The organism is Dongia sp. P2_B8 (genome assembly GCF_056404715.1).
This window is the reverse complement of sequence record NZ_JBFUDM010000003.1, coordinates 812844-1043529: the sequence shown is the minus strand read 5'-3', so window position 1 is coordinate 1043529 and position 230686 is coordinate 812844. Positions and strand designations below refer to the sequence as shown.

Here is a 230686-nt window from a genome sequence, read left to right as displayed (position 1 = left end):
AGGGACACCGCAAGGCGACATGCATGCGGCGATCCTGTCGCGCTCAGGTTGGCATTCTGTCGGGCTGCGGATGGGGACCATGTTCTTCTGGGTCAACAAATCCTATTCGCGCGGGTCGCTTACCCTCGCCTCCCGCGACGCCAGCGTGGAACCGATCGTCGATTTCAACATGCTGTCGGATTGGCGGGACCTGGAACGGCTCAAACTGGCATTGCGGCTCGGCATTCGGACATTGGCCGACCCGATGATGGATGGTTTCCGGGACACGGTCTTTCCCTCAAGCTATTCACCACGCGTGGCCAAGGTCGCCATGCCGGGACTGCGCAACCGGATCCAGCGCGGCGCCCTGGCGGCCCTCCTCGACTATGCGGGTCCGCTGCGCAAGCAGCTGATCGACAGCATCGTGACGCTGGGTCTCACAGCCGATGGGCTGCTGCAGGACGAGGCATTGCTGACCTCCTTTGTCCGGCAATATGTTGGCGGCACCTGGCATCCATCCGGCACCTGCAAGATGGGCGCCCCCGGCGACGCCATGGCCGTCGCTTCCCCAACCGGCCAAGTCTATGGAACGCAAGGCCTGCGCATTTGCGATGCTTCGCTGATGCCGAGCATTCCTTGTGCAAATACAAATATTCCGACGATCATGATCGCCGAAAGAATCGCCGATTTCATCAAGGGCAGGCACTAAGATAAGCTTGGTCGACGCGGCAAAAAGATCGCACTAGACTGCGCCAAATCGATTTCCACGCACAAGGAACCACCAGATGAATGAGACCGGTCGTATCACCCTGCTTGATGGCGGCATGGGCCGCGAATTGAACCGGATGGGGGCTCCGTTCAAGCAGCCGGAATGGTCGGCGCTGGCGCTGCTGGAAGGGCCGGACTTCGTGCGCCAGGCGCACGCCGCCTTCATCAAGGCTGGGGCTGAGGTGATCACCACCAATTCCTATGCGGTGGTGCCGTACCATATTGGCGATGCGCGCTTTGCTGCCCGCGGCCAGGAGTTGGCCGACCTCGCTGGCCGCCTTGCTCGCCAGGCAGCGACGGAATCAGGCAAGACGGTCTTGGTCGCGGGATCATTGCCGCCGCTCTTCGGGTCCTACCGGCCCGACCTCTTCAACGCGGCACAGGCACAGGGCCTGTTGACGCCGCTCATCGCCGGGCTGAAGCCGCATGTCGATCTGTGGCTCGCCGAAACGCAAAGCGCCCTGGATGAGGCGCGCGAAGTAGCCAAAGGCCTGAAGGGCGACACCAAGCCTTTGTGGCTATCCTTCACGCTTCATGACGATCATCCCGATCTCGCCAATCCGCGCCTCCGCTCCGGCGAGACCGTGGTCGCGGCAGCGAAACTTGCCCACGAATTGGGTGCTGCCACCCTCCTCTTCAATTGCAGCCAGCCGGAAGTGATGGGAACCGCCATCGACGCAGCGCGCGCGGAGCTGAAGCGCCTTGGCGCCGACATCAAGGTCGGCTGCTACGCCAACGCCTTCCCGGCGCGGACCGAAGATGAAGAGGCCAATGGTACGTTGAGCGACATCCGCGCCGATCTCGATCCCAAGGGTTATCTCGCCTTCGCCCAGGATTGGCAGAAGCGCGGCGCCGACATCATCGGTGGCTGCTGCGGCATCGGGCCGGAACACATCGCTGCGCTGAAGGAAAAGCTGACCTAGACCTCACTCGTCGTCGCGGTAGGGAATGGTCCATTCCTCGCCACGGGCGGTGGTGATGTATTCCGGCCAGCGATATTGGTGCGGGACCTTGAAGTCCTTCGACAGCAGCGGCGCCATCCATTTGGTGCCGCCGATGCCACCGCCCGTACGCTCATTGAACTCGTCCGTCGCAAGCTTCAGCAGGTCCGGCTTGGTGAAGAGATCGAGCAAGGTAGCGCCGATGGTCTTCGCCGAGGTTTGGATCATCGGATCGATGGTCGCTGGAATCCCACCCAGCGCATTGGGCACCCAATCCGGATAGGTGTAACCCTTGGGCGCCGAGAGCATCGGCCGTGCCACGATGAGGCGCACGGTCGGGCAATGCCAAGTATAATCGGGATAATCATCTGACGTCAGGTATTGCTGCCATTCCGGCATCTGCTTGCGCATCAGGCGCTCGCATTCCTGCGGGTCAATAAGCGCTTCGGTCGCCGGCAGGAACGGCCTGTCCATCGACTCTAACCCAAGATTACGCTGCATCTCCTGTGCGACCTTAATGGCCTCATTGCCCCATTTCGGGGCCCCAACCAGCGCCAGATTGTCGTAGGTCGCCTGCGCGATCGCATGATTGGCCAGACCCGGCCGGCTCTTGGCCACCCAGGTCTTCTTCCATTTGCAGAAAGTCGCCATCGCAGCCGCGGCGGCATTGTTGTCCATGACATTGCTGATGATCTCCGCCTGTTCGACGGAATCGGTGCGCAGCATGTAGTTGATCTGCGAAATCTGCGGCGTGAGATTGTCGGCGGTCGCTTGGCCGGCGGCGAGGATCGCCTCGTTGAAACTCCACAAGCCTGTGAAGGGCAGCATGGAACGGCGCAGGCTTTCGTTCAGAGAATAGAAGTGCATCAGCGCATCATTGGCACCAGGCGCGCGTGCCGCGAGATGATTCTGCGGGATCGGACTATATTTGTCCGACGCAATCCACTCCTGCGGCGCATCGCAGGTGAAAGTATAGATGTAGTTGTAGCCGACACCGCAATGCGTATCCCAGATCGTGGTATTGACCATGGGCAGCATGTAAGCGGGATGGAATGAGACCGCGGCATCAAGATCGTCGTAATAGCCCTTGGCGGCATGGATCGGTTTCGATGCCCGCACTTTCTCGGCCGGCTCGCCGAAAACTTTCAGCGTGCCCTTGATACCGAACTTTTCCATCGCGGCCTTGGTGGCGAGTGCGCCGCCGAAAGCGCTCATGCCCAAGGCTGAATGTGGATCGGTATGGCCAGGTGCGTATTTGGAGAGACCCTTGCGCGGTTCCTGCCTCGTGCTCGCCGCCTGGCAATTGCCGGGGACCGCGTCGTACTCGACATAGGTAGCGATGGTCGGTCCAGTTCCATTGCGCCAGGTCGCCATGAACGCCGTCGGTATACCGCCAGAGCCGGCCTCGACCTCGAAGCCTTCCGCGCGGAGTTTCTCGACATACCAAGCGGAGGATTTGTATTCGCGGAAGGCCGGCTCGGCGAAATGCCAGATGATTTGATGCCAGTCGGACAGTTCCTGGGCGTGATCCGACACCCAATCAAGAACGAATTGCTTCTGGCTGCTGGCGGCGCTCATGGAAATCCCCTGCCCGATTCTGATTTGGCGGGATGCTAGCTGAAGCCCTCTCGGTCGTCATCCTCGGGCTTGACCCGAGGATCAGGTGCGACTGGGCGCGTTGTTCGTCAATTGCTGACAGATCCCCGGAGCAAACCCGGGGATGACGGCATTCCAATACACGTACCCCTGTCTATTTCGCGTACAAATACGTCGCCAACAGCACCCAGCGCCGCGCGCTGTCGGCCTTGCCGGGCTTCGCCTGCAACGGGGTCGTGTAGTGCCAGAAGGGCAGGCGGTAGATGGTGAGAAATCCTAATCCATGCACCGGCACCATTTCGGTGAAATGCCCGGCCTTGGCATAGACCAGATATTGGTGATCGACGGTCTTTGACGAAAGCGACAGATGGAGATCAAGATAGCCCTGGGCCGCACGCTTGTTCTCGGGATGATGATCGTTATGCGGGCCGGCATAATCGCCTTGACCGTAGCAGAGCGTCTGCTGTCCGTTCTTGCGGTCAAGCTTGCGGCCAGCCAATTGTTCGGCAAAGACAGCAAGACTTTCCGAGCTCAACAGATCGATCAATCCAAGTTCCGCCGCGCGGCGGTAGGAAGCCTCACGCTTTCGCTCCAGATAGGCAGTCTGGGCGCGCACGGTCTTTGGCAGCCATTCCTCATAATCATGCTTCATCTCCCAGATCGTTTCCGGGGGAATGGGATCGTTCATCGGCGAGAGCAGCGGCTGCAGATGCTCTTCGAGCACACGGCGCATTGCTTCCGCCTTGCTCTTGGCCACCATGCCGTCGAGGGTAAGAAAGCGGCGCCTGGGGTCAGCCAGGGCGCCGCAAATATCCGCCTTGCCGCTTAAGATGCGGCGGCCGGCAGCTGTCAGTATATCTTCGAACTCGCGCGGGATCAGCGCCTTGGCGCTCACATCGCCTCCAGCTCATCGATGAAGCCGGAGACGACACCAAGCCCTTTCGACCAGAAGGCAGGGTCGGCCGCGTTGAGGCCGAACGGTGCCAGCAATTCCTGGTGCCGCTTGGTACCGCCAGCGCGCAGCATGTCGAGATACTTCTCAGCGAAGCCCTCATTGGCGCCGCGATAGACCGCATAGAGCGAGTTCACCAGGCAGTCGCCGAACGCATAGGCATAGACATAGAAGGGTACATGGATGAAGTGCGGGATGTAGGACCAATAGACACCGTATGCGCTGTCCTTGTCGAGCTTGATCCCGCTCCCCAGCGCCTCACGCTGTGTCTCCAGCCAGATCTCGGCGATGCGCTCCGGCATCACCTCGCCATTGCGGCGTTCGGCATGCAGCACGGTCTCGAAATTATGCATGGCGATCTGGCGCACGACGGTGTTGAGCATGTCCTCGACCTTGCCGGCCAGGAGAATGCGGCGCTTGGCCGGGTCCTTCTCGCGCGCCAGCAGCGACTGGAAGGTCAGCATTTCACCGAACACTGATGCCGTTTCCGCCAAGGTGAGCGGCGTGTCGGCGAGGAGCGCACCCTGCGGTCCCGCCAGCACCTGATGAACACCATGGCCCAGCTCATGGGCCAGCGTCATCACATCGCGCGTGCGGCCATGATAATTGAGCAATAGATAGGGATGCGCCGAGGGCACAGTGGGATGCGCGAACGCTCCCGGGTCTTTGCCCGGACGTGACGGTGCGTCGATCCAGTTCTTGTCGAAGAACTGTTTGCCGACCTTGGCCAGTTCCGGCGAGAATTCATGATAGGCGTCGAGAACACTCTTGGTCGCCTCCGCCCAGGGGATGAGCCGGTCGTCATCGCGCGGCAAAGGCGCGTTGCGGTCCCAGAAATCGAGGGCGTCAACGCCCATCCATTTCGCCTTGAGCTTGTAATAACGATGGCTGAGCTTCGGATAGCTGGCCTTCACCGCCGTCACCAGCGCATCGACCACCTCGTCCTCAACCTGGTTGGCAAGGTTGCGCGAGGAAACGGGGCGCGCAAAGTTGCGCCACTTATCTTCGACTTCTTTGTCCTTGGCCAACGTGTTGGTGACGAGCGCAAAGGTGCGCTGATTGTCCTTGAGACCCTTGGAAAGCCCCATCGCTGCCGCCTTGCGCTTGGCGCCATCGCGGTCCGTGAGCAGGTTCAAAACCTCGTTGCTGGTAAGCTTTTCACCGTTCACGTCGAAACGCAGATCCGCCATGGTTTCGTCGAACATGCGGTTCCAGGCCTGGCGGCCGGTGATCGATTTTTCATGCAGCAGCCGCTCTGCCTCGTCGGAAAGCTGATGCGGCCGGAACGAGCGCACAGCGTCGAGCCAGGGCTGATAGCGCTGCAGCGGCTTGTGCGTGAGCTGCTTGGCGAGGATGGCATCCTCGATGCGATTGAGCTCCAGCGTGAAGAACAAGGTCTCGACTGAGATCTGGTTGAGGCGCTCGGAAATATTCTGCTGGAAGCGGGCCAGTTCCGGGTCGGTCATGTTGCCGGCATAGGCCAATTGGGCGTAGGAGCCGACACGGCCAGCCAGATCCTGCATGCGCTCATAGGCCAGCAGCGACGCCAGGAGATCGGCGCCCGCAAGGCCGGCGAGCTTCCCCTCATAGGCGCGTTTGAACTCGGCGGACTGGCTGGCCAGGGCCTTCAAATCCCGTTCCAGCGCAGGATCATTGGTCCCGGCATAAAGATCGCCCAGATTCCAGTTCGGCAAGGGGCCGAGATCCGCTTTATCCACAGCTTTCGCAGGTGCAGCAGTCATAATTCTTCTCGCTCTCGCATGCTTGATTGCGTCATGGTCCCCTTATATGGGGATTTAGGCGGGCGCGCCAAGCGTCCATCGGCAAACCGGGGGGAGTGGCCAGATAGATGGATTATGATCGGATTCCGAGCCTGCCCCGCTTGTTCTTCGATCAGGCGGACAAGCTGGGCAACCGCCCCCTCACCTATCACCGGCAGGATGACACCTGGAAATCGGCCGATTGGGCGGAAACCGCACGCCAGATCCGGGCTTTGGCCGCGGGCCTGGTGACGCTCGGCATCATGCCTGGCGATCGTGTGGCGCTGGTCGCGGAAAACCGCCCGGAATGGCTCATCGCGGACCTTGCCATCATGAGCGCCGGCGCCRTCACCGTCCCGGCCTTTGCCACGAACACTTCCGAGGATCATCGCCATATCCTGACCCATAGTGGGGCCAAGGGCGTCATCATCTCCGGCGGCACGATCGCTGGCAGATTGCTGCCGGCGGCCCTGCAGGCGCCGGACCTCCAGTTCCTCATTTCCATGGATGCGCGGGACAAAGCGTCGCAGATGCCGTTCCGGCAATATTCCTGGGCCGAAGCAATGGCGAGCGGCCACAACGATGCCGAGATCGAATACCGCCTGAGTGCGCTGAAGCGCCACGAGACCTGCTGCATCATCTACACGTCTGGCACCGGCGGTGTGCCGAAGGGGGTCATGCTCAGCCACGGCTCCATCCTCTGTAACATCAAAGGCGCTTATCGCCTGCTGCTCGACGTCGGCCTCGGCAACGACCGGTTTCTCTCCTTCCTGCCGCTCTCGCATTCCTATGAACACACTGCCGGCCAGTTCCTGCCGATCTCGATTGGCGCCGAAATCTGGTATGCCGAGAGCATCGAGCGACTGGTCGACAATATGGCGGAAGTGCGCCCCACCATTATGACCGCCGTCCCGCGGCTCTATGAAGCGGTGCATGCCAAGATCCTGCGTGGCCTCACCAAGGCGCCCAAGCTGCGGCAGAAACTGTTCTGGCTCGCTTATCGCCTGGGGCGTAAGGCCTATGAACATCCCGGCACGCTCACCTTGGCCGAACGCGTGCTCAACAAAGCGTGCGATGTGCTGGTGCGCAAAAAGGTACGGCAGCGTTTTGGCGGTCGTTTGAAGGCCTTCGTTTCTGGTGGCGCAGCTCTCAACTACGAGATCGGAATTTTCTTCCTGGCGCTCGGCGTGCGGCTGCTGCAGGGCTATGGCCAGACCGAGGCATCCCCGGTTATCAGCGCCAACATGCCGAGCAAGATCAAGATTGATACAGTAGGGCCGATCTTCGACGGGCTCGAGGCCCGCATCGCCGAGGACGGTGAAATATTGGTGAAGGGCGAAGCCGTGATGAACGGCTATTGGCACGATCCAGATGCCAGCGCCAAAACGGTCATCGACGGCTGGCTGCACACCGGCGATATTGGCGAGTTCGACAGCGACCGCTATCTCAAGATCACCGACCGCAAGAAGGACATTATCGTGCTGTCCGGTGGCGACAATGTCTCGCCGGCACGGGTCGAGGGTTTTCTGGTGCTGCAGCCGGAAATCGGTCAAGCCATGGTCCATGGCGACAAGCACCCGCATCTGGTGGCCGTGATCGTGCCGGACGAGGAGTTCGCCCGCGACTGGGCTGCAACCAATGGCGCCAACGCCGATCTTGCTGAGCTTGCTGGCAACGCGGCCTTTCACAAAACTCTCGCCGCCGTGGTCGACCGCGTCAACCGCAGCCTCTCGCCTCTCGAGAAGATCCGCCGCATCGCCTTGCTGCCGGAGGGCTTCACCATCGACAACGGCCTGCTCACCCCCAGCATGAAAATCAAGCGCCACAAGATCCGCGACAAATGGGGCCAGGCAATCGCGAAGCTGTACGAGCGCAGCTAGCGTTCAATCACGCTGCGACGCTTCTTTCTGTCATCGCTCCTAAGCACTCTGCCTGTTGGTGATTGCGGCCGCATTTCAACGGCCAGACCGTGCAAGAGCGGTGGCAAGGTCAGCATGATGATCGGCTCGCCTCCCTTAGATTTCGCCAACCCTTCGCGCAAGAGTTCCACAAGCTGTTCAGCGGTCTCCTCACCGCCACCTATAAGCGGCTTGAAGTCATTTGCATCATACGCAAATGCAGCACTATTGATGCGACGACTGGGCTCATCATGGAAAGGGTTCGCTGCATTCTCTGCAAGAACCCACCAATGTCGGGAGCGGGTTCTGCCGTGACTTTGCCATCGTTCGACAATCGATATCCACTCGACCTCATTCCAGGCAATGTGCTGGGTTTTGTTATAACGCCGTCGCGTGAGACCTTTCTCGTCAATTTCCAGATATTGGAATGGACTGTTGGGCAGAGCCGCCATGAGAGAGCGGGCCAATAAGACGACCCCAACCACCAGAAAGATCAGAGCAAAGGGGCCCACTCCATTTGAGGGCGCTCGTTCCCAAGGCAAATCGTGCCGGAACATGCTGGAAAGCTGCGGCATGAACATGCTGAAAGTGAAACCGCACCAAGTCAGGATGAAGGCCAGCCTGATCATGACCCGCGTACGGCGCGGCACCAGCCGCAATGGCAGTCTCTTCTCAGTCACCATGGGTGCTATGTCGCCCTTCTTCATCTGCTGTAGCGGTGCTTGACGCCGACCGGAAAATATCCCGGATCACCGAGCGCATGCAGCGTCACGGCTGGCTGCTGTAGTTCCGCGGGGACATAATTGGCAAATTCACTGTTCAATTTCTTCAGAATACCAAGAACAGAAGACGCAATCGCCTCGGCGATGGCGTCCGATGGCGGCACTTTCTCGGCCAACTCGACCGCCAGTGCGAAGGCCGGCTTGCCGGTCAACCCCTCCTTCACTTCCATCACGAACTTGCCGGTCACAAAGCCGCGCACAGCTGGCTGTTCCAATCCTAGGCTCACCGTTTCCGGAAAGATATTCGCGCCGAAATAAGAGATGGTGAAATTGGCACGGCCAAAGACCCAGACGAAGGGCTGGCGGCGATGTGTGCCGGCCGGTATCTCGAAACCCGCCGCCTTCAGCTTTGCCAGCATGTCATCATAGGGAAGGATCCCACCGCGATCGGCGATGTGATAGCGGATGAGCGGCACGCCATTGTCGCCGGAGAAGGCCAGCGTGCCGTCGATGACCTCGAAATAGCGGTTGGTAGGATCGTATTGGCAGAGTGTGGGGAGTCGTGTCTCGCCGAAGATATCCTTGGCGAGGTCAGGCCGCGCGCTCAGGAAACGGCGGACCGCGACCGAGAACGGTGTCTCCTGGGCGAGCACCCCCGCATCCGCTGTGCCATAGAGAGATGCTGCGAAGGCGGAGAGGTCGCTCACCCCTGCCCGTTCCGCCACCAGTTCGCGCCAGGTCTCGCTGAATACCTCGCCGGCCAGCACCAGACACAGGTTGAACCGTCCCCAATCGAGACCGCGTGCGCGGCCGGCATCGATAACCTCCTTCAGGAAAGGTGGGTAGCCCAGCAGCACCGTCTGCTCAAAATCCGGTGCCAGCCGTTCGACATTGCGCAGGATTTCATCCGGCTTGTTGCCGGGTGTCACAATCATCAACCGGTAGCCCTTCTCAGCGAGCGCCCGCAGGCAGAAGGTGGTGAACATCCCACCGACCCACGTACCCATGGCAAAGCACACCACGGCGAGGGTCTTGCGTTCATGAGCTTTGAAAGCGTCGCGGAACACTTGCTCGAATCGTACAGCCACCGGATATTCGTCCATTGCCGATCGTGGCCAGAAAGTGGGCTCGCCGGTCGACCCTGAGGAGACGGCATAAAAATCACCCCGCCCTCTATCGCCGCCCATGACCAGCTCATCCTGCGAAAAACGACGGATGTAATTGGCCTTGTCGAGCAGGGGCAATCGCGCAAAATCGGCTTTGGTCTGAATGCCGGCGGGGTCGATATCAAGCTCTTTCAGCAGGGCGCCATAGGCCGGGACCTCGCGTGCCACATCGTTGAACAGCATCAGCGCCTCGGCGAAGCCATCGCCAGTCACGCCGGTGTGCAACAAGGCGTCCAGCGATGCATTCATGAAATCATCGCGCGCCTTCATGAGCCTTGCCCTGGAATGAGGCCCGCGGCGACACCAACAGCGAGCGCCACGATGACCGTGTTGAGAAAGAAACTGATGATTCCATGGGCTGTCACCAGATGGCGCATGGCGCGGCGGTCGATGGTGACGTCGGAGACCTGGCAGGTCATGGCGATGACCGCGGCGAAATAAACGAAGTCCCAATAGTCCGGCAGCGCTTCGCCCGGGAAATTGAGCCCGCCCTTGGGCTTGCCGCGCTGCAGGCGGTCCTCATCATGGAATTCATGGGCATAATGGATGGCAAATAGCGTGTGAACGAAGAACCAGGAGAGAATGATCGTACCAACACCGGCGACCAAGTAGAGCGAGGCATCCGCACCGCCCAGTGCGCGGGCAGCACCCAGCACGCGCGCCGCGGCAATCAGGCTGAAGGTGGCGGCAAGGACGGTGAGGCCGACAATCTCACCCAGGCTGATATCCAGCTGGCGGGCGCGCCGCGCCAGATGCGCCGTGGTCGAGCGCAGCATCATGGCCCAGGAGAGGATGAGATAGACCGCAATGCCAAAATCCCAGGACAGCGCCAGATAAAGCGAGCCGGCATATCCCAGCGCGTACAGGAGGGCATAGGCGAAACCCGCGGCCAGGCCGCCGGCTAGCAGGCGCTGCCGCGCCATCAGATGCAGGCCCAGTCCATCCCTTGATTTGTCGGCCTGCTTTGCACTCTTTGACGCCATGCCGGAACCGCTCCACCTTCATTGCCGCGACATTCGCCGCAATGCAGCAACAATTCTTGTGCGATTTCAACTGTCGAAAACGCAATTTCAAGCTATCACGCGACCGGCCGGCGACCAAATCGAACTAGTTTGCCAAACGCCCTCCAAGCCCCTGGACAAGAAAGCTGAATCGGATGATCGTCGCTGGAAACGGGCCATTAGAAGCCCCATCTTTGGGTGTGGAGGCCGCTTCCTTGACCAAACTCGCCACCGTGTCGCTCGACGACAAATACGAAATCGATGCCGGGCGCATTTACCTGACCGGGCTGCAGGCCCTGGTGCGCCTCCCCATGATGCAGCGCCGCCGCGACGAACGCGCCAAGCTCAACACCGCCTGCTACATCACCGGCTATCGCGGCTCGCCGTTGGGCGGGATCGATCTTTCGCTGGGCCAGGCGCAAACCTTCCTCGACCGGCACCACATCCATTTCCAACCCGGCGTGAACGAAGATCTGGCCGCAACCGCGATCTGGGGCAGCCAGCAGACCGACCTCTTTGGCGACAGCAAATATGATGGCGTCTTTGCCATGTGGTACGCCAAGGGACCCGGCGTCGACCGCAGCGGCGATGTGCTGCGGCATGGCAATCTCGCGGGCTCGGCCAAGCATGGCGGCGTCCTGCTGCTGGCTGGTGATGACCACACCTGCAAATCCTCTACCACCGCGCATCAGAGCGAATACGCCTTCATGGATGCGGGCATCCCGGTGCTCAATCCCTCGGGCGTCCAGGAGATCCTCGATTACGGTCTCCATGGCTGGGCCATGTCGCGCTACTCCGGCTGCTGGGTGGCACTCAAAGTCGTCTCCGACACCGCCGAAAGCTCCGGCTCGGTCTCGGTCGATCCAGACCGCTTTGCCGTCACGATCCCGACCGATTTCGACATGCCCGCGGATGGGCTCAACATCCGCATGCCAGCTTCGCCCTTCGCCACCACCCAGGCGCTGGAACAGGAGATGCGGCTTCACAAATACAAGCTCTATGCGGCCTTGGCCTATGCTCGCGCCAACAAGCTCAACCAGGCGATGATCGACGGACCGAAGCGGCGCTTTGGCATCGTCACCTGCGGCAAATCCTATCTCGATGTGCGCCAGGCGCTGGAAGATATCGGCATCGACGAGGATTATGCCCGCGAGATCGGCCTCTCGCTCTACAAGGTCGGCATGACCTGGCCGCTGGAGCGCGATGGCATCCGCCAGTTTGCCGAAGGCCTCGAAGAAATCCTGGTGGTCGAGGAGAAGCGTGCGCTCATCGAGAACCAGCTCAAGGAACAGCTCTATAACTGGAATGAGAATGTCCGCCCGCGCGTCATCGGTAAATTCGACGAAGGTGGTGAATGGATTCTCCCTTCCGCCGACGAACTGACACCAGCCCGCATCGCCCGTGTCATAGCCAAGCGCATCGCACGCTTCATGACCAGCCAGCGCATCACCGAACGCCTCAAATTTCTCGATGCGAAGGAGGAGGCGCTGAAGAACTTCGCACCACCGATCAAGCGCATCGCCTATTTCTGCGCCGGCTGTCCGCACAACAGTTCAACCAAAGTACCGGATGGCAGCCGCGCCTTGGCCGGCATCGGTTGCCATTTCATGGCGCAGTGGATGGACCGCAACACCACGACCTTCACCCAGATGGGCGGCGAGGGTGCGACCTGGATCGGCCAGGCGCCGTTCTCGAAGACCGAGCATGTTTTCCAGAACATGGGCGACGGCACCTATTACCATTCCGGCCTGCTCGCCATCCGTGCCGCGATTGCGGCCAAGGTCAACATCACCTTCAAGATCCTGTTCAACGATGCCGTCGCCATGACCGGCGGCCAGCCGATGGATGGGCCGCTGTCGGTTGCCATGGTGGCACAGCAGGTGGCGGCCGAAGGTGTCGGGCGCGTGGCGATCCTCAGCGACGAGCCGGACAAATATGGCAGCGACAATCAGTTCCCGGCCGGCACCAGCATCGGCCATCGTGACCAGTTGGATACCCTGCAGCGCCAGCTGCGCGAGACGCCGGGCGTCACGGTCCTCATCTTCGACCAGACCTGTGCAGCGGAAAAACGCCGCCGGCGCAAGCGCAAGCTGATGGTCGACCCGCCCAAGCGCGCCTTCATCAACGAACGTGTCTGCGAAGGCTGCGGTGATTGCGGCAAGGTCTCGAACTGCGTCGCCATAGCACCTGCCGAGACCGCCTTCGGTCGCAAGCGGCAGATCGACCAATCGAGCTGCAACAAGGATTTTTCCTGCGTCGAGGGTTTCTGCCCCAGCTTCGTGACCGTGCATGGCGGCAAATTGCGCCAGCCGCGCCCGAAGATCCTGGACGCGACCAACTTCCCGGAACCAACGCAGCCGGCCCTGGACCGGCCCTATAATATCGTCGTCACCGGCGTGGGCGGGACGGGCATCGTCACCATCGGCGCGCTTCTCGGCATGGCGGCGCATCTCGAAGGCAAGGGCTGTTCAGTGATGGACATGGCCGGCCTGGCGCAGAAGGGCGGCGCTGTTTTCAGCCATGTGCGCCTCGCCGCGAAGCCGGACGACATCTTTGCGACGCGCATCGCGGCGGGCAATGCCGATCTGCTGCTCGGCTGCGACATCGTGGTCTCGACCTCGTTCGATGCGTTGGCCAAGCTCGATGCCGGCCGCACCAAGGCACTGGTCAACACCCACGAGATCGCGACCGGTGATTTCACCCGCGATGCGGACTGGCAATTCCCGGGCCCGCAATTGCAGCAGATCCTGACCAAGGCGGTCGGCAGCGGCGCCATCGAGTTCATCGATGCGACACAGATCGCGACCGCCCTTCTCGGTGATTCCATCGCCACCAACCTGTTCATGCTGGGCTTTGCCTATCAGCGCGGCCTCATTCCGGTGGGTGCCGCCGCCATCGACCAGGCCATCGGCCTTAATGCCGTCTCGGTCGAGAGCAACCGCCAGGCCTTTGCCTGGGGGCGGCAAGCGGCGATCGATCCGGTGGCTGTGGCGCAGGCTGCCAAGCCCCTCCATACCGCGACACCAGCGCCGGTCTCGCTCGACAATATCCTGGCGCACCGCATGCGGCACCTGACCGCCTATCAGAATATCGCCTTGGCGCAGCGCTATCGGAAATTCGTCGACCGGGTGCTCGCCGCCGAGCAGGAGATAAAGCCTGGCAGCGATGCCCTGGCACGGGCGGTTGCCTGGAGTTACGCCAAGCTGCTCTCTTACAAGGACGAATATGAAGTAGCGCGGCTCTATACCGATGGCCGCTTCGCGCAGGACATAAGCGACCGTTTCGAGGGTGATTTCAAGCTCCACTTCCATCTGGCGCCGCCGATCATCGCCAAGCGCGATCCTGCGACCGGCCATCTCAAGAAGCAGGAGTTCGGCCCGCGCATGCTCTGGGCATTCAGCCTGCTCGCCAAGCTGAAAGGCCTGCGCGGGACAGCCTTCGACATCTTCGGCAGGAGCGCCGAGCGTCAGGCGGAGCGACAGCTGATTGAAGATTACGAAATACTGATTGTCGATCTGCTGGCCAACCTGACCGCAGCCAACCACGCGACGGCAGTTGCCATCGCCGAGCTGCCCGAACAAATCCGTGGCTATGGCCATGTGAAAGAAGCCGCGATGGCACGGGTGGCGACGCAGCAGGCAGCACTCCTCACGAAGTTCCGCACACCCAAACCAGCCTCCACCAGCGGGCGCCACCAAGCGGCGGAATAGATCTAGGCGCGCACCAGACCGGTGAGCGGCGCCGTATCGGCACCGGGAAAAACCTTGGTGCCAAGCACAGCTTGCCCAAGCCCAAGGTGCGGTATCAGCACGCCCATGATAACGGCACGCAAATCCGTGGTCGGGGCAAGATCACGCCCCTGATAGAGTTGGTTGGGCGCCAGGCCCGGCCAGGTACCGTGCATCTTCCCGCCATCGACAGCACCGCCCAGGACGAAGGCCGCCGATCCAGTGCCGTGATCGGTGCCGCCGGATCCGTTCGGGACGGCGGTGCGGCCGAACTCGGTCAGTGTCAGGACAATCGTCTGCTGCCAATACGCGCCCAGATTTTCGTGAAGAGCAGCGATCGCCCCGTCAAGCTGCCCCAGGGCCTGCGCCATGCGGCCTTGCGCCAAGCCCTGCCCGCTATGCGTATCCCAGCCTGGGACATCCATCACGGCAATGCGCGGCCCATCCGGCTGCGACAGCATCTTGGCCGCGACCGCAGCCATCGCTGCACTTTGCCGCCGCCCCGGACCAGCACCCGTGCTGCCGATATCCGCTGCCATCGCTTGTGACTCAAGCGCCACGGCAAGCGCACGCGACAGATCCGGCGCCTTGCCGTACATCGCGGCGACCCGCTCCAGGAAATCGTCACTGGCCGCCGGCAGGGCATCCGGCGCCCAGGACGCAACCTCCTGGTTCCCGCGGAGGATGAGCGGAATCTCCGCCCCCAGCGCCAGCCCCAGCCGCCGTTCGCCACCACCAGGCAGCAACGGCAGCAGACGATTGAGCCAGCCATCGGCAAGGCCATGGGGCTGCGTGGAGCCATTCTCCAGCAGATCCTGGCCATCGAAATGCGAACGGTCGCGATAGGGCGTTGCCACAGCATGCACCACCGCAGCTTCGCGCGTATCGTAGAGCCGCTTGATGGTCGGGAGCGACGGATGCAACGCAAACTGGCCGTCGAGCGGCAATGTGCCTTCGGCGGCCCCGGGTTCCGGCAATGCCAGCGCACCGCGCAACGCACGGTAATCCCGGTCACCGACCGGCGGCACGGCATGAAGCCCATCCATGGCGCCGCGCAGCATGATCACCACCAGGCGCTGCTCCATCTCGGCACTGGCGAAGGCGAGCCGCAGCGGCACCGCCGAGAAGGTCGTGAGAGCACCGAGACGCAGAAGATGGCGACGCGACAGCATAACCTATCTCCTCAGGAATTCTGGTGACAGCAGGGCCAGCGCAACACCCTCCGGGCGGCTCGCAGCATTGCGCACCTGGAACACGGTTGCCGTGTCGATATCCCGGCCAGCGACATCGTTCAGAAATCTGACGGGCTCGATATCGCCCGCGCGGTCCGCCGAAGCGCGCGCAAACTCCACCCGCGCCATCAGCGATTCAGGCGCCAGCCAGGCCGCATCCTGATCCGGCCAGCCAGCTGGCGACGGTGCAAAGAAGGGCTGCTGCCCAAGGGTTTTCAAGGCCGCAACGATCCGCTCGCCGGGCAAGGCCTGGGTCGTGCCGAAGCCGCGCAGCAGCGCCACCACCCAATCGTTGGGCGATCGCATCTTGCCAGGCCCCGCAGCCCACGCCTCCGGCCGGTCGATCAGAATCCGATAAAGCACTGCGAGATCGCCGTCGGTTTGCCGATAGCTTTCGGCCAATGCTGCCACCAAAGCAGCCGGCGGCTCATCCGCCGCAAAATGGCGCGCGAGCTTGGTTGCAATGAACTTGGCCGTCGCCGGATGCCGGGCGAGATCATCGATCGCGTGCGCCGCCTCATCGGCGCCGGCCTCCGCATAGGTGCGACCCAGCAAAGTCTTGGAACCCGGTTCATGCAGAGCCGGCACGAAGACGGTACCCTCGCCCGCATTCTTCGGCCGGATCGTCCAGCCGGTGAGAATGTTGGCGAGCGCACGCACATCGTCCTGAGTGTAGCCACCGTCGACGCCCAGCGTATGAAGCTCCATCAGTTCGCGGGCGAGATTCTCGTTGAGCCCCTTGTCCCGCTTGGCACCCAGCCGCGAATGCGCCCCCACGGATTTCGCATTGTCGAGATAAAGCAACATCACTGGATGGAGAGTGGCAGCACGCAGCAGGTCGGCAAAGCGGCCGAAAATATGCGGCCGGATCGCCGCCTGTTCATAGGCGCCGAGCAAGCCGATCAATTGCGGCCGCGTGCCGGAAACCGTGAAATGATTGGACCAGAATTGTACCAGTCGTTCCTGGAACGGCACGGCTGTCCCGATCTGTGCCGCAAGGCGTGCACTCACATCATCGAGATAGAGCGTGCGCAAGGCAGCACGCAATTGCAGCTTGGCGGCATCATCGGCCTTCTTGGCCTTGAGATCGGGGAGTTGCGCCAGGAGTTGCGTCAGCCGCTGCGCCACATCCGGCCGTGCTGCAAGGCTGGCCGGCAATGACGGTTCGGCCACGATCTGCGCACGCAGCCACCCTTTCGGGTCGCCGCCGATCGCCTGCAGATCGCCCGGCCGCGCGCCAAGCCCAAACCGGTTGGCGGCGATGACAGCGAGGTCAACCACATCACTCTCCTCGGTTTTGAGAGGTGCGAGATTTTTACGGGCGCGGCCCCATCTGGCGCCAGCCTTCGGCCCATTCATGGCGTTGTTCTGGCGTCAGCTCTGCCGCAATTTCGGAAAGGCCCTGCTGCGACAAATGGAGGATCGTGCCCGCCGATTGTTCCAGCTCGGCCAGTGCCGCGTCGAACTTCGCTGAATCAAAAGGCTCGGCTGCCAGCGCATCGGCCACCTGCACCTTGATCGTCCGGATATTGTCGCGTGCTGCCTTGAATTCCGGCCCGCGATCCTTCAGCTTCTCGCGGATGATCGGTTTAAGATCCGGCGGCACAGTCGCCATGATCATGCCGCCCCTGCCTTCCGGACCGCCCATCGGCCCGTGCATGCGGCCGGCTATCATGCCACCCACCAGGAACAGATTGAGACAGAGCGAGACGATCGCCCCGCCCAGCAGCCATTTTGCCTTGGCGCCGGAAATGGTCATCAGAAATCTCCAACATCATTGGCGGCGTAAAGCACGGACGTGATGTCCAGATCCTGCTCATCCGCCGACGCCGTCGAATTGCCCCAACCGAGCGCAAAGCCCATCATCAGCGACAGGATGGCCGCACTCGCCGCCATCCGCGCCGGCGACACGAAGGCCACCAGCCAGGAACCACGCCCCGCCGCTTGGCGCTGATGAAGGAGGCGCTGCTGCAATCCGGTAGGTGCTGCCTCCAGACGCAATGCGCGTCCCAGCAATCCTTCGAACTCGTCATCCCGCATTTTCTGTGTCATCGATCCGATCCTTCCAACCTGGCGCGGATATCCCGCTTTGCCCGCACCAGCAGCGATTCATAAGCCTTCAACGAAATCTCCATGGTCGCCGCAGCTTCGGCGTTGCTGAGGCCCAGCGTGTAGCAAAGCGTCATCGCTTCGCGCTGTCGTTCGGGCAGCTCCGCCATGGCCGTGCGCACCCGCACTTCCTGCTCATGCGCCAGCAGCACCGCTTCGGCACCAGGCGTCGGGTCCACCACCGGCAAATCCGGATCCAGCTGTTCGGCGCGCGGCTTGCGGCGCGTGTCGATACAGAGGTTCATCGTCACCCGGTAAAGCCAGGTCGAAAACTTTGCCTCGCCCGGCCGCCAGCTTTCCGCCTTGCGCCAGGCCCGGGTGAACGCTTCCTGGGCCGCATCCTCGGCATCGGCACGCGAACCGGTGACGCGCAGCGCCAACGAGAACACGCGCGAGAGATGCCGTTCCATCAATTGCGCAAAGGCGGTTTTGTCGCCGGCGGCGATGCCGGTCATCAGGCGATCGTCATCGTCCGCCGCCTTGCTGGCTGCCGTACCTGGGGCCGCAATGTCCGGCACATCCTGTTGCGCGTGCTTCTGGTCTATCAAGACAACTCCCGCCACTCCGGTCCCGATACGTCTATCGGGACCGTTCCGAGCGGCGATTATGGCCATGCCATCGTGCATCGTGCCAGCCCTTTACCAACCCAGCCTTCTAACTATCCAGGTTCAAGGCAAGACCGGTGCGTCATCATCCTGGGGGCCATCGCCCTTATGGTGCTTGGGCAATTCGTCCTTGACGATCTTGCCATCGCCATTGTCATCCATGCGCGCAAACATCTTGTCGCCAAGGGCGTTCCACTCGGCCAGCGAGACTTTGCCGTCCTTGTCGTTATCGAGGCGGGCAAGGCCGTCTTTGCCATCCTTCAGTTTGCCGTCATGGGGCGGACGCATCTTGGCCAATTCGTCAGCCGTCACCGCGCCATCCTTGTTCGCATCAGCTTCGGCAAAGGTCATGCGACCCTTCTTCGGCCATTCAGCCTCTGTCACCTTGCCGTCTGCGTCGGCATCGAAGCGCTTCAGGAACTTGGCGCCCATATCGCCCTGCTTGCCTTCCATTTTGGCATGCATGGCATCACGGAATGTCTTCATCTCGTCTGCACTGATGACACCATCGCCATTCGCATCAACCGTCTTGAAATGCGCAGCGCGCTCGGCGTCGAATTCGGCGCGATCGATGCCGCCATCCTTGTTGGTATCGGCATTCGGCCAGAAGCCCATGCCAGGGCCGCCCAAATCCGCAAAAACGGGCGCTGCAGCCGTCAGCATCAGGCCGACAACGCCGCCCAACAGCATGAGCCGATTGGAATTTTTCATTCTAGGGTCTCCGTCACGTGGCGCTGCCAATGCAGCCCCTTCATGACGTTACACGGCGACCCGCGCCATACCCTGCGCGGCGGCCCTGCGCGACACTACGCGCCAGCCCCGTAGGGCTCGGCGCCTACATCTCGCCGGAGCTCAGCACCCCGTCGCCATCCGTATCCAGGCTCTGGAACAGATCGTTGCCGCTTTGCATATATTCATCGAGGGTCATCAACCCGTCGCCGTCGATGTCCTGGCCCTGGAACAGGCGCGACCCGCCATGGGCCATGGCCTGGCTCATCTCGTCAGGCGACAATGCCAGATCGCCGTTGACGTCCGCCTGGTTGAAGAAGCTCATGCGGGCGGAATCGAAATCGATACCGGACATGCCTTGCTCGGCGCCGATGACACCAGGCATGAATGAATCGTCCTGTGCCGCGGCAGCGGGTGCAAAGCCAACCGACAGCAAAAGAACCACCAGCGATTTTTTAAGATGGCGCATCGGCCGATCAGGCATTCAAGCCCTGCCGACCCATATCCAGGAATTTCTGGCGGCGATCGCCGCGAATATCGTCGCCCGGCTGATTGTCGAACTTCACCAACGCTGCCTCGATGGCATCGCCAAGACGCGCCGCTGTTTCGCCGCGTGCGCGATGGGCGCCACCCAAGGGCTCCGCCACGATCTCGTCGATGACACCCAATTGCTTCAGATCTTCCGCCGTGAGCTTCAGCGCCTCGGCTGCATCCTTCGCCTGCTCGGCACTCCGCCACAGGATCGAGGCACAGCCTTCCGGCGAGATCACGGAATAGACCGAATGTTCCAGCATGATGATGTGGTTGGCAGCAGCCAGCGCGATGGCGCCACCGGACCCGCCCTCGCCAATGATGGCCGAGACCAGGGGCACCTTGAGCTTAAGGCAGGTTTCGATCGACCGCGCGATGGCCTCGGCCTGCCCGCGCGCTTCCGCTTCGACACCCGGATAGGCGCCCGGCGTATCCACCAGCGTGATGACCGGCAGTTGGAAGCGGTCAGCCAGTTCCATCAGGCGGATGGCCTTGCGATAGCCTTCAGGCTTCGCCATGCCGAAATTGTGGCGGACACGGCTTTGCGTATCGTTGCCTTTTTCATGGCCCATGATCACCACCGGGCGGCCGCGGAAACGGCCGAGGCCGCCCTGGATGGCACGATCATCGGCAAAGGCCCGGTCGCCGGCGAGCGGCACGAAATCGGTCACCAGCGCCGCGACATAGTCACGGAAATGGGGCCGTTCCGGATGCCGCGCCACCAGCGTCTTCTGCCAGGCGGTGAGCTTGGCATAAGTGGCCTTCAGCAGCTTGTCGGTCTTGCTCTGCAGTTTGGCGACTTCTTCGGCGATGTTGATGTCACCGCCGGTGGCCACATGCTTGAGTTCAGCAATCTTGCCGTCCAACTCAGCAATCGGCTTCTCGAATTCGAGGTAGGTCGCCATTCTCTCACTTATCTCCTTGGGCAGCGCCCGGGGTCTGTCGGCCCGTTACTTGGCGCCCGAAATCTGTCGTGCCTTGGCAAGTAGCACCTCGGCCTGGCGGATAGAAGCCAAATCGATCAGGCGGCCGTCAAGGGAAACTGCCCCTTTGCCTTCCTTCTGCGCCTGGGCCATGGCTTCCAGGATACGCTCGGCCTTGGTGACTTCGGCCGCGGCAGGGCTGAACAGCTCGTTGGCCATGCCGATCTGGGAGGGATGGATGGCCCATTTTCCCTCACACCCCAGCACATTGGCCCGGCCACCGGCAGCCCGGTAGCCATCGGCATCGCCGAAATCGCCAAACGGACCATCGACCGGGCGCAAGCCATTGGCGCGCGCGGCCACCACCATGCGGGCGATGGCGTAGTGCCACATGTCACCCCAATGCACGTCGCGCCCGCCTTTCTCGTCCTTGTCGGTCAGGACCGAATAGGCCGGGTTGGCGCCGCCGATATTGGTGGTCTTGGCCTTGGTCGACGCCGCGTAATCGGCAACGCCGAAATGCAGGCTTTCATTGCGCTTGGACGCCGCCGAAATGGCGTGGACATTCTGCATACCGAGCGCCGTTTCGATGATCATCTCGAAGCCGATACGCTTCTTGCGCCCGACCGCGGCCTCGCATTGCGTGACCAGCATGTCGACGGCATAGACGTCCTCAGGCGTGCCCACTTTCGGAATCATGATGAGGTCGAGGCGCTCGCCGCCCTGCTCGATCACGTCGACCACGTCGCGGTACATGAAATGGGTGTCGAGGCCGTTGATGCGGACCGACATCTGCTTGGTGCCCCAATCGATGTCGTGAAGCGCCTGGATGATATTCTTGCGGGCCTGCGCCTTATCGTCGGGGGCGACCGCGTCCTCAAGGTCAAGGAAAATCACGTCAGCTTCAGACTTCGCTGCTTTTTCAAAGAGTTGTGGCTGAGACCCAGGGACGGCCAGTTCGCTGCGGTTGAGACGCGCGGGGGCCTGCTCGACGATCTTGAAGCTCATCTTTTCAATTCCTGCCCAGTGGTTGACTTGTTATTGGCCCGGGGGTCGGGCTGCTGTCAATCCTTGCCTTTGCGCTGCACAATGCCTGTGCCGGAAACGGCATTCTTTGGCCGCGCAGGACCTGGAATACCGGAAATTCACGCGTTTGGCTGGATTAACGCTTGGTCCGTGTGATTTTGCTTGTTCCGGCCCCAGGTTTGGCACCGAGTTTGGCAAGGGGGTGGTGGGCCTCGACCAGGGTCTTGAGGCGTTCCTGCTGCACATGGGTATAGATCTGCGTGGTAGCGATATCGGCATGCCCCAGCATCTTCTGCAGGCTCCGCAGATCGGCCCCATGGTCCAGCAAATGCGTCGCAAATGCATGCCTCAAGACATGGGGCGAGATGCGGGCGGGGTCGATTCCGGCCTTGAGACCGATCTCCTTCAGCAACTGCCCGAAACGCTGGCGCGTGAGGTGCCCTTCCTTGCCCCGCGAGGGGAACAGGAAGGGCGAGGTGGTGCCCTCGGCCAGAAAGCGGCCCCGCAAGGCCAGATAGGCGCTGAGCGCCGCCTTGGCGGGCGGGTTGAGCGGCACCAGCCGCTCCTTGCCGCCCTTGCCACGCACGGTCAGGAAAGGTTGGTCTCGCAACATGACGGCAACCGGCATCTTGACCAGTTCGCTGACCCGGAGGCCCGTCGCATAAAGCAGCTCGATCATGGCGAGCAGCCGCACACCTTCCGCGCCATCCAGACTGCGGCAGATATCGATCAGCGCTTCCATCTCCGCTTCGGAGAGCAGCTTGGGCAGCGGGCGGCCGAGCTTGGGTGCATCGAGTGCCGCCGTGGGATCATCCTTGCGCCGGCCGTCCTCGACCAGGAAGCGGTAGAATTGTCGCAAGGCCGAGAGCCGCCGCGCCTGGGTGCGGGGGGAAAGATCATGATCGGCAAGATGGCCGAGATAGGCCCGCAGATCATCGGAGCCAGCGGCCCCAAGGCCGGTCCGCCGCTTGTTCAGAAAGACGGCGGCGTCCTCAAGATCGCGGCGATAGGCGGCAAGGGTATTGGCGGCGGCATTGCGTTCCGCCGCCAGCATCTCGAAGAAGGCGCCAAGCGCCGCTTCTTGTGTCACAGGCCGGCAAGGACGGCGATTTCGCGGGCAATGCGGCGCGAATCCGCCTCCAACCCCAGATCGGTCAAGCTGCGCAAGGCGGTCCCCAAGGTCGCTGGATCGGCAGCAATGGCGCGATCGCCCCCGATGCCAATGAGGGACAGCGTGATGGTCTCACCCTTCCGTTTGCCGGAAGCCGCCGCCACGATCTCGGCGCTGGGTGATCCCAGGACGATGATGGGGGCTGCCTGAAAGCCACCGGCGACAGCGGACGCCACCGGCTGGTTAAGGCCGGAGAGCAAGGCATAAAGGAGTTCGATGCGGGGATTGGTGGTGCCGCTGGCCTTGGCCCAGGCAGCGACCGGATCGCCGCTACCCGGCAGGCCGGCCACGCGTCCCAGGAGGTCGAGGCCTTCCTTTTCACCCGGTGCCTTGAAGGCCCCCTGATTGGCGGCAACCGTGTTGAGCCAGTAACCGCCTTTGTCGGCCTGACCGGTGACAAACATCAACCGCGCCGCTTCCGGCGCGAACCAGGAGAGTTCGTGGGCCGGCGCGATACCGCGCGCCAGGGGGCCGTAAAGCTGCGCCTGGTTGAGATAATCGCCCCGCTGGCGGGCTTTCTTGAGGGCGGCGTCGATCACCCGGGCCTTCGCCGCCGGCACGCCACCACGATAGGCGGCCTGATAGAGCTGGGCACGCAATTCGACCGTGTCGCTCATGCCGATGGCGGTCGCCGGATCGGCGTTTCCAGCTGGCACTTGTAAATACAAGTCGCCCAATTCTTGTGCCGGAATGAGGCCCAGTTTGAACGCCTGCTCGGCGGCCGCCACGCGCTCCGGCAATGGTCGGCCGGCGTCGCGCGCGATCATCACGGACCCACCGGCGCCAACCGGCACCACGGGCGCGGCGCCCACGGCGCCCGGCGCCGGCATGCCGACAGTCTTCATCAGGGCCACATTGAGCGGGTCAGGCGCCGCCACGGATTTGGGCACGCGCTTGGTCTCGCCATTGGCAAGTGCCGCAAGGGCGAGGAAGTCCTTGGTCGCAGGGTCGGCGTCGTTGCGTTCCCGCAGGAGATCGAGGCCAAGCGAAGCGGGATCGTTCTGCTGGCGCATGATCTGGCAGAAGATGACGGCGCGGCGGAAGAACAGGCTGGGCGCCTCGCCCCGCGCCTGGATGCCGTCGACCTGCTGGCAGGCGCCGCTGGTATCGTTGGCGAGCAGTGCCTTCTCGACCGCTTCCTGGGGATCCATCGGGCCGGTCATCGGCACGCCTTGCGTGAGACCGATCGCGTCGTCGTTGAAACCCATCTGATGGAGCTTGTCGGCACGAATGGGCGTCAGCGGATCGACAGCGGCAGTGGCACCGGCACTGGGTGCGGCCGACATCAGCAGGCGGCGCTGCAAATCGCTCAAGGCCGGCACGCCGACCGGTGCCGGCAGCTTCGGGATGAGGCCCATCAGGCGCGAAACTTCGGAGCCCTGCCAGAGATCCGGACCGAAGCCGCCATTGCTGGCGTCCAACTGAGCGGCAGCAGGTGCGGCAGCGGCCGGCGCCGGGGCGGCACCCGGCAAGGGCTGGGTGGCCCCAACACCTGGTTGCGGCAAGGGTTCGGCGGGCGGCAAAGGCTGCGCCGGCGGCAAGGGCGCCGCTTCGATGCCACCGGAAGGCGGTGGGACCGGTGCACCGGGGGCTGGCGTAGCCGGGGCAGGATTGGCCGGGGGCAGCGGAACACCCAAAGGCGTGGGGTCGCCGGACAAGGCCCAGGTGGGAGAGAAGGACGCTGCGATCAGAAGGCCGGCGCCCAGGACAGCCCCGGTTACGTGCGGCCTGCGCAGGCCCTGTATTTGGGCGATGGGGCTATTGCAGCGAAAGCCGGTCATTCGGGATCTGCAATTCCACCTGTTGCGTGGGGGCCGGCAGCTTGTAGGTGCCAAGGAAAACGATCCCCCCTGCGAGGACCAGGATGACGATGCCGAGAAGGCTGAGGAGTGGCTTGCTCATGTCTGAAATATCAACCGCTTAACGATTGCCCGCAACGATGTGACGAAAGATGGCCGACGGCATGGACCGGAACCGGCGGCTGGATCAGGCGCACCATGCCACAGCGCTGGATTCGAATGCTAGTTCAAATACTAACGCATATTTTGCCCCCGTCGGGCGGTCACAAGGCTGTGACGGCTGGCCGGAGCACCCCAGGACTTGGGTCGGGAGCAGGGTTGGAGACTTAGCCCGGTACTTGGCAGCCGGCCTTGACGGCCAAACCTTGACGGCCAAACCTTGACGGGGGGGCCAAGCGCCTGATACCCACGCCGAATGGTCGAAACGGTTCAAGATAGCAGTGCCTCCAGCAGCTCCGGAAATCCCCGGGCGATGCCGCGCGACAACAGCGATCGCGCCCTCGACAAGGTGTTCGGCCAGGAGGTCCTGGCCAAGATTAGGCGGCCAATCGTGCTGGTGGGCCTGATGGGTGCCGGCAAGAGCTGCATCGGCAAGCGGCTGGGCAGTCATCTCGGCCTGCCCTTCGTCGATGCCGATCGCGAGATCGAGACGGCGGCCGGCTGCTCCATCCCCGATATTTTCAGCCTGCATGGCGAGAAGGCATTCCGCGATGGCGAGCGCCGGGTGATTCAGCGCCTGCTCGGCAATCCGGTCCATGTGCTGGCGACCGGCGGCGGTGCCTTTGTCGACCCGACGACGCGTGCCATGGTCAAGGAGCGGGGCCTGTCCATCTGGATCCGCGCCGATCTCGATTTGTTGCTCAAGCGTGTCTCACGCCGCAACGACCGGCCATTGCTGCAGAATGTCGACCCACGCGCGAAGCTCGCCGAACTCATCGACCTGCGGCATCCGTTTTATGCCGAAGCAGACGTCATCGTCGACAGCGCCGATGGCCCGCCGGAAGTGACGCTGGGCAAGGTCATGGAAGCGCTGCACGAATATCTCAATCGCGCGCCAGGCAGCGCGCCATGAACGCGCCGCAGATAGACCGTTCGAAGCCGGATCGCCTGCGCGTCGATTTGGGCGAGCGCAGCTATGACATCCTCATTGGCCGAGGCCTCATTGCCGCGGCTGGCGAACATGTTCTGCCGCTGCTCGCCAAGCGCCATGTCGTCATCATCACCGACGCCAACGTGGCAAAGCTGCATCTTGAGGCGCTGGAGCATGCGCTGACCCAAGCCGGCATCAAGGTCGACAGCATCATCATGCCGGCCGGCGAAGCCACCAAGAGCTTTGCCGAGGTTGAACGCCTCACCGCCCTGCTGCTCGACATGAAGGTCGAGCGCGGCACCACGCTCATTGCCCTGGGTGGGGGCGTCATCGGCGATTTGACCGGCTTCGTGGCCGCGATCACGCTGCGCGGCATCGATTTCATCCAGGTGCCTACGACCCTCCTCGCCCAGGTGGATTCGTCGGTGGGCGGCAAGACCGGCATCAACACGCCGCATGGCAAAAATCTGGTCGGCGCCTTCTATCAGCCACGCCTGGTGCTGGCCGATACCGCGACACTGGATACGCTCAACCGCCGTGAACTGCTGGCGGGCTATGCCGAGGTGGTGAAGTACGGGCTCATCGACGAGCCGGATTTCTTCAGCTGGCTGGAAGCCAATGGCATCGACGTCATCGAGGGCGACGAGGCTGCACGGCGCCACGCAATCGGCGTTGCCTGCCGCGCCAAGGCCCGCATTGTCGGCGCCGATGAACGCGAGAGCGGCGCCCGCGCCCTCCTCAATCTCGGCCACACATTCGGCCATGCGCTGGAAGCAGAATGCGGCTTCACCGACGAGCTGCTGCACGGCGAAGGCGTCGCCATCGGCATGATCATGGCCTTCGATCTTTCGGTGACCCTGGGCCTGTGCCCCGCAGCGGATGCCGCCCGCGTCCAGCGTCATATGGCGAGCGTCGGCCTGCCCACGGCGCCGGGCTCGGTGCAGGGCCGCTTCTGGTCGGCCGAGCGCCTGATTGAACATATGGGCCGCGACAAGAAGGTGAAGGATGGCCGTGTCGGCTTCGTGCTGGCACGGGGCATCGGGAAAACTTTCCATCCCGCCTATGTCGATTTGAGCCAGGTTGCGGCCGTGCTGGAAACGGCCATCGCGGCCTGATCCGGCACCGTGTAGTCTGGGACGGTCGCAGAGCAGCATTTTCCACGGCATTTGGGGACGAAGATGGATTCGATCCTGTTGAACCTCGTTGCTCTGATCGCCCTCGTCGTGTGTTCCGCCTTCTTTGCCGGATCCGAGACCGCCCTCACCGCTGTCTCCAAGGCCCGCATGCTCACACTCTCCAACCAGGGCTTCAAGCGCGCCATCGTGGTCAACACCCTGCGCAGCCGCATGGAGCAGGTGATCGGCACCATCCTGCTCGGCAGTGCCGCCGTGAACAGTTTCATCGCCATTCTGTCGGCGCAGATTTTTGCGATCTATTTCGGGGATGCCGGCGCCGTCTATGCCGGTATTTCGGCAACAGTGTTGATCTTCGTGCTGGGCGAAGTGCTGCCGAAGACCTTTGCCATCAACCATGCTGATCGTTCCGCCCTTACGCTGGCACCGATGGTCCTAACACTGGTGCGCATCACCAGTCCCATTACCCATGTGACGCAGCTGATCTGCAGCGGCATCCTGCGGCTGTTCGGCGTGAAGGTCATCAACGAACCCGGCGCCGAGGAGCGGATCGAGGAACTGCGCGGCGCCATCGCACTCCATGCCGGTGCCGACGAGGAGATCCGCGAAGCTGGCCAGATGCTGCATTCGATCCTCGATCTCGAGGATGTGCCGGTTTCCGACATCATGGTGCACCGGCGCAACATGACCATGATCAATGCCGACCAGCCGGCTGAAACGATGGTGGCCGAAGTACTGCAGAGCCCGCATACGCGCCTGCCGCTCTATCGCGGCCAACCCGACAACATCATCGGCGTGCTCCATGCCAAGGCCTTGCTGCGGGCGATCCAGGCCAATCAGTGGAAGCTCGACGGGCTCGATATCCTGGCGCTGGCCTCACCGCCCTGGTTCATCCCCGACCAGACCAATCTGCTGGCGCAGCTCGAAGCTTTCCGCAGCCGGCGTGAGCATTTTGCCATTGTGGTCGATGAATATGGCGCGCTCATGGGCATCGTGACCTTGGAGGATATTCTCGAGGAGATCGTCGGCGATATTTCGGACGAGCATGACATCAAGGTCGAAGGGGTGCAGTTGCAGCCGGACGGCAGCCTGGAAATGGACGGCACCGTCACCATCCGCGACCTCAACCGCGAATTCGGCTGGCGGCTGCCGGACGAGGAGGCATCAACCATCGCCGGCCTGGTCCTGCATGAGGCGCAGCAGATCCCCTCGCCCGGCCAGGTGTTCGTGTTCTTCGGCTTCCGCTTCGAGATCCTGGAGCGGCAGCGCAACCAGCTGACGCGCCTCAAGGTGACGCCGCCCGCGGAACCCGGTGCCGGCAGCCCCGAGCCGGCCGGTGATCGCACCCGGGGGCGTGCCGCATGACCACGTCCCGGCAAAACCTGGCCCAGCAACATCTGCCTCTCCAAGATCTGCCCGAACCGGCAGCGCGGGAAGCGCTCCACACCCGTCGCTATGATTTCCGCGGCTATCGCCGCGCCGATGGGCTGTTCGACATCGAAGGCCGCATGGTCGACACCAAGGACTATGCCTTTCCCAACGATTGGCGAGGGATGGTGGAGGTGGGCGATCCGGTCCATGACATGCGCATCCGCCTGACCCTCGATGATCGTTTCGTGGTGCAGGACATTGCCGTCGTCACCGCTGCCTCGCCCTTTGCAATCTGCGGTGATATCACGCCGGCCTTTGATGCCTTGAAGGGCACCACCGTCGCCAAAGGCTGGTCGCGAGCGCTCCGCGACAATTTCACCGGGACGCATGGCTGTACGCATCACGTCGAAATGCTGCGCGCCATGGGCACGGTCGCCTTCCAGACGATCTTTGGCTATCGCGAAAAGGCCAAACGCGATGCCGGGCGCGAGGCAGGTCATCCTAGGAGCGAAGACCCACCGGCCGGTTCAATGCCCGCAAAACGCCCTGCCTTCCTGGACACTTGCCATGCCCTGGCCAGTGACGGCGAGGTCGTCAAGGCGCATTGGCCGCAATTTTATCAGCCGGTTGCGGACAGTAAAAAACCCGACTGACCTGCGGAACCGACCGATGGCAGGTCCGTTAGTGTTCAGTTGATTTTCGACTTCTTAGCCCCGGACTATGTTGGCCAAAAGCCATGATTGGCGGGCCATGGTCAGCGGGGTGATGAATGGGAGCTGCAGCAAATTGATCGAGGGTTCACAGGTCCTCACCGGACGGGTCGAACAGGCTAACCCAGGACTGCCCACGCAGGTGCTGGGCGACTGGCGCCCCACCTACTTTATGCGTGTCATGCTCGCGTTGCATGTGCTGGCCCTTTTTGCCCTGGCATTTCAGCCGGCCTGGTGGCCCTGGGTCGTTGGTGGACTGCTGGCGCTCCATTTTGTCATTGGCCTGGTGGTGGTCTTCCCGCGCAACGGTATGATCGGCGCCAATATCACGCGCCTACCGCAAGGAGCAGCAGCGCGGGGTGAAATCGCGCTCACCTTCGATGACGGCCCGAATCCCCAGGTGACACCACAGGTCCTCGATTTGCTGGAAGCGCAGGACGTGCGCGCGACTTTCTTCTGCATCGCCAGCCACGCGCTGGCACACCCCGATCTGGTGCGGGAGATCGTCCGTCGCGGCCATCATGTCGAGAATCACAGCCACCAGCACAGCTTCGGCTTTTCACTCTACGGTTATGGGCGGCTGGCCCGCGACATCGATGCCGCGCAGGCAGCCCTCACCGGCATCACGCGCCGCGCGCCACGCTTCTTCCGGGCGCCAGCCGGCATTCGTGGCCCGTTTCTCGACCCGATCCTGCAACGCCGGGGCCTGCGCCATGTCTCATGGACCCGGCGCGGCTTCGACGCGATAGAGCGTGATCCAGCGCGGATATTGTCACGCCTGACCCGAAATCTTGCCGGCGGCGATGTGCTGCTGCTGCATGACGGCGGTTCGGCGCACACAAAGCGTGGCACGCCTGTCGTGCTGGAGGTTTTGCCCGCACTGCTGGAACAGGTGCGCCGTCGCGGCCTGCAACCAGTGACACTGTCGACCGCCTTTGCTGGACCGCAAGTCGACAAAAAAACCGGGCCGGTCCTTTCGGACTAGCCCGGTTGTCTCGTGGTTTGGCGACTGTCTGCTACTTGGCCGCAGGCCCCTTCGCCTCTGGCATCTTGCCGCCACCCGATTGTGGCAGCGGCTGGGCACCGGCCAACAATCGGTTGACCAGATCGCTACCTTCGGTAAAGCCGGCTTCTTTCAGCAGCTGATCGATCACCGGAGCATTGGCGCGGTAGGACAGCAACTGGCCCATCAGTCCATCCATGCGGTTGCCACCGGAATCGCCTGCGATGTTGTTGCCGGGCAAACCGCCACCCATGTCGATGATGCGAACGTCGCTGATCTTCTCCAGCGGGCGCACGGATTCCGCAATCGCCACCGGGATGATACGCAGGCGTTCGCGCATGATTTCCAGCTCGATCATGGCTGATGACAGAGCGTTGCGCGCCTCGTTGATCTTGCGCTGACCCTCGGCCTCGACCTCATAGGTCTTGGCCTGCGCCTCGGCACGGATCAGGGCCGCATCCGAATCCGCCTTGGCACCGGTACGGACAGCCTCGGCGCGGTCTTCGGCAGCACTGCGCTCTGCTTGCGCCTGGACCGTCACTTTGGTCGCTTCCTGTTCGGCTGCTTGACGCGCCTCGAGAACGGCAACCTGCCGCTGACGTTCGGCGATCGCCACCTGCTGTGCGGTCGCCACCGATTCTTCGGCCGCGATGGCAAGGGCGCGGGATTTTTCGGCTTCGGCACGCGCGTCCGATTCCGCCCGGCTGCGATCGGCAACCGCAATCGCGCGGTCCTGATCGGCCAGTTCGATGTCGCGCTTCTTGCCGATTGCCAGCGTCTCGGCGGTACGGTCCGCTTCGATCTTGCGCTGCTGGATGGCGAGTTCTGCCGAGATGCGGGCCTGTTCCTGCGCCTGCTTGGCCTCCGCCTCACGCAGGGCCACGGCCTGCTGGGTGGTAATGCGCGCTTCGTTTTCCGCGCGCTGCGCCTCTGCTTCTTTTTGCGCTGCAGCCGCGCGGGTTTCCGCCGTCTTGTTGACAATATCGCGTTCCTGCGACAGCTCGGCCTCCTTCTTCTGGCGGTCGATCTCAAGCGTTTTCTGGCGCGCTTCAAGATCCTGTTGTGCAATCGCGACTTCGGCATTGCGGACCGTGAGGTTCCGCTCTTGACGCTTGGCTTCCGTGATCTTGGTCAGCGCCGCCAAACCCTCGGCGTCGAAGGCATTGTTCGGGTTGAAGTACTTGGTGTCGGTCTGGTCGAGCTTGGTAAGCGAGGCACTCTCCAGCTCAAGGCCATTGAGTTCAAGCTCGCTCGCGACTGTTTCCTGCACGCGCTTCACGAAATCGGCGCGCTTTTCCTGCAGGTCGGCCAGAACCATGGTAGCAGCGACCGAGCGCAGAGCGTCGACAAACTTCGCTTCCACCAGTTCACGCAACTGATCAGCCTCGTTGGTGCGATCACCGAGCGTCTGCGCGGCAAGAGCAATCGACTGCTGATCCGGCTTCACGCGGACGTAGAACTCGACGCCGATATCGACGCGCATGCGATCCTTGGTGATCATGGCTTCGGCATTTTCACGCCGCACGTCGAGGCGCAGGGTCTGCAGATTGACCCAGCGGATCGATTGAAACACCGGCAAGACGATCGAGCCGCCGTCGAGCACGACCTTCTGGCCACCAAGGCCGGTCCGCACATAGGAGCGGTCTTTCTCAGCCCTGGCATAGAGACGCGCGATCACCAGGCCAATCGCCAGGATGGCCACCAGGCCAATCACCGCCGGCAAAGCAACAGCAATCACCAGATCAATCATCTCAGTTTCCTCCCACTGTCGTGCGACAGCTGACCATCAGCCTCAGCCACGACACAAAACAGATTACAAATTGCGGATATGCACTAGACGACCAGGTTGGGGTCTGCGGCGATGACGAGGTATTCGGTGCCGCGCCGCTCCGTCAGCAGCACGACGGCGCCGGTCGGCAGGTTGATCCCCGGACCAGCCGCCCGCACCCAGGTCAAATGCCTGTTGCCATGGACGTCCTTCACCAGGACACGGCCGATCTCCTGTTCCGTGACCGGCCCCAGAGAGACGGTGCCGGTCAGGCCGATAAGATCGTCCCGTGTCACGACATAGCTTTCGTCGCGCGGCACGATGCGGCCGATCAGCCGGCTCATGCTGCGCGTAGCAGGGATCGCCAACACAGCGGCGGGAATCACGGCCATGAATGCGGGTAGGAATCCGATAACGAGATGCGCCAATGCCTGAATGAGATATCCGACAGCGGTAAAGGCGCCCAGGAATCCCATCAGCCAGACCAGCAGCGGTACGCGCCCGGCATTCAGCCAGTCCCAGGCCGTGCCAAACATGCTGCCTTCGCCGGCATGCACATCAAGCCCGCTGGCGGCCATGCCGCCATGGTCGAGATCGGGTACGTCCGGCGTGTCGATGTCGAACATGGCATCGATCTTGGCCGACAACGAGATACCCATGAACATGCTGACGATTTCGATCGCCAGAAGACCCAGAAGGATCAAGCCGGCGATCGCAAATGGCCGCGTACCAGAACCGGAGATGAACTCCAGCACAGACCCGTCGTTCACGTGATGACCTTTCTCAGCCTTTGTTGTCGGCCTTTAGACGCGCAAGGCGTTCCTTGATCGCATGTTCCCGCGCCATACGGTTCAGCTCATCGATGGCGTTGGCCTGCTCCTGGCCGGAACCGGCAGGGACACCGCTCACCCGGGAGATCGCCGCCGTGGCGCGCTCTACCTTGGCAGCTGCGCCATTCTTGCTGATACCGGTTGCACCGACCGTCTCGGTCTCGATGGCGCGCTGCGCCTGACGCATTTCGAGAAGGCGCTCCTCTGCCTCGCGCCGGCTCGCCTTGACGGCGTCCAGCGATTGGTTGAGTTGGGCAATGCGATCAGCGACATCGACCAGCAGGCGATCAAGCACGCCGGCCTGGGCTTCGATATCCATCTGGCGGGCAATGCCGCTTTCGGCAAGATCATCGCGGCCCTGGCCGACCGCCAGGCGGATTTTCTCGTCCAACGCTTCTCGCTCGCGCATCAATTCCTTGCGGCGCGCATCGACACGGTGTTGTTCTGCCATGGCCTTGCCGAGTTCGCCACGGACTTCGTCGGCGGCGCCGTCAATGTCACGGATCGCCTGCTCCATCACCGCCTGCGGATTGCTTTGCTCGGCAGCCGTGATGGCGGCATGGGTCATGCCTGAAATGACGCGGCCGATCCGATTAAGCGCACTTTCCGTTGCCATGTTCTTCTCCTTCAAGGCGGTTTCGACAAAGGCCAACTCGGCCGAGATCAGGAACTCGAAGCGTGAACCCAGATCCACCAGACGGGCGGGCGCACTACCGCGCCAGTTATCGCCATAGTCCGCGACGGAGAACGGTACGATTACCCTGCCGTCCAACGTCGCCAGCGACAGGGATTGGATACCCCGCACCGAAAACAGCTTGTCGTCATAGGGCATGCCCTCGACGATCTGGCCCTTGCGCCGCTGCGCCCAATCTTTGAGCGCCAGCACGACGCTCTGGGCCGGGAGATGCGAGCGCGCGCGGGCCGGTTCGTAATACTGCCGATGCAACGCCACCAGATCCGCCGATTGGGCGTCGGGCACCGTTGTGTCCAACCAGGCCAGCAGATCGGCATAAGCGTCCAACATGCGCCGGAGCGTGGCGGCAGCCGCTGCGTCCGGATGCAAAGCCAACCGACACTGTCCGTAAGTCTTGTTTCGACGCTTCTCAATCATTGAAATATCATAAAGGACTCATTTTGTCCTTTTCAAGACTATTCGAAGGCTGTTTAAAAAAATAATCGAGCAAGGGCTGCAGACGAGATTGCGCGCGGCGTTAACCATTATTCGCCCCGGCGTCCTGCTAATGCGCCTAAAACATGTAGGGAAAGGCGGAGATTTTTCAATCACCCCCACCAGCAATCGCCCGGTCAAACTTCCCCGGGCGCCTTCACGACCAGGGCCAGTGCATGCACTGGCCCGGCAAGGTCCTCGGCAAGTACGCCGTAGACCAGGCGCTGGCGGTCGACGCGGTTTTTGCCGGCGAAGGCTGCGGCCGTGATCTCGACCTTGAAATGCGTTTCGCCGCTTTCCTTCCAGCCGGCATGACCGTGATGCTGGTTGGTTTCATCAATGACATTGAGCTGTTCAGGGGCGAAGGCCGCCTGCAGCTTTGCCGTCATGTCATCCGCGACCCGTCCCATCGTCAGCTCCTTACGCGGCAGCGCCGCAGCACTTCTTGTACTTCTTGCCGGAGCCGCACGGGCATGGGTCGTTGCGACCGACATGGACGACGCGGCGCGTCGGTGCCTTCGGGTTGAGTTCGCCGTCGACATAAACCCAGCGGCCTTCTTCGCGGCGGAAGGTGGCGCGTTCATGATGGATGCCGTTCTGGCCCTGGCGGCGGAAGCGCGCGGTGAATTCGACCTCGCCCGTCGTATCGTCCTTGCCGCCGCCGACCACTTTCATGATCTCCAGCCCGCGCCAGTCGATCTCGTCGACCATCACCTGGCCATGGGCCCAATCGAAGGGCTCGTCCATGTCGGTGGCGTGGGTCTTGTCGATGTAATCGAGGTTGCCCAGCTTGAAGGCCGTGTAGCGCGAACGCATCAGCGCCTCGGCGGACGGGGCTGCGGCGCCGTTGATCAAGGGCAGGCAGCAGGCTTCGAGTTCTTTACCTGAGCCGCAATGGCAAGTGGTCATAGCTTGGGTATCCATTATAAAAATTGTGTCGCCGCATTGACTTAGACTGCGACATGTCATCCGGCAAGCGTCGCCGCCCTTGCGGGATAGCGTCCCGCACCTCATACTTAACTTCATGTCGAAAGAACAGACCATCCGTCACCGGCGCCGGCGCCAGTTCGATCCGGACCCGCCACCGCGCCCGACGACCTGCGACCATGCCGGTTGCCAGGAATCTGGCACGTTCCGGGCGCCGAAGGCGCGTGACCGGCTCAACGACTATTACTGGTTCTGCCTTGACCATGTGCGCGAATATAATCGCACCTGGGACTATTATTCGGGCATGGGGCCGGAAGAGATCGAAAAATCGGTGCGCTCGTCGATTGTGGGCGATCGGCCGACCTGGAAGCTTGGCCAGCGTAGCGCCAGCGGGCGGCAGTACAAATTCGCCTCCGGCACGCGTTTCGATCTGTTTCCCGAAGAGGTTCAGGCCGAAATCGAAGCCCGGATGGGCCAGGCCAAGCGCCAGGCGGAGAAAGAAGCCAAGGCCCGCGCCCGGCGGAAATTGTCGGCGGAGGAGCAGGCATTGGCGGTGTTGGATCTGGCGCCGCCGGTCGATTGGGATGCCATCAAGACGCGCTACAAGACCCTGGCCAAACAATTGCACCCCGACTCCAATGGCGGCGACAAGGCAGCCGAGGAGAAGCTGAAAGTGGTCAATCAGGCCTACAGCACCCTGAAGCGTGCCGCGATCGACTGAATCAGCCGGTCTGCTGGCCCCTTCTCTGCTTTTTATTTGGGCACAATTGCATCCCATGGCGAAAGCAGGGCTGCTTTGCAGGGAATAGCCTAGTCACCATCCTGGAATTGCCCTAAAAAGAGCCCCCTTTTGAAGACGTTAACGAGCTGACGAGCCCCATATCATGGTCACCCAGAATCTCGCCCAAATCGACAAATCCTCGACGCCCGATATCAACATCTCGGTCCGCCAGATGTTTGGTCTCGATTCCGAGCTGCAAGTGCCGGCCTTCAGCCAGCGCACTGAATTGGTGCCGGATGTCGATGACAGCTATCGCTTCGACCATGACACCACCATGGCCATCCTGGCGGGCTTTGCCTTCAACCGCCGCGTCATGATCCAGGGCTATCACGGCACCGGCAAATCGACCCATATCGAGCAGGTGGCGGCGCGCCTCAACTGGCCCTGCATCCGCGTGAACCTCGATAGCCATATCAGCCGCATCGACCTCATCGGCAAGGATGCGATCGTCCTCAAGGACGGCAAGCAGGTGACCGAGTATCGCGAAGGCCTGCTGCCCTGGGCGCTGCAGCACCCGACCGCCCTGGTGTTCGACGAATACGATGCCGGCCGCCCGGACGTGATGTTCGTGATCCAGCGCGTGCTCGAAGTCGAAGGCAAGCTGACGCTGCTCGACCAGAACAAGGTCATTCGCCCGCATCCCGCTTTCCGCCTGTTCTCGACCGCGAACACGGTCGGCCTCGGCGACACGACCGGCCTCTATCACGGCACGCAGCAGATCAACCAGGGCCAGATGGACCGCTGGAACATCGTTGCGACCTTGAACTACCTGCCGCATGAAGACGAAGTGAACATCGTGCTGGCGAAGTCCCCGACCTATGACAACGAAGCTGGCCGCAAGTCCGTCAACGCCATGGTGGCTTGTGCCGAACTCACCCGCGCCGGCTTCATCAATGGCGATATTTCGACCGTGATGAGCCCCCGCACCGTCATCACCTGGGCCGAGAATGCGCGCATCTTCGGCGATGTCGGTTTTGCCTTCCGCGTCTCCTTCCTCAACAAATGCGATGAGCTGGAGCGGCCGGTGGTCGCCGAATATTACCAGCGCTGCTTTGGGCAGGATCTGAAGGACGCGGCGACGCAAGCCCAGATCCGGGCGTAACCGAACGGGTTGGGGTAGAGATGTCGGGACCGAAGAATCCGGTCGAGGAATTCCGCCGCGTGACAGCCGCCACGATGCGCGCGATTTCCGGCAATCCGGAATTGCAGGTGAGCTTTGCCCCCAATCAGGGGCCGAGCGGCATTTCCGGCAATGAGGCGCGCCTGCCTTTGCCCGGGCGGCATTTGCCGACAGCGGACGTTGCCCTGACGCGCGGTGAATCGGACGCCATCGCCCTCAAGCTCAAGCATCACAACCCGAAGATCCATGCCCGCGAGGCACCGAAGAGCCAGCTCGCCCGCGAGATCTTCCAGGCGCTGGAAACAGCGCGGGTCGAGGCCATTGGCGCCCGGCGCATGGATGGCGTGAAGCAGAATCTGAGTGCGGCGCTTGACGAGCATTGCCGGCAAAAGGGTTATGTGCGCGTGGGCTCGCGCCAGGAAGGGTCGCTGCCCGATGTGCTGCGCCTGCTTGCCCGCGAATGCCTGACCGGCCAAGCCGTCCCGGAACTGGCCAAGGGCATGGTCGATCTGTGGCGCGGCGACCTGCCGCAAAAGGTGCGCGAAGATATCGAACGCTTAGGGGAGACGCTGGGCAACCAGAAGGCCTATGCCAAGGCAACGCGGCGCCTCCTTGCTAACATGGAGCTCGAAGCCTCGGAAGACGATTTCGATCCCGAGGATGACGACCAGGAAAATCAGGACGATCCCGACCAGGACAACCCCGACGACCAGCAGCAGACCAAGGGCAAGGAACAGCAGAAATCCGACGCCCAGATGGAAATGGAATCGGAAGCGGCCGAGAGTGCCGCGGCCGAGGCCGAGGACGTCGATGCCGACGAAACCGAGATGGAGATGGACGCGGAGACCGGCGACGAAAAGCCAGGGTCACCTAAGCGTCGCAACGAACCCGATCTCAGCCGCCGTAACGAAACACCCTATAAGCCGTTCACCACGCAGTTCGACGAGATCGTCGATGCGGCCGATCTCTGCGATCCGGAAGAATTGTCACGGTTGCGGCAGCTGCTGGACCAGCAATTGACCGCCCTGCAGACCGTGGTGGCGAAGCTCGCCAACCGCCTGCAGCGTCGCCTGCTCGCCAAGCAGAACCGCTCGTGGAATTTCGATCTCGAGGAAGGCATCCTCGATGCTGCCCGCCTGCCGCGTGTGGTCGTCAATCCCGACCTGCCGCTCTCCTACAAACAGGAAAGCGATACCGAATTCCGCGACACCGTCGTCTCGCTGCTCATCGACAATTCCGGCTCGATGCGTGGCCGACCGATCACAGTCGCTGCCATGACCGGCGATATCTTGGCGCGGACGCTGGAACGCTGCGGTGTCAAAGTCGAGATTCTCGGCTTCACCACCCGCATGTGGAAGGGCGGGCAGTCGCGCGAGAGCTGGATCGCGGCTGGCAAGCCCGGCAATCCCGGCCGCCTCAACGATCTTCGCCACATCATCTACAAATCCGCCGATGCCCCCTGGCGCCGTGCGCGCAAGAATCTCGGCCTCATGCTGCGCGAAGGTATCCTCAAGGAGAATATCGACGGCGAAGCCTTGCTCTGGGCCCATAACCGCATTGCCGTGCGGCCGGAACAGCGCAAGATCCTGATGGTGATCTCGGACGGTGCGCCGGTCGATGATTCGACGCTCTCGGTCAATCCCGGCAACTATCTCGAACATCATCTGCGCGACGTCATTGATTGGATCGAGACGCGCTCAGCCGTCGAACTGGTGGCGATCGGTATCGGCCATGACGTCACCCGCTATTACCGCCGCGCGGTGACCCTGGTGGATGCCGAGCAATTGGGCGGCACGGTGCTGGAGCAGCTGGCGTCATTGTTCGACGAAGACAATCGCCGTCCCGGCAAGAAGAGCGCCTTCGGCGGCTGACTGCCTGACGCCTGACTGCCTGACGCCTGAGGCATTTAGCGCAAATGCCGGTTGGCACCACAGCGACCAATGCCATCGACGCGACTCGGGTTTCCGGTCTATGAGTGAATCTGACTTGCCGGGCCTTGATTTGTCAGGTCCTGCGCCCTGCCTTCACCGCCGGAGACCGACCATGGCTGCCATCCTTCGCACAACGCTCGCCGCGGCCATGTTGCTGTGTCTGCCGCTCGCCTCGGCCCAGGCCGATCTCGCCGCTGCCGAAGCCGCCATCGCCGCCAAGGATTACGATGCCGGGATCGCTGCCCTGCAGCCGCTGGTCGATGCCGGTGACGGCTATGCGACCTGGAAGCTTGCAGCCCTCTATCTTGATGGGCATGGCGGGTCGGTGGAAGAAGGCATCAGCCTGCTGAAGAAGGCAGCGGAAGCCGGCGAGCCGGATGCTCAGGCTCGCCTCGGCGTCATGTACGCCAAAGGCCAAGGCATCGAGCAGAACGATACCGAAGCCTATAAATGGTTGTCGCTGGCAGCGCGCGGCGCCTCGCCCGGCATTTCACGCACAGTGGCCGAGACCAACCAGACGGTGGTCGGCCAGCGCCTCTCCGCCAGCCAGCGCAGCGAAGCAAAGACACAGTCGGACGCTGCCGCCACGGAATATCAGGCGGCGCCTGCTGCTGCGCCGACGCCAACACCGGCACCAGCGCCTGCGCCCGCGGAGACCGAAGTGGCTGCCGCTCCTGCTGCCGAGCCTGCCACGGACAGTGGCATTCGCCTCCAATTGGCTTCGGTGCCAAATGAGAGCGACGTTGATGGCGAATGGAAGCGCTTGAAGAAACGCATTGGCGCGCCGCTTGCGGGCCTAGATCTCCATGTCGAACGCGCCGACCTCGGCAGCAAGGGCATCTACTACCGCCTGCAGGCCGGGCCCTTCGCCGATCGCAGTGCTGCCACCTCTGCCTGCCAAGACATCAAGGCTGCCGGCGGCGACTGTCTGATCGTCGGCCCGTAACCTTAGAAGTCGCGCGCGATCCGGAAGCCGTAGTTGAAATAGGCCGTCGGTCTGTTGTTGCCTTCGCGAAAGGCAAGGCGGCTGACGGGCGGCGGCGCATCCCAGGCACTGCCACGCACGACGCGCATCTCACATCTGCCCGAACGACGCGCCTTGGCCGTCGAACCAATGCCGCCGAGATCATCGTTCCAGCAATCGGCTACCCATTCCTTGGCATTGCCCAGCATGTCGTAGAAGCCGAAGGCGTTGGGGGCGAATGAACCAGCGGGGGCCGTGAAGACATAGCCATCATTGCAATCGATGACGTTCCAGCCCTTGAACTTCCTGGCGGCCGATTCATCGGCGATATTGCCATTGGCACAGATACCATCGGCGTCGTTGCCCCAGTAATAGGGACCGACGGCACCCCCGCGTGCTGCGTACTCCCATTCCGCTTCGCTCGGCAGCCGGTAGGGGTTGCCGGTCTCCTTGGCCAACCATTTGGCATAGGCCTGGGCATCATCGGCCGTAATGCAGACGACCGGATCCCGGTCGGTCTGGTCGAAGCCCGGTCGACGCCAATCATTGCCGTCGATGAAATCATATTTGCCGCCGGCGAGCTGGCCCCAGCAGCTTTTGGCCGGCTGGTAATTCGTCGCATCCGTGAAGGCGGCGAATTCCCCGCGCGTTACTTCCGTCTTGCCAAGTGCAAAGGCGCCGACCGTGATCTTCGCCGGCGGTCCCTCGGCGTCCGTCGCATCATCTTCGTCCTCGCCCGCACCCATGACGAAAGCGCCCGGTGCCACGGCAAGCAGATCGGGGCACGCAGGGCAGTCCTTGATCACGCTGCCGGCCTTGATGCCGCTCGGCAGCGATTTGCTGGATGATGGAGAAGCTTCCGCCATGGCGGTGGTTTTTGCGGGAGCTTCTGGTGTTGGCGCGGCAGCGGCCGGCTGCGCTGGACCTGCTTGGAAATAAAATGCACCGGTGAGAGAAGATGATTCCCACGGCACCTGCGCCTCGCTCGTTGCGTTCAGCACGTCGACGCGGGCGTTACGGAAGGTCTCTTCGATCGCGACACCCGGTTCCAGCATCGCCTTGGTCAGCGCCTGGGTATAAGGGCTGTTCTTCGCATCACCATCCGCCGCCGTCTCGCCAGGTGCTGTCGAATAGGCAATGAAGCTGCCCTTTGGCGCATCCATGCGCGCCAGCCCGCGCGTACTGCCGCGCATGCCACGCGCCAGCGGGTTGTTGCGGCAGGCATCGAGAATGATGATGTTGATGCGGTTGCCGGCAAATTCCATCTGCTTCAGGATCCAGTTCGCGGGCACGGCTTCCAGCACGGCATCCGCTTCCTTCTCGATCACGGCAGCGATCGGGATGAGGTAGTTCTCGCCATCGATCTGCACGCCGTGGCCGGCATAGAAGAACAGGGCAGCCGCATCGGGCCCCGCCTTGATCAGGGCAGATCCGAAATCCGCGATGGCACGCTTCATCTGTTTCTGGTCGGCGTCGACCAGCTTGGTGACTTTGAAACCAAGTTTGCCCAAGGTCGCGGCCATCAGATCTGCATCATTCGCCGGGTTCGGCAGCTTGCCGATCTCGGCACCATATTTCGAATTGCCGATGACAAGGGCGAGGCGCGGTTCGGCAGCGGCCGGCGTGGCGGCAAGTCCCAGGATCATGCAAACTAGCAGCGCCAGACGGTGCATTCTGTCTCCGATCCGACCGGTTATGGTCGTTCCTCACGGCCTAGCCCAGCCTGAGGAAACCCGCTAGATTGCCCCCACTATGCCATATGAATCCCTGCGCGACTTCATCGGAAAACTCGAAGGCAGCGGCCGGCTGGTGCGCGTTTCGGCGCCCGTCGACCCGCATCTCGAGATGACGGAAATCCAGACCCGCCTGCTGGCCGAAGGCGGGCCGGCGGTGCTGTTCGAAAATCCGGTCTCCAAGGAAACCGGCAAGCGTTATGCCATGCCGGTGCTGGTCAATCTGTTCGGCACGGTCGAACGGGTGGCCTGGGGCATGGACCGGGAACCATCGGGCCTGCGGGCACTGGGCGAGACCCTCGCCTTCCTCAAGCAGCCGGAACCGCCCGGCGGTTTCAAGGAAGCCTGGGAGATGTTGCCGCTCTTGAAGACTGCACTTGCCATGAAGCCGAAACAGGTCGGCTACGCGCCCGTGCAAGATATCGTCCTCACAGGCGATCAGATCGACTTGACCGAATTGCCGGTGCAGGGCTGCTGGCCGGGCGAGCCGGCGCCGCTCATCACCTGGCCGCTGGTCGTCACCAAAGGCCCCGGCAAAGGCAAGTCCGACGATTTCAACCTCGGCATCTATCGTATGCAGGTGCTGGGGAAGAACCAGACGCTGATGCGCTGGCTGAAGCATCGCGGTGGCGCACAGCACCATGCACGCTGGGGTGCTACGAAGCGCGAGCCCTTCCCCGCCGCCGTCGTCATCGGCGCCGATCCGGGCACGATCCTTGCTGCCGTGACGCCGGTTCCGGACACGATGTCCGAATATCATTTCGCCGGCATGCTGCGCGGCAAGAAGGTCGAGCTGGTTGACTGCAAGACCGTGCCCTTGCAAGTGCCGGCGCACGCTGAGATCGTGATCGAAGGCCATGTGTCGCTGGAGGATTATCGCGACGAAGGTCCCTATGGCGATCACACCGGCTATTACAATTCCGTCGAGCCCTTCCCGGTTTTCACGGTGAGCGCCATCACCATGCGCCGGGATCCCATATATCTTTCGACCTTCACCGGCCGCCCGCCGGATGAGCCTTCGGTCCTGGGCGAGGCCTTGAACGAGGTCTTTATTCCCCTTCTCACCCAGCAGTTCCCGGAGATCGTCGATTTCTGGCTGCCGCCTGAGGGATGCTCCTACCGCATTGCCGTCGTCTCGATGAAGAAAGCCTATCCCGGCCACGCCAAGCGCGTGATGTTCGGTGTCTGGTCGTTTTTGCGACAGTTCATGTATACGAAGTTTGTCATCGTGGTAGATGACGACATCAATGCGCGCGATTGGAAAGACGTCATGTGGGCGATCTCGACCCGCATGGATCCGGTGCGCGACCTCACCCTGGTCGAGCGCACGCCGATCGATTATCTCGATTTCGCCTCGCCGGAGAGCGGCCTCGGCGGCAAGATCGGGCTTGATGCCACCAACAAGCTGCCGCCCGAAACGCATCGCGAATGGGGTGAGAAGATCGCCATGGACCAGAACATCGTCGACCGTGTCAGTGCGCGCTGGACCGAACTCGGTCTGCCCGGCAGCGGCAAGCCGATCTGGAAGTGACAACGGCACCCACCCATGGCTGGGAACAGGTGAAGGCGTGGCGCAAGGAGGCACGCGGCAAAATTCTGGCTGCGCGCACGGCCTTGCCACCCACCCTGCGCCAGGGGATGACGGCGGCGCTGATGGAACGCCTGCACCCGCTGTTGCAGGAAGCCGATGGGCCGATCAGTTTCTATTGGCCGTTCCGCGGCGAGCCTGATCTACGCCCCTTGATGCGGGCGCTGGCTGCTGACGGTGTCGAAATCGCGTTGCCGGTCGGCAGGAAAATCGGCGAGCCACTGACCTTCCGCCCCTGGACGCCCGGTTGCGCCATGGCACGCGGCATCTGGGACATCCCTATTCCTGCAACCGATATCGAGATCCTGCCGCAGACAATCATCGCCCCCTTGGTTGGCTTCGATGCGGCACTCTATCGCTTGGGCTATGGCGGTGGCTTTTTCGACCGCACGCTCGCCGCGCGGAAGAAGCCTGCCGAGGTGATCGGCATCGGCTTTGCCATGTTCCAATTGCCGAGCATCCAGCCCCAGGTTCACGACATTCCCATGAACCGCATCGTGACGGAACGCTCTGCCGCCTTGGTGGCATCGGCCGGTGGCAGCTCGCCAGTCTGTTACGCCGAAGAATCCGACCCGCGCTATGCAGGCGAACTTGAAGTGCGCGAACTGGTGTCAGCCCTGCAGCCACTTCTGCCAGTCGTTCCGAGCGAGCGGTTACCGCTCCTGGATTTCATCCATTGGCGGTTGGGCACGAAGAGTGACGGTGGCCATATCGCGGCACCGGCGGATATCGATACTTATCTCGGCAAGCTGATCCCGCGGGTGCAGGACAATGGCATCCACGCCACCCTTCAGGCCCTGCGCGCGACGCTCGTCCCCTAAACTATTTTTTTGGCTTCATGGCCTGCCAATCGGCATCCGACATGGCAGAGAGGAAATTGAACTGGCCAGCACCCTGCAGCCATTCGCCGCCATCGATCGTCACGACCTCACCATTGATATAGCCGGCAAAGTCGGACACCAGGAACGCGGCAAGATTGGCAAGCTCGATATGCTCGCCGGCGCGGTGCAGCGGGTTGCGCGTCTCGAAGGTCTTGGCAAGGTCCGCATTGGGCACCAATCGTTCCCAGGCGCCGGGCGTCGGAAATGGTCCGGGCGCAATGGCGTTCAGACGAATGCCGCGCCCGCCCCATTCGACAGCGAGACTGCGCGTGAGCGCCAGCACACCCGCCTTCGCCATGGCGGAGGGCACGACATAGGCCGAGCCGGTCCAGGCATAAGTGGTGACGATCGAGAGCACGCTGGCCTTGCGCTGTTCTTGAAGCCAGCGCTTACCGCAGGCCAGCGTCACATAGGCGCTGCCATGGAGCACGATGCCCAGCACCGCATCGACCGCGCGCGGAGAAAGCTCCTCCGTCTTGGCGATGAAATTGCCGGCGGCATTGTTGACCAGGATGTCGATGCCGCCCGTCTGCCAGAGTGCAGCTACCATCTCTTCGACCTGCGCTGCGTCACGGATATCGCAGCGATGGACTGCGACCTCGCCACCGGTTTCCGCGGTGAGCTTGGCGGCGGCCTCCATCAAGATTTCTTCCCGGCGCCCGCAGATGGCGAGCCTCGCCCCCAGTTCCAAAAACCGCCGCCCCATCGCAAGCCCAAGGCCGGTACCACCACCGGTCACCAGCACGCACTTGCCTTTGAGGAGGTCGGGTTGGAACATAGTGACTGATCCTTTGATAGCGAGTTTTTGCCCCACCCAACCCTCCCCCTAAAGGGAGAGAGCTTTCGCGCCGCGCCACTTTCTTCTCCCTCTCCCTTTAGGGGGAGGGCCGTCGGCGGGGTGGGGGCTCGCTTATTGTTCCTTCGCGCGCAGCATTTCGCGCGAGATGATGTGGCGCTGGATTTCCGAGGTGCCTTCCCAGATGCGCTCGACGCGGGCATCGCGCCACATCATCTCAAGCGGCAATTCCTCCATGAGACCCATGCCGCCGAAGACCTGGATCGCCTGGTCGGTCACACGGCCGAGCATTTCCGTGGCGAACAGCTTCGCCATGCCGGCATCGCCATTGGTCATGGTGCCGTTCTGCAGCTTCCAGCAGACGAAGGCCGTCAACGCGTCTGCCGCGGCGAGTTCCGTCTTCATGTCGGCGAGCTTGAAGGAAACACCCTGGAACTTGCCGATGGTCTGGCCGAACTGTTTGCGGGTGGCTGCCCAGTCCAGCGCCAGCTCCATCGCGCGCTCGGCCTTGCCGCAGCAATTGGCGGCGATGAAGACGCGGCCGCCCAGCAGCCATTCACTGGCCACCTCGAAACCCTTGCCCTCTTCGCCCAGGATCTGCCGCTTGTTGAGGCGCACATTGTCGAAGAACAGTTCGAAATTATCGTAGGCGCGGTAAGAGACGCAGCGCGGGCCGCGGCGGATGGTAAAGCCTGGCGTGTCACGGTCGACCAGAAAGGCCGTGATGCGCTTCCGAGGACCCCGCTTGGTTTCATCAACCCCCGTCACCGTGAAGACGATGGCAAAGTCCGGCGTGCCGACACCCGTGATGAAATGCTTGCCGCCCTTGATGATGTAATCGTCGCCATCGGCCTCAGCCTTGGTGGTGATCGACATGGCGTCCGACCCGGCGCCGGGTTCCGTCAGTGCAAACACTTCCATCTTGTCGCCACGCACGGTGGGCAGAAGGTATTTCTCGATCTGCTCGTCCTTGGCCGCCATCAGGATGTAAGAAGGACGGCCGACGAATTTCTGCACCGCCCAATTGGCCTTGCCGAGTTCGCGTTCGAACAGCATCTGCGACATGACATCGAGCCCGCCACCACCCACCGATTCTGGCATGTTGGCAGCATAGAGGCCGAGCGCCTTGGCTTTTTCCTTGATTGCCTTACCGATTTCCGCCGGCACATGCCCCAACTTGTCGACCTGGCGCTCGACCGGATAAAGCTCATTCTCGACAAAGGCGCGGGTCGTCTCGACCAGCATGCGCTGCTCGTCGGTCGGCTGGAAATCGAATGGCATGGCGGATCCCTATCGCAGCACGGATGGGCGCAGCTGGGTGCCACGCCCGCATTTGGCTCGTTATCCTATACTCGGCCGCGTGCCCGACGAAAAGATCTATTTTACGATCGTATAATACAGCCTAGCCTAAGGGCGGTGCGTGAGATCATAGGCGTCCTCATCATGGCCGCCCCGATTGCTCCAGAAGACGGCCGCCATCAGGCCGATACTGAGACCGGACACCAGGACCGACCCCACGACCAGCGCCGCCATGCCCTGCCAGCTGATATCCAATCCCTTGAAATTATTGAAGACCCACAAGGCCAGGCAGACAAAGGCAATCAACCCTGCCGAACTCAGCGAATAGGCCACCATCCAGCGTTTCATCATTTCCTCCGTGATCCGACCCGATAAATCTAGTCATCATCACATACAAATACAATTGACTGCATTCATTTATTTTTGTATGTATTCAAACGTGAAATGTATGTAATCAGGCACGATCGATGCGCAAGAAAATCCGCCTCTGGACGCCACAGCTCGGCACGCGCAGCGGCCCGCTTTATCTCGCCATCGCCGATTGCCTCGCCGCCGACTTGCAGGCTGGCCGCGTGGTCGCCGGCCAGCAGCTGCCGACACAGCGGGCCCTTGCCGATGCGCTCGGCATCGACTTCACCACGGTGAGCCGCGGCTATGCCGAGGCGCGGCGGCGCGGCCTCATCGATGCCACCGTCGGCCGTGGCACCTTCGTGCGCGCACCCATCGCACAGAGCGCTGAAGACCGCTCGCCGGTCGATATGAGCATGAACCTGCCGCCGCAGCCGGCCGATGCCAAACTCGCTGACCTCGTACGTGACGGCATGGCTGCCGTGACAGCGCGGCCCGATTTTCTCTCGCTGATGACCTATCGCGACAGCGGCGGTGCCCTTGAAGACCGGCAAGCCGGTGCGCGCTGGCTGCAAGGACGCCTGGGCGATGTGCCAGTAGGCCGCCTGCTGGTCGCAGGTGGGACGCAGATAGCGTTGACTGCCATCCTCACCAGCTACGCTAAGGCCGGCGACCGCATCCTTACCGAGGAACTCACCTACCCAGGCCTGCGCGCGGCGGCCGAGCATCTCGGCCTGTGGCTCGAAGGCATTGCCATGGATGAGCAGGGCATGCTGCCATCGGCCCTGGAGGCAGCCTGTGGGGCCGGCCGCGCCAAGCTGCTCTATTGCGTGCCCACCTTGCACAACCCGACCACGGCCACGATGTCGGAGCAACGCCGCCTTGAGATCATCGCCATCGCGCGCCGCCATGGCCTTACCATCATCGAAGACGACGCTTATGGGCCGTTGGTGCGACATGCGCCGCCGGCGATCGCAGCCCTTGCGCCCGATATAACGATCTATCTTGGCGGCCTCGCCAAGGTGCTCACACCCGCCCTGCGCGTGACCTACTTGGTCGCACCAGACGCACGAACTGCCGACCGCCTGACCGGTGCGCTGCGCGCCACCAGCTTGATGGCGCCACCTTTGGCGGTGGCCCTCGCCAGTTACTGGATCATGGAAGGAATTGCCACGCGTCTCCTCGGCTCCCTGCGCCAGGAAGCCATCGCCCGCCAACGCCTGGCAAGCACCCACCTCCCCCGCAGCGACATGCGCACGGCACCCGAGGCCTATCACATCTGGCTGAAGCTCCCCCCCGCCTGGCCCCGCGCCACCTTCGTCGCGCATTTGCAGCGGCAAGGCCTGGCCGTGGTGCCGAGTGACGCCTTCGCCGTCACCGAGACACCGCCGGAAGCCGTGCGGCTATGCCTCGGTGCGGCTGCGGATCAGGCGAAACTCGATCAGGCTCTCAGCGCCGTCGCCGAAGCACTGGCACAGCGGCGAGAAACGTTTGCGGCGACGATCGTCTAAACGAGCCCGAGGATCGGTTTTAGTCGATCGTTGTAGGCACAATATTCTTCGAAGCTCAAATCCGGATTGTCGTCGAAGACGACGTAGACGCCATCCCTCAATGGCTTCACCGATGGCACCCTGCCATTGAGCCGAGAAATGACCTCATCCCGCCCAAAGCCCATGGCCTTACGGCACAATTCCTCGTCCCAGTACTGGGCAGGCTGTAGTGAGAACACATTGTTGCGCCCATTGAGATCGATTTTTCGGCCAAGCTGAAGTTTATCTAGTTCGGCTCTATGCAAGTCATGATATCGCGTCGAATATCCTTCATAAAACCCACGCGCCAGATACCCGCCAAACGCAGAAACAGCATCGGACAAATGTTGATAAAGCATCTGCTGGTAAGCTAGATGCTCACTATTTGTAGTGAAGGTGATTGTCAGTTTGTCGTCGTAGGATATGCCATCCTGATAGACATACGTCTTACCGCGATAGATGTAGTCGCCAGCTAGCCAGATCCCAGATACGGGATAGCCCACTTCGTAATGTGCACTCAGATGTTCACCACAATCTGGTGCCAGAGGAATTTGCAGGCCCTGCCAACTTAAGGGCTCCGGAAGCTTCAGCATGGCATTGACGACGACCGCATGGCGCTCTTCAATAGATTCCTCATGCCGTGGCTTATAGTGCATAAAATATTCAAACGTTGCCCCGCTCATTTCCCTCTTACCTTTATAATAATGATATCAGAGAAACCGTTTCTTTCGATAAAAAGACGTGCTTTCTGCGCAGCTGCTTCTGTCTCGATCTCATAGATGATCTTCCCGTATTTAGGATTCTGCTGTAGCGCCTCTCGAAGACGGCCGAGTGTAGCCTTAGTGGTGCTTTGACTCCCCTTGCTCCAGATTGCCATTTGTCTTTTGGTATCTGTTAATACTGCTCCGTCTACATCGCCAAACAATCCACCTGCATCAAGCCTAATAAGATTCTTGCCGTTTGGATTTGGATTTACATAGCGTATCGCAGGAACCGCAAATTCCTGAGTTGCTTCTAGCCAGATCACATCGGGATGGCCTTTCATAAACGCAATCCATTCGGCGGATCCAGTTGCTTTCTCCTTCACATAGATCAGTCCTAGATGGGGCCCAGGTAGATTATAGGCATCTCTCAAAGTGTAATGAATTTTCTTCGCTTGCTCCAGCTCTGCTCTAAAATTGAAAGTTGATTCGCCAAGCGCATCTATCGTTCCCTTTCCCGGTTCGTCGTGGAACGGAGAATTTGGCCCCATCCTCTCGGTCAAATCATCAAGCTTTCGAAGTGCAGTAGCGCCCACGGACTCAGCCGCAGCCTCACCAAATGCACCGGCCAGATTGTCCGAGTTGCGTGCAGTAATCATTGCTGCCTCCGCAGCGAAACCGGCAGCAGGAGCGCGCACGGTATTCGCAGCTGCACTCGGTCCAATCCCAATCCAGTTTTCAGGCGAACCCATCGAGCCAAAAAGAGAGCCCAGAAAATCCACTACGTACTCGGCTTTAGATTGCGGCGACGGGAGGTTGATCTCCCTGTCAATTTGAGCACGCCATGGCACGTATTCCTTTTGCTTTTCCTCCCACATAGCACGGTAAGCAGCTTGCTGGTCAGCACTCAGCGCTTCCCACTCTGTCTGCCATTGCTTCCGCTCATCTGGAGAAAGAAAATCGATCCTACGCTTGCCGCCTGCGATACCCAATGGCTCGTACATGCGATACCAATCGACAGCACCTTTGGATCCGGATTGTAGGAATCGATCCGGCGGTCGTGTTGCCAAAATGTCAGGAGAGCGAGCGTGACCGGATTTGAACTGTTGGATCGCGGCGCCCGCACCCGTGCTGTCAATAAACGCTCGTTTGGAGGAGGCATCAAATCGCCTAAACAGATTCGGCCGCTCAACTCCTGATTTTGGTTCATCGACCTGATCGGGCATGGCGGCAAAGCGGCCGCCATACGGCACAGACACTTTCATCTGCTCCTGAGATGCTATCTGCGGGCTTTGATTATCGTTTACAGATGTCGGTAGCGATTGCCTGACTTGTACTGTCCCCTTCGCGATGTACTCATCCTCGCCCGGCATTTTGTCCGCGGCGATCTGGTCGATCGTTTTGCCTTTGATGTATTGCAGGCGATGGTCGCGCACATCCTTGTCTTCGATGGTCTTGAAGTTGGCGAAGCGGTATTTGCCGTCGGGGCCTTGATACATGGCGGGCATCGGGCCGCCGAGGTTGGCCTCGGCGAGTGCACGGGTCTTGTCATCGACCTCAGAGCCCTGATGCCAATTGTCCGCGCTGACGCCTTGGCTGTAGGCCTTGCGGCGCCAGGCTTCGATGGCTTCCGGCGAGTTGAAGCGGAAGACACCATTTTCCCACACACCTTGGACATTCGAATTAGCCGGTACCTTCGGCGCGGGCTTCGCCTCGGCACGAGCCTCGACATGAGGCGGCCAGGCGGACGGCCGTTCCGGTGCTGTCATTCTGGGGGGCATTGAGATGGCTCCGCGCTTGCTGTGTACCTTCTTTTTCTATCATTTAATTCCTATTTTGTAAAGAACAAAAATAGAACATGATGCTTCCACCACTCCAATGGCGAGCGATCTAGCTCTTTGAAAATCTGAACAAATATTCAACGCATAGCGCCTATGCCACGCTAATCATTTACTTTTTGACCTCTGAATATTAGGATAGCTGACTTACTGAGGTGTTTTTGATGACCTATCCGCGGCGACATATGGCGTTGGACCTGACCGGGCTTTGGCTCGGGCAGCACGCGCTTGTCTGCCTGCCGGATCTGCCGCCGAGCGGGCCGCTCGAACGCGGCGACATCGAACGCTAGAGCTCTCTTCCAACCATCGAGCTTGATGACGTTCCAGAACGGGCGGGCTGATCAGCCGCGCCCGATTCTCGTCCTTGTTGTCGCCCAAAGATCGCCCCGGAGTACCCATCATGCGCGCACCCCTCATCCTCTTCATGCCGGCCCTCATTGCCGTCGCCGGCTTCGAAACCGCCTTGGCGCTGGTGTCGCCGCTGGTGTCCTTGCGCCTGGAGGAAAACGGCGTCTCGACCGCAATGATCGGCTTCGTGGCCGCGGCCTATTCACTGGGCTATCTCGGTGGCACGCAGATCTGCCGGCATCTCATCGTCAATTTCGGCGCACGCCAGACCATTGGTGGGCTGGCTGTCGTGGCGGCACTGAGCCTGCTCGCCCACGCCCTCTTCTTCGACGTGATGTTCTGGCTATTGCTCTCCGCCAGCTGCGGCTTTGCGATGGCCGGCATCTACACCATCGCCGAGAGCCTCTTGAATGTGCTTGCCAGCCGCGGCAATCGCGGGCGGCTCTATAGCGTCTATATGACGGCATCCTGGCTGACCGCAGGCGCCTCGCCTGTCGCCGTTCTCGCCGAAGGAACCGGTGGCATCATGAGCTTCATCGTCGCCGGGGCACTCATCTCGCTCGCCGTTCTCCCGGTGTTGATGTCGCGCCGGGCGGAACTGCCGGTGCCCGCCCATGGTCGCCTCAGCCTGCGCCATTTCCGTGCCGTGCCACCAGCGGCCCTCGCCATCTGCTTCGGGTCGGGCATCATCAATGGCGGGCTGCATGGCCTGCTGCCGAGCTATGCCGTGGAAACCGGCCTCGACAACAATGATCTCTCCGTGATGCTGACCGTGGCGGCGATTGCCGGCATCGCCGGGCAGTTCCCGATCGGGCATTTTTCCGACAAGGCGCAGGAGCGCATTGCGGTTGCCAAGATCGTCATTGTCCTGGGCACGCTGCTCAGCATTGCCTTGTTCGCATTCTCGAACTCCGGCTTCACCATGCTGGTGACTTTGTTCGGCCTGCTCACCGCGATCATGTCGCCGATCTATGGTCTGGGTGCAGCTCTTGCCAATGACCGGGCCGGGAACGGCTGCACGCTGGCAACGACCGGCGCTCTGCTGTTCGTGAATGGGATCGGGGCAGCTGTGGGCCCGATCGGCGCCGGCCTTGCCATGGAGGCTTGGGGACCTTCCGGCCTGTTCCTGTTTCTGGCAGGTGCCGCTGGCGTGATCGGCCTTGCTACGGCCAATCAAAAGCGGCTGGAGCGCGTCTGGCTGCTGGTGCCGCGCGCTTAATGGAAATCAGGCGGGGTGCTGGTTAGCTGCACCCCGTCTGAATATCTTAGCCAATGTCGAACTTCACGCCCTGTGCCAGGGGCAGATGGTCGGAATAATTGACGGTGTTGGTGGCGCGGCGCATATAGGCCTTCCACGCATCCGACCCGCTTTCGCGGCCACCGCCGGTTTCCTTTTCGCCGCCGAAGGCGCCGCCGATTTCGGCACCCGATGGGCCGATATTGACGTTGGCGATGCCGCAATCGGAGCCGACATCCGAGGTGAACAATTCGGCTTCGCGCACGTCGCGGGTGAAGATGCAGGACGACAAGCCTTGCGGCACATTGTTCTGCAAATGAATAGCATCCGCAAACTCGCGATACTTCACGACGTACAGAATTGGCGCGAAAGTCTCGTGCGTCATGACGGCACTCTGCTTCGGCAATTCGACCACGGCGGGACGAACATAGTAGCCGTTGGCGCAGCCGGAAACGCTGACGCGCTCGCCGCCGGTGACCTTGCCGCCTTCGGCCTTAGCCTGCTTCAAGGCAGCCTGCATCGCCTCATAGGCGCCCGCATCGATGAGCGGGCCGATGAGGGTCTTCCCATCCAGCGGATTGCCGACCGGCACCTGGCCGTAAAGCTTCTTCAGGCGCGGCAGCAGCTTTGTGTAGATATCTTCATGAACAATGAGACGGCGCAGGCTGGTGCAGCGCTGGCCGGCCGTGCCCACCGCGCTGAACAGGATGGCGCGTTCGGCGAGCTTGAGATCGGCTGACGGGCAGACGATCATCGCATTGTTGCCGCCCAGCTCCAGCAGCGAGCGGCCGAAGCGAGCCGCCACGCGCGGCGCCACTTCGCGGCCCATGCGGGTCGACCCCGTGGCCGAGACGAGCGCCACGCGCGGATCATCGACCATGACCTCGCCCACTTCGCGCGCGCCGATCAGCACCTCGACCAGGCCGTCGGGAATGGCTGTCCCCGTTTCCTTGGCAAAGCGCGCAGCTGCCTTGGCGAAGATCTTGGCGCTGGCGAGTGCCGTCAACGGTGTCTTCTCGCTGGGCTTCCACACCACCGAATTGCCGGCAACCAAAGCCAGCGCCGTGTTCCACGACCAGACGGCGACCGGGAAGTTGAAAGCGGTGATGACGCCGACGACACCGAGCGGATGCCAGGTTTCCGCCATGCGGTGGCCCGGACGTTCCGAGGCGATGGTAAGGCCATAGAGCTGACGCGACAGGCCAACTGCAAAATCGCAGATATCGATCATTTCCTGCACTTCGCCCAGACCCTCGGTCGTGATCTTGCCGGCCTCGACGGAAACAAGTTCACCCAGCGCCGCCTTGTGAGCGCGCAATTCCTCGCCGAGCAGGCGGACCAATTCGCCGCGCTTGGGTGCTGGCACCTGGCGCCAAGCTAGAAAGGCGGCCTGGGCGCGGGCGATCTTCTTGGCAGCCCCCTTGGCATCGTCGCAGACCAGGCGGCCGATCTCGCCCCCGGTGATGGGCGAGCGGACGATAAGATCGCCTTTTTTCAGCGCCTTGGCGTCGAGGCCAAGGGCCTTCAGAATCTTGTCGAGTTTCATGATGTGGCAGCTCCAAATGAAAAGCGCCCATGCATGCGCCAGACGCGTCGATCTTGTCAACTGACCCCCTGCTGCAGGCCTATTTGGCAGCCTGCGGGGAACTTTTCCCGGATCGTGGGCTTTGAGCAGCGGGATAGCCGCCTGCTTGCCCTGCCCGCCACAAGTGGCGAGAATGGGTTCCCACCTTTGCAACTACCGGAGACGAGTCGATGGCGCGCCTGCAAAATTGGTCGATTGGGTATGGGCTGAAACAGGCCCTGCTGGCGGGTGCCACGACCGCGGTCCTGGCCGTTACGGTCCTGGCCGTTACGGTCCTAGGCTGGGCGACGCCGTCCCGCGCCGAGAGCCTGCTTGATATAGCGCCGGCGCCGGAACTGGCGCCCGGCCAGGCCTGGGCCTCCATCGCCGAGATGATGATGGTCTATTATGACGTCCCCAATACCGGACCGGGCGAGATGCAATGCAGCCTCGCCTTCTTCCTGACCGGCACGCAGAACTGTTACAAATCCCCGGACGAAAGCGAATTCACTGCAGTGAGCCGCATCGTCAAAGGCTATTCGCAATATGCGCTGGAATCGTTTGGTGAAGTTCCCGTTGCCATGCGCTGGGAAGAAGCCAGGACGATCTCGCCCCAGGACATCATCCAGGAGATCAAATTCGAGCGGCCGATTCTGGTGCAGATCGAGCCGGCCCCGAACGAGGGTCAGAACAAGGCCGAGAAGCGTGCTGTCCTGATTGTCGGTTTCGATGGGACGGCCGACAATTTGCAGCTCATCATCAACGACCCCAAGATCTACCAGCCGACCGAGAACCCCTATCTTGAATTCGGTGGCAGGATTCGGGACCAAAGCGGGCAGTACCAGATCGGATATGCCGATTTCCTGTCGTTCTTGAAGTGGTCGGCGACGCTCTACAAGATCAAGCCGGATTGAGTAACATCAAGCGGCAGCTCGATAATTTCCCAAGCCATGCGGGTTGCACAGGGCCGGCATGGCGGGGGTAAACGTCAATTATCTTGACATATGGACGGCCCGGCTTCATATCTCGCGGGCATTTCTTGTGGATTGCGCGCTTACGCCCTGGTTTGGCCGATTGCTTATGGCCACTTTTTCGGCGTCCATCCCGAGATACATATCCCACGTCATAGATTCCTGAGCAGGCGCGCCTTGGGTTCGCCCGCCGGCTATTTGCCCGCGCGCCCATCGGCGCACGCGTAACTCCCTTGCGGCATGACAATGAACTGCCAAAAGGAATTAAGGCATTGAATACGCATACCCAAACGACCCCCGCCACCAAGGTTCTGGCGGATTTCGCCTCGCTCAACTTGGTTGAACCGTTGATGCAGGCTGTGACCGAATCCGGTTACACCACACCCACTCCGATCCAGGCCCAGTCGATCCCCGCTTTGCTGGAAGGCCATGACCTGCTCGGCCTCGCCCAGACCGGCACTGGCAAGACGGCCGCCTTCGTCCTCCCCATGCTTCAGCGCATGATGGCCAACCGCAAGCAGCCGCAGCCGAAATCGGCGCGCGCCCTGATCCTGACACCGACCCGCGAGCTCGCCGTCCAGATCAACGACAGCATCAAGACCTATGGTCGCCACCTGCCGCTGCGCTCCACCGTCATTTTCGGTGGCGTCGGCTCGGTCCCCCAGATCAACACCATGCGCCGCGGCGTCGACTTTGTTGTGGCCACGCCGGGTCGCCTGCTCGATCTCATGAACCAGGGCCATGTGTCGCTCTCCTCGGTCGAATTCTTCGTGCTCGACGAAGCCGACCGCATGCTCGACATGGGCTTCATCCGTGACATTCGCAAGATCGTAGCGACGCTGCCGGTGCGCCGTCAGACGCTGCTGTTCTCGGCCACCATGCCGAACGAAATCGCCGACCTCGCCAACAGCCTGCTCACCAAGCCGAAGCGCGTCGAAGTGGTCCCGCAATCGACCACCGCCGAGCGGATCGACCAGATCGTCTATATGGTGCCCAAGGCCGCCAAGCGCCGCGTGCTCGCCGATTTGTTGAACGGCCCGGGCGTCACCCGTTCCATCGTCTTCACCCGCACCAAGCGCGGCGCCGACCGCGTCTCCGAACAGTTGGAGCGTGACGGCATCCGCAGCGCCGCGATCCATGGCAATAAGGGCCAGAGCGCCCGCCAGATCGCCTTGGGCTCGTTCCGCAACGGCAGCGTCAAGGTGCTGGTCGCAACCGATATCGCCGCGCGCGGCATCGATGTCGACGGCATCAGCCATGTCGTCAACTATGATCTGCCGCTGGAACCGGAAAGCTATGTGCACCGTATCGGCCGTACGGCCCGTGCCGGTGCCACCGGCATCGCCATCAGCCTGTGCGATGGCGAAGAGCGCAGCCTGCTGCGCGATATCGAGAAGATCGTGCGCATGAAGATCCCGGTGGTCGATGATCATCCGTTGGCCAAAGGCGGCAGCGATGCCGGCGCCGGCGAACAGATCACACTCCATCGCGCCCAGAGCATCCGCCAGGACCAGGAACGCACCCAAAGCCGTGGCCCGAGCCGTGGTGGCCGCAATGGTGCCGGGCATGGTGGTGGTGACCGCAATCGCGGTGGCCAAGCCCGTGGCGAACATCGTGGCGAGCGCGGCCATGCCGCTCGCGGCGACCGTGATCGTGCCCCAGCGAAGAATGCCGATTTCCGTGGCGGTGACTTCCGCGAACAGGAAGCGCGCCAGCCCCGTGGTGAAGCCCAACCTCGGGCCGCACGCTCCACACAGCCGCGTGGCGAAGCCCGAGGAGACCGCAGCCATAACCGCCATCCCGAGACACGCCCGGAAAACCGTGACGCGCGCCCGCGTCGTGACGACCGGCCGCGCCGCGACGAGGGTGGTGAAAGCCGCTTCGAAGCCGAACGCCGCCAGGCCGGTGGGCATCGTCCCGAACCCGTCCGTGTCGCCGAACCGCGCCGCGAACCGGTGCGGCCGGACGGTGAGCATCGCCGCATCGACTATCGCGCCCGCGCCGAACAGAGTGAACGCAAGCCTGGGGTCCATCGTGGTCCAGGCAGCAATCGTTCGCCGCGTACCGAAAAGAGCACGCCGCGCAGCTAACCGGTTGCCAGGCTAAAAGCTAAAACACCGCCGATCAGCCGGACGCTGGCCGGCGGTGTTTTCTTATGCGGCAGGTCTTATGCCCAGGATGGAATCAATATCCGGCTGATCCATCTGGCCCTCATCAAGGAACTGCTCGGCATAGCGCTTCCAGACATCCGCCTGGATGAAGAGATCGAGCAAGTCCGGGTCCAGATGGTTATCTTTCTTCATGAAGCCCATGATCTTGATCGCCTCGCTGATCTTTTTGGCCTTTTTGTAAGGCCGATCAGCGGCCGTCAATGCCTCAAACACGTCGGCGATTGCCATCATGCGGGCAATTGGTGACATCTCCGCACGCGTGAGCCGCTTGGGATATCCGGTACCATTCATCTTCTCATGGTGGCCGCCGGCGATCTCCGGAACAGTGCGCAGATGTTTGGGGAAGGGCAGGCTCTGCAGCATGATGATGGTCTGAGAAATATGATCGTTGATGCGGTAGCGCTCTTCTTCCGTCAGCGTGCCGCGGCCAATGCAGAGATTATAGACCTCGCCCCGATTCATCTTGTAGCGCGGCTGGTCGAGTTTGAAGCCCCATGGATTGTCCTGCCCAATGACGTCCTTGGCTTCATAATGGGTGAGATGGTCGTCACGATCTGCCAGCAACGGTTCATCGACCGGCAGCATTGGCTCCGGCGTCCGGTCCATACGCTTCTTTTCCTCATAAGAAAGGCCGATGCGATTGCTCAACGTCCGTCGCCAGGTGCGCCCGGCAATCTCCCGGATACGTGCGACTTTTGCCGGCTCCATGAATTCGCCACCCTCATTGCACATCGCAACGAATGAAAAGTCATCATCGAGCTGCCGGAGTGTCTGTTCCAAAGTCGTGCGCAGGGCCGGTTCATCTCGTCCCGCCGCCCGCCCTTGCCAATAGACGATTTCGGCATCCCGCTTCAGCACTTCGAACCGCATGCGGATCTCGTGGATACGGTCATAAATCGTCTCCAGCTTGGTCGCCTTGTCGACGACATATTCCGGTGTCGTCACCTTGCCGCAATCGTGCAGCCAGGAGCCGATGTCGAGCGCCTCCCATTCCTCGGTCGACAAATTGAAGTCAGTAAATGGCCCGGTCTTCTGCTCACAAGCCGCTTCCGCCAGCATGCGCGTCAATGCCGGTACACGCGCGCAGTGGCCGCCGGTATAGGCCGATTTTGCATCGATGGCCCCTGCGATCAATTTGATGAGGGCATCCATCAGGTCTTTTTGCGCCTGTAGCAGCTGCTTGTTCTCGATGGCGACACCCGCGCTGCCGCTCACGGCCCTCACCAATTCGATCAATCGATCGCTCAGCAACCAGGCCGGCTCTCCCGCCTGGATGGCCTTAATCAAGATCAATGCCCCCATCACTTCCTGCTTACGGTTGAAGAGAGGCACGACCAGCAGGGCTGTGCGGACGGCGTCCTCGCGTTCGACGAAGCCGCGCAAGCCAAGTGCATCCAATTCCTCATAATCCAGGCGCCGTTCGATCAATGCGATGCGGCTCTCGCTTAAGGCAGCGGCTATCTCTCCTCGCAGGCCGTCGCTATGCAGGGGCAGTGGTTTTACGTGGGCATCCGGACCGGCCATTTCGTCATCATGCCAGCGGACGATTTCGGGTTGCAGCATGCCTTCCTGTTCATGCCACAGGTAAATGGCGCCACCATCGCTTTCCACCAATTCGATGGTCTCGCGCAGGACCACATTGAGAAGTGGCCTGAAATCACGCTCAGCGCTCAGCGCATGACCGATGTCCAGGAATTTTCGGATGGTCTTTTTCATGCGGCGCAGCGAACGACCGAGATCGCCGACCTCGGAGATCACAGTCTTGACCTTGACGTCCTTCTCAAAATCGAATTCGGCAATTGCCTTGGTCTCATGCGCCAACCGGTTGATCGGCTTCACCAGCAGACGGGTACCGAACCAGCCCAGCAATATGAACGCCAGCAGGATGACAAACGCTATGACGATCTGATTTTCAACGATATCGCGCGCACCGGCATAAAGTTCGTCTTCCGGGATGGCAATCAGCATGGTGAGGAAATTGCTGCCTTGGATCGGAATCCTGGTCGCCGTGGTTTGCCACTTGCGGCCACCAAGATCGACTTGGTCACGCGTCTTAGTATTGCCAATGAGTGCTGCCGCATGCCGCAGTGGCGGCACCTTGAGTTCGTCGATGGTTACCAGGCGCAATGATCCGTCCGCTTGAAGGGCCGTCATCTGGCGGCTATCGCGATAGGCAACGACCTGCTCGCTTTGCCCCAGCAACACCAACTCCGACGATGGGGTAATCCGGATATCCTTCAGCTCATCCGCGATCGATTGCAATGTGAGATCAAGCCCCACGATCACGGCTCCATCGGCCGATTTTGCTGCCATTGTGGCGCCCACCGCCTTGGTCGTGAAGAACACATAAGGTTCCGTGAGGATGGCCCCATTCTGCTTGGAGGCAGTCTGGAACCAGGGTCGCGTCCGTGGATCATATTTATAGGTCGGCATGAAGCGGGCATCGAGCAGCTTCCGGTTTGCATCATAGTACCGATATTCGCCCAGCATGACGCCGCTGGCGTCCTGCGTGATTGATTGAACCAGCAGTGTGGCACTCTCTGGTGCTTGTACGAGCGCTCGGTAGGCCTCGGTACGGAGCGGCCGGAACAGGATGAACTCGCCGTTCGGATAGCCGACATAAAGAGCATCCGTGATCGGGTTCTCGTTCAAGGCATCCATGATGAGAGGCAATTCGTCCAACCGACGCGATAGAGTTTCGGCGCCCGAGAAGCCGCTGTGCGCCAACAATGTGATTTGATTGCGGGCCGGTGCCAGGATGCGCTGGATCTTTTCGTTGAGCGCATCGCGGATATAGCGGGTGGTTTCGGTCGACGTGGTGAGCAGGATGTCCTGTGTCCCCCGATAGGTCTGCCAGGCGAAAGCGGCAACCACCAGGATGAGAAGAACGGTCACGCCCAAAGCACCGATGAGGTGCAGCGGCACCTCGAAGACCGGCTTGGGACGTCGCATGGCCAACGACATGGGCGGCTCCTGTGCCTTGTTACCCGCGGCTCGCAAGCATGATGTCAATATTCGACGAAAGCTGCCGCCGCAGGCTTGCCGATGTGACGGACGACAAAGCGGTGCAACGTTCGGTCAAGACGCATGCCCTCGATGAGGCGCATCCAATTGTCGGTCTGGGCGGCTGTGAACCTGGCTTTTGCGAGCGCCAGCCCACTTGCCGTGGGTGGCGCTGCCGAGGCGTTGACCAGGGTGAATTTTTCGCTGCGCTCGGCTTCGCTGAGATAGAAATAATAATGAACGGAGGGCGCCAGGATACCGTCCACCGTACCAGCCTTCAGCGCATCGAACAGAATTGCCTGGGTCGGAAATTCAACGACCCGATTCTCGCCCAGCAGCGACTTGAGGTGATAGTCATAGTCGTTGCCATAGCGGAAGCCTTTGACAAGGCCGATCCGCCAGTGCGGCTGCTGGATGAAGGCGTCCAGGGAATAGGTGTGCGCCGATCCGATGATCGGCAGAACCAGCATGTTCTTGATGCCGAAATAGGTCACGAAGCGAGCGAACTTCTCGCGCCCGCGCGTGGCGATCGAGCTAGTCGCCATGTCGATCCGGCCAGCTTCGATCGCCGGCCACAAATCGACGCGCATGAGCCTCTGTATCTCGAAGGTGCAGCCGGACCGCCGCGTCAACTCCGCGATAAGGTCAGCGTCGATACCGACACCGTTGTGATAGAGGGCGCCAAATTCGACAATGCCGACCCGGATCGGGCGATCGCAGCCGAAATCCTGCAAGGTCCAGGGGCGCGGCGGTTCGTTGTAGGCGGCCGCAAGGGGCGCAACAGTAAGACTGCCAGCCATGAGGAATAGGCAAGTCAGGATCCATTGGCAGATTTGTATCGCCGACCGGAATTGCGCTCGCATGAAGGCGCCTCGCCCAGATGTCTCATGCGGCCAGCCCGTTGGAATCATTTTAACTTTTAATTAGCTATAATCAGACCGGCTGCCGCAATAGCTGTCACTCATTGAACGCCTTCAGAGCTGTCGTTTCAATCAATTCTCCGACAAAGACTCTGGGCACAGGCGCCCTATTAAGGCAACACCGAAGGCCCCACATTGAGGTGTAGCAATGAGGGGCCGCGCGGGTGGCTTTATTGCGGAACGAGATTCAACTTCTGCAGGGCATCGGCAATTGGCACGAAGAAATTGATGCCGGCAGACTGTTCGGTCCCGTCCGTCCAGGCCGATTGGGAAATGCCGACGACATTTCCCTGGGCATCCAGCAGCGGGCCGCCGCTGCTGCCGTGCTGGATGGTGGCGTCCGCCTGAATGAGTTCCATGCCATGCTCATCATGCTGAATTTGGCTGACGATGCCGCGCGTCACCGACCCGGCAAGACTCTCGTCAAACGGCGAGCCGATGGCATAGACCTCTTCCGTCAGCGCCACGGGCTTGAGGCGGATCGGGAGGGGCGTGAATTCACCACCGTCGATCTGCAGGAGTGCCACATCCCGCTGCTTGTCGCTGCGCAATGTCGTCGCCAGCACCTCGGTCCCGTTGATCAGCCGTACCTTGAGCCGGTCGGCATTGAGCGCCACATGATGATTGGTCAGGATCAGATTCGGGGCGATGAAAAAGCCCGAGCCATGGCCAGAGCCAGTAATGACCGTCACCACCGCTGCCTCGACCCGCGACATGTTCGCGCCGATGCTGCCGGTAAAGGGCGCCGTCGCCGGCAGTGACAATGCCGGATGTGTCGCCACGGTACCCCAGCCGTCGAGCGGGGCGGCCGGCTTGGATGCGGCGACGCTGACGTTCTTGCGCACCAGGACATCGTGAAAGCGTGGATCACCGCCAAGATTATGAACCGCAGCCGCAAAGGCGTGAACCAGCAGAACCACTTCACCGTCTGGCACACCGTCTTTTAATTCGGCCGACCCGCTCGTTTGTGTTTCAAGAATCACTTTTTCATCGAGCGTCGAAAAGACTTGCCAGATAACACTTACCACGGTCGTTCCACTTTGCTTACCAAGTGGCCGACCATCCCACCCCGATACCTCGTCGCAAATGTCCATGCTAATCGTATCGACGCGCCCAGCCACAAGAAACTCCGCATGTCTCTGTGCATCAGTAAAGTTGCCAAACAATGCGTTGGGATCGCCGACCACGTCATAGTGAGCGCTGCGCATCTCGCGATAAAAAATATCTAGCAGCTCCTCGTCGCGCGCGTTGACTTTTCCATTGTTCCAGTGGATCGGGTCGCTTGCCAAATCAGGACCACAACCGGTCCACCCCCCGCCGCCCCGATAAGCCCCAATCTGCTGACCACGTTCCAGGTTAAAGACCACGCGGTCGAGCTCAATTGGCGCCAGATTCTCGCCTTGCGCAGCAGCGCTGGACAGCTGCGCCACCGGGACCACATGCGTCCGCTGGCAGCCCGCGATCGCCAGACAAAGCATACCCGTCGCGCCGAGCACAAAAGCCCGGCGCCGCAAACATTGCAGCAGCATGATGACCCCCATTTCCGCGCGCGACCCCAATCGCGCCAGCCCAATGACGGCACCATCTTTAAGAACAAAAATGGAACTGTAAAGAGAAAAATATCTAGGTAGTAAAATTTTTGCGGCTAGCCACGCGCCATGCCATGGCTCACTTCACCGCATAGCCGACACCCTTCAGCGCCTGTTCTATCTCACCCAGAATGGTCGGATCGTCGATGGTGGCCGGCATGGCGAAATCCTTGCCATCGGCGATTTTCTGCATGGTGCTGCGCAGGATCTTGCCCGAACGGGTCTTGGGCAGCCGGTCGACGACGGCTGCAGTCTTGAAGGCGGCGACCGGTCCGATCCTGTCGCGGACCAACTGCACCACTTCAGCCGCCACTTTTTCATGGGGTTTGCTGATGCCCGCTTTCAGCACCAGGAAGCCAAGGGGCAGCTGCCCTTTCACCTCGTCATAGACGCCAACGACGGCGCATTCGGCAACGTCCGGATGGCTCGCCAATACCTCTTCCATGCCGCCGGTGGAGAGGCGATGGCCGGCCACGTTGATGATGTCGTCGGTGCGGGCCATGATGTAGACGTAGCCGTCCCCGTCGATGAAGCCAGCATCCGAGGTTTGGTAATAGCCCGGGAAGTGATCGAAATAGCTTTTAAGATAACGCTCTTCAGCGTTCCATAGCGTTGGAAAGGCTGAGGGCGGCAGCGGCAGCTTGCAGACGATGTTACCGATCTCGCCGGGCTTTGCCGGGTGGCCATCATCGCCCAACACACGCACGTCCCAGCCGGGTGCCGCCCGCGTCGGCGAACCATGCTTGATCGGCAGCAGCTCAATGCCGAGGCAATTGGCAGCAATCGCCCAGCCGGTCTCGGTCTGCCACCAGTGATCGATCACGGGGACATGAAGCTGCGCCTCGGCCCACTCCAGGGTCGCAGGATCGGAACGCTCGCCAGCCAGGAACAGGGCGCGAAGCGAGCTGATGTCGTACTTCTTGATGAACTTGCCGTCCGGGTCCTCGCGCTTGATGGCGCGGAAGGCCGTCGGCGCCGTGAACAAGGTCGTGACCTTGTGCTGCGCAATCACGCGCCAGAAAGCGCCGGCGTCTGGCGTGCCGATCGGCTTCCCCTCATAGAGCACGGTCGTGCAGCCATAGAGCAAGGGCGCATAGACGATGTAGGAATGCCCCACCACCCAGCCCACATCCGAGGCTGCCCAGTAAACCTCGCCCGGCTGGACGTTGTAGATATTGCGCATCGACCAATGAAGCGCCACCGCATGGCCACCATTATCACGCACAACACCCTTGGGCGCGCCAGTTGTTCCGGAGGTGTAGAGGATATAGAGCGGATCGGTCGCCGCCACCGCGACGCAAGGATGGGGTGCGGCATTCGCGGCAGCATCCACCCAATCGATGTCGCGGCCGGCAATGAGGTCCGCGGCCAGACGCTCCCGCTGCAGGATGATGCAATGCGCCGGCTTGTGGGTGGCAAGTTCAATCGCCGCGTCGATGAGCGGCTTATAGGCAATCACGCGCGCTGTCTCGATGCCGCAGGACGCGCCGATGATCAGCTTCGGCTGGCAATCATCAATACGCGTCGCCAATTCCTTGGCAGCAAATCCACCGAACACCACGGAATGAATGGCGCCCAGCCGCGCGCAGGCCAGCATGGCAACCAACGCTTCAGGGACCATCGGCATGTAGATGATGACCCGGTCGCCTTTGGCAATGCCGAGCTTTGCCATCGCACCTGCAAAACGCGCCACATCGTCGGTCAATTCGGCATAGGAAATGTGCCGCACCGTGCCGGTGACCGGGCTGTCATAGATGATGGCCGTCTGGGTACCCCGCCCGGCCGCCACATGCCGGTCCAGGCAATTGAAGGCGGTATTGATCTCCGCGCCGGCAAACCAGCGATAGAAAGGAGGCCTGCTGTCGTCGAGAACCCGGTTCCAGGGCTTGGTCCAGGACAGGCCAGCAGCGGCCTCCGCCCAGAAAGCCTCCCGGTCATCGATCGACCGGCGATAAATCGTCTCGAACGTCCCCGACATGCGAAAATGCCCTTCCCGATAGCGACCAGCCGCTTGGCGGCTCTTCTTTTGCTTTCCGCAGTATCGCCATAACCCTGGCGCAGGCAAGGTTTTCGCGCGGCCGCGGCATTCCCAGGCAAGAACTGTGGCGCTCACAAGCAAGAACGGGCTGCCCATTGGCACCGGGCAGCCCGCCTCAGATGATCGCGTTTCTGCAAACGCTATTTGGCGGCGTCAGCGACCTTGCCGGTGGCAACCCGGTTGGTGGCACTGATGATCGCCTTCAGCGACGCCGTCACGATATTCGAATCCTTGCCGACCCCGAACACCGTGCGGCCATCGGGCAGGGACATCTCGATATAGGTCACCGCATTGGCATCATTGCCCTTGCCGACCGAATGCTCGCGGTAGTCAGCCACCTTGAGATCGATGCCGGAATGTTTCTTCAACGCATCCATGAAGGCATCGATCGGCCCGTTGCCACGGCCGGTAATGTTGATCTCCTTGCCCTTGTCGCGGATGCCGGCCGTCAGATTCCGGATCTCACTGGCGTGACTGTCAGCGAGCGTTTGGTGATCGATGAACGCATAGGGTTCTTCAAGCGACAGATATTCGTCATTGAACGACTGCCATATCTGGCTTGCCGTGATCTCCTTGCCGGTCTTGTCGGCGACATCCTGCACGACCTGGCTGAATTCCACCTGAAGGCGGCGCGGCAGCGTGAGGCCGTAATCGGTTTCAAGCACATAGGCGACGCCACCCTTGCCGGACTGGCTATTGATCCGGATGACCGCTTCATAGGAGCGGCCGACATCGGCAGGATCGATCGGCAGATAGGGCACTTCCCATTCACCGCTGTTCGATTGCTTCATCGCCGCGAAGCCTTTTTTGATCGCGTCCTGATGCGATCCGGAAAAAGCCGTGAAGACGAGATCGCCAGCGTAAGGATGGCGCGGATGCACTGGCAGCTGGTTGCAATATTCCGCCGTTTGCACCAGTTCGTTGATGTCGCCGAAATCAACTTCCGGATCGACGCCCTGGGTGAAGAGGTTGAGCCCCAGGGTCACCAGATCGACATTGCCCGTCCGTTCACCATTACCGAAGAGGGTGCCTTCGATGCGGTCGGCACCGGCAAGCACACCCAGTTCTGCCGCCGCGACACCGGTACCGCGGTCATTATGCGGATGCAATGAGATGATTGCCGCTTCCCGGTTCTTCATCTTGCGGCAGAAATATTCGATCTGGTCGGCATAGATGTTCGGCGTCGACATCTCGACGGTGGCCGGCAAATTGAGGATGCAGGGATTCGCCTTGGTCGGCTGCCATACATCCATCACCGCCTCGCATACCTCGATCGCATAATCGATCTCGGTGCCGGTGAAGCTTTCCGGACTGTATTGAAAGACGAACTCGGTATTGCCCTTCTGCTGGGCAGCCAAGTCGCGCACCAAGGTGGCGCCATGCACGGCGATTTCCTTGATGCCCTTCATATCCTGGTTGAACACAACGCGGCGCTGCAGGGTCGAGGTCGAGTTATAGACATGGACGATAGCCCGGCGCGCGCCAACCAGCGCTTCATAGGTGCGGCTGATCAAATGGTCGCGCGCCTGCGTCAGCACCTGGATGGTGACATCGGCCGGAATATGCCCGCCCTCGATGAGCTCGCGGCAGAAATCAAAATCGGTCTGGCTGGCGGACGGGAAACCGATCTCGATTTCCTTGTAACCCATCTTCACCAGCGTCCGGAACATGCGGAGCTTGCGCTCCGGCCCCATCGGCTCGATCAGCGCCTGATTGCCATCACGGAGATCCACCGAACACCAGATCGGCGCCTTGGTGATGGTTTTCCCCGGCCATTGTCGGTCGGGCAAGGGAACCGGCTGGAACGGTCGGTATTTTGTTGTCGGGTCGATACGCATGGCACTTTCCTCGCAGGAATTTCATTGGGGGTCGTTTGAAGAGCGACTCTTGGCACCGCCGCCGGTATCCCGAAACGGGATGTCGCTATCAGCTCCGACGGCGGCCGCTAAGCGAGGGTAGCCCCACGCCCGGGCTCAAATGCACGCTCTGGCCCAAAGACCCTAACACATTGCTGCTTATGACGATTTTGCGGATCATCGGCAATACCTGACAAAACGGAAGCTATCCTGGCGGGGGTGGGCCAAACGGCCACGCGGCCGGCGCGATTCAGCACGCCGGGGCGATAAGTCGAAGCGATAGCGCCAGAATTTGGGTCAGGTTGCTCATGCGGGAACCTTACCCACCCGTTTGCGGGCAGGTCAAGGGTGAAACAAAAAACCGCCGGACAGCCGGTCTGGCCATCAACGGCGGTCTATTTTGTTGGAAAGCTGGATAGGGGGCCCTAGTGCACCCGTTCGAGGTTGGCGAGTTCGTCTTTAATACGGAGTTTCAACTTCTTGAGGGCGTGGAGGGCTGCCTCGTCAGGGTGTGGGCGCCGCTCCTCGTCGGCGATCTTTGCGTCCAAATCGGCGTGCTTTGACTTAAGCGAATCCAAATGCGCAGTCATTGCCATACCCTTTCTCCTCTCTGGTTGCAGAACTCAAATAGCTTGCTTGACGTCTCGCTTTGCTGGTTTCCTGTCTCCTCGAATGCTAGCGCCAATCCCACCTTCAAGTAAATGAGAGAGAGGGGTGGAAGCTTCAAGATGTCACGGTAAAATCGCCGAATGATTAAGCGAGACTGACCCAATCGCCGCCTTGGCGCCTAAAGCTCGATGGAATGACAAAGAAGCCAATTCACACAACCAGCCGCACAACCACTGGACACCCGCCGTCACGCCTCATCATCGGCATTTCGGGTGCGTCGGGCGTCATCTACGGGATCAGACTCCTCGAGCTCCTCAAAGGCTCGATGATCGAGACTCACCTGGTCATGTCGCGCACCGCCGAACTGACCCTGACCTACGAGACAAATCGCAAGGTCGCGGCAGTGAAGGCGCTCGCCGACTATTGCCATAGCAACGACGATCTCGCGGCACCGATCTCATCAGGATCGTTCCTGACGCTGGGCATGATCGTGGCCCCCTGCTCCGCAAAATCGATGGCGGAGATCGCCAGCGGCGTGACACCGACCCTCATCGCCCGCGCTGCCGATGTTGTGCTGAAGGAGCGCCGCCGTCTGGTGCTGATGCTGCGCGAAACGCCGCTGCATCTCGGCCATATCCGCAATATGGCGGCGGTCACCGAAATGGGTGGGATCATCGCGCCGCCAGTGCCGGCAATGTATGCGCAACCGGCGTCAATCGAGGAGATGGTGGACCAGAGTCTAGGCCGCGTACTCGACCTCTTCGGGCTTCACCTCGATCACGTCACGCGCTGGGACAAGAACGGCAAGCGCCGCGAAAAATGACCCCGACAAATGACTAGGCGAATTCTCTGCGCCGCAACAGAACCAGCAGCGTAAAGCCGGCGGCAACGAGCAGTGCCACCACCATCAGGGCGTGCGGATTCCAGACATGCTCCATGGCAAAGCCGGCAACCGGCGGCGCTACGATATTGGCGCAGGTATAGGTCATGACAAAGGCGGCATTGATGACCACCAGTTCGCCGCCTGTGTAGCGCCGGCCCATCGCAACCAGCGCCACGGAATAGGTACCCCAGACGCAGCCGCCCCAGATAAAGGCGACAATGCCGAGCGCTACCGGCAAGGTGGGCAAGCCAGCCAGCACCAGAAAAGGCGCTATCATGCAGGCAGCGCCGCAGCCCAGCATGACGGGCCGCGGTCCCCAGCGGTCGGCAAGCCAGCCGATCGGAAACTGCAACAACACATTGCCCGCAATGAAGATGCTGAGCAGTGTGAGCGCGAAGGTTTCGGCCAAGCCGACCCGCTGGCCCCAGATCGCAAGAAAGCTGAAGAAGGTGGAATCGAGCGCCCCTGAGACGAAGGCCGCCGAGAGCAAGGCCGGCAACGTCCGGAATACGCCGATGACGCCACGGCCGCCTTTATGCTCCAGCACCGGCGCCAGACGCCGCAGCGGCAGGAAGATGAGCAGCGAGATGAGCTGGAGAACGATGAACCAGGGTAAGGGTGACACAGCCAGCGCATCTGCCCATTGCAGGGTGAGCGGGCCGGCGGCAAAGCCCGCCGCCATGATGGCTGCATAAAGCGCCACCGCTCGCCCGCGGTTGCGATCGGTGGCCGCAACGTTGATCCAGGTCTCCGTGACCACCCAGGGTACACTGCCGGAAAGGCCGCTGATAAAGCGCAAACCCAGCCAGGCATAGACAGACTGCCAGGACGCCAAGGGCAGTAAGGTCGCGATCGCCACGATGGTGCACCAGATCATGGCATTGCCACTGCCGAAGCGGCGCACGATCCGCTGCGTGAACGGCGCCATCAGCATGACACCCAGCGGATGGGCGGCCGCCACCAGGCCGATCAGCCAGGCACTGACGCCACGATGCTCCATATCCAGCGCCATCCACGGCACCAGCCCACCGAAGGAGATGCTGAAGGCGAAGATGCTGGCGTAAAGCCCCAGCAGCGCCAGATAGCGCTGCCGTTCCGTTGCCTTCGTCATGATCTTGCCGTCATCCATGAAACACCCGTGCTGTCCCGGACCGCACCTTAACCATGCCCCGGCGGGACATGAAGCCAGATTCGTTAACAAACCCTACCAACGGCACAGTTCTTGCTTCTTTGGTTTGATGAAATGCGACACTAGGTAAGAAAGAGCCTGTCATGTCGATGGAAGCGCTCAGTATCCTCAGCAGCGGCCTGAAGATTGATCTCAATGCGGAAAAAGATGCCCAGGTAAAAAAGGCCGAAGAGGCCGCCGGGGATACTTTCGCAACGCTCCTGGCCCAGCAGGCCGGGCCGACGAGCAATGTCACGACTATCAGCGGGCAGCGCAGCAATAGCGTGATTCCAGCTTCCCTCATCGACATTGCAGCCGATGACGGTACCGATGTCCAAATGACCGAGGCCAGCAGCAGCGGCACGACAGTGGCCAAGGACGCGACCGAAACATTCCTGGATTTTGCCAGCAAGACGCCCGCCGAAAAGATGCGGGCCATGGTGCTGGCAGACATGGGATTGACGGAAGAGGATCTCAGGAACCTCAGCGCCGAAGACCGGGCCGAGCTGGAAGCTAAAATCCGGACCCAAATCGAGGTCAAGGTGAAGCAGGAGATCGAGAAGAAATCCGGCTTCAACCTCAGCCAATCCTTCGCCGTACCCTAAGGACTTTGCGGTCAACGCCGCGAAGCAACGCAGCCTAGAGGCAGACCAGAATGGCCTCTAGATCAGCCTCATCCTGTACCTCGCGGGTGTCCGTCAACCTATCCAGATAGAGATAGAGACCGGTGGTCGCCAGATCACGCGCCGGCTCGGTGCTGAGCGAACCGACATGGACCTCGATTGCCGCCACGATCTTTTGCTGCGAAATCTTCTCACCCTCCAATTCGACAGCCAACAGCCCGTGCTTGATCGATTGCCGGTCGGCGGCATGCACCTCATCGAACCCATCGCCCAGCTGCCGCCGAATGTGACGCAGCGGTTTCAGGATCGCCTCCGACCAGGGCGCTGTCGCCTCTTGTGCCGCGGACAACGCGGTATCGCTGGCGAGATATCCACTGCGCGCCAGCCAGCAGATGGCCAACAGCAGATTGACGTCCGCCCCACGCCTGTCCTGCAAGGAGAGGCAGGCAGCCGCCACCGCCTCGCGGCAGTAAAGCGCCAGGCTGAATTCCCAGAAATCGTCAGCGTTTAATCTAATCGCCAAAGCTGATCCCCAATCCCCGTGCCGTCTTGACCAAGGCGCCGGCCGGATCGACCGTCGCTGCCCCCTGAATGGCCGAGAGAATCGGCACGTCGATCACCTGCCGGGCATTCCAGGCGACCATGCGGTCGAACTTGCCGGCGGCAATGAGATCGACGGCATGGATGCCGAAGGCCGAGCCCAGGATCCGGTCCTTGGGTTCCGGCGTGCCACCGCGCTGCACATGTCCGAGCACGGTGACACGCGTTTCGGCGCCGCTGCGCTTGGCCAGTTCTGCGCCAATATAATGGCCGATGCCGCCATAGGTCTGCATCGCCTGCGCACCGCCACCGTGGACCGCGGTGATCGACTGACCGCCTTCGGTCTTCACGGATTCCGCAACGATGACGAGAGCGAAATTGCGCCCGCGTTTGCGCAAGGCAGCCAGCTTCGCCTCGATGGCAGCGAAGTTATAGGGCAGTTCCGGGATGAGGATGACGTCGGCGCCGCCCGCGATCCCGGCGGAGAGAGCGATATGGCCGGCATCGCGGCCCATCACTTCCAGCACCATGACGCGGCTGTGGCTGGCGGCCGTCGGCTGCAGGTGATCGAGGGCGGCCGTCGCTGTCTGCACCGCCGTTTCGAAGCCGATCGACATTTCCGTGGCGCCCAGATCATTGTCGATGGTCTTGGGGATGGCGACCAGATTGATGCCGCCCTGGAGCGCGAGGCGCCGCAGGATGTCGAGCGATCCATCGCCGCCGATGCCGATGAGCGCATCCAGCTTCAACTGCCGGAAGCCATCGATCACTTCCTCAGACCGGTCGACGACCCGCCCATCCTCATAGGGAAAGGCGAACGGGTCGCCCTTGTTGGTCGTGCCCAGGATGGTACCACCCTGGCGCAGCAGATCCGACCCCAGTACCCGATCATCCAATGCCGTCACCTCGACCGGCCGTGTCATCAGGCCGGCAGTGCCGTTGTGAATGCCGATCACCTCCCAGCCGAAATGGCCGCTGGCATGGGCATAGACCGCGCGAATGACCGCGTTCAGGCCAGCGCAATCGCCGCCGCTGGTGAGAATGCCGACCCGCTTTATGGCCATCTAGATCCGTCCCCCATGGACTATCCCCTTGCGTTTTCGTCCCACTGTTCCAAGTATTAGTACAGAACCCAGAAAGCGACGCATAGCCACATGATAGATAAGGCTTTTTTCGAACTCAACCCGGCCCGTAGCGTGATTGCCGTCAGCGGCGAGGACCGCCAGGAATTCCTGCAGGGTCTCATCAGCAATGATACGCGGCATATCTCCGACACCCGCGCCATCTATGCTGCCTTGCTGAGCCCCCAAGGCAAGTTCGCCTATGATCTGCTGCTGGTCGGCGACGGCGAGCGCTATCTGGTCGATACGGAAAACCTGCGCCGCGCTGATCTGCTGAAGCGGCTCAAGCTTTTCAAGCTGCGCTCCAAGGTGACACTCGAAGATTTGGACGAGGGTTTCGCCGTCGTGAGCCTGTTCGGCGGCGATACCTTGCAGCGACTTGGCCTCGTGGCCGAGCCTGGAGCCGCGCGCGCGCTGGCCGGTGGTGTTGTCTTCAGCGATCCGCGCCTCTCGACACTGGGTGCCCGCGCCTTCCTGCCGCGCGCCATAGCGCAACAGACCCTGCGCGATCTCGGTTTCACCGAGGCGGCACCCGGCGATTTCCAGCGCCTGCGCTTTGCATTGGGTGTCCCGGAGGGCAGCAACGACCTTATTCCCGACAAATCCATCCTGCTCGAATCCGGTGTCGATGAGCTCCACGGCGTCGACTGGCAGAAGGGCTGCTATATGGGCCAGGAACTCACCGCGCGAACCAAATACCGCGGCTTGGTCAGGAAGCGCCTGCTGCCGGTCAAGATCGACGGCGCACCGCTTGCTGCCGGCGCGATCCTCACCATCGACGGCAAGGAAGCCGGTGAAATCCGCGTCGCCGACAGCGGACGCGGCCTCGCCCTCATCCGCCTGGAGCATCTCGACGCGATGATCAGCAAAGGCGTGGACGTTGATGGCGCCCATGTGACTGCATCAGTTCCCGACTGGGTGAAACTGCCTGAGATGGCTTGAGCCGGCACGCCCCCTCGCCTAATCTCACCCCAACGAAATCGGGGGAAGATCATGGCGAAGGCGCGGTTGCGGGATTTGGGGATCCGTGTGGGGCAGATGCAGCCCGGGCCGCTGAACGCCATCACCGATGTGGCTGGCATTCGGGTCGGCTTTTCGACGGTGATCCGCGACACACCGCACATCGTGCGCAGCGGTGTTACCGCGATCTGGCCAGCCGACGACATCTATACCGATTTCATGTTCGCCGGGATCCATTCCTTCAACGGCAATGGCGAGATGACCGGCAGCCATTGGCTGAATGAACAGGGCCTGCTGGCCGCCCCCATGACCATCACCAACACCCACGCGGTCGGTATCGCGCGCGATGCGATCTGCGTGCATGCCGCGCGCAAGGGCATCGATCAGGCCTGGCACCTACCAGTCGCTGCTGAAACCTGGGATGGTTGGCTGTCGGATGCCGAGACATTTCCGATCACCCTCGACATGGCGATCGAGGCGTTGGATTCCGCCAAGAGCGGTCCGGTGCCGGAAGGCAATATCGGCGGCGGCACCGGCATGATCACCCATGAATTCAAGGGCGGTACTGGCACCGCCTCGCGGCGCCTCACCGCGGCGGAAGGCGGTTGGACCGTGGGCGCTTTGGTGCAAGCCAATTACGGCAGGCGACCGATGCTGCGTTGCGGACATACGCCGGTGGGGCTTGAACTCACCACGGACGTTGTGGCCTCCGCCCATGCCGAGCGGAAAGAGGAACAGGGCTCGATCATCGTCATCCTGGCAACCGACGCGCCCTTGCTGCCGATCCAATGCCAGCGCCTTGCGCGCCGCGCCACGACAGGCCTCGCCTGGGTGGGCGGCATCGGCTCCAACGGATCGGGCGATATCTTCCTGGCCTTCTCCACCGGCAACCGTGTCGCCTTGAAATCGAAGATGGCCGATGTGCGGATGCTGGGCATGGAGGAATGCACACCCCTGTTCCAGGCCGCCGCGGAAGCCACCGAGGAAGCGATCTGGAACGCGCTGTGTGCTGCCGAGACCATGACCGGCTACAAAGGTCGCACGGCGCATGCCGTGCCGCATGATCTCCTCAAACAGGCGGTCGCTCGCTATGCCAGACGAGATTGATCTGCTCGTTGCGAGGCTGAATCTCGCTCCGCACCCCGAGGGTGGGTTCTACCGCGAGACCTACCGCGCGGCGGAGGCTATCCCCAATGCCGGCTTGCCTGCCCGCTTTCATGGCGATCGATCGCACTCGACGGCAATCTATTATCTGCTGCGCGCGGGCGATCGCTCAAAACTGCATCGGATCAAGTCTGACGAGGTCTGGCATTTCTACGCGGGCGATCCGCTCGTCATCGTCGCCATGGCACCCAATGGACAATTGACCGAAACCATTCTCGGCCACGACTTCGCGGCGGGCCAGGTGCCGCAGCATGTGGTGCCGGCCGGTCATTGGTTCGGTGCCATTCCGGCAAAGGGCAGCACCTTCGCACTCACGGGCTGCACCGTGGCACCGGGTTTCGATTTTGCCGATTTCGAGTTGGCAACGCGCGATGCGCTGCTCGCGGATTTTCCGCAGCACCGTGCCTGGATCGAGCGACTGACCGACTAATCCTCGTCGTCGTCGAAGACTTTCGGCAGGCTGGCACCGAGCGCGCGGACGGCACTTTCCATCTCCTGCGTATATTGGGCGCGGTTGCAGCTCCACGGCACCTCCCTCCCCACCACCGCATCGACCACCACCGGCACCAGCACGATCTCACCGCGCGGCAGTGCCTTGCCGGCGCCTTGCAGGAAGACCGGGATGACCGGCACCCGTGGATAGCGCTCCTTGAGCCTGGCAACACCGCCTTTAAACTTTCCCATCACCTCGGCCGATCCACGCGAGCCTTCCGGAAAGACGATCAGGATCTCACCACGATCGAGTGCCGCCGCGCTCTCCTTGAGCGGGTCTTCGCCGCGGGCGGCATTGCCGCGCTCCAGCGGCAGGATGTTGAGGATCTGCAGGCTGAACCAGGCGAGATAGCGGTTGCGCAGGAAATAGTCCGCCGCCGCCACCGGCCGCACGATGTCGATATGCCGAAAGGGCATCAGCGACAGCAAGACCAGCGTGTCGAGATGGCTGTTGTGATTGGCAATGATGATGGCTGGGCCTGCCTTGGGCAGATTCTCGCGCCCCCGCACCGTGATGCCGAGCATCATGATCGCGATCGGCCGTAGCACGCAGATCGCAAACAGGCGGCGCAGCCAGCGCGACATGATCAGTAATAGAGGAAGTAGACGATGTGGAAGAACAGAGGCGCCGTGAAGGTCAGGCTATCGACCCGGTCGAGGACACCGCCATGGCCAGGCAGCAGGCTGCCACTATCCTTGAGCTTCAAATCACGCTTGACCGCCGAGATCGTGACATCGCCGGCAAACCCGGCCAGCGCCAGCACGAAGCCGATACCGCCGGCCTCATACCAGGCGAGCGGTGTCAGATAGGGTGCCGCCAGCATTGCAACCGACGTGGTGATCACGACACCGCCGATAAGGCCCTCGACGGTCTTGTTCGGGCTGACCTTGGGGACGACCTTGTGCTTACCGAGCAGCTTGCCGCTGCAATATTGCCCGACATCATTGATCTCGGTGAGCAGCAGCAAATAAAGAAGCAGCCCGTCACCACCCGCGACCGGATTGCCTGAAGCCGGCAGCGCCAGCAGAAAGGCGGCGTGGCTCAGCGAAAAGACCGCGATCATCAAGCCCCAATGCACTGTGCCCGCGGCCTTGATGAAGCCCTGCGTCTCACCGGCCAGCACCATGCGCAAGGGCAGCGCCAGAAAGATGTAGACCGGGATGAAGATGATGAACATCCCGTACCAGCCGATCGAGACCCAGTAATATTGCAGCGGGATCGAGAGATAGGCCCACAGCAGCACGCGGTGGTCGGCGCGGCGTGTCGGAATGAGCGTCACGAATTCCTTGAAGGCGAGGAAGCTGATCAGGCCGAACAAGGCAATCGGCACCCAGGATGGCAAGGCGATCGAGATGCCGAGCAGCAGGATGATCACCCACCAGGTGCGTGTGCGCAGCCACAGCTCATGCTTCTTCCTGCGCTGCGGCCAAGCCACCGCCGTGGCAATCAGCAACAGACCGAAGATGGCCGCCAGCGCGATGGCGACATTGTCCGCGATGTCGAAGATCATTTCGGGGTCTCGGCAAGGGCATGGCGGGCGCGGTTGAAGATCGTGACGACGCCCAGCAGGGCGACAACAATCATCTCCCAATTGACCCAGCTGCCGGACGGCACATCGAAACCGATCATCAGCCCCAGTAAACCGGCCGCGAGTGCGCGGTCGCTTTTGCCCATCGGCCCGTCATAACGCCGGCTGCCACCGATGACCTGGCCCATGATGCCGACTATCTCGCTGATGATGGCCGTGACCACGGCCATGACGACCCAGAAACCGTTGGCGCCCGGCAGCAGGGCAATCGGCAGGCAAAGCGCGGTGTCGGACACCACGTCGCCCACCTCATTGAGGATAGCCCCCAGCCGCGACTTCATAGCGAACTCGCGGGCAAGGATACCGTCGATCGCATTGGCCGCCATGCGCAGGAACAGGAACACCGGCAGTATCAACCACAGCTGCGGGTAATCCGGCCAAAGCCCCAGGATGATGCCGACCAGGACCGAGCCCAGCATGGCCGCCAGGGTCACCGCATTCGCAGTAACGCCGCCGGCGGCGAGGCGGGCGGCGATGGGGCGGAGGAGAGCCACGAAACGCGGCTTGAGATCGTATATGGATGCCATAGGCGCCACTATAGCTGGCGCGCGCGCTCCGCCAAGGCCAGAAACGGAGATTCTGTTGTGCGCGCCGTCACGCCGCCATCATTTAGGCGCTTCAACCCTTCCCGCCCCCAGCGTTCCTTGATGGCAGCCAGGGTCCAAGCCTGGGTCTGGGCGGCACGTTTGGCCTGCTGGCGTCCATCGGCCGCCAGCCAGGCAGCGTGAGTCGCAGTGGCTTCGATCAACCCCTCAATGCCTTCCGCCGCATTCGCCGAGACGATGAGGACCGGCACGTCCCAATGGCCATTGTCGCGCGACTGATCGCCAAGGCCCAGCGCCCCTTTGACATCCGCCCGCGCCCGTGTCGCGGCACGGCCGAGATCGCCCTTGGTGACCGCGACAATATCCGGGATTTCGACGATGCCGGCCTTCATGAACTGCAGCGCATCGCCGGATCCCGGCTGCACGCAAAAGATCACCGTGTCGGCGGCGAGTGCGATGTCGGTTTCCGACTGCCCCACGCCCACCGTCTCGATGAGTACGACGTCATAGAGTGCCCGCATCAGCACCATGGCGGCAAAGGTGATTTCTGCCAGGCCACCCAGCTGATCCCGCGCCGCCATCGAGCGCACGAAGATGCCCTGATCGTCCGGATCAGTGCGCAACCGCGTACGGTCGCCCAACAACGCCCCGCCGGAGCGTTTGGAGGATGGATCTATGGCAATGACGGCAACGGCCTTGCCGGCCTTGCGGTATGCGGTGATGAGCGCGCCAGCCAGCGTCGACTTGCCGACGCCGGGCGGACCGGTGAGACCGATCACCTGGGCGATGGGGCTCACATAAGCTTCGTCCAGCAGCGCGACGAGGCTAGGGTCATCAGGATTGGTCTCAAGCTGCGCCAGGATACGCGCGAGGGTGGGTTTGCCGGCCGAGCGAAGGTCGGAGAGAGTGGTCATGCCACACCCCCCTCCCTAACCCTCCCCCTCAAGGGGGGAGGGGATGATTTCCAGCAAACTCTAAAAGCAGATCCGCATGCAACAAAAAGCCCTCCCCCCTTGAGGGGGAGGGTTGGGAGGGGGGTATCTTCTGCCCGTATCACCCCTCGCCCTTGCGGCCCGACTGGTCACCAGTGAGTGCCGCCTGTGCCGCGGCAAGCTTGGCGATCGGCACGCGGTAAGGCGAGCAGGACACATAGTTCAGCCCGACCGACGCGCAGAAATGGATCGAGGCCGGATCGCCGCCATGTTCGCCGCAGATGCCGAGCTTGATGTCCGGGCGCGTCTTGCGGCCGCGTTCGGCGGCGATCTTCACCAACTCACCCACGCCATCCACATCGATGGTCACAAAGGGATCGCGTTCGATGATGCCTTGGCGTTCATAGGATTGCATGAAGCGCGCGGCATCGTCGCGGCTGAGGCCGTAGGTGGTCTGCGTGAGGTCGTTGGTGCCAAAGCTGAAGAACGCCGCATCCTTGGCGATTTCGGCCGCCAGCAAGGCTGCACGCGGCAATTCGATCATGGTGCCAACCGAATAGGGGATCGGACTGCCGCTCTTCTCGGCCACTTCGCGCGCGACGCGGTCGATGATGGCCCGCATCAAGGAGAGTTCCTTGGGAATGCTGACCAGCGGGATCATGATCTCCGGCTCAGCCGTATCGCCCTGCTTCGCCTTCACCTCGGCTGCAGCTTCGAAGATGGCGCGCGCCTGCATCTCGTAGATTTCCGGATAGGTAATGCCGAGCCGGCACCCGCGGTGCCCCAGCATCGGGTTCGATTCCTGGAGCTGCGAAGCGCGGTGTGCGACGAGATCAACAGAGATACCGGCCGCCGCGGCCACCTCCGCCATTTCGGCGCGGCTATGCGGCAGGAATTCGTGAAGCGGCGGGTCGAGGAGGCGGATAGTGACCGGCAGCCCCTTCATGATCTGGAACAGCTCGACAAAATCCTGGCGTTGCATGGGCAGAATCTTGGCCAGTGCCTTCTTCCGGCCCGCCACGTCTTCTGCCATGATCATCTCGCGCATGGCGATGATGCGGCTTCCGTCGAAGAACATATGCTCTGTCCGACAGAGGCCGATGCCTTCCGCACCGAACTGGCGCGCGGTCCGCGCATCCAAGGGCGTTTCGGCGTTGGTGCGGATTTTCAGCTTGCGGAAACTGTCCGCCCAACCCATCAGTGTCGCAAAATCGCCCGAGAGAACGGGCTCGATCGTCTCCACGGCACCCAGCATGACTTCGCCGGTGCCGCCATCGATGGTAATGATATCGCCTTCGACGATTTTCTGCCCCTTCACCACCATGGTCTTCTGCGCCGCATCGACGCGAAGGTCGCCGGCACCGGACACGCAAGGGCGCCCCATGCCACGCGCCACCACGGCAGCGTGGCTGGTCATGCCGCCGCGCGTGGTCAGAATACCGACCGCCGCATGCATGCCATGGATGTCTTCGGGCGACGTCTCGACACGCACCAGAATGACCTTGTCGCCCTTGGCGGCACGGTCCTCGGCTTCGTCGGCCGTGAACACCACCTTGCCACAGGCGGCACCCGGGCTCGCCGGCAGGCCGTGGCCAATGATGTCCTTCTTGGCCTTCGGATCAAGTGTCGGATGCAGCAGCTGATCGAGCGATGCAGGCTCGATGCGGGCCACCGCCGTCTTCTTGTCGATCAAGCCTTCATTGCAGAGGTCGACGGCGATCTTGAGGGCCGCCTGCGCGGTCCGCTTGCCGTTGCGGGTCTGCAGCATATAGAGCTTGCTCTGCTGGACCGTGAACTCGATGTCCTGCATGTCGGTGTAGTGACGCTCCAACTGGTCGCGCACTTTCATCAGCTGGCCGAACACATCCGGCATGGTCTCTTCCATGGCGGGCAGGGTCGAGTTGTTGGCTTTCTTACCAGCCAATGTCAAATGCTGCGGCGTGCGGATGCCGGCCACCACATCTTCGCCCTGGGCGTTGATGAGATATTCACCGTAGAACTCCTTGGCGCCCGTCGACGGGTTGCGCGTGAAGGCAACGCCGGTCGCACAATCCTCGCCCATATTGCCGAACACCATCGCCTGGACCGTGACGGCCGTGCCCCATTCCTCAGGAATGCTGTTGATCTTGCGGTAGGTGACGGCGCGCGGGATCTGCCAGCTGCCGAACACGGCGCCGATGGCGCCCCAGAGCTGTTCCTTGGGATCCTGCGGGAAGGGCTTGCCGAGTTCCTCCTCCACCTTCGCCTTATAGTCGGCGATGATCTTCTGCCAATCCTCGGCGGTGAGCTCGGTATCCAGATCGACACCCTTCTCCTGCTTGTGGAAATCGAGGATGTCTTCGAAATTATGATGCTCGACGCCGAGCACGACATTGCCGAACATCTGGATGAAGCGGCGATAGGAATCATAAGCAAAGCGTGCATCGCCGGATTTGGCGGCAAGCCCCTTCACCGTCTCGTCATTGAGACCGAGATTGAGCACCGTATCCATCATGCCGGGCATCGAGACGCGCGCACCGGAGCGCACGGACACCAGCAGCGGCGCCTTCGCATCACCGAACTTCAACCCAACGATCTTTTCAATATGGGCGACACCGGCTTCGACCTGTGCGGTGAGCTCGCCCGGGTATTTGTTGGAGTTGGCGTAATAATGCGTGCAGACCTCGGTGGTCGCGGTGAAGCCCGGCGGCACCGGCAGGCCCAGCGACGACATCTCGGCAAGGTTGGCGCCCTTGCCACCCAGCAGATTGCGCATATCGGCCCGGCCTTCCGCCGCGCCGCCACCGAAATGATAGACCCACTTTGTCATGGTTATGGTCATCCTTCGATCCTTGAAAAGTCCGCCACCAGATTGAAGGTGTCGCGGATGGAGTTCAGCAACCGGAGGCGGTTGCCACGCAATTCTGTTTCATCGGCGTTGACCGTGACCTTGTCGAAGAAGGCATCGACCGGCGTACGAAGACCAGCCAGCGCGCTCATCGCTGCTGCGAAATCTTCTTTGGCAACGGCATCAACCACTTTCTTCCGGGCCGCTTCCAGCGCCTGGTAGAGCGCCTTCTCTTCATCCTGTTTCAGCCAGGATGAGTCGGGGGCTGCAGACTGGCCGACGCCGTCCTTCTTCTCTTCGATGCGCAGGATGTTGGTGGCCCGCTTATAGCCGGCCAGCAGGTTGGCGCCTTCGCTGCTATCGACCAGCCCCTTCAGCGCATCGACCCGCGCCAGGAGCCGCGTCAAATCATCTTCATCGCCCAGTGCGAACACGGCGGTGATGAGATCGTGCCTGACGCCCTGCTCCTTCAGCGCGACCTTCAGACGGTCGGCGAAGAAATCCATGAGGTCGCCGATGACGGCCTTGGGCGCGTTCTTCTCAAAACCACCCCCGCTTGAAGTAGTGGGGCTGTCGTAATAGCCGCTATAGGCAAAGCCCAGCACATCACGCAGCTTGAGCCGGAGCTTGTTCTCGAGAATGAGCCGGATGATGCCCAGCGCCGCACGGCGCAACGCAAACGGGTCCTTCGACCCGGTCGGCTTCTCGTCGATGGCGAAGAAACCGGTCAGGGTGTCGATCTTGTCAGCCAGCGCCACCGCGACGCTCACTGGCGCACTCGGGCAGGTGTCGTTCGGACCAAGCGGTTTATAATGATCGGCGATGGCATCTGCGACAGGTTCCGGCAATTTCTGGGCTCGGGCGTAATAACGTCCCATGATGCCCTGAAGTTCCGGAAATTCGCCAACCATGCCGGAAACAAGGTCGGCCTTGGCCAGGCCCGCCGCTTCATTGGCAAGGCTTGCCTCGCAGCCCGGGACATATTTGGCGAGTTCCCGTGCAAGCGCTTTCACGCGCCGAGACTTCTCACCGACCGTGCCCAATTTGGCGTGATAGGTGATGGTATCCAGCTGCGGCACACGCTCGGCCAGACTGATCTTCAAATCCTGGTCCCAGAAGAACTTCGCGTCCGACAAGCGCGCGCGCAGCACGCGCTCATTGCCGTGGACGATAGCCTTGCCGCCATCCGTCGCTTCGATATTGGCCGTGACCAGGAAGCGCGGTGCCAGCTTGCCGTCCCTGTCCTGCAGCGCGAAGTATTTCTGATTGACCCGCATTGAGGTGGTCAGCACCTCATGTGGCACCGACATGAACTCATCGTCGATCTTGCCCATGAGCACGGTCGGCCATTCCACGAGGCCGGTCACTTCATCGAGCAGGCCCTCATCCGGCTTCACGGTGAGGCCTTCTTTGGCCGCCGCCGCATCCGCCTGCGCCTTGATACTGGCGCGGCGTTCAGTCTGATCCAGGATGACCTTGGCCGCCTTCAGCTTCGCCTGATAATCGGCGAAGTTGCTGACTGTGATCTCGCTGGAGGACAGGAAGCGGTGGCCCTTGGTCTTGTCGCCGAAGGCAACCTTGCCTGGCGCCAGATCGAAGGTGCCCAACACAAGCTTACCATCGAACACTGCGACGATGCTGTGCAGTGGCCGCACCCAGCGTTGCGTATTGCCGGCCCAGCGCATGGATTTCGGCCAGGGCAGATCTGCCATCGCCGCCAGAATGATCTCCGGCAGGATCGCTGCCGTGGCGACACCCTTCTTCTCGATGCCCGCGAAATAGAACTCACCCTTGCCGGTATCGCGTTTCTCACATTGATCGAGCGAAGCAAGGCCAGCGGATTTCAGGAACCCATCGACCGCCTGTGCGGGCGACCCAACGCGTGGGCCTTTCTTTTCTTCCTTCACATCCGGTTGGGCCAGAGGCAATCCATCGACCACGAGCGCCAGGCGGCGCGGCGTCACGAAGGATTTGGCGGAGGTGAACGTCAGACCCGCCGCTTTCAGTTTGTCCGTCACCAGACGCTGCAGATCCTCCGCCGCACGCGCTTGCATGCGCGCAGGGATTTCTTCGGAGAAGAGTTCGAGGAGAAGCTCGGCCATGGCTTAAGCCCCCTCTCGCGATGCATCTGGTTTCTGGGTAGCTTCCCAGGCCTCGCAGCAGGCTTTGGCCAATGTGCGCACGCGGCCGATATAGGCCTGGCGTTCCGTCACGGAGATGACCCCGCGGGCGTCCAACAGATTAAAGAGATGGCTGGCTTTGAGCGCTTGGTCATAGGCCGGCAGCGGCAGCGCTTTATTTCCGCCCAAGAGTGCCGCGCATTCCTTCTCGGCATCTTCGAAATGCTTAAGCAGCAGATCGGTGTTGGCACGTTCGAAATTGAAGGTCGAATATTCCTGCTCGGACTGCAGGAACACATCGCCATAGGTCATGCCGTGACCATTATAGTCGAGATCGTAGATGCTCTCGACACCTTGCACATACATGGCAAGGCGCTCGAGGCCGTAGGTGAGTTCAGTCGAGACCGGATTGCACTCCAACCCGCCGACCTGCTGGAAATAGGTGAACTGGCTCACTTCCATCCCGTCGCACCAGACTTCCCAGCCAAGGCCCCAGGCGCCGAGCGTCGGGCTTTCCCAATCGTCCTCGACGAAGCGGATGTCATGCTGCAAGGGATCGATGCCGATGGCCTTCAAGGAACCCAGATAGAGATCCTGGCTGTCGGCCGGCGACGGCTTCATGATCACCTGGAACTGGTAGTAATGCTGCAGCCGGTTCGGGTTCTCGCCATAGCGGCCATCCTTGGGCCGGCGCGAGGCCTGGACATAGGCAGCGCGCCAGGGCTTGGGGCCAAGGGCCCGCAAGGTGGTCGCCCAATGGAACGTGCCGGCACCCACTTCCATGTCATAGGGCTGCAGCACCACGCAGCCTTGGGCGGCCCAATAGGCCTGCAGCTTCAGGATGAGCGCCTGGAAACAGGTCTCAGGATTCGGTTTCCGGACGTTGGTCCCGGCAGCGGCGGGCATAATAGGTCGACCCCCTATGGTGTTCATCCCGGACAGGTGCCGGAACCGGCTTCTTGGTGCGGCGCAACATACTAACGCCCCCGCACTTAATCAAGCCACGCCTGGAAAGCGTCCGTGCCAAAAAGCGCACGATTCAGCCAAATTTGTGTGACTAATCAGGGGAATTGTGACTGCTGGCGGCCCGATTAAGCTTAACGCGCCGCCTGTCCGCAAGAGCAGCCGGTCTTGGCCGGCACATAGGACCCGCAGGCCTTGCACTGGACCATGTCCTCGATCGGCTTCTGATGCTTGGCGGCGGTCTGCTTGGCACGGGTCGACGGCCGGCTGCTGCCACCGATATTGCCGTCCGTTTCGCGCCTGGCGACCTGGCCGCGGCGCATGAAATACCACACCACCGCGATGATCGCGGCGAGCAGCAGCAATTTTGGAAACCCGGGAAAACCGAACATGGGTGTGATTTAGCGACCTCAACTCCTGTCGGTCAAGCGCAACGGCGCCGCATCGCGCAGGATCGCCTCAGTCTCCGGGGTAAAACGCCCGTCGGCTTCATGGAGTACCCAGGGGCGCAATTCCCGAAAATGGGGTGGTGCGTCCTTGGTGCCCTGCAGGATGATACGCTTGGACGCGGCATCTCTGCGCGGCAGCAACGGCAATCGTTTAAGCGCGCCCAGGCCTTCTTGCATCAGTCCCAGCAACTCGTCACCGCGATCGGCGCGATGGATGAAGGTGACGGTGCCGCCCGGCTTCACCGCAGCGACGGCAGCAGCGACCCAATCCGAAAGACGTGCTGCACCTTCGACATTGGCCATAGCCTTGATCGGGTTGGGCGAGATCGAGGCCTTGTCACGCGACAGATAAGGCGGGTTCACCAGGACATGAGCAAAATCACGCTCGTGAAATTCCAGCACATCGCCCGCGGCAAAACTGACCCGTGCCTGCACGTCATTGGCGGCGGCATTTCGCACAGCCAGGGCAATGAGATCCGCCTGTAAATCCAAGCCAAGAACACGCACCGCCGGCACACGTACCGCCAGACACAAGCCGGCCGTTCCCACACCGCATCCCAGATCCAGCACACGCTCGCCCGCCACCGCTGGCACGGAGGCAGCCAACAGCACCGGGTCGATGGCGGCACGGTAGCCCGCTTCCGGTTGCTGGAGCGTCAGCCGATTGCCAAGCAGACGATCGGTGCTGACGGCAAAGGCGAGATCGTCGCCCATCAGGAAAACGGCTGGCTGCTGGAATCCATCTCTTTGGCCTCGGTCAAGACAGCTTGCGCCCGGGCATGGTCGTCATCGGCCACCATCAGGCGCTGCGGCAGGATGCCAAGGCTGCCCTGCATGATGCTGGAATGCGTATCCAGGATCAGGGAATCGATCCCGGCATCTGCCAGGAGCGCTGTCAGGAAGGACAGCCTAACCGGATCGCCGGACCGGATCAGTTCACGCAAATGCCAGTTCCCCCAATATGACTGCAGCCTGAGCCCGCGCCGTTATGTCGCGGTCCCGCTGCCCGCTCGGCTTGACCGAGCGCCGCCAGCGGCTATGCTCGCCCGGGAATGGGTTTTTCTCAAGACGTTAGGTTTTCAGACGTTAGGGTTTGTGGGATTTAGGTAGGGAATTCAGCGTGGCCGTTATCGTCAATCTTGAAACCGGGCGGGGCAAGGACAGCAAAGGCAATGCGCTGGACAGGCTCACGGACCTGGTCGGCGCCGATCTCGAGCGCGTCAACCAGCTCATCCTGCGGCACATGCAGAGCGATGTGCAGCTCATTCCGCAGCTGGCCGGGCATATCATTGCCGCCGGCGGCAAGCGGCTGCGCCCGCTTCTCACCCTCGCCAGCTCCCACATGTGCGGCTATCGCGGTGAACGGGCGGCCGGGCTTGCTGCCTGTGTCGAGTTCATCCATACCGCGACCTTGCTTCATGACGATGTGGTGGACGAAAGCGCCCTGCGTCGTGGCGGCGCCTCCGCGAATGCGGTCTGGGGCAACAAGCCCTCGGTCCTGGTCGGCGATTTCCTGTTCAGCCGTGCCTTCCAGTTGATGGTGGCCGACGGCTCGCTGCGGGTCCTCGAAATCCTGTCCGGCGCCTCTGCCATCATCGCCGAGGGCGAAGTGCTGCAGCTGATGACCAGCAACGACACGGCGACCACCGAGCAAGCCTATCTCGAAGTGATCAAGGGCAAGACCGCCGCCCTCTTCGCCGCCGCCTGCGAAGTCGGTGCCGTTGTGGCCGCACGGCCCAAGCTTGAGGAGGACGCCCTCCAGAGCTTCGGGCTCAATCTCGGCATTGCCTTCCAGCTGATCGACGACGCGCTCGACTATTCGGCCAAGCAGGAGACGCTCGGCAAGACGGTGGGCGACGATTTCCGCGAGGGCAAGATCACCCTCCCCGTCATCCTCGCCTTCCTGCGCGGCGATGCCGAGGAGCGCAACTTCTGGAAGCGTACGCTGGAAGAGGTCGAGCAGGCCGACGCCGACCTCCGCCATGCCATCCAGCTCATGGAGCGTCACGGCACCCTCAAGGACACAGTTGCCCGCGCCGCCCATTACGGCGCCATCGCCCGCGATGCCCTGGGGATTTTCCCGGACAGCCCGGAAAAGCACGCCCTTATCGATGTGGTCGATTTCTGCATCGACCGGGGGTTCTGAGTCAGCCATAAAAGGCCCGCTTCCCCAAGGACTTGGGGTTGGCCCATAAAGTTGGGCCAGGACCGCTCCGGCAGGCTTGCGCCGGGCTTTGCCAGCAGCTATAAGGCACCGCGTTTCAAGCGCCCGGACATTTCCAGGAACCGGGTGTCTTCTGGTCGGAGTGTAGCTCAGCCTGGTAGAGCACTACGTTCGGGACGTAGGGGCCGGAGGTTCGAATCCTCTCACTCCGACCAATTCATTTCTTTCCCATATATCGTGAATGGCGCCGGGGGTATTTCGCCGCACCTGACGCCGCGATCAAAGGCTGGAACAAAGAGGGATTGCGGTGCGTGGTCAAGGCCATTACGGCCGACTATCCGCACGCCGTGTCAGAGTAGGTAATTGGTGGTGTCGCCCTCAGTCAGGGTGACGTTCTTGAGCAGCACCAGCTGCAGCTCGGCGCCCACACCGCTACCGTCAGCATCGTAGAACACCTTCGTATCGGCGCCCGATTGCTCGAACCTGACATAGCCATCACCGAAAGGGTCGCTCACTCCATCGAGGAGGTCGCTGAGATCAAGGAGGTCACCATTGGCGCCCTTGGCGAAGTCAGTGATCGTCTCGCCAGCACCGCCTTCGCTTGCATCCCTGAAGACAAAATGATCACGTCCAGCGCCGCCGGTCAGGATGTCGACACCGTCGCCACCCCACAGCGTGTCATTGCCGACACCGCCAATGAGCTTGTCGCCACCGTCGCCCCCGTTGAGCACGTCATCCCCGGTGCTACCATCAAGGGTATTGGCAGCATCATTGCCGGTAAGCACGTTGTGAAGGGCGTTGCCGGTGAGGTTGAGCTTGGTCGAACCGGTATTCGAGGCATCAAGATTTTCGAGGTTGGCACCCAGGATCAAGGTTGTCGCCGTTGCAAGCGCGACGCTGCCGTGGAGCTCGATCGTGTCGGTACCGGCGCTTGCAACCTCTGATACCGTATCCTCGAACTTGGCCATGGCGCCGGAGAGGATGAGATTGACGTGATATGTATCGTCGCCTTTGCCGCCGATCAGCGTGTCTAATCCGCTGCCGCCAGTGAGGGTGTCATGACCGCTGCCGCCGGTCAGTGTGTCGTTGCCGCCACCGCCTGACAGGGTCAGATCGGCCGTGAGACCGGCACCGGTAATGATGTTGTTGAGGCCATTGCCGGTCACCGCAACGGCGCCTGCCATCAGGATGGCGTTGTCGAGCGTGCTGCGAATCCCGTTGATGTCGTCGGACATGTCGAAATCGACGCTGGTCTTGACCATGTCGATGCCGCCGCCCAAGGCGTTGGTAAGCGTTTCGTCGACCATGTCTCCGGCATCGTTCACCACGTAAGTGTCGTTACCTTTGCCGCCAGCCAGTTCGTCGGCACCACCCTGACCATCGAGAATATTGGCGCCGTCATTGCCGGTGATCTTGTTGGCGACACTGTTGCCGGTACCGTTGATGGCGCTCGTACCCAGCAAAGTCATCCGTTCAAGGCCGCTCGCCAGGGTGTAGGTCACCGTCGACTTCACCAGATCATCGGTGCCGGCGCTGTCGATGATCTTATCGCCGAGACTGTCGATGACATAGGTGTCGTTGCCGCTGCCGCCGTCGAGCATATCGCTACCCACACCGCCATCGAGCAGATCGTCATCGTCGTCGCCGAAAAGCTGATCATTCCCGGCATTGCCGTAAAGCCGGTCGTTGCCCAGCCCGCCATGCAGCTTGTCGATACCTGAGCCGCCGCTCAACTTGTTGTCGGCATCGGTCGCCGTGAAGTCCCAGATGAGTCCGCCGGTATAGGTGAAATGCTCGACTTCATCGTAGAGACTAACCGAAGTGAGCAATGCCGAGGTGATGACCTCGTCATCTGTGTCGGTGCCAAACTCGTGGACGATGTCAGCGACGCTGTCGATGACGTAAACGTCGTTGCCGTCACCACCCTCGAGCGTATCGTTGCCAAGACCGCCGATCAGCCTGTCATTGCCCAGCCCGCCTTCAAGAATGTCATTGGCAGCACCACCGTCCACGACGTTGTCAGCAGCATTGCCGATAAGAACATTGGCAACAGCATTGCCGGTGAGGTTGAGCTTGGTCGTGCCCGTGCCGGAGGCGTCGAGCGCTTCGAAATTGGCACCAACGAGAAGAGTCATTACCGTTGCTGGCGCGAGCGCGCCATTCAAGATAATTTTGTCGTAGCCCGCATTTGCGCCTTCGGTGATCGTATCCTCAAGCTTGAGCGTCGCACCTGAAAGAGTGAGATTGACATAATAGGTATCGTCGCCCTTGCCGCCGACAAGGGTATCGATGCCGCTATCGCCGGTCAGAGCGTCATTGCCGGTACCGCCGGTCAGCGCGTCGTTGCCGCCACCGCCGGAAAGCGTCAGATCGGCCACCAATCCAGAACCATTGATGATGTTATTGAGCAGGTTGCCTTTCACGTCGGTGGCGCCAGCCAGCAGAATGGCGTTATCGATATTGCTATGAACGCCATCGCTATCCTTCGACATATCGAAATCAGCGCTGATCTTGACCGTATCGATACCACCGCCTAAGGTATTCGAGATATCTTCGTTGACCTTGTCATCGGCATCGATGATATAGGTGTCGTTGCCCTTGCCGCCGACCAACTCGTCGGCACCACCCAGACCTTCCAGAATATTGGCGCCGTCATTGCCGGTGATCTTGTTGGCGGCACCGTTGCCGGTCCCGTTGACTGCGCCCGCACCCAGCAGTGTCAGGTGCTCAAGGCCGCTCGCCAAGGTATAGGTCACTGTCGACTTCACCAGATCGTTGGTGCCCGCGCTGTCGGTGACCTTATCGCCAATGCTATCGACGACATAAGTGTCGTTGCCGGCACCGCCGTCCAGGGCGTCGTTACCGGCACCACCGTCGAGCAGATCGTTGTCCGCACCGCCATCGAGTTCATCATTCCCGGCATTGCCGAACAACTGGTCGTTGCCGGCACCGCCGGTCAGTTTGTCGATACCCGAGCCGCCGCTGATCTTGTTGTCGGCAGTCGTGCCGGTAAACACCCAGGCTTTCGATCCAGTATACGTATAGTGTTCGATCTGGCTCACTGCAGCCGCGATCGGAACGCTCGTCCGAATCTCGTCGTTGCTGTCGGTATAGATCTCTTCACTGACCGTGTCGTCCAGGCTGTCGACGATATAGACATCGTTGCCGTAGCCGCCCTTCAACGTGTCGTTGCCGAGCCCGCCGATCAGCATATCGTTGCCTTGGCCGCCATAGATCGTATCGTCGCCTGCAGCGCCATCGAGCGTCTTGTTGCCCGCTACGCCACCCAAGGCGGAAATAACGTTCTTGCCGGCATTCCCGATGGCTGTGAAATCGCCTGCGCTATTCAGCATCAGGTTTTCAATATTGGCGAGATTTGCCAGGCTATAGCTCATGTTGAAAACGTTGATCTGGTCAACGTCGCCGCCCCCGGCGCTATTGGCAATGGTTTCGATGACTTTGTCGCCGGTATTATCAACAATGTATATGTCGTTGCCGGCACCACCGATCATCGTGTCGGCGCCCTCTTCGCCGTTGAGGAAATCGAAGCCTGGGCCACTGCCGCCCGTCAGGATATCGTTACCTTCTCCGCCAAGGAGCGTAACCGCCGTCGTCATACCCGCTGCGCTGATGTTGTTGGCAAGATCGTTGCCGGTCACCGTATGCGCGCTCGCCGTCAGAATGACGTTGTCGAGCGTGGTATGAATGCCATTGGTGTCGTCGGACATATCGAAATCGACACTGGTCTTCACTGTGTCAATACCGCCACCTGCAGCGTTGGTGAGAGCCTCATCGACCCTGTCCCCGGCATCGTCCACCACGTAGGTGTCGTTGCCCTTGCCGCCGCTCAGTTCGTCAGCGCCGCCCTTGCCGTCAAGGATATTGGCACCGTCATTGCCGGTGATCTTGTTGGCGGCACTGTTGCCGATGCCGTCGATGGCGGTCGTGCCGAGCAGCGTCAGATGCTCAAGGCCAGAAGTGAGCGTGTAGGTGACGGTTGATTTGACCTGATCGTCGCTGTCCGAACCAAGTTCGACGGTGCTGTCGCCGATGCTATCCACGACATAGGTGTCATTACCGTCGCCACCTGCGAGCCAGTCGTTGCCGGTACCTCCGTCCAAGACGTCATCGTCGGCGCCACCATCGAGCTGGTCATTGCCAGCGTTTCCGAAGAGTTTGTCTTTGCCGGCATTACCCCCAAGCGTGTCATTGCCTGAGCCGCCGCTGATATTGTTTGCGTCACTCGTGCCCGAGAACGTCCAGTTTACCGAGCCAGAAAAAGTATAGTGCTCGATATTTGTTACAATGGACGTGATGAGTATCGTGGTGCGAACTTCATCATCCGTGTCTGCATTAGCTTCCTCATTCGCCGTATCGTCGACACTATCCACCCAATAGATGTCATTGCCGGCGCCGCCTTTCATGACGTCATTGCCGATGCCGCCAATCAGTGTGTCGTTGCCGCCGTTCCCCGTCAGCACATCGTTGCCGATGCCCCCATCCAGAATGTTATCCGACTCGTTGCCGGTGATTTCATTGGCGAGCGCATTGCCTGTGCCATTGATATTCACGCTGCCGGTTAGCTTCAGATGGTCGACATTGTCGGACAGCTTCCAAGTAGCGGAACTTTCAACCGTATCGATATTGTCGGCGTTGCTGGAGGAACTCTCAACAACCACATCGCCAGCACTGTCTACGATGTAGGTATCGTTGCCGAGCCCGCCATTTAGCGTGTCATTGCCGCTGCCGCCGTCCAGGATATCGTTTCCACCGGCGCCTTTTAGCGTGTCGTTCCCGCCCATGCCAAAGAGATGGGAGCTGAAACCCAAGCCGTTTCCAGAGATGAGATTGTCGGCGCCATTGCCCGTGCCCGTCGTGCTAAAAAAAGTCAGGGCCAAATTCTCGAAATTGTCACCGAGCACGTAGTCAAATGCGCTTTCTACCGTATCGATACCCTCACCGGCATACTCGATGAGAGTATCTGACTGGTCCGACAACGATAATACGTATGTGTCGTTGCCCAGTCCCCCCGTCAGTGTATCGAGGCCTTGGCGCCCGTCGAGCCTGTTCGCCCCGCTGTTGCCATAAACGACATCGTTGCCGTCACCCCCGATGAAATCGAGCGCGGCCGTTCCCATCAGGTAGACAGCCTCAACGCTTTTAGTACTGGGAAGGTTTACGCTGCAGTAGGCCTGTACAATGTCGAAGCCGTTGTCGTTGCCGACCAGCTTGTACCACATGTCTCCAGCAGCAATGCCAGTAACAATGTAGGTATCATCGCCGTCGCTGCCGTAAACGACGTCCGCGCTATCCACCCAGAAAGTATTGTTGAGATCATTGCCGGTGATCGTATCGGCATAATTACTGCTTTTAAAATTCTCGATGTCGGCCCCGAAGGCGATGCCGATCGCCTGGTTGTCGCCATACAGCGACGTACTGCCATCCGTAAGATTTATCGTGATGCCTTGATGCAACTGGCTCGCGTCGAGCATGTCGATGCCGCCGGCATCCCAGATGGCATAGGTATTGCCGTTGTCCTTGAGAAAGTAAGTATCGTTGCCCGTGTGGTAGGTCATATTGGCGCCGTAGAGGTACTGCAGCGCCGCGATGTCGTAGACCATCGGTGTCGACGGGTTGCCCCAATCGTACCAGTGGCTCGATTCCGTGTAGGACATGACCGTGTAGAAGGTCGCATCATATTGCGTCGGCATGGTCGGCAAGCCGCCATCGGCGTCGAACGGGTGCTTCAGGCCGAGGGCATGGCCGATTTCATGAATAAGCACTTCCATGCCGAAGCCGCCGGCATTGAGATAGCTGCTCATCTGCTGATCAGGGTCGAACCAGATGTCGCCGCTCCAGGGCCCCTCATTAGTCGGGTAATAGGCCCAGCCCAGAGCGCCCTCGTCACCGACCTCGCCGCTGAAGGCGACACGGATGTCGCCAACGCTGCTCGCCGTGTCCGAGACCTGTGTGAAGGTGATATTGGCGACCGCTGAGAAAGACGAGAGCGCCGTCGTGAATGCCGTCTGCTCGGCGGCCGTGAACCCGCGATAGCCGTGCCAATCGGGTTCGTAACCATCATATGAGCTGTCCCAGACCGCGCTGGCGGTCGGGAAGCTGTAGGTGATGTTGACACCCGTGCCGGCACCGCCCGTGCCCCATTTAGCGAGGGACAGCAGAGCATCCGTGGTCAGGACGGTGGAGGCTGGAACTGTTGTGGCGGGGCTGGTGGTGGTGGGCGAAGGCAAGGTCCAACCTCACTAATCATCACGGATTACGAGAAAAATAATCCATTATCGTATCCGAAAACGTGTCAGCGAGGTTGTTATATTTCTTGCATCTACCAGGAATACAGACCTAGACAAGCGCTTCAGAGCCTACGCTACCGTAGCGTGTTCCTATATCGAAAGCGATAAGCTTTCAGCTTAAACAAAGCACCATGGTATGATTTTTTTCGGAGTGTGTCCGCGCCGAAACCGGCCCAGAAATCACTGCAGCGAGATTCCCTGCTCCGCAGCCACGGCCTGGTAGATTTCGCAGGCCTTGTCGGGATTTCCGGCGGCAAGGGCCGCGCCACCCTCATTCACCTTGCCATTGGCCGCCACGACCTTCTGGCTGTCTTCTTCCGTCTTGGCAGCACCCGCCTTCTCACCGAGGGCGGTCGAGAGCTTGACCATCATGTCCACGGCCTGCTGCTGGTCGCAGGCAAGGGCCGGGCTGGCCGCCAGAGCAAGGGCGGAAGCCAGAATCGCAAAACGTAATTTCATGCTGCCAACTGCTTCAATTTTTTCATGAGATATTCGAGGTTGTCGTTGCCGATATCCTCGAACTGGGTGAGCACGCGCTCGATGACGCGGGACGAGAAGCGCTCCCGGTCGTTTTCGCCGCCGTCATATTGCGTCTCGCGCGCCACGTCGAAGGCGACGCGGAAGGCCGGGAACAGATTGGCCGGCAGCGGTGTCCGCTGGTAGATCGATTGCAGGCCGAGCTTGCCTTCGTCATGGATGAGCACACGGGCACTGACGATGGTCATGTTGGCCAGCACGGCGAGGCTCGCCTCGAAGAAGGTCAGATCACCGGTGCACAGCGTGCGCAGGATCAGCGACGGCGTCAGGCGCCGATTGTCGCGCAACTGTTTGACCAGATCAACGACATCGGCCGATTTCGAGCCGGCCGGCAGCAAGCCGACAGTCGCCCGTTCGCGTGCCTGCAGCACCAGGTCGGCCGCCATCTCGGCGGAGATTTCCTTATGCGAAAGCAGATGTTCGCGCAGGGCTTCGGAGACGCGGGCGACGATCTTTTCGGAAATGCGCAGCGGCAGATTGGCGCGCGCCACCAATGAATTGTTGACGACCGGGTCGCTCCCGAACTTGGCGAAGGCCTTTTCCAAATGGGCGTCTTTGAGGGCAGCACCTGGATTGTTGACCAGGGTTGCCACCACGATGCCCGCTTTGCCGTGATCGATGAGCGCATCGGCGAGTTCACCAGAGACGGAAGCGCGCTTGGCGACCGCGACCTGCTTCTCCGCACTCGACATCTGGATGATCTCGATGAGATCGGAATCTGAAAGCACGCTGGAAAATTCCAGGACCGGCAACGAAACTGATTCGACATCGCGGGCAAGCGTTATCGCCACATCCTTGGGCAATTCCGGGCTGGCTTTGAGATTGACCGAGAGGGCTTCACGGACACGCACTTCAGCGTCGCGCACCATGATGCGGAAGATTTCCTCGGCCAGCAGCCGTTCGGTTGGCGACAGTTCGGTCTCGTAAAAGGCCTTGGCGACCTTCGTTGCCGTCTCCACCCGCGCATCGGGCGACGGGTCGGTCATCAACTTGCGGACATCGGCTTCCGTCAGCATGCCTGCCATCGACGCTTACTCCAAAATGCTGAGCCGAATCCCGGCTCGTCCGTGATGCAACCAGATTACCTAACCAGCCATTGGTTAAAGTACTGACAACGCATTTCAGCGTCGATAGTTAAAATTTCGCACAATCACAGGGTTAGCATCATCCGACCGCCAGTTTCAGGGCTCGCCCCAGCTTGTCCACCGTCTCGTCCAACTGCCCGTCGGTGAGGTTGAAGGGTGGTGCCAGCAGGATATGGTCACCGCTCCTGCCGTCGATGCAACCGGCCGCGGGATAGGTTATCAATCCTTCCTGCATCGCCGCGTTCCGCGCCTTCAGCCATTTTTTCTCGGCCGGATCAAAGGGTTGTTTCGTCTCCCGGTCAGCCACCAATTCCAGCCCCAGGAACAGGCCACGGCCGCGTATGTCGCCGATATGCGGATGTTGGCCGAACCTGTCGTCGAGCCGGGCGCGCAATTTGACGCTGAGATCCTTGACCCTGGCGAGGAGATTTTCCTCCTCGATCACCTCTTGGACAGCAAGCGCAGCAGCACAAGCCAATGTGTGCCCGGCATAGGTATGACCATGCTTCAGCTGGCCGGAACCGCTCTCCAGGGCATGGACGATTTTGTCATGGGCCAGAAATGCGCCGATCGGCTGGTAGCCGGCCCCCAGTCCCTTGGCCATGGTGAGGATGTCCGGGGTGACGCCGTCTTCGGCGCAGGCATAGAGATGGCCGGTCCGGCCCATGCCGCACATCACCTCATCGAACACCAGCAGCACGCCGTAGCGGTCGCAGATCGCGCGCAGCCGCGCCAGATAGCCCGGCACCGGCTCCGCACAGCCCAGGGAAGAGCCGGCAATCGGCTCGGCAAAGAACGCCGCCACGTTCTCGGGCCCCTGTTTCAGGATCGCCGCTTCCAGCTCGTCGGCGATGCGGATGCCGTAGCCTTCAGCCGTCTCGTCGGCTCGGCGCTCCCGGTATTCGTAGCAGGGCGAGATATGCGTCACCGGCAGCAGCAGCGGCTCATAGGTCTGGCGCCGGTTATAGTCGTGACCCAGCGACAAGGCACCCAAGGTGTTGCCGTGATAGCTGCGCTCGCGCGCGATGAAATGCTTGCGCGACGGCTGGCCGATCTCCAGGAAATATTGCCGCGCCAGTTTCAGCGCGCCTTCGATCGCCTCCGAACCACCGGACACGAAGAAGGCATGGCCAAGGCCGGCTGGCGCCTGTGCCACCAGCCGGTCGGCCAAGGCTTCCATCGCCGGATGGGTGAAGAAGGCCGAATAGGCAAAGGCGATCTCACCCGCCTGGTGGCGAATGGCCTCGATCACCTTGGGATGGTTGTGGCCAAGGCACGAGACGGCTGGGCCGCCCGAAGCATCAAGATAACGCTTGCCGGTGCTATCGATGACATAAGGCCCCTCACCTTTCACGGCAGCGGGCAATGGGTTCCGAAGATCGCGGTGAAGCACATGTGACATGATGATGGGATCGCTCGTCTATGGTGGGATCAGGTTTGGGGTGCGGCAAGCACACCAGCAATCAGTTGGCTGAAGACATCGCCGAGCGCTGCTTCAAAGGCCGACACAACACCCGGCAGGCCGGCGCCGGCAGCAGGCTTGCGCGCCTCGGCGGAAATCGACCCGACGATGCGCCGTTCCGGCATCTTCACCAGTTTGGCCGTGATGCGGACCACCGCTTCGCTTGCGGCGCCGGCATAGGACGCCTGAAAATCGCGCAGTTCCGACTGCAGGATATAGTCCGGCTTTAGCCCGGCGGAATCGCGACCGACAGCGAGGCTTGGCACCACATCCTCGAAGGCCTCGATCAGCTTCGACTGCACCATGGCCGGCGCCGCATCGGACCAGACACCTTCGGCGAAATATTCGATGCGGTTGGCAGCGCGGGTGAGTGCGATCCGGTTGGTGTCGAGATCGGCACCGGCATTGGGTTCGGCCACCACCAATTGCCAGGTGAGTGCCGGCGGATTCTCCACCGGCGCTACCTTGGGCGATACGGAATAGAGATTGAGCGGCGTGTTCACCTCGGGAACGATGCCGCAGGCGCCCAATATCGGGGCAGCGCTCGCCAGCACCGACAGGCCGCCGATCCCGGCCAGCATGCGGCGCCGATCGATCGACTTGATCGATGAGGTCGCGGCGAAAGAGGTAGCTTGATCGATCATGGAGCGGTGACACCTTTGCTGCGGTCGGAGAGGAAGAAGCGTGCGGGATCCCGTTCCAGCTCCTGGGCGATGCGGGCCATCGACCCCACCAGTTCGCGCATCTGCGCCAGCAGATCGGTCGCTTCATAAAGCGCCGTGCCGGAGAACTGGCGCAGCGGTTCGCGGTTCTCCGCCACCAGGGCATTCATCTGTTCGGAGGTCTTCTCGAAGGATTTTGCCATCTTCTCGAAAGCATCGACCGCCTTCTGCGCTTCCCTGGCGGCCGGCCCCATCGTCTTTTGGAGATCGGTGGCCAGCTTGCGGAATTCCTCGCCCGCATCGCCGACATTTTTCATGGCAGCATCGCTGTCGGCGAGGAAGGTATCGATCGCCGGCGTCCGCTCCTTCAGCCCCTGCGACAGGTCGCGCAGATTGCTGAGCGTGTCGGTGAGCGCCTGCTGGTTTTCGCGCGACAGCATGGCGTTGAGATTGTTGGCGATACGGTCGATCTTGGCGACAAGGTCCGGAGCCTGGCGCGTGAGGCGTTCCAGGGCCGATGCCGCCGCCGGCACTTCACTGCCCGGCGGCAGCAAATCCTTGTCCGAGGTGCCGCGGCTCAGTGCCATGCCGACGCCGCCGGCCAGGCTCTGCAATTCCAGCGTCGCCTGGGAATCGACCCGGATCGGCGTGCCGGTGCGCACCTGAAAATCCACCCGCGCCAAGGCGCTGTCCTGGGGATCGATGCGCACGTCCGTCACGCGGCCGACGGGAATGCCGCCGAAATTGACCGTGCTGTCGATCCGCAATTGCGAGACCGAACCGGAGAAGCGGGCATAGTAGGTCGTATAGGAAACCTGGCCCTGGAACTTGGCCGCCCACAGGACAAACACAAACACGCCCGCCAGAAGCAGCAGGACGAAGCTGCCAACCGCCAGATGCCGTGCCCTTGTTTCCATAATTTGCTGGTTCCTAATCCGATGCTTAATTGTCGACTATATCAGGCGCTGGCGCCAATGCCCGCTGCCCCAATTCCTGCAGCCCGGGCGCGCGGCCCATGAAAATACTGCTTGATCCAGGGATGCTCATCCTTGAGATGCTCGGCCAGGGTGCCGACCCTGATCTTCCGGTCGATGAGGATACCGATTCGGTCACAGATCGCCACCAGAGAGTCGAGGTCGTGGGTGATCATCACCACCGTAAGCCCCAGACTTCGTTGCAGATTTAGAATCAGCTGATCAAATTCGGCAGCACCGATCGGGTCCAGGCCGGCCGTCGGCTCATCCAGAAACAGAATGTCGGGATCGAGCGCCAGCGCGCGGGCAAGGCCAGCGCGCTTCTTCATGCCGCCCGAGAGCTGCGAGGGGTATTTGGCGCCGGCATCAGCCGGCAGGCCCGAAAGGCGGATCTTGAGCGCCGCCAGCTCGTCCATCAATTGGGGGTGGAGGTCCGTGTGCTCGCGCATCGGCGCCTGCACATTTTCCGCCACGGTGAGCGAGCTGAACAATGCGCCGTTCTGAAACAGCACGCCCCAGCGCGCCTCGATCTTGGTTCGCTCGGAATCGCTGAGCCCGTCCATCTGCTGGCCCAGCACATTGATGGTGCCGGCTGCCTGCCGATTGAGGCCGATGATCGTCCTCATCAGGACCGATTTGCCGGTACCCGACCCACCGACAATGCCGATCACCTCGCCGCGCTTGACATCGAGATCGAGCCCATCATGCAGCACCTGCTCGCCGAACCGGTTGACGATGCCTTTCAAGGAAATGACCAGGTCGGATTTCGCAGCCATGCCTCAGACTCCGATATAGGAGAAAAGGATGGAGAACAGCGCGTCGACGATGATCACCAGGAAGATGGCCTCGACCACCGAGCGGGTGGTCAAACGCCCGACGCTCTCTGCACTCCCCGACACGCGCAACCCCTCGAAACAGCCGATGAGGGCGATCAAGGCGGCAAAGAACGGTGCCTTCGCCATGCCGACCCAGAAATGGCTGACCGTGATGGCCTGATTGAGCAGGCTGAGATACTGGCTGAAGCTGATATCCAGCAGGACAACGCACATGAGGCCACCACCCAGGAGGCCCATCATGTCGGCAAAAAAGGTCAGCAGCGGCAGGGCGATCATCAGCGCCAGCACGCGGGGCACCACCAGCACATCCATCGGATTGAGGCCGATGGTGCGCAGTGCATCCACCTCCTCGTTCACCTGCATGGTGCCGATCTGCGCGGTAAAGGCGGAGCCTGACCGGCCGGCGACAACGATGGCCGTCAGCAGCACCGCCATCTCACGCAGCACCGAAATGCCCAGCATGTTGATGGTGAAGGTCTGCGCGCCGAAGCGCGCCAGCTGATCGGCGCCCTGGAAAGCCAGCACCACGCCCACCAGCAGATTGATGAGCCCCACGATCGGCAGGGCATTGAGGCCGGTCTGCTCAAGATGGGCGAAGATCGCGTTCCAGCGCAGCTTCCACGGCGTGAAGGCGAGACGCACCAGGGCCGTCATCAGCGCCCCGAAAAAGGCAATGAGGTCGAGGCTCTCGACCAGGATGCTTTCGGCGGCCGCCCCAAGCTCTGCCACCTTGTCACCGAGATTGCGACGCGGCGGCTTATGCGGCAGCACGTCCTCGGTCTCGACCACACGCTTCAACAGGACGGCAAGGTCCGGGTCGCCCTCCTTCGTGTCGACCGAAAAGCCGGCAGCGGCCAGCGCGTTGCCATGCCGGCTGATCAGCCAGGCGCCGGACGTATCCAACTGATCGATGGCCGCAAGGTCGAGAATGGCGGTCTTGGACTTGGCCTCGGCCGGGATGGTGAGCTCGCCATCCAACCGGGTCGCGTGCTCGATCGTCCATGCGCCGCCACAGACCCAAGTTGCCGTGCTGCCACTGGTGGTGAATTTGACCCAGCCGGGGTCGGACATAGGTGCCTCGAAATGCAAAACGGGCTGCACTCTAGCAGCCCGTTTTGTCCCAGTAACGATTCACCGTAAGGATGGAGCCAGCCTATGTCAGATGAAATAGGCCTTCAATGGGTCGAAGCCATTGAAATTGATAGCAGAATAGGTGGTCGTGTAAGCACCGGTCGAATGCAGACGCACCCGGTCGCCAGCCTTCAAATCGAGCGGCAGGCGGTAATTGGCTTTGTCATAGAGAATGTCGGCCGAATCGCAGGTGGGGCCTGCCAGGATCACCGGACCGGTCGCGGTCGCCACCGTGTCCAGCGCCTCGACCCGGTACCGGATCGCCTCGCCCTCGGTCTCCGCCAAGCCGCCGAAGCGGCCGATATCGAGATAGACCCAGCGGCGGTCTTCCGTCGCAGACTTGCGCGAGACCAGCAAAACCTCGGCCTCGATCACGCCGGCATCGGCCACCATGTAGCGGCCGGGCTCGATGATGAGGCGCGGCCAGGTAGCACCGAAGCTGTCGTTAAGTGCGGTCGCGATGGCAGTACCATAGGCCTCGATGCCAGCAACACCCGGCGCATATTCCGCCGGGAAGCCGCCACCGAGATCGATCATGCTGAGGGTGACACCGGCCTTGGCGCAGCCGTCGAACACCGACTTCGCGGTGGCGATGGCGCGGTCCCACTGGGCCGGGTCAAGCTGCTGCGAGCCCACATGGAACGAGACGCCGACCGGCTTCAGCCCGAGCTCACGCGCTTCGATGAGAAGCTCCGTCGCCATTTCAGGGACACAGCCGAATTTGCGGTTGAGCGGCCACAAGGCACCTTCCGCCTCGACCAGGATGCGGCAATAGACCTCGGCGCCCGGGGCGTGGGCGGCGATCTTGCGCAACTCTTCGATGGCGTCGAAGGCAAACAAATTGACGCCGATGCCGTGGGCCCAGGCGATGTCCGACGGCTTCTTGATGGTGTTGCCGAAAGAGACGCGGTCCGGCGTCACACCGGTGGCCAGCGCCGAGCGGATCTCACCGGACGAGGCGGTATCGAAGCTCGACCCGGCCGCAGCCAGGCGATCGAGGATCTGCGGGGCCGGATTGGCCTTCACGGCATAGAAAATCTCTGCGGCCGGCAGGGCAGCGCGAAGGGCAGCGTATTTCCGCTCGACCACATCGAGATCTACCACCAGGCAGGGGGTTGCCGGCTTTTCCTGCGCCAGGAACTGCAAGGCACGTTCCGGCCGCGGGCCGGCATCGTTGGCGATGACCGCCTGGGGCGCCAGCTGGGCGCGCAGCGCCGAAGCCGTCACATCACGGGCACTCAGGTCCCGACCATTCTTCGCCGAATTCGACTTGGCGGTAACAGCGGCAATCTTCGTCATCTGCCTTAATTCCTTCGTATAGGCGATGTGGGCTCTCAACCCGGAAAATGCAAATCGCCGCGCTGGAGGACCCCCTTGGGAGGGTGCTTCCGACGCGGCGAAGCCATCATGGCGATGAAATAAATAAGAATTCTTTACCGGGATTTGTCGTTTTTCATAGGCCCCCATGCAGAATATCTGCGCACCCAGGGGGCTCTCAGAAGTAGATTTTCCTGTTTTGCCCCATCTCGGCTATTCCGGCTTTAATTCAGCCGGTTCAATGAGTTCCTTCAAGGGGTAGCCGGCAAACTTCTTGGTTTCCGACATGATCACGTTGGTGGTGACCGAGGCGATGTTGGGATCCTGCTCGATCAACGCATTGTGAATCTCGACATATTCCCCCACCGACCGGCACACGAAGTGGACGATGTAGTCGAAATTGCCGGAGATCTGGTAACAGGCGATGGCCTGGGGGGTGTCGTCGATGAGCGTTTCGAACGCCCCCTGCTGGCCGCGGCCATGCTTATGGAGGGTGACAAAGCTCAAGATCTCGACATGGTCGGCGACCTTGGAAAGGTCGATATCCGCCCGGTAGCCGCGGATGATCTTCTGCTTCTCCATCTGGCGGAGGCGCGTATGGCAGGGGCTGGCCGAGAGGCCCACCTTGGCCGCCAACTCCAGATTGCTGACCCGCCCTGCCGCCTGGAGAGCGGTCAGGATCTTCACGTCCACCTTGTCGATCCGCTGCGACTTGCGCATTCAATTAGCCCCTTCCAGCTTTGGCCTTTCCCCGCTTTGGCCAATGGCTTATACAGCCGACAGACGGCTTTTTGCCACCCTGCCAGATTATTTTCAGGTCACGATGGATCTCAAGAAACACATCCGCCACGTCCCGGATTTCCCCAAGCCCGGCATCCTTTTTTATGACATCTCGACCCTGCTCGCCAACGGGCCGGCTTGGCATGAGGCGCTCAATCGCCTGACCGAGACGTTGCGGGCCTACAAGCCGGACGTGCTGGTGGGGATCGAATCCCGTGGCTTCCTGGTGGCCGCCCCCTTGGCCGACCGGCTGGGGACAGGCTTCATCATGGTCAGGAAGCGCGGCAAGCTGCCGGGCGAGATCATCCGCCATTCATACGACCTCGAATACGGCCAGGATGTTGTCGAGATCCAGGCCGATGCCATCAAGCCGGGCCAGCGCGTGATCGTGCTCGACGACCTGCTGGCGACCGGCGGCACCATGGCGGCTGCCGTGACCCTGCTGGAAAAGGTCGGCGCCGATGTGGTGGCGATCGGCTGCCTGATCGAACTCACCTTTCTCGGCGGCCGGCAGCGCCTCAACGTGCCAGTCCACACGCTGCTCAGCTACGACAGCTAGGCTTTAAAACCAAGCTCGCTCATAACTCCCTCTCCCCTCGCGGGAGAGGGTTGGGGTGAGGGGGTCGATCGACCGGACTCGCTGATAGATTCCCCCTCACCGCTCGCTAGCGCTCGCCGCCTCTCCCGCAAGGGGAGAGGCTCATAAGTCCTTAAAAACAAACCTCTGGCGCCAACCTCGCAGCCAGCGCCAGCAACGCGCGGTCTCTGCCGTGGCGGGCAATGAGCGACAGGCCGACCGGGGCGCCCTTCACCAACGCAACCGGCAAGGTCACCTGCGGCAGGCGTGCAAGGCCAGCGATGCAGGTGAGGCTCAGCGTCCGGTCGCGAAAGCCGGCTGAATCCGCCGCACTCATCGATTTCAGCGGCGCGATATCGGCCGCGGTCGGAATGATCAGGATGCCGTCTTCCGACAGCATATCCTCCAGCCGGCGGGTGACGGTCTGGCGCAAATCGGCCTCCTCGCCCATCGCCTTCGCCGCCGCATCCTTGCACATGGCAAACCGTTCAGCGATTTCCGGCCCGAACTTCGGCGCCTCGCGCTCGATCCAGGCGCCATGCTCGGCCCAGATCTCGCGCATCTGCAGGAAGCGGAAGCTCTGCCGCCAGACGGAGAGCCCCCCGCAATCGGCAGCGAGCGTCATGTCGATGGCTGGGCCGATGGCTGCGACGGCACGGTCCCGGGCCGGGATCAGCGCTGCCGCCACCTCGACATCCGCCAGCGCCCAGGCATCCCGCGCCAGATAAACGGTGCTGAACTCGGCTTCGTCGCCGGCGTCGGGTGGCAGCAACACACCGCCGACCTTTGCCAGCAGGTCCGCATTGCGGGCGAACCAGCCCACCGTGTCATGGCTCTTCGCCAATGGCATGACGCCGCGATCATCGACCATGCCATGGCTGGGCCGTATGCCGAAGATGCCGTTGAGAGCCGCTGGAATGCGCACCGATCCGCCAGTATCGGTGCCAAGCGCAAAGTCGCAAGCACCGCCCGCGACCGCCGAGGCTGAGCCCGCCGATGATCCGCCGGGAATGCGGTCGGGCGCTGCAGAATTGCGCGGCGTCCCGTAATGGAAGTTCTGCCCGTTGAGGCTGAACGCCAGTTCGTCGGTGATGGTCCCACCGATCGCCCGGGCACCTGCCGCCAGCAGCTTTTCAACGCTGGCGGCATGCGCCTTCGCGGGCTGATGCGTGCGCAGCCAATCGGGATTGCCGCAACCGGCGACGCGGCCGGCGACATCGAACAGGTCCTTGATCGCGAAGGTCAGTCCGTCGAGCGGTCCTGACCCCGTCGGAGCCAGCACGAAATCACCTGCAGGTGCCATGGCCCCCAGATCAGTGAGGCGCTGCCAGACTTTGACATCCCCGGCATCAAGTTTCGGTGCCGTCGCTTGGTTCATCGTGCTTTTCCTCAGGTCCTTGGGGGCTGGCATCGTCGGGGTGCAGACGGCGGATAATAATGTCGCCATTCGGCTGCACTTCGGGTGCAGCATACTGAGGGATGGTCTGCATCAGCAAGTTGAGAGCCTGCAGGATTTTAGCAAGGCCTTCGCCGGCCAGACGCTCAGCATCCTGGGAGAGGTCCGGGCCTTCCGCCCGTGCGGGTGCCCCGCCCAGCACCAACACTAAGGCAAGGCCGCTAGCGAATGTCTTCAAGAAATGCACGTGCGCCGACATGTCTGGACCCTCCGACAGGAGTTCGGAAACCAGACTAACACATCGACTTTATCGGCGCACTTTCAAGCCCATCAGCGCTTCTGCAGATAGACCTTGAGGGCGCCAAGAAAGCGGTCGATCTCGGCCGGCGTGTTGTAATGGGTAGGCCCCACGCGCACGACGCCGCCTTTGTCGAGCAGGCCGAGGCGCGTGATCGGCTCGACACCGTAATTGTGGCCGTCCCATACATAGATGCCTTGGGCACCCATATATTTGGCGATCTCCGCCGGATCGCAATCCGGCAGGATGAAGGAGACCGTCGGCACGCGCCGGTCGAACTGCGCCGGATCGGTGATGCCCATGATGCGGACGCCCGGAATCTGCTTCAGCCCAGCGATGAGCCGTTCCGCCAGGGCGTGGTCGTGGCGCAGCATGGCCTGGATGCCCGCCACGATACGTTGCCGGCGGGTGAGCGCCGGGTCCGTGGCGCCGCCATAGGTCTTGCCCAGCCATTCGTAATATTCGATGGCACCCATGATGCCGGCGAGTTCTTCGCGGTTCGTCGTGCCGGTCACGAATTTGGACGGCAGATCCTCGGTCGCCGCACGCACCTTATAGGCCGTCAGTTTCTCCAGCAGCTCTTGACGTCCCCAGAGCAGGCCGTAATGCGGGCCGTAGAATTTGTAGGCCGAGCAGACCAGGAAATCGCAGCCAATATCCTGGACGTCGATGACACCATGGGGTGCGAACTGCACCGCATCGACATAGACCAGGGCCTTGCCGCCGCTGGCCGCCTTCGCTGCCTTGGCGATGGCCTTCACATTGTTGATGGTGCCGGTGACATTGCTGGCATAGCCGACGGCCACCAGCCGCGTGCGCTCCGTGATGACGTCGCTCAGACGCGTCAGGTCAAACTCGAACGTCTCCGGGCTGAAATCGAGATATTTGAGCGTGAGGCCGCGCTCTTCCGCCATGATGACCCAGGGCGTCACATTGCCATCATGGTCCATGCGCGAGACCACAATCTCATCGCCCGGCTTGAAGTCGCGCCCCAAGGAGCGGGACATCATGAAGGTGAGCGTCGTCATGTTCTGCCCGAACACGATTTCGCGCACATCCCTGGCGTTGACGAAATCCTTCGCCGCCTCATGGGCGTCCTCGACCAGTTTCTCGGCGAGGATTGAGGTCTCGAAATGGCCACCGAGATTGGCATTGCATTCGGTCATCGCCCAGACCATGCGCTCGATCGCCTGGCGCGCCATCTGGGTCCCGGCCGGATTGTCGAAGAACACGGCCGGTTCGCCGTTCTGCACCCGCTTCAAGCCCGGAAACTGGCCGCGAATGGCGGCAACGTCGTAAGTCATGATCAAGCTCTCCTGGAGATTTTTAAGCCCGGACTTGGCCGCGTTCGTGGCGGGCGTCGAAGATGAAGCCGAGGAAATTCAGTAGCAATTGCGCGGCCAGAAAGCCAGTGATGCCCGTGGGATCATAGGCCGGTGCCACTTCCACGAGATCCATGCCGACGACATCGCCTTGGCGGGCGAGGCCCTGGAGGATTTCCAAGACCTCGTAATAGAGGAAGCCGCCATGGCTTGGCGTGCCGGTGCCGGGTGCGATCGACGGATCGAAGCCGTCGATATCGATGGTGACGTAATAGCGAACACCTTTCGGGATGAGATCGAGCACACCCTGCGTGCCGAGCTTGCGCACATGGCGCACCGACAGGATCTTGGAACCGAAATTGCGCGCCGCGTCATAGTCCGAACGGTTGGAGGAGGAGACATTGCGGATGCCAAGCTGGGTCATGCCGGTGACATGCCCCGTCTCCGACGCGCGGCGCAGCGGATTACCATGGCCGTAACGCACACCGTGCCGCTCATCGACGAAATCGAGATGCGCATCGAAATGCACGATATGGACCGGCTCTTGGCCCGCGAACGCCTCGATCACCGGCGCATGGACTGCATGATCGCCACCGAGAATGAGCGGCATCGCACCGGATTGCAGAATCTTGCGCACAGCAAAGCGCGTGTTCTCATGGCTCTTCACGGTATCGGTGTGCACGATATCCGCATCGCCCACATCGACGATGCGCACCCGGTCGGTTGGCAGATAGACCTTGTCATCCTCGAAATCATAGGCACCGCCATGACCGAAGGAGAACAGAGTCGACGCCTCGCGGATGGCGCGCGGGCCGAAGCGGGCGCCGGAGCGGTATTGCGTGCCCATGTCATAGGGAACACCGAGCACCGCGACGTCGGCGTTGATATTGTCCCAATCGGTGCAGATCGGCTGCTTGCCGAAGGTGCAATGCCCGACGAAGGGCAGGTTCAGCCGTCCGGTCTCATAGGCGTTCTGGCTCATGGCGTATCCTTCCCGCGACTTGGTTGAGGGCGAAAGTGCCATAGCTTTACATTCCGGATAAAGAGAAGATAATCACCGATAGATCGACAAATCCGATGTAAATTCATGAGCCGATTTAGCGATATAGATCTGCGACTGCTTCGCATTTTCACAACGATTGTGGAGGCCGGCGGCCTCACCGGCGCCCAGGTGACGCTCAACCTCGGCCAGTCGACCATCTCCACCCAGCTCGCCGAATTGGAGCGCAGATTGGGCTTCCGCCTCTGCCGCCGCGGGCGGGCGGGCTTTGCGCTGACGGCTGCCGGTGAAAAGCTCTATGCCGCAAGCGGCGAGCTGTTCGCAGCCGTCGACCGCTTCCAGATCGTCACCGCCAATGTTTCCGGTGAGATGAAGGGGACGCTGCGCATCGGCACGGTTGACGCGATGATCAGCAATCCGGATTTCGACCTGCCCGCCATCCTTGGCGCCTTTGCCGAGCGGGCGCCGTCGGTGGTGCTGGAATTGTCGATCGATTCCCCGGATGCCATGGAACGCGGCATCATTGAGGGCAATCGCGATATCGCCATCGGGCCCTTCGTCAAGCCGGGCCGCAGCAAAGCAGCCGGCATCACCTATGTTCCGCTCTACCGCGAACGGCAGGCGATGTTCTGCGGTGCGGGGCATCCCTTGTTCGGCAGCCCCAAGGTTTCGCTGCGCGAGATTACGCAGGCGCCCTTTGTCGCGCGCCGCTATTTGCACCGCTATGACCTTGAGATCGTCGGGCATCTGGAGGCCGGTGCCATCGTCGAGCAGATGGAGGCGCAGGCCGCCCTCATTCTGTCCGGCCGCTTCATCGGCTTCCTGCCCATTCACTATGCCGCACAGCTTGCCAAGGAGCGCCGGCTGCAGAAACTAAGCTCGGAGATCGAGACCGAATATGACTCCCCCTTCTTTCTGCTGCACAAAAAGGGTGCCGAGGATAATGTCGTGCTGCGCAACTTCCTCAACCGTATCCAGGATGGATTGCGGACGACTGAAAACCCACTCAGCTGACGGCGAAGAAAATGGACGATAGCAAACCAGCACCCGGCTTATGGGGTATGTTCCGCAACGAGCTTGCCGGCGCCACCTATACCGATCTCACCCATGCCTTCTTTCCCGGCCAGCCGCGCTTTCCGTCCTTTCCCGATGAACAGCGGACAATGCTGCACGATTATTCCCTGGGCGACGATGGCCAGGTCCATCTCTATACGCATGTCGGTCAATGGGGCACCCATGTCGACCCGCCGGTTCATTACGTCAAGGGCGGGCGGACGCTCGACAATATTCCGGTGTCACAGATGCTGTTGCCCCTGGTCGTCCTGGATATCAGCGCGCGGGTGGCAACCGATCCGGATGCGACACCGACACTTGCCGATATCGAGGCGTGGGAGCGGCGCTTCGGCCGTGTGCCGAAGGGCAGTTTCGTGGCGCTACGCACCGATTGGTCCAGGCGCTGGCCGGATGCCGAGCGGATGCATAATCGCGGGCAAGATGGCTTGGCGCATTGCCCGGGCTGGTCCCTGGATGTACTGACCAAGCTGATCGAACAGCGGCAGGTCACTGCCATCGGCCATGAGCAGCTCGACACGGATCCCGGACTTTCCGTCTCCGCCGGCGATGACAGCCTGGAACGCTATGTGCTCACCTGCGATCGCTGGCAGATCGAGCTCCTCGCCAATCTCGATAAATTGCCGACGGCGGGCGCTCTTGTCATGGCGACATGGCCGAAGCCCAAGGACGGGTCCGGCTTTCCAGCGCGGGTTGTGGCCATCCATCGTTAAATTGCGTTAAAGCGCGGGCGATATTAAAACCGTCACTGCACCAGACGAGATCAGATCATGTCCGCAGAGAGCCAAAATCAGATCGGGACCCACATTCGCGCGGCACAAGTGGTGCTGCCCTGCACCGATCTCGCTGCCGAGCTGAAATTCTTCACCGAGCTTTTGGGCTTCAAGGTCAATCTGATCATGCCGGCAGATGCGCCGGCCCTGGCCGTCCTCTCCGGCCACGGCCTGATGCTGCGTCTTGAGAAGCAGAAGCTGCCCGGCAACCAGACGCCGATCGTCCTGCGCCTGTTATGTGATCTGGCTGCCTTGCCGGCTGGAACGCCGGACGAATTGACGGCGCCGGGCGGCACGCGCGTTCAATTGGTCGATGCGCAGGTGACGCTGGACATTCCGGCCGGCACCCAGGAATTCGTGCTGTCGCGCGGTGGCGCAGATGCCTGGGGCGTCGGGCGCGCCGGCATGCAATATCGCGACCTCATCCCCAGCCGCTTAGGGGGCCGCTTCGTCGCCTCGCATATCCGCATCCCGGACGGTGGGCCGGTGCCGGACTATGTGCATTTTCACAAGATCCGCTTCCAGATGATCTATTGCAAAACCGGCTGGGCAAAGCTGGTCTATGAAGATCAAGGGGAACCCTTCCTGCTCAACGCCGGCGATTGCGTCCTGCAGCCGCCGGAAATCCGTCACCGGGTGCTGGAAGCATCTGATGGGCTTGAGGTGATCGAGATCGGCTGTCCGGCCGTTCACGAAACCTTCGCCGATCACAATCTGGCCCTGCCGACCGGCCGCACCCTGCCCGACCGGCTTTATGGCGACCAACGTTTCGTGCGGCATATCGCGGCCGACGCTTCGTGGCAGGAATGGCGCCTGCCCGGCTTCGCCGCGCGTGATATCGGCATCGCCGCCGCGACCGACGGCCTTGCCGGTGTGCGCGTGGTGCGCACGGAAGTTCCGGCCAATGCTCTGGCAGGAGCCCATGACGGTGAATTCCTGTTCCTGTTCGTGCTGGCTGGTACGCTGCGCCTCGAGAGCGTAAAGCTCGGCAATCATCGCCTGGAAGCGAGTGACAGCGTCGTCATCCCCGCAGGCGCACCCTACAAACTCATCGCCGACACCGGTCTGGAAATATTGGAAGTGAGCCTGCCGGCCGATCTGCCTAACAGCTGATCTGTCAGGACGCCAGTTGCTGAACGCGCGATGCCGGGATCTTGAGGCGCGCGGTCGTGCCAATGCCAGGGGCGCTGTCGAGGATGACCTTGCCGCCATGCAATTCGGCAAAGGCTGCGGCAAGGGGCAGGCCCAGGCCGGTATCCTGCTTCTTGCGATTGAGATGGCTGACCGGCGCATCGAAGGGCTTCATGGCCTTTTCCACATCGGCCTTGGTCATGCCATCACCATAGTCGGCGACGCTGATTTCCAGTCCGCCGTCGATGGTCGGTGTGACGTCGAGATCGACCAGGCGGTTGGGGCCAGCGAACTTGATCGCGTTGACGGTGAGATTCAGCATGATCTGCAGCAAGGTGCGGCGATCGCCGCGGATGACCGTGCTGGTCGGGCATGATTTGATCGAGAGCTGAACATTTTCGCGCGAGGCCCGTTCGGTGGCGAGGCGCAGCAGGGCATCGAAGAGATCGTTCAGTGGAATATCATCGTCGGAGATCTGCCATTTTCCGGATTCGACCTTGGACAGGTCCAGGATGTTGTTGATGACCGAGAGCAGATGCTGCGCGCTGTAATGGATGTCGTCGGCATATTCCTGATATTTGGGCTGGCCGACCGGACCAAAGCTGGCGTCCTTGATCACTTCGGAAAAACCGATGATGGCGTTGAGCGGCGTGCGGAGCTCATGACTCATTTGCGAGAGGAAATCCGATTTCCGCTTGCTGAGCTCGTCGGCCTGCTGGCGGGCATAGGCTTCAGCACGGGTGCGGGTCGCCATGGCGACCATCGCAACGGCGTTGGCGGTGTGCTTCTGCATGGCGGCCATGCCGCCGACCATGAGGGCGATCAGCGCGGCGACCAAGGCAACAGCGACGTTGCGCTTGCTTTCCCAGGGCGCCAGGAACTCGCGCCGGTCGAGTCCGACACCGACGATGAAGGGCATGTCTGCCAAGGGCTGGAAGGCTGCAAACCGATCCGCACTCTGGTCGATGGCCAAGGGCAAGGCCAGGTCGCCATTTGACGCGCGAGGCGGAAACCGTACCAGGACGGTACCGTCGCTGCCCACCAGCTCAACAGCACTGACGCCGAGTGCCGCAAAGAAGCTACTGAAGCCGCGGGGGTTGAGCTGACCCAGAACGATCCCCGCGAAATTGCCATCGGCATCGTTGATCCGGCGTGACACCAGGATATCGTCATCCACCATATCCGGCCGGCTGAGTTGCAGCGCCTCGGTCACATGATTACGATGAAAGATGAAGGCGGCATGATGGGTATAGTCTTCGCCGACCACCGCATCATCGTCCGCGTCCGCCGCCAGCAGACCCTGCGGGTCAATTATTCTAAGGTGCGTCAGTCCCGGGGCAGCGTGCCGGACGCGGGCCAGCAATTCGTGAATATCGACCGATCCGTTCGCCGATCCCCCATTTGCCGACTCTTGAGCCGGAATCTGGAGGCTTGCGTCAATGGCCGCGAGAGTCTGCTGAACGTGGGTGGCCGCGATCTGCGACAAGGAAGCCGCGCGCTGCTGGCCCGCGGCACTCACCGCCCGGTAGTCCTGATACAGGAGGGCCGTTGCCGTGCAGGCCAGCAATAGAATGACGATGCCCACGATCGGCCAGGATAAGGGCGCCTGAGGAGCGCGTACTTTCGGGGTCGGCAGGAGGGACATGAACCGTTTACCTATCTGTCTGGACGGCAGAAAAGACGAAAAATCTTTCACTCGAGCGCGACTGGCGATTGACACGGCAGCACGACCGGGTCCGGCCTGTCTGGTCAATTCGGTCTCGTTTACCGCGATATCAGTCATTGCTGGCTATGGCCGCCTTCACGCGCGTCGCGTCGGTGGACATAGAGTCATCACCAGGCGCACGAGTTCGGCTTGATGCTTGCACTGCGTCTTGGTCAGCGCGGATTTGAGGCTGCGACGAATTTCGGAACCAGGCATGCGTTTCAGTTCGGCAATTTCGCGGACCGACAGGCCGCGTACGATCAGGTCGACCGTTTCGATTTCCGCCGGCGACAGCGCAAACATTTGGCCGAAAGCCCGAAGCGCGCTCCATTCCGCCTGGTCCATGCTGGTCGCCAATTCGACGACAACAAGCGGTGAACTGTCATGCGCGCGGCCTATGCTGCGGTCAAGAACGTCGCGGAAAAAGCCCTGCATATTGCGAATCATGACCGATATGACAGAGCCGCCCCCGGCTTCCCGCTCGACCAGGGCGGCATTCTCCAGGCCGCTCGCCAACATGCGGTCAAGTGTCACATAGAACCGCTCCGTCAGGCGGGGCGACACGAAGGTGATGCGGCCACTGACCAGATGCACCGTCTTGCGATCATCGAGCATCTGCAGGCAGGGCGTGTTGGCGTAGGTTACCTGGCCCGTGCGGCCATCCAGCACCAGGGACGCCACACGCCAGTCGGGGCAAATCAAGGCCAAAACATCCGTTCGCATGGCAGCACTCCGTTCACCGTCAAAGTAAGCGGCCGGCGCAAGGTCCGGCCCGATGGTGCCCGATACGATCATCTGGCTCATGGACAGATCGACCGTGCGCGATCGATGTGTATCGCCTCTTGTCGGTGCCATTGGGTGCTGCCCCCTTTAACGGATCGTTGACGTTTTAACGGATCGTTGACGTTCGATGCGTCAATATCCGATCCGCGACGTGACGCCGCCGTGACTTGGGAAATGGCGTGGCTTTTGCCACTCTTTCGCGCTTGCACAGGCCGGTGCTTTCGCACATAGTTTCCTGGGGTTGGGTGGGATGATTTTTCCAGTGACGACATGGGGTTAGAGACTGACATCGAGATCCGCTTGCTTGGCTTGCCGGAGCTCCTGCGGCCGGCTGCCGGCAACGTTTTTCCAGCCAAGGGATTTCAACTTCTGGCACTGCTGGCGCGCGCGCCGACCAAGCGCTTAAGTCGCAAGGAGCTGGCCTCGCTGCTGTGGGACAATGACACCGACTCGGCAGCGCTGGGCAATCTGCGCCAGCTGCTCGCGCGCGTGAAACGCGCTGGCAGTGCCTATGAGAACCTGATCGACGCCGACACCAAGACCGTGGCGCTGGGCGATGGGGCGGCGATGATCGATCTCAATATTTTCGAGATCGGCTATCGGTCCGGCTCACCTGAGCAGGCGCTCCGCAGCTTGATGCTGTTCCGCGGCGAGCTGCTGGAAGGTATCTCGGACGTCACCGATGCTTTTTCACACTGGCTGACGCTGGAACGTACCGCGCTGCGCGACCGTTTCTTTGCCGCCGCTTCCTCGCTGCTGATCGAACTCACCCGTTATGGCCGCGCCTCGGACCAGGATCTGCGGGCTATTGCCGACCAGATGCTGAGCCTCGATCCGGAACGGGAGGCGAGCTACCGGACGCTCATCGAGGCTTATGGCCGCAACGGCATGTATGAGGATGCCGAGCGCATCTTCCAGGCCCTGGGCACGATGCTGGAACGTGAATTCGGCGTTCCTCCACAGCCAGAGACAAGTGCCGTCCTACGCCGCGTGCTGGCCGGGCGAGGATATCACCCATCCGTTCAGACAGAAACCAAGCCGGTCAACACGCAGCCCCGCGTCGCCTTTCTGGCGCCCAGCTGGATTGGGCCCGTGGGGTCGTCCGCATTGTTGGGCGCGCTCATTGAGGATGTCGCCAACGAACTGTCCCGATACCGCACTTTCGTCGCCTTGGCGCCGCACTCGTCCTTCAAACTGCAACATGATTCAGGCGTCCCCGTCGACAATACGGCTCTGCGCGCCGACTACACGGTCAGCGGATTCGTCAAACCGAGCGAGCGCGAACAACTGCTCGTGCTTCGCATGGCAGACTGCCGCAATGGCGACATCATGTGGGCCGGTGAATTTTCCTTCCAACCTGAGGACCTCACGCGATCGTTCCGGATGCTGTCGTTGCGGGTAGCATCAAGCATTGCAACATCGGTCGAGCGGCATATGCTTGAAAACATGCGCCGTGACGGAAGCCACAGTGCCTATCTGCAATATCTTGAGGGTCAACAGCTCCTCAAGAACTGCGATCTGCCAAAGCTGCGCAGAGCGCGTAAGGCCTTCGTCACCGCTGCTGAGTTGAACAAGGATATGGCGCTGGCGCATGCCCGCATCGCCCAGACTCTATATCTCGAGTGGATTATGCGCGGCGGCAACGACCCCGAGCTGCTGCATGACGCGCGCGGCAAGGCAGAGCATGCAACACATATCGATCCAAATGGTGGCTTTGGCCATCTGATGGCCGGCACGGTTGCACTCTATCAACGTGATTTCGATATTTCGTCCGAGAAATTCGCCGTGGCGGAGACGCTCAACCCGAATTCAGCTGATCTGCTCGTGCAGCATGCGGATGCCCTGTCACATCTCGGTGAAGTCGATTCTGCCAAAAACCGGTTCGAGCGCGCCATCGACCTGAACCCAATGGCACCAGATCATTACTGGTGGGCCGGCGCTTGCATCGCCTTCCAGCAGCACGACTATGCCGGAGCCGTCACGCTCTGCGGCAAAATGGAGTCGGAAACGTCCGTGGTGCGATTGCTGGCCGCCGCCCACGCCTTTCTTGGCAATAAGAGTTTAGCGCATAACTACTGGATGCGCGTCAGAGATCTCTATCCGGATCAAGATCCGGCCATGATCGGCAAGATCGCACCGTTTAAACACGATGAGTTCCGCATACAGATTGAGCAAGGTCTCCGAATGGCGGCGGCCTGATTTTAATGTGAGGAGGGGGAAATGGCGCGTCTCTATATTATTGGAGATCACGAAGCCGGTGTTCTGTTTGTCAAGACGGATCCGCTCATGCTGACTCAAATCAGCAAGGCAACGATCCAGGCCTATGCGTCCAGTCATGGGAAGAGTTACGACGATGTCCTTGGACAGATCGCCGGCGGCGCGAAGGCGGCGATGAATAAGACGGCCACGTCGACAACCATTCCCGACGTCGACACGTCCTATGACGCCGTCGGCAAGATGATCGGCATGGGCACCACGCTCTCTGATGTGCAGTTCTGTTTTGCAACTGATATCGGCAGTGTCGATTGGGCCAGCAATCGTTGGACGGTTCCACCGATCAGCGCCGCACTGGCGCAGCTTAAGCCGCCTGCGTCACCGGCCGATTTTGTACAGCTGAGCAACTCACCGCTCGATTGAAACCTGCTTGGACCAACGTCACCATGAATGACCGGTACCACAATCTGCCGAGTCATGAATGTTGAACGACGATTTCTTTACGTCAGGCTACGCCGACGCGCATTTTCTCGCCAAACTCGGGATCACGCGCGTCGGCGACATTACCGGGCTGGACACGATCGGCATCCCGGTCTGGTTTGCCAGCCGGCCGAATTCCCGCGCCTTGTCGGTCTCCCAGGGCAAGGGCGCCAGTGCCGCACAAGCGCGCATTTCCGCCATCATGGAAGCGGCCGAGGGGGCGGCAGCCGAGCGGCCCGAGGACATCGTGGTCGCTTTCAAGACCGGGCGCGACATGGCCGAGGCCGGGCGCACCGTGGTGCCATTCGGCCGCCTGATGCGCTGCAATGCCGGCAGTTTTCTGGTCGATCACAGATACGCCTGGGCCCGCGGCCATGAGGTGACGTCAGGCCGCGAGGTTTTTGCTCCCTATGAACTGGTGGGCCTCGACATGCGAGCCGGCGCACCGTGGGACCATACAACTTTCAAAATGTCATCAATAGGGCTCGCCGCAGGCCGTGACCGGGCCGCCGTCATGTCGCATGCCTTGCTTGAAGTGATTGAGCATGACGCCACGTCCGCGCTCGATCTGTTCGGCTGGACACATTCGGTGGCCCGCAGCATCGGGTACACGCCCGGACAGCATGCCGAACTCGACCGGCTGGTACAGTGCGTGCGGTCGGTTGGCTTCGAACCGCATTTTTTCGACATCACCGGCCGGATTGCGATCCCGGTTGTCGCTTGTTTTTTCGAACGCCTGGTTGCTTCCCAGGACGGAGTCGGCGCGACCTTGATGGCGGGCTTTGCATGCCGGCCGGATGCTCATGAGGCCGCCAGCGCGGCGCTCCTGGAATGCGTGCAGTCCCGGGCAACCGAAATCGCCGGTTCGCGCGACGATATCAAGGATGCGAACTATGCCGGCAGCCGCGCAACCTTGCCGGAAACCGGTGCGTCTGGCTTGACCTTCGACCAGATCAAGGGCCACAGGCTAGGTGCATCCCTTGCCACACCGCAGGATCGTTACGATCACATTGCCGGCGCTCTTCTCGCCAATGGCACGGACGAGATTTATTGCTTTCCACTCGCGGGACCCGATCTCGGCATCGATGTCGTGCGGATGCTCGTCCCCGATCTCGGCGCCAGCAGCGAGGGTGGCACAAGTGCGGGCAGCGCCAACCTCATCGATGCCTTGCTGGGTGGGGTCTAGCGATGCCGGCACCGATCCTGTTCGCGGGGCCAAGTCTCCATGGCATCGACCCTGCCCTGCTACAGGGCATCGATCTGCAGCCGCCGGCTGGCAAGGGTGACCTGTTGGCTGCCACACTCGCAGGCGCCGACACGATCGGCCTCATAGATGGCACCTTCGAATATGGTGCCGCTGTCTGGCACAAGGAAATCCTCTTTGCTCTCGATCGTGGCGTTGCCATTTTCGGGGCAGCCAGCATGGGCGCCCTGCGCGCGGCGGAATGCGCGGCCTTTGGCATGGTCGGCGTCGGCACCGTGTATGCGGACTATGCCGAAGGCCGCCGGCAGTCGGATGCCGATGTCGCCATTGTCCATGCGCCGGCGGCACTCGGCTACCGGCCGCTGACGGAGGCACTGGTCGACATCGACGCGACGCTGACGCGATTGTGCGCCGCCGGGCATCTGGCACCCGACATGACCTTGCGGCTGCTCAACGCAGCGGTGGCGGCACATTTCAAGGATCGGACCTGGAGCCAGATCGTGGCAGCTGCCGGGTATCAGGATGAGGCAGCCCGAAAGATCCTTGCACTTGTCGGGGCCAACCGCATCAGCGCCAAGACCGAGGATGCCCTGGCCTTGATCGACATGCTGCGCGCATTCGATGCCAGCGAGGGGCCCAAATCGCGCCTGTCGACGCCGTTCAACCGCACTCTTTTCTTCGAGACGCTCGAACAGCAAGTAGAGATGCGCCAGGCGGCCGGGAAACGTCCATGACCGCGCGGCTGGTGCCGGATTGCGGTGGGCTCATCGACGAGATGGCCATGACCATTCCCCTGCGCCTGCTGGCAGCGTCGCCCAGCCCGAAGGGCTTTGCCCTTGGCCGGCTGGTCGATGCCTTGCCGCCGCGGGTCACCCTGTTCCTCATGACCGACGATCCCGATGCGGTGGCATTTCGGGCCTGGTACCGAACCCTGACACCGGCCTGCGACGTGCAGATCATCACGACCGGCACCGCTCAACCGATCCAGGAATCCGAGATGTGGACCCAGGATCCCTGGATGGCCGCCGAGGAGGATGGCGCCCTCTTCCTCCATCACCTGCTGCACACCGACCGACTGGGGCGGCAAGCCGTCTGGCTGGCCGGCTTCCGCCCGACACCTTGCAACCAGCCACCGCTCCATTTGGCCGGCGGCAATGCCCTCACAGGCCCGGATTTCCGCCTCCTGGGGGCACAGAGCCTCGATCTTACCCAGCGGATCGGACCGGGCCCGATGGACGAAGCGGAGGCTCTGCGGCGTCATGAGGCTCTCGATTCCCGGCCGCCCCATATTTTCGGCTTTCCGCTGCCGGTGAAGGGCAGCGCACCGGTAGAACTGCGCCAGCAGCCGCATCATGTCGATCTGGTGGTCTCGCTCACCGGCCGGCGGGTGCTGGATGGAGGGGCAAATGAGGGGCGGCACATCATTATGGTAGCCGACCCGCGCAAGACCCTCGACCCCGATGGCCCCCGCATGGAGGGATGGGCGGAACAGCTCGATGCCAGTGCCATGCGCCTGGCTGCTGCGGGATTTCACATCATCCGCAACAAGGTACCCCATATCGCGCATCCGGCCTTCTCGCCCAATCCCACTTTGCGCGCTTACAACAATGTCATTCTTGAAAATGATGTCCGGTCAGACCTTGGTAAGAGCCGGCCATTGGTCTGGCTGCCCCATTTTGCCGATCTGGAGCCTGAGCTTGCACCCTATGACGCGGAGAATGCCGCGCTTTGGGAGGGTCTCGGCTTCGAGATTGTGCCGGTCTATGGCTGGAGCGCGCTGGTGCGATCAGGCGGTGCCATCCGCTGCGCGTCAAAGGTCCTTAGAAGAAAGAAAAGCCCGGTCAACCAAAGCTGACCGGGCCAGAGATATTCAACACGAGATGACAGGTCACGAGGGAGGGTGGCAAAAAAACCTTCAGGCAGATTGGGCGAGCGGGGTCCAACCGAGTTCCTGATCGATGTAATTCAGCAGGTTAAGCGTGGTCGGATAGGAGCGGCTCTGACTGGCCAGTTTGGCCGCCGTCTCGGCGAGCGAGCGCAGCTGCGTCACTTCCTGGCAATCCTCGCACACATAGGCGACCATGCCGGGACCAGCGCGGAGCGCGGTCTTGACCAGCTTCTGGCGTTCCGACACCCAGCGAAGCTGGCCGCCCAGCGTCGAAATTTCATCCACGCCCGATTTTGAACGATCCATTTCTTCGTTCAACACGCGGGCGACGCGCTTGTAAGCCGTGTTGAGGGCTTCCAGCGCTTTCATCGCGGTGCCGAACTCATCCTCCTGACGGAGGGTGGCACGGGTTGCGCGCGACGTCTTCAAGGCCTGTACATTGCGGCGAACGGTATTTCCCTGTTGCATAACAACCCCCAATCTGGACGTTTGACGATGCATTGCACCTGACGGTCCGGTCAGGGCCGCTGTCGCGATTAACTATTCGTCGACCAGCCAGACATGATTAGACGCAAGCCCGTGACTCGGGCGTGAATCATCCGATAATTGTCGAGGCCTGGGGGAGTTCTCGGAAAGTGACGATGTTTAGCTGCAGGGCTAAACGGGGTCAGTCCGGAAGGCGCTGCCCGGCTGCATCGAAACGATGCAATTGCGCGATTTGGGGCGACAGAAAGACCCGGTCGGCCGGCGCGAAGGCCGCTTCGCCGTCCAGGCGTACAGTCAGGGTTCCGATGTTGGGCACGTCGACATAGACGAACGTATCGGACCCAAGATGCTCGACATGGGCGACATCGCCACACCAATGGCCGTTGTCGCGGCTGGCCAGCAAATGCTCCGGCCGAATGCCCAGAACATGGGCACCCTGTGCCGCAGCCTCAGGCCCTTCGACGAAGTTCATCTTGGGCGAACCGATGAAGCCGGCGACGAACAGGTTGGCAGGCCGGCGATAAAGTTCGAGCGGCGCACCCACCTGCTCGATCACACCCTGGTTGAGCACGACGATGCGGTCGGCCAGCGTCATCGCCTCGACCTGGTCGTGGGTGACATAGACGATGGTGGCCTTGAGCAGCCGGTGAAGGCGAGCGATTTCGAGACGCGTGTTGACGCGGAGCCCGGCATCGAGATTGGAGAGCGGTTCGTCGAACAGGAAGAGGCTGGGCTTGCGCACCACGGCGCGGCCGATGGCAATGCGTTGGCGCTGGCCGCCGGAGAGTTCCGCCGGCCGCCGGTCGAGTAATTTTTCCAGCTGCAGCATGCGAGCCGCTTCAGCGACACGCGTGTCGATTTCGGCCCGGGCGATGCCTTCCTGCTTCAAGGCCAGCTCCATGTTGCCGCGAACGGTGAGATGCGGATAGAGCGCATATGTTTGGAACACCATGGCGATGCCGCGCTTGGCCGGTGGCAAAACATCGACGATGCGGTCGTCGATCTGCACATGGCCCTCGGAATGCTCCTCCAGCCCGGCGATGACGCGCAGCAAGGTCGACTTCCCGCAACCTGACGGGCCGACGAAGACCACGAATTCGCCATCGGCAATGTCGAGGTCGACCCCCTTGATAGCCTCGAACTTGCCGAAGCTCTTGCGTACGCCTTGAAGCTTGAGTGAACCCACCGGAAAATCCTCGCTTAAAGTTTTACAGCGCGGCCTTCGCGCACGCTTTGATCGGCCGCCAACACCACCGCCAGGGACCGCACCGCATCCGACATGTGTGCCATGAGATCGATATCCTCCCGGATCGCCTTCAGCACAAATTCCTGTTCGCGATTGCACAGTTCCTGATGCCCCGGCTCGTCCGCCATGACCTGTTCCTGATCGGCACGCAGATATTTTCCGTCCTTGCCAAGCTCGGACCAATGCGTGCGGATGGTCGAGGTCTTGGTATGTGTTTCAATATCGGCGGATTTGACGCCTTCCTTCATGACGATCGAGACCGACCCCTTGGGTGTCATGATGTCTTTCACGAAAAAGGCCGTTTCCGAAATCATCGGTCCCCAGGCAGCCTCGTACCAACCGACCGAGCCATCGGCGAACAGCACCTGGAGATGGCCGTAATTGTACATGTCGGGGGCGATCTCATCGCTGAGGCGCAGGCCCATGCCACGCACTTCGACCGGCTTTGCGTCGCACACCTGGCACATGACGTCGAGGTAATGGACACCACAATCGACAATCGGCGAGGTGGTCTGCATCAATCGCTTGTGAACCGCCCATTCGGGACCGCTGGATTGCTGGTTGAGGTTCATGCGCATGACATAGGGCCCGCCCAACGCGCGCGCTGTCCGGATGAACTCGATCCAGGACGGATGGTGGCGCAGGATATAGCCGATGACCAGTTTGCGCTGCAGCCGGGTCGCCGCCGCCACCACACGTTCGGCCTCGGCCACTGTTGCCGCCAAGGGCTTTTCCAGAAAGACATGGGCGCCCGCTTCCATGGCAGCGATGGCGTATTCGGCGTGGGTGTCGGTATGGGTGTTGACCGACACCAAATCCGGCTTGGCAGCCGTGAGCGCGTCCGCAAAATTGTTATAGCGCGGATAGCTTTGGAGACCCGCCGGCAGGGTGACCTCGGACCGGTTGGCGAGCCCCACGATCTCGAAACCTGGATTGGCATGATAGGCCTGGGCGTGGCTCAGCCCCATATTGCCAAGACCGACCACCAGGACGCGCAAGGGCCGGCTCATTTCACCGCCCCCGCCGTCAGGCCACGGATGAGCTGGCGTGAGAAGATGAGATAAAGGACCAGGACCGGCGTCAGCGACAGGGTCAAGGCAGCCAGCACTGCATTCCAATTGGTCACGAACTGGCCGATGAACACCTGCGTACCCAGGGTGATGGTCTTGGTGCTCTCGGCCGGCGCCAGGATCAGCGGAAACCACAAATCATTCCAGACCGGGATCATGGAGAAGATGGCGACCGTCGCCATGGCAGGGCGCACCAGCGGCAGCACCAGGCGGAAGAACACGACATATTCCGAAAGGCCATCCACACGGCCGGCATTTTTCAGATCAGCCGAGACCGTGCGCATGAACTCCGACAGCACAAAGCAGGCCAAGGGCAGGCCTTGCGCGGTGTAGACCAGGATGAGCGCGAAGAGCGAATTGACGAGGCCAGTCCGCGCCATCATCTCCAGGATCGCGATGGTCCCGAGACGGATCGGCACCATGACGCCCAGCGCCAGGAACAAGCCGAGAAACACATTGCCCCGGAAGCGATATTCGGTCAGGGCGAAGGATGCCATCGCCCCGAACAACAGAATGAGGAACAGGGAACCCACCGTAACGATCAGGCTGTTCTGGAAATAGAGCAGGAAATCACCCTGCTTCAGCACCGTCTGATAGCCGATCAGGCTGAACGTGTCGGGACTGGGCGGCAACAGTGGATGGTTGAAGATCGCCTTCCGGTCCTTGAAGGAATTCATGATGATGAGCAGGACCGGTAGGATGGCAATGAGGGTATAGCCACCCAGCAAGGTGTGAACGGCGGCGCGGCGCATACGGAAGATGGGTGCCTGGCGCATATTGGCCCCTTAGAACTGATAGCGGCGCATGCGCCGGTGAATGACGAGAAGATAGAAGCCAACCACACTGAGGATGATCAGGAACATCACCGTGGCGATGGTGGCGCCCATATGCTGGTCACCCAATTGCAGCTGATGGCCAAAGAAGGTGCGATAGAGGAAGGTACCCAAAATATCGGTCGAGAAATTCGGCCCCGCCAAAGCGCCCTGCGCCACATAGATGAGATCGAAGGCATTGAAGTTGGCGACGAAGGTCAGGATTGAAATGAGGCCGATCGCCGGCAGGATGAGCGGCAGCTTGATCTTCCAGAACTGTGCTAGGCCACTGACGCCATCGCATTCCGCTGCCTCGATCACTTCGTCGGGGATCGACAGCAGGGCGGCATAGATCAGCATCATCGGAATGCCGATAAACTGCCAGACGGAGATCAGCGACACGGTGATGAGGGCTGTCCCTTCCTGCCCCAGCCAGGGGCCGAACAGGAATTTGAGGCCGACCGCCGCCAGCAGGCTAGGCGCCACTCCCCAGAGGGGGCTCAGGATCAATTTCCAGATGAAGCCGATGACCACGAAAGACAACATGGTCGGCATGAAAAGTGTGGTGCGATAGGCAGACCGGCCGCGCAGCCGCGGCACGCTGAGCAATGCGGCAAGCGCGATGCCGACCGGATTCTGTACCGCCATGTGAATGCAGAAGAACAGCACGTTGTTGCCAAGTGCGTTCCAGAAACTCTGCGACCAGCGCGGATCGCTGAACAATGTCGCAAAATTGTCGAGCCCGACAAAGTTCCGGATCTGGTCCTGTTCGGTGAACAGCGACAGGCGCAGGGTTTCCGCCAGCGGCAGAATCATCAATGCCGTATAGATCGCCAAGGCCGGCGCCAGGAAAACGACAATATGCCAGCGGCGCGCGCGCCGGATAACGGTGCTGTCTGTCACGCGGATGTCCCGAATTCAGGAATGGCTACGGCCGGCTCCCTCACAGGCGGAGAGAGCCGGCCGATTGCTTTGCCGGTTATTGGCCCGGCTTGTACCAGCTGTCGAGACCGTCCTGCAGCCGCTTCGCAGCAGCTTCCGGCGTCTCGGCACCGTTGATCACATTGGCGGACGCACCCCACGTCTCGTTTTCGAGATTGGGCGTGCCGCGCGACAGGATCTGGTAGGTGGAGCGGATGGTCTGCTTGCAGGTCCCGCGCCAGTTGACGAATTCCTGCGCCAGCGGATCCTTCAGCTTCACCTCGTGATTGGAAAGACTGAAGAAGCCCGGCAGGGAGTTGGCATAAATATCGGCAAACTCCGACGAGGCCAGCCAGGCCAGGAACTTCTTGGCTTCTTCCGGATGCGCCGATTTCGCGTTGGCACCCATGGCGATATCGGCATGATCGGAGATGTAGCAGGTGTCACCCGCCTTCTTCACCGGCGGATAGAAGGCGCCCATCTTGAACTCGGCCTGGGTGTTGAAGGTCGTGATGTCCCAGGAGCCAGCCGGATAGATCGCCGCACGGCCGAGAGCGAACATGTTCTGGCTGTCCGGATAGGTCTGCGCCTTGTAGCCATCACCCAAATAATTGGCCCAGCGTGCCAGCACCTGGTAGGGGGCGACCCAATCGGCATCGGTCAGCTTTTCCTTGCCGGCGAGCAAGGCCTTGCGGCCATCTTCGCCATGCCAGTAGTTCGGCCCGATGTTCTGATAGCCCATGGTGGCCGCTTCCCACTGGTCGGCGGTACCCATCGCCATCGGCACATAGGTACCATCGGCCTTGATCTTGTCGAGAGCGGCGAAGAACTCATCTTCCGTCTTCGGGACGGCGATGCCCAGCTTGTCGAAGGCGTCCTTGTTATAGATGAAGCCGTGGATGACCGAGGCCATCGGCACGCAGAAGGTGGTGGCACCGTCATCGGTGCTCCAGGCAGAGCGCGCCACCGGGCTGAACGTATCCATGCCGGTAACATCGTTGACTGAGGTCAGGTGACCCTTCTTGAACAGTTCCAGGGACGCATCGAAAGGCCGGCAGGTAATGAGGTCGCCAGCGGTGCCGGCATCCAGTTTGGTATTGAGGGCCGCGTTATATTCCGTGGGCGCGGTCGGCGAGAAGACGACCTTGATGCCCGGGTTGGCAGCCTCGAAGGCCGGAATGATCTTGTCCTGCCAGATCGGCAGATCATCATTGCGCCAGCTTTCGATGGTGAGCGTCACATCTTCTGCAAAAGCAGCGGATGAAAGGAGCACGCCGATGGCAAGAGCTGTCGATCCCAGAATCGCGTTACGAAAATGCCTGTGTGTCATGGTGAGGTAGCCTCCCTTTTCTTAATCTATTTCGTGCCTGAAGCCATCGTCGCCGCATGCGGCGTTGCGCCGAGCCAGGCCAAAGCCGGGCGCAGATGTCCGTGGGACTCTTTCAATATTCTGGCGGCATCCGAGACGTCCTTGGCGCCAGCCGCCAGCAGAATAGCAATCTTCGGTTCAAAATCCGCGGCCAGCAATTTCGCCTGCGCCGTGGCAAGGTCGACCCCGGCAACGCGCGCCACGATTCCTGCCGCACGCTGGCGCAATTTCTCGTTCTCCGCCCGCACATTGACCATCATCCCGTCATGGACGTGGCCAAGCTTGATCGCGGTCAGGGTGGAGAGCAGATTGAGTGCTGCCTTTTGCGCGGTGCCTGCACCCATGCGGGTCGAACCGGCAAGGACTTCGCCACCGCTCAACAGCGAGATCGCCACGGCGGTGTTCTCGAAGACCGGTGCTGCTTCGTTGCAGGCGATACCAACCGTAACAGCGCCACGCGCCCGTGCCTCTTTCAAGGCGGCGCAGGTATAGATGGTGGCGCCACTGGCCGAGATACCGATCACCACATCGTCTTTACCTACCTTGACGAGATCGACATCGGCACGCGCCTGATCGACATCATCTTCGACGGCCCCGTCCAGACGCTGAAATGAGGCTGCGCCCCCGGCGATGAGGGCAAAGGCGCGGTCGGGTGCAATGCCGAAGGTACCAGGCAATTCCAAGGCATCGAGCTTGGCAATGAGGCCCGAACTGCCGGCGCCGACATAAATCAGCCGCCCGCCCTTGCCCAGGACCGCGGCCACAAGGTCGGCGGCCTTGGCGATATCAGAAAATGCAGCGCTCACGGCGGCGATACCGCGTTCCTGCCCGCCCAGCAGCGCCGACAGAATGCGCTGGTCGGCCCAGGTATCGAGACCCTCCGCCGCCACACTCACGATCTCGGTTTGCCGTCCCTGCATGCGATCACCTTCTTTGTCTTGATGAAACCATACCGAACTAATACCATCGATGTCGAGATAGAAAATGACGGCATTTGAAAATCACTCACCGGCAGATCCAGAATTGTCATAATATTGTTGTATATTAACGCAATAACGTCAAAACAGCGAACTTCGGAACGAGTCGCAAGTTTCTCTGGCAAGTCGAGACGATCATTCATATAGTGGTATCTAAGTGGCATTAACGATGGGCACGGAGCTTTGATGTCGGTGCGGTTTTTCCTGGGTGTCGATGGTGGCGGAACGCATTGTCGGGCGCGCTTGCGCGACGCATCCGGACGCCTGCTGGGCGAAGCAACCGGCGGGGCTTCCAACATCTTCACCGACCCGGACGAGGCCATCGCCAATGTCGACCGGATCAGCCGCGCAACCTTCGCACAGGCCGGACTCGATGCGCCGAGGCTTGCCGAAACTGCGGCCTGTTTCGGACTCGCCGGCGCCAACATGGCCGGCGCCGTGGCGCGCGTTGAAGCGCATCGCTGGCCTTTCCACAGCGTGCGCATCGAGCATGACGGCATCATCGCCTGTGTCGGCGCCCATGCCGGACAAGATGGCGCCATCGCCGCGATCGGGACCGGCGCGGTCTATGTCATTTCACTGGGCGGCAAACTGCAGACCTTCGGCGGCTGGGGCTTCATGCTGTCCGACCAGGGCAGCGGCGCCGATCTGGGGCGCGAATCCCTGCGCCGCACGCTTTACGCCCGGGATGGCATCATCGAGCGAACACCCTTTACCGATGCGGTCTGGGCCCGGTTCGATGGATCGATGGACACGCTGCATCGCTTTGCGGAGACCGCGAAGCCGCGTGATTATGGGGCGCTGACACCGCTTCTGTTTGAGTATGTCGAACGTGGCGACAAGATCGCCTGCTTCATCGTCGAACGCGGCCAGACCGGCATCACCCTGGTGCTCGACCATCTCATCAAACTTGGCGCACAGCGCATCTCTATGATGGGTGGTCTCGGCAAGGCCTATCAACGTTACCTGCCGGAACGCTATGCGACCTATTTCGGAGCGCCGCGCCATGATGCTCTCGACGGCGCCATTCTGCTGGCCGGCGGGCAGGTCGCTGCATGACCGCGCTCAACACCATCTTCGCGCCCGACGCGCTGGCAGCGGGTGCCGCCGGCCCACTCTATCTGCGGCTCAAAGCCCTCATTCAGGCGGCCATCCAGGACGGCAATCTCAATGCCAACGACGCGCTGCCCTCGGAGCGCGAGATTGCCAGCATGCTGGATATTTCGCGCGTCACTGTGCGCAAGGCACTGGCTGAACTGGTGGAAGATGGCGTGCTCACGCAAAAGCGCGGGTCCGGCACATTCGTGACCGGCACCCCCCCCCGCGTCGAGCAGCGCCTCTCGCGCCTCACCTCCTTTACCGAGGACATGCTGGCGCGCGGCCTGACGCCGAGCGTCAAATGGCTGCAGAAGATCGTGGCAGCCCCCTCGCCGGAAGAAGCCATGGTGCTGGGCCTCACGACGGGCGAGCGCGTCGTGCGTCTGCGCCGCCTACGTCTCGCCAACGACAAACCGATGGCGCTTGAGCAGGCCGTGGTACCGGCACGGCTGTTCGCCGCACCCGAGGCGATCGGCAACTCGCTTTATGCAGCCTTGGAAGCTGCCGGCGTGCGGCCCGTGCGCGCCCTGCAACGCCTGTCGGCGGAAAGTCTCCAGGGCGAGGATGCCGTGTCCCTGTCGGTGCCTGCTGGTTCGCCTGCCCTTTACATCGAGCGCATCTCCTATCTTGCCGATGGCAGACCGGTCGAGTTCACCAAATGCCATTATCGCGGCGATGCCTATGATTTCGTCGTCGAATTGACCACAAGCGGAGACGGCGAATGAGCCAAGCGACACTTTCACCCAGCTGGATGCAGCGCGAGACGATGGAAGCGGCCGACGCCGTCGAACGGCTCTGGTCGCGTTCCGGCAGCGCGATTGCCCGGGCCGGTACCTTGCTGCGCGATCTTGATCCGCCCTTTGTCGCACTCTGCGCGCGCGGTTCATCCGACCATGCGGCAAGCTTCTTCAAATACGCCTGCGAGATGCAGCTGGGCCTGCCGGTAGTCTCGATGGGTCCATCGATCGCCTCGGTCTACCAGACGCCGCTCCGCCTGAAGGGTGCGGTGATGCTGCTGATCTCGCAATCCGGCCGCAGCCCGGATCTCCTCGCCATGGCCAAGAGTGCCCAGGCCGGCGGTGCCAGGGTGGTCGCCATCGTCAATGATGCGAACTCGCCTGCAGCCGATCTTGCCGATCTCACGATCGCCCTCGAGGCTGGCCCGGAGAAGAGTGTGGCCGCTACCAAATCCTGCCTCTCTTCCATGGCGGCCGGTCTTAGCATTCTGGCGGAATGGTCGCAGCACCAGAGCCTGCGCAATGCGCTGGTGCAGCTGCCGGCCGACCTTCGCACAGCGCTGGCACTGGATTGGTCGCCGGTCGTGGAGATTTTCCAGCGTGCGCAATCCGCCCTGGTGATCGGCCGTGGCATCGGCCTTCCTGTTGCCATGGAGGCTGCCTTGAAGCTCAAGGAAACCGCGGCATTGCATGCCGAGCCTTACAGCGCTGCCGAGGTGCTGCATGGTCCCATCGAAATCGTGCGTGATGGTTTTCCGGTGTTGATGTTCCGGCAGAACGATGCCGCCGGCCCCTCTCTCGATCATTGCGCCAAGGCGCTCACCACAGCCGGTGCCAAGGTACTGGTGGCGGGCACCGACCTGCCCATCGCGAAGACCGCGCACCCGGCGACCGGGCTTATCGGCGCGATGGCAACCTGCTATCTGGCCATTGAGCGCCTGGCTGCCGCCCGCGGCTATGACCCGGACAATCCCCATCTCCTCAAGAAAGTCACGGAAACCATCTGATGAGCGTTTTTGCCCTCGCTGGCGCCGAGATTTTCGACGGTGCTGTTTCCCATGCCGATCACGCTGTCATCATCGAGAACGGCCATGTCGCGGACGTCATACCGCGTGCGCAGCTCGGCACCGATATGCGAATCGAAGAGCTCGCTGGTGGTCTGCTGGCGCCGGGCTTTGTCGATGTCCAGGTCAATGGCGGTGGTGGCGTTCTGCTCAATGACGCACCGACCGCCGACGGCGTTGCCAGGATCTGCAACGCACATGCCAAATTCGGCACGACTGCCTTGCTGCCGACCCTCATCACCGACACCGCCGACCTCACGCAACGCGCCGTCGCCGCCATCCGCCAGGCGATTGCAGGCGGCATGCCGGGTTGTGTCGGCGTGCATCTGGAAGGACCGTTCCTCTCACCGGACAAACGCGGCGCCCATGACGCACAGCTGATCCGGCAGATGGATGATGCTGATGTCGACGCCATCCTTGCCATGGGCATCGACACGCTGCTGGTCACCCTGTCGCCGGAACGGGTGCCGGCACGCATCATCCGGCGCTTGGTTGACGGCGGAATCATCGTCAGCATTGGCCACTCCAACGCGACCTATGACCAGATCCTGGCCGCGGTGGATGCGGGTGCCCGCGGTGTCACACACATCTACAATGCGATGTCGCCGCTCAGCCACCGCGCCCCGGGCGTGGTGGGGGCAGCACTCGATTCCAAGGCGCTGTGGTGCGGCCTGATCGCCGATGGGCACCATGTGCATCCAGCGGCGATCGGCATCGCCTTGCGCGCCAAACGCGAGCCCGGTCGCATCTTCCTGGTGACTGACGCGATGTCGACAGTTGGCTCCGACATCCAGGAGTTCGACCTCAATGGCCGGCGCATCCGGCGTCATGATGGTGTGCTGGTGCTGGACGACGGCACACTTGCCGGGTCCGATCTCGATATGATGTCGGCGGTGCGCTTCATGGTGCAGAGCATCGGGCTCGATCTTTCTGAAGCCCTGCGCATGGCGGCGACCTATCCGGCCGATTTCCTGCAGCGTACCGACCTCGGCCGTATCGCCAAGGGTACCAGGGGCGATCTCGTGCATATCGATAACAATTTGCAGGCAAAGGCGGTCTGGCGGGCCGGCGTCAGACTTTGACCTTCTCTCTCTCAAGCGCCGTCACGGCACCGGGCGGCAAGACCAATGAAGACGCCTATGGCGTGTGGCCCGATCCGCAGGCGCCGCTGGCGGCCTGGGTACTCGACGGCGTCACCGGCATCAACGACCGCGCCCTGCTGCCTGGCCCCAGCGATGCCGCCTGGTTTGTGGCGCAGGCGCAGGAAATCCTGCCTGCGCTGCTGACATCGCAGGCGAATCAGCCGGCACACCATCTCATGACGCAATTGGTGAAGGCACTGGCCGGGCGCCAGGAGAAGTCCTGGCTGTCATCCAAAGGGGCTGACGGTCACGAAACACCGGCCGCCAGTTTTGCGCTGCTGCGCCAATTGGGCGAGACGGTCGAAATCGCGCGGCTCGGCGATTGCCTGGTGCTGCTGGAACATATGGATGGAAGAATTCAACTCCTCGATGATCCGGTGCTGGGCCAGATCGAAGCCGATCTCAAAGCCAAGATTCTCGCCATGCGGTCACTGGGTATCTGCGACGAAGCTGTCATTCGCCACGAAATGATGCCGACCCTGCGCGCCATTCGCCAGCGCCGCAATGTGGCCGGTGGCTATGGTGTGCTGGCGGCAGAAATGGCCTGCCTCGGCCTGCTGAAAATTCACCAATATGCGACCGACGATTTGCGCAGCGTGCTCCTGGTCAGCGACGGCTATTATCGGTTGGTCGATGTCTATGGCCATGTCACGGATCGCGACTTGCTGTTGCGGACGGCCACGGCAGGTGCAGAGACACTGCTCGCCGAATTGCGAAAGATTGAAGCCGCCGATCCTACGGGCGCCCTGCATCCGCGGCTCAAAATGGCGGATGACGCGACTGCGCTGCTGTTGCGGCGTGGCTGATACTGGCCTCAGCCCTAACCTCACGCCCCGACCTCAGGCCCCTGCGGCAATTTCCCGCAGCGCGCGCTCGAATACATCAACCGGCTGCCCGCCAGAGATCAGATACTGATCATTGATGATGATGGCCGGGACCGAACTGATACCCTGCTGCTGGTAGAAGCGCTCCTGCGTCCAGACATCTTCGGCATAAGTATCTGACACAAGGATTTCCCGTGCCCGGGCCGGATCGAGACCAACCGTCCTGGCAATTTCAGCCAACGTTTCATGATCGGACATCACCGCGCCATCGGTGAAATAGGCCTTGAACAAAGCGTGTTTCAACGCAGCCTGCTTGCCCTCGAGCCCCGCCCAATGCAGCAGCCGATGCGCATCGAAGGTGTTGTAGATACGGCTCTGCTCGCTGGTACGCATCTCAAAGCCGACGCCGGCCGCCCGGTCACGGATCATGGCGCGGGCCTGTGCCGACTGCTCAGGTGTCGAGCCGTACTTCTCGCCGATATGCTCGACGATATTCTGCCCTTCCGGCACCATCTGCGGATTGAGTTCGAAGGGCTGGAAATGCATGTCGGCCGCGACATCACCCTGCAGGCGGTCGAGAGCCGCCTCAAGAGATTTCAGGCCGATGATGCACCAGGGGCAAGAGACGTCCGAAACAAAATCGATCTTGAGCTGCTTGGTCATGAGAAGGCCTGCATATTTTTCAGGATAGCCATGTAGGCAATCTAGGGCGATTTGCAACGGTTCGGCTAGACCGCGCGCAGAATGATTTCAGTGGGCGCGATCATCCCCTGTTCAAGGGCCTCCATGACATTCTTCAACCGCCCCTTGGCGGCCGGTCCCATGATGACATGAAGACCCAGGATCGGCGGGCCGGATTCCGCCACTTTTGCCCGCATCGCGGCCGCAAGGTCGAGGACAAAGTCACGTCGGTTCCGCTCCGTCTCCACCACGAAACCAGCAGCAGCCAACAATTCCTTATAGACCGCAGGGGCTTCGACGAAGCTGGTCGAGGGATCGGCCGCCCAGGGCATGGGATAGGGCAATTCCGCGTCCGTCATGCGCATCACATCGTAGACGCAGAACTTTCCACCGGGCCGCAAGACACGCCGCGCCTCGGTAAAGAGCGTCACCTTGTCGGCGATGTTCATGCCGACATGAATGAGTGTCGCCACATCGAAGGACGCCGGTGCAAACGGCAGGGCCAGCGCGCTGCCCTGCTGGAAGGTGACACGATCACTAAGGCCGCAGCGCCTTGTGAGTGCCGCTGCCGCGGCCACGAAGCCGGGCGTGAGGTCCAGCCCGATGACACGACAATGATGCGCCTCCCCGAAATAGCGCGCCGGCCCACCGATGCCGGAACCGATATCGAGTACGCGCGTTCCGGTGGCAAGTTTCAAATGCTGCGCCAGTTCGATTGTCTGCGCGCGCCAGCCAAGGTGGAACTCATCGACACCAGCAAGATCGGCCGGCGTCAGATGATCGATATCCTTGCCAGCTTCTGTCAGCGCGGTCAGGATCGCCTGCTCGATATCCGCGCGGTCGTAATGCTGTGCAACCTGTTGCTCGGTGTCCATGGCCCAGTTACCTCCTATCGCGAGGTGCGACAGAGACTGAGCTTACGCCTGCGGCCGGAAATAGGCGCGCATGAAATCGATATACTCTTCCTCCGACTTCTCGCGACGCGCCTTGACGAAGCCGCGGGCATCGTCGCCGACCAGGTAGCGAAACCTGTTCGATCCGTCGGTCGCAGCCTCATGGATGATTGCGGCAACATCTTCGGCACTCTTCGACTGGGCGGCGATCATGCCCGCGAAGGCTGCCTGGGTGTTGGCGACAAAATCATCATAGTCGGCAAGCTGCGGGTCTTTGGCGAAGGCGGCAGAGGACTTTTCCGAGAAGCGCGTTGCGGTGACGCCACCATGGGGAACGACGTTCTTGACTGTAATGTTCTGCGAAGCAAGTTCATAGGAGAGCGCTTCGGTAAAACCCTCCAGCGCGAATTTGCTGGCACAGTAGAGCGAGATCATCGGCAGAGTGAAGAGTCCGGCACCAGAGCTCACATTGATGATAAGGCCGCCTTTGTTCCGCCGGAAATGCGGCAAGATCGCCCGCGTCACATCCATGACGCCAAAGACATTGACGTCGAACTGCGCCTGAATCTGCTCGCGCGTGATCGCCTCAAACAGGCCTGACTGGCCGTATCCAGCATTGTTGACCAACGCGTCGATCCGGCCGAAATGCCTCACTCCCAGCTCGATCGCTTGGGCAATGCTGTCCCGATCCTGGACATCCAGCCGTGTCACCAGGACATCTTTCCCCAAATTCATGCCGGGTACAGGCTGGCGCATGGTGGCGATCACGTTCCAGCCATGGGCAGCAAAGAGTCTGGCCGCCGCAATACCAATGCCCGAGGAGGTACCGGTAATGAGGATGGTTCTTTTCATGAATTGAACTCGCTTCCAAGAGAGGGACATCTGAAGATAGGGTACTTGGATTGCTGCGATAATCGGCATATTATTGGATGATATGATGCAGGATATCGCACAATGAATCGAGCTGGGCTTTTTGAGCTGAACGCCGTGGTGGCCGTCTCGACTCATCGCAGCTTCCGGGCCGCGGCAGTGGAACTGGGCATGTCACCCTCGGCGCTGAGCCACGCCATTGCAGCGCTCGAACAGCGTATGGGCGTGCGGCTGTTCAACAGGACGACCCGCAGCGTTTCGCTGTCGGAAGCCGGCGAAGTGTTTCTCACCCGCATTCGCCCAGCCCTGCGTGACATTTCGGCGGCGATGGATTCCGTCAACCAGTTTCGCGACACGCCGACCGGCACCTTGCGCATCAACACGGCGGAAGGGGCCGCGCGCCAGATCCTGCAGCCCGTTATCTTTGCGTTCTTGAGGCAGTATCCCGACATGCAGCTGGATCTGGTGACCGATGGGCGGCTGATCGACATCGTTGCCGAAGGTTTCGATGCAGGTATACGCCTTGCCGAGACGGTGCCGCAGGACATGATCTCGATACCCTGCGGGCCGGATCAACGTTTTGCCGTCGTCGCCACACCAGCCTATTTCGAGGCGCATGGCAGACCCAAAACGCCGGCGGATCTCACCAGCCATGCCTGCATCCGACGGCGCTTCCATAGCGGGGCCATCTTTCGCTGGGAATTTGAAAAGCGTGGCGCGGAGATGGTCATCGACGTCAGTGGGCCACTGACACTCGACAGCGACAATCTCATGATCGAGGCGGCATTGCAGGGCCTGGGTGTCGCCTATCTCACGGAATGGAATGTGGCGCCGCATCTGGCAAACCGACGGCTCGAGCGCGTGTTGCTGGATTGGACGCCACCTTTTCCAGGCATGCGCCTCTATTATTCAGGCCACCGCCATGTGCCTGCGGGATTGCGAGCGTTTATCGATCTGACACGCAGGGCCAAATGGCCTGATCGGAAGCGCTAGCTCCTGCCCGACCTGCCGATGACGCTGCCCAGAACTTCGTCGATACGGTCGCGGGCGCGCTCACATTCCTTGCGCGTGCCGGATAGAAACAGCCGCCCGCTGGCACCGATCATCTGAACGTCGACCAGGGTAATCCCGGGTGCCGCCTTCTCCGCCTCGTTGGCGGCGACAGAGGCGAACAAGGCCGGCTCCAGTTCATAGACAAGCAGCGACTTTCCCGGCAGCAGCATCGAGGCTTCCCGTGTCCGGTTGAGGATAATGGCGTGCTGGTCGGCCACATTTTCGATGATATCGGCATAGAGCGTGCGTGGTTTCAGTTGATCCTCGGCCTTGTGGTCGATGCCCCTTAGAATGGCATCACCGGTCTCCATCAGATGGTCAAGGTCGGCGGCATGAAGTTCGAGAATGCCGTATTGGCGTTCGGTATAGAGCAGGCCCGGTTCCATATCCGGCGCCGATTTCAGCGCCAGATCGCAGATCCGGTGAATCGCCAGCGCCGGCGCTATCTCGATGATCAGAGAATGTTCTCCCTGCATCGGCGGATAGCCGCGCGCTCGTGTCGGCGTCGACATATAGGCCGCGAACTGGCGGGCCAGATCTCTCACCAACAGATAGACGCGCAGTTCGGTCATAGGGTGTTTCTTTATTTTGTCCGGATTTGCCCGGCGGCACCGCAGGCCCTCTCCCCTGGCGGGAGAGGGGTGGGTGAAGCGGACCTACTACTCAACTCGCTCTCTCCGCCCCCTCACCCCGACCCTCTCCCGCGAGGGAGAGGAGGAGAGATGGCAAGGAAAGATCGAATTTTGAGCCTACTTCCCGGTCGCTGTCGCAAAATGCTTGCCGAGGTCAGGGTGTGGCCGCGGGATGACATGGACGGAGACGAGCGTGCCAACGCTGCTCGCAGCCTCGGCGCCGGCTTCGGTGGCAGCTTTCACCGCGCCGACATCACCGTTGATGATGACGGCCACCAGGCCATCCCCCACTTCCTCGCGACCAACGACAGTGACGTTGGCGGCTTTCACCATGGCATCAGCCGCGGCCAGGGCCGCGACGAAACCCCGGGTCTCAATCATTCCAATTGCGTTCGACATATCTCTCTCCTTGCTTCGATGATGCTATTTGGATTTGGATTTCGTGGGTTCGTCGAGCGAGCCGATAATGAGGGCATCGATGGGAATCTTGCCACCGCCGAGCCACGATGCGGCGGTCGAGCCGGTGACGATAAGCACATCCTCGCCCTCGCCGCAGCCCAGCACGTCAAAGGCAATCATGCGCCCGCCGCCATGGCTTTCCACTTCCAGGAAAGCGCCAGACGGAATGTGCTCGATCTTCTTGGTGGCCCAATACCGGCCCACGACCCGACCGCGAATCATTGCCCGATCCTTTCGACGCTGATGTTGCGCGCCTTGGCCTTGTCCCGGGCCAAGGGAGTGATGCTGACGCCAGGCCCCAGCAGCAGACGGGTAACGTTCTGGCTGAGCTTGACGACGATGGCTTCCGTGACGACGCCCTTATCGATACGGTGGCTCTGGGGCGCCGATGTCGCTGTGAGGATCTGCCTCGCGCCCGCTAGATGAAATGCATGCTTGCCGGCAAGAATGGCAGCCTTGACCTGCGGGTCTTCGGCCAACCGCAATACATCGCGGGCAAAGCCGGCAAGGTCGGCATCATTGGCGATGCAGACCGCGGCAGCGACTGGAACGGTGGCGCCTTTGCCGGCTTTCATCGCCGTGACTTCCTCGGCGATCACATCCCGGATAAGGGTGCGGATGAGGTTCTTGTCCATGCTCATCATCCTTGCAATGCGGAAAGGGCCGCTTCGGCGCCCATGCGCACATTGGATTCTTCACCGGATAGATAGACGCGGCCGGTGGCACCAAACATACGATAGTCGATGACCTTGATATCGGCGGTCTTCTCGGCCTCGTTGGTGGCAAGAATGGCGTAGGAGGCCGGCTGCATTTCAAGAACGAACAAGGATTCTCCGGGCAGGATCATCGATCCTGACTTGTTGCGGTTGATGAGAAAGGCGTGGCCGTTATCGATCCGCGTCACGATCTTGGAGGCGAGGATCTGCGGCTTCATCGCCTGATCCTGCCGCGCATCCAATTGCTCGAGCACCGCTTCGGCAGCGGATTTTACCGAGGCAATCGAGCGGGAATGAAACTCGAGATAGCCAAATTGGCGCTCCACCACCAGCATGCCTCCGGAGACACTGGCATGTTTCAGCGCAACGTCGGTCAACGCCTCGATATCGAGGCCCGGCGCTAGCTCGATGATCTGCGCTGCCATGTGAGTGCGCGGCAGCCTGCCGCGCATGCCGCTTGCCATATAGCAGAGCGTCTGCGGCTGCAGCTGGTCGATGAAGATGAAGGAGCGCAGGTCGGCCATGTGTCAGCTCAGCTTTCTCATGACCGCAACGCGCCACGGAGTTCTTCGAGCACCATGCGGCGAATCTCCTCACGCAAAATGGCGACCTCGTCGACCGCACCACGTTCCGACAATGGCAGCGGCAACGGATCCTGCGCCACATCGGCCCCTTCCTGCAGGCGGCCGAGCGAGATCGGCGCTTCCAGACCCAACGCCAGCGCCGGCCCACCGGCATTGGCATCGAGCCCGCTGAAGTCGCCGAACGCTTCCTTCGGATCGTCGTTATAGGCGATGCACGTCCAGTTGATGAGGTGCTGCGGTCCCACATTCTCGCCAATGGCGGACGATCCGAAGAAGCCGGTGCCGATGGTGAAGGCCGGCGCCAGATGCGTGCCGTAGCCGGCAGCACCCAAGCTACAGGGTGCGTTGACGACGACCCGCAATGCCTTTACTGCCGCCCCGTATTTCAAGATGGTCGGTGCGTGTTTGCTATGGATGGCAGCGGAATGGCCAGCACCGGACAGGCGGATAAGTGCGCGCGCCTGGGTGATGCCGGCCTGCGCATGGGGCACCCGCAGGAAGCCCAGAACAGGGCACAGCTTTTCCTTGGAGAGCGGCTCGTCGATACCGATGCGGTCGATCTCGGCCAGAATGATCTGGGTCTGCACCGGCAGGCGCAGGCCGATCTGCGCACCGATCTCGACCGCGGATTTACCAAGCACGGCGATGTTGAAACTGCCCTTGCCGAAGAGGAGGTCGCGAAGGGCTGCCACCTCTTCCGGCTTTGCCACATAAGCGCCGGCGGATTTCAACGCCTGAAGCAGCCGGTCCGCAACGCTCTCGACCGCCAGCACGACACTTTCATTGGTGCACAGGATGGAATTGTCGAAAGCCTTCGAGGTGACGATGCGCTTCGCGGCCTCATTGAGATCTGCACTGTCATCGACCAGCACCGGGGCGTTGCCTGGACCGACGCCGATCGCCGGATTGCCGGAGCTATAGGCTGAGCGCACCATGGGTGTGCCGCCGGTTGCCAGAATCACGCCGACACGGGGCGATTTCATCACATAGTCGATGAGCGGCAGATTGGGCTCTTCAATCACCTGAATGATGCCGACCGGCGCTCCCGCCTCTTCAGCCGCAGCCGCCATCAGCTTTGCGGCACGGACCGAGCAGGTCTTTGCCATCGGGTGCGGTGAGAGGATGATGGCATTGCGGGTAAAGAGTGCCATCAGCACCTTATAGTAGACGCTGCAAACCGGGTTGGTGGAAGGTGTCAGCGCAAAGACGATACCGGCCGGGCGCGGCAGTTCGACCATCTTCAACTCGGCTTTGACGCGAGCCGAACAATAATCCTCTTTGGCATAGAGTTCGAACAGCCCGCGCGAGGTGAGCTCGTTCTTGATCTTCTTGTGAGCCGCGACACCGAATCCGGTTTCCTTGACCGCGGCTTCGGCCAACGCGCCTGCATGAGTATAGGCAACCTCGGCGGCGGCGCGGGCGATTGCCTCGATGCGCTTGCGGTCAAAGCGCGCAAAAGCCGCAGCGGCCCATTCCGCAGTCTGCAGCATCATGTCTGCATTGCCGGTCGCGCGCTTTTCGCCAGCCAGGATTTCTTCGACGATGGCAGTCATGTCAGGATTTCCTCACGCCACACGGCGCGTTCTGGTGCCCTTGCCGAGGCAATCGGCACGGGCAAGGCCAATGCTCCGTTCGACGCGCTCCAGCACTTCGGCACAGAGATCGGCGGTCATCAGCACGCCAGGCTTGAACTGCAGGACACGGGGATCGAGGGTCGAGAAAATTGCCCAGACACCATTTTCATAAAGATGCTTCATGACCGGCTTGGCGCCTTCCGGGAAATCAAACTCCAGGCCCATCACCAGCCCACATTGGCGAATGCCCGCGAAGAAGTCGGGATAGAGTTGCATGATCTCGTGAAGGCCGTTGCGGAAGGTCTCTGAAATATAATTGACCATCGGCTTCATGGTCGGCCGTTCCAGAATTTCCAGCGTCTTCATGGCGACCAGGCAACCCAGTTCCGCGCCACCCATGGTCGACATGTGCGCAAATCCGTCCTGGGTCAGCCAGCCGGCATAGGGCTCGCGCGCGACCACACAGGCAATCGGATACATGCCGCCGGAGATACCTTTGCCAGTCACCATGATGTCCGGATTGATGCCATAGCGCTGGTAACCCCACATCTCACCGCAGCGCATGAGGCCCGTCTGCACCTCATCCGCGATATAAAGGGCGCCATACTTCTCGCACAGCTTCTTCACATCCTGCAGATAGCCTGGCAACGGCATCGGAAAGCCGTAGGTGGCCGGGATCGTCTCCATAATGAGCGCGGCCACGTCTCTGCCCTTCAAGGCATCTTCCATGGCATTGAGATCGTTGAACGGCACATGGACGAAATCATCCGGCTGGTCGGACAAGAAGATCTTCTTGAAGCGGTCGGCACCGGCCGCCACAGCCAGACCCGTATGGCCATGATAGGCGTTGATGATGGAGACGATCTTGCGCCGTTGCGTGGCATGCCGTGCCGTCTTCAGGGCGATGTCGATCGCCTCGGCACCACCCGAGGCATACATGGTGTAGTGCATGTCGCCACCGCAAATCCGTGCCAGGCGTTCGGCCAGGGCCGTGCGTCCCTGGTTTGGGAAATGATGATTGCCCATGTCGAAGCGCTGCATGCCGCGATTGAGTACTTCGATCAGCTCCGGGTGGCGATGGCCGATATTGTAGGTACCGCCATTGAGATGGAGATCAATGAGTCGCCTGCCATCCATGTCCCACAGCAGGTAACCCTCGCGCTTGTCGATCACCAGATCGACGCCCATATCCTGCCAGGCTTGGGTCTTGCCGGGGTTCCAGAACATCTTCGATTTGGCGATGAACTCGCGCTTCTCGGGACTCTGCTGAAGATCTGCCATCGTTCACTCCCAGCCCGCTTGGGGCTTAGCTCTTTTGGCTCAAATAGCGTTCGGCGAGATCGCAGGTGCCGGTGCTGTAGCCCGGCCCTTCCGTGCGTGCGAGGTCGGTTTCAGCGTGGCTGCCCATCCAGGCGAAGAGCGTCATGCGCCGCAACAAGATGAAGGTCCACATTTCCTCGTCATCCTCTGACGGCAGCGCGCGGACGCGGCGATAGCCTTCCTTCCAGGCTTCCATCAATTCCGGCACGTCGGCGCGGTCCTCGAAGAAACTCACGGCAGTCGCCGCGTCGTAGAGGAACCAGCCGAGCCCGCAATCGTCGAAATCGATCACCCGCACGTCGCCGTCATGAACCAGCAGGTTGGCGAGGCGGAAATCGGCATGGATGAGGCCATAGCGGTTCCTGCCCTGGCCGAACCGCACCAGCCGGCGCTCCATGAGATCGACCGCACGCTGCAACAATCTGGCACGGTCCGGCGTGCAATCCGGCCCGGCTTGCCAGGCGCCCCAATTGGCGGTTTTGCCCAAAGAATGTTCGAAATCCCAGGACAGCCGCTGGAAGTAGCCGGGGCGCTGCCAGCCTTCGCTGTGGTTGTGGCACCGCGCCGTGACCTCGCCCAATTGACGAAAGGGCGGGATGAGATTGTCCTGTGGCGGTTCAATGCCGTCGATGAATTCAAACAACACGCAGTTGCGGGGGGTAGACAAGGCCGGATGCGCCACGGTCTGGATATCCGCGCCATCGCGCGCCGGGATGGCTTGCGGCGTCTTCACACCGGCTTCCGCCTGCAGCGCGCGCATCCAGGCCAGTTCGCTGCGGATGCCATCGACGCTGTGATAGCCGTCGCGATGGACGCGCAGGATGACCGGCCGGGCAGCACCCGCCGGCATCACACGATAGGTCCAGTTTTCCGAATGGTTGATGAGCTTCAGATCGGCACCGGCAAGGCCCCAGCGCGCGAGGGAACTCGCCGCCAGTTCATCGATGATGCGCAACAATCGTTCGGTCGTGAGCACGCCGCTCATGAATATCCTTCGCTCCCAGATGTAGGTCAGGCTCTCAACCCTTGGATTCACTGAGCTTTGCAGCAGCGGCCCATGGGTTCGCCGCTTGTTCGCGGCCGGCACGTTTCCATCCATGGGCGAGGTTAAAGCCGCTTGTCGCCAGCGCGCTTGACCCCTGGAGCGGCGATCTTGACAGCTGATCAGCTTTGCACCCTTGAAGGTCCCGCCGGGCTCGTGCCATCATCGCTAAACTTTTTTGCCGGAGATCGTGCCGATGGCTGCCGCTCTGCTGGATTCCAAGACCGAGACGCGCGAGACAGGCGCGCCGATCGTGCTGGCCGCAGCGGCGACAGGCCTCGTTGATTTCATTGAACGGCAGCAAGGCGACGTGGATTCGATCTTCGGCAATTCCGGCATCGCGCCGGACATGGCCGGTGCGCCCACCTTGAAGCTGAAACTTGCTTCCTATTGCCGTCTCTTCGAACAGGCCGCCAAGCAGATCGAGGGTGACAAATTCAGCCCAGGCAATTTCGGCCTGCATTTCGGCCAGCAGTTCCAGCCGCGCGACCTCGGCATGTGGGGCTATGCCGCGATCTCGTCACCGACCTTGGGTGCTGCCCTCGACAATCTGGTGCGGCTTTTCCACTACCATCAGGAATCCTCTGGCATGCAGTTGGCCCGTGGCAAGGACGGGTTGATGCGCCTCGAATATCAGATCTATTCCTCGGAAATCGTCGAGCGGCGTCAGGATGCGGAATTGTCCCTGGGCATGTTCGCCAATGTAATTCGCGATTGCTGCGGTCCGAAATGGGCACCGATCGAAGTGCATTTCGAGCATCCGCGGCCGGAATTCTGGAAGGAACACGAGACGGCCTTCGACGCGCCGGTCTATTTCAGCCAACCCACGAATGCTCTGCTGTTCCGCCCGGAATTGCTGGAACGTGCGATGCCGGGCCGCGATCTGCAGCTGCTCACCATGATGCAGACATGCCTTGAATCCTTGGGATCACACCGGCAGGGCAGCGATGGCATGGTCGATCGCGTCAAGACGGCAATCCGCGTCAATCTGCCCAGCGGCTATCCCAGCCTCGATCATATCGCGCAGATGCTGCGGGTCGCCCCCGCTGTCATCCAGCGCGAATTGTCAGAACAGGGTTTGACTTACAAGGATGCCGTTGAAACAACGCGTCAGAGCCTGGCGCAGATGTATCTCGACCAGCGCCAGCTGCCCTTGACCGAGATCGCCTTGCTGCTCGGCTATTCGGAACTTTCGGCCTTCACCCGGGCCTTCACCCGCTGGACTGGTGTCAGCCCCCGGGCCTATCGCAAACAGGGGCACTAAATCTGCGCCATCGCATCCTGTGATTCTGGCAGGATCTGCCCACCGTCGACGATGATGGTCTGGCCGGTGATATAGCCGGCCTCGCGCGATGCCAGGAACAAGGCGGCATGGCCGATATCCTCGACATCGCCGAGCTTGCCGAGCGGGACCGATGCCGCCATGCCCTTCATATATTCCTCGCCGAGTTCGATGAGCCCCTCGGTCATGACATTGCCGGGGAGCACGGCGTTGACCGTAATGCCGTATTTTGCCAATTCCATGCAGGCCGTGCGCATGAAACCCAATTGACCGGCCTTGGTCGCACCGTAGTGGGTCCAGCCGGGAAATCCGGTCACCGGACCTGTGATCGATGAGGTGATGACAATGCGCCCCTCACCGCTTTTCTTGAGGTACGGCACGCACGCCTTCACCGATAAAAAAGTGCCCTTGAGGTTGGTTGCCATGACATCGTCCCAGGTCTCCGGCGACATCTCCTCGATCTTCACCTGTGGGAACATGCCGGCATTGGCGCACAGCACGTCGACGCTGCCATAACGATCGGCCGCCGCCTTGGCCATCTTCTCCATGTCCGGCAGCTTGGTGACATCGGCGGAGAAGCCGGACGCCGTGTGGCCCATATCGGTCAGTTCCTTGGCGGCCGTCTCCGCCGCCTTGAGGTCGCGTCCGACCACCAGCACCTTGGCCCCGTGTTTGGCAAAGACCCGGGCAATGCCCTTACCGATACCCTTGCTGGCGCCGGTGACGATGACGGATTTCCCCTTGATCGATGCGGCCAGCATGGCGCGTTCCTCCGATTTTAATCAGGTTTCCGATTGATCGCTGACGGCGCGGCGACGGCGCAGCATCAGAATGATCGCATAGCCCGCCAGCAGGAGCGTCGCGGCACCCACTGTCGAGACCGTGCCCAGCACCGGCACGCCCGGCGTATAGCCGGCTACCATCTTGGCATAAAGATATTCCGGAATCGTTGTGTCGGCACCGGTCGTATAGAGCGACAACGGGAAATTGCCCCAGGACAACAAGAAGGCGAATAACCCGCCAGAGAAGATGCCGGGAAAGAGCACCGGCAAGGTTACCTCGCGGAACACCTGCCATTTGGTGGCGCCAAGATCGAAGGCCGCCTCTTCCAGGGCCGGATCGAAGGAATAGACCTGGATCGAAATAACCAGGGTGCAGACGGGAATGATCCAGACCAGATGGGCAAAGACCGCCGTCTGCCAGGACATGGTGAGGCCCAGCGCGTTGAACCAGAGCAGCAGCGACAGGCCCAGCACCGATTGCGGAAAGAAGATCGGCAGCAACACGATCTTCTGATAGATGCTGCGACCCTTCCAGTCATAGCGCGCGAAAGCCAACGCCCCAAACAAGGCGATCGTCACGGCAATGACCGTGACGCAGGCGGCGATCAGGATCGACGTCTTGAACAACTGATGGATTTCGAGGGAGGCGAATGTCTTCTGCCACCAATCGAAACCCCATTTGTTGATGGGAAATATGAAGTAGCGGCTCGACGTCATCGAGGCCAGCAGCAGGCAGACACCCGGCAAATACATGAAGACGACAACGGCCGCCGTCCACGCCCAGATGAGAGAGGTACGCCAGCGGGGCGTGAGGCCGTTCATCGCCTATCTCCGTCCCAGGATGGCGTCGAGATCGAAGCGCCGCAGCACTAGAAGGACCATGGTCCCCACCACGAGCATCAGCAGCACCGAGAGGGCAGCTCCCAATGGCCAGTTCTGTGCATAGGTAAAGGCGATTTCAATATCGTGGCTGATCGGGATGATCTGCTGTCCACCCAGCACTTTCGCCTCGGCGATGGCACCGACTGCCAGCACAAAAGACAGCAGGAAGCCGATCATGATGCCTGGCATGGAAAGTGGTAACTCGACCTCCTTGAACACCTGCCAGCGCGTGGCGCCGAGGTCGAAGGCGGCATCCCGGGTCTGGTCAGGCACCATGGAGACGCCCAGCGTCATCGGAAACAGCATGAAGGGCAGATAAACATAGACCATACCGAAGACGATAATGCCGCTGGTGAACAGCCAGCTTTCCGGCTCGATGCCGAACCAGGCCTTCAACGTGCCGAGCAAGACGCCATTCTTGATGAAGAACAGCACCCAGCCATAGAGGCGAACATTTTCCGAGACAAACAGCGGAATCGTGAACAGCAGCGTGACCAACGTCGCATATTTCCCGAACACCCGCGCCAGGCCATAGGCAATGGGATAGCAAATGACCGCCAGAATGAGGACGGTGACGGCAGCAAGCCCCAGCGACCAGAGGAAAGAAAGATAGGCCGTCGAATTGAAGATCTCGACATAATTGCCGAGGCTCCAGGGCTGCCACAGCTCGAACGTGCGGGCAGGAATGAAGCTGAAGCCGATCACGGCCAGCAGGGGTGCAGCAAACCCCACCAACAGGAATAGCAGCAGCGGCAGCGCGTGCCTTGTGCCGGGTCTGAACATCTTTGCGAGGTTCATGGCTTTCCCCCGCTCAATCCGTCACCAGGATGCTGTCCTTCGCATCCCAGCCGATCAGCACATTGTCGTCACGGTGGCCGGTAAAGGCCTGCTGGCGCAATTTCTCGACGATGAAGACATGGTCACCGACACGCACCTGATATTGGATGCGCGACCCCAGCACATATTCGTTATAGAGCCGGCCCTCGAGGCAGTTCTGCGCCTGCCCGCGCGCTTCCAGGAAGCGCAGCGATTCCGGCCGTACGACCAGATGGCCGGACGCGAAACCGGCCGGTACCGGTGGGCTGGCGAAATCGGTCTTGAATTCCGCCGCATGCACAGTGGCCGAGCCGGCTGCCGTCACAGCCATGACGTTGACGTCGCCGATGAATTCCGAGACGAATTTGGTTTCCGGCGCGGAGTAGATCTGCTGCGGCGAGCCCACCTGTACCAGCGATCCCGCCCGCATGACACCGATGCGGTCGCTCATCACCATCGCCTCTTCCAAACTGTGAGTGATGTAGATGAAGGTCTTGCCGGTCTCCCGGTGGATGTCCTTCAGTTCCTTCTCCAGCGTCTTCCTAAGTTTGTAATCGATCGCCGACAGCGGCTCGTCAAAGAACAGAATGTCGGGATCGTAAGCAAGTGCGCGCGCCAAAGCCACGCGCTGCCGTTCACCGCCCGAACATTTGGTGACACTCTTGCCGTAATAATCCTGCGGCAGGCGCAGCTGGTCCATCAGCTGCAGCGCGCGAATTTTGCGGGCCGCGGGGTCGACATTCTTGATCTTCAGCGAGAACTCGATGTTCTGCCCCACCGTGCGATGCGGGAACAGCGCCAGAGACTGGAACACCATGCAGGTCGGCCGCTTGTTGGCCGGCAGATCGTTGATCCGACTCCCGCGCAGCAGGATGTCACCGCTGGTGGCACTCTCCATCCCGGTCAGCATGCGCAGCAAGGTGGTCTTGCCGCTGCCGGACGGGCCGACAATGGTGAAGAACTCTCCTTCGGAGATGTCGAGATTGATTTCTTTGACGGCCGTGAAATTGCCGAAAATCTTGGTGAGATTGCGCAGCTGCAGAATGGGCGATCGGCCGTTCATGGTCCTCGGAAATCCGGATGATGAAGAGGTCAGAAAAACTGCGGGTCGCCCAGCATACTTCCAGCTGGACGACCCGCGCGCAAGACAGGTCGCTGGTCGATCTCAGCCGCCGGAAGCTTCGCGCTTCGCCGCGGTCATGATGTCGAGCAGCTTGTCGTAATCCGGCACAATGTCGTATTCGACCGAGCGCGCCATTTCCTCTTCCAGACTGTCATACTGGATGGCGTCGAGCTCTTCCTTGGTAAAGAGCTTGAAGCAATCCGGGTTGCCCATCTGGGCCACCGGGTTGAAGGTGCCTTCGGCGAAGGCGACGGTATGGGCGACGGTCGGATCCTGCACATATTCCAGGAAGGCCACCGCTTGTGGTGACAGATCCGGATTATTGACGGTCGAGGTCACCTCGATCCAGGAAATGCCGCCCTTGCCGCCTGCCATTGGGCCTTTCTTCGGTGTGATGCCGCGAATGGCAGCGGTCCCGTCAGCGCGCGCCGGCGAGGCAGAATAGGTGCCGCCGGTCATGTGGAAATTGATCTCGCCCGAGACCAGCGCCTGGTTCATCGTTGCGATATCGCCCACCACCTTGGCGCCCTTGAAGACCTTCTTCGCGGTTTCAGTGAACTTTGCGACCTCCTCGTCGCTATGGACCTTGAACGGATCGAAGCCGGCGATGCAGCAGATGTTGAAGACGTTCCAATCGTCGGATTCAAGGATGCCGTATTTCTTGTCATTGGCCGGATCGTTCCACAGATCCCAGCCCTGATCCTCGGCGGCGTCGCGGCTGACTTTGTCGGTATTGACGACGAAGCTGTAGGGGCCATAGCGCTGGCACATGCCGAGCAGCTCGACACCGGCATCGTCCATCGCCCATTTATAAGGCGGCTTGAAGGCCGGGGCCATTTTCTCGAAATAGGGCTCCATCTTGGCGCGATCGAGCGGCTTGATGAGCTTTTCCGGGAACATCACCTTGCGCGCCCAGGGATTGTTGACGTTGATCAAATCCCAGACATTGGTTTCGCCGGCCCGCAGACGGTTGATCATGGTGGGGTCGTTGGTGAGCGATTCCGCTTTCACCGTGGCGGCCGAGGATTCGCGGAACGGGTCCAACACCTGGGCCGAGTTATAACCCTCCCAACACAGGATATTGAGTTCCTTCGACCGGTCCGCAAAGGCGGGGCGCAGGCCGGCGACACCGCCGGTGGCAAAGGCCGCCGCCATCAGGGCGGAATTCTGCATGAAATTGCGACGTGACTGCTTGAAGCTGCTCATCTGTCCCTCTCCGTTGGCCCGGGCGTTGCTGCCGGTGCCGCTTCCCTGTTGACCAAGCTGGTGCATCTGGCCGCAAAGTCCGGACGGATGCGGTTTTCTGCGCGTTCTCGCTTGCTTGACGCAAGTCATCTTGATGTCGGTCACACTATGGACGATAGGGACCCCCTACCACCCGGTCTTGACATTTAGGCCGATAATCTTGACAGCCCCCTCAATGACAACAATGCCTTAAGTTAACGCCAGCCAATTTCGCGTGAGCGTCTGGCAGACCCGGACGTAGTCGCGGAAATGGATGTCGAATTGTTGATCGAGATCGGTCAACAATCTTGGCTCATCGCGACAGAAATCCTTGCCAAACATCCGGATCCAATCCCGCACGATGTCGATCGTCACCTCGACATGGAATTGGACACCGTAGGTCTTGGTACCGACCCGGAAGGCCTGAACCGCGCAGGCCCCGCCGGTCATCAGGGTGACGGCACCTGGCGTGTTCCGCGTGGCTTCATAGTGGTTTTCGAAGGTCGTGACGGGTTCCGCCACATCCCGGAACAGCGGATCCGCCCTGCCCTCTGCCGTCAGGCCGAGCTGGTAGAAGCCGGATTCAAGCTTGCCCAGGCGATAGATCTCGCCCCCGAAGGCGTGGGCGATGATCTGGGCGCCGAGGCAGACCCCGAGGACCGGGCGGTCCGCTGCCGTAAAAGCGCGGATCAGCGCCATCGTCTCGGTGAGGAAGGGATAATCATGCTCGTCCCTGGCACTCATCGGCCCGCCCATGACGATGAGCCCGGCATAGCCGCCCGGCCCCGCAGGCAGGCCGGGATAGGCAAGCGGCGACTGGCTGGCAAAACGCGCAACCGGAAAGACCGCGTCATAGTGCGCGCCGTTCTCGATGAGCGCCTGCCCCAGGATGCCGGGCGGTGCCACCAGTTCCGGGACGATGATGAGGATGCGCTTCATGCCAGCTTCATCATTTGGACAAGTTCGGCCGCATTCATCACGTGGCAATAGATCATGTTGATGATGGCCAGTTCCTGCTCATGGAGCGCATCAGAACCTGCGGCACAGCAATCTTCCACCACCACGACCTGGAAGCTTTCATCGGCGAGACTGCGCACCGTCGAAGAGACGCATTGATCGGTGAAGATGCCGACACAGATCACATTCTTGATGCCGAGATTATGAAGGATGAGGCGCAGATTGGTGCCTGTGAGCGCGCTGTCAGTCGTCTTAGTGACCGTGATCTCGTCGCCCCGGGCCGCCAGTTGCGGCACGATCTGCGAGGATTGTTCGTCCTTGGGCAGCAAAAGATTGTTCCAGCCCGGCATCTTCTGGCTGAGCGACCGGTCGCGACCATCCGCCGTCTGGCAGGCGATGCGGGCGAACAGGCATTCGATGCCGTGCTTGCGCGCAAGGCGCAGCAACTCGGCCGTGCGTGGAATGACGATCTCATTCATGCGCTTATGGAACGGCGTCCAGGCATCATAGCTGGCCTGCCCGGCAGCATCGAGCGATGCCCGGTCCGGCCTTGCCAGATAGGTGTTCTGCACATCGATCACCAGCAGCGCCGTCTCGGCCGGCTTGAAATCGAGATCGTCCGGCTCCGGTGCGCCGGCATAATAGAAAGAACGGTTGCGGGTCTTCCAGGTCATTGCGAGCGATCCAACTCAAAACCGATACGTAAACAGCCCTCGACGTTCGTAGACTTCCGCAGCTTCCTCGACAAAGTCGGCCATCTTGGTGGCACCGTATGTGTCGCGCAATGTCTTGGCTGCCGCGAGCAGATCGCCCTTGGCCTTTGCCCGCCCAGGCCGCAACAGTTCATAGACTTTCAGCACGAACTCCTGCGGCACATCGACGATCTCGGCAGCGCGTTCGAAATTGCGGGCGAGCGTCGGGCGGCCAGCCAGTTCCGAAATCCGCGCCTGGTCCTGCAGTGCCTGTGGCGTGATGCGCAAATCCTCCAGCGTCACATCCCCCGCCTCGACAGCCTTCAGGGTCAGATCCTCCAGCGCCTTGCCGCGCGCGGTCTTCACCAGATCCGGGCGGTTCTCTGCCAAGGGATAGTCGGCGATGCCGTTGATGCGTGCCATTAATGTGCCTCCAGGAAGGCGATCTCGATATCCTCGGGCTTGGCCCCATCCTCAGTCAGTGAAGTCTCGATGGCATAGATAAGAGCCACCTGGGCGTGATAGCGGGCGCCCATGGCCTTGCCTTCGGTGGGGACCACGACCGGCTCCGGCATCTCGCCCTTGGCATAGGTGGCGGCATTCTCGCCGAGGCTGCGGTAATGACTGAGCGAGGTAATGGGCGCGTTGGAGAACAGTTCCAGATTGTGGTGCGGCAGCCGGTCGGCTTGGTGAATGACCGCCGTTCCCTTCGCCTGCAAACCGATACCGACGCCCGATCCCGCAAGACGCGCCGCACTCAGCCCCAGGAACGACGTATCGGCGGTATGGCGCATGCGCACGATGCGCGCAACGCCGCCCTTGGCGGCAATACCGTCGCTCAAGGCCCGCAGCACGGCAGAGAGCGCGTGGCCGGCGAGTGTCCGGAACAATTTGAGGCCGAAGGCCGGACTGACACCGATCACGATCTCGTTGCGCGGGCCGGTCACGGCCGCCTCGCCCAGCGCCTTATAGCGGATGAGCTTGTTCTCGCCACTGGCGAAAGTCGCTTCGGTGCGGAGCACTTCCTCGCGCGTCAGCACATCGCGGATGGCGGCCAGTTCCTGGCGGCGGCTTTCGCTCAACCGATAGCCGGTGCCGGGACCGCCATAGTCGTTGGGATCGTTGACAGCACTGATGACATGGCCCTTGCGCACGATCGCCGCCGTCTGCAGATAATCGCCCGACACGCGCAGTCGTACGACATTGAGCAAATTCTGCGCCTCCTCGCGGAAACCGCGGACCGCCAACGCCTTGATCACGTCCAGAACATTGATGCCGCGCTCCTTGATCTTGTCGCTGATGAAGGCAACGTCGCGCGGCAGATAGCTGTCGGTGTCGTTGGAACCGGACGCCACGGCAACACTGCGTTTCATCGCTTCCGTGGGCGCGCCCAGTTCCAGTTCGGCGAACACGGCGGAGAGCGCCTCGATGGCGCGCTTGCGCAAATCGAGTGCTGCAGCCTCCCCCACCGAGGTCAAGCCGCCATCGGCATCGAAATCGCGCTGCAGGACCAGGAAATCCTCCATCTCTTCGCCATTGAACGAGGAGGGGTTGAAGGAATTGTCATATTTCAGGATCGACCCCATGCCGGAACAGATGAAATCCGACCCGGCGATGAGAAAGGGCAGGATCTTGGCGCCGACGCGGATTTCCGATTCCGAATGCCGCGCATCGTTGCCCGTGGCGCATTCGAGATCCAGCCAGACGGCGATCAGATTTTCCGCCATCAGCTCGCGGACACCGCCCGGCATGGTCGAGGCCAAGGGCGCACCATCGATGCCGCCATTCTGCGTCCCCTGGACACCCATCGCCCGCTGCAGGCACAGGCACCGCGCCTCCAGATAAAGCAGCGATTTCGATTCATGGAACCCCATCAGCAATTCCGACGCTGCCCCCGACGTACACCGCATCTTGATGCCGCGCGACGCATAGGCCGCGGCCAGGAATGCCTTTGACCAGGGCGTATCATCGCCATCGGTGAAGGCACGTTCCGTCCCGTATACCGAAACCGTCTCGGCATAGGAGGTGAACCCCGCCATGCCGATCTGCAGTTCTTCCGCTTCCTCGCTGGAACATTGGAACAGGGTGCCCCAGCGGCCGACTGCGGCACCCACAGCGCAAGCCAAGGCATTCGACCAAGCGTTGCGCGCCACACGCATGGTGGTCTCGACCTCGTCGAAGCCGAACGCGACCGCCGTCGCCGCATCCGCCGCCAATTGCAGCGGATCGTCCTTGGCATTAGTCACATGGCCCTGATTGCCCGGCGTCTTCCGCGTGCGCATCTTGGAGAAGGCAAAGGCGAGCTCGATGGCGGAAAGCTGCGCCACCACCTCGGCAAGTTTCGCCGGCGTCAGGCCATGTGCCAAACGCGCCAGCTCTTCCCTTGGCACGGTGATGTCGACCAGCATGCGCGCGATCTCCGCCGAGGGGACCACCATCGCTTCCGCCGCCAGGTCGAGGTCGAGGTGATGATGGGCGATGAAATGATCGATCATGTCGAAATCGGCCGCAGACACGCCGTCCATGCTGGCGACCTTGCCGCCCGCCATCGTCAGGCCCGGCTTCGGATCTTTGGCGCCCTTGAAGGCCGAGAAACCATTTTCCGGATCTTCCACCGCGAAACGGTCGAGGCGCAGCGGCCGCTCGTCCCAATCGGCGAAACGGCGCCAGCGGTTTGCCCCGGCGTCAATGCTGGGATTGGCGCTCGGCTGCGGTCGGTCGCTCATCACCCACTCCCAACACTTTTGAAGAACTCGGCACGTTGAAGAACCCAATCTTATGCGAGTTTAGCGGGAGATTAGACCGCCGGTCGCGGGACCGCTTGACCGAAAAGCCGCCGGTTTTGACAGGACGGTTATGCTGCCTTGCAGCATCGGCACCATCATGCCATCATTCCTGACCCAAATCTCGCAGCAGACGGCTTGTAAGGACGGTCTTCGATGATCCATCCCGGACGACAGCCACTCTTCGCAGGCGCCGCCAGCAGCGGCGCCGCGGCCGCGCCCGTTGTTTTGGCGGCAGCAGCGGCAGGTCTGGTCGATTTCATCGAAGCACAGGGCGGCGACGTCGATTCCATCTTCGGCAATTGCGGCATCGCCCCGGAAATGACCACGGCGCCCACCTTGCAGCTGCGCCTCGCCGCCTATTGCGGCCTGTTCGAGGAGGCAGCCAAGCAGACCGGGCGCGGCAATTTCGGTCTCTGGTTCGGCCAGCAATTTGCGCCGCGTGATCTCGGCATGTGGGGCTATGCCTGCCTCTCTTCCCCGACCCTTGGCAGCGCCTTGCAGAATTTGGTCGGCCTGTTCCGCTATCAGCAGAGTTCGTCCGCCATGCACCTGAAGCGCGATGCCGATGGCCGCATGCGCCTGGAATACCAGATCCTATCGCCCGCCATCATCGCGCGGCGGCAGGATGCGGAACTGTCTTTGGGCCAGTTCACCAACATCATCCGCGAAGCCTGCGGCCGTCATTGGTCACCCCTGGAAATCCAGTTCGAACATCCCCGTCCAGCCGAATGGCGGCAGCATGAGATGGCTTTCGGTGCACCCGTCTTCTTCGGCTGCGCTACCAACGCCATAATCTTTGACGCCATCCTCCTCGAACGGCCCATGCCGGGGCGCGATCTCAAGCTCCTCACCATGATGCAGACCTGCCTTGAATCCTTAGGCTCGCGCGATCAGGCAGAATCGCTCATCGACCGGGTCCGGCACGCCGTCCGCCTGCGCCTCACCGAGGGGGCGCCCACCTTGGAACAGATCGCCCATAGCCTGCGCCTGTCGCCGGCCGCCATTCAGCGCGCGCTGGCCGATGCCGGCCTTGGCTTCCGCGAGGCAGTAGACACCACCCGCTATGACCTTGCGCGCCATTATCTGCAGCAGAGCCAGCTGCCGCTGAGCGAGATCGCTCTGCTGCTGGGCTATTCCGAACTTTCCGCCTTCACGCGGGCCTTCACCCGCTGGGCCGGCGCCAGCCCCCGCGCCTATCGCAGCGGCCTCCTGCGCCACTAGCCCGGCGCCGAGAAGCCATCCTTAGAACCGTGCCTTCAACACAGCGACCTGCTCTGATGTCAACGGCCGGGTCGCCTGGCCACGCAGCATCAGATAGAGCTTCGCGGTCTCTTCCAGTTCCTCCGTCGCATATTGGGCGTCAGCCAGCGTCTTGCCGGCGACCACCGGGCCATGATTGGCCAGCAGCACGGCATGTGCCTTGCCGATCCGCGCCGTGACGGCGTCAGCCAACGCTTCATCGCCCGGCGGATAATAGGGTACCAGCGGCAAGGTCCCCACACGCATCACATAATAGGCCGTGAGTGGTGGCAGGACATCGTCCAGCTGCACGTCGGCAAGGATGCTGACGGCAACTGAATGGGTTGAATGGAGATGCACCACAGCACCAGCCGACTCCCGGGCGCAATAGACGCATTGATGCAGGAAGGCTTCCTTGGTCGGCTTGTCGCCGGCCAGATGCGCACCCTTGGCACTGAGATGTGACAGGCGCGCGGGATCAAGATCGCCCATCGACACATTGGTGGGTGTCGCGAGGATGCTGCCGTCTCCCAGCCTGACACTGATATTGCCGGTCGATCCGAAGGTAAGGCCGCGGTCGAAGATCGACTTGCCGACCTTGGCAATCGCATCGCGCTGCTTGGTTTCTTCAGATAGGGTCGAGATACTCATGACAACACCTTCCACGCCTTTAGGAAGAAATCCGCGGCGCCAAAATTGCCTGACTTCAGTGCCAGCGCCAAGGGGCGGCCGTGAATGCTGGTGGTCCAGGGCACGCCGGGGTCGATCTCCGGCCCGATGCGCAGCGCGTCCACACCCAGCGCCGCAACAACAGCGCCCGACGTTTCGCCACCGGCCACCAGGAAACGGGTGAAGTCGCGCGCAGCCAGATCGGCAGCGACCGCGCCCAGCAATCTTTCGACCATTTCACCCGCTTCCAGACGTCCAAGGCGATCCTGCACCGCCAACACCTCAGCCGGATCGGCGCTGGAATAGACCAGGGCGGGCTGCGTGTCTGTGGCATGCGCCAGCACCCAGTCGACCAATGCGGCAGTGGTCAGCTTGCCCTCGACAATCGCCATCGGGTCGATGCGGAAGCTGGGCACTCCCGCCGCCTGGGCAGTCGCCACCTGTTGGCGCGTCATCGCCGAGCATGACCCGGCAAGGATGACCGAACGACCGCGCGGCGCCCGGAAATCGACCCCCATCGACGACGCCGGTAGCAGACCCTGGCGACGGAAATTCTCTGGCAGGCCGAGCGCGATGCCGGACCCGCCGGTGATCAAGCCAAGATCGGCCGAGGCTTCTCCGATGCTCATCAGATGTTCATCGGTGAGAGCATCAACGATCAAATATCGCACGCCATCCGCGATCGCCTGGACGTAGGCGGCTTTGATGGCAGCAGCTCCCTTGATCACAACGGTATAGGGCAGCAACCCCACTTTATGCGCCGTCTGTTGCGCCAGAACGCGGACCAGATTGGGATCGCGCATCGGCGTCAACGGATGATCCTTCATCGGACTGTCGGACAGCAGTTGATCGCCCACAAACAGATGTCCCTGATAGATCGTGCGCTTGTTGGTGGGAAAGGCCGGACAGGCGATGGTGAGCGGCGCACCCAGCTGATCGAGCAGTGCATCGGCAACAGGTCCGATATTGCCACCGGCCGTCGAATCGAAGGTGGAGCAGTATTTGAAGATGATCTGGCGGGCTCCGGCCGCGCGCAGCATCTCGGCTGCCTTGCGGGACATGGCAACAGCCTCTTTCGCCGGAATGGTGCGCGATTTCAGCGCGAGCACCACGGCATCGACATCCGGCAGATCGAGCGGCGCGCTGGGAACCCCCACAATTTGCACCGTGCGCATGCCGCCCCGGGCGAGCGTCAAGGCAAGGTCGGTGGCTCCAGTCAGATCATCGGCAACAGCGCCCAGCAGCATATGGAAATCCTGTGATCGGAGATGAATTGAACGTGGCTACGCCGTCTTGCCCTTGATGAACTCAAACGGCACATCGGTAATCGTCCGCGCCTCAAGACCCGCCAGGCGGTCCAGCACACATTGCCCGGCAATGGCACCAATCTCGCGTCGCCGCGTCAGCATCGTGGTCAGCGGCTGCGGCAGTTCCTGGCCTATATCCAATCCGTTGAAGCCGATGATCGCGAGCTGCGCCGGCATGGCGATTCCTGCACCCATGCAGTGAAACACGCCGCCAATGGCCATGTCGTCATTCGAGAAATAGACGGCATCGATCTTGGGATGGGTATTCAGCAACTGCGCAAGGCCCGCGCGTCCCGCATGGACCGATGAGGCGCCGGGCGCCATCACCTCGCCGGTCAGGCTGGTCCCCGCGTCCGACAGACCCGCCATGAAGCTCGCTCGGCGCTTGCTGGCGCGGACGTCGCGCTCCATGTCATGGCCGACATAGCCGATATGCCGATATCCGGCAGCAACAAGGCGTGCCGCCGTTTCGCGCCCGGCCATCTGATGCGACATGCCGACCGCGATGTCGATCGGTGTGCCTTCGATATCCATCAATTCGACAACCGGCACGCCGCAGGCCTTGAGCAGATGTGTGGTCTCCGGCTTGTGCTCAAGCCCGGTCACGATGACCGCGGCCGGCCGCCAGGACAGCAGGGCAGAGACCGATTGATATTCCGCTTCGAGGTTGTAGTCGGTGACACTCACCATCGCGCGGTAGCCACGCGGTGCCACCACGCCATGGATGCCGTTGAGGACGTCGGGGAATACGATATTGTCGAGCGAGGGAATGATCACGCCGATAAGGTCCGACCCGGCGGATGCCAGCGCGCCAGCCACGCGATTGGGCACATATCCGACCTTGCGGATGGCTGCTGTCACGCGTTCGCGCGTGTCGTCAGCGATCGGTCCGCTGTTGCGCACCACGCGTGACACCGTGATCTTGCTCACGCGCGCCTCGCGCGCGACGTCGGCCAGCGTCACCGCCGGGCCCGTCTGCCCTTTTCGCGCCTTCCGAATCGCCATCCTGTCGCCCCACATCTTGCCAGTCGGGTATAGACGAGATAATATATCGAAATGTTACCGCTAACATAGACAATAAGCAAGTCCAGGCTGGGAGTTATAAAATGGCAGCACGACAGCCAAATGGCACCAGGATCGCCGTGATCGGCCTGGGCTCGATGGGCTTTGGCATGGCGGCGTCGCTGGCGCGGGCCGGCTTCGATGTCGCTGGCGCGGATGTGCAGAAAGCTGCGGTCGAACGCTTCGCCAAAGAGCATGGTGGCCGGGCGGCAGGATCGCCGGCCGACGCCGCACAGAATGCCGACATGATCGTGACCGTGGTGGTCAATGCGGCGCAGACCCGGGACGTCCTTTTTGGACCGAATGGTGTGGCTGCAACCGCCAGGAAGGGCGCCGTCATCATCTCCTCCGCCACGATGAGCCCCAAGGATGCCGTGGATCTGTCGGAAAAGGCGGCGTCGCATGGCCTCCTCTATCTCGATGCCCCGATCAGCGGCGGTGCCCACCGGGCGGCCGAAGGTGCCTTGACCATCCTGGCCTCGGGCAGTGCCGCAGCTTTTTCCAAGGCACGGCCGGCGCTCGATGCCATGGCCGCCAAGCTCTATGAACTGGGTGACAAGCCCGGCACCGGTGCTTCCTTCAAGATGATCAATCAGCTGCTGGCCGGCGTCCATATCGCAGCAGCCTGCGAGGCGATCACCTTCGCCCAACGCCTCGATCTCGACATCGCCAAGGTCTATGAGGTGATCACCGGATCAGCCGGCAATTCCTGGATGTTCGAGAACCGTATCCCGCATGTGCTGACGGGCGACTATACGCCGCGCAGTGCCGTCGACATCTTCACCAAGGATCTCGGCATCATCTCCGACATGTCGCGTGACCAGAAATTCCCGACACCGATCGCCGCACAGGCCTTCCAGATGTTCCTGATGACGGCAGCTTCCGGCATGGGGCGCGACGATGATGCCTCGGTCGCGAGACTCTATGCCAAGATCGCCGGGCTTGACCTGCCAGCTCAGCCTTAAGGATCCTCTCATGCCGGCCTTTACCGCCAATCTCAGCTTCCAGTTCAACGAATGGGACTTCCTCGACCGGTTCGCGGCGGCGGCGGATGCCGGCTTTACCACGGTCGAATATCTGTTCCCCTATGATTACGCCCCGGAAATCATCGCCGAGCGCCTGAAACGGAACGGGCTGCAGCAGGTATTGTTCAACCTGTCGCCGGGCGATTGGGCGGCCGGCGACCGCGGACTTGCGGCCCTGCCCGCCCGGCGCGCGGAATTCCTGGCCTCGATCGACAAGGCCCTCCTCTATGCTGAAGCACTGTCGGTCACGCGCCTCCACGTGATGGCCGGCCTCGCCTCGCGGGCCGATCCAACGGCCATCGCCACCTACTGTGATGCCTTGAGATTGCTAAGCAGTCGCACCGCGCCAAAGGGCATTGCGGTCCTGATCGAGCCGATCAATAAGCGCGACATGCCAGGCTATTTTCTGGACGACTTCGATCTCGCCGCCGGCATCATCGCCGATCTAATGCTGCCCAATCTCAAGCTGCAATTCGACATCTATCACCGCCAGATCATCCACGGCGATGTCATGACCGGTCTGACAAAACTGATGCCCCTCATCGACCATGTGCAGATCGCCTCCGTCCCGGCGCGCAATGAGCCGGGGACGGGCGAGTTGGATGATTTCAAGGTGCTGCATGCACTCGATGAGCTGGGCTATGCCGGCCATGTGGGGTGCGAGTACCGGCCGGCCAACGGCACGCTGGCCGGCCTTGGGTGGCTGCGTGCTTTCGGCTGAGATCAGCCGCGGCCGACGAACGGCATCTGTGTCGCCATCACTGTCATGGTCAGCACATTGGCGTTGAGCGGCAGGCTCGCCATATAGGCCACCGCATCGGCGATATGTTTGACGTCGATGGTGGGTTCCACCGCTGTCGAACCGTCGGCCTGCAACACGCCGGTCGCCATCTTGGCGGTCATTTCAGTGGTGGCATTGCCGATATCGATCTGCCCGCAGGCGATATCGAAGGGCCGGCCATCGAGCGCCGTCGCCTTGGTGAGGCCGGTGATCGCATGCTTGGTCGCCGTGTAGGGCGATGAATTCGGCCGCGGCGTGGTAGCCGACACCGAGCCATTGTTGATGATGCGGCCACCATGCGGCTTTTGTGCCTTCATCATCTTGAAGGCTTGCTGCGTGCAGAAGAAGGCACCGCTGAGGTTGGAGGCAACGACCGAATTCCAATGTTCCGGCGTCAGTTCCTCGAGCGGAATGGCCGGCGCGCCGACGCCGGCATTGTTGACCAGGAGATCGAGCCGCCCCCAGGCCGCCTTCACCTTCTCAAACAAAGCAGCCACGGCCTTTGGGTCGCCGATATCTATCGGGACAGCAAGGACATTACTGCCCGACGGGTCGACGTCTTTTGCGGCCGCGTCGATCATTTCCTTGCGACGCCCCACCATGGCGACCTTGAATCCCGCGGCCAGCAGGGCCTTGGTGATGGCCTTGCCGACACCTGTGCCGGCACCGGTAACGATGGCTGTCTTGATACTCATGACTGGATCCTCATTTCACTCAGGCGAGTTTTCCGCCGAGCTCATCTTCAATGTGAACGCGAATGATGTCGTCGAAGGAACTTTCGGCATGGAACCCCAGCGCCATAGCGCGCGTCGGCTGGAAGTCGCTGGGCCAGCCGGCAACGATCTTTTCGATGATCGGGTCGCGCTCGCGGCGGATGAGGCCGACGGCTTTTTCCCCACCGACGCGTTTCAAGGCCGCGATCTGCTCGCCGACCGTGGCAGAGAGGCCCGGCAGGCTGAGATTGCGCCGGGCGCCCAGGCGTTCGATATCGATGGTGGTCGCGTGCAGGAGAAAGCCGACCGCCGCGCGCGGGCTGGCATGCCAATGGCGCACGTCTTCGGAGACCGGCAGGATCGCCGCCTGCCCCGAGAGCGGCTCCCGGAGAATGTTGGAGAAGAAGCCGGACGCCGCCTTGTTCGGCTTGCCCGGCCGGATGCAGATCGTGGGCAGGCGGATGCCGATCCCATCGAAGAATCCACGGCGTGAATAGTCGGATAGCAGCAATTCGCAGATCGCCTTCTGCGTCCCATAGCTGGTGAGGGGAGCCATCAAGAATGTGTCGTCGATCTTCTCCGGAAACGGTGCGCCGAACACGGCGATCGAGGAGGTAAAGACCAGGCGCGGTCTGTAGGGCGCACGGACGCCTTCCAGCCGCACGGCTTCGAACAGGAAGCGCGTGCCATCGAGGTTGATGCGGTAGCCCTTGTCGAAATCGGCTTCCGCCTCGCCCGAGACGATGGCGGCCAGATGGAAGATCACATCGGGCCGGCTTGCTGCGAGCTTGACGGCCTCGCCTGGCTGCGACAGGTCCGCGGTGAGGAGCTCCACCGCGCCATTGAAGCCCACCGGTGCGCTGGGGGAAATGACATCGACCAGCGTCAGCTTGTCGAGAGGGCTGTCGCCAAGCCCGCCCTGGCTCACCAGCCGGTCGGTCAGCTTGCGACCAACCATGCCGGCGGCGCCGATGATAAGAATATGCATGAAGATTGAACCTCTTATATGGTCGTTGGTCTGATTGATCGACTGGCGGTTGACTGCTCCCCGCCCCTCTCCAGGCGGCACCTTTACGGCCCGGCTATCGCCCGGCTTTGCTGCTCGTTGATTTTCCGGACGCGGAAAGAATCGACCGCGTCGTCACATAGATGCGCTCGAGGTGATGGCCAAAGGCCTGCAGGACAGCCGCCGGGTCGTGCTGCTCAAGCGCTACGACGATCGCCTGATGTTCCTGATAGCTCTTGGCGATGGCGCCGGGCTGCGACATGACACGGCGGCGATAGTCCATCATGTAGGTGTAGAGGTCAGTCACCAGGTCCGCGAGCAAGGGGTTGCCGCAAGCACGATAGATGGTGACGTGAAACTCGCGGTCGCAGATCAGGAACTGGACCGGGTCGTCGGTGCAATCGGCCTGTGCCCGCAGCGAATTATGAAGGCGGTTGATCGCCTCGTCGGTGATGTGAACGGCTGCGTCCTCGACCACCTGGCGCTCGATCAGCAGGCGCGTCGCATGCACTGTTTCCAGATCGTAGCTGTTGATCACCGCATGCTGTGCGACACCGACATGAAAGCCATGGAGATCCGTGCTGATCACGCGCGTGCGGGCGCCCTGGCTCACCTCCACCACGCCGCGCGCCGCCAGGATCTGGATGGCACCACGCACTGTTTCGCGGCTGACATCGAGCGCCGTCGCCAGTTCGCGCTCGCTCGGCAACTCATCGTCGATGTTGAGAACGCCCGAGGCGATGAGGGCTGCGATCTTGTCGCTGATGATGTCCTTGGCCGTGCGCTTGGTCAGGCTGCGGCGCAGGTCCTTGGCTTCCGCCAGAAGCAATCGGTTCGTATCCAGCGCCATCATCTTGTAGGTGCCCCAAACCCTCGGATCACAACTGTATTGCTGGTCCAATAACCAGACCAGTTAGATTTAGTCGGCAGGGCGTGGGGCTGTCAAGGCGGCCGGGGAGCGCAGGAATCAGGGAAAAATATGGTCTATACTGCTGACCTAATGGGCGTTTGAGTCAGGCGCAGCGAGGACCTACGGCCTCACTGCGCCTGGTCGCCGGCAGATTGCTACCAGCGATAAGAGAGGCTGCCCATCACCGTGCGGCGTTCTCCATAGTAGCAGGAGTTCTCGCCGGAGCAGGAGGTGACATAGGACGTGTCGAAGATGTTGGTGGCATTGACCGCGAGGCGGAAATCGTTCCACTGGTAGTGGAGTGCGGCATCCGCCAGCGTGTAGCCGGGCACCTTCAGATCGCCCTGATTGTCGCCGGCTGACGGGCCGACATAGCGGACGCCCGCACCGAAGCCCAGGCCCTCCAAATCACCTTCCGGGATCGTATAGTCGGCCCAAAGCGATGCCGAATGCTTGCCCACCCGGGCGGGCGCGTTGCCCTTCTCGCCATCCACATTGCTCTTGGTGATCTCGGCATCAAGGAAGGTGTAGGCGGCGGTGAGGTCGAGGCCGAAGTCAAAACTCGCGACACTCTGGACCTCGACGCCGCGCGACCGGACCTCGCCGGTCTGGACCTGGGCCACGGCGTTGGCCGGGTCCTGCGTCAGCACGTTCCGCTTCACCAGGTCGAATGCCGATACGGTGATGAAACTGTTCGACTCCGCCGGCTGGAATTTGACGCCGACCTCATATTGCCGCCCCTCTTCCGCCTTGAACGGCTGCCCGTTGGCATCGCTGCCGAGCACCGGCTCGAAGGATTCCGAATAGCTGGCATAGGGTGCAAGGCCATTGTCGAACAGATAGACTAGGCCGGCGCGGCCGGTGAAGGCCTCGTCCGACGTGGTGGTCTTGGTGTCGGTCAGATTGTCCGTATCTTCGGTCCTCGCGAAATCATAGCGGCCGCCCAGCTGGATCACCAATCTGTCGAACAGCTTGGCCTGCTCCTGGGCATAGATGCCGACCTGGCGCGAGGTAGCGTCGGTGTCGTCATAGACCGAGCCGTTGAAAGGATCGGCGCCGTAGTGCGGATCGTAGAGATCGAGCGGCGCGACTTCGTAGAAGATACCGATATCGCTCAAATCGTAATATTGAAAATCGACGCCGGCCAGGACCGTATGCGCGACAGGTCCGGTGTCGAACTTCGCCTGCAATTGGTTGTCGACGGCGACGGTCGAGAGTTCCGATTTCGTTACGTCGCCAAAGCGATTGAGGGTGTCGTCGTCCAGCAGGCCCCAGCCATAGACCTCCTGCGCATGGCTTTTCAAATGCGCATAACGCGCATTCTGGCGGACCGTGAAGGTCTCGTCGACTTCATGCTCGAACAGATAGCCGATGGAAAACTGATCGAGCACATATTCATCGAAATCCGGCTCGCCGGTGAAGGTATGGCGCGGGATGTCGCCGTTGGGACTGTCTTTGATGGTGCCCTGCGTCGGCAGGAACTGCACACCCCAGCCGGCATCGTCATGCTGGTAGTAGCCGAGCACGGTCAAGCTGGTCTCGCCGTTCGGCCGCCACGTCACTGCGGGGGCGATGAAGTAGCGGTCGTCATTCACAAAATCGACCTGGGTATCGCTGTCGCGCGCAAGGCCGGTCAGCCGATAGAGAACGGTCCCCTCTTCATCGACCGGACCGCTCAAATCGAATTTGCCCTGATAGCGGTCGAACGTGCCGACATCCAGCTCGACCTCATGAAGCGGCTCCTCGGTCGGCCGCTTGGTGACATAGTTCATGATGCCGCCGGGGCTGTTCTGGCCATAGAGCACGGAGGCCGGCCCGCGCATCACCTCCAGCCGCTCCGCGCCATAGACATCGAGCGGCAGGAAGGCCGAATAGGTCGTTCCCTTGAGCTGGAGCCCGTCGCGATAGAAGCTGCTCGAATTGGCGTTGAAGCCGCGAATGAAAATGCCGTAGCCGCGCAGATCGTTGCCAAGGAGTTCGCTCTGGACGCCCGGCGTATAGCGCAGCGCCTCGCCCAGGCTGCCGGCACCTTGTGCCGCCAATTGTTCGGCGCTGATGACCGAGATGGATTGCGGCGTCTCGATGAGCGGCGTGTCGGTCTTGGTGGCCGTCGCACTCTTTTTGGCGACATAGCCGTCGACCGGCCCCCATACCGTCTCCTCATCCCGCTGCCCCTCGACCGTCAGCGGCTTGAGTGTCGTCTCGCCTGACTCCGCCTGCGATTTCTCCAGCACCACGGTGCGCTCGCCGACCAGCCGCCAGACAATGCCTGTGCCGGCCAGCAATTGGGTGAGCGCGTCATTCGGCGCGAGCGCGCCCGTCACCGTCTGCGAGCGCAGGCCGTTGGCAATCTCGGGCGGATAGGAAATCTGCCAGCCGGATTGCCGGCCAAAGGCAGCCAGCGCCTCCGGCAAAGTCTGCGCCGGGATGTCGAACGGCACCTCGCCACCCGCCTGCGCCACCTGCGTCCCCAGCGCATCGAAATGGGGGGCAGCACCTGCCTCCAGGTCGCTGAGCCGCGAAATCCAATCCTCCGCATGCAGCGGACGCGCCGCCAGGACGACCAGCCCCATGGTCGCGGCCACCCCGCCAAACAGCCCCAACCCTGATCTTGGCCCCAACCGGCCCGCTCTCCCGTCACGCATCGAACTTCCCCCAAATATATCCCCAATTCATATGCGAATAATATGCATTCTCATATGTTACTAAGCTGACGAATGACGGGGAGGAAGTTTGAACCGGCTTTTTTGAAGCCGGCTTTTGGGGGAGCCCGCGCAGGGCTGATCAGCCGGCGGAGATCACCAGGAACCAGGGGCTGATCTCGGTGACGTGGCCGCCTTGCGCCTCGGCAACGGCATGCAACGCTTCGATCGGCCGGCGCAAATCGTAGACGCCACTGACCAGGCGCGCGCCAAGGGCTGCGTCACGCAACAGGATGATGCCCCGATGATAGCGGCCAAGCTCGTCCAGCACGTCGGCAACACACCAGCCATCGACCACCAGCCGATCTTCGCGCCAGGCGGCCATCGTCTCGGGAGGCATGCGCGTCTCATGTGCGACACCGCTCGACAGATTGACAACCAGCGCCTCGCCGCCGCTCAAGGCCGCGCGCTGCAGGAGGTTGTGCCCGTCGAGGGTGACAGCGACCAGCCCCTCCTCGACCGCAACCGCCACTTGGCTGTCATCGCGCCGAACATCAAAACGGGTGCCAAGCGCCCGGGCCTGCGCACTGCCTGCGGTCACGGTAAAGGGTCGTTGCGGATCTTTTGCCACGGCAAAGAAGGCACGCCCGCGCAGCAGCACGATCTCGCGCCGATGTGGCCCGAAGGCAATGCGGATGGCTGAATCGGTGTCGAGTTGTATCTCGCTGCCATCGGCCAGAGCGACGTCCTTGCGCTCGCCTGTGCCAGTCGCATGATCCGCCTGGAAATCGATCAGGCTGCCGGCCACAAGGGCTGCCGCAATCCCGGCCGCGGCAGCACCAGCCAGCCATTGGCGCCGGCTGACCGCCGGCCGGCGCGGTGACATCATTGTCACGTTGCTGCCGCTGTGCTGCTGCCATTGGGGACCAAGGGCAGGTGACAGATGCGGGGCCGCTGCCCAGACCTTGCGGACTTCGTCGAAAATCGTGGCGTGCCTCTCCTGGCGCGCCAGCCATGCCTGGAATCCGGCCCTGATGGCCGGATCATGGGGAGCACGGTCGAGCTCGACCACCCAGTCGAACGCCTCCATCCAGACCTGATCTTCACTCTCACGCAACGGCGCTACTCCGAAACCCTGTTCTTGAATTCTAGACGATTGAGGCCGCCGGTTCTTGAACCGGACCCCATCATCGGACCGGCAGATATCAATCAATCGGCCGCTTCATGTCGTAAAGCCGCTTGCTGCAATGGACCGTCGCCTCGCGCAGCAGCCGATAGATGAAGCCCGGCGACACGTCGAACGCCCTGGCGATCTCCGCGACCGACTGGCCGCCGATGCGGTTCATCTCGAACACCAGCCGCGTGCGTTCGGGAAGCTCTGAAAGCACCAGAGCCAGCGCCTGCAACATTTCCTGATCGATGGCCGCCTGCTCCGGCGTAGGTTCGGCGCTCGGCGCGGTGAGCGGTACGTCCTCATTGGCGCCATAGCGCACCTCCAACCCCAGGCGCCGCACATGGTCGATGGCGAGATTGCGCACAAGCCGGAAGAGATAGGAGACCGGCCGCTGAATCTCGGCCTCGGGCGGTGCTTCCGTCAGCTTGATCCAGACATCCTGCACCACGTCTTCGGCACGCAGGCGGCAGCCAAGCATCGGCGCGATCGAGTCGACCAGCGCCGCATGATTCGAGAGATATGCCGCCACCAATGGACTGTTCTGCCCCAAAACCTGTCGCCCCACCCAGCATGCGCCGCCAGCCTCTACTATAGTTGCGAATGATAATCATTACTAGAATGAGCATATCATTTTCGCTCAAAATATTAAGCATCATGATTAGGATGTTGACCAGACAACCGGCCTGGCCTTATATCGGCGGCTAACAATCCAACATCAAATCCAACACCTGGGAACTGGGAGCAGGCTGACATGCGGACGATCAATCATTTCATCGGTGGCAAGGAAGTGGCGGGCACATCGGGCCGCTTTGCCGACGTTTTCAACCCGGCGACCGGCGAGGTTCAGGCCAAGGTGGCGCTCGCAAGCGCCAGCGAGCTCGACGCCGCGGTCAAGAACGCCCAGGGTGCCTTCCCCGGCTGGGCCAACACGCCGCCGCTCACCCGCGCCCGCATCATGTTCAAGTTCAGGCAGCTCGCGGAAGAGAACACCGACAAGATTGTCGCCATGATCACCGCCGAACACGGCAAGGTGCTCTCGGATGCCAAGGGCGAGTTCACCCGCGGCCTCGAAGTCATCGAATTCGCCTGCGCCGCCCCGCAGCTCCTCAAGGGTGAGTTCTGCGAGAATGTCGGCACCAATGTCGACAGCTGGTCGGTGCGCCAGCCCTTGGGCGTGGTGGCCGGCATCACGCCGTTCAACTTCCCCGCCATGGTACCGATGTGGATGTTCCCGATGGCACTGGTCGCCGGCAACTGCTTCATCCTGAAGCCCTCGGAACGCGATCCGTCGGTCTCCAACATGGTGGCCGATCTGCTGAAGAAAGCCGGTCTGCCGGACGGCGTGTTCAACGTCGTCCACGGCGACAAGGCCGCAGTCGATGCCATCCTCACCCATCCCGGCATCGAAGCGGTGAGCTTTGTGGGCTCCACCGCCATCGCCGAATATATCTACACCACCGGGACAGCGCACGGTAAGCGCGTGCAGGCACTGGGCGGCGCCAAGAACCACATGATCGTCATGCCGGATGCCGATATGGACCAGGCGACCGACGCCCTCATGGGTGCTGGCTACGGCTCGGCCGGCGAGCGCTGCATGGCGATCTCGGTTGCCGTGGCGGTCGGCGACAAGGTCGGCGATACGCTGATCGACAAGCTGGCACCGCGCGTGCGCGGCATGAAAGTGGCCCCAGGCACCGACCCGGATGCCGAAATGGGTCCGCTGGTTACCAAGCAGCATTTCGAGAAGGTCAAAGGATATGTCGACCAGGGTGTCAAGGAAGGCGCCAAGCTGGTGGTCGACGGCCGCACCTTGAAGCTGCAGGGCTATGAGAACGGCTACTTCCTCGGCGGCTGCCTGTTCGACCAGGTGACGCCGGAGATGAAGATCTACAAGGAAGAGATCTTCGGCCCGGTCCTCTCGGTCGTGCGCGTGCCGGATTATGCCAGCGCCGTGAAGCTGATCAACGACCATGAGTATGGCAACGGCACCGCGATCTTCACCCGCGACGGCGACGCCGCCCGCGACTTCGCCTCCAAGATCAAGGTCGGCATGGTCGGCATCAACGTGCCGATCCCGGTGCCGATGGCCTTCAACAGCTTCGGCGGCTGGAAGCGCTCGCTATTCGGCGATCATCACATGCATGGCATGGAAGGCATCCGCTTCTTCACCAAGCTGAAGACCATCACCGCGCGCTGGCCCACGGGCATCCGCGCGGGCGCCGAATTCGTCATGCCGACGATGAAGTAGCCACTCTTTCCAGCCAGTCTTTCTATCTGCGGCCGGATCGGTTAAACCCGATCCGGCCGTTTTGTTTTCCCCCGCCTTCTCGTATGAGAGTCCCAATGCCGATCTCGCCCTTCCTGCAAGATGCCTTCGCCCTCGCCCGCCAGAACGGGTGGTCGCGCAGGCAGATGCTGGGAACCTTGCTGGGGGCGGCCGGCGCCGGCCTGGCCCCCAAGATCGGTGCCGCCAAGGCTTCGGAACTGGTCTTCGCCACCTGGGGCGGCGATGAAATCAAGAGCCTGACCCGCGCCTTCGGCAAAAGCTACGAGACCAGCACCGGGACCCCGATCGTCTTCGACGGCACCGGGCCTACGGAAGGTGCCATCCGCACCCTGGTTGATTCGGGCGATGTCAGCTGGGATCTGTGCGATGCCGACGGTTTCACGGCACTGCGCCTCGGCGCCTCGGGCCATCTCAGCGCCATCGACTACAAGACAGTTGATGAAACCAAGATCATGCCGCCCTTCGCCTTCACCCATGGCGCCGGAGGCTATACCTATTCCTATGTCCTTGCCTTCGATACCGAACGTTTTGCCGGCCGGCCGCCATTGAGCTGGAAAGACTTCTTCGACACCAAGAATTTTCCCGGTGGCCGCGCAGTCTATCGCTGGATGACCGGCGCCTTCGAGGCGGCGATGATGTCCACCAGCGACAAGCCGACCAACCCCTATCCGATCGACATCAATCTTGCACTGAACCGTCTGGCCAAGCTGAAGCCCAATTTGCAGACCTGGGAAAGCGGCGAACAGGTGCAGCAGATGTTCGTCGACAAGACCATCTCAATGGCCTGCATCTGGCACACCCGCGCCGTGGCACTGGCCAAGGAAAGCGAAGGCAAGGTCGCCTTTACCTGGGCGGGCGGTGTGCTCTGCCCCGGTGTCTGGGTGGTGCCCAAGGGCAATCCCGGCGGCATCGACGCCTTCAATCTCATCGCGCACATGCAGGATCCCGGCCGCCAGGTCGAGTTCACCAATCTGCAGCGCGTCGGCCCCGCCAATCCGATGGCGACCCAGGCGATGCCCAAGGCCTTGCGCGATTACGACCCGACCCAGCCAGACAATCTGGCGCAGCAGGTGATCCTCGACAGCAAATGGTGGGCTGACAATTTCGACAAGGCCCGCGCTGATTTCGCCGACATGCTGCAGCGGAGTTGAGGCGCGCCTACACCATCATCCAGATGGCGAACGCCAGGACGCCCAGCAGGAAGGCGCCGATGCCGATGACGGCCACGAGCTGTCCCTCGCTCATACGTGGCTTGGCCGGTTGTTCCCATCCCGTGTAGCCAGGCATGCGCTGTTGCATGACGCCCAGCGCGTCGCGGACGGCGGCCAGCGCCGTGCGGGGCGCAACCGACATGGTGGCATGCGAGATCCCGGCCTGCTCGGCACTGATGCCATGCTGAAGCGCTACCGACGCCAGGTCCTGTGCAACCGCCTCGGCCGGCTTTACCGGATCATGGAGCAGATTATAGAAGCCGCGCGACGGATTGGAGAGGATGCCTTCATGGGCGCTGTTGGAAAGTGCTTCGCCAACGCTGCGCTCGAAAGCGGCGATCTCGTCCATGCCGAGCCCGCCCAGGCGTTTGGTGTTGCTAAGGCCACCCACTTCGATGGTGGTGAGATCGAGTGACTTGCGCGATTGCGACGCAGCCATTTCCACCAGGCGCAGGAACTGGCCCTCATTGGCCATGATCACCGGCAGGTCGAGATCTTCCAGCCCCTCGCCACCAATGATGTTGCGGGTGAACAGCAGCCAATTATCGTTGGCCGAGCGGCCCGCCTGCGCTTCCATCGCATAGGAGCGCAAGCCACTCGACGGCGTGTGCAAGGAAATGAGGGCGGCCGTTTTCGCCTTCGGCCGGTCAAGCTGGCCGATGAAGCGGCGCAGGTGCGACCGCTCATCTTCCGCGATATAAGGCATGAGCGATCGGCCGATCAGGCTTTGCAGGCTTTGCCCCAGATGTTCGCTGCAGGCGCCACGGCCTTCCAGAATCCTGGCGTCGCGATCCACCAGGAAGGATATCTCCCAGGTCCCCTGCATGCTTGCCCCGTTTCGCTCCAACAGCTCAGTGCAACGCGCTCGACGTGCCGCATTGCCAAAGCATGGCATTGATTGGTGAGCCGCAACCATGCAGGAATAGCGGTTTATAGAAGGTTAACCGATAAAGTGCGGCCCGAATGGGTCCGTTTTGGGGAAATCCGGCATGACCGACGATCTTGCATTCCTGACCGCAGGCGAACTCATCGCCCTCTATCGCAGCCATAAACTCTCGCCTGTGGAAGCGACCAATGCATCGCTGGCCGCCATAGCGCGCCACAATCCGGCGCTCAATGCCTATTGCCTGGTCGACCATGATGCTGCCCTGCAGCAGGCCCGCACGTCGGAAGATCGCTGGCAACGCAATGAACCCTGCGGCTTGCTCGATGGCGTCCCGGTCTCGATCAAGGATCTGGTCCTTACCAAGGGGCTGCCGACGCATCGTGGTTCGAAGCTCGTCGATCCCGGTCAGCCCTGGACCGATGACGCGCCCAGCAGCGCGCGCCTGCGCGCCCAGGGTGCCGTCATCCTCGGCAAGACGACGACACCGGAGTTCGGCTGGAAGGGTGTTACTGATTCCCCGCTCACCGGCATCACGCGCAATCCCTGGAACCAGGAGATGACGCCGGGCGGTTCCAGCGGCGGCGCGGCGGTCGCGGCAGCAACGGGCATGGGCGCGCTGCATATCGGCACGGATGGCGGTGGGTCGATCCGCATTCCGGCGAGCTTCAGCGGCATCGTCGGCTTCAAGGCAACCTATGGCCGCGTGCCAGCCTTTCCGCTCTCGCCCTTCGGCAGCCTGGCCAATGTCGGGCCGATGACGCGCTCGGTGGCCGATGCCGCGCTGATGTTCTCGGTCATCTCGCGGCCGGATCCCCGCGATCCCTATACCCTGCCCATCGAACCTGCGGATTATCACGAGACCCTCAATGGCAATATCGCAGGCTGGCGCATTGCCTTCTCACCGACCTTGTCTGGCGTGAACGTCGATCCGGAGGTAGCTGCCACTGTGGCGAAGGCCGTGTCCGCCTTCGAAACATTGGGGGCCAAGATAGAGCTGGTCGACCATGTGCTGGATGCCAGCCTGGAGACTTTCCAGACCCATTGGTTTGGGGGTGCCGCCTTCCTCATCAACCAGTTCCCGGCGGAGAAGCACAAGCTGCTCGATCCGGGCCTTGCGCATGTGGTCGAGATGGGCCGCAGGATCACGCTCATGGAACATCTCGCGGCCGTCAAAGCGCGCGACGCGATGAGCACGCGCATGAGCGAATTCCATCAGCGCTACGATCTTCTTGTTACGCCAACCATGCCGATCCCGGCCTTCCGCGCCGGCTATGACTTCCCAGCGGCGTTCGAGAACAAGCAATGGAGCGATTGGACGCCCTTCACCTATCCCTTCAATCTCACCCGCCAGCCGGCGATCTCGGTCCCATGCGGCTTGACGGCCGCTGGCCTGCCGATCGGGCTGCAGATCGCGGGGCCGCTCTATGGCGACCGTGCCGTGCTCAATGCGGCGCGTGCCTTCGAACAGAGCCATCCGTTCCGCAGGCCACCCCTCGCAATGTGATTTTCCTTTGGAAATCAAAGGGCCTTATGGTGACATCGGGCCGCATGGTGCAGCTGGCCGCAGCCTCTATGGTTTAGCCTTCTTTGAAACTTGAAAGACCCGACCTGATGACATCGCTCACCGGCCCCGCGAAATGGACCACCGCCTTGGCGCGTGGCTGGTGCCGGAAATGTCCGCGCTGCGGCCAGGCCTCCATGTTCAAGGGCTATCTCACCATCGGCGAGCAATGTGCCGCCTGCGCCCTGCCCTTCGAACCGTTGCGCGCCGATGACGCGCCAGCCTATTTCACCATCGCCATCGTCGGCCACATCATCGTCACCGGCCTCTTGATGCTGGAAAGCTATGTCCATCCGCCGACCTGGGTGCAATTGGCGATCTGGCTGCCGACCACACTGATCCTGACGCTGGGGCTGCTGCCCTATATCAAGGGCGCCGTGATGGCCGCGATCTACTGCTCGCACCGGGAAAGATAGAGCGGTCCTTATAAGGGGTGCCGATGCCAGCCTTGCACCCAGCCTTCGATCTCTTCGCCGGGCATCGGCCGCGCGACATGGAAACCCTGCATCTCGTCGCAGCCAAGGCCTTTGAGAAGGTCCCAATCAGCCGGAGATTCGACACCTTCGGCCACGGTCTTGAGGCCCAATTTCTTGGCGAGCTTCAGTGAATATTCGAGGACGCCAAAGAATTGCGGCTGGTCGAACACCCCGGTCACCAGCGCCTGATCGATCTTGACCTCGGTGAAGGGCGTGCGTGCCAATTGTTCGGGTGTGCCCATGCCGGTGCCGAAATCGTCGATCGACAGGCCAAAGCCCATGATGCGCAGCCGTGCCAGCGCCTCCAGCGACATGGCAACCTCGGTGATGGCGGCGGATTCCGTCACCTCCAGCAGGATCTGCTCATGCGGCACATCGTGAAGCTTGGCCAGTTCGGCGATCCGCTCCGGTAGACGGGGTTGATTGAGCGCGTTTTCGGTAAGGTTGACCGAGACGGCGATATCCAACCCGGCATCACGCCAGATGCGCACCCAGTTGATCGATTTTTCCAGCACCACATCAGTGATGCCATCGATGAGGCCGGTGCGGTCAGCCAGCGGAATGAAGGCACCGGGCGGCACCAAGCCGCGCTCAGGATGATTCCAGCGGATGAGCGCTTCGCACGCGGTGACCTTGCCGTCATGAGCGCGGACGCGCGGCTGGAAATGCGGCACGAATTGCTTCTCGGCGATGGCGCGGCGCAGATCTTCGACCGTCACATGCACGGAACGCGGCCGCAACAAGGGTGCTGCCGCCCGGCGTGCCACCAGGCGCACGACCACCGGGCGCAGTTTTTCCGGGCTGATCGGCCGCGGTACGCAGCCGGCGACATCGAGACCGAATCCCTTGGCCATGGTCTCGATCGAGCGGATGATCGGCCCATCGAGCGCCGAGGCGATGACCAGATTGCCGACCAGCCGCCGCTCGGCGATGCGGCGCACGAATTCGACACCATCCATCGCGCCCGGAACGTCGCTCGACTTCACATCGGTGATCACCAGGTCGACGATGCGCTGTTGTCCCTCGAGCAGCACCAGAGCACGCTCGACGTTTTCCGCCTCCAACACCTCGGCAGCACCGCAATCGCGCACCATCTTCACCGCCATGCGGCGCGTGACGGTTTGCTCGTCGATGACGAGAACGCGCAGGCCTGAGGAATGCTCGACCATCGGCCTCAACTCCGGCCGGCGGAACGAAAACCAAGCGTGCAATGCATCGTCACGCTTTCGGCTCGAAGATCACATACCATTTCTTCACAGCCTCGATCGTTTCCCAGGTGCCGGTGAAGCCCTTGGGAATGATGAATGCGTCGCCGACGCCAAAGGTCTGTGCCACGCCATCGGCATCTGTCAGCGTGGCTTTGCCGGCGAGAATGGCGCAAAATTCCTCCTCGCCGTAATTCACCTGCCATTTGCCCGGGCTGGATTCCCAGATGCCGGCGAAAAACTGGCTGGTGGCATCGCTATAATAATTCTGCAGCTTGGTGGCCGGGTTGCCGCTGATGATGTTGCCCGGCTGTCCGGCTTCGATCGCAGGCGGATTGCTGCCGAACCGGATGAGTTTGACGCCCATAAGAATTCCCCGCTGATTCCCCCAGAAACATCGGAAATATGTAGCATCAATGGCACCAAGGCGCCACCTTCGCAACTGCACATGGGTGTGGCCTCATCTGTTTGCTGAGCGGTGTTCGGTGCGAGCTATGCAGGAAAGCTGGGCTGCCCCGCCGGTCTCGGACTTTGACGGGTCCAATGCCGCCCCGTACATTCCGCCCCTCGGCTTGCCCAAGGATTCATCATGACCACCGCGACTGGCCCAGAACGCAGCCCAGCTAACTCCAGGGCCAACAACCCGGCCAGTACGTGGCGCGATCTGTTCAGCAGCGGGCTCGGCCTCTACGTCATCATGCTCAATCTCGGCATCGGCCTGCATGCGGTCGATGTGTTCGTCGTCTCGACCGTGATGCCCGACGTGGTACGCGATCTGGGTGGTGCCCATTTCTACGCCTGGTCCACCATGCTCTATATGGTGGCCTCGATCGTGGGTGCTGCGGCCACCGCACCTTTGCGGCTGCGTTTCGGCGGCAGGCGCGCCTATTGCGCAGGTGCCATCCTGTTTCTCATCGGCTCGATCGGCTGCGCGGTGAGCCCACGCATGGAACTCTTCATCATCGCGCGCGCGGTCCAGGGTTTCGGCGGCGGCATCGTGCTCTCGCGCTCGATGGCGATGGTGGGCGAGCTGTTCCCCGAACCGCTGAAGAAGCCGCTCCTCGCCCTCATCTCCTCGACCTGGGGTGTCGCTGCCCTGATCGGCCCGGCGCTCGGCGGCAGTTTCGCTGCCATCGATTTCTGGCGCGGCGCCTTCTGGTTCAACCTGCCCTTCGTGCTGCTGTTTCTTGGCGTCGCCTGGACAAAATTGCCGGCCGACCGGCCGCAAAGCGGACCGGTCCCGCAATTTCCCTTCGGCCGCATGGCACTGCTCACCGCAGGCGTCATGAGCATCGGCATCGCCAGCGAAGGATCGACCTTGCCGGCGCGGGTCGGCTTGATTGTGCTGGCCTTGGCGCTGGTCTTCACCACCTTCCAGCTCGACCGGCGCGGCCTCAACCGCCTGTTCCCGAGCCATCCGCTCTCCTGGTTCACCACCACCGGCACCGGCTATTGGGGCATGTTCCTCGCCTCCATGACGCATACGGTGATCGGCGTGTTCCTGCCCTTGGCCTTGCAGGAGCTCCATGGCCAGTCGCCGATCGTCGCTGGCTACATGATGGCGATCCTGGCCATCGGCTGGACCGCCGCCTCGGTCTTCACGGCAAAATGGCGCGGGCCAGCCGTCATCGCGGCCATGCTCTGTGGCCTCAGCTTCTGTGTCATCGGCCTGGGGGCCCTGGCGATCGGCGTCACCACGCTGCCGCCCTATGCGATTGCCGCGTTGAACGGGCTGGTCGGCATCGGCCTCGGCAGTTCCAATCTGCATCTGGTGGCAGCTGCCATGCGCCATGCGGCACCGGGCGAGGAGTCGATTACGGCGTCCTCGATCCCCACCATGCGCTCGCTTGGCATCGCCTTCGGGGCGGCGGCGGCGGGTGCCATCGCCAATGCCGCGGGCCTCACCGACGCGCTGGTGCCGGCCGACGTCGCCCGCGCCGTCACCTGGGTGCTGACCGCAGGCACGCTGGCGCCGATCTGTGCCCTCATCTTCGTGTTGCGCTTCGTGGTGCTGGTGCGCCGCCACGAACGGAAGCCAGTGCTAGCCTAGCCGCGGTTTCGTCCGGGCCCAGCTGGCCCGCCTGGAGACACTGATCCACCAGCGCGAGAGGCGCGTCGAGGCGCCCAGGGCCGACTTCCCCTCCGGCGTCGCCATCAGATAGCCGGCGATCGGCAGCAGCATGATATCGGCAAGGCTCAGATCGCGGCCGATGAGAAATTCCGAGCGCTCGCCATCGTGGCTGAGCAACGACAATTGCTCGACCGCGTAGAGCGCATCCTGCATCGCCGGGCAGATGCGCGTCACCAGATGGAGATCCGGTGCCCCGCCGAGGAACGGCACGAACAGGCGCTGCGCGATCACTACCCCCACCGCCGACGGCACCAGATGCGCGCGGATCACGGCCATGATCTGGGTCATCAAAGCCCGGTCGCGCGGGTTTTCAGGTTGCAGGATCGGGCCCGGAAAGGCCTCGTCGACATAGCGCAGGATGGCTTCGAGGTCGAACAGGGTCAGTCCGGCGCGGCTGACATCGCCATGGGTCAGAGTCGGCTGCCGCTCACACAGGTAGGTCAGCAATTCGGTGAGACGGAATCCACCCGCTTTCAGGAGATCGGGCTCCTGCACGGCATAAATGAGACCTTTTTCCTCGCATGCCAGCCTTGCCGCTGCGACATGGGTGCCATTGAGGGGGCCCGAAAGGAGGATTTCGCTCATCCCGCGACGTTACCGGGGCGGGGGAATGCCCGCAATCACTCTTGGTTAATCCCAAATTGTCCCTCCGCCGATCTCCCGGAAACCTCGCTTTTGTCAGAGGATTAGCGGATCCGGCGGGTTATTCGATATACACTACTTGTCTAATAGTGTTGCATAGCAGCAACATAGATTTGCCAGTTTTTTCAGCATGATGACGCTTAATTAACCACTGCCTAAAGACTTGACATTGCACTGCGGTATCGCCATCTTTGGGCCTGCAACGACGCATTTCTCCCCTGACAGGCGTCGTTGCAAGGCGCCCCTCATGGGCGTTTCCTCCCAGAACTTGGGCCGTGCCGTCAGGCACGGCCTTTTTTTCTGCCCCCAAATTAAAGGGGCGTGGGGAGGTGTGTAACGCCCTGAAATTCTTAATTAGTCGGAGTAGAGCTCGCACCCATTGGCGCATCGCCCATTGGCGCATCGCCCGGGCCGAGCTCGCGCTGCATCAGCACCGTATCGACCCACCGCCCGAACTTGAGGCCGATCGCCTTGAAGGTGCCAGTCATCTCGAACCCCAGCGCCCGGTGGACGCCGATCGAGGCCTGATTCGCCGAATCGCCGATGACGGCGATCATCTGCCGCTTGCCCAGCGCCGTCGCATCGTCGATGAGGCGGGTGAGCAACGTCCGTCCCAGGCCCCGCCCCTGGAAGTGCGGGTCGAGATAGATCGAATCCTCGACCGAGAAGCGATAGGCCGAGCGCGGCCGGTAGGGGCCGGCATAGGCATAGCCGGCAATCTCGCCCTCATCAGGGCTTTCGGCCACCACATAGGGCAGGCCCAGCTCGGCGATCGCCCGCCAGCGGCGGATCATCTCAGGAAGATCCGGTGGCGTTTCCTCGAAACTGGCGCAGCCGGTCAGCACATGATGCGCATAGATCCGCTGCAGGGAAACGAGGTCGGCCTCAACAGCCGGACGAACGATAAACTGGCGGACAACAAGCCCGCTCATGCCAGAAGAGCCGCCACCCGGTCACCCAGCATGTTGATGAGGCCGGTCATGGTCGCCTGGATGGCGGCAAACCCGCTGCTGCGCTCGAGCGAGCGTTCGTTGACATAGAGGGCGCGGTTGATTTCGACCTGCAGCACATGGATGCCGGTCGCCGGTCGCCCGTAATGCTGGGTGACATACCCACCGGAATAGGGGCTGTTGCGCCGCATGTTGGCACCGCCCGCGCGCAGATAGGCATCGACCGCGGCACTCACCGCCGGCGCGCAGGAGGCACCGAAGCAATCGCCCAGCACGAAATCGATGCGGCCAGGCCCACCGCCCTGCCCACCGCCACCCTGTCCGGCGCCAATCTGGGCGCCGCGGTGATCGCCACCACCGGCCGATGGCATCGAATGGCAATCGAGGATGAGACAGGCGCCAAACTTGTCGATCGCCTCGTTGCAGAGCGCGTTCAGGGCTGCATGGTAGGGCCGGTAATAGCGGGCAAGGCGCGCCTCGGCCTCGGCGAAGTTGAGCTTGTGGCGGTAGATCTCGCGGTCGTTGGCACCTAGCCGCGGCACCACGCCAAGGCCGGCTGCCACCCGCGGCGACCCGGTATTGGCGCCCGCCGGTAGCCGGTCGCTGAACATGCCGGGATCGAGCTCCAGCGGCTCGCGATTGACGTCGCAGAAGCTGCGCGGAAAGAGGGCTGCCAGCAACGGCACACCCAGCTCCGGGGCCGCCGCCACCAGTTCATCGACATAACAATCCTCGGACAGCCGCAGCTCCTCGCGCGTGAGGCCGGTGCTGGCCAGGAAGTCCGGTGGATATTGATGGCCCGAATGCGGCGAGGCGACAATCAGCGGGGCCCGCCACACTTGGGGACGGACCAGATTGAGGATGGCTTGGCCGGTTTCGGCACCCCGGTCGACATAAGGGTCGAGCGGAATGTCGCTGCCGGCCGGCTCGCGATGGAATTCACCGTTTGGCATCCATCCAAGCTTTAGTGAATTTTGCCGCACCTGTCATCCGCGCCGCGCAGAAAAGGCATCGCCCCCGGGATATTTCCGGCGGATTTTCCGGCCGCCAGCACTCTTCCCCGCGCCGATCCCAGCCCGGTCCTATGTCCTTTGAAAACCTGCGGAAATCCGGAAATCGTGCCGGCCGGAGGCCCCGGAGCACATTCCCCCGTTGCATTCCCCGGATCAGGATGCTATTTGCCGACCCGCCGATTGATCGGGCCATCCCAGAAAGCCCGGCAGCGCGAACCACCCCCAGACTCCAGGCGGGCAAGGTCGCAGATCAGGCGGGCGGTTAGCTCAGCGGGAGAGCACTACCTTGACATGGTAGGGGTCACAGGTTCAATCCCTGTACCGCCCACCATTTTCCTACAAAACAAAGCCTTAGCGCCTATACGAGCTCGGTGAGCCACATTGGTGGGCCATCGCCCATGCGCAACGCCTCGTTCCCTCGCCCGGAGCCGGCGATTGAATGACCGTGCTTCTCGTCGTAAGCATGCCGACCGCTTGATCTTAGAGGAGACGCAGCATGGTCCGCTTCACTGGCGGTTGTCTGTGCGGCAACGTCCGGCTAGTGGCGTCGGGCGCCCCATACCGGGTTGGCCTTTGCCACTGCCTCGACTGCCGCAAGCATCATGGCGCTCTTTTTCACGCGTCCGCGATATTCCCGGAGGATGCGGTGACGATCGAGGGCGAAACACGCGACTATGCCGGGCGTTTTTTCTGTCCCAACTGCGGCTCGCCCGTTTTCGCTCGGACCGCGGACGAGATTGAAGTCAATTTGGGATCCCTGGATGAACCTGACCAACTGAAGCCAACCTACGAACTCTGGACCATCCGCCGCGAATCCTGGCTGCCACCCTTTCCGCTCACAAGACGCTACGAGCGCGACCGTGACGCGACGGGTCGCACTGAGGAGTAGGCAGCGCGACCGGTGCGAAGGCCTGACGGGGTGACGAGAGAGTCTTGACGGGCCTTGCCCTCGAGGGTCAGCAGCCACGAAGCTTCTGACGCGGCGCCAACGTAGACCGCGTCGACTGGGGCCGGCCTCCTAGGAGTGCAGGAGCAGGCGATCGAGGGCGAGGGCCAAGCACTACTTTGTATGAATTTCGGCCGAATTTGCGAGCGCGCCAACCGAGCTTCAGCATTGACATGGTAGAGGTCACAGGTTCACCCCCGCACCGCCCACTATTTTTCTATCCCCGGTTATACTGAGCTCATTGCTACCGCCATGTTTTGGTGTAGCAACATGATGCTGCTCGCACGGGCCGTTATTGCCCGCGGCCACACCGAATTCTGTGGGGCGTCAGCTACTATTAGAACGGGATATCGTCGTCTAGATCCCCACTCTTCCTATCGTTCTGCGGCGCCGGCAATTGCTTGCGCGGAGGATCCAGTCGCTTCCGTTCTTCGGGTCGGGGAAGCTGTGCCTCCGGCTCTTTCTCTTTGGCATCATCTATCTCTCCGAAGATCAATTTAACCCACTTCCACCACGGTTCAGCTCCCTCGCGTTCCACATCACCACTCAGCCGCGCAAAACTGCGCATCGAATCCGCCACGATCTCAAATCGAGTCCTATCACGATCTATCTCTAGCGTAAGCTCGCTAAGCCTTTTGAAGATGGCGTCACGCTTATCTGGAGATAGATCGGATTCCTCAATAGCTGTCCGAATCTGTTCGATATAGTGTCTAATCTTCTGCTTCGCACTGCCGTCGAGCGCGACACTGTACTTCTTGCGCCGTCGAGCATGATTTATCCGAATCTGAATGATTAGATTCGTCACGTCAGTTTCGAACCGAGTGTAAAATTCCCAGATCATCCGCTCGTCGTCGGGCAAAGAGTAGTTCTTGATATGATCAATTGAGAGTGAGCTGGCAGCCGCAATCACTTCGTTGCAATAGCGCAGCTTGAAATGCGCTATTGCGTTGCCTTGATCCGACTGCTCAACGGCCGCGTCTAATTTAGCTTTGTAATGCTTCTCTAGCGCGACGAATGCCAGTTCATGATCGTCAGGAAGATCGTCATAAATCGACTCGTCCATCTGCACTTCTTGCCCTCAATAAAGGAGCTTTAGTATCAGGCTAGTGGGGTGGTTTCACAAGACACTCTTTGGGTGAAGATGTATGGGAGCCTAACCGGCAGCCTTATCCCCTTACCAACCCGCGCCGCCCCGCGTTTTCTGAGCCTGGCGAACTGCGTATCCGCCAACATAGCGATCAAAATCACCAAGCCCATCACGTCGAATGCTCATTCCCGCAATGCCTTCTTAAATCTGAGCGGCCCAACTCCATGCAATCTGGGATTCATGGCTCATCTATGTAGAAGGACAATGAGCATCCTAAAATGCATTGCAGTCATTCGATATCGAAGTTCTTTTCAGCTGCGAACTTGCGCAGCAGCGTGCAAGCGCCCTCGTAGTTCTTTTTGTCATAGGCCGCGTGAGCAGCTAGCATGTCCTGCATCTCGGGAATGCTGGCTGTGAGTTGTTCTACAGTGGCGTCTTTAATCTTCATGAATTCATATGTCTTCAACAGCATCGACGCAGTGTGTTCCTGCGTACAGGCAGGTTTCGGCGGTGTTGAAGCACAGGCGCTCACGACCAATGCAAACACGGCGCAGACAAATCTGAGCTTCACCATCACCCCCATTCCCAATTCCATCGCTACCTGCTCGATTTAGAAAGCTTCAGTCGGAAGAACTTCTGGACCTTCTGCATTTCCGTGGCGATCTGATCGGACGCTACGTCTTGCCCTTCTTGGAAGTCCTGGAATTCCTTCTCGACTTCGTCCCAGGTGACACCGGCCTTCATCAGATCAGCGCGCAGGGCCTTGGCGCGCTTGTCGTCCATCGGGTTACCGGCGAACGCCTTGTCCGAGCCGCTGAAGCAGCCGGGGATCTTCTCGATCCAATCCATTTTGTTTTCCGATCAAAAAATGTCGATGATGTGCAAGCCTTTAGATCGCCGCACACCCATCATATCATCTTAAAGCGGGGCTGGTCGCCCAATCGCTACCCCACACTCCGCCGCGCCGCCCTGCGTTTCCGGAACTCGGCGAACTGGGTATCGGCCAGCACGCCGATGAGGATCACGGATCCCATCACGGCGAAGTTGAGCGAGCTGGGGATGCCTAAGAGGTTGACCAGGTTCTGCAACACTTGGAGCAGGATGGCGCCCAGCACCACGCCGACGATCGAGCCTTCGCCACCGCGCAGCGAGAAGCCGCCCAGCACCGCTGCGGCGATCGCGTAGAGCTCGTAGAAGCTGCCATGCGATGAGGGCGAGATCGAGCGGGTGTACATGGCAAAGAAGATGGCCGAGATCGCGGTCAAGAGGCCGCAGATGACATAGGCCGCGACAATCACCTGCTTGGTGTTGATGCCGGAATAGCGCGCGGCTTCTTCATTCTTGCCGACCGCATAGAGATAGCGCCCGAACACCGAGCGGTGCAGCACCACCCACATGAGGGCAGCGACCACGATCATCGCGATGAAGGCATGCGGGACGCCAAAGAAGCGCCCGGTCGTCAGCCATTCGAGGGTCGGGAAACTGACGCCGAAGCCGAAGCCGGCGGTGGCATCCGCGGTATAGAAGCGCGCGGCACCCCGATAGATCAGCAGGCCGCAGAGCGTCACGATGAAGGGCTGGAGGTGCAATCTTGTGATCAGCAACCCGTGCGCCAGACCCAGCACCATGCCAAGCGCCAGCATCAAGACCAAGGCGAGCGGCCAGGCCATCTCATGCGTCACCATGAGGTCGACAAAGAGGACACCCAGCAACGCGATGATCGAGCCTACCGACAATTCGATGCCGCCGGTGATGATGACGAAGGCCTGGCCAATGGCAAAGAGTCCGAACAAGCCAACCAGATTGGCCGTGTTGCCGAGATTGATCGGCGACAGGAACAAGGGATTGATGAGGGCCACCACCGTGCCGACCACCAGGATGAGAATGAGAAGGCCGATATCTTTCTTGATCATGCGTGCGGAATCCCGTGGCCGACGGCGAGTTGAAGAACATTATGTTCGCTGAATTGCGGTCGTTCGAGGAAGCCGCTGATGCGCCCCTCATGCATGACGGCGATGCGGTCGCTGACGCCGATCACCTCCTCCATGTCGCTGGAAATCATCAGGATGGCGACGCCGGAATCCGCAAGGCCCCGCAGCATCTTGTAGATATCGGTCTTGGCGCCGACATCAATGCCGCGCGTGGGCTCGTCGCAGATGAGAAGGTGCGGCTTCATGGAGAGCCATTTCGCCAGCACCACCTTCTGCTGGTTGCCGCCGGAGAGAGATCCGGTTTCGGTCCCGACGTCTGGTGCGCGGATGTGCAGGCGTTCCTTCTGTTCCAGCGCGTTCCCCGCGATGCGTCCGTCCTGCACCAGGAAATGCGCGGCATAGGCCGGCAGGTCCGGCAGCGAGATATTCTCGGCAATCGAAAGATCGAGCAGCAGGCCGGAGCGCTTGCGATCCTCCGGCACCAGGAAAATGCCCTGCTGTATGGCTTCGCGGGCCGAGCGAATGTTCACCTCAGCGCCGTCCAGCAGGATTTTGCCGCCCAGCAACCGGTCGATGCCGAAGATGGTGCGGGCAAGTTCCGTGCGGCCTGCGCCGATGAGGCCGGCCAGGCCCATGATCTCGCCGCGACGCACCTGCAGCGACACGGGCTTGCCCGGATGGGCCTCGGTCTCTGCCCCGGCAATCTCCAATACCGTCTCGCCCGGCGGTGCTGCCGGCGGCAGATAAAGCGATTTGAGATCGCGCCCGATCATCAGGCGGATCATCTCGCCATGGGTCACATGCTCCTTGGCGAGGTGGCCGACGATCTTGCCGTCGCGCAGCACGATCACCCGGTCAGCGCATTCGGTAAGCTCGTTGAGGCGGTGCGAGATGAAAATGACACTGACACCCTTGGCCTTCAGATCCGCAATGATGCGCAACAGGCGCTCGGTTTCGGACAGAGTCAGGCTCGATGTCGGTTCGTCCATGATGATGAGGCGCGCATCCAGCGACAGTGCCTTGATGATCTCAAGCAGCTGGCGCTGACCGATGGACAGGGCGGCCACCGACGTGTCCGGCTGGAAATCGACGTCGAGCAGATCGAAGAATGGCCGGGCCTGTGCGTAAAGTTTCTGCCGGTCGATGAGGCGCAAGGGTCCGCCATAGAGCGGCTCGCGACCGATGAACACATTGGCGGCCGCGTCGAGATTGTCGAACAGATTGAGTTCCTGATGGACGAAACTGATGCCGGCAAGGATGGCATCCGGCACGCTCAGGGCATGGCGCTCGACGCCGTCCACATGGATGCTGCCGGAGGTGGGCGCCACCACGCCGCCCAGGATCTTCATCAAGGTCGATTTGCCAGCCCCATTCTCGCCAACCAGGCCGACCACCTCCCCCGGCCGCACGGACAAAGAGACATTCTCCAGCGCCATCACGCCAGGATAGGTCTTGGTGATCTCGGTCAGTTGCAGAAACGGGTCGACCATCGCTCGTTCATCCTGAGCTGCCGTGCGGGTTGGAGTGTGATGAAAGCGAGGGGCGGTTGCAAGAAGGGTGCTGGCGCGTGAACGCACACGCGCCAGCACATCTGCAGCGGGAGCTTACTTGCCGAGGGTCTTTTTCAGATTGGCCTCGAATTCATCGACATTGCCTTTGTCGATGACCTTGGTCGGCACGATGATCAGCTTATCGGCCGGAATTTGCGACTTGTCGCCTTCCAGATAGGCGGCCATCAGCTTCATGCCCTGATAGCCCCATTCGAACGGCTGCTGCACGACGGTACCGGCGAAGCTGCCGTCCCGGACCGCGCCCAGCGTGATCGGATCTTCATCGAAAGCGATGACCGTGATCTGGCCCAGCTTGCCGGCAGCCTGCAGAGCTTCATAGATCTTGGGCGGGTTGTATGAATAGAAACCGACCATGCAATTGATCTCGGGGTTCGCCGCCAGCACGTCATCGACATTGCTGCGGGCGCGGGCGAAATCGACATCGTCACCGCGCACGTCGACGAGCTCGATACCCTTGCCTTCAACGGCCTGCTTGAAGCCGGCAATGCGTTCCTTGGCATTGTCGGCACCGAGGAAGCCGACGAAGCCCATGCATTTGGCCCCGCCCGGCAAGGCTTTCACCGCCACTTCGCCGGCCTGCACGCCGGCCAATGTGTTGGACGACCCCAGATAGGCGATGCGGTTGCTGGCGGGGGCATCGCTGTCAGTGGTGAACAGCGGCACCTGTGCCGCGATGCGGTTGAACGCATCGATCGAGGTCTTCGGGTCGACCGAGGAAATCATGATGGCGTCGGTGCCGGCAGCCACGAGATCGTCCATCAGCGCGTTCTGCAATGCTGCGGTCCCCTGCGCCGGATATTTCAGCTGCATATCGTAATTCGGCAATTCGCCCTGCGCCTTCTTCACGCCGGCTTCAGCGAGCTTCCAGAAATCCGACGCGGCATTGACGACAAACACCAGCTGCTTCTTGTCCTCTGCCATCGCCTGCGTGGCCGACAGCATCAGGGCAATCGAAACGGCTGCGGAGAAAATAGTCTTCACGGTGTACCTCCCATTGAGATTGTTTGGTGGCTTCTATCGTTCGGAAACGATGCGAGCGTTCTATGCGCCGCTTTTCAAGAGTGTTTCACTGGTGCTAATATTTCGTCAACCACGAAATATCATACAAATTGAAAATCAGTGAAAACAGTCTGTTGCACTTGCTAATATGCGCATGAACGGAGCAGCCGGAAGTGCTGCGGGATTGCTTTGCACAACCATGAAATTGGCATGAAATCGGTCACAAAAGGGCGCAGATGAGCGCGAAAAGAACACCGCCATCGAAGGCTGCTGCGGTGCAGCAGAAGAGCGGCGCAGACACATTGCAGCGTCGCGGCCCGACCATGACGGACATCGCCGCCCTTGCCGGAGTCTCGCAAACGACGGTCTCGCTGGTACTCAACGACGCCATGGGCGCGCGGCTCTCACACGACACACGGCAGCGCGTCCTCGATGCGGCCAAGGTGCTGGGCTACCGGTTGATCAAGCGCGGCCCCTCGAAACCCACCGCCACCGGGGCCAGCGTCATCGGCTTCATGGTCGATGAAATGTCGACCGATCCCTGGTGTGCCATCGCTCTCGACGGCGTGCGCGAAAAGGCCTGGGAATACGGCCTCACGGTCAGCGTCGCGGTGACGCGGGGCGACACCGAAATGGAGCAGGCGGCACACGCGCAGTTCCGCAGCCAGCCGCTGCTGGGCCTGATCTACGGCACCATCCAGACACGCCAGATCCCGCCCTCACCCACCTTCTCGCAGCTGCCGACGGTGCTGCTCAATTGCTACGCCACGGACCGATCGCTGCCTTCCATCGCGCCTGGCGAAGTGCTGGGCGGACGGACGGCGACCGAACGGCTGATCCGTGCAGGCCACAGCCGCATCGGCCTCATCGAGGGCGAAGTCTGGATGGATGCCATGCGCGACCGCCTGAAAGGCTATCGCCAGGCGCTGGCCAGCCATGAAATCCCGTTCGATGCGAATCTGGTGCGGCCTGGCAATTGGGAACCCTCGGCCGGCTATGCGCAGACCCTTGCCTTGATGAAGCTCGACCGGCCGCCCACCGCCATCTTCTGTGCCAACGATCTGATGGCGCTGGGCTGCTTCGAGGCATTGAAGGAGCTTGGCCTGCGGATCCCCGAAGATGTCGCGGTGGTTGGTTATGACGACCGCGAAATTGCGCAGTTCATGCGCCCGGCTTTGACCACCATGCTGCTGCCGCATTTCGAGATGGGCACGCTGGCCGTCGAATATATCGTCGATCATGCCAGCCGGCCGGAAAAGCGGCCCGCGCAGATCAAGGTCGAATGCCCGCTGGTCGAACGCGCCTCGGCCGGACCGGCGGCCATCAACATAAACTGACGCAACTGGCTGACGTAACAGGAGAGAAGCATGCTGCTGCTGGTAACTGGGGCGACCGGCAAGGTCGGCAGTACCCTCATAGCCGAGATACTGCACGACCCGCGCTGGCAGGGCGCCCGCATCCGAGCACTCTGCCACAATCGCGCGCCGGCGCCGCACGACCGCGTCGAAATTTTTCAGGGCAACATCGCCGACCGCGACAGCGTTGAGCGTGCCATGGCAGGCGTCACCCATGTGGTGCATCTGGCGACCTGCAAGGAAATTCCTGAGCTCGTCATGGACGTCACGGTGAAGGGCCTGTTCTGGCTGCTGGAAACATTCCGGCAATCCGCCACCGCGCAGCAATTCATCCTCATCGGCGGCGATGCCGGCATCGGCCATTTCTTCTACGAGCATGACGGGCCGATCACCGAAGCCGCGCCGCATATGGCGTATCCAGGCTGCTATGCGCTCTCGAAAGTGCTGGAAGAGGTGATGCTGTCGCAATTCCAGATCCAGTACGGCATCAACGGCTGCTGCCTACGGGCACCCTGGATCATGGAGAAGGACGATTTCCGCTACACGTTGAGTTTCGGCGACGATGTCTTTGGCGGTCCCGACTGGAAAACATTGGTGGCACCGGAAATCGCCGCGCGCTGCCGGCAGGATGGCACTGTGCCCCTGCTGCGCGATGCCCATCAGCGGCCGCTGAAACGGAACTTCGTCCATGTCCAGGATCTCATTGCAGCGATCCTCGCCGCCCTCGACAATCCCATCTGCCGCGGCAAGCTCTATAACATCTCCATGGATGCGCCGGTCGATTACGGCGAGGTCGCGGCCTATCTCAAAGAGACCCGCGGTCTGCCGGCGATCGACATGCCCAGTGCCTATCATTCGAACTGGCTGGACAACAGCCGCGCAAAATTCGATCTCGGCTGGCGGCCGCGCTACGATCTCAAGAAGCTGATCGACGACGCCTGGACCTATCAGCGCACCGCCGACGATCCGCGCAAGGTCTGGTATCCAGGTTAGGCTCCCGTTCCTTCAACTGACGCCCAGCATCGCTGCAAGCATGGCGATGCTAGCTGTTTTGCGTCGACTTAACCATTACTGGCAAGCGATACAAGCTGGGGTCGTGGAACCAACGAGACGCTTCAATGTTGAGTATTGGCAGTCTCTTCGCCCGGCATGCGTGCCGAAAAGACTGCCGCTGCCACCCACCCGGCACATGCACCAGTGATTGCGTATTTATAGAAAACAGCCTTTTTACGCGTTACCGGCCGGACCTTAAGCCACCATTAACAAAAGAAATTTAACCTATCGATCAAAATGAGTGTCAAAGGGAGGTCACGCCATGCATTCGCGCCCTGAGTCACGTCCCCTTGCCATCATTGTCGATGACGAGGCCGGTATCCGGCGGTTTGTCAGACTGGCTGCCGAGGAGGCCGGTTTCGACGTCATGGAGGCGGAGAGCGGCAGCCATCTTCTTGAGAAGCTCGCTGATTGCGCGCCGGCACTTATCGTCCTCGACCTGCAAATGTCGTCGACGGATGGCGTCGAAACCTTGCGCGAGTTGGCTGAGCGCAAAGTGACTGCAAAAATCATCCTCTTCTCCGGAACCGACATCCGCACGCTGGAGAGTACCCGCGATATTGCGCGACGGCGTGGCATCGACATTTCCGCCATTCTGCAAAAGCCCGTCAGGCGGAATGAGCTCATCGACAAACTGAGGCAGCTCAACCTCGAGAGCCAGCCATTCACGGCGAACACACTGCGCAAATGCCTCGATCAGCAGCTTGTCTCGGTTCACTACCAGCCCAAACTGTCGCTGGGCACCTTGGACATCGTTGGCGCAGAGGCGCTCCTGCGTTGCCGGGATGAGATCGGACGCTTTATTCCCCCCGACAAGGTCGTAGAGACGGCCGAAGCGGCTGGCATGATCGATGAATTGACAGAACGGGTATTTCGGCTGGCCTTGCAACAGCGCCAGACATGGAGCCAGTCGCGCATGGACCTCGATATGGCCATCAACGTCTCACCGCGCTGTTCGTTTGATCGGCGCTTCCCGGAACTGCTGGCCGATTTATGCGCAGAGACCAACGTGCCGGCGACTGCCGTGACGATCGAGCTGACCGAAACCGCGGTCATGGATACCGAAATCCTCGGCATGGAGGCGTTGATCCGGTTGCGGCTCAAGGGATTTCGGTTGTCGATTGACGATTTCGGCACCGGCTATTCCTCATTGATCCGCCTGAAACAGCTGCCGTTCAGCGAAATCAAGGTGGACAAGTCCTTTGTCATCGATTTGGCGGGCTCACGCGACAATGAGGTTATCGTCAAGACCATCATTCGTCTGGCCCAGGACATGGATCTCCATTGCGTCATCGAGGGCGTCGAGGATCAGGATGCCCTCCGATATGCAGCGCGGCTCGGCTGCAACGACGCCCAAGGATATTTCATCGCGCGCCCCATGCCCGGCGCCGACATCCCCGGATTCCTGAAAACTTGGGCCTGGCGAAAGGACCCCTTGCGTACGGTGCTGTCGTTGCGCGAGGACGGCGAGGATAACGGCCAACCCGATGTCGTTGCCGGCGAATGACGGCGGCGGCCATTCCGGTTCCTGGCATGCGAGTCAATCGCGAGAGGCACCCTGTCGCGCGCGCTGCCGCCAGGCAGCCGGTGGGGCCCCATAAGCGCGTGCGAAGGCGCGGTTGAAGGCCGCCTCGGTTCCATATCCCGCATCATGGGCGACGGTGGCAATACCTTTGCTGGTGGTGCTGAGCGCCACACTGGCGAGGCACAGGCGCCAGTCGCGAACATAGCGCATCGGTGACGTCCCAAGCATAGTTTCGAAGCGTTCGCTGAGCGTGCTGCGCGACAGGCCGGCAGCGATTGCCAGGTCTTGTGTTGACCGTGCACGCCGGGGATCGCCATGAATCAGCGAGAAGCATCTCGCCAGCGCTGGATCGGCCAATGCTGCCAGCCACCCGCCGGATCCCTCCGGTGCCGCGATCATCTGATATCGCAGGAGCTCGATAAAGGTGACTTCCGTCAGCCGCTCCAGCATGGAGAGCCCACCAGCGCGCGGCTTGTCCACTTCGGTCACAATCTGCGCAATCGCTGCACGCAGCCAGGCCGCATCCTCTGCGGCGTGGGTCCTGACATGCAGCATTGAGGGCAAGGCCTTCCGCAGCGGGCGAAAATTTATCGCATTGCATTGCAGATAGCCGCACAGCAATCGCACGCGCTGGCGTTCCTCGCCATAGCGGAGCACCGGGACTTCCCGCCACGGCTTGGGCGGCAAATCGTCCCCCGGCGAGATCAGCCTCCCGTCAATGCCAGCACCCAGCTGATGACCGGTCCCAAATGGAAAAGCGACGACATCACCCGCCGCCAGGACAACTTCGCAGCCATCCATCTTCAGCCAGCACGTCCCCTCGACCACGATATGAAAAGGTATCGCATTGGATCCGGCCGGCGCCGACTTCGCGAGGGACGGGGTTGCATCGGTCTGCCAGGCGCCTGTCGGCATGAAGCAGAATTGCAAGGAACCGGAAAGCCTGACGTTGCGCAGAACGTCCGACAGCACGTCATCGTCTGCAGCCCGGCTGACCTTCAGGTCGGCCGGATTTCCGATCAACTCTTTCGGCAGCCCGGCCAAAGACGCCGCTCCCCCACAGCTGTAGACACTCGGAAATTGCAACCCCGAACCAACACTGGAGGAATACTACAATGCCGGTCGCAACTGACAAGCTGGTAATCTTGGTTACTAAAGGCATCGATTCAGAACTGTCCTCGGTCGCCCTCACCATCGCCAACGGTGGTTTGACGGCCGGCCTCAAGGTCTCGCTTTTCCTGACGAGCACCGCGATTGACCTCGTGCGCCGGGGCGGCCAGCGCCTGACACAGGTGGCCCCGCTGCAACCCCTTGCTGCCCTGTTTGAGGATTTCCAGAAGCGCGGCGGCGTCATTTGGGCCTGTCCGCCCTGCGTCCAATCGCGCGGTTATGAACAATCCGATCTGCTGGACGGCGTCATCATCGTCGGCGCCAGCGCGATGCACGCTGAAATCAAGGAAGGTGCGGCGACTCTTTCCTTTTGACCCCGAGGCGACGATGCGAAGGCATTCTGTCTGTTCAGACGGTGCGCCTTCTCATCACGCCCGCCGGGCGCCGGCCTTCCGCTTTGGTGACCGTGCGGGCATTCCTTCCGCCTGATACGCCTGCAATAGCGCGAGTGCCGCGCTCCCCGCTGCCTGGGCATAGCTGGTATCGCGGTGAATGAGAATCTGCGTCACCGCGCCGTCGAAGAGGATCATGATCTGGCGGGCGAGTATCGCTGCATCCTTGATGCCGTCGGCTTCCAGCAAGTCCTGCAGCCAGCCTTCGAACCGTTTCTTGTGCTTGGCAGCACCGAGGCGCGCTGGATGGCTGGCGACGCCGGCAAATTCGCACGCTGCGCGCACAAAGCTGCAGCCGCGCCAGTCCCGGTTCTTGGCATTCGTCTCCATCTGCGCAAAGATGCGGCCGATCTGCTGTGCTGCGGGCACGACCAGCCCATCCTGCCCGACCACACCCTGATAGCGGCCCAGCGTCGGCAGGTCGCGTGCCTCGAGATAGGCGGCGATAAGGTCGTCTTTGCTCTTGAAATGATAGTAGAGCGTGCGCTTGGTGACGCCGGCTGCCAGCGCCACAGCATCCACCCCCACGGCCTGGATACCCTGGCCGTAGAAGAGTTTGTCAGCCGCCTCCACCAGGCGGCGCCGCGTATCGGTCGAATTCCGTGCCATCTCCAAAGTATACCGACTAGTGAGTATAATTCGCCAGCCCCTTCCGGCAAGGTCACCGGACTCCTGACTGCCACCGGAGATTCCGCCCATGACCCAAGACAGAAGCCACCGCCCGGGAAGCGCCTCCCCAGGAAGCGCGCCCTCCGGCACACGCAGGGCCGAACACATCCCGCCCGAACACTTCCTAACCGGCATCCTCGTCATCATAGCGACGGTGTTTGCCATGTCCTTTGCCGACGCGATCGTCAAATATGTCAGCGCTGCCTTTCCGCTGTGGCAGATTTACGTCCTGCGCTCTCTCCTGGTCATTCCGGCCCTCGCGGCCATCGCCTGGCTGCGACGCGATGTCGGCTCCATGGCATTCGCCTCGGCGGGCTGGGCGTTCCTGCGCGGCCTGCTGCTGGCGTTCATGTATATCGCCATCTACGCCGCCATCCCGGTGCTCAGCCTCTCCGTCATCGCCGCGTCGCTCTACACGGCGCCGTTGTTCATCGCGTTCTTTTCCGCCCTGCTTATTGGTGAAAAGGTCGGGCGGCGGCGATGGGCCGGCATCTCTCTCGGCTTTGTGGGTGTTCTCATCATTCTGCGGCCAGCCACGGATGGATTTTCCCTGCCGGCCCTCATCCCCGTGGGTGCCGCCATGCTCTATGCCTTGGCGGCGATCATCACCCGTGCCAAATGCAGCGGCGAAACGCCGACGGCGCTGGCGCTCGCGGTGAACATCTCGCTACTGGCCGTAGGCCTCACGGCCAGCGCCCTCATCGCGCTCTGGCAGCCCGGCCCGGCGCAGGCCTCAATCTATCCGTTCCTGCTCGGCTATTGGGTGACGATGGACGCACGCGCCTGGGGCATCATCGCGCTGCTGGCCAGCCTCATGGTCCTGATCAGCCTCGGCCTTGCCAAGGCCTATCAATCTGCCCCGGCCTCGATCATTGCGACCTTCGACTACAGCTATCTGCTATTTGCTGCCTTCTGGAGCTTCGTCATGTTCGGGCAGGCCCCGGACGGGACGACGATCATCGGCATGCTGATGATCGCCGCCGCCGGGCTGCTCGTGATCGAGCGATCGGAGAAGCGTGGCAGTCCGCTTATTTCTTCCCCACGGACCAGGTCGCGTACCACGCCTTGAACAGCTTCAGCTGGCTCTCGGCATAGTTCCGTTGGCTGTCGCTCAAGGCGTCGCTGGCATTGAAGTGGAGCGCAAAGGCGGGGTTGCCTTCCAGCACCATGAGATGCTTGTAGAAGAGGACCAGGTCAGGACCTTCGTCGAAGCTGGAGAGAACCCAGAGCGCTTTCTCGAGTTCCAGCGCATGGGCGCGGGCCACGGCATCGCCCGCCGCTGCGCGCTCGCACAAGGCGACGAGGTGCAGGACCTGCTTCGGCAGGGCGTTGCCGATGCCGGTGATGGCGCCGGCGGCACCGCAATTGACGAAGCCGTGGAACACCTGCGTATCGACACCCACCATCAGCGTGAGCTTCGCATCGCGCCCGGTGATGTGCTGCGCGGCATAGCTCAAGGACTCAGCGCCGCCGAACTCCTTGAAGCCGACCAGATGCGGATATTTCGCCTGCAGTTCGAAGAACAGGTCGGCCTTGGTTTCGAAACCGTAATAGGGGCTGTTATAGATGACCGAGGGCAGGTCGACCGCAGCTTCCAGGATGCCGGCGAAATGCGCGCGCTGGGCGGCGACGGACGGCCCCCGGGACAGCACGCGCGGGATGATCATCAGCCCCTGGGCGCCCACTTTCTTGGCGTGAGCTGCCAGCGCCGCGGCGCGGGCCGGGTTCTGGGCGCCGGTACCCACGATCACCGGCACGCCCGCCTTCACCAGGCTCTCGACACCTTCCATGCGCTGCTCGTCGGTCAGCAGCGGCCAATCGCCCATGGAGCCGCAATAGACCACGGCCGACATGCCGGCCTTGATCAGGCTCTGGCCGGTAGCGACCAGGGCGGCAAAATCCGGTGTCCGGTCAGGCTTGCAGGGCGTCATCAGGGCCGGAATGCAGCCCCGGAAGATGTTGGTGGTCACGTTTGTGTCTCCTGTTGAGGTCGGCGCAAACAGGACAAATAAAGCCATCCGTCATCGCTGGCAATCGCTACCCCCCCTACAATCGCCACCCTTGGCAATCCGTTGCCGAATTCCCAGCGCCGGGACCCGATCTGCCCTATACTGATCCCATGGCAAGTACGATACCGACCGGCGCCGCGCGTCAGGTCAACCGGGTGATCCTGACAGCGACCTTCGGTTTTAGCGCAGTGGCGCTTGCCGGTATTCTCATTCTGATGCTGATCGTGAACGCTGCCCCGGGCGCGTTCGCCGCCGTCGTCTATGGTGTGTCCCTGCTTCTCTGTTCGCTGTTTTCATTCCTCTATCACACGCGTGAGAGGTCGCGGTATCGCCGCCTGCTGCGCTATTGCGACCATGGCGCCATCTTCCTGCTGATCGCCGGCACCTACACGCCTTTCGTGGTGGGTGGCATGCAAGGTCCCTTCGGCATCAGCATGCTGGCCTGGGTCTGGGCGCTGGCCCTGCTGGGCATCACCCTGAAACTGGTGCTCCACGACAAGCATGACCGGGTGTTCGTGCTGCTCTACCTGGCGCTGGGTTGGCTGTTCCTGTTCGCAGTCGGCCCGTTCATCGAGCAGAATCCGCTATCCTCTTTGGTCTTCCTCACCATCGGCGGCTTCTCCTACACGATCGGTGCGGTGATCTATGGCCGCGACATCGGCAATTGGACCGACCCGGTCTGGCACGGCTTCGTCCTCACCGGCTCAGGCACCCATTATGTCGCCGTGGTGCTGCTGATGATGCAGCCGCAATTCATCTAAATAGAAACGGAAAAAGGGCAGGCGACACGTGTCGCCCACCCTTTCGCGCCAGATGCATAACGGCAGCAAGGGCTAGTCGCCCAGTTCCGCCATCAGCTCTTCCTTGCGAGCCGCCAGCTGTTCGCCGATCGCCCCCATGTCCATCCTGGTCTTCTTCAGCTTGGGGAACAGCTCCGTTTCCTCTTCCTTGACATGATGCTTGACCCATTCGCCCATGACATGGACCTGGGCCTCGAACAGCCCATCTTTCTTGCCGGCCTCGATGGCGGCAATCAGTTCTTTGATGGAGCCATGTTCGACCACCGCTTCGTCCAGCAGATCCATATCGGCCTTCTTGGCGGCATCGCGCGCGGCCGGATAGAAGATCTCCTCCTCGATCCGCGCATGGACTGTCAATGCGAGGCAGATGTCGGCCGCCAGCTTGTGCTTACGATCGAGGGTCATGCGGCCGCTCTCGAATTTCTCGAACATCGCCGCCACCGTTTCATGGTCGGCCTTCAGCAGTTTTATGGCGTCTTGGGGCTTGGCTGCCTTTGCACGCGCCATTGAACGGGACTGGGTTCTGCGGCTGGTTTCGGCAGCTGATATCTGGGCCATGGCTGTTTCCTCTACCTTTGGGGTTTGGGTCGGTAGAAGCGTCAACCGATGTCCGGCGACGTGGTTCCAAGATGCTGCGGAACCGGAGATATCACGCATTTCATGAACTGAATCGGGGCCATCGCCCGCCATCGGTGCGATCGCCGGGATGACACGGAAAATTATTTTGCTATGATGCCGGGACCGCTGGAAGTTGCGCTGGCGGCTGCGGCAAGCTGGTCGTCGGTTGTCGCCTGCTGACCCACCGGGAAGCCTTGACGGGCCCGTTTCATCGTCTGTACCAAATGTCGGGATGTGAGCGCGTCCCGTCGACAGATCCGGAAAGGTTACCGGGGACCGATCATGCACTGGATCACGGCCATCATCCTGACGCTACAACTGGCACAGAGCGACGGTGTCACGCCGACCGTGCATCTGTCGCAGGAGGCCTGGGCAGGCTATCAATTCTACCTGCTCTCCATGGGATCCGGTTCGGGCACATTTGCCGTGTCGCCGGACGGGATCGCCTGGGGCTTTTCCTATTGTTCCACCTGGGACTGTCCGCATGACAACACGGCCATTGCCCTGCATAAGTGCGAGGAACATACCGATTTCACCTGCCTCGTCTTCGCCCGCGACAGCAAGATTGAAGTCGATTACGTGTTGCCGTAACGATCCGCTCAGCTGTCCTGCCCAGGATTTGAAGGGGGGTGCGACAGCGCGCTGGGCAGGGTCGCCAGAATCTCCGCTGAGAGGTCCGGCCGCGCCTGCTCCGTCGACTTGGCCAGCACCATGCCACCGACCAGCGCTGCCAGCGTACCGATGGCCTGGGTGCGCGCGTCCTCAGGCGTGAGATCCGTGCTCCGGCGCAGGAGATCCGTGACACTGTCGAGATAGCTTGCCAGCCCGGCCACAAATTGCGCCTGCACCGCCGCATCCTGACGCGTGATTTCGCCGCCCAGCGAGGCGATGGGGCAGCCGCCGAGCATTGGGTCGCGACCCAGCAGCGCCATGTAGCGCGTGACATAGGCGCCAAGATCCGCATCACGCGACACCCGCTCGACGCCTTCTGCAAAGGCAGCGCTGCAGGCCTCCGACACCAGCGCGTCCTTCGAGGCGAAATGGCCATAGAAGCCGCCATGGGTCAGCCCCGCCGCCTGCATGATCTCAGCCACGCCGACACGGTCGATGCCGCGGGCGCGGAACAGGTTCGACGCCGATTTCACAATAGCGGCGCGGTGTGCCGCCGCCTTTTCCTTGGTGACCTTCATGCGTTTCCTTCAACCCCACCTACCGAAACTGGGCTTGACTTTTATTATGATCGTGATCATGAATAAATACAATGATGTTATTGATCATGATTATTCCCCTTATGATCACAAGGATTTAGGAGCCTGGAGATGCTGGCAACACCGCTCGCCGCCGCCCTCGCACGCCGCCAAATACATTATGGCTGGGCGGTGGTGGGTGCCACCTTCCTCACCATGCTGGTGACGGCCGGCGCCATCGGCGGCCCGGCCATCCTCCTCATCTATCTGGAGCGGGAGTTCGGCTGGTCGAACGCCACCATCTCCAGCGCCTTTGCCATCCGCCTCGTGCTGTTCGGCCTGATGGGTCCGTTCGCGGCAGCACTCATGAACAAGTTCGGCGTGCGGCGCATGATCTTGACCTCGCTCAGCGTCATCGCGTTCGGCCTCATAGCCTCACTCGGCATGACCGAGGTCTGGCAGCTCATCCTGCTGTGGGGCCTGGTGCTGGGCTTTGGCACCGGCATGACCGCGATGGTGCTGGGCGCCACGGTCGCCACCCGCTGGTTCACGAAACGGCGCGGCCTCGTGGTCGGCTTCCTCACGGCGAGTGCCGCGACCGGCCAGCTGGTCTTCATCCCGCTCCTTAACCACATCGCCGAAACAGCTGGCTGGCGCTGGTCGATCGGCCTGCTGTGCGTGATGCTGGGTGTCGCCGCCGTGGCCGTTATCGCCTTGATGCGCGACCGGCCCTCGGACGTCGGCCTCGCCCCCTTCGGCGATACCGGGGAACTCGTGCCGGCACCGGCTGCAATTGCCACGAGCTCGATCACTGCTGCAGCCTTCAGCGCCTTGAAGGCTGCCTCGACCACGCGCGTCTTCTGGGTGCTGGCTGCCACCTTCTTCATCTGCGGCATGAGCACGAACGGCCTCATCCAGCCGCATCTCATCCCCTTCTGCCTTGATTTCGGCATTCCCGCGCAAAGCACCACCTATCTCCTCGCCTTGATGGGAATCTTCGATTTCATCGGAACGATCGGCTCCGGCTGGCTTTCCGACCGATATGACAATCGCTGGCTGCTGTTCTGGTATTATGGCCTGCGGGGCCTGTCGCTGCTCTATCTGCCGGCCTCGGACTTCACCTTCTACGGCCTCTCGGTCTTCGCCATGTTCTATGGCCTGGACTGGATTGCGACCGTCCCGCCGACAGTGAAGCTCTGCGCCGAGCGCTTCGGCCGCGAACGCGCCAACCTGGTGTTCGGCTGGGTCTTCGCAGCACACCAATTGGGTGCTGCCTGCGCTGCCTATGGCGCCGGCCTCTCGCGCACGGAATTGCAGACCTATCTGCCGGCCTTCTTCACCGCAGGTGCCTTATGCCTGGTCGCCGCCGGCCTGTGCCTCACGGTCAAGCGCCAAGCCAAGCATGTGCAGGTGGCGGCGGCGGAGTAGTTCCGAAGCCCAAGAGCCTAGTTGCGCAGCAGGATCGCCCGAACGCTGTCCACGGCGCGTGTGAGCTCGCCGCGTGGCAGCCCGGGAATTCCTGGCTACGCTCAGCCCTTCTCGGCAAGCCTCTCCAGGCGCCCAGGCAATTCCGCTTTGATCGCCTTCCGCTTGTGCTTGGCGACTTCTTCCAGCTTTTGCATTCATCCTTGGTGCGGCCGCAGGCGATGCACCAGCCGGTGCGGCCATCGAACTTGCAGATATCGACGCAGGGTGATTTCAAGATGGACTACTCGGCCATCTGATGCGCCGGGCCGAACAGGCTTTCGTAATGCCGCTTCTGGCGCGAAGCACCAATGACGGCGTTGCGCATCAACACTGCAACCGTGACCGGGCCGACACCACCCGGCACCGGCGTGATCCAGCCGGCGATGGCGGACACCGACGCGAAATCGACGTCGCCCACAACCTTCGTACTGCCGTCGGCCAAGGTGACCTGGTTGATGCCGATATCGATGACGGCGGCACCCGGCTTCACCATCTCCGCATTGATCAGGCCCGGTTTGCCGACCGCCACGAACAGTGCATCGGCGCGACGGCTGTGGACCGAGAGGTTGCGCGTCATGTGATGACAGACCGTGACCGTGGCACCTTCCGCCATCAGCAGAAAGGCGATCGGCTTGCCCACGATTTCCGAATGCCCGACCACCACGACTTCAAGACCGGCTAGAGCCAGGCCCGTCTGGCGCAGCAACTCCACAGATGCCATGGCCGTGCACGGCCCCAGTTCCAGCTCGTTATAGACGATGTTGCCGATTGAGGCCGGATGCATGCCTTCGACATCCTTCAAAGGATGGATGGCGCCCTGCAATTGCTTGATCGAGAGATGCGCCGGCACAGGGCGCTGCAGGATGATGCCGGTGACGCGCGGGTCGGCATTCATGCCGTGGATCGCCGCCAGCAATTGCTCCTGGTGAATATCCGCCGGGAAATGCATTTCCTCGAACTGGATGTCTGCCTTCTCGGCGGTGCGCTTCTGGTTGCGCACGTAAAGCTGCACGGCACTGACATCGCCCACCGAGATCGAGCACAGTTTGGGCGCCCAGCCGGTGGCCCTCAAATCCGCCACCTGGGCACGCGTCTGCGCCAGCATGGTTTCCGCCACCGCGCGACCGTTGAGCACCGCATTCGACATGTTGACCCGCTCCGAACCCGTCTATCGTCAGGCGAGCTTGTAGCCTTGGGCCGGCGCAAAGTCCATGTTTCCCAATAGGGCAATAGGCCGCATTTTAGCTAAGGTCAGCGCCTCTTGCGCAGGATTTCTCGAATGCTGTCGGCGGCCCGCTCTAGCTGGTCATGCGGTAGTCCGGGAAATTCCTCGCTGTAGAAGCGAGTGATGCCGTTCGGCAGCTTTTCCTCCACGATCTCGCCCCGGATCATCTGGTCGCTCAGCGCATCGCCGGCACGGTGCGGGGCCAGATGGACGTGAAGATGCGGCACGCCATCGCCGAAAATATAGACATAGACCACCTCGGCATCCGTCGCGTCCTTCAGCGCCTTGGTGCATTTTGCGAGCGCCGGGCCGAAGGTGTCGGCCTCGTCGCCGTCGAGCTCATGGATATGGGCGACGTGACGCTTCGGTTCGAGATAGGCAAAGCCTGCGACCTCGGCCGAAAGGCTGACGGTCAGCCGCCAATGCTGATCCTGCCAAACCTCGATACGTTCGAGCTCTGCGTCGGCTTCAGCAGCACGGCACAATAAGCAGTCTGTCCCCGTCATCTCTCGTCACTCCCTGCTGCCAGCCCCTATCGTCAGCCTGTCATTCGATGGCTTACCTTGCTCATGACTATCACCTCGCGGGCGTGCCGCCCGGTCGCTCATCCCGCAAGATTTGTTCGGCCACCCTAGTTTTAGTTAGTCGTGCGCTCATCAGCAACTTAGACGGCGGCAGAAAATCCCGGTGGTATAGCGCCGGAAAGAAAGGATCTTAGGAACATTTTTCCCAGGACATGCTTCGTCTCCGGCGCGCCACGCTTGAAATATCCCGTGCTGATCGCCTGCTCAAACTCAGCACGGGTCGGAGCGGTGAGATTTGTGTCAGGCGTCCCGCGCCTGGACGCCGCAGAAGCACTGAGCAGGACACCAGCGTAGTAAAGGCGCGTGAGTGCTCGGACCAGGTGCAGCCTGTCGTACAAGGCATCATCCGGCGGGTGCCCCAGCCAGGCGTGCAGGAAGGCGTTCTCCAGAGCCGGTGCTGGGGCGAAATTGTCGAGCATGATCGCGACATCAACAAGAGGGTCATTGCGATAGGCCGACTCCCAGTCGATCATCCATAGGCGCGCGCCATCAAACAGAATATTGCGTGGGAGAGGATCATTGTGGCCGGAAACTAAGCCCACAGAATCCCAGGTGTAATCTTCACGGATGCGATTGAAGTGTTCCGTGCATGGCTCCAGCACGCCAGGTGCAAAGAGACCGGTTTGGCACACCCAGGTCCAAAGGCGGCCGACCATATCGGGATATTCAATAAACAGGGGAAACAGGGGCGTCGCTTGAACGCGCCTCACCATTTCTCCCAGCGCATGTGCCAGTGCGAGAGATCCGCCGGGAAATGATTCCAACGGCTGTTCCTCAACAAAGTCCATGATCGCAACGCCCGCCGATTCATCGACATAATGCACCCTCGGGGCGATCCGGGCTTGTGCCGCGATCTGCATGGAACGGTATTGGTGGGGATTGCGCAGTGGGCTTGCGGTACCTTCCATGCGCAACAAGTAGCAGCGCTCTCCGATCTCTACCCGAAAGGTCGATGCTCCGGATGCGCCACCCATGACGGGCGTGATCGCACTGATTGGCGCGGCACCAAATGCTGCAGCGAGCGCCAACCGCGCCGTTGTGCGGCGCTCGATTGGAAGGTCCTTGAAAGGGTCCCTGATCATTGCCTCATTCATAACATTTGAAAATAAGGCCGATCAATATGCCTGCTCTTGAACCCGCGCTCTAGTTGAGGCAGGGATCTCCCGCTGCCAGCTGGCGGATTTCGGGAGCAAGCTTGGCGAGGTCGGGGCGCGGCATGGGTTGCCATTTCTTGTCTGCACCAGCGGCAAGGCCGGCTGCCAGATTGTCGAAAGTCCCGCTCACCTTGACCGGCAGGTCCAGGGCAAAGAAGCCGGTCGATTTCCGCTCCGACTTGGCACTGAGATCGACCCGCCGTTTGACGAGGTCGACCGTGCCGCTGCCGACCAGGGTTGCGTCCTTTGCCTGCAGACGCAGGGGCGCCAATGTCACGACGCCATTTTTGAGGATGCCGAGTGCCGCCAGACATTGCACCGGCGATGATCCTTCCCGCTCGCGGAACAGCGACCGGAGATCCGTGGACGCCTTCTCGATGATGGCGCGCTTGATGCTGCCATCGGTCATGGAAACAAGAGCTGCACCATCGCTGTTCCCGAGTGCCGTGGCCACCGTATCACCCCGCATCTCGACATGAGCCGCCCCATCGATTTTACCGGTGATGTCACCGACCGCGGCCCCGATTTCCTGCGCCAGATGATCGGCGTTCAAATTCTTCAATTCGGCATCCGCGCTGAAAGTCGATCTCTTCTGAACAGTTTTGATCTCTCCCACTGCTGCGACCCGCCCGCCGGCATAGTCAAAGCCAAGTTCACGGAGGACCAGTTCGCGCGGCGCCAGACTGCCGGCAGCGCTCACATTGCCGAGCGTCATCTTGCCGAAGATCAGGTGCTGGGTCTTGACCTTGGCATCCAAAATGACGCCCGGGTCGCTCGGCACCAGCAGCTTCATCTGCAGCGGGTCCGATGGTTTGGCATCGGGATCCTTTGGGATCAGCCGGTTGAAATCCAGCCGGTCGAAAGAGAGGTCCGTCTTGACGGCATCCGGGCCACCCTTGCTGCCTTCGTCGAGGATGAGCGTGCCGGTAAAGGCGCTCTTATCCAATTGACCGCTGCCCTTGGTCAATTCCCAATGATCCCTCTGGCGCATCAGATGCGCATCGACGACGAGCGGATAATCGGCGTTGATCTCCGCCCCGAAGCTGGCCAGCAGATTGGCCAGCTTCTCGGCATCCAGGTTCATCTTTCCATCGACACCCTCGAAATCCAGCGGCTCCATCATGGTGCCGTCGAAATCGAGCTTCGCGGTCTTGCCGGCCAGGGAAAAGACCGTGCCGAAGGGCGTCTTAGCATCGCGCATCACTTTGAAGGATTGCGTCTTCGCATCCAGGATCAGCGAGGTGTTGTTATAGGCGCCGGCGGCTTTCAAACTCACCGGCGTATCCTCGCCTTCCGCGACAATGGCGACATTGTCGAGCTCGATACGCAGCACATTGCCGTGATAGGTGCGATAGGTGATCAGCCCATCCTTCAGCACCATGTCGAGCAAGGTCGGGAACTGCGTGCGGTTTTTGGGAATGAGGGCAAAGCCGTCATGGGTGGCATCCGCGCCCGGATTGAATTTCCAATTGCCGGCACCTTGCGGGTCACGCTCCAGCACCACCGTCAGCGTGCCGGCGCGCAGATGATGATAGATCGGCGTCCCGTCCCATAGCGACAAGGCTTCGACATCGGCGCTGAAGCTCTCCAGCGTGATCATGTCCGGCACACTGCCCCAGGGGGCGTTGGCGATGCGCAGATTATGGAGCTCGACATGGATCGGGTTCCCCCAATCGACCGTCAGGCCATCGGCCACGACCCGCCGGCCCAGCGCATCGCTGGCGGCTTTTTCCGCCCAAGGCTTCAGATCGGCATTCAGGAGCCAGATCACCCCACCCAGGAAAATGAGGAGCAGGCCGGCCAGCAGTGCCATCAGAATGCGGAGAATTCGCTGCACGGATAACCCGATCAAGGACGGCCGGATCATCGGGCCCGGCACCACTGACTTCAACAACCGACCCCGCCAAAGGTTGCCAACGGCCTCAATCTTGCCAGTTCCAGCCCTGGATGCCACTATCCGCGCAGCCGTTTATTTTATGGATATTGGAACAGCATGGCGCATCGGTTCGCCTGGGCTACATTGCCGGATTCGGCGCTTCTGCAGCTGCGCCTCAAGGACCTCAAGGTGACCGTCGAGGGGACCTGGCTCGAATCCTGCCTCCACCGGCTTTATGACGAACTGGCGGAGCGCGATCTGCGCATCCGCCCCCATGCCTGGATCTCGGACGAGTGGTTCAGCCCCGATACGACACCAGGCATCGCCATCCCTTTTTATCTGGCACACCCGCGCCTGATGCGCCTTGAGCGCAAGAAGATCATCGATGTGGAAGGCGGTACCACGCAGGAATGCATGCGCATCCTGCGGCACGAAGCTGGCCACGTCGTGCAGCATGCCTTCCAGCTCCATCGCCGGCGACGCTGGCAGGCCGTGTTCGGCCGTTCCTCGACGCCCTATCCGCATTACTACCGCCCCAATCCCACCAGCAAGAATTACGTCCAGCATCTGCGCCTGTGGTACGCGCAAAGCCATCCGGATGAGGATTTTGCCGAAACCTTTGCGGTGTGGCTGCGGCCCCGCTCCGATTGGCGCAAGCGCTATGCCGACTGGCCGGCATTGAAGAAGCTGGAATATGTCGATGAATTGATGGCTGAGATTGCCGGCGAGAAGCCGCACCTCACCAAGCGGCTGCTGGTCGATCCTCTGAGCACGCTGAAGCAGACCCTGGACGAGCATTACGCCCGCAAGCAGGCGCTTTATGTCAGCGAGACATCGTCGATCTATGACCGCGAATTGCTGAAGATCTTCAGCACCGACGCCAAGCATCACCGGGCGCCCTTGGCGACCACCTTTCTGCGCCTCAACCGTACCCATATCCGCCGCATGATCGCCCGATGGACCGGCGAATATCAGCTGACGCTCGATGCCGTCTTCGATTCCATGATTGCGCGTTGCCGCGAACTGAAATTGCGCGCACCCGGCAATGAACGGCAACTGGTGATGGATTTTATCGTTCTGTTAACCGCAAAAACGGTACATTCCCATTACAGCCCATCGCGACGGGAATGGTTCGCACTTTAATAAAACCCTGATTGGGGTCAGCAATGAAGTCACTTCGTGTTCTGGTGCTGATGCATCCGGACTTCACGCCGCCGGATTCGCTGAAAGGATACAGCGAAAAAGAGAAGCATGTCTGGAAGACGGAATATGACGTCATCTCCACCTTGCGCGAGTCCGGGCATGAGGTGCGCGCCATTGGCGTGCAGCATGAACTGCACCCGATCCGCGAGGCGATCGACGAATGGAAGCCGGATGTCGTCTTCAACCTCCTCGAACAATTCCACGGCGAAACCGCTTATGATCAGAATGTGGCGAGCTATCTGGAGCTCCTGCGCATGCCCTATACCGGCTGCAATCCGCGCGGGCTGATGCTGGCGCGCGGCAAGGCGCTCTCGAAAAAGCTGCTCTCCTATCACCGCATCCCCACACCGGCCTTCGCCGTCTTCCCGATCGGCCGCAAGATCAAGCGCCCGGCAAAGCTCGGCTTTCCGCTCATCGTCAAGAGCCTCACCGAGGATTCCTCCGTCGGCATCGCCCAGGCCTCGGTGGTCGACAGCGACGAGAAGCTCGCCGAACGCGTCAAGTTCGTCCATGAGCGCGTCGGCACGGACGCCATCGCCGAACAATTCATCGATGGCCGCGAACTTTATGTCGGTGTCTATGGCAATGACCGCCTGCGCGTGCTGCCGGTGTGGGAGCTGCAATTCGGCGAAGATGCACAAGGCAAGCTCACGGTTGCTACCGAGAAGTTGAAGCACGATCTCGATTACCAGGAAAAGCGCGGCGTAGCTTATGGCCGCGCTGAGAATCTGTCACCGGAATTGACCCGCCGCATCCAGCGCATCGTGAAGCGCATCTGTGTCACCCTGGAACTCGACGGCTATAACCGCATCGACTTCCGCCTGACCGCAGAGGGTGTCCCCTATTTTCTGGAGGCCAATCCCAATCCTGAGATCGCATCGAAGGAGGAATTCGCCGCCGCCGCCGCCCATGACGGGATGGCCTATCCCGATCTCCTCAACCGGATTCTGGAACTTGGGATCAGCCGGGCGCGGGCTGTGCTTCAGACTGAATAGTCATTCAGGAACTGAATGCTTGTTCAGCCTCAATGACTATTTCAGGGACTCTTCCGCCGCTCGCATGAAATCGGCCGCCGCCCCGTCGCTCTCCTTGTCCTGACCCAGCTGCCCGGCCAGCGCCGCGGTCACGGTAAAGGTGTCGAACCCACGGCTGGTGAGGGTCTCCAACTGGTCGATCGAGCGGATACTTGCCACCAGCACCCGGAGATTGCCCAGGCGATTGCCGATTGAGAGCATCGCATCCAGCCTGGCATCGGCATCGATACCGGCATCCTGCATGCGGCCATAATAGGGTGCCACGTATTTCGCCCCGATACTGGCTGCCAGCATGGTCTGGTGCGCGGTGTAGCAGGCGGTGATCGTGACCGACACATTGTCGCGGCAGAGTGCTGCCGCGGCTTCGAAACCGGCGGCCGTCGCCGGCACCTTGACCGTCACATGCGGCCACAATGCCCGCAAGGCGCGGCCGCTCGCCAGCATCTCGGCGGCCGTGTAGCCGGTGACCTGCAGCTGAATCTCGGCGAGATTGCGCTCGCTGGCATGGGCGACCAGGGCCTGCGCCGTCGCCAGCTCGACCCTTTTGCCGGCACGCGAGATGATAAGGGGGTTGGTGGTGACCCCATGCAACCAGCCGCGGCTGAGACCCAGATCCCAATCGCTGGGATTGGCGCTGTCGATGAAGAGACGGTAGGTCATTCGGAATCCTAGAGTTCGGCCGCAAAGGGCAGATCGGCACCACGGCGGCTGCAGGTGATGGCAGCAGCCCGTGCGCCGAATGAGAGAAGCGACCGAAGCGCGTCGGAGTCAAGGTCTGCCGCAGCAGCCGCCTGCAGCGCATCATGCTTTTCCAGCCAGACCAGGCTCGCCGCCTGGAACGTATCGCCGGCGCCCACGGTATCGACCACGTCGACATGGACACCTGGGACGGCAGCGCTGCAGCCATGGGCGGTAAAGGCCAAGGCGCCCTCGCCGCCCTTGGTGATCATGACCAGGCGCACGCCGCGGCTGAGCCAATCCTGCGCCAGATGCTCGAGCGATTGTTTGGGATAGAGCAGTTCCGCATCCTCGGAGCTGAGCTTGAGGAGATGCGCCGTCCCGGTGAGCGAGCTGATGCGCCCGCGCCAGACGTCGAGATCCGGTTCGATCGAGGCGCGGATGTTGGGATCGTAGGATATGAAACGCCGCTCCCGCTCGCGTTTCACCAGCGCCACCAGGCTGGAAGCGGTGGGTTCAGTCGCAGTGGTGTAGGAACCGATATGGATGGCGCGGATCGCCGCCGGCAATTGCGCCGGCAATTCATCCTGCGTCAGCGAGCGATCCGCCGTGCCGCCGGTATAGAAAGCGTAAGAGGCGCTGCCGGTCTTATCCAGCTCGACCATCGCCAGCGTGCTGTTGGCGGCTGTCGGCACGATGAGGCTGGTATCGACGCCTTCCTTCTGCAGATAGGCAAGAATGCGCCGGCCGAAAAGGTCGGTCGAGTTCTTGGTGAAATAGCCGACCGGCCGGCCGAGACGGGCGAGGCCCACCGCGACATTGAGCGGTGAGCCGCCGACCCTTCCATCCAAGCGGATGGTGGCCGGGCCGTCGGTCGGCACGGAAAAGCAGTCGAAAAGCGCGTCGCCACAGGAGAGAAACATCTTATGGCGTCGCGATGACCTGCTGGCGCTGCTCGCCGAGGCCAGCAATGCCGAGGCGCATGACCTGACCGGCTTTGAGATAGATCGGGTTCGGCTTCTGCCCCAGGCCAACACCCGGCGGAGTCCCGGTCGAGATGACATCGCCCGGCTGCAGGCTCATGAATTGCGAGATGTAATGCACCAAGTGGGCGACACCGAAGATCATCGTCTTGGTGGAGCCGTTCTGGTAGCGCTTCTCGTCGACATCGAGCCACATGGAAAGGTTCTGCGGGTCCGGCACCTCGTCCTTGGTCACCAGCCAGGGGCCGGTGGGACCGAAGGTGTCGGCCGACTTGCCCTTCACCCACTGGCCGCCGCGCTCGGTCTGGAAAGCGCGTTCGGAGACATCGTTGATGACGCAATAGCCGGCAACATGATCGAGCGCGTTCTTCTCATCGACATAGCGCGCCTCGCGGCCGATGACGACGCCGAGTTCCACTTCCCAATCGGTCTTGAACGAATTCCGCGGGATCATGACATTGTCGTTGGGGCCGACGACGGCACTGGTCGCCTTCATGAACAGGATCGGTTCCTTGGGCGGCTCGGCGCCGGTTTCCTTGGCGTGATCCGAATAATTGAGGCCGACGCAGATGAACTTGCCGATCTTGCCGACACAGGCGCCGTAGCGCACCGGGCCTTCGACCTTGGGCAGAGTATTGGGATCAATCGCCTTCAGCCGGGCGAGCCCTTCCGGGGTCAGCACCTGGCCGGCAATGTCCGGGACATGCTGCGACAGATCGCGAATGTTGCCGTCCTTATCGAGCAGGCCGGGTTTTTCGGCGCCAACGGCACCATAACGCAGGAGTTTCATGGATTTCCTCAGGTGTTGGTCCAGCCGCCATCGACGGCCAGGGCAGTTCCGGTCATAAGAGCAGATTCGTCGCTGGCAAGAAAGACCGCAACATGGGCGATTTCTTCCGGCGTGCCCAGGCGGCCCATGGGCTGACGGGCGATGAAGGCAGCCCGGGCCTTGTCATAATCTCCCCCCATCGTTTCGCCAACGGCCCGCATGCGGTCCTGGAGGGAGGGTGATTCCACCGTGCCGGGGCAGATGGCATTGCAGCGGATGCCCTTGGTCACAAAGTCGGCGGCCACCGATTTGGTGAGGCCGATCACCGCCGCCTTGCTGGCGCCGTAGACGAAACGGTTGGGAACCGCGATCGCCGAGGAGGCGACCGAGGACATGTTGATGATCGACCCGCCACCGCGCGCCAGCATGCCCGGCAGCAAAGCGCGGATCATCCGGTACATGGATTTGACATTGAGGTCGAAGCTGAAGTCCCAATCCTTCTCGGCGCAATCGAGGATGGTGCCGTTATGGACGAAACCGGCACAGTTGAAGACCACGTTGATGTCACCCGCCATAGCGGCGAGATCCAGGATCGCCTGTTCCTTGGTGACGTCGACCACCCTTGTGGTGATGCCGCGCATGCCGGTGAATTTGGCGAGGCCGGCTTCCGAAATATCGGTCGCAATGATTTCGGCCCCTTCCGCGGCAAAGGCTCGCACTGTCGCCTCGCCGATGCCCTGTGCTGCTGCCGTCACGATGGCTCGCTTGTTTTTCAATCTGTCCGTCATGTCGTCATGTTTCCGTGTTGGAGTGAGTGTCAATCATCGCATGCCGCAATTCACTAAGCCTCGCCCCTTCGGGGCGAGAGAGCGCCTTGCCGCAGTTGGTCCAAATTACGTGATCCGGTAAAATTCCTTCGCGGTTTCGCCGAAAATGCGGTCGGCGGGATGGCCGGGGCCGACAATTTCCTCGGCCGCCTGGCGCCAGGGATCGTAGCCGCCGGCGAGATTGACCACCGGCCAGTCGGAGCCCCACATCACCCGCTCTGCGCCGAAGCTGCGGATGATGTGATTGGCATAGGGTTTGAGCACCGCCGTGGTCCAGTCGCTGTTGGCTTCAGTGGCAAGGCCCGACAGTTTACAGTAGGCCGGCGTCGCATCGGCGATCGACGCCATGCCCTGGGCCCATTTGTCGAAACCGTCGTTACGGATTTCCGGCTTCATGCCATGGTCGACCACCATGCGCATGGTGGGATAGCAGTCAAACAGGCGCTTGAAATTATCGAGATGGCGCGGGAAGCCCAGCGCATCGAAGGTAAGGTCCAACGCCACGATCGCATCATAGGCCCATTGCACATCCGCGCGGTGCATCCAGTCGATGTCGGCAATGTCCTGGATCATCGGCCGCACGCCAGCGAATTTCGCATGGCGCGCCCAGCGCTCAAGGTGACGTCGATGGTCCGGGTCTTCAAAGTCGACCCAACCCACAACCTTGGCGATCCAGGGCGTCGCGTCGGCAAGACCCAGCATGTAGTCGGTTTCTGCGATGCTGGGGGCCGCCTGCACCAGGACAGTGAGGTCGATGCGATGTTTGGTGCGGTAACCTTCCAGATCGGCCGGCAAGAAATCGCGGCGGATGGGTGCGAGGTGCGCACCCGACTCCATCCAGCCATAATCGCCGCGCGCAATTTCCCAGAAATGCTGATGCGCATCGACTCTCACTTGCCACCCCGGTCGAGACCGTGCGGCACCGGCGCTTCGGCGCGAATGAAACCCTTGGCCTTGAGATCGGCCCACAGTGCCGAGGGAATATCAGCTGCGAGCGTGTGCATGTTGAGTCCCACTTCCTCAGGTCTGCTCGCTCCTGGAATGACGCTCACCACCGCTGGATGCACCAAGGGGAAGCGCAAGGCGGCTTCCACCAGCCTGACACCGTGGCTGGTCACCACCTTCTCGATGCCGGCCACACGATCGAGGATCGGCTGCGGGGCGGGATCGTAATTGTAGAACGCGCCGGGCTTGGCACCCGTCGCCAGAATGCCGGAATTATAGGCACCACCGATGACGATGCCGATCTTGCGCTGTTCACAAAGCGGCAGGAAGGAGTTGAGGGCCTCCTGTTCCAGCAGGGTGTAGCGGCCGGCCAACAGGAAGAGGTCGAATTCGCCCTGTTTGGCGAGGGCCTCGCACACTTCCCATTCATTGACGCCGGCGCCGAACGCTTTGATGACGCCCTGATCGCGCAGTTTCACCAGCGCGCCATAGCCGCTCTTCATCAGTTCGGTCACCTTGGCATCGCGGGCGGCAGCGGTGCCATGGTTGAAGATGTCGATATCATGGACGAACAGAATATCGATCCGGTCGAGGCCCAGGCGTTCCAGGGACGCTTCCAGCGAGCGCATGATGCCATCGTGGGTGTAGTCGTAGATCTCGCGGCGCGACGGCGTCTCGAAGAACTTGCCGATGCCGGTGCGGCTTTCCGGCGGGCATGCCTGCAGCAGGCGGCCGACCTTGCTGGAGAGCACGTAGGAATCGCGCGGCTTGCCGCGCAGGAAATGATTGAGCCGCGTTTCAGAAAGGCCAAGGCCATAAAGCGGTGCCGTATCGATATAGCGGATGCCGGCATCCCAGGCGGCCTGACAGGTGGCCTGCGCCTGCTCTTCCGGCATGGCGCGAAAGAGATTGCCGAGCGGCGCCGTCCCGAAACCGAGTTCGGTGAAAGGGATTTCGGCGCCGGAGGGTGCCTTGAAGGTTATGGATTTCATGTTCTCCCCTGTGTTCTTTTCTTTTTTCGGGCGTTGGCGGAAATGGCCCCCTCGCCCCGCGATAGCGGGGAGAGGGTTGGGGTGAGGGGCGATAAACCGGATCTAACTCAACCACCCCCTCACCCTACCCTCTCCCCCAAAGGGGGCGAGGGTACTTATCCTTGGTCATCCTCATAGCCGCGCACGCTTCTTTGGTTTGGGTTTTGCCGCCAGCGCCGCCGCCTTGATCGGGACGCTTGGCCGGTCCGCGAAGATTTCCGGCTGCTTCTGGGCGAGGCTCAGAAGCTCGGTCATGACGGCGTCGAGATGATTGATCATCGCGGCGGCGGCAGCTTCGCCATCACCGGCGACGATCGCCTTTACAATCTTTTCGTGTTCGTCGAAGGTGAGTTTGTGGCGGCGCTTGGAGGCGAGCAGCCGGCGAATCCGGTCGAGGCCCATGCGGGCACTCTCCACGGTGGCCTTGACGCGGTCGAAGCCGAGTGCCGTGAAGATGATGTCGTGGAATTCGAGATCGAGCTTATGAAAGCCCGCGGGGTCGCCAGCCCCGGCCGCAGCTTTCTGGTAGCGGATGTTGCGCTGGAGCGAAGCCAGTACCTCCGGCGTGATGTCATGGGCCAGCGAGCGCACCGCCTCTGCCTCCAGCGCGCGGCGGAGGAACAGGTTTTCGCGCACGTCGGCCAAGCGGATGAGCGAGACGATGGTGCCGCTTTGCGGTCGGATTTCGACCAACCCTTCACTCTGCAGGCGCGAGAGCGCTTCCGAAACGGGGAAACGGGAGACACCCAGGCGTTCGCACAAAGCCGCCTTGTCGAGCTGGGTCCCTGGCGGAAGTTCAAGCGAAACAATGGCTTCGCGCAAGGCAGAGATCACCCGCGCGGTGGTGCCGCCACGCGTTCGCGCGCGCACGTCACCGAGGAAGGCGTATGATTCCGCTTTGACATTCATGCTAACATGTTAGAATGCCGGTCCAGAAACGCAACCCCTTTTTACCCATCGGAAGCCCAGATGAGCCAGATCAGCGTCGTCGCCACCGAACCCCGTAGCATTCGCCTCTCGCCCAAGGACAATGTCGTCGTCGCGGTGGATGAAATCGCGCAAGGGGCGCTTGCGGCTGGCGGCATCGCCGCCAATGCGCGCGTCACCCGTGGCCACAAGATGGCGGTCGCACCCATTGCGGTCGGCCAGCCGGTGCTGAAGTTCGGCCAGATCATCGGCTTTGCAACGGAAGAGATCGCACCTGGCGACTGGGTCCATGAACACAATACCAGCATGGGTGAATTCGAACGCGACTACGCCTTTGCCGCCGGCGCCCGCAATGACGAGGTGCTGCCGGTCGAAGCCCGGGCCACGTTCCAGGGCTATCGCCGCGCCAACGGCAAATCAGGCACGCGCAATTATATCGGCATCCTCACCTCAGTGAACTGCTCGGCCTCGGTCGCGCGCTTCATGGCGGAAGCCGTCACCAAATCCGGCATCCTCAAGGACTATCCCAATATCGACGGCATCATCCCCTTCGTGCATGGAACCGGCTGCGGCATGGCGGCCAAGGGCGAGGGCTTCGACATCCTGAAGCGCACGCAATGGGGCTATGCCACCAACCCTAACCTCGCCGGCGTGCTGCTGGTGGGCTTGGGATGCGAGGTCTTCCAGATCAGTCGCATGAAGGAGGCCTATAACATCGTCGAGAGCGATACCTTCCGGACCATGACCATTCAGGACACCGGCGGCACCAGGAAGACGATCGAGGCCGGGGTCGCGGCGATCAAGGAAATGCTGCCCAAGGCCAATGCCGTGAGGCGCGAAACCATTTCCGCCTCGGAGCTTATCCTCGCCCTGCAGTGTGGCGGCTCGGACGGCTATTCCGGCATCACCGCCAATCCGGCGCTGGGCGCTGCGGTGGACTTGCTGGTGAAGCATGGCGGTACCGGCATTCTGTCGGAAACGCCGGAGATCTATGGTGCCGAGCATCTGCTGACGCGCCGCGCGGTCAATCGCGAGGTGGGCGAGAAGCTGATCAGCCGCATCAAATGGTGGGAAGCCTATGCCAGCCGCAATGGCGGCGAGATGAACAACAACCCTTCGCCCGGCAACAAGGCGGGCGGCCTCACCACCATCCTGGAAAAGTCGCTGGGGGCGGCGGCCAAGGGCGGCACCACCAATCTCACCGCCGTCTATGAATATGCTGAAACCGTGACGGCCAAGGGCTTCGTCTTCATGGACACGCCGGGCTATGACCCGGTCTCAGCCACCGGCCAGGTCGCGGGCGGCGCCAACATATTGTGCTTCACGACGGGGCGCGGCTCGGCCTATGGCTGCAAACCGACCCCCTCCATCAAGCTTGCAACCAACACGCCGATGTATCAGCGCATGGTTGAGGACATGGACATCAATTGCGGTGATATCCTGGACGGCGTCACCGTTCAGGACAAGGGCCAGGAGATTTTCGACCTCATCCTGCGCGTGGCGTCCGGCGAACAATCGAAGTCGGAACAGCTCGGCTATGGTGACAACGAATTCGTGCCCTGGCAGATCGGCGCAACGATGTGAGGGTGGATCTACTCCCTCGCCCCGCTTGCGGGGAGAGGGTTGGGGTGAGGGGCTAAGTATCCGATCTCACCCAACGACCCCTCACCCTGCCCTCTCCCCGCAAGCGGGGCGAGGGTTCTATGAACCCGTCTTACTCCGCTGCGCGTGAGTCGAGGGCGAGTTCCGTCTGCGGGGCCTTGGGGGCGGCTTCCAGCAGGCGTTTGACGTCGCCGCGTGGGATCGGGCGGCCGAGGAGGAAGCCTTGGGCCTGGTCGCAGTTTTCATGCTGCAGCAGGGCCAATTGATTGGCCGTCTCGACGCCTTCTGCAGTGACCGTGATGCGGAGCGACCGCCCCAGCGCAATGACGGCACGCACGATCGACATCGAATCCGGATTCTTTTCCATTTCCCAGATGAACGACCGGTCGATCTTGATCTTGTCGAATGGAAAGCGGTGCAGGTAGCTCAGTGACGAATAGCCCGTCCCGAAATCGTCGAGCGAGATGCGCACGCCGGCAGCTTTGAGGCTGTTGAGCGTGTTCAAGGTGCGATCCGTATCATCGATCAGGACGCCTTCGGTAATCTCCAGCTCCAGGCGATTGGCCGCGAGGCCCGTCTGCTCGAGGATAGTCAACACTTCCTTGGCAAGATCCGCGTGGCGGAACTGGACCGGGGACAGGTTGACGGCAATGATTTTGTCCGCTGGCCAAGTCATGGCTTCCTGGCAGGCCGTGCGCAGGACCCAGGAGCCCAGCTGCATGATGAGGCCGCATTCCTCGGCCAGGGGAATGAACTCGGCCGGCGAGACATTGCCGCGTTCCGGATGGTTCCAGCGCAGCAGTGCCTCGAAACCAACGACGCTGATCTTGTCGCAGTCTGCGAGCGGCTGGTAATGCACTTCCAACTGGCGTTCGGCCATCGCCTGGCGCAGATCCCGCTCCAGATGCCGGCGTTCCTGCAGGCGCAAATCCATCTGCGCCTCGAAGAAGCGGAAGGTGCTGCGGCCGGCATCCTTGGCGCGGTAGAGGGCCGTGTCGGCGGCGCGCACAAGATCCTCGCCCTCTTCCGCGTCACCCGGGAACAACGCGATGCCGATGCTGGTGCCGATGACGGTCTGCTGACCACCGAGATCGAATGGCTTGGCGATCGCCTTCACCAGGCGGTCGGCCATGATGGCGGGGCCATCGGGATGCGACACGCCGACCTGGATGACGGCAAATTCGTCGCCGCTCAAGCGCGCCACGGTGTCATCGGCGCGGATGTTGGCGGCAAGACGCTGTGCCACCTGGCGCAGCAGTTCGTCGCCCACGCTGTGGCCGTTGAGGTCGTTGACGCTTTTGAACCGGTCAAGGTCGAGACACAGGACAGCAACCGTGTTGCCGGTGCGCTTGGCTCGCGCCACGGCCTGGGTCAGGCGGTCATGAAAGAGGACGCGGTTGGGCAGATTGGTCAGCCCGTCATGATGCGCCATGTGGCGGATCTGCTGCTCGGCAGCCTTCCGTTCGCGGATGTCGCGAAGGGCTACGACACGCGCATCGCCATTTTCGAACGGCATGGTGCGGCCATAAATTTCGACCGGGATCGCCCGGCCGTCGGCATGCAGCAGATCGATCTCGGCCGGGCGGCCGGGTTCGGCGTTGTTGCCCTCCCGCGCCGCCGCCATCAGGCTGCGCGCCTGGGCCTGGCTTGCCAGGGGGCAGAGGTCGAGGACATTGCGGCCAATCAGCTTTTCCTGCGGCCAGCCGACCATGGCGGCCATCGCGGCATTGACGTCGAGCACGATGCCGTCGCGATAGATCAGGATGCCTTCGAAGGTGGCATCGGCGAGCTGCCGGAAGCGGTTTTCGCTGGCACGCAGCTTTGCAGCTTCAAGCGCGCGCTGGCTGGCGAGATGCTGATCGAAGATGGCGCCCGTGAGACTGAGCGCCAGCACCAGCACGGCGACCGCCGTGACGGCAAAGGCCAGCCAGCCTGAGGAGATAATCTCGGTCTGGATGAGCACGCTGGGATCGGCTTCGATATTGCTCGCCGCCATGGCGGTGAAGTGCATCCCGCAGATGCCCAGGGTCAGCATCAGCGCCGCCAGCACACGGCGCCGCATGGTGAATGATTCAGCGCTGGTGCCGAAAGCGAGATAAGCAGCAAGGCCGCCCAGCGCCAGACCGATGACCAGCGACGCCACGACCATGCCGGCATCATAGGTCAGCACCGGATAGAGGCTCATCGCCGACATGCCGATATAGTGCATGGCGCTGATGCCGGCACCCATGACGATGCCACCGACGGCGATCTGCGCGCGGCGGAGATACTCCGCCTTCACATGCTCATGCGCATAGATCGCCAGGCCAAAACCGAGACCCGATATCAGGGCCGCGACAATGATAGAGATCAGGGTCGGGATGAGCGCGTAGCTGACCGGCATCTGCGGCGCAAAAGCCAGCATGGCGATAAAATGGGTGGCCCAGATGCCGCTGCCGGCGGCGACGGCGGCCCCTGCCGTCCAGGCCAGCTGCGTGCGCGCCCGGCTTTGCACGGCGCGGGCCAGCAGGCTGAAGGCCGTATAACAGGCAAAGAGGCAAATGAGGCCCGCAAGAACGACCAATCTGAGGTCATGCTGTTCGGTGATGCAGGTGTAGATACGGAACATCAGGCGTCTCTCGATGAACGTTGCAACACACCTGCACAGCAGGGCTAACGCATCGTTGATAGCCGCCTAATGATGAATCAGAGATTAATCCTACCACACGGTGGTGTGCGCATATTCGAAACCCTTTCGGTTTCCAATTGTTTCCTGACAGCGCAGTCAAAGGAGCAGGACATCGTTCCCATTTAAAGAAGACCGAGACCCTGCGCCTTCAGTTTCGTCAGCGCGTAGATGGTGTCGATGGTGGGAGTCGGCACCTCGACCAGGCGCGCAAGGTCGCGCACGGCGCCGACGATGGCCTCAAGTTCAATCGGCCGGCCGCGTTCGATATCCTGCAGCATCGAGGTCTTGTGCTCGCCCACACCGGCAGCACCATTGATGCGGCGTTCGACGTCGATCGGCATCTTGACGCCGAGCTTGAGGGCAATGGCCTCGGCTTCCTGCATCACCGCCTTGGCAACGGCGCGGGTGCCAGGGTCATTGCAGATGCCGGCAAGCGTGCCGCCGGTCAAAGCCGAGATCGGGTTGAAGGCGACATTGCCCCAGAGCTTCACCCAGATTTCGGTGCGGATATCCGGCTTCACCGGTGCTTTGAAACCAGCCTCGATGAAGGCGGCGCTGAGGGCCGTGACGCGGTCCGATTTGGACCCATCGGATTCGCCCATGGGGAAACGGTCATTCTCGACATGTTTGACATGACCAGGCGCCACCACTTCGGCTGCCGGATAGACGACACAGCCGATGACCCGTTCCGGCCCGATCGTGCGCCACAGCACGCCACTCGGATCGACGCTGGGCACGCGCGCGTCCTTGAGCGCACTCTCGGCGCCGTGGAAATACCACCAGGGGACGCCGTTGGTCGCCATCACCACCGCGGTATCCGGCCCCAGCAGGGGGACGATCTTCTCGGCGATGGCAGGGACACTCTGCGCTTTCAAGGCGATGATGACATAGTCCTGGATGCCCGCCTTGGCGGGGTCATCGGTGGCACTGGGTTTCACCGTGAAGTCGCCGGAATGGCCGGAGATATGGAGACCATCAGATTGCAGCGCCGCCAGATGTGGCCCGCGCGCGATCAGGGTCACGTCCTTGCCGATGCGCGCAAGATGGCCGCCAATGAGGCCACCGATGGCCCCGGCACCGTAGATGGCGATCTTCATGAGGCAAGTCCCAGCTTCTGAGCCAGGCCGATGCGCTGCAATTTTCCGGTGGCACCCTTGGGAATTTCGGCGAGGAAGACGATCTTCTTCGGCACCTTGAAATCGGCAAGGCGGGTCGCCGCAAAGTCGCGCAGTTCCTTCTCGGTCGCCGCAGCCCCTTCGCGCAGCACCACCGCAGCACCCACTTCCTCGCCCAATTTGTCATGGGGAATGGCGAAGGTGACGATCTGCGCCACGGCCGGGTGATCCATCAGAATATCGTCGACCTCGCGCGGGGAAATTTTCTCGCCGCCGCGGTTGATGATCTCCTTCAGCCGCCCGGTGAGGCTGAGATAACCCTCGGCATCCATGACACCTTGATCGCCGGTCCGGAACCAGCCGTCGCGGAAGCCTTCCGCATTGGCCTTGGGATTGTTGGCATAGCCCGGCGTCACATTGGCACCGCGGATGACGATCTCACCCACCTGGCCACGCACCAGCAGGGCACCGTCGGTGCCCATGATGGCGACCTCCGGTCCCGCCGCGATCCCGACTGAGCCAGGCTTGCGGGCGGCCGGTGGCAAGGGATTGCTCGCCATCTGGTGGGTGGCTTCGGTCATGCCGTAGGATTCGATCACCGGGCAGCCGAACACCTGTTCCAGCTGCACCATCACCTGCGGCGGCAGGCTGGCCGAGGAAGAGCGGATGAAGCGCAGGCGGCGGCGCGCCAGCACATCCGCATTGCGGTCGGCCCGCGCCAGAACGGTCTGGTGCATGGTGGGGACCGCCGTGTACCAGGTCGCTTCCGCCTCATCGAGTTGGGCGAAGAATTTCAGCGCGTTGAAGCCGGGCGGGCAATGGACCGAAGCGCCGGCTGAGAAAGAGGAGAGCAGCGCGCCGATCAGGCCATGAATGTGGAAGAGCGGCATCACGACGAGGCAGCGATCGGCCGGCGTCAGGCTGAGCGTGCGGGCGATATTGCCGGCGGAGGTCGCGAGATTGCGATGGGTGAGCGGCACGATCTTGGGCCGCGAGGTCGTGCCGGACGTGTGCAGCACCAGCGCCACCTCATCAGGCATTGGGTCCGGTGCACCATGATCGGCAAACGGGATGGAGAGTGTCAGAGCCCCGGCCGGACCATGGAGATCTGGTGTCACGTCGATGACATTGATGCCGCGTTTGGCTGCGACCTCGCGCGCCGGCGAATCCGGTCCACCGAGGATGAGGAGCGCCTTGGCATCGAGATCGCCGAGATAGAAATCGAATTCGTCTGCGCGGTAGGCGGCATTGAGGGGTGCTGCGACGGCAAAGCTCGCCACCGCCACGAAAGTCGCCGCCATTTCCGGCCCGTTCGGCATGACGATGGCAACCGCATCCTGCCGGCCGATGCCAATGGCACGGAGTGCTCCGCCGATCCGGTTGACCAGCGCGTTGAGTTCGCCACGAGTCATCATGCGGCGTTCGGGCGCGCCGATGGCCGCAGCGGCAGGATCGCCCTGCAGGAGGGACGGAAGATTTGCCGCGTCACGCATATTGCTCATTCCCTAGAGTCCGATACCGGTCAATTTGCACGCCACCCTGCCCGCTTCCAGGGGCGCTTCGCAAGTGGCTTCGAGATGCGAAATGGCCTGCTGACGCGCCGTCGTGAGATCGACCTGGCCCTGGGTCCCGCGCCAATCCGCCAGCCGCCCGCAGACGATGTTTTCGATCATCATCTGGCGCTGACCATCATCGCGCGTGATGTAGAGCGCCTTGTCCCGGTCCGCCTGCATCATCGCGATGTCGAAAGTGGTGCCAGGCGCCAGCGTACCCATGTCGCGTTCGACCCAATGGCCGAAAACGATCTTGCAGCCGAGAGGTTCGCTGCCGGTATTGGTGATCTGGACGATGACCGGCCGGTCTTGTGGCGCCGTCGCGCAGGCGGCAAGCGTCAGGCTCAGCAGGAGAATGGGCAGTTTCATCAGGATATCCTGGCAGGTGACAGCACGGGCTTTCCCAATAGCAGGTCGGAGGCCCGTTCGGCGATGGCAATGATGGCGGCATTGACCGGGCCGGTGGTGATGCGCGGCAGGATCGACGCATCGCAGACATAAAGACCATCAAGACCATGGATTTTGAGATCATGGCCGACCACGGAATCCGGCCCATCACCCATGCGGCAGGTGCCGACCGGATGATGGTGGGTGAAAGCCGCCTGTGCCAGGAAGTGGGCCCGATCAGTGTGGACCGGGCCCGGCAGGACCTCCTTGGCGCGCCAATCCCTGAAGGCGCCCGCAGCACCGACTTCCTGCGCCACGGTCAGGGCATCGAGATAGACGGCGCGGTCCTCGGGATCGGCAAGATAATTGGGGTCGATCAGCGGCATGTCCCTTGGATCGCTGCTGGCAAGGCGCAGGCTGCCGCGGCTTTTGGGATGGGTGAAACCAAACATCAAAGTATAGGCGGAGCCCATCGGCGGGGCGGTGAAACATTCCGTCACCACGGGAGCGGTGACACAGGCCAGCACCAAGTCGGGTGCCGGCGACGCACTACCCCCCGATGAACTATTGGACCGGGGCAGATACATCAACGCTTCGGAATTCTGGTATTTCGACGGCGGCACCGGGCGCCTTGCCTCATAGACATTGCCGCCCGAGAGCAGATGGTCATGGAGATTGCGCCCGACGCCGGGCAAATCATGGTGCGGCTGGATATCGAGAGCAGCAAGCTCATCCGCCGGGCCGATCCCGGCGCGCAGCAGCAAGGTGGGGGAACCGATGGCACCAGCGCAGAGGATGACCCCCCGCTCGGCACGAATCTCGCGCGGCCCCAGGGCACCTTCGACCAGAACGCCGATGCAGCGCCGGTCCGCCATGATGAGCGACAGGATTGGGCTGTTGGCGAGTAGCGTGAAATTGGCACGCCCCTCGGCCAGCGGCAGATAGGCATCGGCCACGGTCTGGCGCTTGCCGTCCTTGATGGTGAGGGTGTTGAGTGTGGGACCCGCCATGCCCGGTGCGTTGTGATCGGCGATGGGCGCAAAGCCGCATTCTGCGCCGGCAGCAAGATAGGCCAGGGTGACCGGGTTGGCTTCCTGCGGGCGGATAAGTGAGAGCGGGCCGGTCTCGGCACGGATGAAATAGGGCAGCAGATCGGCATGCGACCAGCCGGGGCAGTGCCACTGGTCGAAATCCGATGGATGGCCGCGCACATGGGCCATGGCGTTGATGGCGCTCGACCCGCCCAGCACCTTGCCGCGTGGCCAATCATGCACGCGGCCGGCGGTATGGACCTGCGGGACCGTGCGAAAGGTCCAATCGACCTCGGAGCCCTGGAGCAGCGGCCACTTGCGGGGATCATGGATGAGCGGGTTGCGTGCCGGGCCACCCGCTTCGACGAGGCCGATCTTGAGCGCCGGATCAGCGCTGAGGCGGGCAGCCAGTACCGAGCCGGCGGACCCCGCACCAATTACCAAAAAATCGAACCAATCCGCTGGAGCTCGAGTCATTTTTTGCGGGACCAATGCACCTTTGCGACGGATATTGTTTTCACTTTTCGGGACGCAAGTCTAGAATGTCCTGAACCAAAAACATCATATCGAACCAAATGGGGAGCCAGCCAAGATGGCCGCATCAGACCTCAAGGAACCCGTGATCACCTTGTCGGCGGGTCCGGTCGCCGCCTATCCGCGCGTGCTGCGTGCCATGTCACGGCCGATACCATACGATTATGACCCGTATTTCCAGCATTTCTACGAGGGCGTCACCAAGAAGGCCGCCAAGGCGCTGAAGGTCAAGGACCCGGCGCTCATTCTCCATGTCGAGCCGGCAGCAGCGATCGAGGCGGCGGCGGCCTCCGCCATCGGGCCCAATGACACGGTTCTCAACCTGGCGTCAGGCGTCTATGGCAAGGGCTTCGGATATTGGTCCGCCCGGTACCATAAGGACATGGTCGAGATCGAGGTGCCATTCAACGAGGCCATCGATCCGGCGTCTGTGGCCGAGGCCTTCAAAAGGCGCCCGGACATCAAGCTGGTCTCCCTGGTCCATCACGACACGCCCTCCGGCACCATCAATCCGGCCCGCGAGATCGGCAAGATTGTGCGGGCGAACGGTGCCCTGCTGATGGTCGATGCGGTCTCCTCTTTCGGTGGCATGGACATCCACCCGAATGATTGCGAGGCCGATATCTTCATCACCGGCCCGGGGAAATGCCTCGGCGGTGCGCCGGGCATCACGCTGGTGGCGGTCAGCGACCGAGCCTGGGCGCATATGGAGGCAAATCCCAGGGCCCCGCGTGCCTCGATCCTTTCCTACCTCGATTGGAAAGAAGCCTGGCGTCACGACCAGCCCTTCCCCTTCACGCCGTCGGTCGCCGAGGTGAACGGCTTCGATGCCGTCCTCGACCAGTATCTCGACGAAGGGCCGGAGAAGGTCTGGCGTCGCCATGCCCTCACCGCACGGGCGACACGCGCCGGCGTCCAGGCGATGGGCTTGCAGCTTTGGGCGAAGACAGAAGCGATCGCCTCGCCCACCACTACCGCCGTGCGTATCCCGGAGGGTGTCACGGATGCGGCCATCATCGCTGCGGCACGCGATCTTTATGGCGTGGTGTTCTCGACCGGGCGGAACGAGACGATGGGCAAGCTGCTGCGCATCGGCCATATGGGCATGGTGGCGGAACCGGTCTATGCGATCGTGGCCCTTACCGCCCTAGGCGGCGCGTTGCGCAAATTGGGGAAGAAAATCGACGTCAGCGCCGGCATCAACGCAGCGCTGCAGGTGATCGAGGCCGCTCAGTAACCATCATCGCAAACAGTCACAATCACGAGACGGGGGAGACGGGGATGCACAGGTTCGAAGGCCGCGTGGCGGTCGTTTCCGGCGCGGCACAGGGGATGGGCAAGGCGGTGGCGCTGCGCCTGGGGCGTGAGGGGGCGACAGTGATCGCCGTCGACATCAACGGTGCCGGTGCCGAGAAGACAGCCAAGGAAATCGGCGGCAAATCCGTGGGGGTCGCTTGCGATATCGGCGATCCGACTTCGGTCACCAAACTGTTCGAGGAAGTAGCCAAATTCGGCAAACTCGACGTGCAGATCAACGCCGCCGCCATCGTGCCCTTCGTGCCCTGGGACGATCTCACTTTCGAGGAATGGCGCCGTGTCTTGCGGGTCAATCTCGACGGGCTTTATCTCATGTGCCGCGCCGGCTCCGACATCATGCGCAAGGCGGGCTACGGCCGCATCGTCAATTTCTGTTCCAACTCGATCTTTGCCGGCACACCCAACATGGCGCACTATGTTGCGTCAAAGGGCGGCGTCCTGACCTTCAGCCGCGCGCTCGCCACTGAACTTGGCGCCTACAAGATCACGGTCAATTGCGTGACGCCAGGCCTCGTCGATTCCGAAAGCGTGCAGCAAAGCCCGCACAAGGAGGCCTTTGGCTTTGTCGAGATGCTGCAGGCCATCAAGGGCCATGGCAAGCCGGAAGATGTGGTGCCGGCGGTAGCCTTCCTCGCTTCCGACGAAGCACATTGGATCACCGGCCAGACACTCAATGTCGATGCCGGCATGGTGAGATGGTAGGCAATCGCTCGGTCGAGTTCCTCTCCCTTTAGGGAGAGGGAGAAGCATAAGTTGTCAAGCGTAGTAGTTCGCCCCGGTCTGGTAGTTCTTGAAGCTCTCGGCGTCGTGCGAGTAAAAGAGCTCGGCATCGTATTTCGCGGCCAGGTCCTTCAGCCGCTGCAGGGATTTGAGGCTGGCCACCGGATCGAGATGGAAGCTCGAGATGCACATCATATCCATGTTCTTCTGGCTGTAGCAGGCATCTGCCGTGAAGAGCAGCGGGCGGCGGCCTTTGAGTTCCACCATCAGACTATAATGGCCGGCCGTGTGCCCCGGCGTCTCGAACAGCCACAGACCCTTGGCGATTTCCTGATCGCCGGTCAGCGTCTGGAATTTCGGTGTGTACATGTCGAGCACCGGGTCGGGCGGCAGAACCTTGCCAGCGGCCTTGGCGATGTCGGGGGCGAAGGAGAGATCGGAATAGCCGAGATGCTCGAAGGGCTGGTGATGCGAGCAGGCATCGAGCTCGGCACCGTGGCAGATGGTGCAGGCCTTGGTGAAGTACTTGTTCCCGCCACAATGGTCGAAATGATAGTGCGAGTTGATGACGTAGTTGATGTCATCGGGCTTCAATCCCAGCTTGGCCAGCTGACCGGGTAGCGTTTGCCCAGCATCCTGGATCGGCTTTTCGAACGGCAGCACGCGCATCACATGGTCGAAATCATAGCCCGTGTCGAAGATATAGCGGCCGTCGGGATGGTCGATCAGCACGGAGTAGCAGGGAAAGCGCAATTCACCGCCAGGGCCGCGATTCCAGAAGGCGTGATAGCCATCGATGACCAAAGTACCGCCGTCGAGCAGATGGACTTTCGTGTCGGACATTGTTCAACCCTCCCGTCTATTGGCGCGAATTCTTTAACGATCACCCCGTACGTAAGGCAGGCCGAGCGCCGGTGGCAGCACCGAATGGCGCGCGAAGATCACCAGCACCAGCATGACCATGGCAAAGGGCAGCATCTGCACCACATCGGTCGGCACATCAATGCCAGCCACCTGCAGCGCCGTGGTCATGGCAAGGCTGATGCCGAACAAGGATGCTCCCAGCAACACCCAGACCGGCCGCCCGCGTGCCAGCATGGCGAGCACGATGCCGATGAAGCCGGCGCCGTGGGTCATGAAGGGGACGAAGAGACCCGCACCGACATTGGCAAGATAAGCGCCACCGAGCCCCGCCAGAAATCCCGTCGTGAGAACCGCGGCAGAACGCGTCGCCACCACGCTGATGCCGGCGGCATCAAGCGCTGCGGGTTTGGCACCCGCCGCTTCGAGATTGAGGCCGACATAGCTCTTGCGGAACAGCCAGGTGAGGAAGACGACCAGCGCGACTGCCAAATAGACGATGATATTGTGGCTGAACAAGGCCGGGCCTAGCACTGGGATGCTGGCAAGGCCCGGGATTTCCAGAACGGGTGCCTTGTCCAGGCGCGGATAGGTCTTGCTGAATTGGAAATAATGCAGCAAGGCGGTGAGGCCTTCGACGCCGATGGTGAGGGCGATGCCGATGACGATCTGGTTGAGGCCCTGGCGGATGCACAGCAGCACGACGATGCTGGCGACGACCATGCCGCCGAAGCCACCGGCGATAAAGCCCATCCAGAACGAGCCGGAATAATAGGCCGCGACGAAGCCGGTATAGGCGCCGAACAGCATCATGCCTTCGATGCCGATGTTGAGCACGCCAGCCTTTTCCGAGATCTGCTCGCCGAGGCCGGCGAGAAGCAACGGGACACCGGCCGTGACGGCGCCGAACAGCAGCGAAATGAGGAAAGGTTGGGTCAGAAGATCGTTCATATGATCACACCCCTGCCCGCTTGCGGCGCAGATGGTCAAGATATTCGACCAGAGCCAGGAACACGAGCAGCAGCCCCACCAGCATGAGGACGAAATCCTGCGGCACACCGATGCGGCGCGAGGCACTTTCGCCGCCGATCATCAGCACCGAGAAAAACAAGGCAAAGCCGATGACGGCGATACCGTTGAAGCGGGCGAGGAACACCAAAGGGACCACCAGCAGACCATAGGCCGGATTCCAATCGGCCCGCACCGTGCCCCAGACACCGAGGATTTCCACCGAACCGGCGAGGCCGATGAGGCCGGCGCTCACGGCAAATGTCGCCATGGTCAGCCAGCCCACTTTCAGTCCGGCATGGACGGCCGCCGCCGGATTGGCGCCGACGATCTGCAAGCGCAGACCAAAGGCGGTGCGCGTCATCATGAGATGAACCAGGATGACAACGACAAGGGCGATGAGGATGCCGCTGTGCACGTTGGTGCCGAAAATGCGCGGCAAGCGGTCGGCCACCTCAAGCGAGCGGGTCTGCGGTACCGTGGTGGCGGGATCGCGGAAGAACAGTTTTACCAGCACGTTGGCGAAGGAGGTGCCGAGGAAGCTCATCATCAGCGACGTGATAATCTCGTTGATGCCGTAGCGGGCCTTGAGGAAAGCTGGCACGATCGACCAGGCGGCAGCCACCATGACTCCGACCAGCATGCAGATGAGCAAGGTCAGGCCGCGCGGCAATATCTCGATGAGCGCCGGCGCCAGGGCTGCCGTGACGACACCCGCCAGCAGGAACTGGCCATCGCCGCCCAGATTCCAGATGCCGGCACGAAAGGCGACGATGAGTCCCGCCGCGATCAGCAGCAGGGGCGCCATGCGGGTCAATGTTTCCTGAAAACCGCCCCAGCTCAACAGGCCGCGTTGCACAACATAGCCGTAATAGGTCAGCGGATTCTTGCCGAGGATGATGAGTGTGACCCCGCCCACCAGCAGCGCCAGCAGGATCGGGACCAGGATGCGCGCGACGGCGGCGATATGTTCGCGGGTCCTGTCCTGCTGCAGACTCATTGCCTCTGTGCTCATGCGGCACCGTTCGCATCGGATGTGTGGCCAGTCATGAGCCGGCCGATGTCCAGCTCGACATCCGGGCCGTTCTCGACGATGCCGACCAGGCGACCTTGATACATGACACCGATGCGGTCGCTGACATCGAGCAATTCGTCGAGGTCGGTCGAGATGACGATGGTGCCAAGACCATGTGCCGCACTCTCGACGATGCGGTCATGGGCAAGCCGCGTGTTCTGGAGATCGAGACCATAGGTGGGCTTGTTGAAGATGACCACGCCTGCATCGTTGCCAAGCTCACGCGCCAGCAGCACCTTCTGGATATTGCCGCCGGAGAGCTTGCCGATCGGTGTCCTTTCCGAGGGCGTGCGGATGTCATGGCGCTGGATCTTCTCCCGCGCATGATCGTGGATGCGGGTCCAGTCGGTTATGCCGCGCTTCCAGAAAGGCGCCGTGCCGATCTCCTTCAGCAACAGATTGGTGGCGACGGAAAAGGCACCGACCGTGCCCTCCCCCAAGCGCTCGTCGGTCACATAGCGGATACCGGCCTGGCGCCGCGCCGGCACGCCAGCTCCGGTGATGTCCTGGCCGTCCATGGTGACATGGCCGTCCACCGCCGCACGCTGACCGGCCAGCATGTCGGCCAGATGTTTCTGGCCGTTGCCGTCGATGCCGGCAATGCCCAGCACCTCTCCGGGCCACAGATCGAAACTGACCTTCTCCAACGGGCAGGCACCGCGATCTGTCGCCGTGGAGACCGCCATCACGCGCAGGCGCGGCGTGCCGCTGCGATCGACCTCGCGGCGCTGGCGGCGGCCCTGGGCGCGACCGACCAGCAGATCGGTTTCCGGCGCCGGGGCTGCACCACCGGCACCGAACATCATGTCGATGACGCGGTCGGTCACCTGCCGTTCGGTCATCTGCCGGCGTTCCTGCGGCGGGATGGCCCCCACCACGCGCCCGAGGCGCAGCACCGAAATGCGGTCGCCGAGCTCATAGGCTTCCGCGAGCTTGTGGGTGATGAGGATGAGGGCAACACCTTTCGCGCGCAGACGTCGCATGACCTCGCCGAGATCCCGGACACCTTGCGGTGTCAGCATGGAAGTGGGTTCGTCGAGGATCAGGATCTTTTCGCCACGCCAGAGGGCGCGCATGATTTCGACCTGCTGCTGCTCGCCCAGCGACAGTTTGCCGACCAAGGCATCGGGGTCAAGCTTGACACCGAGCAGGTCGGAAAGTTCGCGAAAGCGCGCCAGCGCCGGTCCCTGCGCCAGCTTCTGCCACCAGGAACCGCCCAGCATCAGATTTTCAATGACGGTGAGGCTCGGCACCAGCAGCACATGCTGGAAGACCGTGCCGATGCCGAGGTTGAGGCTTTCGCGCGGCGAGCCTATGCGCACCGGCACACCGTCGATCTCGATTCGGCCGGCATCCGGTTGCTGCATGCCGGCGAGGATGCCGATCAGCGTCGACTTACCGGCGCCGTTCTCGCCGAGCAGGACATGGATTTCACCGGCATGGAAATCGAGCGAGATGTCATCATTGGCGACGACGCCAGGGAAGCGTTTGGAGATATGATGAACTGCGGCAACGGGGACAGGCTTTCCACCTGTCCCCGCCTCTTCAATCGTCACCATGCTGCCACTTTGATTCATCTCGCCACTCTGCAACGGGCTCGGCGGCGAGTCCATCATCATAGGCTGGCTTGTTAGGCAGACTTATTGGGCCGGCGCGTCGGTCACCGAGCTCATCAGCGCGCGGACCTTTTCGGCTTCCCAGACCGGTTCGATCTTGAGGCTGCCGTCGATGATCTGCTTGCGAATGTCGGAGACCGTGGCCCAGACATCGTCCGGGATATGCTTGGTCTTGAGCAACTGCACTGAATCGTCGGACAGCTGGATCGAATAGGCCTTAGTGCCGAACTTGTCGGCCTTCAGATCCTCGACCATCGCCGTAAAGACCGGCACCAGGTTCCAGACCACGGACGAGAGCAGATGGCCCTTGTCGATCGAGGTCTTGTCGCCGATGACGTCGATGAACCAGACATTGCCACCGCCGGTCGACTTCGTGGTCTCAACCGCCTGCAGCATGCCGAAAGTGGCACCGTCGCCTTGACCGAAGATCACGTCGGCCCCGGCACCGATCACCGATTCAGTGACACGGCGGCCACCGGCCGCGTCCGAATAGGCGGCTGGGCCGATGACGGCGTAGAGGATCTTCACCGCCGGATCAGTCGCCTTGACACCCTGGGCGAAGGCTGCCGATTGCGAGTTCCATGAAGGCGGCTCGCCCGAGACGACAATACCGACCGACTTGGTGGTCGTGCTCTTGGCAGCCAGTACGCCAGCAAGATAGGCGCCTTCATGGCCGCTCAGCGTGTAGTCGGCGATGGCACCGGCCTTCATCGCATCCGGCTTGTCGACGATGGCGACGGCGACATTCTTTTCTGCACCGACTTCCGGTGCAGCTGTGTTGTAGCCGCTGGCATGGGCGATCATCAGGCTGGCGCCATCGTCGGCGAGCTCGCGCAAGGTCGGATGCACGTCACCGTATCCCAGGCCCGACGCCGGCATGAATTCCAGGCCCATCTTTTCAGCAACGGCCTTGGCCGCATCGAAACCCTGCTGGTTCCAACCGAAATCGGTCGGGTCTTCCGGTGTGAGGATGGCAATCTTCTTGACGTCCACGGCCTGCGCCGGCGTGCCAGCCAGCGCCGCCATCCCGCACAAGGTCAAGGCCAGCACCGACACTTGTGCCAGTTTTGTCCATTTGGTCTTGGTCATAATCCCTCTCCTGTTTTTTTCAACGTCCGGCGTTCCCAGCTCTTGGACGTTGTTCATGATAGTGAAATGATCCGGTTTCTTGTTCTTGAACGACGATAATTGGCGTTTAACTCTCAAGCGCCTTGCGCACCGCGACCAAGCGTTTCGCGCGCAGTTGCTGCAGGGCGGCGATCTTTTCCGGTGTGTAGCTGAAGACGCCGCCACCGGTCTTGATTCCCAATTTTCCGGCAGCCGTCCGCTCGGTCACGAAGGGGCTCAGCGTATCGCGATTACACAGCTCCTTGTTGAGATAGGAGCCGACTGCCTGATAGATATCGAGGCCCGCAACATCAAGCAGCGCCATCGGCCCGATCACCGACAGTTTGTAGCCGATGCCCCAGGAGACGCAGGTATCCAACCCTTCCGCGTCGATAACGCCCTGGTCGACGAGATCGACACATTCGCGCAGCAAGGCATAAAGCACACGGTTTTCGACGAAGCCCGGCACATCCTTTTGCACTACCACCGGCAGCAGCCCGAGGCCTTTGATGGTGTCCACCATCCAGTCGACGGTGGGTTTTGAGGTCTTGTCGCCGGCGATTACCTCGATCATCGGGATGACATGGGGCGGATTCGACCAATGCATGCCGACCACGCGCTCCGGCGCCGAGACATTTGCCTGCAGCTTGCTGATGGGAATGCCCGACGTGTTGCTGGCGATGATGCATTTCTTATCGACCAGCGCATCGATCTCCTTGAAGGCCTGAGCCTTGATTTCGAACTTCTCCGGCACCGTCTCGATCACCAAGGTGGCACCGGCCACACATTCCTGCAGGGAGCCGGCGATCTTCACGGTGGCGCCATTGCTGCGATCCGGAGTACCGAGATTGGTAAGCACGGTATTGGCGAGCGCGAGGCCGGCGCCAGCCTTGTTGCGCTGCTCCTCGGACAAGTCGAACGCGGTCACCTGCATGCCGGCACGTAACAAGGTCTGGGCAATACCCGGTCCCATTGTACCCAGTCCGACGATTGCTGCCTTGGTCATAGTCCCTCCTGTTTAAACTGTGCCTGTCCCCGACATTTCCTTCGGGTGTCGCCGCTTGTCTGCAGCGTACGATGATCCTCAGAGTCCGACCGCCTTCTTGAACGCCGGCCGCTCCATCAAATTCTTGCGCCATGTGGCAAGATTGCCGAAGGCCGGCAGATCCACCGGAAAATCGAGGCAGCGAATGACCACCGGCCCCAGCGCAATGTCGGCGATGGTGAATTTGTCGCCACCGGCCCATTTGGCCCCGTCGATTCCCTTGTTGAGAATCTCGAGCTGCGTGGTCAGATCCTTGGCGTCGGCATCCCAGCTGGCCGCCCGCTCGCCCGGCGCCTTCTTGGCTTCCTTGAAGATACCGAGGTAAGAAGGATTCAAGGCCGCCAACATCCAATCCATCCAGCGCTCGACCTTTGAACGTTGGGCCGGATCGGCCGGATAGAGGTCGGCGTTGTTCTGCTTGTTGCAAAGATAACGCAGGATCGTGTTGGATTCCCAAATCACGACCTTGTCATCAACCAGGGTCGGCACCTTGCCATTGGGATTGAGGCTGAGATAGGCGGCGTCCGTCGTATTGTTGAACTGGCGGCCGTAATCCTCGCGGGTGTAGGGCAGGCCCAGTTCCTCCAACAGAAAGATCACCTTTTGCACGTTGCCGGATGTATTCCGGCCTAGAAGTCTCAACATGCTGCCTGTCTCCCCATTGTCGGCGCTGTCATGCGCGCCTGTTTGTATCGATACACTGGCTCAGCCTTTCGGCTTGTAGGCGATGGCATCCATCTCGATCTTGCATTCGATGACTGCGCGCGCCTCGACCGTCGTCCGCGCCAGTACGCCCTGCGGAAAATATTCGGCAAAGATTCGGTTGTAGCGGCCGAAATTGCGCGCATCTTCCAGAAAGATCGTCATCTTCACGATGTCCGACAGCTCAGCTCCTTCGAGCGCCAGAATGCGACGGACAGATTCAATCGTCCAGCGGGTTTCCTCTTCTATATTGCCTGCACACATGTTTCCGTTTTCATCCTTGGCGACTTGTCCCGATACAAAGATGAAGTCGCCGGCACGCACGGCAGGATGGAACGGCAGGTTCGGGTTTTTCTTTCCGATCGGTTGAATTTTGTCACCCATCCCAATCTCTCCTAAAACACATTCGTCTCGATGATGTCGACACCACGCTGCCGGTCGATGAGATAGATGAAGCCGCGATCATCCATGGTGACATCGTTGGACGAGGCAAGATCAAACCCCTGCGGCGCATCGGTTTCATAGAAGCCGACCTCGACCGGCTTGAACGGATCGGCAAAGTCGATGAGGCGCATGCCCTGTGCGAACCAGGCGAAGGGAATGATCGTGCCGCTGAAGCGCTCGGATGGCTGGTGGCAGCCCATCATCGGCGGCTGTGGCGATCCGTCCTTGTCGAGGCCCTCGACCTGAAAGGTCGAGATCGGGATCGGGCAATGCTCGTTGGTGATATCATAGACCCAGGTGAAGGCGGGTGCTGCCGGCCACAGCTTCGCCACATCCTCATCCGCCACGATCATGATGTCGCGGCCTTTGAGCTTCTGCTTCAGGCGCAGGCAGGTGTGGGTGGGATGCGGAAAGGTGGGCGAGGTGTTGACGGCTGAGATGAGTTTGGGGCGTGCCATATCCTCAATGTCGAGGATGAAGAAACCGTGATGCCAATAGCTGACATATAGCCGATTGCCGACCCGCAACGGATGATGGCAGCGCGGCGGCGTCCAATTGTCCCAGGGATATTCCTCACCACCTGCCTTCCACTGCCCCGGAATCCACCAGCGGCCGACTTCTTCCGGCTTGGTCGGGTCCTTCAAATCAAGGATCATGGCGATGTTGCCGACATAACCCTCGGCGGTCGGCGAGATATAGGCATAGCGGCCATCGAAATCGTAGCGATGGACCCCCTTGCCATAAGTGCGCCACTTGCTGATGAGCTTGGGGTCCGCCGGCTTCGATACATCATAGATGCCGAGGCCGCCGCCGAACTCGGCATCGCCCTCCATGCCCTGGCGTTCATGGTTGACGATCATCAGATCATTGGCGACGCGCACCTTGTGCGAATGCCAGCCATGGGGCATTTCGATACGCGCCAGCTGCTTCGGGTTCCGCGGGTCGGACACGTCGACGATGGTGGTGCCGGTAGGCTGGCGCATATGGCCGATATAGAGAATGCGGTTCTCGACCCAGACCTGACCGCCGCCGGGACAATCGACATGGCCGATCAGCTTGGTGTTCTTGCTCTTCGCCATAATGCGATGGTCCTGGTTACGCGAGACGGACGGTTTCGCCGGTCTTGGTCTTGCCGTGTTTCTGATAGAGTGCGAGCGCCTTCAAGGTCGGCTCGTCGCTGGCCACGAACAGGATGGCGGGATCCTTGTCCGATGTATTGACATGCTCACACCATTCGCCACCGGGGACGGCCATGGTGTCGAAGGGCGACCAATCAATCCGCTTGCCGCCCACGATGCTGTAGCCGCTGCCCTCGAAGGGCGAGATGGTGAGGCTGGCATTCTGTTTCAGGGGCAGGGTCTTCTCGCCGGGGCGCAGCATCTGCATGAAGAAGGTCATGGTCTTGAAGATGCTCTGCCCATTGGTGGGATCGACATATTCAATCATCAACGCTTCATGGGGATCGCCGTCATAGTTCTTCGCGCGCTCCAGCGCTTCGCGCATCATGTCCCAGCGATAGACATACATGGGCGACGCAAAGCCGGTGCCGCGATTGTGTGAGACAAAGCGTGGCTTCAACCCGCCGCTGCCGTAGATCGCCTGCGAGTAGTTCTCCGGGAAACGTTCCGACTGCATGACACGGCGAACGCGCTTGCCCTCTTCCTCCTCGGTGTAATCATGTTCGAAATACATGGCACAGAGAGTTTCGACGAGCGGCAGATCGAGGACGCTGAGATTGATCGCGTTCTCATTGCCCCGGTTGCCGTGATTGTGCCAGGTGTCGTGGGGGGTCAGCACGAGATCGCCGGGCCCGAAGGTGATGTTCTCGCCCTCGACGCCGGTGAAGTTCTGAGCACCGGTCAGCCCCAGGCGAATGGCGTTGGGGGAATGCCGGTGCGGCGGCATGATCTCGTTGGGATCGTTGAGGCGGTAGGCCACATAGAGTGTCGAGACGGCGGCGCGCTTGGGCGCCATGCCGGGATTGACCAGCACCAGGGAGCGTCGCTCCGAGCTTTCGGTGGTGATCAGTTCGGCGGAGCGATAGAGCAGCGGCTCGATATCACCCTTATAGGTCCAGCTGAAGGGGACAGCCTTGCGGGTGTCGCGGATCTGCTTGTCTTCGTCATTCTTGACGCTGCGGTCGACCACCCAGAAGGGCGCCATATTGTGGGCCGCCACATCGGCATGGAGATCGTCCAGCGCTGCCTGCAGATTGGAGCCATCGAGCTTCTGTGCCGAACTCATCCGCCTCTCCCACATCGCGGCGGCAGATCCTTGGCGGGACCAATTTCCGGCTGCGACGATTAAATTGGTTCGTTCCGTGTCAGCAACTGACCATAACCGTAACCATTCCGACCGAATGCCGTCAACAGCGATCCAATTATCGGACCAATTTCCTGTGCCTCATCGTCCGCTTACGTAGAAATTTGGGCCGCGCCGAGCGAACCATTCCACCAAGGTCTGCTCGAAGCCAACCTGCGCAATCTTTACTTTAGCCGCATTGCAGCGCATGATGCGCGTCATCAGAGGGTTGTGGCCCGCGAACCACCGGCGAACCATAAACCCGCCCACGACCTGAACCAGAGCTACCAACGGACAGAACCGATGCTGCAGAACGCGGACCAGACCCTCAACAAATTGCGCCGGCTGATCATGGATGGTGCCATTGGTGCGGATGGGCGCATGCCGCCGGAACGGCATCTGGCCGACGAGCTTGGTGTCGGGCGCCGCTCGCTGCGCCGGGCCCTCGACATCCTGGAACAGGAAGGCCGCATCACCCGCGAACAGGGCCGCGGCACCTTCGTCCATGCCAACAGCAATCGCGAGGTGGCGGCAACGGGCGCCGCGCGCAGCAACGGCCATACGGGCGCCAACGGGTCCAATGGACATGCTGCAGATGCCGGGATCGGTGCCGCCTTTGCCGCCATTCCCTTTGACCGCATCCTGGAATTCACCAACCCGATTGAGGTTTCCGAAGTGCGCCTCGCCGTCGAACCGGTGATCGCGCGCCTGGCGGCACTCCGCGCCTCGCAGGCCGATATCAGGCGCCTGGAAGGGGCACTCCAGGAAACCAAGACCGCGACCGACCCGCTGGTCTATGAGAAGGCGGACGAGAAGTTCCACCGCATCATTGCCGAGGCAGCACGCAACGCCTTGTTCCTATCGTTGTTCGACACGTTCGGCGCCAGCAGGCGGGATGCCACTTGGCGGCGCCTCAGCGAAAACGCCCATTGCTTCAAGCGCCAGGCGGTCCATGCCGCCTCGCATGAGGAGATCTATGAGGCGATCGCCGCGCGCAATTCCGAACGCGCCTATGAATGCATGTACCGGCATTTGAGCGACATCCAGCGGCATATCTATACCTATGCCTTCCCGCAGGAACCGGCGGAACAGCGCTCCTAAGTCCCTATTGGTCCGCTAACAAACCAGTCACCCGCGCAGTTGTACCAATAGCGGCGACGGCGCGAAAGGCCTCGCGCTCTCGATCTCATGGGCAAGCTGCAGCAAGGTGGCGTCGCCGCCCAGGGGTGCTGCGAGCTGAATGCCCACGGGCAGCCCATCGTTCGATTGCGTGATCGGCACGGTGATCGCGGGTTCGCCCGTCACATTGTAGGTTGCGGTGAAGGGCGAGAAGCGCAGCATGCGCGCGACATGCAGCGCCACATCATCATGATCGGTCGGAAAGGCGCCAAGCTGTGGCGCCGGCCCGGCCAAGGCTGGTGTCAGCAGAACATCGACATCGTCCCACAGCAGAGCCATCTGCCGCGCAAAATACTGCCCGGTGCGGATGCTGGCGACGTAATCTGCCGCCATCATGCGGCGGCCGGCTTCGGCTGCGGCGAGATTGATCCGCTCCATCTCATCATCCCGCGGACCACGACCGAGAAGGCGTGCAAGGTCTGCTGCATCCGCCGCCGCCTGGGCGCAGACCTGGACGAGATAGACCTGGCGCGGGATCTGCAATTCATCTTCATGGATCGGCAAGGCGATCGACGTCACATGATGGCCGAGATCGGTGAGAAGTCTTGCGGCCTCATCGAGCGCACGCAGGGTCTCGGGCGATAGCGTCACATCATCCAGGTGCTGATGGTTGATGCCGACGCGTAATCGTGCGCCCTGCTTCTGCAGCACCTGCAGGAAGCCACCCAAAGGCGGGGTCGGCGCCGCATAGGGGGCCCCCACATCGGCGCCACAGATCGCATCAAGCGCTGCTGCACTGTCGCGGACTGTGCGGCTGACGACACCTTCGCTCACCAGCCCGGCATAGATGTCGGCATGGGCCGGCCCCTGGGCCAAAGCACCACGCGAGGGTTTCAAGCCGATGAGCCCGCAGGCGGCCGCCGGAATCCGGATCGAGCCGGCGCCATCGGTCGCATGGGCCAAAGGCACCAGGCCGGCCGCTACCGCTGCAGCGGACCCGCCCGAAGACCCGCCGGTCGAATGCGCGAGGTTCCAGGGATTGCGGCTGGGGCCGAACATCACTGGTTCGGTCGTCACGTTGAAACCCAGTTCAGGAAGATTGGTCTTGCCGAGGATGCGCAAGCCAGCGCCCTTGAAGCGTACGGTCAGAGTGTCGTCGACATCCGGTGGCGGCAGATGCGCAAGATAGCGGCTGGCGCCCGTCGTGGAGACGCCCTTGAGCGCACCGCCGATATCCTTGAGGAGGAACGGCACGCCGTAAAAGGGCGCCATTTCATCGGCAGACGAGTCTGCAGGTGCCGCGAACAGCTCGACGATGGCGTTGATCTCAGGGTTGGTGGCGGCGATCACATCGCGGGCGGCATCCAGCACCTCGTCCGCGGAAACCTCGCGCCGCCTGATGAGGTCGGCGAGGCCCAATCCATCCTGTGCCAGATAATCGGCGCGGTTCATGATCAGGCGAGTGCGTCGCCAAGTGCCGCGATCGCGATGGATTCAGCGCGGATCTCGGCCAGCACCTCACGCTGCAGGCGCGTGAACTCCGCCGATCCCATCATCTCATAGGTGCGCGGGCGCGGCAGGTCGATGGGAATGATGCTTTTGATATGGCCCGGCCGGTTCGACATGATGGCGACGCGGTCCGACATATAGACCGCTTCCTCGACATCATGGGTCACGAACAACACGGTCAGGCGATGCTGTTCCCAGATGCGCGCCAGCAATTCCTGCATGTGGTGGCGCGTCAGCGCATCGAGAGCGCCGAAGGGCTCGTCCATCAGCAGCATGTTGGGGCGATAGGAGAGCGCCCGGGCGATCGCGACACGCTGCTTCATGCCGCCGGAAAGCTCACTGGGGAACGAATCGGCAAAACCATCGAGCCCCACCAGGGAGAGATGCGAGCGGGCAATGTCGCGGGCTTCCTTGCGCGACTTGCCGGCCGCCAGAAGCGCGAATTCGACATTGCCGAGGGTGGTGAGCCAGGGCAGCAAGGTATAGCTTTGAAACACCACGCCGCGGTCGAGGCCTGGCCCCTTGATCGGCTGGCCATCGATGGTCACCGACCCGGTATCGTGGCTTTCAAGACCGGCGACGATGGAAAGCAAGGTCGACTTACCGCAGCCCGATGTCCCCACCAATGACACGAACTCATTCTCGCCGATGGTGAGGTCGACACCCTTGAGTGCCACGACATCGCCGCGATCGCCGCGAAACGTTTTGCCGAGGCCGGTAATGGTCAGCTTGGGCGCGTTCATCGCGACTGCCTCAGATAGCGGAAGAGCTTGCGGCTGGCCCATTTCATGGCCTGGTCAGTGGCAAGGCCCAGAATGCCGAGCAGCAGCAGATAGCCAAAGATGGTGTCGGTCTGGAAGAAACGCTGCGCCGTGGTGATGCGGTAGCCGAGGCCGGAGGTGGCTGCGACCAGCTCGGCAACCACCAGCCAGGTCCAGGCCCAGCCTAAGCTGATGCGCATCGAATCCCAGATCGCCGGCATGGCCGAAGGCAGAATGATGCGCGTCAGAATCCGTGTTTCCGGCATCTGCAACGTGCGGCCGAGATTGATGAAATCGCGCGGCACGGATTTGACATTGTCCATGACGAGCAGCACCTGCTGGAAGAAGGTGCCGATGAAGATGATGAGGAATTTCTGCGTATCACCCGTGCCGGTCCACAGGATGGTCAAGGGCACGAAGGCCACCACCGGCATGTAGCGGATGAAATCGACCAGCGGTTCGATCGCTGCTTCCCATGCCCGGTAGGAGCCGATGAGAATGCCGATCGGCAAGGCAAAGGCGGTGGAGATGAGAAAGCCCAGCGAAATGCGATAGATGCTGATCAGCATATCGTCGAGCAGCTTGCCGCTTGCTGCCAGTTCCTGCAGCCGCGCCATCACTTTCCCCGGCGGCGGGAGGAACAAAGCTGTTACCCAGCCGGCCCATGTCACAAGCCACCAGGCTAGCCCCAGCACCAGAAAGACCAGGATGGCAATGGTGATGAACTGGCGGGAACCCACCGAGGCGGTCAATGAAAAGAGACCGCCGGATGTAGATGCCGGGGGAGTGGATAAAGCTTTCTTCTCCCCCGGCTCAAACTTGGGCGGCATGGATTTAGAGCGCCTCGACGAAACGCTTGTCGATCAGCTTGGCAAGATCCACGTCGGCGCTGAGAAGGCCCGCGGAGGTCGCGGCCTTCTTCACTTCCGGCACGACCTTGTTCACGAAATCGCCGGTGAGCTGGGTCTTGTTCTCGGCCACCGTGAAATATTTGACGCCGTCGAACGCAGTTGCCAATTCTTCGGGCTTGGCACCCACGGCTTCGGAGATGATGACGCGGCCACCGGCCGTGTCCTTCATGTAATCGGCAACGGCCGCATCCCAGGCCTTCAGCAGCGCCAGGACCTGGCCCGGCTTTTCCGCCAGGAAATCTTCGCGCACCACGAAGACATCCGAGATARGACCCGGATTCTCGCCGGCCGAATACAGCATCTTCACTTTGGGATTCTGCTGCATGGCGAGCGTGAGGTACGGCTCGTAAGTGACG

General features: G+C 61.6%; 213 protein-coding genes, 2 tRNA genes and 1 pseudogene (2 of these 216 only partly in view). 67 read left to right on the top strand and 149 right to left on the bottom strand.

All coding sequences use genetic code 11. The features are described 5' to 3' along the window. A protein-coding gene (locus AC1DWZ_RS12430) for a GMC family oxidoreductase (protein ID WP_477169208.1) crosses the window boundary here: on the top strand, positions 1-688 show its end. 1013 nt of this gene lie to the left of the window's left edge; only the last 688 of its 1701 coding nucleotides appear in the window; the start codon falls outside the window, past its left edge; the stop codon is at positions 686-688. Positions 689-764: 76 nt separating this feature from the next. Next, on the top strand, positions 765-1670 hold the full coding sequence (locus tag AC1DWZ_RS12425) for a homocysteine S-methyltransferase family protein (protein WP_477169207.1): 906 nt from the start codon (positions 765-767) through the stop codon (positions 1668-1670). Between the two features lie 3 nt (positions 1671-1673). Here the strand turns inward: AC1DWZ_RS12425 and AC1DWZ_RS12420 are convergent, their stop codons facing one another. The 3 genes from AC1DWZ_RS12420 to AC1DWZ_RS12410 form a co-directional block, all read right to left on the bottom strand. After that, on the bottom strand, positions 1674-3266 hold the full coding sequence (locus AC1DWZ_RS12420; RefSeq protein ID WP_477169206.1) for a zinc-binding metallopeptidase family protein: 1593 nt from the start codon (positions 3264-3266) through the stop codon (positions 1674-1676). Positions 3267-3438: 172 nt separating this feature from the next. Next, positions 3439-4179 (bottom strand): hypothetical protein, encoded by a 741-nt coding sequence (locus AC1DWZ_RS12415; protein ID WP_477169205.1) that lies wholly within the window; start codon positions 4177-4179, stop codon positions 3439-3441. Next, entirely contained in the window at positions 4176-5978 is a 1803-nt protein-coding gene (locus AC1DWZ_RS12410; protein ID WP_477169204.1) for a M3 family oligoendopeptidase, read from the bottom strand. The genes AC1DWZ_RS12415 and AC1DWZ_RS12410 overlap by 4 nt, the downstream gene beginning before the upstream one ends. Before the next feature lie 107 nt (positions 5979-6085). Between AC1DWZ_RS12410 and AC1DWZ_RS12405 the strand changes: the two genes are divergently transcribed. Next, the gene (locus AC1DWZ_RS12405; protein WP_477169203.1) at positions 6086-7876 is read left to right on the top strand and encodes an AMP-dependent synthetase/ligase; all 1791 of its coding nucleotides are present in this window, start codon (positions 6086-6088) and stop codon (positions 7874-7876) included. Here AC1DWZ_RS12405 and AC1DWZ_RS12400 read toward each other — a convergent pair. The 3 genes from AC1DWZ_RS12400 to AC1DWZ_RS12390 are packed head-to-tail and all read right to left on the bottom strand — an operon-like array spanning position 7873 to position 10765. Then, complete coding sequence (locus AC1DWZ_RS12400; protein ID WP_477169202.1) at positions 7873-8601, bottom strand: hypothetical protein; 729 nt, start codon at positions 8599-8601, stop codon at positions 7873-7875. The two genes, AC1DWZ_RS12405 and AC1DWZ_RS12400, sit on opposite strands and share 4 nt — an antisense overlap. Further along, on the bottom strand, positions 8598-10052 hold the full coding sequence (locus tag AC1DWZ_RS12395; RefSeq protein ID WP_477169201.1) for a phenylacetate--CoA ligase family protein: 1455 nt from the start codon (positions 10050-10052) through the stop codon (positions 8598-8600). The genes AC1DWZ_RS12400 and AC1DWZ_RS12395 overlap by 4 nt, the downstream gene beginning before the upstream one ends. Further along, complete coding sequence (locus AC1DWZ_RS12390; protein ID WP_477169200.1) at positions 10049-10765, bottom strand: DUF1345 domain-containing protein; 717 nt, start codon at positions 10763-10765, stop codon at positions 10049-10051. The genes AC1DWZ_RS12395 and AC1DWZ_RS12390 overlap by 4 nt, the downstream gene beginning before the upstream one ends. A gap of 173 nt (positions 10766-10938) precedes the next feature. Between AC1DWZ_RS12390 and AC1DWZ_RS12385 the strand changes: the two genes are divergently transcribed. After that, on the top strand, positions 10939-14493 hold the full coding sequence (locus AC1DWZ_RS12385; protein ID WP_477169199.1) for an indolepyruvate ferredoxin oxidoreductase family protein: 3555 nt from the start codon (positions 10939-10941) through the stop codon (positions 14491-14493). 2 nt (positions 14494-14495) lie between these two features. Here the strand turns inward: AC1DWZ_RS12385 and AC1DWZ_RS12380 are convergent, their stop codons facing one another. From AC1DWZ_RS12380 to AC1DWZ_RS12325, 12 genes are all read right to left on the bottom strand, one after another. After that, a complete protein-coding gene (locus tag AC1DWZ_RS12380) occupies positions 14496-15683 on the bottom strand; it encodes a DUF1501 domain-containing protein (RefSeq protein WP_477169198.1) in 1188 nt (395 codons plus the stop codon). Between the two features lie 3 nt (positions 15684-15686). Further along, on the bottom strand, positions 15687-17024 hold the full coding sequence (locus tag AC1DWZ_RS12375; RefSeq protein ID WP_477169197.1) for a DUF1800 domain-containing protein: 1338 nt from the start codon (positions 17022-17024) through the stop codon (positions 15687-15689). Between the two features lie 34 nt (positions 17025-17058). After that, entirely contained in the window at positions 17059-17502 is a 444-nt protein-coding gene (locus AC1DWZ_RS12370; RefSeq protein WP_477169196.1) for a periplasmic heavy metal sensor, read from the bottom strand. Next, a complete protein-coding gene (locus AC1DWZ_RS12365) occupies positions 17502-17795 on the bottom strand; it encodes a hypothetical protein (RefSeq protein ID WP_477169195.1) in 294 nt (97 codons plus the stop codon). Before AC1DWZ_RS12365 ends, AC1DWZ_RS12370 begins: the two co-directional genes overlap by 1 nt. Next, positions 17792-18400: an RNA polymerase sigma factor gene (locus AC1DWZ_RS12360; protein ID WP_477169194.1), complete on the bottom strand. Its 609-nt coding sequence runs from the start codon at positions 18398-18400 to the stop codon at positions 17792-17794. Before AC1DWZ_RS12360 ends, AC1DWZ_RS12365 begins: the two co-directional genes overlap by 4 nt. Positions 18401-18520: 120 nt before the next feature. Continuing rightward, a complete protein-coding gene (locus AC1DWZ_RS12355; protein ID WP_477169193.1) occupies positions 18521-19168 on the bottom strand; it encodes a hypothetical protein in 648 nt (215 codons plus the stop codon). 124 nt (positions 19169-19292) lie between these two features. Beyond that, positions 19293-19655, bottom strand: coding sequence for an EF-hand domain-containing protein (locus AC1DWZ_RS12350; RefSeq protein ID WP_477169192.1), 363 nt, complete (start codon positions 19653-19655; stop codon positions 19293-19295). 7 nt (positions 19656-19662) lie between these two features. Further along, positions 19663-20622: an acetyl-CoA carboxylase carboxyltransferase subunit alpha gene (locus tag AC1DWZ_RS12345; protein WP_477169191.1), complete on the bottom strand. Its 960-nt coding sequence runs from the start codon at positions 20620-20622 to the stop codon at positions 19663-19665. A 45-nt stretch (positions 20623-20667) separates the two neighbouring features. Beyond that, positions 20668-21648 carry an HpcH/HpaI aldolase/citrate lyase family protein gene (locus AC1DWZ_RS12340; protein WP_477169190.1) on the bottom strand — a complete coding sequence of 327 codons (981 nt, stop codon included), beginning with the start codon at positions 21646-21648 and terminating at the stop codon, positions 20668-20670. A 154-nt stretch (positions 21649-21802) separates the two neighbouring features. After that, complete coding sequence (gene xerD / locus AC1DWZ_RS12335) at positions 21803-22756, bottom strand: site-specific tyrosine recombinase XerD (protein ID WP_477169189.1); 954 nt, start codon at positions 22754-22756, stop codon at positions 21803-21805. Further along, positions 22753-24618, bottom strand: a complete 1866-nt coding sequence (locus AC1DWZ_RS12330; protein WP_477169188.1) for a hypothetical protein — start codon at positions 24616-24618, stop codon at positions 22753-22755. Before AC1DWZ_RS12330 ends, xerD begins: the two co-directional genes overlap by 4 nt. Next, positions 24596-24739, bottom strand: a complete 144-nt coding sequence (locus tag AC1DWZ_RS12325) for a hypothetical protein (protein ID WP_477169187.1) — start codon at positions 24737-24739, stop codon at positions 24596-24598. Before AC1DWZ_RS12325 ends, AC1DWZ_RS12330 begins: the two co-directional genes overlap by 23 nt. A gap of 369 nt (positions 24740-25108) precedes the next feature. Here AC1DWZ_RS12325 and AC1DWZ_RS12320 point away from each other — a divergent pair, with 369 nt between their 5' ends. The 5 genes from AC1DWZ_RS12320 (at position 25109) to AC1DWZ_RS12300 (ending at position 29925) form a co-directional block, all read left to right on the top strand. Beyond that, a complete protein-coding gene (locus tag AC1DWZ_RS12320; protein WP_477169186.1) occupies positions 25109-25708 on the top strand; it encodes a shikimate kinase in 600 nt (199 codons plus the stop codon). Then, complete coding sequence (aroB, locus tag AC1DWZ_RS12315) at positions 25705-26841, top strand: 3-dehydroquinate synthase (RefSeq protein WP_477169185.1); 1137 nt, start codon at positions 25705-25707, stop codon at positions 26839-26841. Before AC1DWZ_RS12320 ends, aroB begins: the two co-directional genes overlap by 4 nt. A gap of 63 nt (positions 26842-26904) precedes the next feature. Continuing rightward, positions 26905-28224 carry an HlyC/CorC family transporter gene (locus AC1DWZ_RS12310; RefSeq protein WP_477169184.1) on the top strand — a complete coding sequence of 440 codons (1320 nt, stop codon included), beginning with the start codon at positions 26905-26907 and terminating at the stop codon, positions 28222-28224. Then, positions 28221-28883: a DUF2889 domain-containing protein gene (locus tag AC1DWZ_RS12305; protein ID WP_477169183.1), complete on the top strand. Its 663-nt coding sequence runs from the start codon at positions 28221-28223 to the stop codon at positions 28881-28883. The genes AC1DWZ_RS12310 and AC1DWZ_RS12305 overlap by 4 nt, the downstream gene beginning before the upstream one ends. A 133-nt stretch (positions 28884-29016) precedes the next feature. Further along, positions 29017-29925, top strand: coding sequence for a polysaccharide deacetylase family protein (locus AC1DWZ_RS12300; protein WP_477169182.1), 909 nt, complete (start codon positions 29017-29019; stop codon positions 29923-29925). Between the two features lie 31 nt (positions 29926-29956). On the opposite strand, the gene AC1DWZ_RS12295 is transcribed toward AC1DWZ_RS12300, so the two are convergent. The 5 genes from AC1DWZ_RS12295 to AC1DWZ_RS12275 all read right to left on the bottom strand — a co-directional run bounded on the left by AC1DWZ_RS12295 (position 29957) and on the right by AC1DWZ_RS12275 (position 34618). Beyond that, positions 29957-31693, bottom strand: coding sequence for a flotillin family protein (locus AC1DWZ_RS12295; protein ID WP_477169181.1), 1737 nt, complete (start codon positions 31691-31693; stop codon positions 29957-29959). Between the two features lie 83 nt (positions 31694-31776). Further along, complete coding sequence (locus AC1DWZ_RS12290; protein ID WP_477169180.1) at positions 31777-32481, bottom strand: OB-fold-containig protein; 705 nt, start codon at positions 32479-32481, stop codon at positions 31777-31779. 13 nt (positions 32482-32494) lie between these two features. Next, positions 32495-33610, bottom strand: coding sequence for a PspA/IM30 family protein (locus AC1DWZ_RS12285; RefSeq protein ID WP_477169179.1), 1116 nt, complete (start codon positions 33608-33610; stop codon positions 32495-32497). A gap of 236 nt (positions 33611-33846) precedes the next feature. Continuing rightward, positions 33847-34119, bottom strand: coding sequence for a BolA family protein (locus AC1DWZ_RS12280; protein ID WP_477169178.1), 273 nt, complete (start codon positions 34117-34119; stop codon positions 33847-33849). A gap of 10 nt (positions 34120-34129) precedes the next feature. Further along, positions 34130-34618: a YchJ family protein gene (locus tag AC1DWZ_RS12275; RefSeq protein ID WP_477169177.1), complete on the bottom strand. Its 489-nt coding sequence runs from the start codon at positions 34616-34618 to the stop codon at positions 34130-34132. Positions 34619-34733: 115 nt separating this feature from the next. Between AC1DWZ_RS12275 and AC1DWZ_RS12270 the strand changes: the two genes are divergently transcribed. The 4 genes from AC1DWZ_RS12270 (at position 34734) to AC1DWZ_RS12255 (ending at position 39414) form a co-directional block, all read left to right on the top strand. Beyond that, positions 34734-35357 (top strand): DnaJ domain-containing protein, encoded by a 624-nt coding sequence (locus AC1DWZ_RS12270; RefSeq protein ID WP_477169176.1) that lies wholly within the window; start codon positions 34734-34736, stop codon positions 35355-35357. 163 nt (positions 35358-35520) lie between these two features. After that, positions 35521-36519 (top strand): cobaltochelatase subunit CobS, encoded by a 999-nt coding sequence (gene cobS / locus AC1DWZ_RS12265; RefSeq protein WP_477169175.1) that lies wholly within the window; start codon positions 35521-35523, stop codon positions 36517-36519. A gap of 20 nt (positions 36520-36539) precedes the next feature. Beyond that, positions 36540-38408, top strand: coding sequence for a cobaltochelatase subunit CobT (gene cobT / locus AC1DWZ_RS12260; protein ID WP_477169174.1), 1869 nt, complete (start codon positions 36540-36542; stop codon positions 38406-38408). A 172-nt stretch (positions 38409-38580) separates the two neighbouring features. Beyond that, positions 38581-39414: an SPOR domain-containing protein gene (locus tag AC1DWZ_RS12255; RefSeq protein ID WP_477169173.1), complete on the top strand. Its 834-nt coding sequence runs from the start codon at positions 38581-38583 to the stop codon at positions 39412-39414. A 2-nt stretch (positions 39415-39416) separates the two neighbouring features. On the opposite strand, the gene AC1DWZ_RS12250 is transcribed toward AC1DWZ_RS12255, so the two are convergent. Next, positions 39417-41105, bottom strand: coding sequence for an SUMF1/EgtB/PvdO family nonheme iron enzyme (locus AC1DWZ_RS12250; protein ID WP_477169172.1), 1689 nt, complete (start codon positions 41103-41105; stop codon positions 39417-39419). Positions 41106-41184: 79 nt separating this feature from the next. Between AC1DWZ_RS12250 and AC1DWZ_RS12245 the strand changes: the two genes are divergently transcribed. Together AC1DWZ_RS12245 and AC1DWZ_RS12240 are read left to right on the top strand one after the other, a co-directional pair. Further along, positions 41185-42696 (top strand): UbiD family decarboxylase, encoded by a 1512-nt coding sequence (locus AC1DWZ_RS12245; RefSeq protein ID WP_477169171.1) that lies wholly within the window; start codon positions 41185-41187, stop codon positions 42694-42696. Next, positions 42693-43574: a 5-formyltetrahydrofolate cyclo-ligase gene (locus AC1DWZ_RS12240; RefSeq protein WP_477169170.1), complete on the top strand. Its 882-nt coding sequence runs from the start codon at positions 42693-42695 to the stop codon at positions 43572-43574. The genes AC1DWZ_RS12245 and AC1DWZ_RS12240 overlap by 4 nt, the downstream gene beginning before the upstream one ends. 1 nt (position 43575) lies before the next feature. Here the strand turns inward: AC1DWZ_RS12240 and AC1DWZ_RS12235 are convergent, their stop codons facing one another. From AC1DWZ_RS12235 to AC1DWZ_RS12225, 3 genes are all read right to left on the bottom strand, one after another. Next, the gene (locus AC1DWZ_RS12235) at positions 43576-44412 is read right to left on the bottom strand and encodes an SDR family oxidoreductase (RefSeq protein WP_477169169.1); all 837 of its coding nucleotides are present in this window, start codon (positions 44410-44412) and stop codon (positions 43576-43578) included. Between the two features lie 132 nt (positions 44413-44544). After that, positions 44545-45711, bottom strand: a complete 1167-nt coding sequence (locus AC1DWZ_RS12230) for an acyl-CoA dehydrogenase family protein (protein WP_477169168.1) — start codon at positions 45709-45711, stop codon at positions 44545-44547. Positions 45712-45837: 126 nt separating this feature from the next. After that, on the bottom strand, positions 45838-46077 hold the full coding sequence (locus tag AC1DWZ_RS12225) for a hypothetical protein (RefSeq protein ID WP_477169167.1): 240 nt from the start codon (positions 46075-46077) through the stop codon (positions 45838-45840). A 119-nt stretch (positions 46078-46196) separates the two neighbouring features. Here AC1DWZ_RS12225 and AC1DWZ_RS12220 point away from each other — a divergent pair, with 119 nt between their 5' ends. Beyond that, positions 46197-47588, top strand: a complete 1392-nt coding sequence (locus AC1DWZ_RS12220) for an aminotransferase-like domain-containing protein (RefSeq protein WP_477169166.1) — start codon at positions 46197-46199, stop codon at positions 47586-47588. On the opposite strand, the gene AC1DWZ_RS12215 is transcribed toward AC1DWZ_RS12220, so the two are convergent. Together AC1DWZ_RS12215 and AC1DWZ_RS12210 are read right to left on the bottom strand one after the other, a co-directional pair. Next, a complete protein-coding gene (locus AC1DWZ_RS12215; RefSeq protein WP_477169165.1) occupies positions 47585-48289 on the bottom strand; it encodes a hypothetical protein in 705 nt (234 codons plus the stop codon). The genes AC1DWZ_RS12220 and AC1DWZ_RS12215 overlap by 4 nt on opposite strands. Beyond that, positions 48286-50076 (bottom strand): hypothetical protein, encoded by a 1791-nt coding sequence (locus AC1DWZ_RS12210; RefSeq protein ID WP_477169164.1) that lies wholly within the window; start codon positions 50074-50076, stop codon positions 48286-48288. The genes AC1DWZ_RS12215 and AC1DWZ_RS12210 overlap by 4 nt, the downstream gene beginning before the upstream one ends. A 233-nt stretch (positions 50077-50309) precedes the next feature. Here AC1DWZ_RS12210 and AC1DWZ_RS12205 point away from each other — a divergent pair, with 233 nt between their 5' ends. After that, the gene (locus AC1DWZ_RS12205) at positions 50310-50435 is read left to right on the top strand and encodes a hypothetical protein (protein WP_477169163.1); all 126 of its coding nucleotides are present in this window, start codon (positions 50310-50312) and stop codon (positions 50433-50435) included. Between the two features lie 110 nt (positions 50436-50545). Further along, positions 50546-51712, top strand: a complete 1167-nt coding sequence (locus tag AC1DWZ_RS12200; RefSeq protein WP_477169162.1) for an MFS transporter — start codon at positions 50546-50548, stop codon at positions 51710-51712. Positions 51713-51758: 46 nt separating this feature from the next. On the opposite strand, the gene amaB is transcribed toward AC1DWZ_RS12200, so the two are convergent. Next, positions 51759-53276, bottom strand: coding sequence for an L-piperidine-6-carboxylate dehydrogenase (gene amaB, locus AC1DWZ_RS12195; protein ID WP_477169161.1), 1518 nt, complete (start codon positions 53274-53276; stop codon positions 51759-51761). A 209-nt stretch (positions 53277-53485) separates the two neighbouring features. Between amaB and AC1DWZ_RS12190 the strand changes: the two genes are divergently transcribed. Together AC1DWZ_RS12190 and AC1DWZ_RS12185 are read left to right on the top strand one after the other, a co-directional pair. Continuing rightward, complete coding sequence (locus AC1DWZ_RS12190; protein WP_477169160.1) at positions 53486-54208, top strand: hypothetical protein; 723 nt, start codon at positions 53486-53488, stop codon at positions 54206-54208. A gap of 329 nt (positions 54209-54537) precedes the next feature. Continuing rightward, entirely contained in the window at positions 54538-56355 is a 1818-nt protein-coding gene (locus AC1DWZ_RS12185; RefSeq protein ID WP_477169159.1) for a DEAD/DEAH box helicase, read from the top strand. Between the two features lie 63 nt (positions 56356-56418). Here AC1DWZ_RS12185 and AC1DWZ_RS12180 read toward each other — a convergent pair whose 3' ends face one another. From AC1DWZ_RS12180 to AC1DWZ_RS12155, 6 genes are all read right to left on the bottom strand, one after another. Continuing rightward, positions 56419-59400, bottom strand: a complete 2982-nt coding sequence (locus tag AC1DWZ_RS12180) for an HD domain-containing phosphohydrolase (protein ID WP_477169158.1) — start codon at positions 59398-59400, stop codon at positions 56419-56421. 44 nt (positions 59401-59444) lie between these two features. Continuing rightward, on the bottom strand, positions 59445-60239 hold the full coding sequence (locus AC1DWZ_RS12175; protein WP_477169157.1) for a substrate-binding periplasmic protein: 795 nt from the start codon (positions 60237-60239) through the stop codon (positions 59445-59447). Positions 60240-60529: 290 nt separating this feature from the next. After that, complete coding sequence (locus AC1DWZ_RS12170; protein WP_477169156.1) at positions 60530-61888, bottom strand: S1C family serine protease; 1359 nt, start codon at positions 61886-61888, stop codon at positions 60530-60532. 139 nt (positions 61889-62027) lie between these two features. Beyond that, the gene (locus tag AC1DWZ_RS12165; protein ID WP_477169155.1) at positions 62028-63926 is read right to left on the bottom strand and encodes a propionyl-CoA synthetase; all 1899 of its coding nucleotides are present in this window, start codon (positions 63924-63926) and stop codon (positions 62028-62030) included. Positions 63927-64126: 200 nt separating this feature from the next. Beyond that, positions 64127-65824: a 2-isopropylmalate synthase gene (gene leuA / locus AC1DWZ_RS12160; RefSeq protein WP_477169154.1), complete on the bottom strand. Its 1698-nt coding sequence runs from the start codon at positions 65822-65824 to the stop codon at positions 64127-64129. A 443-nt stretch (positions 65825-66267) separates the two neighbouring features. Beyond that, positions 66268-66438: a YdcH family protein gene (locus tag AC1DWZ_RS12155; RefSeq protein ID WP_477169153.1), complete on the bottom strand. Its 171-nt coding sequence runs from the start codon at positions 66436-66438 to the stop codon at positions 66268-66270. Between the two features lie 206 nt (positions 66439-66644). On the opposite strand from AC1DWZ_RS12155, the gene AC1DWZ_RS12150 reads away from it, so the two are divergent. Then, positions 66645-67274 (top strand): UbiX family flavin prenyltransferase, encoded by a 630-nt coding sequence (locus tag AC1DWZ_RS12150; RefSeq protein WP_477169152.1) that lies wholly within the window; start codon positions 66645-66647, stop codon positions 67272-67274. Positions 67275-67287: 13 nt separating this feature from the next. On the opposite strand, the gene AC1DWZ_RS12145 is transcribed toward AC1DWZ_RS12150, so the two are convergent. Continuing rightward, entirely contained in the window at positions 67288-68445 is a 1158-nt protein-coding gene (locus AC1DWZ_RS12145) for an MFS transporter (protein ID WP_477169151.1), read from the bottom strand. Between the two features lie 161 nt (positions 68446-68606). Between AC1DWZ_RS12145 and AC1DWZ_RS12140 the strand changes: the two genes are divergently transcribed. Further along, positions 68607-69107 (top strand): hypothetical protein, encoded by a 501-nt coding sequence (locus tag AC1DWZ_RS12140; RefSeq protein ID WP_477169150.1) that lies wholly within the window; start codon positions 68607-68609, stop codon positions 69105-69107. Between the two features lie 34 nt (positions 69108-69141). Here the strand turns inward: AC1DWZ_RS12140 and AC1DWZ_RS12135 are convergent, their stop codons facing one another. Beyond that, complete coding sequence (locus tag AC1DWZ_RS12135; RefSeq protein WP_477169149.1) at positions 69142-69648, bottom strand: TIGR02444 family protein; 507 nt, start codon at positions 69646-69648, stop codon at positions 69142-69144. After that, positions 69638-70729 carry an ATP-dependent 6-phosphofructokinase gene (locus AC1DWZ_RS12130; RefSeq protein ID WP_477169148.1) on the bottom strand — a complete coding sequence of 364 codons (1092 nt, stop codon included), beginning with the start codon at positions 70727-70729 and terminating at the stop codon, positions 69638-69640. Before AC1DWZ_RS12130 ends, AC1DWZ_RS12135 begins: the two co-directional genes overlap by 11 nt. Positions 70730-70819: 90 nt before the next feature. On the opposite strand from AC1DWZ_RS12130, the gene ygfZ reads away from it, so the two are divergent. Genes ygfZ through AC1DWZ_RS12115 form a run of 3 tightly spaced genes read left to right on the top strand, consistent with a single transcriptional unit; the run spans position 70820 to position 73340 of the window. Continuing rightward, on the top strand, positions 70820-71728 hold the full coding sequence (gene ygfZ, locus AC1DWZ_RS12125) for a CAF17-like 4Fe-4S cluster assembly/insertion protein YgfZ (protein WP_477169147.1): 909 nt from the start codon (positions 70820-70822) through the stop codon (positions 71726-71728). 51 nt (positions 71729-71779) lie between these two features. Then, on the top strand, positions 71780-72853 hold the full coding sequence (locus AC1DWZ_RS12120) for a DmpA family aminopeptidase (RefSeq protein ID WP_477169146.1): 1074 nt from the start codon (positions 71780-71782) through the stop codon (positions 72851-72853). After that, complete coding sequence (locus AC1DWZ_RS12115) at positions 72837-73340, top strand: cupin domain-containing protein (protein WP_477169145.1); 504 nt, start codon at positions 72837-72839, stop codon at positions 73338-73340. The genes AC1DWZ_RS12120 and AC1DWZ_RS12115 overlap by 17 nt, the downstream gene beginning before the upstream one ends. On the opposite strand, the gene AC1DWZ_RS12110 is transcribed toward AC1DWZ_RS12115, so the two are convergent. The 10 genes from AC1DWZ_RS12110 to AC1DWZ_RS12065 all read right to left on the bottom strand — a co-directional run bounded on the left by AC1DWZ_RS12110 (position 73337) and on the right by AC1DWZ_RS12065 (position 83771). After that, positions 73337-73987: a lysophospholipid acyltransferase family protein gene (locus tag AC1DWZ_RS12110; RefSeq protein WP_477169144.1), complete on the bottom strand. Its 651-nt coding sequence runs from the start codon at positions 73985-73987 to the stop codon at positions 73337-73339. The two genes, AC1DWZ_RS12115 and AC1DWZ_RS12110, sit on opposite strands and share 4 nt — an antisense overlap. A gap of 2 nt (positions 73988-73989) precedes the next feature. Next, positions 73990-74913 carry a phosphatidate cytidylyltransferase gene (locus AC1DWZ_RS12105; RefSeq protein WP_477169143.1) on the bottom strand — a complete coding sequence of 308 codons (924 nt, stop codon included), beginning with the start codon at positions 74911-74913 and terminating at the stop codon, positions 73990-73992. Beyond that, complete coding sequence (locus tag AC1DWZ_RS12100) at positions 74910-75518, bottom strand: CDP-alcohol phosphatidyltransferase family protein (protein ID WP_477169142.1); 609 nt, start codon at positions 75516-75518, stop codon at positions 74910-74912. Before AC1DWZ_RS12100 ends, AC1DWZ_RS12105 begins: the two co-directional genes overlap by 4 nt. A gap of 8 nt (positions 75519-75526) precedes the next feature. Beyond that, entirely contained in the window at positions 75527-76450 is a 924-nt protein-coding gene (locus AC1DWZ_RS12095) for an ArgK/MeaB family GTPase (RefSeq protein WP_477169141.1), read from the bottom strand. A gap of 139 nt (positions 76451-76589) precedes the next feature. Continuing rightward, positions 76590-79277: a pyruvate, phosphate dikinase gene (ppdK, locus tag AC1DWZ_RS12090; RefSeq protein ID WP_477169140.1), complete on the bottom strand. Its 2688-nt coding sequence runs from the start codon at positions 79275-79277 to the stop codon at positions 76590-76592. Positions 79278-79285: 8 nt separating this feature from the next. Then, positions 79286-81397 (bottom strand): glycine--tRNA ligase subunit beta, encoded by a 2112-nt coding sequence (gene glyS / locus AC1DWZ_RS12085; RefSeq protein WP_477169139.1) that lies wholly within the window; start codon positions 81395-81397, stop codon positions 79286-79288. A gap of 3 nt (positions 81398-81400) precedes the next feature. Then, on the bottom strand, positions 81401-82321 hold the full coding sequence (locus AC1DWZ_RS12080; protein WP_477169138.1) for a glycine--tRNA ligase subunit alpha: 921 nt from the start codon (positions 82319-82321) through the stop codon (positions 81401-81403). A 191-nt stretch (positions 82322-82512) separates the two neighbouring features. Then, positions 82513-82770 (bottom strand): hypothetical protein, encoded by a 258-nt coding sequence (locus AC1DWZ_RS12075; RefSeq protein ID WP_477169137.1) that lies wholly within the window; start codon positions 82768-82770, stop codon positions 82513-82515. Positions 82771-82788: 18 nt separating this feature from the next. Then, the gene (locus AC1DWZ_RS12070; RefSeq protein WP_477169136.1) at positions 82789-83541 is read right to left on the bottom strand and encodes a tRNA1(Val) (adenine(37)-N6)-methyltransferase; all 753 of its coding nucleotides are present in this window, start codon (positions 83539-83541) and stop codon (positions 82789-82791) included. Continuing rightward, the gene (locus AC1DWZ_RS12065) at positions 83541-83771 is read right to left on the bottom strand and encodes a putative signal transducing protein (RefSeq protein WP_477169135.1); all 231 of its coding nucleotides are present in this window, start codon (positions 83769-83771) and stop codon (positions 83541-83543) included. Before AC1DWZ_RS12065 ends, AC1DWZ_RS12070 begins: the two co-directional genes overlap by 1 nt. A gap of 176 nt (positions 83772-83947) precedes the next feature. Between AC1DWZ_RS12065 and AC1DWZ_RS12060 the strand changes: the two genes are divergently transcribed. Beyond that, positions 83948-84973 (top strand): polyprenyl synthetase family protein, encoded by a 1026-nt coding sequence (locus tag AC1DWZ_RS12060; protein WP_477169134.1) that lies wholly within the window; start codon positions 83948-83950, stop codon positions 84971-84973. 156 nt (positions 84974-85129) lie between these two features. Next, positions 85130-85206, top strand: a tRNA-Pro gene (locus AC1DWZ_RS12055). Positions 85207-85341: 135 nt separating this feature from the next. Here AC1DWZ_RS12055 and AC1DWZ_RS12050 read toward each other — a convergent pair. The 10 genes from AC1DWZ_RS12050 to AC1DWZ_RS12005 form a co-directional block, all read right to left on the bottom strand. Further along, entirely contained in the window at positions 85342-91239 is a 5898-nt protein-coding gene (locus tag AC1DWZ_RS12050) for a matrixin family metalloprotease (protein ID WP_477169133.1), read from the bottom strand. Positions 91240-91479: 240 nt separating this feature from the next. Further along, positions 91480-91758 (bottom strand): hypothetical protein, encoded by a 279-nt coding sequence (locus AC1DWZ_RS12045; protein ID WP_477169132.1) that lies wholly within the window; start codon positions 91756-91758, stop codon positions 91480-91482. Then, the gene (gene spbR, locus AC1DWZ_RS12040; RefSeq protein ID WP_477169131.1) at positions 91755-92861 is read right to left on the bottom strand and encodes a SpbR family protein; all 1107 of its coding nucleotides are present in this window, start codon (positions 92859-92861) and stop codon (positions 91755-91757) included. The genes AC1DWZ_RS12045 and spbR overlap by 4 nt, the downstream gene beginning before the upstream one ends. A 139-nt stretch (positions 92862-93000) precedes the next feature. Continuing rightward, positions 93001-94323, bottom strand: a complete 1323-nt coding sequence (locus AC1DWZ_RS12035; protein ID WP_477169130.1) for an aspartate aminotransferase family protein — start codon at positions 94321-94323, stop codon at positions 93001-93003. A gap of 29 nt (positions 94324-94352) precedes the next feature. Further along, positions 94353-95027: an ABC-type transport auxiliary lipoprotein family protein gene (locus AC1DWZ_RS12030; RefSeq protein WP_477169129.1), complete on the bottom strand. Its 675-nt coding sequence runs from the start codon at positions 95025-95027 to the stop codon at positions 94353-94355. After that, entirely contained in the window at positions 95024-95962 is a 939-nt protein-coding gene (locus tag AC1DWZ_RS12025) for an MlaD family protein (RefSeq protein ID WP_477169128.1), read from the bottom strand. Before AC1DWZ_RS12025 ends, AC1DWZ_RS12030 begins: the two co-directional genes overlap by 4 nt. Before the next feature lie 41 nt (positions 95963-96003). After that, positions 96004-96795 carry an ABC transporter ATP-binding protein gene (locus AC1DWZ_RS12020; RefSeq protein ID WP_477169127.1) on the bottom strand — a complete coding sequence of 264 codons (792 nt, stop codon included), beginning with the start codon at positions 96793-96795 and terminating at the stop codon, positions 96004-96006. A gap of 3 nt (positions 96796-96798) precedes the next feature. Next, entirely contained in the window at positions 96799-97926 is a 1128-nt protein-coding gene (locus AC1DWZ_RS12015) for an MlaE family ABC transporter permease (protein WP_477169126.1), read from the bottom strand. Positions 97927-98013: 87 nt separating this feature from the next. Then, positions 98014-99285 carry a type III PLP-dependent enzyme gene (locus tag AC1DWZ_RS12010; protein WP_477169125.1) on the bottom strand — a complete coding sequence of 424 codons (1272 nt, stop codon included), beginning with the start codon at positions 99283-99285 and terminating at the stop codon, positions 98014-98016. A 231-nt stretch (positions 99286-99516) separates the two neighbouring features. Further along, positions 99517-100023 (bottom strand): Lrp/AsnC family transcriptional regulator, encoded by a 507-nt coding sequence (locus AC1DWZ_RS12005; RefSeq protein WP_477169124.1) that lies wholly within the window; start codon positions 100021-100023, stop codon positions 99517-99519. Positions 100024-100126: 103 nt separating this feature from the next. Between AC1DWZ_RS12005 and AC1DWZ_RS12000 the strand changes: the two genes are divergently transcribed. Continuing rightward, positions 100127-100642 (top strand): adenine phosphoribosyltransferase, encoded by a 516-nt coding sequence (locus AC1DWZ_RS12000; protein ID WP_477169123.1) that lies wholly within the window; start codon positions 100127-100129, stop codon positions 100640-100642. 151 nt (positions 100643-100793) lie between these two features. Here AC1DWZ_RS12000 and AC1DWZ_RS11995 read toward each other — a convergent pair whose 3' ends face one another. The 4 genes from AC1DWZ_RS11995 to speB all read right to left on the bottom strand — a co-directional run bounded on the left by AC1DWZ_RS11995 (position 100794) and on the right by speB (position 104658). Continuing rightward, positions 100794-102038, bottom strand: a complete 1245-nt coding sequence (locus tag AC1DWZ_RS11995; protein WP_477169122.1) for an amidase — start codon at positions 102036-102038, stop codon at positions 100794-100796. Continuing rightward, positions 102010-102315, bottom strand: a complete 306-nt coding sequence (locus AC1DWZ_RS11990) for a hypothetical protein (RefSeq protein WP_477169121.1) — start codon at positions 102313-102315, stop codon at positions 102010-102012. The genes AC1DWZ_RS11995 and AC1DWZ_RS11990 overlap by 29 nt, the downstream gene beginning before the upstream one ends. Positions 102316-102386: 71 nt before the next feature. Beyond that, entirely contained in the window at positions 102387-103658 is a 1272-nt protein-coding gene (locus tag AC1DWZ_RS11985; protein WP_477169120.1) for a cysteine desulfurase-like protein, read from the bottom strand. 22 nt (positions 103659-103680) lie between these two features. Beyond that, positions 103681-104658, bottom strand: coding sequence for an agmatinase (gene speB / locus AC1DWZ_RS11980; RefSeq protein WP_477169119.1), 978 nt, complete (start codon positions 104656-104658; stop codon positions 103681-103683). A 105-nt stretch (positions 104659-104763) separates the two neighbouring features. Here speB and AC1DWZ_RS11975 point away from each other — a divergent pair, with 105 nt between their 5' ends. The 3 genes from AC1DWZ_RS11975 to AC1DWZ_RS11965 are packed head-to-tail and all read left to right on the top strand — an operon-like array spanning position 104764 to position 107633. Then, complete coding sequence (locus tag AC1DWZ_RS11975) at positions 104764-105690, top strand: LysR family transcriptional regulator (protein WP_477169118.1); 927 nt, start codon at positions 104764-104766, stop codon at positions 105688-105690. 11 nt (positions 105691-105701) lie between these two features. Beyond that, positions 105702-106460 (top strand): cyclase family protein, encoded by a 759-nt coding sequence (locus tag AC1DWZ_RS11970; RefSeq protein WP_477169117.1) that lies wholly within the window; start codon positions 105702-105704, stop codon positions 106458-106460. Positions 106461-106517: 57 nt separating this feature from the next. Next, entirely contained in the window at positions 106518-107633 is a 1116-nt protein-coding gene (locus AC1DWZ_RS11965) for a hypothetical protein (RefSeq protein ID WP_477169116.1), read from the top strand. A gap of 4 nt (positions 107634-107637) precedes the next feature. Here the strand turns inward: AC1DWZ_RS11965 and AC1DWZ_RS11960 are convergent, their stop codons facing one another. Together AC1DWZ_RS11960 and AC1DWZ_RS11955 are read right to left on the bottom strand one after the other, a co-directional pair. Beyond that, on the bottom strand, positions 107638-109296 hold the full coding sequence (locus AC1DWZ_RS11960; RefSeq protein WP_477169115.1) for a cache domain-containing sensor histidine kinase: 1659 nt from the start codon (positions 109294-109296) through the stop codon (positions 107638-107640). A gap of 156 nt (positions 109297-109452) precedes the next feature. Continuing rightward, positions 109453-110211: a helix-turn-helix transcriptional regulator gene (locus AC1DWZ_RS11955; protein ID WP_477169114.1), complete on the bottom strand. Its 759-nt coding sequence runs from the start codon at positions 110209-110211 to the stop codon at positions 109453-109455. Between the two features lie 198 nt (positions 110212-110409). Here AC1DWZ_RS11955 and AC1DWZ_RS11950 point away from each other — a divergent pair, with 198 nt between their 5' ends. The 5 genes from AC1DWZ_RS11950 to AC1DWZ_RS11930 are packed head-to-tail and all read left to right on the top strand — an operon-like array spanning position 110410 to position 115892. After that, positions 110410-112338, top strand: a complete 1929-nt coding sequence (locus AC1DWZ_RS11950) for a BTAD domain-containing putative transcriptional regulator (RefSeq protein ID WP_477169113.1) — start codon at positions 110410-110412, stop codon at positions 112336-112338. Between the two features lie 21 nt (positions 112339-112359). After that, entirely contained in the window at positions 112360-112776 is a 417-nt protein-coding gene (locus AC1DWZ_RS11945; protein ID WP_477169112.1) for a hypothetical protein, read from the top strand. A gap of 58 nt (positions 112777-112834) precedes the next feature. Then, positions 112835-114019, top strand: a complete 1185-nt coding sequence (locus tag AC1DWZ_RS11940) for a YcaO-like family protein (protein ID WP_477169111.1) — start codon at positions 112835-112837, stop codon at positions 114017-114019. Positions 114020-114021: 2 nt separating this feature from the next. Next, a complete protein-coding gene (locus AC1DWZ_RS11935; RefSeq protein ID WP_477169110.1) occupies positions 114022-114771 on the top strand; it encodes a TfuA-like protein in 750 nt (249 codons plus the stop codon). Next, complete coding sequence (locus AC1DWZ_RS11930; protein WP_477169109.1) at positions 114768-115892, top strand: hypothetical protein; 1125 nt, start codon at positions 114768-114770, stop codon at positions 115890-115892. Before AC1DWZ_RS11935 ends, AC1DWZ_RS11930 begins: the two co-directional genes overlap by 4 nt. Positions 115893-115952: 60 nt before the next feature. On the opposite strand, the gene AC1DWZ_RS11925 is transcribed toward AC1DWZ_RS11930, so the two are convergent. From AC1DWZ_RS11925 to AC1DWZ_RS11895, 7 genes are all read right to left on the bottom strand, one after another. After that, positions 115953-116393: a hypothetical protein gene (locus tag AC1DWZ_RS11925; RefSeq protein WP_477169108.1), complete on the bottom strand. Its 441-nt coding sequence runs from the start codon at positions 116391-116393 to the stop codon at positions 115953-115955. 199 nt (positions 116394-116592) lie between these two features. After that, positions 116593-117597: an ABC transporter ATP-binding protein gene (locus tag AC1DWZ_RS11920; protein ID WP_477169107.1), complete on the bottom strand. Its 1005-nt coding sequence runs from the start codon at positions 117595-117597 to the stop codon at positions 116593-116595. Positions 117598-117611: 14 nt separating this feature from the next. Next, positions 117612-118667: a Gfo/Idh/MocA family protein gene (locus AC1DWZ_RS11915; RefSeq protein ID WP_477169106.1), complete on the bottom strand. Its 1056-nt coding sequence runs from the start codon at positions 118665-118667 to the stop codon at positions 117612-117614. After that, complete coding sequence (locus AC1DWZ_RS11910) at positions 118664-119503, bottom strand: carbohydrate ABC transporter permease (protein WP_477169105.1); 840 nt, start codon at positions 119501-119503, stop codon at positions 118664-118666. Before AC1DWZ_RS11910 ends, AC1DWZ_RS11915 begins: the two co-directional genes overlap by 4 nt. Before the next feature lie 9 nt (positions 119504-119512). After that, positions 119513-120442 carry a carbohydrate ABC transporter permease gene (locus AC1DWZ_RS11905; protein ID WP_477169104.1) on the bottom strand — a complete coding sequence of 310 codons (930 nt, stop codon included), beginning with the start codon at positions 120440-120442 and terminating at the stop codon, positions 119513-119515. A gap of 76 nt (positions 120443-120518) precedes the next feature. Then, positions 120519-121790, bottom strand: coding sequence for an ABC transporter substrate-binding protein (locus AC1DWZ_RS11900; protein WP_477169103.1), 1272 nt, complete (start codon positions 121788-121790; stop codon positions 120519-120521). A 26-nt stretch (positions 121791-121816) separates the two neighbouring features. Beyond that, positions 121817-122749 (bottom strand): N-acetylmuramic acid 6-phosphate etherase, encoded by a 933-nt coding sequence (locus tag AC1DWZ_RS11895; protein ID WP_477169102.1) that lies wholly within the window; start codon positions 122747-122749, stop codon positions 121817-121819. A gap of 243 nt (positions 122750-122992) precedes the next feature. Between AC1DWZ_RS11895 and AC1DWZ_RS11890 the strand changes: the two genes are divergently transcribed. From AC1DWZ_RS11890 to AC1DWZ_RS11870, 5 genes are read left to right on the top strand one after another with little or no spacing between them, the layout of a single operon-like run. Continuing rightward, complete coding sequence (locus AC1DWZ_RS11890) at positions 122993-123865, top strand: glucosamine kinase nucleotide-binding domain-containing protein (RefSeq protein ID WP_477169101.1); 873 nt, start codon at positions 122993-122995, stop codon at positions 123863-123865. Beyond that, entirely contained in the window at positions 123862-124629 is a 768-nt protein-coding gene (locus AC1DWZ_RS11885; protein ID WP_477169100.1) for a GntR family transcriptional regulator, read from the top strand. Before AC1DWZ_RS11890 ends, AC1DWZ_RS11885 begins: the two co-directional genes overlap by 4 nt. Continuing rightward, positions 124626-125648 carry an SIS domain-containing protein gene (locus AC1DWZ_RS11880; protein WP_477169099.1) on the top strand — a complete coding sequence of 341 codons (1023 nt, stop codon included), beginning with the start codon at positions 124626-124628 and terminating at the stop codon, positions 125646-125648. Before AC1DWZ_RS11885 ends, AC1DWZ_RS11880 begins: the two co-directional genes overlap by 4 nt. Beyond that, a complete protein-coding gene (gene nagA, locus AC1DWZ_RS11875; protein ID WP_477169098.1) occupies positions 125648-126787 on the top strand; it encodes an N-acetylglucosamine-6-phosphate deacetylase in 1140 nt (379 codons plus the stop codon). The genes AC1DWZ_RS11880 and nagA overlap by 1 nt, the downstream gene beginning before the upstream one ends. Beyond that, positions 126784-127653, top strand: coding sequence for a protein phosphatase 2C domain-containing protein (locus AC1DWZ_RS11870; RefSeq protein WP_477169097.1), 870 nt, complete (start codon positions 126784-126786; stop codon positions 127651-127653). Before nagA ends, AC1DWZ_RS11870 begins: the two co-directional genes overlap by 4 nt. A 33-nt stretch (positions 127654-127686) precedes the next feature. Here the strand turns inward: AC1DWZ_RS11870 and AC1DWZ_RS11865 are convergent, their stop codons facing one another. The 3 genes from AC1DWZ_RS11865 to AC1DWZ_RS11855 form a co-directional block, all read right to left on the bottom strand. Beyond that, positions 127687-128334, bottom strand: coding sequence for a DsbA family oxidoreductase (locus AC1DWZ_RS11865; protein ID WP_477169096.1), 648 nt, complete (start codon positions 128332-128334; stop codon positions 127687-127689). Positions 128335-128399: 65 nt separating this feature from the next. Continuing rightward, the gene (locus AC1DWZ_RS11860; protein WP_477169095.1) at positions 128400-129227 is read right to left on the bottom strand and encodes a class I SAM-dependent methyltransferase; all 828 of its coding nucleotides are present in this window, start codon (positions 129225-129227) and stop codon (positions 128400-128402) included. A gap of 42 nt (positions 129228-129269) precedes the next feature. Further along, the gene (locus tag AC1DWZ_RS11855) at positions 129270-130097 is read right to left on the bottom strand and encodes an SDR family oxidoreductase (RefSeq protein WP_477169094.1); all 828 of its coding nucleotides are present in this window, start codon (positions 130095-130097) and stop codon (positions 129270-129272) included. Between the two features lie 102 nt (positions 130098-130199). Between AC1DWZ_RS11855 and AC1DWZ_RS11850 the strand changes: the two genes are divergently transcribed. Continuing rightward, positions 130200-131108: a LysR family transcriptional regulator gene (locus tag AC1DWZ_RS11850; protein WP_477169093.1), complete on the top strand. Its 909-nt coding sequence runs from the start codon at positions 130200-130202 to the stop codon at positions 131106-131108. Here the strand turns inward: AC1DWZ_RS11850 and AC1DWZ_RS11845 are convergent. The 8 genes from AC1DWZ_RS11845 to AC1DWZ_RS11810 all read right to left on the bottom strand — a co-directional run bounded on the left by AC1DWZ_RS11845 (position 131105) and on the right by AC1DWZ_RS11810 (position 137438). Next, positions 131105-131740: a hypothetical protein gene (locus tag AC1DWZ_RS11845; RefSeq protein WP_477169092.1), complete on the bottom strand. Its 636-nt coding sequence runs from the start codon at positions 131738-131740 to the stop codon at positions 131105-131107. The two genes, AC1DWZ_RS11850 and AC1DWZ_RS11845, sit on opposite strands and share 4 nt — an antisense overlap. A 177-nt stretch (positions 131741-131917) precedes the next feature. Beyond that, complete coding sequence (locus tag AC1DWZ_RS11840; protein WP_298687216.1) at positions 131918-132199, bottom strand: BMC domain-containing protein; 282 nt, start codon at positions 132197-132199, stop codon at positions 131918-131920. Positions 132200-132223: 24 nt separating this feature from the next. Next, entirely contained in the window at positions 132224-132481 is a 258-nt protein-coding gene (locus AC1DWZ_RS11835) for a EutN/CcmL family microcompartment protein (RefSeq protein ID WP_298687218.1), read from the bottom strand. Beyond that, on the bottom strand, positions 132478-132894 hold the full coding sequence (locus AC1DWZ_RS11830; protein ID WP_477169091.1) for a hypothetical protein: 417 nt from the start codon (positions 132892-132894) through the stop codon (positions 132478-132480). The genes AC1DWZ_RS11835 and AC1DWZ_RS11830 overlap by 4 nt, the downstream gene beginning before the upstream one ends. 5 nt (positions 132895-132899) lie before the next feature. Further along, positions 132900-133499: a BMC domain-containing protein gene (locus AC1DWZ_RS11825; protein ID WP_477169090.1), complete on the bottom strand. Its 600-nt coding sequence runs from the start codon at positions 133497-133499 to the stop codon at positions 132900-132902. A gap of 17 nt (positions 133500-133516) precedes the next feature. After that, a complete protein-coding gene (locus tag AC1DWZ_RS11820; RefSeq protein WP_477169089.1) occupies positions 133517-135112 on the bottom strand; it encodes an aldehyde dehydrogenase family protein in 1596 nt (531 codons plus the stop codon). Between the two features lie 12 nt (positions 135113-135124). Continuing rightward, positions 135125-136414: a class-III pyridoxal-phosphate-dependent aminotransferase gene (locus tag AC1DWZ_RS11815; RefSeq protein WP_477169088.1), complete on the bottom strand. Its 1290-nt coding sequence runs from the start codon at positions 136412-136414 to the stop codon at positions 135125-135127. Positions 136415-136439: 25 nt separating this feature from the next. Continuing rightward, on the bottom strand, positions 136440-137438 hold the full coding sequence (locus AC1DWZ_RS11810; protein WP_477169087.1) for a phosphotransferase enzyme family protein: 999 nt from the start codon (positions 137436-137438) through the stop codon (positions 136440-136442). 253 nt (positions 137439-137691) lie between these two features. Here AC1DWZ_RS11810 and qhpR (AC1DWZ_RS11805) point away from each other — a divergent pair, with 253 nt between their 5' ends. Then, positions 137692-138759 carry an AraC-like transcriptional regulator QhpR gene (qhpR, locus tag AC1DWZ_RS11805; protein ID WP_477169086.1) on the top strand — a complete coding sequence of 356 codons (1068 nt, stop codon included), beginning with the start codon at positions 137692-137694 and terminating at the stop codon, positions 138757-138759. Here the strand turns inward: qhpR (AC1DWZ_RS11805) and fabG are convergent. The 9 genes from fabG to AC1DWZ_RS11760 form a co-directional block, all read right to left on the bottom strand. Further along, positions 138756-139538 (bottom strand): 3-oxoacyl-ACP reductase FabG, encoded by a 783-nt coding sequence (fabG, locus tag AC1DWZ_RS11800; RefSeq protein WP_477169085.1) that lies wholly within the window; start codon positions 139536-139538, stop codon positions 138756-138758. The two genes, qhpR (AC1DWZ_RS11805) and fabG, sit on opposite strands and share 4 nt — an antisense overlap. Positions 139539-139559: 21 nt before the next feature. Next, entirely contained in the window at positions 139560-140381 is an 822-nt protein-coding gene (locus tag AC1DWZ_RS11795; RefSeq protein ID WP_477169084.1) for an ABC transporter permease, read from the bottom strand. A 3-nt stretch (positions 140382-140384) separates the two neighbouring features. Continuing rightward, positions 140385-141239, bottom strand: coding sequence for an ABC transporter permease (locus AC1DWZ_RS11790; RefSeq protein ID WP_477169083.1), 855 nt, complete (start codon positions 141237-141239; stop codon positions 140385-140387). A 13-nt stretch (positions 141240-141252) separates the two neighbouring features. Continuing rightward, on the bottom strand, positions 141253-142320 hold the full coding sequence (locus AC1DWZ_RS11785; protein ID WP_477169082.1) for an ABC transporter ATP-binding protein: 1068 nt from the start codon (positions 142318-142320) through the stop codon (positions 141253-141255). 102 nt (positions 142321-142422) lie between these two features. Continuing rightward, entirely contained in the window at positions 142423-143586 is a 1164-nt protein-coding gene (locus tag AC1DWZ_RS11780) for an ABC transporter substrate-binding protein (protein ID WP_477169081.1), read from the bottom strand. 228 nt (positions 143587-143814) lie between these two features. Continuing rightward, a complete protein-coding gene (locus tag AC1DWZ_RS11775; protein WP_477169080.1) occupies positions 143815-144543 on the bottom strand; it encodes a type 1 glutamine amidotransferase in 729 nt (242 codons plus the stop codon). Continuing rightward, positions 144540-145235, bottom strand: coding sequence for a cysteine hydrolase family protein (locus tag AC1DWZ_RS11770; protein ID WP_477169079.1), 696 nt, complete (start codon positions 145233-145235; stop codon positions 144540-144542). Before AC1DWZ_RS11770 ends, AC1DWZ_RS11775 begins: the two co-directional genes overlap by 4 nt. Positions 145236-145250: 15 nt before the next feature. Next, the gene (locus AC1DWZ_RS11765; protein WP_477169078.1) at positions 145251-145676 is read right to left on the bottom strand and encodes a diol dehydratase small subunit; all 426 of its coding nucleotides are present in this window, start codon (positions 145674-145676) and stop codon (positions 145251-145253) included. Continuing rightward, positions 145676-147979, bottom strand: coding sequence for a propanediol/glycerol family dehydratase large subunit (locus AC1DWZ_RS11760; RefSeq protein WP_477169077.1), 2304 nt, complete (start codon positions 147977-147979; stop codon positions 145676-145678). The genes AC1DWZ_RS11765 and AC1DWZ_RS11760 overlap by 1 nt, the downstream gene beginning before the upstream one ends. A 213-nt stretch (positions 147980-148192) precedes the next feature. Here AC1DWZ_RS11760 and qhpR (AC1DWZ_RS11755) point away from each other — a divergent pair, with 213 nt between their 5' ends. Beyond that, complete coding sequence (qhpR, locus tag AC1DWZ_RS11755; protein WP_477169076.1) at positions 148193-149260, top strand: AraC-like transcriptional regulator QhpR; 1068 nt, start codon at positions 148193-148195, stop codon at positions 149258-149260. Positions 149261-149281: 21 nt separating this feature from the next. Here the strand turns inward: qhpR (AC1DWZ_RS11755) and otnC are convergent, their stop codons facing one another. The 3 genes from otnC to AC1DWZ_RS11740 are packed head-to-tail and all read right to left on the bottom strand — an operon-like array spanning position 149282 to position 152259. Continuing rightward, a complete protein-coding gene (otnC, locus tag AC1DWZ_RS11750) occupies positions 149282-149929 on the bottom strand; it encodes a 3-oxo-tetronate 4-phosphate decarboxylase (protein WP_477169075.1) in 648 nt (215 codons plus the stop codon). Next, complete coding sequence (gene otnK / locus AC1DWZ_RS11745; protein WP_477169074.1) at positions 149926-151194, bottom strand: 3-oxo-tetronate kinase; 1269 nt, start codon at positions 151192-151194, stop codon at positions 149926-149928. The genes otnC and otnK overlap by 4 nt, the downstream gene beginning before the upstream one ends. 36 nt (positions 151195-151230) lie before the next feature. After that, on the bottom strand, positions 151231-152259 hold the full coding sequence (locus AC1DWZ_RS11740) for a LacI family DNA-binding transcriptional regulator (protein ID WP_477169073.1): 1029 nt from the start codon (positions 152257-152259) through the stop codon (positions 151231-151233). 29 nt (positions 152260-152288) lie between these two features. Here AC1DWZ_RS11740 and ltnD point away from each other — a divergent pair, with 29 nt between their 5' ends. Together ltnD and otnI are read left to right on the top strand one after the other, a co-directional pair. Then, the gene (ltnD, locus tag AC1DWZ_RS11735) at positions 152289-153281 is read left to right on the top strand and encodes an L-threonate dehydrogenase (protein ID WP_477169495.1); all 993 of its coding nucleotides are present in this window, start codon (positions 152289-152291) and stop codon (positions 153279-153281) included. A gap of 10 nt (positions 153282-153291) precedes the next feature. Then, positions 153292-154062 (top strand): 2-oxo-tetronate isomerase, encoded by a 771-nt coding sequence (gene otnI, locus AC1DWZ_RS11730; RefSeq protein ID WP_477169072.1) that lies wholly within the window; start codon positions 153292-153294, stop codon positions 154060-154062. A 2-nt stretch (positions 154063-154064) separates the two neighbouring features. On the opposite strand, the gene AC1DWZ_RS11725 is transcribed toward otnI, so the two are convergent. From AC1DWZ_RS11725 to AC1DWZ_RS11700, 6 genes are all read right to left on the bottom strand, one after another. Continuing rightward, entirely contained in the window at positions 154065-154817 is a 753-nt protein-coding gene (locus AC1DWZ_RS11725; RefSeq protein WP_477169071.1) for an SDR family oxidoreductase, read from the bottom strand. A gap of 19 nt (positions 154818-154836) precedes the next feature. Further along, positions 154837-155823, bottom strand: coding sequence for a D-erythronate dehydrogenase (denD, locus tag AC1DWZ_RS11720; RefSeq protein ID WP_477169070.1), 987 nt, complete (start codon positions 155821-155823; stop codon positions 154837-154839). A gap of 94 nt (positions 155824-155917) precedes the next feature. Further along, positions 155918-156694, bottom strand: coding sequence for a FadR/GntR family transcriptional regulator (locus AC1DWZ_RS11715; protein ID WP_477169069.1), 777 nt, complete (start codon positions 156692-156694; stop codon positions 155918-155920). A 212-nt stretch (positions 156695-156906) separates the two neighbouring features. Continuing rightward, on the bottom strand, positions 156907-159396 hold the full coding sequence (locus AC1DWZ_RS11710) for a TonB-dependent siderophore receptor (RefSeq protein WP_477169068.1): 2490 nt from the start codon (positions 159394-159396) through the stop codon (positions 156907-156909). 139 nt (positions 159397-159535) lie between these two features. After that, on the bottom strand, positions 159536-160510 hold the full coding sequence (locus AC1DWZ_RS11705) for a FecR family protein (RefSeq protein ID WP_477169067.1): 975 nt from the start codon (positions 160508-160510) through the stop codon (positions 159536-159538). Between the two features lie 88 nt (positions 160511-160598). Then, entirely contained in the window at positions 160599-161117 is a 519-nt protein-coding gene (locus AC1DWZ_RS11700; protein WP_477169066.1) for a sigma-70 family RNA polymerase sigma factor, read from the bottom strand. A gap of 201 nt (positions 161118-161318) precedes the next feature. On the opposite strand from AC1DWZ_RS11700, the gene AC1DWZ_RS11695 reads away from it, so the two are divergent. Beyond that, on the top strand, positions 161319-162815 hold the full coding sequence (locus AC1DWZ_RS11695; protein ID WP_477169065.1) for a CoA-acylating methylmalonate-semialdehyde dehydrogenase: 1497 nt from the start codon (positions 161319-161321) through the stop codon (positions 162813-162815). A 95-nt stretch (positions 162816-162910) separates the two neighbouring features. After that, positions 162911-164005, top strand: a complete 1095-nt coding sequence (locus tag AC1DWZ_RS11690) for an extracellular solute-binding protein (protein ID WP_477169064.1) — start codon at positions 162911-162913, stop codon at positions 164003-164005. Between the two features lie 7 nt (positions 164006-164012). Here AC1DWZ_RS11690 and AC1DWZ_RS11685 read toward each other — a convergent pair whose 3' ends face one another. After that, positions 164013-164891 (bottom strand): hypothetical protein, encoded by an 879-nt coding sequence (locus AC1DWZ_RS11685; protein WP_477169063.1) that lies wholly within the window; start codon positions 164889-164891, stop codon positions 164013-164015. Positions 164892-165054: 163 nt separating this feature from the next. Between AC1DWZ_RS11685 and AC1DWZ_RS11680 the strand changes: the two genes are divergently transcribed. Next, entirely contained in the window at positions 165055-166455 is a 1401-nt protein-coding gene (locus tag AC1DWZ_RS11680; RefSeq protein WP_477169062.1) for an amidase, read from the top strand. A gap of 107 nt (positions 166456-166562) precedes the next feature. Next, a complete protein-coding gene (locus AC1DWZ_RS11675; protein WP_477169061.1) occupies positions 166563-166928 on the top strand; it encodes a DUF983 domain-containing protein in 366 nt (121 codons plus the stop codon). 8 nt (positions 166929-166936) lie between these two features. On the opposite strand, the gene AC1DWZ_RS11670 is transcribed toward AC1DWZ_RS11675, so the two are convergent. Both AC1DWZ_RS11670 and AC1DWZ_RS11665 read right to left on the bottom strand, forming a co-directional pair. Continuing rightward, positions 166937-168157 (bottom strand): EAL domain-containing response regulator, encoded by a 1221-nt coding sequence (locus tag AC1DWZ_RS11670; RefSeq protein ID WP_477169060.1) that lies wholly within the window; start codon positions 168155-168157, stop codon positions 166937-166939. A 49-nt stretch (positions 168158-168206) separates the two neighbouring features. After that, the gene (locus AC1DWZ_RS11665) at positions 168207-168560 is read right to left on the bottom strand and encodes a cupin domain-containing protein (protein WP_477169059.1); all 354 of its coding nucleotides are present in this window, start codon (positions 168558-168560) and stop codon (positions 168207-168209) included. Between the two features lie 222 nt (positions 168561-168782). Between AC1DWZ_RS11665 and AC1DWZ_RS11660 the strand changes: the two genes are divergently transcribed. Beyond that, a complete protein-coding gene (locus AC1DWZ_RS11660) occupies positions 168783-170243 on the top strand; it encodes an MFS transporter (protein ID WP_477169058.1) in 1461 nt (486 codons plus the stop codon). Here AC1DWZ_RS11660 and AC1DWZ_RS11655 read toward each other — a convergent pair. The 3 genes from AC1DWZ_RS11655 to AC1DWZ_RS11645 all read right to left on the bottom strand — a co-directional run bounded on the left by AC1DWZ_RS11655 (position 170235) and on the right by AC1DWZ_RS11645 (position 172869). Beyond that, entirely contained in the window at positions 170235-170909 is a 675-nt protein-coding gene (locus tag AC1DWZ_RS11655) for a glutathione S-transferase family protein (RefSeq protein WP_477169057.1), read from the bottom strand. The two genes, AC1DWZ_RS11660 and AC1DWZ_RS11655, sit on opposite strands and share 9 nt — an antisense overlap. A gap of 407 nt (positions 170910-171316) precedes the next feature. After that, positions 171317-171898: an N-acetyltransferase family protein gene (locus AC1DWZ_RS11650; protein ID WP_477169056.1), complete on the bottom strand. Its 582-nt coding sequence runs from the start codon at positions 171896-171898 to the stop codon at positions 171317-171319. Continuing rightward, on the bottom strand, positions 171895-172869 hold the full coding sequence (locus tag AC1DWZ_RS11645) for an N-formylglutamate amidohydrolase (protein WP_477169055.1): 975 nt from the start codon (positions 172867-172869) through the stop codon (positions 171895-171897). Before AC1DWZ_RS11645 ends, AC1DWZ_RS11650 begins: the two co-directional genes overlap by 4 nt. A gap of 316 nt (positions 172870-173185) precedes the next feature. Here AC1DWZ_RS11645 and AC1DWZ_RS11640 point away from each other — a divergent pair. Together AC1DWZ_RS11640 and AC1DWZ_RS11635 are read left to right on the top strand one after the other, a co-directional pair. Continuing rightward, positions 173186-173260: transfer RNA gene (locus tag AC1DWZ_RS11640), tRNA-Val, on the top strand. Positions 173261-173425: 165 nt separating this feature from the next. Next, positions 173426-173818, top strand: coding sequence for a GFA family protein (locus tag AC1DWZ_RS11635; RefSeq protein ID WP_477169054.1), 393 nt, complete (start codon positions 173426-173428; stop codon positions 173816-173818). Between the two features lie 394 nt (positions 173819-174212). Here AC1DWZ_RS11635 and AC1DWZ_RS11630 read toward each other — a convergent pair whose 3' ends face one another. The 6 genes from AC1DWZ_RS11630 to AC1DWZ_RS11605 form a co-directional block, all read right to left on the bottom strand. After that, positions 174213-174938, bottom strand: coding sequence for a hypothetical protein (locus AC1DWZ_RS11630; RefSeq protein WP_477169053.1), 726 nt, complete (start codon positions 174936-174938; stop codon positions 174213-174215). 313 nt (positions 174939-175251) lie between these two features. Next, entirely contained in the window at positions 175252-175557 is a 306-nt protein-coding gene (locus AC1DWZ_RS11625) for a hypothetical protein (protein WP_477169052.1), read from the bottom strand. Positions 175558-175559: 2 nt separating this feature from the next. Further along, positions 175560-175811: a hypothetical protein gene (locus AC1DWZ_RS11620; RefSeq protein ID WP_477169051.1), complete on the bottom strand. Its 252-nt coding sequence runs from the start codon at positions 175809-175811 to the stop codon at positions 175560-175562. Positions 175812-175906: 95 nt separating this feature from the next. Further along, a complete protein-coding gene (locus AC1DWZ_RS11615) occupies positions 175907-176875 on the bottom strand; it encodes an ABC transporter permease (protein ID WP_477169050.1) in 969 nt (322 codons plus the stop codon). After that, on the bottom strand, positions 176872-178383 hold the full coding sequence (locus AC1DWZ_RS11610; RefSeq protein ID WP_477169049.1) for a sugar ABC transporter ATP-binding protein: 1512 nt from the start codon (positions 178381-178383) through the stop codon (positions 176872-176874). The genes AC1DWZ_RS11615 and AC1DWZ_RS11610 overlap by 4 nt, the downstream gene beginning before the upstream one ends. A gap of 114 nt (positions 178384-178497) precedes the next feature. Beyond that, positions 178498-179445: a sugar-binding protein gene (locus AC1DWZ_RS11605; RefSeq protein ID WP_477169048.1), complete on the bottom strand. Its 948-nt coding sequence runs from the start codon at positions 179443-179445 to the stop codon at positions 178498-178500. 254 nt (positions 179446-179699) lie between these two features. Between AC1DWZ_RS11605 and AC1DWZ_RS11600 the strand changes: the two genes are divergently transcribed. The 3 genes from AC1DWZ_RS11600 (at position 179700) to AC1DWZ_RS11590 (ending at position 183378) form a co-directional block, all read left to right on the top strand. Then, a complete protein-coding gene (locus AC1DWZ_RS11600; protein ID WP_477169047.1) occupies positions 179700-180800 on the top strand; it encodes a LacI family DNA-binding transcriptional regulator in 1101 nt (366 codons plus the stop codon). A gap of 30 nt (positions 180801-180830) precedes the next feature. Then, positions 180831-181811, top strand: coding sequence for an NAD-dependent epimerase/dehydratase family protein (locus AC1DWZ_RS11595; protein ID WP_477169046.1), 981 nt, complete (start codon positions 180831-180833; stop codon positions 181809-181811). Positions 181812-182133: 322 nt separating this feature from the next. Continuing rightward, positions 182134-183378 (top strand): EAL domain-containing response regulator, encoded by a 1245-nt coding sequence (locus tag AC1DWZ_RS11590; protein WP_477169045.1) that lies wholly within the window; start codon positions 182134-182136, stop codon positions 183376-183378. A 33-nt stretch (positions 183379-183411) separates the two neighbouring features. Here AC1DWZ_RS11590 and AC1DWZ_RS11585 read toward each other — a convergent pair whose 3' ends face one another. After that, positions 183412-184440: an AraC family transcriptional regulator gene (locus AC1DWZ_RS11585; protein WP_477169044.1), complete on the bottom strand. Its 1029-nt coding sequence runs from the start codon at positions 184438-184440 to the stop codon at positions 183412-183414. Between the two features lie 71 nt (positions 184441-184511). On the opposite strand from AC1DWZ_RS11585, the gene AC1DWZ_RS11580 reads away from it, so the two are divergent. Next, a complete protein-coding gene (locus AC1DWZ_RS11580; protein WP_477169043.1) occupies positions 184512-184880 on the top strand; it encodes a DsrE family protein in 369 nt (122 codons plus the stop codon). Positions 184881-184934: 54 nt separating this feature from the next. On the opposite strand, the gene AC1DWZ_RS11575 is transcribed toward AC1DWZ_RS11580, so the two are convergent. Then, entirely contained in the window at positions 184935-185567 is a 633-nt protein-coding gene (locus AC1DWZ_RS11575; RefSeq protein WP_477169042.1) for a TetR/AcrR family transcriptional regulator, read from the bottom strand. A gap of 88 nt (positions 185568-185655) precedes the next feature. Here AC1DWZ_RS11575 and AC1DWZ_RS11570 point away from each other — a divergent pair, with 88 nt between their 5' ends. Further along, entirely contained in the window at positions 185656-186696 is a 1041-nt protein-coding gene (locus tag AC1DWZ_RS11570) for a DMT family transporter (RefSeq protein WP_477169041.1), read from the top strand. Here AC1DWZ_RS11570 and AC1DWZ_RS11565 read toward each other — a convergent pair. After that, entirely contained in the window at positions 186656-187597 is a 942-nt protein-coding gene (locus AC1DWZ_RS11565) for a dihydrodipicolinate synthase family protein (protein WP_477169040.1), read from the bottom strand. The two genes, AC1DWZ_RS11570 and AC1DWZ_RS11565, sit on opposite strands and share 41 nt — an antisense overlap. 149 nt (positions 187598-187746) lie before the next feature. Here AC1DWZ_RS11565 and trhA point away from each other — a divergent pair, with 149 nt between their 5' ends. Then, positions 187747-188397 (top strand): PAQR family membrane homeostasis protein TrhA, encoded by a 651-nt coding sequence (gene trhA, locus AC1DWZ_RS11560; protein ID WP_477169039.1) that lies wholly within the window; start codon positions 187747-187749, stop codon positions 188395-188397. A gap of 72 nt (positions 188398-188469) precedes the next feature. Here trhA and AC1DWZ_RS11555 read toward each other — a convergent pair whose 3' ends face one another. Next, positions 188470-188994: a hemerythrin domain-containing protein gene (locus AC1DWZ_RS11555; RefSeq protein ID WP_477169038.1), complete on the bottom strand. Its 525-nt coding sequence runs from the start codon at positions 188992-188994 to the stop codon at positions 188470-188472. A gap of 342 nt (positions 188995-189336) precedes the next feature. Between AC1DWZ_RS11555 and AC1DWZ_RS11550 the strand changes: the two genes are divergently transcribed. Next, complete coding sequence (locus AC1DWZ_RS11550) at positions 189337-189645, top strand: hypothetical protein (RefSeq protein WP_477169037.1); 309 nt, start codon at positions 189337-189339, stop codon at positions 189643-189645. 8 nt (positions 189646-189653) lie between these two features. Here the strand turns inward: AC1DWZ_RS11550 and AC1DWZ_RS11545 are convergent, their stop codons facing one another. After that, the gene (locus tag AC1DWZ_RS11545; protein ID WP_477169036.1) at positions 189654-190244 is read right to left on the bottom strand and encodes a TetR/AcrR family transcriptional regulator; all 591 of its coding nucleotides are present in this window, start codon (positions 190242-190244) and stop codon (positions 189654-189656) included. Between the two features lie 129 nt (positions 190245-190373). On the opposite strand from AC1DWZ_RS11545, the gene AC1DWZ_RS11540 reads away from it, so the two are divergent. Further along, positions 190374-191669, top strand: a complete 1296-nt coding sequence (locus AC1DWZ_RS11540; protein WP_477169035.1) for an MFS transporter — start codon at positions 190374-190376, stop codon at positions 191667-191669. A gap of 214 nt (positions 191670-191883) precedes the next feature. On the opposite strand, the pseudogene AC1DWZ_RS11535 reads toward AC1DWZ_RS11540, so the two are convergent. The 5 genes and pseudogenes from AC1DWZ_RS11535 to AC1DWZ_RS11515 form a co-directional block, all read right to left on the bottom strand. Continuing rightward, positions 191884-191943 (bottom strand): annotated as a pseudogene (locus tag AC1DWZ_RS11535) (hypothetical protein); the annotation flags it as partial. A 6-nt stretch (positions 191944-191949) separates the two neighbouring features. After that, complete coding sequence (locus AC1DWZ_RS11530) at positions 191950-192855, bottom strand: bifunctional 5,10-methylenetetrahydrofolate dehydrogenase/5,10-methenyltetrahydrofolate cyclohydrolase (RefSeq protein WP_477169034.1); 906 nt, start codon at positions 192853-192855, stop codon at positions 191950-191952. A gap of 104 nt (positions 192856-192959) precedes the next feature. Beyond that, on the bottom strand, positions 192960-193439 hold the full coding sequence (locus AC1DWZ_RS11525; RefSeq protein WP_477169033.1) for an HIT family protein: 480 nt from the start codon (positions 193437-193439) through the stop codon (positions 192960-192962). A 158-nt stretch (positions 193440-193597) separates the two neighbouring features. After that, positions 193598-194599 (bottom strand): phosphotransferase, encoded by a 1002-nt coding sequence (locus tag AC1DWZ_RS11520; RefSeq protein ID WP_477169032.1) that lies wholly within the window; start codon positions 194597-194599, stop codon positions 193598-193600. A gap of 61 nt (positions 194600-194660) precedes the next feature. After that, positions 194661-196508: an AsmA family protein gene (locus AC1DWZ_RS11515; protein ID WP_477169031.1), complete on the bottom strand. Its 1848-nt coding sequence runs from the start codon at positions 196506-196508 to the stop codon at positions 194661-194663. Between the two features lie 156 nt (positions 196509-196664). On the opposite strand from AC1DWZ_RS11515, the gene AC1DWZ_RS11510 reads away from it, so the two are divergent. Next, entirely contained in the window at positions 196665-197690 is a 1026-nt protein-coding gene (locus AC1DWZ_RS11510) for a putative zinc-binding metallopeptidase (RefSeq protein ID WP_477169030.1), read from the top strand. Positions 197691-197713: 23 nt separating this feature from the next. Then, positions 197714-198745: a D-alanine--D-alanine ligase family protein gene (locus tag AC1DWZ_RS11505; RefSeq protein ID WP_477169029.1), complete on the top strand. Its 1032-nt coding sequence runs from the start codon at positions 197714-197716 to the stop codon at positions 198743-198745. Positions 198746-198781: 36 nt separating this feature from the next. Here the strand turns inward: AC1DWZ_RS11505 and AC1DWZ_RS11500 are convergent, their stop codons facing one another. The 7 genes from AC1DWZ_RS11500 to AC1DWZ_RS11470 all read right to left on the bottom strand — a co-directional run bounded on the left by AC1DWZ_RS11500 (position 198782) and on the right by AC1DWZ_RS11470 (position 204926). Beyond that, positions 198782-199444 (bottom strand): transaldolase family protein, encoded by a 663-nt coding sequence (locus AC1DWZ_RS11500; RefSeq protein WP_477169028.1) that lies wholly within the window; start codon positions 199442-199444, stop codon positions 198782-198784. Positions 199445-199452: 8 nt separating this feature from the next. Next, positions 199453-200385, bottom strand: a complete 933-nt coding sequence (locus AC1DWZ_RS11495) for a carbohydrate kinase family protein (RefSeq protein WP_477169027.1) — start codon at positions 200383-200385, stop codon at positions 199453-199455. Position 200386: 1 nt separating this feature from the next. Further along, a complete protein-coding gene (locus AC1DWZ_RS11490) occupies positions 200387-201235 on the bottom strand; it encodes a fumarylacetoacetate hydrolase family protein (RefSeq protein WP_477169026.1) in 849 nt (282 codons plus the stop codon). Positions 201236-201243: 8 nt separating this feature from the next. Beyond that, the gene (locus tag AC1DWZ_RS11485) at positions 201244-202002 is read right to left on the bottom strand and encodes an SDR family oxidoreductase (protein ID WP_477169025.1); all 759 of its coding nucleotides are present in this window, start codon (positions 202000-202002) and stop codon (positions 201244-201246) included. A 105-nt stretch (positions 202003-202107) separates the two neighbouring features. Beyond that, positions 202108-202935 carry an amidohydrolase family protein gene (locus tag AC1DWZ_RS11480; RefSeq protein ID WP_477169024.1) on the bottom strand — a complete coding sequence of 276 codons (828 nt, stop codon included), beginning with the start codon at positions 202933-202935 and terminating at the stop codon, positions 202108-202110. Continuing rightward, positions 202932-203978 carry an aldo/keto reductase gene (locus tag AC1DWZ_RS11475; protein ID WP_477169023.1) on the bottom strand — a complete coding sequence of 349 codons (1047 nt, stop codon included), beginning with the start codon at positions 203976-203978 and terminating at the stop codon, positions 202932-202934. Before AC1DWZ_RS11475 ends, AC1DWZ_RS11480 begins: the two co-directional genes overlap by 4 nt. A gap of 171 nt (positions 203979-204149) precedes the next feature. After that, a complete protein-coding gene (locus AC1DWZ_RS11470; protein ID WP_477169022.1) occupies positions 204150-204926 on the bottom strand; it encodes a GntR family transcriptional regulator in 777 nt (258 codons plus the stop codon). A gap of 60 nt (positions 204927-204986) precedes the next feature. Between AC1DWZ_RS11470 and AC1DWZ_RS11465 the strand changes: the two genes are divergently transcribed. Next, positions 204987-206528, top strand: a complete 1542-nt coding sequence (locus AC1DWZ_RS11465) for a UxaA family hydrolase (protein ID WP_477169021.1) — start codon at positions 204987-204989, stop codon at positions 206526-206528. A gap of 130 nt (positions 206529-206658) precedes the next feature. Here AC1DWZ_RS11465 and AC1DWZ_RS11460 read toward each other — a convergent pair whose 3' ends face one another. From AC1DWZ_RS11460 to AC1DWZ_RS11440, 5 genes are all read right to left on the bottom strand, one after another. Next, positions 206659-209154, bottom strand: coding sequence for a bifunctional diguanylate cyclase/phosphodiesterase (locus AC1DWZ_RS11460; protein ID WP_477169020.1), 2496 nt, complete (start codon positions 209152-209154; stop codon positions 206659-206661). A gap of 182 nt (positions 209155-209336) precedes the next feature. Continuing rightward, on the bottom strand, positions 209337-210311 hold the full coding sequence (locus tag AC1DWZ_RS11455; RefSeq protein WP_477169019.1) for a 2-dehydropantoate 2-reductase: 975 nt from the start codon (positions 210309-210311) through the stop codon (positions 209337-209339). Then, positions 210308-211822 carry an acyl--CoA ligase gene (locus AC1DWZ_RS11450; RefSeq protein ID WP_477169018.1) on the bottom strand — a complete coding sequence of 505 codons (1515 nt, stop codon included), beginning with the start codon at positions 211820-211822 and terminating at the stop codon, positions 210308-210310. The genes AC1DWZ_RS11455 and AC1DWZ_RS11450 overlap by 4 nt, the downstream gene beginning before the upstream one ends. Before the next feature lie 12 nt (positions 211823-211834). After that, on the bottom strand, positions 211835-212251 hold the full coding sequence (locus AC1DWZ_RS11445; protein WP_477169017.1) for a hypothetical protein: 417 nt from the start codon (positions 212249-212251) through the stop codon (positions 211835-211837). Further along, a complete protein-coding gene (locus tag AC1DWZ_RS11440) occupies positions 212251-213744 on the bottom strand; it encodes a GMC family oxidoreductase (protein ID WP_477169016.1) in 1494 nt (497 codons plus the stop codon). The genes AC1DWZ_RS11445 and AC1DWZ_RS11440 overlap by 1 nt, the downstream gene beginning before the upstream one ends. Positions 213745-213892: 148 nt before the next feature. Between AC1DWZ_RS11440 and ppaT the strand changes: the two genes are divergently transcribed. Both ppaT and pldH read left to right on the top strand, forming a co-directional pair. Beyond that, complete coding sequence (gene ppaT, locus AC1DWZ_RS11435) at positions 213893-215071, top strand: pyridoxamine--pyruvate transaminase (protein WP_477169015.1); 1179 nt, start codon at positions 213893-213895, stop codon at positions 215069-215071. Positions 215072-215115: 44 nt separating this feature from the next. Continuing rightward, on the top strand, positions 215116-215853 hold the full coding sequence (pldH, locus tag AC1DWZ_RS11430; RefSeq protein ID WP_477169014.1) for a pyridoxal 4-dehydrogenase, SDR-type: 738 nt from the start codon (positions 215116-215118) through the stop codon (positions 215851-215853). Positions 215854-215907: 54 nt separating this feature from the next. Here the strand turns inward: pldH and pldA are convergent, their stop codons facing one another. The 10 genes from pldA to AC1DWZ_RS11380 form a co-directional block, all read right to left on the bottom strand. Beyond that, the gene (gene pldA, locus AC1DWZ_RS11425; RefSeq protein WP_477169013.1) at positions 215908-216714 is read right to left on the bottom strand and encodes a 4-pyridoxolactonase; all 807 of its coding nucleotides are present in this window, start codon (positions 216712-216714) and stop codon (positions 215908-215910) included. A 33-nt stretch (positions 216715-216747) separates the two neighbouring features. Next, the gene (locus AC1DWZ_RS11420; RefSeq protein WP_477169012.1) at positions 216748-217683 is read right to left on the bottom strand and encodes a putative B6 ABC transporter permease subunit 1; all 936 of its coding nucleotides are present in this window, start codon (positions 217681-217683) and stop codon (positions 216748-216750) included. A 4-nt stretch (positions 217684-217687) separates the two neighbouring features. After that, on the bottom strand, positions 217688-218755 hold the full coding sequence (locus AC1DWZ_RS11415; RefSeq protein WP_477169011.1) for a putative B6 ABC transporter permease subunit 2: 1068 nt from the start codon (positions 218753-218755) through the stop codon (positions 217688-217690). Beyond that, complete coding sequence (locus tag AC1DWZ_RS11410; protein ID WP_477169010.1) at positions 218752-220392, bottom strand: putative B6 ABC transporter ATP-binding protein; 1641 nt, start codon at positions 220390-220392, stop codon at positions 218752-218754. The genes AC1DWZ_RS11415 and AC1DWZ_RS11410 overlap by 4 nt, the downstream gene beginning before the upstream one ends. 63 nt (positions 220393-220455) lie before the next feature. After that, positions 220456-221520, bottom strand: a complete 1065-nt coding sequence (locus tag AC1DWZ_RS11405) for a putative B6 ABC transporter substrate-binding protein (RefSeq protein ID WP_477169009.1) — start codon at positions 221518-221520, stop codon at positions 220456-220458. Between the two features lie 106 nt (positions 221521-221626). After that, positions 221627-222544, bottom strand: coding sequence for a 3-hydroxyacyl-CoA dehydrogenase NAD-binding domain-containing protein (locus AC1DWZ_RS11400; RefSeq protein WP_477169008.1), 918 nt, complete (start codon positions 222542-222544; stop codon positions 221627-221629). 78 nt (positions 222545-222622) lie between these two features. Next, a complete protein-coding gene (locus AC1DWZ_RS11395; protein ID WP_477169007.1) occupies positions 222623-223228 on the bottom strand; it encodes a glutathione S-transferase family protein in 606 nt (201 codons plus the stop codon). A 60-nt stretch (positions 223229-223288) separates the two neighbouring features. Continuing rightward, on the bottom strand, positions 223289-223669 hold the full coding sequence (locus AC1DWZ_RS11390; protein ID WP_477169006.1) for a RidA family protein: 381 nt from the start codon (positions 223667-223669) through the stop codon (positions 223289-223291). Positions 223670-223680: 11 nt separating this feature from the next. Further along, positions 223681-224808: an LVIVD repeat-containing protein gene (locus AC1DWZ_RS11385; RefSeq protein WP_477169005.1), complete on the bottom strand. Its 1128-nt coding sequence runs from the start codon at positions 224806-224808 to the stop codon at positions 223681-223683. A gap of 16 nt (positions 224809-224824) precedes the next feature. Next, positions 224825-225973, bottom strand: a complete 1149-nt coding sequence (locus AC1DWZ_RS11380; protein WP_477169004.1) for a cupin domain-containing protein — start codon at positions 225971-225973, stop codon at positions 224825-224827. Between the two features lie 360 nt (positions 225974-226333). Here AC1DWZ_RS11380 and AC1DWZ_RS11375 point away from each other — a divergent pair, with 360 nt between their 5' ends. Continuing rightward, positions 226334-227131, top strand: coding sequence for a FadR/GntR family transcriptional regulator (locus AC1DWZ_RS11375; RefSeq protein WP_477169003.1), 798 nt, complete (start codon positions 226334-226336; stop codon positions 227129-227131). Between the two features lie 27 nt (positions 227132-227158). Here AC1DWZ_RS11375 and AC1DWZ_RS11370 read toward each other — a convergent pair whose 3' ends face one another. The 4 genes from AC1DWZ_RS11370 to AC1DWZ_RS11355 all read right to left on the bottom strand — a co-directional run. Beyond that, positions 227159-228601: an amidase gene (locus AC1DWZ_RS11370; RefSeq protein WP_477169002.1), complete on the bottom strand. Its 1443-nt coding sequence runs from the start codon at positions 228599-228601 to the stop codon at positions 227159-227161. Between the two features lie 2 nt (positions 228602-228603). Beyond that, on the bottom strand, positions 228604-229401 hold the full coding sequence (locus AC1DWZ_RS11365; RefSeq protein WP_477169001.1) for an ABC transporter ATP-binding protein: 798 nt from the start codon (positions 229399-229401) through the stop codon (positions 228604-228606). After that, positions 229398-230159 carry an ABC transporter permease gene (locus AC1DWZ_RS11360; protein WP_477169000.1) on the bottom strand — a complete coding sequence of 254 codons (762 nt, stop codon included), beginning with the start codon at positions 230157-230159 and terminating at the stop codon, positions 229398-229400. The genes AC1DWZ_RS11365 and AC1DWZ_RS11360 overlap by 4 nt, the downstream gene beginning before the upstream one ends. 94 nt (positions 230160-230253) lie before the next feature. After that, positions 230254-230686 carry the 3' end of an ABC transporter substrate-binding protein gene (locus AC1DWZ_RS11355; RefSeq protein WP_477168999.1) on the bottom strand. Its footprint extends 572 nt past the window's final position, so 433 of the gene's 1005 nt are visible here — the last part of the coding sequence; the start codon falls outside the window, past its right edge — the gene reads right to left on this strand; the stop codon is at positions 230254-230256.

Coding starts and splice junctions, on each gene's coding strand:
- AC1DWZ_RS11895 (WP_477169102.1), bottom strand. CDS start 122,749: ATGCAGGGACGGCAAACCGAGATCGTGAGTGTGGCGGCGGAGGGTCTC.
- AC1DWZ_RS12210 (WP_477169164.1), bottom strand. CDS start 50,076: ATGACAGCACCGGAACGGCCGTCCGCCTGGCCGCCTCATGTCGAGGCT.
- AC1DWZ_RS11910 (WP_477169105.1), bottom strand. CDS start 119,503: ATGCGCCAGGCACCCATCTTCCGTATGCGCCGCGCCGCCGTTCACACC.
- AC1DWZ_RS12325 (WP_477169187.1), bottom strand. CDS start 24,739: ATGAGCAAGCCACTCCTCAGCCTTCTCGGCATCGTCATCCTGGTCCTC.
- AC1DWZ_RS12400 (WP_477169202.1), bottom strand. CDS start 8,601: ATGAAGAAGGGCGACATAGCACCCATGGTGACTGAGAAGAGACTGCCA.
- AC1DWZ_RS11630 (WP_477169053.1), bottom strand. CDS start 174,938: ATGGACGAGTCGATTTATGACGATCTTCCTGACGATCATGAACTGGCA.
- AC1DWZ_RS12105 (WP_477169143.1), bottom strand. CDS start 74,913: ATGATCTTCGACATCGCGGACAATGTCGCCATCGCGCTGGCGGCCATC.
- otnK (WP_477169074.1), bottom strand. CDS start 151,194: ATGCTGCTGGGCGCTGTTGCCGATGATCTGACTGGAGCCACCGACCTT.
- AC1DWZ_RS12100 (WP_477169142.1), bottom strand. CDS start 75,518: ATGGCATCCATATACGATCTCAAGCCGCGTTTCGTGGCTCTCCTCCGC.
- AC1DWZ_RS12015 (WP_477169126.1), bottom strand. CDS start 97,926: ATGTCCGACCCCGGCTGGGTCAAATTCACCACCAGTGGCAGCACGGCA.
- AC1DWZ_RS12320 (WP_477169186.1), top strand. CDS start 25,109: ATGCCGCGCGACAACAGCGATCGCGCCCTCGACAAGGTGTTCGGCCAG.
- AC1DWZ_RS11985 (WP_477169120.1), bottom strand. CDS start 103,658: ATGACTTACGACGTTGCCGCCATTCGCGGCCAGTTTCCGGGCTTGAAG.
- AC1DWZ_RS11505 (WP_477169029.1), top strand. CDS start 197,714: ATGAAGTCACTTCGTGTTCTGGTGCTGATGCATCCGGACTTCACGCCG.
- AC1DWZ_RS11940 (WP_477169111.1), top strand. CDS start 112,835: ATGTTGAACGACGATTTCTTTACGTCAGGCTACGCCGACGCGCATTTT.
- AC1DWZ_RS11420 (WP_477169012.1), bottom strand. CDS start 217,683: ATGAACGATCTTCTGACCCAACCTTTCCTCATTTCGCTGCTGTTCGGC.
- AC1DWZ_RS12385 (WP_477169199.1), top strand. CDS start 10,939: ATGATCGTCGCTGGAAACGGGCCATTAGAAGCCCCATCTTTGGGTGTG.
- AC1DWZ_RS11690 (WP_477169064.1), top strand. CDS start 162,911: ATGCCGATCTCGCCCTTCCTGCAAGATGCCTTCGCCCTCGCCCGCCAG.
- AC1DWZ_RS11625 (WP_477169052.1), bottom strand. CDS start 175,557: ATGGAATTGGGAATGGGGGTGATGGTGAAGCTCAGATTTGTCTGCGCC.
- AC1DWZ_RS11685 (WP_477169063.1), bottom strand. CDS start 164,891: ATGCAGGGGACCTGGGAGATATCCTTCCTGGTGGATCGCGACGCCAGG.
- denD (WP_477169070.1), bottom strand. CDS start 155,823: ATGCATATTCTTATCATCGGCGCCGCCGGCATGGTTGGTCGCAAGCTG.
- AC1DWZ_RS11390 (WP_477169006.1), bottom strand. CDS start 223,669: ATGGGTGACAAAATTCAACCGATCGGAAAGAAAAACCCGAACCTGCCG.
- pldH (WP_477169014.1), top strand. CDS start 215,116: ATGCACAGGTTCGAAGGCCGCGTGGCGGTCGTTTCCGGCGCGGCACAG.
- spbR (WP_477169131.1), bottom strand. CDS start 92,861: ATGGCAGGCATGCTGACGGAAGCCGATGTCCGCAAGTTGATGACCGAC.
- AC1DWZ_RS12010 (WP_477169125.1), bottom strand. CDS start 99,285: ATGACGAAGATTGCCGCTGTTACCGCCAAGTCGAATTCGGCGAAGAAT.
- AC1DWZ_RS11795 (WP_477169084.1), bottom strand. CDS start 140,381: ATGAACGGCCTCACGCCCCGCTGGCGTACCTCTCTCATCTGGGCGTGG.
- AC1DWZ_RS11465 (WP_477169021.1), top strand. CDS start 204,987: ATGAGCCAGATCAGCGTCGTCGCCACCGAACCCCGTAGCATTCGCCTC.
- AC1DWZ_RS11965 (WP_477169116.1), top strand. CDS start 106,518: ATGTCCGCAGAGAGCCAAAATCAGATCGGGACCCACATTCGCGCGGCA.
- AC1DWZ_RS11945 (WP_477169112.1), top strand. CDS start 112,360: ATGGCGCGTCTCTATATTATTGGAGATCACGAAGCCGGTGTTCTGTTT.
- AC1DWZ_RS11960 (WP_477169115.1), bottom strand. CDS start 109,296: ATGTCCCTCCTGCCGACCCCGAAAGTACGCGCTCCTCAGGCGCCCTTA.
- AC1DWZ_RS12295 (WP_477169181.1), bottom strand. CDS start 31,693: ATGATTGATCTGGTGATTGCTGTTGCTTTGCCGGCGGTGATTGGCCTG.
- AC1DWZ_RS12020 (WP_477169127.1), bottom strand. CDS start 96,795: ATGGCTGCGAAATCCGACCTGGTCATTTCCTTGAAAGGCATCGTCAAC.
- AC1DWZ_RS12140 (WP_477169150.1), top strand. CDS start 68,607: ATGTCGATGGAAGCGCTCAGTATCCTCAGCAGCGGCCTGAAGATTGAT.
- AC1DWZ_RS12150 (WP_477169152.1), top strand. CDS start 66,645: ATGACAAAGAAGCCAATTCACACAACCAGCCGCACAACCACTGGACAC.
- AC1DWZ_RS11455 (WP_477169019.1), bottom strand. CDS start 210,311: ATGAAGATCGCCATCTACGGTGCCGGGGCCATCGGTGGCCTCATTGGC.
- AC1DWZ_RS11370 (WP_477169002.1), bottom strand. CDS start 228,601: ATGAACCGCGCCGATTATCTGGCACAGGATGGATTGGGCCTCGCCGAC.
- AC1DWZ_RS11840 (WP_298687216.1), bottom strand. CDS start 132,199: ATGTCGAACGCAATTGGAATGATTGAGACCCGGGGTTTCGTCGCGGCC.
- AC1DWZ_RS12005 (WP_477169124.1), bottom strand. CDS start 100,023: ATGCGCAAGTCGCAGCGGATCGACAAGGTGGACGTGAAGATCCTGACC.
- AC1DWZ_RS12145 (WP_477169151.1), bottom strand. CDS start 68,445: ATGACGAAGGCAACGGAACGGCAGCGCTATCTGGCGCTGCTGGGGCTT.
- AC1DWZ_RS12275 (WP_477169177.1), bottom strand. CDS start 34,618: ATGACCACTTGCCATTGCGGCTCAGGTAAAGAACTCGAAGCCTGCTGC.
- AC1DWZ_RS11545 (WP_477169036.1), bottom strand. CDS start 190,244: ATGAAGGTCACCAAGGAAAAGGCGGCGGCACACCGCGCCGCTATTGTG.
- AC1DWZ_RS12130 (WP_477169148.1), bottom strand. CDS start 70,729: ATGGCCATAAAGCGGGTCGGCATTCTCACCAGCGGCGGCGATTGCGCT.
- AC1DWZ_RS11610 (WP_477169049.1), bottom strand. CDS start 178,383: ATGGTCGACCCGTTTCTGCAACTGACCGAGATCACCAAGACCTATCCT.
- AC1DWZ_RS11365 (WP_477169001.1), bottom strand. CDS start 229,401: ATGAACGCGCCCAAGCTGACCATTACCGGCCTCGGCAAAACGTTTCGC.
- AC1DWZ_RS12280 (WP_477169178.1), bottom strand. CDS start 34,119: ATGGGACGGGTCGCGGATGACATGACGGCAAAGCTGCAGGCGGCCTTC.
- AC1DWZ_RS11645 (WP_477169055.1), bottom strand. CDS start 172,869: ATGCCAAACGGTGAATTCCATCGCGAGCCGGCCGGCAGCGACATTCCG.
- AC1DWZ_RS11530 (WP_477169034.1), bottom strand. CDS start 192,855: ATGTCGAATGCGGTGCTCAACGGTCGCGCGGTGGCGGAAACCATGCTG.
- AC1DWZ_RS12250 (WP_477169172.1), bottom strand. CDS start 41,105: ATGCACCGTCTGGCGCTGCTAGTTTGCATGATCCTGGGACTTGCCGCC.
- AC1DWZ_RS12095 (WP_477169141.1), bottom strand. CDS start 76,450: ATGACCACTCTCTCCGACCTTCGCTCGGCCGGCAAACCCACCCTCGCG.
- AC1DWZ_RS11865 (WP_477169096.1), bottom strand. CDS start 128,334: ATGACCAAGCAGCTCAAGATCGATTTTGTTTCGGACGTCTCTTGCCCC.
- AC1DWZ_RS11885 (WP_477169100.1), top strand. CDS start 123,862: ATGACCGCGCTCAACACCATCTTCGCGCCCGACGCGCTGGCAGCGGGT.
- AC1DWZ_RS12075 (WP_477169137.1), bottom strand. CDS start 82,770: ATGTTCGGTTTTCCCGGGTTTCCAAAATTGCTGCTGCTCGCCGCGATC.
- AC1DWZ_RS12155 (WP_477169153.1), bottom strand. CDS start 66,438: ATGGCAATGACTGCGCATTTGGATTCGCTTAAGTCAAAGCACGCCGAT.
- ppaT (WP_477169015.1), top strand. CDS start 213,893: ATGGCCGCATCAGACCTCAAGGAACCCGTGATCACCTTGTCGGCGGGT.
- AC1DWZ_RS11770 (WP_477169079.1), bottom strand. CDS start 145,235: ATGACCTGGAAGACCCGCAACCGTTCTTTCTATTATGCCGGCGCACCG.
- qhpR (WP_477169086.1), top strand. CDS start 137,692: ATGGCTGCCGCTCTGCTGGATTCCAAGACCGAGACGCGCGAGACAGGC.
- AC1DWZ_RS12220 (WP_477169166.1), top strand. CDS start 46,197: ATGCGCAAGAAAATCCGCCTCTGGACGCCACAGCTCGGCACGCGCAGC.
- nagA (WP_477169098.1), top strand. CDS start 125,648: ATGAGCGTTTTTGCCCTCGCTGGCGCCGAGATTTTCGACGGTGCTGTT.
- AC1DWZ_RS11760 (WP_477169077.1), bottom strand. CDS start 147,979: ATGAGCGACCGACCGCAGCCGAGCGCCAATCCCAGCATTGACGCCGGG.
- AC1DWZ_RS11540 (WP_477169035.1), top strand. CDS start 190,374: ATGCTGGCAACACCGCTCGCCGCCGCCCTCGCACGCCGCCAAATACAT.
- AC1DWZ_RS12190 (WP_477169160.1), top strand. CDS start 53,486: ATGGCGCGCCTGCAAAATTGGTCGATTGGGTATGGGCTGAAACAGGCC.
- AC1DWZ_RS11775 (WP_477169080.1), bottom strand. CDS start 144,543: ATGAAGCGCATCCTCATCATCGTCCCGGAACTGGTGGCACCGCCCGGC.
- AC1DWZ_RS11665 (WP_477169059.1), bottom strand. CDS start 168,560: ATGGGCGTCAAACTCATCCGGTTCGGCAGCAATCCGCCTGCGATCGAA.
- AC1DWZ_RS11950 (WP_477169113.1), top strand. CDS start 110,410: ATGGGGTTAGAGACTGACATCGAGATCCGCTTGCTTGGCTTGCCGGAG.
- AC1DWZ_RS12225 (WP_477169167.1), bottom strand. CDS start 46,077: ATGAAACGCTGGATGGTGGCCTATTCGCTGAGTTCGGCAGGGTTGATT.
- AC1DWZ_RS11445 (WP_477169017.1), bottom strand. CDS start 212,251: ATGAAACTGCCCATTCTCCTGCTGAGCCTGACGCTTGCCGCCTGCGCG.
- AC1DWZ_RS11660 (WP_477169058.1), top strand. CDS start 168,783: ATGACCACCGCGACTGGCCCAGAACGCAGCCCAGCTAACTCCAGGGCC.
- AC1DWZ_RS11890 (WP_477169101.1), top strand. CDS start 122,993: ATGTCGGTGCGGTTTTTCCTGGGTGTCGATGGTGGCGGAACGCATTGT.
- AC1DWZ_RS11765 (WP_477169078.1), bottom strand. CDS start 145,676: ATGGCACGCATCAACGGCATCGCCGACTATCCCTTGGCAGAGAACCGC.
- AC1DWZ_RS11930 (WP_477169109.1), top strand. CDS start 114,768: ATGACCGCGCGGCTGGTGCCGGATTGCGGTGGGCTCATCGACGAGATG.
- cobT (WP_477169174.1), top strand. CDS start 36,540: ATGTCGGGACCGAAGAATCCGGTCGAGGAATTCCGCCGCGTGACAGCC.
- AC1DWZ_RS12245 (WP_477169171.1), top strand. CDS start 41,185: ATGCCATATGAATCCCTGCGCGACTTCATCGGAAAACTCGAAGGCAGC.
- AC1DWZ_RS11620 (WP_477169051.1), bottom strand. CDS start 175,811: ATGGATTGGATCGAGAAGATCCCCGGCTGCTTCAGCGGCTCGGACAAG.
- AC1DWZ_RS12110 (WP_477169144.1), bottom strand. CDS start 73,987: ATGTCGCGCTGGCTGCGCCGCCTGTTTGCGATCTGCGTGCTACGGCCG.
- AC1DWZ_RS12395 (WP_477169201.1), bottom strand. CDS start 10,052: ATGAAGGCGCGCGATGATTTCATGAATGCATCGCTGGACGCCTTGTTG.
- AC1DWZ_RS11475 (WP_477169023.1), bottom strand. CDS start 203,978: ATGAAATCCATAACCTTCAAGGCACCCTCCGGCGCCGAAATCCCTTTC.
- AC1DWZ_RS11915 (WP_477169106.1), bottom strand. CDS start 118,667: ATGAGCCGGCCCTTGCGCGTCCTGGTGGTCGGTCTTGGCAATATGGGG.
- AC1DWZ_RS11975 (WP_477169118.1), top strand. CDS start 104,764: ATGAGCCGATTTAGCGATATAGATCTGCGACTGCTTCGCATTTTCACA.
- otnC (WP_477169075.1), bottom strand. CDS start 149,929: ATGAGTATCTCGACCCTATCTGAAGAAACCAAGCAGCGCGATGCGATT.
- AC1DWZ_RS11580 (WP_477169043.1), top strand. CDS start 184,512: ATGCCGGTCGCAACTGACAAGCTGGTAATCTTGGTTACTAAAGGCATC.
- AC1DWZ_RS11820 (WP_477169089.1), bottom strand. CDS start 135,112: ATGACTGCCATCGTCGAAGAAATCCTGGCTGGCGAAAAGCGCGCGACC.
- amaB (WP_477169161.1), bottom strand. CDS start 53,276: ATGAAACTCGACAAGATTCTGAAGGCCCTTGGCCTCGACGCCAAGGCG.
- AC1DWZ_RS12035 (WP_477169130.1), bottom strand. CDS start 94,323: ATGTCACATGTGCTTCACCGCGATCTTCGGAACCCATTGCCCGCTGCC.
- AC1DWZ_RS11385 (WP_477169005.1), bottom strand. CDS start 224,808: ATGGCGAAGAGCAAGAACACCAAGCTGATCGGCCATGTCGATTGTCCC.
- AC1DWZ_RS11450 (WP_477169018.1), bottom strand. CDS start 211,822: ATGCGTGACGCGGCAAATCTTCCGTCCCTCCTGCAGGGCGATCCTGCC.
- AC1DWZ_RS12380 (WP_477169198.1), bottom strand. CDS start 15,683: ATGCTGTCGCGTCGCCATCTTCTGCGTCTCGGTGCTCTCACGACCTTC.
- AC1DWZ_RS11395 (WP_477169007.1), bottom strand. CDS start 223,228: ATGTTGAGACTTCTAGGCCGGAATACATCCGGCAACGTGCAAAAGGTG.
- AC1DWZ_RS11615 (WP_477169050.1), bottom strand. CDS start 176,875: ATGATCAAGAAAGATATCGGCCTTCTCATTCTCATCCTGGTGGTCGGC.
- AC1DWZ_RS11410 (WP_477169010.1), bottom strand. CDS start 220,392: ATGAATCAAAGTGGCAGCATGGTGACGATTGAAGAGGCGGGGACAGGT.
- AC1DWZ_RS11680 (WP_477169062.1), top strand. CDS start 165,055: ATGACCGACGATCTTGCATTCCTGACCGCAGGCGAACTCATCGCCCTC.
- cobS (WP_477169175.1), top strand. CDS start 35,521: ATGGTCACCCAGAATCTCGCCCAAATCGACAAATCCTCGACGCCCGAT.
- AC1DWZ_RS11990 (WP_477169121.1), bottom strand. CDS start 102,315: ATGTCGGCGCACGTGCATTTCTTGAAGACATTCGCTAGCGGCCTTGCC.
- AC1DWZ_RS11880 (WP_477169099.1), top strand. CDS start 124,626: ATGAGCCAAGCGACACTTTCACCCAGCTGGATGCAGCGCGAGACGATG.
- AC1DWZ_RS11900 (WP_477169103.1), bottom strand. CDS start 121,790: ATGACACACAGGCATTTTCGTAACGCGATTCTGGGATCGACAGCTCTT.
- AC1DWZ_RS11470 (WP_477169022.1), bottom strand. CDS start 204,926: ATGAATGTCAAAGCGGAATCATACGCCTTCCTCGGTGACGTGCGCGCG.
- AC1DWZ_RS11695 (WP_477169065.1), top strand. CDS start 161,319: ATGCGGACGATCAATCATTTCATCGGTGGCAAGGAAGTGGCGGGCACA.
- AC1DWZ_RS11490 (WP_477169026.1), bottom strand. CDS start 201,235: ATGAAACTCCTGCGTTATGGTGCCGTTGGCGCCGAAAAACCCGGCCTG.
- AC1DWZ_RS11520 (WP_477169032.1), bottom strand. CDS start 194,599: ATGATCAGGGACCCTTTCAAGGACCTTCCAATCGAGCGCCGCACAACG.
- AC1DWZ_RS11650 (WP_477169056.1), bottom strand. CDS start 171,898: ATGAGCGGGCTTGTTGTCCGCCAGTTTATCGTTCGTCCGGCTGTTGAG.
- speB (WP_477169119.1), bottom strand. CDS start 104,658: ATGAGCCAGAACGCCTATGAGACCGGACGGCTGAACCTGCCCTTCGTC.
- AC1DWZ_RS11830 (WP_477169091.1), bottom strand. CDS start 132,894: ATGGACAAGAACCTCATCCGCACCCTTATCCGGGATGTGATCGCCGAG.
- AC1DWZ_RS11790 (WP_477169083.1), bottom strand. CDS start 141,239: ATGAACCTCGCAAAGATGTTCAGACCCGGCACAAGGCACGCGCTGCCG.
- AC1DWZ_RS11485 (WP_477169025.1), bottom strand. CDS start 202,002: ATGACGGACAGATTGAAAAACAAGCGAGCCATCGTGACGGCAGCAGCA.
- AC1DWZ_RS11710 (WP_477169068.1), bottom strand. CDS start 159,396: ATGCGTGACGGGAGAGCGGGCCGGTTGGGGCCAAGATCAGGGTTGGGG.
- AC1DWZ_RS11635 (WP_477169054.1), top strand. CDS start 173,426: ATGGTCCGCTTCACTGGCGGTTGTCTGTGCGGCAACGTCCGGCTAGTG.
- AC1DWZ_RS12355 (WP_477169193.1), bottom strand. CDS start 19,168: ATGAAAAATTCCAATCGGCTCATGCTGTTGGGCGGCGTTGTCGGCCTG.
- glyS (WP_477169139.1), bottom strand. CDS start 81,397: ATGGCCGAGCTTCTCCTCGAACTCTTCTCCGAAGAAATCCCTGCGCGC.
- AC1DWZ_RS11525 (WP_477169033.1), bottom strand. CDS start 193,439: ATGACGGGGACAGACTGCTTATTGTGCCGTGCTGCTGAAGCCGACGCA.
- AC1DWZ_RS11405 (WP_477169009.1), bottom strand. CDS start 221,520: ATGACCAAGACCAAATGGACAAAACTGGCACAAGTGTCGGTGCTGGCC.
- AC1DWZ_RS12030 (WP_477169129.1), bottom strand. CDS start 95,027: ATGATCGATCAAGCTACCTCTTTCGCCGCGACCTCATCGATCAAGTCG.
- AC1DWZ_RS11595 (WP_477169046.1), top strand. CDS start 180,831: ATGCTGCTGCTGGTAACTGGGGCGACCGGCAAGGTCGGCAGTACCCTC.
- AC1DWZ_RS11850 (WP_477169093.1), top strand. CDS start 130,200: ATGAATCGAGCTGGGCTTTTTGAGCTGAACGCCGTGGTGGCCGTCTCG.
- AC1DWZ_RS11375 (WP_477169003.1), top strand. CDS start 226,334: ATGCTGCAGAACGCGGACCAGACCCTCAACAAATTGCGCCGGCTGATC.
- AC1DWZ_RS12045 (WP_477169132.1), bottom strand. CDS start 91,758: ATGAAATTACGTTTTGCGATTCTGGCTTCCGCCCTTGCTCTGGCGGCC.
- AC1DWZ_RS11415 (WP_477169011.1), bottom strand. CDS start 218,755: ATGAGCACAGAGGCAATGAGTCTGCAGCAGGACAGGACCCGCGAACAT.
- AC1DWZ_RS12305 (WP_477169183.1), top strand. CDS start 28,221: ATGACCACGTCCCGGCAAAACCTGGCCCAGCAACATCTGCCTCTCCAA.
- AC1DWZ_RS12080 (WP_477169138.1), bottom strand. CDS start 82,321: ATGCCCGCCGCTGCCGGGACCAACGTCCGGAAACCGAATCCTGAGACC.
- AC1DWZ_RS12340 (WP_477169190.1), bottom strand. CDS start 21,648: ATGAGCTTCAAGATCGTCGAGCAGGCCCCCGCGCGTCTCAACCGCAGC.
- AC1DWZ_RS11600 (WP_477169047.1), top strand. CDS start 179,700: ATGAGCGCGAAAAGAACACCGCCATCGAAGGCTGCTGCGGTGCAGCAG.
- AC1DWZ_RS11725 (WP_477169071.1), bottom strand. CDS start 154,817: ATGAGTATCAAGACAGCCATCGTTACCGGTGCCGGCACAGGTGTCGGC.
- AC1DWZ_RS11815 (WP_477169088.1), bottom strand. CDS start 136,414: ATGGCAGATCTTCAGCAGAGTCCCGAGAAGCGCGAGTTCATCGCCAAA.
- pldA (WP_477169013.1), bottom strand. CDS start 216,714: ATGTCCGACACGAAAGTCCATCTGCTCGACGGCGGTACTTTGGTCATC.
- AC1DWZ_RS11845 (WP_477169092.1), bottom strand. CDS start 131,740: ATGACCGAACTGCGCGTCTATCTGTTGGTGAGAGATCTGGCCCGCCAG.
- fabG (WP_477169085.1), bottom strand. CDS start 139,538: ATGCTGGCCGCATCGATCAAGGGGAAATCCGTCATCGTCACCGGCGCC.
- AC1DWZ_RS12205 (WP_477169163.1), top strand. CDS start 50,310: ATGACCTATCCGCGGCGACATATGGCGTTGGACCTGACCGGGCTTTGG.
- AC1DWZ_RS11590 (WP_477169045.1), top strand. CDS start 182,134: ATGCATTCGCGCCCTGAGTCACGTCCCCTTGCCATCATTGTCGATGAC.
- AC1DWZ_RS12420 (WP_477169206.1), bottom strand. CDS start 3,266: ATGAGCGCCGCCAGCAGCCAGAAGCAATTCGTTCTTGATTGGGTGTCG.
- AC1DWZ_RS11740 (WP_477169073.1), bottom strand. CDS start 152,259: ATGGCGATTCGGAAGGCGCGAAAAGGGCAGACGGGCCCGGCGGTGACG.
- AC1DWZ_RS12390 (WP_477169200.1), bottom strand. CDS start 10,765: ATGGCGTCAAAGAGTGCAAAGCAGGCCGACAAATCAAGGGATGGACTG.
- AC1DWZ_RS11810 (WP_477169087.1), bottom strand. CDS start 137,438: ATGAGCGGCGTGCTCACGACCGAACGATTGTTGCGCATCATCGATGAA.
- AC1DWZ_RS12310 (WP_477169184.1), top strand. CDS start 26,905: ATGGATTCGATCCTGTTGAACCTCGTTGCTCTGATCGCCCTCGTCGTG.
- AC1DWZ_RS12370 (WP_477169196.1), bottom strand. CDS start 17,502: ATGACCATTTCCGGCGCCAAGGCAAAATGGCTGCTGGGCGGGGCGATC.
- AC1DWZ_RS12025 (WP_477169128.1), bottom strand. CDS start 95,962: ATGGAAACAAGGGCACGGCATCTGGCGGTTGGCAGCTTCGTCCTGCTG.
- AC1DWZ_RS12070 (WP_477169136.1), bottom strand. CDS start 83,541: ATGGGCGACGATCTCGCCTTTGCCGTCAGCACCGATCGTCTGCTTGGC.
- AC1DWZ_RS11855 (WP_477169094.1), bottom strand. CDS start 130,097: ATGAAAAGAACCATCCTCATTACCGGTACCTCCTCGGGCATTGGTATT.
- aroB (WP_477169185.1), top strand. CDS start 25,705: ATGAACGCGCCGCAGATAGACCGTTCGAAGCCGGATCGCCTGCGCGTC.
- AC1DWZ_RS11935 (WP_477169110.1), top strand. CDS start 114,022: ATGCCGGCACCGATCCTGTTCGCGGGGCCAAGTCTCCATGGCATCGAC.
- AC1DWZ_RS11955 (WP_477169114.1), bottom strand. CDS start 110,211: ATGGCACCGACAAGAGGCGATACACATCGATCGCGCACGGTCGATCTG.
- trhA (WP_477169039.1), top strand. CDS start 187,747: ATGGCAAGTACGATACCGACCGGCGCCGCGCGTCAGGTCAACCGGGTG.
- AC1DWZ_RS11715 (WP_477169069.1), bottom strand. CDS start 156,694: ATGATGGCGCTGGATACGAACCGATTGCTTCTGGCGGAAGCCAAGGAC.
- AC1DWZ_RS12255 (WP_477169173.1), top strand. CDS start 38,581: ATGGCTGCCATCCTTCGCACAACGCTCGCCGCGGCCATGTTGCTGTGT.
- AC1DWZ_RS11575 (WP_477169042.1), bottom strand. CDS start 185,567: ATGGCACGGAATTCGACCGATACGCGGCGCCGCCTGGTGGAGGCGGCT.
- AC1DWZ_RS11835 (WP_298687218.1), bottom strand. CDS start 132,481: ATGATTCGCGGTCGGGTCGTGGGCCGGTATTGGGCCACCAAGAAGATC.
- AC1DWZ_RS12350 (WP_477169192.1), bottom strand. CDS start 19,655: ATGCGCCATCTTAAAAAATCGCTGGTGGTTCTTTTGCTGTCGGTTGGC.
- AC1DWZ_RS12235 (WP_477169169.1), bottom strand. CDS start 44,412: ATGTTCCAACCCGACCTCCTCAAAGGCAAGTGCGTGCTGGTGACCGGT.
- AC1DWZ_RS11675 (WP_477169061.1), top strand. CDS start 166,563: ATGACATCGCTCACCGGCCCCGCGAAATGGACCACCGCCTTGGCGCGT.
- ygfZ (WP_477169147.1), top strand. CDS start 70,820: ATGATAGATAAGGCTTTTTTCGAACTCAACCCGGCCCGTAGCGTGATT.
- AC1DWZ_RS11970 (WP_477169117.1), top strand. CDS start 105,702: ATGGACGATAGCAAACCAGCACCCGGCTTATGGGGTATGTTCCGCAAC.
- AC1DWZ_RS12165 (WP_477169155.1), bottom strand. CDS start 63,926: ATGTCGGGGACGTTCGAGACGATTTATCGCCGGTCGATCGATGACCGG.
- AC1DWZ_RS11825 (WP_477169090.1), bottom strand. CDS start 133,499: ATGGCCGACCTGCGCTCCTTCATCTTCATCGACCAGCTGCAGCCGCAG.
- AC1DWZ_RS11400 (WP_477169008.1), bottom strand. CDS start 222,544: ATGACCAAGGCAGCAATCGTCGGACTGGGTACAATGGGACCGGGTATT.
- AC1DWZ_RS11550 (WP_477169037.1), top strand. CDS start 189,337: ATGCACTGGATCACGGCCATCATCCTGACGCTACAACTGGCACAGAGC.
- AC1DWZ_RS11925 (WP_477169108.1), bottom strand. CDS start 116,393: ATGCAACAGGGAAATACCGTTCGCCGCAATGTACAGGCCTTGAAGACG.
- AC1DWZ_RS12410 (WP_477169204.1), bottom strand. CDS start 5,978: ATGACTGCTGCACCTGCGAAAGCTGTGGATAAAGCGGATCTCGGCCCC.
- AC1DWZ_RS11860 (WP_477169095.1), bottom strand. CDS start 129,227: ATGGACACCGAGCAACAGGTTGCACAGCATTACGACCGCGCGGATATC.
- AC1DWZ_RS12120 (WP_477169146.1), top strand. CDS start 71,780: ATGGCGAAGGCGCGGTTGCGGGATTTGGGGATCCGTGTGGGGCAGATG.
- AC1DWZ_RS11495 (WP_477169027.1), bottom strand. CDS start 200,385: ATGTTTCTCTCCTGTGGCGACGCGCTTTTCGACTGCTTTTCCGTGCCG.
- leuA (WP_477169154.1), bottom strand. CDS start 65,824: ATGCGTATCGACCCGACAACAAAATACCGACCGTTCCAGCCGGTTCCC.
- AC1DWZ_RS12175 (WP_477169157.1), bottom strand. CDS start 60,239: ATGGCTGGCAGTCTTACTGTTGCGCCCCTTGCGGCCGCCTACAACGAA.
- AC1DWZ_RS12200 (WP_477169162.1), top strand. CDS start 50,546: ATGCGCGCACCCCTCATCCTCTTCATGCCGGCCCTCATTGCCGTCGCC.
- AC1DWZ_RS12215 (WP_477169165.1), bottom strand. CDS start 48,289: ATGAGCGGGGCAACGTTTGAATATTTTATGCACTATAAGCCACGGCAT.
- AC1DWZ_RS11780 (WP_477169081.1), bottom strand. CDS start 143,586: ATGAGCAGCTTCAAGCAGTCACGTCGCAATTTCATGCAGAATTCCGCC.
- AC1DWZ_RS11510 (WP_477169030.1), top strand. CDS start 196,665: ATGGCGCATCGGTTCGCCTGGGCTACATTGCCGGATTCGGCGCTTCTG.
- AC1DWZ_RS11380 (WP_477169004.1), bottom strand. CDS start 225,973: ATGAGTTCGGCACAGAAGCTCGATGGCTCCAATCTGCAGGCAGCGCTG.
- ppdK (WP_477169140.1), bottom strand. CDS start 79,277: ATGACAAAGTGGGTCTATCATTTCGGTGGCGGCGCGGCGGAAGGCCGG.
- AC1DWZ_RS11555 (WP_477169038.1), bottom strand. CDS start 188,994: ATGGCCCAGATATCAGCTGCCGAAACCAGCCGCAGAACCCAGTCCCGT.
- AC1DWZ_RS12330 (WP_477169188.1), bottom strand. CDS start 24,618: ATGACCGGCTTTCGCTGCAATAGCCCCATCGCCCAAATACAGGGCCTG.
- AC1DWZ_RS12000 (WP_477169123.1), top strand. CDS start 100,127: ATGGATCTCAAGAAACACATCCGCCACGTCCCGGATTTCCCCAAGCCC.
- AC1DWZ_RS12115 (WP_477169145.1), top strand. CDS start 72,837: ATGCCAGACGAGATTGATCTGCTCGTTGCGAGGCTGAATCTCGCTCCG.
- otnI (WP_477169072.1), top strand. CDS start 153,292: ATGCCGGCCTTTACCGCCAATCTCAGCTTCCAGTTCAACGAATGGGAC.
- AC1DWZ_RS11785 (WP_477169082.1), bottom strand. CDS start 142,320: ATGAACGGCCGATCGCCCATTCTGCAGCTGCGCAATCTCACCAAGATT.
- AC1DWZ_RS11570 (WP_477169041.1), top strand. CDS start 185,656: ATGACCCAAGACAGAAGCCACCGCCCGGGAAGCGCCTCCCCAGGAAGC.
- AC1DWZ_RS12170 (WP_477169156.1), bottom strand. CDS start 61,888: ATGCTGCTGCAATGTTTGCGGCGCCGGGCTTTTGTGCTCGGCGCGACG.
- AC1DWZ_RS12270 (WP_477169176.1), top strand. CDS start 34,734: ATGTCGAAAGAACAGACCATCCGTCACCGGCGCCGGCGCCAGTTCGAT.
- AC1DWZ_RS11995 (WP_477169122.1), bottom strand. CDS start 102,038: ATGAACCAAGCGACGGCACCGAAACTTGATGCCGGGGATGTCAAAGTC.
- AC1DWZ_RS12365 (WP_477169195.1), bottom strand. CDS start 17,795: ATGACACAGAAAATGCGGGATGACGAGTTCGAAGGATTGCTGGGACGC.
- AC1DWZ_RS12230 (WP_477169168.1), bottom strand. CDS start 45,711: ATGCCATTCGATTTCCAGCCGACCGACGAGCAGCGCATGCTGGTCGAG.
- AC1DWZ_RS12345 (WP_477169191.1), bottom strand. CDS start 20,622: ATGGCGACCTACCTCGAATTCGAGAAGCCGATTGCTGAGTTGGACGGC.
- AC1DWZ_RS11670 (WP_477169060.1), bottom strand. CDS start 168,157: ATGGTCGAGCATTCCTCAGGCCTGCGCGTTCTCGTCATCGACGAGCAA.
- AC1DWZ_RS11500 (WP_477169028.1), bottom strand. CDS start 199,444: ATGACCTACCGTCTCTTCATCGACAGCGCCAATCCCAGCGATTGGGAT.
- AC1DWZ_RS11655 (WP_477169057.1), bottom strand. CDS start 170,909: ATGAGCGAAATCCTCCTTTCGGGCCCCCTCAATGGCACCCATGTCGCA.
- qhpR (WP_477169076.1), top strand. CDS start 148,193: ATGATCCATCCCGGACGACAGCCACTCTTCGCAGGCGCCGCCAGCAGC.
- AC1DWZ_RS11460 (WP_477169020.1), bottom strand. CDS start 209,154: ATGTTCCGTATCTACACCTGCATCACCGAACAGCATGACCTCAGATTG.
- AC1DWZ_RS12425 (WP_477169207.1), top strand. CDS start 765: ATGAATGAGACCGGTCGTATCACCCTGCTTGATGGCGGCATGGGCCGC.
- AC1DWZ_RS12180 (WP_477169158.1), bottom strand. CDS start 59,400: ATGTCGTTGGCCATGCGACGTCCCAAGCCGGTCTTCGAGGTGCCGCTG.